This window comes from Rothia sp. P4278, from assembly GCF_048512945.1.
Classification (GTDB): domain Bacteria; phylum Actinomycetota; class Actinomycetes; order Actinomycetales; family Micrococcaceae; genus Rothia.
In genome coordinates this window covers 461,372-692,057 of sequence record NZ_JBLXXU010000001.1, presented here as the reverse complement: position 1 = coordinate 692,057, position 230,686 = coordinate 461,372, and the positions used below count along the sequence as shown (strand labels likewise).

Genomic DNA, 230,686 nt, shown 5'->3' with positions numbered 1-230,686 from the left:
ATTGATGTGTAACTCATGATGCGTACCCTGTCTCTCACAGACAGATATCGGGCAGTAAAGCAAAATTGTATTAATTCGGTTACGGCTGAGAGTGGTAGGCGCGGTAGGCTAGAGGGCGTGAAGAATTTTGAAACCCTGTTCGTAGAATTAGCTGAAAAAGCTCAAACCCGGCCTGAAGGCTCCGGCACGGTTGCCGAGCTGGACCGCGGTGTACACTTTATCGGCAAGAAAATTGTTGAAGAAGCGGCAGAAGTATGGATGGCTGCCGAATTCCAATCCGACGCCGAATGTGCTGAAGAAGCCTCACAACTGATTTACCATTTGCAGGTCATGATGATCGCCAAGGGACTGACTCCCGAAGATATCTACAAGTACCTCTAAATCTCATCACCCGCAAAGGACTATAGACTATGCTGCGCGTTGCTGTTCCCAATAAGGGCATGCTCTCCCAAGCCGCCATTACTATGCTGACCGAGGCCGGTTACCTTCAGCGTCGTGACTCTCGCGAGCTGGTTCTGGTGGACCGTGAAAATGATGTGGAGTTCTTCTACCTGCGCCCCCGTGACATTGCAGTTTACGTTGGCGAAGGTACCCTGGATGTTGGTATTACCGGCCGGGACCTGCTGATTGATTCTGGTACCCACGCTGAAGAAGCCCTCAACCTTGACTTCGCCCGTTCTACCTTCCGCCTGGCCGGTCCCGTAGGAGTGTACAGCGACCCCAAAGAGCTAGAGGGTAAGCGGATTGCAACCTCTTACAAGCGTTTGCTGACCGACTACCTGGAGCGTTCCGGTATCAAGGCTTCGGTTGTCAGGCTGGACGGCGCGATCGAGTCGTCTATCCGCCTGGGCGTTGCCGATGCTATCGCCGATGTGGTGGAAACCGGTAACACTATGCGTGCCGCCGGTCTTGAGCCTTTTGGTGACCCGATTATGCGCTCAGAGGCCCTGCTTATTAAACGCCCAGGTGTGGAGGACCATGCCGGTCTTGAACGTCTTCAGCGCCGGCTAGAGGGTGTGCTGATTGCCCGCCAGTACGTGCTGATTGACTACAACATTGCCGAAGAAAACCTTGCTCAGGCGACCCAGCTCACTCCCGGTCTTGAAGCCCCCACTATTTCACAGCTCTCTCGGGAAGGCTGGGTAGCTATCCGCTCAATGGTTCCCCGCAAGAGCGCCAATCTGGTGATGGATAAGCTCTATGAGATTGGCGGTCGCGGAATCCTGGTGACCGCTATCCAAGCCGCCCGCCTGTAACCTCCCCGCGCGGTTCCTCATCGAGGCCCGCCTACCAAAACATTGACTGACCGATAAGAAAGGGCTAACCCGTGGGTGTAGCTATTCGTGTGATTCCTTGCCTAGACGTTGACGCTGGTCGCGTAGTCAAGGGCGTCAAATTCGAGGGCCTACGCGATGCCGGTGACCCGGTGGAACTGGCCAAGCGCTACAATGCCGAGGGCGCCGACGAGCTAACTTTCTTGGACGTTACCGCCTCTTCATCGGAGCGCCAGACCACCTTTGATGTGGTGGCTTCAACCGCTGAGCAGGTCTTTATCCCCCTGACAGTGGGCGGCGGTGTACGGTCGGTGCAGGACGTTGACCGGCTCCTACGAACCGGTGCCGATAAGGCATCCATCAACACCGCCGCAATCTCCCGACCAGAGGTCATCAACGAGATTACCGAGCGGTTTGGCTCCCAAGTTTTGGTGCTCTCCTTGGACGCTAAAAAATCTGACGCGACTCCCAGCGGCTATGAGGTCACAACCCACGGCGGACGCAAGTCCACGGGCATGGACCTGTTAGAGTGGGCCGCTGAGGCCGCCGAGCGCGGTGTAGGCGAGATCTTACTGAACTCTATTGATGCCGATGGCACCAAGGCCGGCTTTGACCTGCCCATGATTCGTGCGGTGCGCCAGGTGGTTTCGGTGCCCCTGATTGCATCGGGTGGCGCCGGTGCGACCGAGCACTTCCCACCCGCCATTGAAGCTGGGGCCGATGCTGTCCTGGCCGCCTCTATCTTCCACTTCGGTGAAGTCTCTATCGGCGAGGTCAAAGCCGCAATCCGCGAGGCTGGCTACCAGGTACGCTAGACCCTCCCGCGCAAACGGGGGATAACTAGAGCGAAAGCGCCCGCCCCAAGAACTATGGAGCCACTGGTCAGCATAAGCTCACGTGGGACAGTCGATCCCCACAAGCCACCGGCAAGGTAGCCAAGGAGCAAGCAGATTTTGACCAGCCAACCGTAGGCCGCCCAGGCTCGCCCCTGCTGGTTCTCAGCTACCCTGCTCATGATGGTGCTGTTCATGAGGCTGATAAAGATCCCGTTGCCAGCCCCAGCTACCAGATAGATTCCTGCCGCCCCCAGCGCCGTAGGCAGAATCCAGGCAATACTGAAAATACCAGCACCCATGAGCATGCCACTGGCAACCAAGGGTAGAACCGGGCGATGAGCCGGAATCTTAGCTGATAGAAGAGAGCCCATAATAATCCCCAGCGCCCAGCACCCCGAAACAAAACCGAAGACAGTCTCCTTCAAATGCAGGTAGCCGGTCAGCACAAAGACGGACACCACATCGTCTAAGGATGTTCCCAGAACGCAACAGACCAGAAAAAGAAAGCCTGCCCCGCCCAGAAGCTGGGGGCTTGACAATATCCTAAAACCGAGCAGGGCGCCCTTGGTTTCCCTCGCCTCCACAACCAGCGCGTCCCGGGTCGATACCGCAAAAGCCAGTAGGGCCACACAGAAGAGGGCCAGTGAACTGGCCAGCAGGAGCGCCTGAACAAGCCCCTGCCCAACCAGCAAGCCGCCCACCGCTAGGCCCAGAACACCGGCAAGGCCCGCAATCATGCTCAACCAAGAACCTGTGCCTTGGGTATCGGTTGAATAGTGGGTGGCCAGCTTGCGAGCTACCGGCCCCACCAGCGCGGTAGCTGTGCTAACGGCGAGCGTTCCCAGAATAATAGCTGGCCAGATGGTCCATGCTGCTATCGCACAATAGATAAGGGACTGAAAGGCCAGGGCGAGCGGCCACCACCACCAACGGATAGCGGTGTCAGCGAGCTTGCCACCCCACAGACCCAGAAGAACCTGCGGTAGTAGGGAAGCTAGCAGGAGAGCTGAAAGCAGATTAGCCTGCCCCTCAGCGGCCGCCTTGAGCCCGAAAGCTATGCTGATCATGGACTCACTGACCGAAGAGAGAAAAACAGCACCCAGGACAAGTTTCAGTTTGAAAGGGGTGGAGCGAGTCATCTGCCTACCTTTCAGCCAGATAACCCGGCAACCAGATAGCCTCCCAATCGGGTGCCTCATCGTGCAGGAGCGTGCCTTCGCGCACGGCAAGCTGGGTAGCTAGCCGGTAGCTCCTGCCGCTTGAGCTTCGCACCAGATAGCCGTATTGCACCATCTCCCGGCGCATGAACGCAAAATCGTGCCAGAGTGCTTTCAAAATCTCGTTGACCTCTGGCTCAGAGTAGATTCGGCCCGGCTCAAAGTAGGTGACCAGGTGCAAGAGAATATGGGCCCGCGTTCTGCGTTTGGATGGCCAGCTTGTGAGAACCCCGTCTTTGAAGAAGCGCTGTACCACGGTTTGGTGGGTGAGTTCAGCTTGAGCTACGAGTGAGGGTTCTGCTGTCTGCTGAGCTAGTTCATCGATCAGACCCTGCCGGGCAGCGGTAAAGTTCAGCCCGGTTTCCTGCATGCGGGCGCGGATTAGTTTTTTAAAGTTTCGGTTAGCGGTCATAGATACAACGATTCCTGCGTACTCTAGCTACGCCGTCTATCGGTATTCCTATGCCAGCCAGCCCGCTGTCAGGGCTGCTCCCAGAGAAAATCTATTCCCTTCGCACTGTGTACCGCTTGCTAGAGTTACGGCTGGTGCTGGGCGTTGGGGCCGCCACAGATATTAAAGCACACCCTCTAGCCTGAAAAAATAAAATAATTTATTTTTCCCTAGTTTTTTAAAAAAATAGATGGATTTTTTAGCTTGCGGTGCCAAGCACGATAACCTATCTGATACCCAAACGTGAAAGAAACCGGGAGTCATTATGCCTACGCCTCACCTGGTACCTCTAAGGCGCCAGCTTCCATCAGCTCACATGCTCAAGGACTTTATGAAGTTCGATCTGCCCACCACAGATTTCCGGGCCCGCCGCCTAGCTAGAGCAGCCGACTCTTGGGACCTGCGCGCTCTAGCCCAACGACGCACCCCAAAGGGTCCTTTTGACTATGTAGATGGTGCTGCAGAGAAAGAGCTGTCACTACAGCGGGCACGTCAAGCCTTTGACAACCTGGCCTTCGAGCCGGGGGTGCTACGAGATGTTGCCCAAGTCGATCTATCAACTGGCATGGCTGGAGCCCCTTCCGCTATGCCGCTGGCTATTGCCCCGACAGGTTTTACCCGCATGATGCATGCCGAAGGCGAAATCGCAGGTGTGAAGGCCGCTCATCAAGCAGGTATCCCTTTTACCCTCTCTACTATGGGAACTGAGACCATCGAAGATGTTGCCGCCGCAGGACCAGACGGTCGCCGCTGGTTCCAGCTCTACCTGTGGAAGGAGAACCGTTCTAAGGCTTTTGAGCTGGTTGAACGTGCCCACAAGGCAGGCTATGACACCCTCATGGTAACCGTTGACACCGCTGTGACCGGTGCCCGCCACCGGGACGTTCGTAACGGCATGACCTTCCCTCCCAAGCTAAGCGCCAAGACTGTCATTAACGCTAGCTACCGGCCTGAGTGGTGGTTCAACTTTCTGACCACCAAGCCTTTAGGTTTCACCAACTTTGGGGAGGGAACCAAGTCGGTGCAAGAGATCGGCAATATGTTCGATCCCACCCTCAACTTTGAGGACCTTGCCTGGCTCAGGCAGCAGTGGCCCGGCCAGTTGCTGGTTAAGGGGATTCAGACAGTATCAGATGCCCAGCTATCTGTAGAAGCTGGTGCTGATGGTGTTGTCCTGTCCAACCATGGGGGCCGCCAGCTGGATAGGGCACCAGTGCCCCTCTATACTCTGCCGGAAGTCCGCCAGCGCCTGGGGAATGATTACACTGTCCTGCTGGATACCGGTGTCATGTCCGGGGCAGATGTCGTTGCTGCCTGCGCCTTAGGAGCGGACGGTGTCATGATTGGACGGGCCTATCTTTATGGTCTGATGGCCGGCGGGGCAGAAGGAGTCTGCCGCCTGCTGGATATCTTCCGAGCAGAGATGACACGTACCCTACAGCTCATGGGCATCAGCTCTCTTGACCAGCTCACTCCCGATCACGTCCGTTTGGATTGGAGGCCTTAGAATGAGCACTCTTGCTACCCTCAAAGCAGACTTGAACCCTAATACCCGCAGAGCACTGCTGGCTTCTATGCTGGGCTCCTTGGTTGAATGGTATGACTATGCTCTATACGGAGCTGCAGCCAGTTTGGTCATCGGTCCGCTCTTTTTTGGGCAGATGGAATCAGGCTCGACCATCGCCGCCTTTGCCACCTTTGCTGTGGGCTTTGTGGCCCGCCCTCTGGGTGGTCTCTTGATTGCCTGGTTGGGGGATAGGCGGGGCCGTAAACCTGCCATGCTCCTGACCATTATCATCATGGGTATTTCTACGGTGGGTATTGGCCTTTTACCGACAGCTGAGCACCTCGGTGTCTGGGCAGTGGTTCTACTGGTTATTTTGCGTCTCTTGCAAGGGCTAGGTGCTGGCGCAGAACTAACGGGGGCACTGACGCTGGTAGCTGAGTACACTCCGGTACAGCGCCGAGGTTTTTGGACCTCTCTGGTTCTTTCAATGCCACCAGCTGGCTCCCTGCTGGCCACTTTAGCTTTTATGCTGGTGAGCGGACTGCCGGAAGAAACTTTTAGAGGCTGGGGTTGGCGTCTTCCCTTCCTGCTTTCGGCGGTACTTTTTGCAGTGGCAATTTTTATCCGTAACAAGCTGGAGGAATCCCCGGAGTACCGAGCTGCTATGGCTCAGCAGGAGCAGAAGAAAGAGGCCCTCAAAGTTCCCTTGGCAGATGTCTTGCGCACCAATTTCAAGCAGGTACTCATCGGCTTTATGGCTGTTACCGGCCACAATGCCAATAACTACATCATTTCGATTGTTTCGATTACCGTCATGATTAACTACGGTGGGCTAAGCCGCAGCGATGCCCTGATGCTGGTTATGCTGGCAACTATTTTTGGTGTTGTGCTATCACCGGTGGGTGGTGCCCTGGGCGATAAGCTGGGAGCTGGTAAGGTCATGCTCCTGGGATCAGTCACAGGACTAATCTTTGCCTTCCCACTGTTTACGGCACTAACGTCGGGTAGTTTCCTGCTCATTTTCTGTGCTCTCTCCATTTCTTTTGGTGTCGTCTTGGCGACGACATCGGGCCCCCAGGGTGCTTTCCTGGTTAATCTCTTTCCCATCAAAACCCGCTTTACTGGCGTTGCCTTGGCCCGTGAACTGAACGGTGTGGTGATTGCAGGTTTCACTCCTATGATCGTTGCTGCACTCTTTGAATTCGGTCAGGGGAGTATCGTTCTGCCCTCCCTCTATATGGCTACTTGTTTCGCTGTGACAGTGGTGGCAACCCTGTGGGCTAAGGACTCGGGTAATAACTCCGCCGCCCAGGTTGTCCCGGCAGTCAATGGGTAGTATCCTGAGCTCAGTTCTAAGGTATAAACCGGGCTTTAGTCTGGAAGATTTTTGAGGAATATATCCCACATGAAAAAGAAAACACGGGGCTTGGCCCTATTCCTAGTGCTGGTAGCCTTGGGTGTTTTAGCGGTGAGTGCTATCTTCCCTAAGAAAGATGACCTCAACCATGAATTGTCGGAGGGCTTTGAACCAATTGCAGAGCTCAGCCTAGAAAAGTACTACTTCACAGATATAGCAGTCATTGATGAGCCCGCAAAGGTTCTTGGCTTGAATATTCCCTTTGCACACAAGAAGGTCATCTTCACCTATGAGGGCTCAGTCAAAGCTGGGATCGACAACTTTGAGGCTATAGAGGTAGCAGTGAATCAGAAGTCACAGACAATCACTCTGAGAGCCCCAGATGTCAGGCTGCTAGAAACCAAAATAGACCCCTCCAGCGTCAACGTCTACGATCAGTCCATGAACCCTTTCAACCAGCTAAAAGTGGAGGATATGACCGGGTTACTGGCTAGCAAAGAGCAAGAAGCCAAGGACAAAGCCCTTGAAAACGGTCTGCTGGACCGAGCCCGGGACCGTGCCAAGAGCCTGCTTTTATCCCAGGTGCAGAGCCTGGTCACCGGGACCTCTCTTGAGGGTTATAAGGTTGAGCTTGAGTGGCAGGGCTAAGGGGTGACAGGGCTAAGGGGTGACAGGGCTAAGGACGATCCCTGGGTGGGGGAGAGATGCTGGGCCTCTAGGCCATCAACTGTAGAGACTTTACTCTCATGATTAAGCGGTAGGGTTGGACGTGCGCCACTCCTACCGCTGAGATTAAAACACAGGGTGAAAAGGATTAAAGAAAGTTCAGCCATAAAAAATGGCTGGCTCAAGTTAACCTGCGAGGGTGGCCTGAGAGGCATCTTCCCGGCCAAAGAGGTAGAGCACCAGCTCGCCCGGTTGGCCGGTCAGAATCTGCGCCCTTTGACCGGGATGTGGAGCAATAACTGTGTGGACGCTGGGCCGGTATCCCGGTGCATCCAGTACCAGGCCAGGGGGGAACTTCTTACCGGCCATGAGTCGAGCGCGTTTTCGCAGAGCCTCCCAGAGCTTTTGCTGAACTTCGTCCTGTAGGGTGCGCGGTTCCACGGTGGCATCGGCGGCCCGGCGTACGTCCTCGGTATGCACAAAGTACTCCAGCAGGTTCATGGCCAGGTCGAGCTGAGGGGCGCGCGAACGCATGCCCAAATACCCCGGCAGAGCCTGAAAACGCGCCAGACCCTGCTCGTATCGCTCGGGTTCGGCCAAATCATCAGCCAGTTGCCCGGTTAGTCGGTCAGTGCGGGCGGCTAACGGTCCGCCAACAACACCTGCCGCGGCCAGTGGTTGCGACTCTCTCAGGAGTAGGTGGGCCAGCATGTGCCTGGTTTCCCAACCCTCACAGAGGGTAGGGGCCAAAGGGCCTGCTTGGGACAGTGCCAAGCAGAGAGCTTGGCGTTCAGAAGTTACGAGTTCTAAGGGAGAAAGTGCCGTCATGCTTCCTATCCTAACCCTAGGGCGAGAGCAAAGGGGCTTGGGGCCTATCGGTTAGGATAGTTGGGTGACTACACCACTTCAAACCGCCGCCCCCCAGCCCTCGCTTGACCCCGCTATTGCCGCTCAACTCAAGCGTGATGAGAATGGGCTCTTTGCCGCAATTATCCAGCAGTTCGACAGTAAAGAAGTTCTCATGCTGGGCTGGATGAATGATGAAGCCCTAGGTCGGACTCTGACCGGGGGGCGGGTAACTTTCTGGTCACGTTCTCGCCAGGAATACTGGCGTAAAGGTGATACCAGTGGCCACTACCAGTACGTTAAGAGCGTCAGCATCGACTGTGACGGCGACGCACTTTTGGTGCAGGTAGACCAGGTAGGAGCCGCCTGCCATACCGGAACCCCCACCTGCTTTGAGGCGGGTGGAGTTTTACCCGCCGTCAGCGGAACACGGCCTGTAGAATAGGCCCGACTAGGCCTTTTCGCAGGGCACCTTGTGCGGTTCCCCTGACCCTTGAGGGAACGCCCCCTACTCTCATTCGCCACGTATTGTCAGAGGTAAAGATGCAGGATCTTGGAATCATTGAACCCACCCTTGAAGAGTTTAGGCAACTCGCTACTACCCGCCGGGTTATTCCGGTTCGGGTCAGGGTTTTAGCTGATGCCATGACTCCCATCGGTATTTACCGGTCGCTGGTCCTTGCCGACGGTGCCCCGGCTCCTGGTACTTTCCTGCTGGAATCTGCCAATGAGCAGAAGCAGTGGTCACGTTACTCTTTCATCGGCGCCTCTAGCCGTTCTACCTTGACCACACACGACGGCAAAATTGTCTGGCAGGGTCTCACACCCAGCGGTGCGCCCACCGAGGGCGACCCCGTCCAAGCTATCCGTGAGACCCTTGAGATGCTCCATACCGAACCTTTTGAGAATCTGCCCCCGCTCACCAGTGGCCTGGTGGGCTACATGGGCTGGGATGTTGTTCGTCACTGGGAGAAACTCAGAGGCGGCCCCGCAGATGACCTTAAACTGCCCGAGTTTGCCCTCAATATCGTTTCAGACATGGCGGTTCATGATAACGCCGATGGCACTGTTACCCTGATTGCCAACGCTATTAACTTCAATGGCACCGACGAAAACGTTGACGCCGCCTACGCCGATGCCCTCTCCCGGGTGTACGCCATGATGGACAAGCTGGCCCAGCCTGCCCCCGAGAGCGTATCAACCCTGTCAGATATCGGCCAGCTTGAAGACCGCCTTGCCACCGTCAAGCACACCTGGCAGGAGCAGGGCTTCCTTGACGCAATCGAAAAAGCCAAGAAGAACATCATCGATGGAGACGTCTTCCAGATCGTGATTTCACGGCGCTTTGAAGTGGAGAATCAGACAAATGCGCTCGATGTTTACCGGGTGCTGCGCCAGTCCAATCCCTCGCCCTATATGTACCTCTTTAACTTTGAGTCCACCGCAGACCGGGAACCCTTCCAGATTGTCGGCTCATCGCCTGAGGCGTTGGTGACCCTCAAAGACGGCCTAGCGATTACCCACCCGATTGCCGGTTCCCGCCCCCGCGGTGCCAGCCGTGAAGAAGACCTGGCTCTGGCAGAAGAACTCCTGGCCGACGAGAAAGAACGCTCCGAGCACCTCATGCTCATTGACCTGGCACGCAATGACCTCTCACGCATCGCTGTTCCTGGGAGCGTTTCGGTTACCCAGTTCATGGAAATTGAACGTTTTAGCCACATCATGCACATCTCATCAGAAGTGCAGGCTCAGCTGGCTCCTGGCATGAACGCCTACGATGTTCTGCGGGTAGCCTTCCCTGCCGGTACCCTCTCCGGTGCCCCTAAGCCCCGGGCCATGCAGCTCCTTGACGAGTATGAAATCAGCGCCCGAGGCGTGTACGGGGGCGTCTGTGGCTACTTTGATTTTGCAGGTAACATGGACATGGCTATTGCCATTCGCACCGCTGTGCTCAAGAGCGGGCGGGCCTATGTCCAGGCCGGGGCCGGGATCGTGATGGATTCTGAGCCCGCCTCCGAAGCCCAGGAAACGGTCAACAAGGCCGCAGCTCCGCTGCGCGCTGTGCTAACAGCATCGGGACTGGCTCCGCTATCCACCGAGGTGATTTCTTAGATGTCTGAGCAAATACAGAGCGGGGCAAAGACCGTGCCCGCTTGGGCTAAGCCATCCCGGGTGATGGCCGGATCTATGCTGGCCGCTGGGTTAGGCTTTGCTTGCACACTGTCCACCTGGATTCGGGCAGAAGTTACCACGGTCATTGATACGAGCGTGATTGATGTTTCCGGGGCTGATGCCGCTTCAACCGTGAGTGCCCTAGCCTTGGTCGCGCTCCTGGCATCGGTGGCGCTCCGTATCGCTGGCCGACGCTTGCGCAAGATACTTTCGGTCCTTATCGCCGGGGCGGGCCTTGGTCTTGCGGTAGCGGCCTATAGCGTCCAGGCAGACCCGCAGGCAGCGGCGGCGGCTCAGGTGAGCGCCGCAACGGGAACAACTGCGGCGGCTAATGGCTATGAGCTCACTGCTATGCCCTGGCTGGGTCTTGCGGCTGGCTTACTGATCACCCTGAGCGGTATCTGGGCCTTTGCTGCTAGCTCTCAGTGGAGGAGTGGCCGCAAGTACGATCGTTCTACCAGGGGCCAGGGGAGCACGCACCCTGACGAGAACCCCGATGAAATTGATACCTGGGACTCCCTGACGGCGGGGGATGACCCCACAAATCGCTAGCGCTGCAACTGCTCTGGCCGTCATAAGAGGAACACCGGACACACTAAGTCCTGAAGATTTCGGAAAAGTACCGCCTTATCTCCTAAGATAGATACCAAACATAGGTGCGCCCCGCCCATACCCGGTGGACACCCACACACATCAAGGAGTCTTACATGGCACAGCATACCGTCGAGATGGTCCCCGACCTTCCCTATAACAACCACGGCAGCACCATCGCGTCCTGGGCGATGATGATTATTATGATGCTCGGTTCTATTATTGGGGCTGTGGGCTTCTGCCTGGCTAATACACCCATCTTTACAGTGGGTGTCGCCGTGATTGCCCTTGGTGTTGTTGCGGGTATTGTCTTGCGTTCTGCTGGCTACGGCCAGGGCGGTAAGCACACCAAGTACAACCACTAAATGGCTACTGCAAACCAGTAACTTCTTTCAAGGACGTCACGCACCTGCGCGGCGTCCTTTGCCTTTCTCACCCGGTGAACCCACCTGGCATGTTGCGGTCCATCTGGGTGATACTAGAAGGGCATGCCACAAAGCGCACCGCGCACACAACCCCAGGGGGCACCTATGACCGTACTCGATGACATCATTGCCGGTGTCCGCCAAGATACGGCGGCACGTCAGGCCCTTCTACCGCTTGAATCTGTCAAAGAACGAGCCTCCGCACAGCCTCCTGCCCTGGATGCTTACAGCGCTTTGCGAGGCGCGAGCCAACAGACCGTAGAGGTAATTGCTGAAGTTAAGCGGTCTTCCCCCTCCAAGGGGGAGCTATCCGATATTCCAGACCCTGCCCAGTTAGCATCCGCCTATCAGGCCGGGGGAGCCGCCGCGATTTCGGTGCTGACCGAAGAACGCAGGTTCAAGGGCAGCCTTGCTGATCTCGACGCTGTTCGTGCGGCGGTTTCTATACCGGTTCTGCGCAAAGACTTTACGGTGGACGAGTACCAGATTTATGAGGCGCGGGCTCACGGTGCCGACCTAATCCTGCTGATTGTTGCGGCCCTCGACGATCAAACCCTCCGACGCTTCTTGAACCTGACCCACGAACTGGGCATGAACGCTCTGGTGGAAACCCACACCCCTGAAGAGATTCAGCGGGCTATCGCGGTGGGCGCCCGCATCGTAGGTGTTAACGTGCGTAACCTCAAGACCCTTGAGGTCAATAAGGACATATTTGGGGAGCTTGCCCCCTTGCTCCCGCAGGATGCAATTATTGTTGCCGAGTCAGGTGTTGCTTCACCCGCCGATGTTGCCGATTACGCCTCCCACGGCGCGCAGGTTGTGCTGGTAGGTGAGGCACTTGTCAAGTCGGGCACTCCCACCGAGACCTTGCGTGATTTTCGGGGCGCTGGGGAGAGCGCCCGCCGTAACTACCTCGATACTAACCAGTAACTAGCCCCGCGCCCACCTGCTTCTACCACCCACTTCCTAAGGATAACCACAGTGACCGAAACCCTCGCCGACCAGTTCCTCGCCAGCGGCCAGAGCCTCAAGAACGCTCCGGGCCCCTACTTTGGTCACTACGGTGGCCGCTACATGGCCGAATCCCTCATCGCCGCTATCGATGAACTCGAAGCAACCTTTAACCGTGCAAAAGAGGACCCCGAATTTTTGGCTGAGTTTCGCCGCCTCTCGGCCGAATACTCCAACCGGCCTTCCCTGCTAACCGAGGTTCCCCGCCTCTCGGCTGAGGCCGGCGGTGTGCGCTTCTTCCTCAAACGTGAAGACCTCAATCACACCGGTAGCCATAAGATCAACAACGTGATTGGTCAGGCACTACTGGCCAAACGTATGGGCAAGACCCGCCTGATTGCTGAGACAGGGGCAGGCCAACACGGTGTAGCCACGGCAACAGCTGCAGCCCTTTTCGGCATGGAATGTGTTGTCTATATGGGGGAGGAAGACACCGAGCGACAGGCCCTGAACGTGGCCCGTATGCAGTTGCTTGGTGCCACTGTTATCGCTGTTCAAACCGGCTCACGCACCCTCAAGGATGCTATCAATGAGGCCCTGCGCGATTGGGTCTCCAACGTGGATACCACCCACTACCTGCTGGGAACAGCCGCCGGCGCCCACCCCTTCCCGGCTATGGTTCGCTACTTCCACGATGCCATTGGTGCTGAGGCACGCCAACAGTTTATTGAGGCAACCGGGGGTCTGCCCACCGGTATTGCCGCCTGCGTGGGCGGTGGCTCAAACGCTATCGGCCTCTTCCACGCTTTCCTGGATGACCCTGAGGTTAAGATCTACGGTTTTGAGGCCGGCGGTGATGGTCTTGATACTGACCGTCACGCCGCGACCATCAACCTGGGCCGCCCCGGCATGCTCCACGGAGCTATGACCTACCTGATGCAGGATGAGGACGGGCAGACCATCGAGTCCCATTCAATTTCTGCCGGTCTGGACTATCCCGGCGTAGGCCCAGAACATGCCTACCTTTCGGATATTGGCCGCGTGGATTACCAGGCCGTGACCGACAGCGAGGCTATGGACGCTCTGCGCCTGCTCTGCCGCACCGAGGGCATTATCCCCGCTATCGAATCGGCGCACGCCCTGGCCGGGGCCCTGCGCCTAGCCCGTGCCTGGGCCGAGGAAGACCCCGCAACAGCTTCCGAGAAATCTATGCTGGTCTGCCTCTCCGGTCGAGGAGACAAGGACATGGAAACCGCTCTGGCCTGGTTTGGCCTGGGCAAAGCAATCCCTTCCAGCAGCCTGAGTGTGGGTAATAAAGAAGCCGCAGCAGAGCAGAAGCAAGTCAGTCAGACTGAAAGCAAAGGTGCCTAATGAGCTACATCTACCATCCTGACCAGGCCCGTTACTCGGTGCGCAAGGGAGTGTTCCCTGCCCCCAACCCGGACTCAAAGCTAGCGGCTCGCTTGGCGGCCTGCAAGGCCGAGGGCAGAACGGCAGTCATTGGCTACCTGCCGGTAGGGTTCCCCACGGTTGATGAGTCCATTGAAGCAGCTATTGAGATGGGTCTGAACGGCGCCGACATCATTGAGCTTGGCCTGCCCTACTCCGACCCCGTCATGGATGGCCCAGTGATTCAGCGTGCAACGGCTCAGGCTATTGCCAAGGGCTTCCGAACCGATGATTTGATGCGTGCTGTTCGCGAAATTACCCAGGCAACCGATGCCGTCGTGGTTGTCATGACTTACTGGAACCCCGTGCTACGGCGCGGTATCGACCGGTTCGCTCAGGAATTGGCCGCCGCCGGTGGCGCGGGCCTGATTACACCCGATCTGGTCCCCGATGAGGCATCTGACTGGTTTGAGGCCTCAGAAAAGTACGGTTTGGACCGTATTTTCTTAGCGGCGCCGTCGTCTTCACCTGAACGTCTGAAAATAATTTCTCAGGCTTCCAGCGGGTTTGTTTACGCTGTTTCGGTCATGGGTGTAACTGGCGCTCGTTCGTCGGTGAGCACAGCGGCAGAGGAACTGGTGGCAGACTTGCGCGAGGCTGGTGCCCCTGCGGCCTGCGTGGGTCTGGGGGTTTCCCGCCGGGAGCACGTCGAAGAAATCGGTGCCTATGCAGATGGTGTGATTGTGGGTACCGCACTGGTCAAAGCTCTCGCCGAGGGGGGCCCTGACGCTGTGGGTGCTTTGACCCGCGAACTGGCTGGCCGTGAGGTGAAGGCCGCGTGAACGATTCAACTTTGCTAGCCTCCATTCCATCACCCAGTATTTCAACTATCGAGCTGGGCCCGCTGACCATCCACTATTATGCGCTCTGTATTCTGGCCGGCATTATGCTCTGCCTGTGGCTGACCTCCCGCCGGTGGCAGGCCTGGGGCGAGGACCCCGAGCGGGTCTGGGATATCGCCCTGTGGGCAATCCCTCTGGGTATCGTGGGTGCCCGTGCCTACCATGTTCTGATTACTGACCCGGGGACCTACTTCGGTCCTGGGGCTGATCCCCTGGATGTTTTTAAAATCTGGGAGGGTGGTATCGGTATTATGGGTGCCATCTCAGTGGGTGGCTTGGGGGCCTGGCTGGCCTGCCGCCGCTACGGTATTTCTTTGGCCAAGTTTGCCGACGCGGCCGCACCCGGCATTATGCTGGCTCAGGCGATGGGCCGCTGGGGCAACTGGTTTAACCAGGAACTTTTTGGTAAGCCGACCACCCTGCCCTGGGGCCTTGAGATTTCGGCTAGCTCACCTAACTTCCCGTCCCAGTACCCTGTGGGCACCCTCTTTCACCCCACTTTCTTGTACGAGTCACTGTGGAACATTCTTGGCGCAACGCTCTTGCTTTACCTGGGTAAGAAGGGCTTCTTCCAGCGGGGGCAGACCTTTTGGGCTTATGTCGTCTGGTACGGATTCGGACGTCTGATGATTGAGGCTTTCTTGCGCATTGATACCGCTGAGATGCTCTGGGGCATGCGTATTCATGTGTGGACGTCCGGCGCGATTATGCTCCTGGGTATTGTGATGTTCGCAGTCATGGGTCTCAGAGCCCCTAGAGACGGTGAGCGTGCCGGTGCTTATCAGCAGGTTTCCTCCGTCGCGTCAGCTACCCTCAGGGGTGGCAAGGATCAGCCCAGTTCTTCCTGCTTCGGTGCGCAGGATCCTGCCCCGTCCTCCGCTCCTTTGGGCGACTAGCGCTAGTCTTAGACTTGGAGCCTGCCATGACTGCCGCAAGACCCTGTTCTTTCTCTTGAGCCTCTCTTGATTATCCTGGGGCGAAGAGAGAAGGGGTGGGGTCTGTCTCTTCCCTTGGAGAAATTGCTATGCCTACTTATCACGCACTAGGGTGTATGTAAAAACGGTTAAAATGTGGAGGCTACCATGCGGTATTTTTCCTTCCCTCACTTCACAACCTTTCCCGCTTATGTGCTGTCTTCTGCGCTGTGGGCGCTGGCAATTTTTGGGTTACTGGCCTCACTGGGGACATTTTTTTCTTGGCGATTTTTTGAACCCGGTCTGACTGTTTTCTTAGCCACTTTTGGCCTTATCCTGCTGGCATTCTTACCCACCTACTTCAAGTTTAAAGAAGCGAAGAACCAATCAGGCGGAGTTGTGCGCCCTGGAATGTGGCAAGCCTGGTTGCCCACCAGCCCCCTTGAAGCTGTGCTAGCCCTGGTCATATATGGCTTTGCTGCAAACGGTATCTATTTCGCTCTTGCCTCAATAGCCGGTGGAAACTTTACCCGGCTTACGGTGATGCTCGGTTTGGTAACAGCGCTTCCTATGGCTGGAGTCGGCTTCAACCGGCACCTATCGCGGGGGCACTCAGAACCCAAAGTAGTGGAGTAGATCAGGTCACGGGGCCAGCAGGTTTAGCTGTCCATATTCGGTCTCAGGAGGGTATCGCTATTGTCTGTGATTAGCTTTAGCACCCCTGGCTAATCAATGAGTCTTTTGAGGTTGGGGTAGCGGATTAGGTATGGTCCAGGGCCAATCTACCCAGCAATGCGGATGCGCGGTGGGCCCGCATGCTCACCAATGACGAGTTGGTAGACCTGCTAGGCGTGGCTGTCGAGGCGTAGAGGTAATAGCCGGCTAGAGAGATAAGGGTAGCCCTGAGGAAGTCTTCACTGGGCCTATTATGAGCAGGCATGAGTTCAAGGAGCTGGGACAATGACAGCTCTGGATCGGCGATGAGCGCATCCACAGCAATTAGTGCAAGGTCTACCTGGTTGTTGCCCATTGTTGCCCACGGCCAATCCACTAAGATTGCTCTGCCCTGGGGGCCAATGAGGATGTTATCAGCGCGCAGGTCCGTGTGGACGTAGCTATCTCCCGCTAGTCTGCTCATCAATTCCTGATCAACCAAGGTCGCATACTCCGCCGCATGGCTGTTGGCCCAGCTCAGAAGCCCCACGAGCTTGTGGTATGCAGAGGTCTGTGAGGCATGGATAAGCTTCTCCACCCTGATACCTTCAGCCAGTTTGTGCCACAGAGCAAGCTCATCTAGATCCTCTTCAGCCCTGGGCAGTTCAAGGTGCTTAGCAAGGGGAATCTGACCGATATCGGTCAGAGACTGAAAGGTGCTAGCCAGTTCATCCAGTTTCCAGGGGTGGGCTGGCTGGTGCCCCTCGATATCTTCAAGCAGCAGAGCCACCCAGTGACTGCCGTCAGTGGCGGAGATTTCTTGGTGCGCTAAAAGCAGTGGAACCGGTGCATAGGCAGGAAAACTACCAGTAACTCGCGCTTCTTGACGGTGCAGATCTGCTGTATCGGGGTGGGTGGATTCATCAACAGCTTTGAGAAAGGCGCGCTTGCCGGAAGAGAAGATGAGGCGGTCAGCGGTGCCCAGGCTGTAACCTCCGCTCTGCGATATAGCTGTTGTGACGGTGTCTCCCACCGTTTGTTCAACCCAGGTGCGGAGCTCCGCTGGAAGGCCCTGCCAACTGGCCCGCTGGTTGCCAGTAGATAGGGCGCTAGCTGTATCAGCCGTCATTTTTGTTTCCTTTTTCTGCGCTAGTTCAGGCCCTGTTAGCAGACCGCACCTTAAGCAAGTCTGTCGACCAGACGCAATCAGGCCTTGTGTACTCAATTTTACATACCGTAAGAGTGTTCACAATGTGAGAGAAAAGGTTTCAAGTATGTATCTTTTCGCTCAAATTCTTGGGGCTAAGGCAACCCATAATTACGAAATATATTCATTTCCTAATACGCTATAAGCCTTGGTTTGCCTGCCTCTATAGTGGAGTTTTGAGCCAATTTCCAAGGCGATAGAGGGTAAACCGATCGACTCATTAGCCGGCGCCTTGTTGTATCTTTACACGCAAGAGCGTATATATTTACACAGATGTAACTCTGTCTCAGAAGACTAGTGAAGCACCCCTCGGCACCCCCTACCAGGGCAGAAGGGAAGGGTGCGAGAACAGTCCCATCCGGCACCCCGGTGGTGAACTGTCCACCTGCGCTCCACCGAATCAGCGAGGAGACCACCGACCAGTCAGGCTGCCACTGTCCTAGCAGAACCGAAGAGACTCTCGTGAGACTCAGGCGGGAATGTCTATCCAGCGGCGGCACCCGAACAACGTAAGTAGGAATGGCCCCCATGAGTCACACCCCGATCGGCGGTGCAGCACACGCTGCAGAGAACCTTACCCAGGAGTTAACCCTGGATCACGCGCCCTCACCCTTTACCACTTTTGCCTCTATTCCAGAGGCTCGGGGGCTCTATCACCCCGAGAACGAAAAAGACGCCTGCGGCCTGGCAATGATTGCAACTCTGCGCGGTGAACCTGGTCATGACATTGTCGACTACGCGCTGACCGCCCTGCGCCGTCTTGAACACCGAGGCGCTGTGGGCGCTGACGAGGGTACCGGTGACGGTGCAGGTATCCTGCTCCAGATCCCCGACACTTTCCTCCGCCAGGCAGTGGACTTTGAACTTCCTGCACTCGGCAAGTACGCCGTAGGTACAGCTTTCCTGCCCACCGGTGGTAACAAGGCCACCGAGCTCATGGAGGGACTCACCCAGATTGCAGAACGTGAGGGCTTGCGTGTATTGGGCTGGCGCGAGGTGCCAGTACGGGCAGAGATTGTAGGCAAGGCCGCCCGTGAGGTCATGCCCCACTTTGTGCAGATGTTCATTGCCGAAGCTAGCGGTGAAGATCTGGATGCCGTCAATGCCCCCTTCACCGGGCATATCCCCATTATCGACCTGGATGAAGATGCCGAACGTCGCCAGCTTGACCAGAAAGCCTTCCGCGTCCGTAAGCGTGCCCAGCACAAGCTGGGTGTCTACTTCCCGTCATTTTCATCGCGCACCATTGTCTATAAGGGCATGCTGACTACTGCTCAGCTTGAGCCTTTCTACCCGGATCTTTCTGACCCGCGTTTTGCCACCAAGCTGGCTATTGTTCACTCGCGTTTTTCGACCAACACCTTCCCCTCGTGGCCGCTTGCTCAGCCTTTCCGCACCATTGCCCATAACGGTGAGATTAACACGGTCAAGGGTAACCGCAACTGGATGCGTGCGCGCCAATCACAGCTCAAGTCCCCGGTCCTGGGCCGCAACCCCGAAGAACTCTTCCCCATTTGTTCTGCTGGCGCATCTGATTCCCAGAGCTTTGATGAGGTCGCAGAGCTATTGATGCTGGCTGGCCGTTCCGCCGCCCAGGTACTCATGATGATGGTGCCCGAAGCCTGGGAAAACCACGAGACCATGGATGAGGACCGCCGTGCTTTCTACCGCTACCATTCATCGCTCATGGAACCCTGGGACGGCCCAGCGGCTATCGCCTTTACTGACGGCGATAACGTGGGTTCGGTACTTGACCGCAACGGTCTGCGACCGGGCCGCTACTGGGTGACCGATGAGGGCCTGGTTATTTTGGCTTCTGAGGTCGGCGTAGTTGATATACCCGAAGAGAAGATTATCGAAAAGGGGCGAGTCTCGCCGGGCAAGATGTTCTACGTGGACACCAAGGCTGGCCGACTGGTTCCCGACGAAGAGGTTAAGGCAACTATTGCTGCGGAACAGCCCTGGAAGCAGTGGGCTGATGAGAATATCGTTAACCTCTCGGATTTGCCCGAGCGTGAGCATATTCGTGCCTCCCGCAAATCTATCCTTAAGCGTCAGCAGACTTTTGGTTACACCGAAGAGGAACTGCGAAAGATCCTTGCCCCCATGGCTAAGACCGGGGCAGAACCCATCTACGCAATGGGTACCGACACCCCTATCGCGGTACTTTCTAGCCGTCATCGCCTGCTCTTTGACTACTTCGTCCAGTCCTTTGCCCAGGTAACTAACCCGCCCTTGGACTCAATCCGCGAAGAGCTTGTAACCAGTCTTAAGACCTCAATTGGTGCAGACGGTAACCTGCTCCGTAAGGGAAGGGTCAAGGTTCAGCATGTGGGCCTGGACTTCCCTGTTATTAACAACGATGAGCTCGATAAAATCGCCCATATTGAGGACGAAGACGGTATGCCCGCCGCCCTCAAAGTGGCTGGCCTGTACCCTGCCCACGGTGGGGAAGAGGCACTGCGAGCCCGCCTGGCTGAGATCTGCGAGAAGGTTTCAGCGGCTGTTGAGCGCGGCGTTCAGTTCCTGATTCTTTCGGACCGTAACTCCAACGGGGCTTGGGCACCCATTCCTTCCCTGCTGCTTACCAGTGCGGTTCACCACCACCTGCTCCGTAGCGCTACCCGTACCAAGGTCGCTCTGATCGTAGAAGCCGGTGATGTGCGCGAAGTCCACCACGTAGCCACCCTGATCGGCTACGGCGCATCGGCTGTCAACCCCTACCTGGCCATGGAATCGGTTGAAGAGCTAGTAGCCCAGGGAGAGATTACCGGGGTTACCGAATCTGAAGCTGTCTACAACCTGATTAAGGCACTGGGTAAGGGGCTGCAGAAGATTATGTCCAAGATGGGCATCTCAACGGTTGCCTCCTACTGTGGCGCGCAGACCTTTGAAGCTCTGGGCCTATCCCAGACCCTGGTTGACCAGTTCTTTACCGGTACCCATTCACAGATGGACGGTGTAGGCCTGGATGTGATTGAAGCCGAAACCCGTAAGCGCCACAGCGATGCCTACCCTGATGACGGCGTATCGGTGCCCCACCGCGCACTCGAAACCGGCGGCGAATACGACTGGCGCCGTGACGGCCCGCCCCACCTCTTCAACCCGGAAACCATTTTCCGTCTACAACACTCCACCAAGACCCGCCGCTACGATATCTTCAAGTCCTACACCCAGCGGGTGGATGACCAGGCTAAAGACCTGATGACTCTTCGCGGCCTCTTGAGCTTCACCCAAGACCGTCAACCGGTACCAATTGAAGAAGTTGAGCCTGTCTCAGAGATCGTCAAGCGCTTCTCCACCGGTGCAATGTCCTACGGATCAATCTCCCGTGAAGCCCACGAGACGCTGGCTATTGCCATGAATAAGCTGGGCGCTAAGTCCAACACCGGTGAAGGCGGCGAGGACGTTGAGCGTCTGCTTGACCCCGAGCGTCGCTCAGCTATCAAGCAGGTCGCATCGGGCCGGTTCGGCGTGACCTCTCTCTACCTGACCAAGGCTGATGACATCCAGATCAAGATGGCTCAGGGCGCTAAGCCCGGCGAAGGAGGCCAGCTTATGGCCGCTAAGGTCTACCCCTGGGTGGCCGCGACCCGCCACTCCACCCCGGGTGTCACCCTGATTTCACCCCCGCCGCACCACGATATCTACTCCATTGAGGATCTAGCCCAGCTCATCTACGACTGCAAGCGCGCCAATCCGAGCGCTCGCGTCCACGTCAAGCTGGTATCAGAGATCGGTATCGGTACCGTGGCCGCAGGCGTCACTAAGGCTAAGGCCGACGTTGTGCTGATTTCAGGCCATGACGGCGGGACCGGTGCGGCTCCGCTCAACTCTCTCAAGCACGCAGGTGCCCCCTGGGAACTGGGTCTGGCCGAAACGCAGCAAACCCTCATGATCAACGGCCTACGTGACCGCGTGGTCGTTCAGGCAGATGGCCAGCTCAAGACCGGCCGCGATGTCATCATTGCCGCCTTGCTGGGCGCAGAGGAATACGGTTTTGCTACCGCGCCCCTGGTCGTTGAGGGCTGCATCATGATGCGCAAGTGCCACCTGGACACCTGCCCGGTGGGTATCGCAACCCAGAACCCCGACCTGCGCGCCCGCTTTACTGGCAAGGCCGAGCACCTTATCAACTTCTTCGAGTTCATTGCTCAGGAGGTTCGTGAGTACCTGGCAGCCCTGGGCTTCCGTTCACTGGACGAAGCTATTGGCCACGCCGAGGTCCTTGACACTTCAGGTGCCATCGCCCATTGGAAGGCCGAAGGTCTTGACCTGAGCAAGCTACTGGCCTCAACAGCCGTCGAATACCAGGGGCAGGGAATCCGCCACCTGCGCGACCAGGACCACGAACTCGATGCCCATATCGATAACCGCTTTATCGAAGCCTCTGCCGCAACGTTCGAGAGCCGTCAGAAGGTCACCATTGACTCAGCCGTGGTCAACACGGACCGATCCGTAGGAACCATGCTAGGGCACAAGGTCACCAAGACTTTCGGTATCGACCTGCTCGAACCCGACTCCATCACCCTCAATCTCAAGGGCCAGGCCGGACAGTCTCTGGGCGCATTCCTTCCCCAAGGCGTGACCATCCGACTGACCGGTGACTCTAATGACTACGTCGGTAAGGGCCTCTCCGGGGGCCGTATCGTGCTCAGCCCGGACCCCGCCGCACCCCTTGTTGCTGAAGAAAATGTCCTAGCGGGTAACGTCATTGGCTATGGCGCTACCAGCGGCCAAATGTTTATCCGCGGTATCGTGGGCGAACGCTTTCTGGTTCGTAACTCCGGTGCAACAGCGGTGGTTGAAGGTATCGGTGACCACGGATGTGAATACATGACCGGTGGAACCACCCTGATACTGGGCTCAACCGGCCGTAACTTCGGTGCGGGTATGAGCGGTGGCGTTGCCTACGTCCTAGACCTGGATATGACCCGGGTCAATAAGCAGGCACGGGAATCAGGTGAACTCACCTTCCTTGAGCCCTCAGCCCAGGACCGCGACCTCATTACCGACTTGCTGACCCGCCACCGCCAAGAAACAAATTCAAGGTTGGCGGCCACCCTGCTGGCCGATATTGAGGGCACCTGCGCCCGCATTACCAAGGTACTGCCCCGCGACTTCGCCGCAGTACAGGACATCCGTGCCGAGGCTAGCGCTCGCGGCCAAGACGCCGAATCCATGAAGGTTTGGAACAAGATTTTGGAGGTGACCGCTTGTGGCTGATCCCCGCGGTTTTCTAAAGGTAACCAGTCGTCAGGACCGCCCTAAGCGCCCGGTGCCAGTGCGTATTTTGGACTGGAATGAAGTCCAGGTTCAGCAGAACTCGGCTGTGCTCAAAACCCAGGCCTCCCGATGCATGGATTGTGGTGTTCCTTTCTGCCACCTTGGGTGCCCCCTAGGCAACCTGATTCCTGAGTGGAATGACCTGACCTGGCGCGAGCAGACCGAGAAGGCTGTTGAACGCCTTCACGCGACTAATAACTTCCCGGAGTTTACCGGTCGTGTTTGCCCAGCTCCCTGTGAGACCTCGTGCGTGCTGGGTATCAACCAGCCCGCCGTGACTATCAAGCAGATTGAATACTCTATCGCAGAGCAGGCATTTGAGGGCGGCTACATTGAGCCGATTATGCCCGACCGCATGATTGATAAGACTGTTGCTGTGGTGGGTTCTGGCCCTGCCGGTCTTGCCGCTGCCCAGCAGCTTACCCAGGCTGGTTTTACTGTTGCTGTCTTTGAGCGTGACGACAAAATTGGTGGCCTCTTGCGCTACGGCATCCCGGACTTTAAGCTGGAAAAGCAGATTCTTGACCGCCGTATCGCGGTTATGGAGGCCGAGGGCACCCGTTTCCGCACCGGCGTTGAAATTGGTCAGGACATCTCCTGGGACGACCTCAAACGCCGCTACGATGCTGTTATCGTAGCAACCGGAGCAACAGCCCCCCGTGCTCTGCCTATTCCCGGTGCGGATCTTGAGGGCGTTCATTTTGCCATGCCCTACCTGACCCAGGCAAACCGGGTGGTAGCTGGTGACCTAGAAGCGCCCAGTATCGACGCCGCTGGTAAGAATGTTATTGTTCTGGGCGGTGGCGACACCGGTAGCGACTGTATCGGTACCGCTGTACGCCAAGGCGCTGCCTCTATCACTAACCTGGCGATTGGTCTCCAGCCACCTACAGACCGCCCCGAAGATGAACCCTGGCCCATGTTCCCCAAGGTCTTTGAAGTCTCCTCGTCACACGAAGAAGGTGGCGAACGCAACTACCTTGTCTCGACCCTTGAATTTGTGGGGGAGAACGGTAAGCTCACAGGCTTGAAGGTTGCCGATACCCAGTACCAGCCCGACGGTCGTCGCCTGCCCAAGGCCGGGACCGAGCGTATCATTCCAGCCGACCTGGTCTTCTTGGCTCTGGGCTTCACAGGCCAGGAGAGCGACACCATTACTGCCCAGGTGGGTGCTGAACTTGATTCGCGTACCAATGTTGCCCGCGACGAGAATTACATGACCGATGTTCCCGGTGTATTCTCCTGCGGTGATGCCGGCCGAGGCCAGTCACTGGTGGTCTGGGCTATCGCGGAGGGGCGTGCCTGCGCTGCGGCAGTGGAGAAGTTCCTGACCGGATCTACCCAGCTCCCGGCTCCGGTTGCACCCAGCGATCGCGCAATTAACCTTTCGGTCTAACAGGCACAGAGTTTTCACGTAAAAAGGCCCTGGCCCCTAGAAAGTAGGGGCCGGGCCTTTCATCTTTATAAAAGAACTAGGACAGCGCGGTTTTGAGTGCTGTTACAAGCGGTTCTATTTGCTCTGGGCTGGAGTAGTCTACCGTTTTAGCGGTGAAGCTATCGAGCATTTGCTGGTTAGCCAGCGATTTGCGGGGGATAGCGGCAATGGCAGAGCGGATCCCAGCAAGTGCGGCTTTGTGTTTGAGCGATAACCTGGTGTGGTCCAAGCCCCCGCGAACGTGGCAGGTGCTGATAGCGTGGCTGACCAGGGTTTCTTTAACATTCTTGGACAGCATGGCATCGAGCTTTTCTTGGCTCCCGCCCTCTAATCCGCTAAAGGAAACGGTAAAGAGGGCTAGGGGCCGCTGAGCGAGTAAGCCAGCGTGCTTCTTGAGAGCACTTGCACCGGTGAGAAATCCGCCGTAGTCACTCAGACCCGCAACAACTGCATCAGACTTTTCAATGGCAGCTTCAGTGAGGTCTTCGACGGGCAGGAGCTCACAGCGGTAGCCGCCTCCGAGCTGTTCGCTAATCCAGTGAGCGTATCGTTCGGTGTGCCCGTACTGACTGGCGTAGGTAATAAGGACAGTTGTCATGGTGCGGGTTTCCCCTTCAGTTCCTGTGGTGCTTGGTTTTAGCCCTTGCTATCGTTCAGGTAGGTCTTGACCTGCTCTACCAGGGGATCGATCCACTCACGGTTGGTGTAGTCTCCACCGCCGTTATCAAAGGATTCAATCATCTGGCGGTTAAATTCGTTTTGGTGAGGCTTGAGTCTTAGGGCGGTACGTACACCGGCTAGGACAGTCTTGTGGGTCGTAGACATGTTCTTAAGGTCTAGACCGCCGCGGAAATGGTAGGCGGGGTGGCCTTCAGCTACGTCGGCCTTGTAACTCTTCATGATTTTGTCATCAAGGTAGGAGCGGGGGTAGACCTCGGTGCCGTTGAAAGAGACGGTGAAGAAGAGACGGCGGGGTACCTTGAGCATTGCTTCACGGCGTTTGCGGAGTGTGGGGGCGCCGGTGAGAAAGCCTCCCAGGTAGCTAGCGCCAACAATCAGGATATCTGCCTGTTCAATGAGTTCATCGGTTGCTTCGGCAATGGGGGAGAGTAGCACGGTTGGTGCAGATTCTAGGGCTTCCAAATCTTCAGCAATCCAGCGGCAGTACCGTTGGGTATGGCCGTAGGTTGAACCGAAAAGGATAAGAACAGTAGGGCTGGGCATAGGGACCTCTCACTTATGGGTGCCGTATCGCGAGTATGAAACAGTGTTCAGGGTACGCCCTCATTTTAGCCCGCACAAGGGCAATGTAACCCTTAGTCCTAAAATATTGGAATACTGACTGAATATGTGTGTTTTTGTGGGAATTGGGTGGGGGAAGGGCTAAAAAGTGGTGGAGGACTCCATAAAAACCTCACAAAACAAAGTATACTAGGTGGTAGACACGTTGGTTTCAGACTATCGCTCTGTGAATGCCTTGGTAGTTAGTGAGCGGGTAACCGCGCACTTGCAGAAGCCACGTCATCAGGTTCTCAGACCCCTACAAACCTAAGGTTGATTGATGAGACGCGCAAAGATTGTTTGCACCATCGGCCCTGCAATTTCAGCTCCCGAGAAGATTGCCGCGGCTATCGAAGCGGGCATGAACGTCGCCCGACTAAACATGAGCCACGGTGACCACCAAGTTCACACTGAATCATACGCAACTATCCGCGAGCAGGCCGAAAAGCTTGGTCAAAACGTGGCAATTCTTGCCGACCTTCAGGGCCCCAAGATTCGTTTGGAAACTTTCAAAAACGGTTCAGAACTTCTTGAGCCCGGCGATACTTTCAAGATTACTACCCTAGATGTTGAAGGTAGCAAGGAGATCTGCGGTACTACCTTCAAGGGCCTACCCGGAGATGTTAAGCCCGGCGATACCCTCTTGATTGATGATGGCAAAATCCGTCTTGAAGCCATCGAGGTTAACGAAACCACTGTAGCAACCCGCGTGGTTGTCGGGGGCCCGGTATCCAACAACAAGGGTATTAACCTTCCAGGTGTTGCTGTTTCTATCCCCGCTCTGACCGAGAAAGACGAACGCGATCTGCGTTTCGCCCTCAAGCTCGGCGTAGACATTATCGCTCTTTCCTTCGTGCGCTCTGGTGATGACATCAAGCGTGTACACGAAATCATGGAAGAAGAAGGCCGAAAGATCGCGGTTATCGCTAAGGTTGAGAAGCCCCAGGCTGTCGAAAACCTGCAGGATATCGTTGATAAGTTTGACGGTATCATGGTTGCCCGTGGTGACCTTGGCGTTGAGTTCCCCCTCGAAGAAGTGCCCCTGGTGCAGAAACGCGCGATTGAGTTAGCTCGTCGCTGGGCAAAGCCCGTTATTGTGGCTACCCAGGTTCTTGAAACTATGATTCAGAACCCCACTCCCACCCGTGCAGAAGCCTCTGACTGTGCCAACGCTATCCTCGATGGTGCCGACGCTGTGATGCTTTCCGGTGAGACTTCTGTGGGTAAGTACCCTATCATCACCATTCAGACCATGGCCCGTATCATCAAAGCAACCGAAGAGCGTGGTCTCTTCCGTGTTCCTGAGCTTGGTACTTCACCTAAGACTCGCGGTGGCGCTATCACCCGCGCAGCTGTCAACATTGCTGACCAGCTCGACGTCAAATACATGGCAACCTTCACCCAGTCCGGTGACACTGCTCGCCGTCTGGCCCGCCTGCGTCCTGCTAAGCCCGTTCTGGCGCTTACCCCTGAGCCCTCAGTTCGTGCTTTCCTCTCACTTCTGTGGGGTGTTGAAGCGGCAGTGGCACCGACTGCTCGTGACACCGATGAAATGACTGCTGTTGTGGACCGCTTCATGCTGGCTAACGGCCTTGCAGAGCCCAACGACCTGATCGTTATGGCCGCCGGTTCGCCTCCCGGGGTTGCCGGTTCAACCAACAGCGTTAAGGTCCACCGCGTGGGTGATCTGGACGATGCCGGGGCGATTCTTCCCGAGGCTCGTGAAACGGTTGGCCCTTTCCACGACTAATAAGCCTTGAAATAACCTAAAGAAGCTCCGCCTGCCCTTCTAGGGTGGGCGGAGCTTGCTAATAACCGTCCTGGCGCTCAGCGCCTGGTGATGGCGACCGGTAGATGCTCAAGCATCAGCCTGTGGTGCACGTATTGTTAGCTCAGAAGGGGGGGGGCGTGCCAGATGGCGCGCCGCAACCGGGTATAGGCCTATCTCGGTGACTCAGGATTAAGCGCATTAGTCTTGAATTAAACCACCGCAGGAACCACAAGAATAAAACTAGGTGATTTTGTCTCCCCACCGATCCACCTCTTGGCTTATATGTGGAGGGGCGGATTTTCTCTGGGCGGGTATCAGCCAATCTCCAGACGATAAAGACCTCCCCTGGTCAAGAAGCTTTTCTGCATATTGGTATATAACTTCATGGGAGAGCCAGCGACCTGCCCGTGTGGCCCTAAAAAGCCCCCGACCGGGCTGTCTACCAGGGGCGGGGGCATTTTCTAATGCTTGCCACGGTGTTAAGTATGGGGTGCTGTGTCAACAAAAAAACCCTCTCCTGTCAACAGGAGAGGGTTTATAACGCTTTGACTAGGCGTTTTATGGTGCCCAAGGTGGGACTCGAACCCACACTCCGAAGAACCGCATTTTGAGTTTTAGGGAGCTATGGCATAAGCAGTTTTGAGTGGTCAGAAACCCTTGAAAAATAAGCGATCCTGCAAGGTCTAAGTAACGAGGTACCACGAGCCGTCATCTCTAATGGGGTTCAAAAAGGGGTTCAAACTTCCTACAGTTGGACTTGAACCAGCGCCCCCTCATTCATTGCTCAAAGGAGCACTTGGCTTGGGCATTGTTTGGCCACCTTCTTTCTAAGTGGTAAATCGCGGTGGGGAAAGCGCTGGCTGTGCTGAGTGAAGCGGTTGCTGGCCGCATCCGGGCATAAAAAGAAAGGCCCCCTACCCACCTATACGGTGCGGTAGGGGGCAGATTCAATTTACTCGCCGGGCTTGATAGATTCATCCACCGGCTCAGGAGCAACCACCGGGAAAGAAGGGTCGGTCACCTCTTCAACGGGCTTTGGTTCCTGCTCGCGGTTGCCAGCGTAATTACCATGAATCAGGCCTGAGTCAGCAGGTAGAGCACCAACCGCCTCACCATCCTCAGTCTTGACCGGGACTGTATTTGCCGCACGGGCAGCCTGTAGATCTAACTGGGTCTGAGAGCGCCCCAGATAGGCAGTAGCTGACCCGGCGCCAGCCATACCCAGGACAACCCCAAAGGTCTTGATAGCTTCCTGAGCCGCCGCATTGGTGCCCCCATCGACCCAAAAAGCTACACCGGTAATAGCCGCTCCAAAAATGATAATGACGAGGGGAACCAGCTTGGAGAGGTTGCCGAAGCTCTTTTCATCAATAACCTCTTCCACGGTCTTAGCGGCAGTTGCGGTGATAGTTTCTTTCTTCATTAGGCCCATTCCTTCTTCTCTGCGTCCTTGAATACTTCTGCACGGTTATCGGGGTCCTTGTAACCCAGCTTGCGAACCAGCGGGCCAACGGGGCCGTCAAATACGCGCCCGGCCACACCCAAGTGCCAGTCCTGCCACAGGTGAAATACTCGGCGCTGCAGAGTGTTTACTTTGCTCTCTAGGCGGTTATCCCTAGCAGTTTTCCAGGCGGTCTCAGCAATGATTGAGGTGTGCCCCTTTTCGCCGCCCTGCCGCTTGATGGGCTCATTAAGGACCTCACGCACTGCGTCTTTTACATCTTCTTTGGTAGCCATAGCCAACCAATCTCCTTCATTCTTAGGGTCGTTGTAAAGCAGGTCATTGATGCTGTCTCTGACCTGATCCATATCTTTGAAACCGGGGTCAATTTTGCCCATTGAGCTGTACTCTTTGTGGCCAATCTGGATAAAGTCAGGCCCGCCGTAGGCTTGCTCTAGGGCGGCACCCACGTGGGGCATGACCCGGTTCTGGTCATCGGTCCAGTCATTGCTGGTGCCGGAGGACTCCATTTCGTTGCCGATGAAGTATGCGTTGCCTACGTTCACGTAGCCCCCGCCAATAGATCCAGGCCCGGCGTGGTTAGCCCAACCAGCGGCTACCACATACACAGTGCCGGAGCGCCCTAGCGCGATATTGCAGAGTGGGCCGGGCAGGTCAGCGCGGCCGTTCACCAGTAGGTTCAGGGTCGGTGCGTCGGCGAAGTTGAAAGCTTGCTTGGCGGTGGCCGTGTGGTGGTACATGTGGCCGTCTGCTGAGGTAAGACCCCACCCGGCGTAACCACGAGCCCGCCAACCTGCGATTTCAACTACAGTTAGTTTTGACCCATCAGGAGCCGTGTAGGCGCGTAGATTGTCGGCCAGGTCAGTAAGAAAAGGCATGTATTGGCCTCCTTTCGGGTATAAGAAAGCCCCCGCGCTTATTGCGCCGGGGCGTTGTTTTTGGGTAAGAAAAAGGCCCGCGCCTAAGAGCGCGGGCCCTGTGTTGGCTGGATAATAATCAGGCCAGTTGGCGGGTCAGGCGGGGGCGGGGGCGCGCCAGACTCGATATGTTTCACCAGCGACTGATTCCACACATGATGCAGCTTGGTTTGGGCGTGGGCTTCATCGGCAGCTTGCTGGGCTGAGCGCGCCTCATCGTGGGTACGGTCAAGCTCGGCCTGCATCTTATCTGCCCGCGCGTCCTGCTGATCAACACGCTTAGCCAGTGAGTCAATCACCTTAGCCTGAGCCTCAATCTCAGAGGACTTAGCAACATGCTTCGGAACCACGCGGGCGCTGATCCAGGTGCCAAGGAGAGTCGATAACGCGCTGGCACCGCCGACAATGGCCGCGACCATCTCAGGAGAAAACAACAATTACCTTCACCTCACTTCCTCACAGAAATTGAAAGCGCAGGAACCTCAGCCACAGAAAACTGCCCTCCAGATTCAACCAGCCCCAAAATCCCCGAAACTGAACCCTGAAGCTGACCCTCCACAACGACCCTCACCCACAAGAACTCATGCCCTGGATAAAGCCACGCGCCTACACACTTAGCGACAGCACCAGGATCAATAAACCCGCTCTCCCACAAAGGAGAGGCAGGCCGCTGCCCAGACGGATCATTGCTATAAGCCAAAGCGTAAGACACACTTCCATCACCAGCTAAATCGCAAGAAATACTCTGGGTCAGCAGGCCACACCCATCAAAAACCGGCACTTTGACCCAGTAGACACTAGGCCCAAAGTCACCGAAACCATCGGTGCCGGTTTCCAAAGCGTCAGGGACTTCCATCCCAAAAGGGTTACCCCCGTAAAACCCCTTCTCAGCAGGAGTGATACCATCGACCATCTCAACAGGCAAGAGGTCATCGACACTGGGGACCACACGGTCTGCCTGCAAAAATGCCTTATCCACAATCTGGGGGTCCTGCTCCCATTCAGAGCCCGTCTTCACGATCCACCCAGGAACGCCCTGATCAATATCAGGGATTTGGTCAATATGAACTTCTGATACCGCGGGGAAGCTACCCACTGCCACTGTAGCTATTGCGCCCCTTGGCTTAGTATCAGGAGCCTGCTCATAACGGCCAACATCCCAGTCTGAGTCCTCCGACTCAACCCACCAAGCTCTAGGGGTGTCAGAAGGGGCCATACTCTTGGCGAAAGGAGAAATCTGAACCGGTATCGCACCGGCAATCTGCCCATTAGCGAACCTCCCATTATGAGGAAGAGTCGGGTCGTCAATAAACCCGTACCCTGCTCGGATTGAGCACCCATAGAAAAAATGATCGCCGGAACTGATATGAACGTTCAAAGATTGGCCTTGGCCTGGCGTATCAAAAAAGCACCGATCAAAAATAGTGCTATATGCACTAATCGTCGCATCGATGGCGCACTTGCCAGACATCCCATCGTAGGCTGATGAAAATCGCACCCTCCTAAAGTAAGCAGAATGCTTCTCAAAACCCCGGCGGCCTACATCACCGCTAGCTCCTACAATTCTCATGGCATGCCACTCTGGGTCTGCACTAGTGTGATCAAGCCAAACATTTTCCACATACAAGCTCTTACCTGCTGCGTTAATAATGTTCTCGCCCGATTTGGTGCCGTCCTCGTTCGTGCCGCCGGTACCTGCGTTGCCTCGGTCATCCCAAATCCTGACATCTTCTGGCTTGCTTCCCATTCCGATCAAAGCGAAGTGTGTAGGAGTAGGCCAGTTGGCTTCCTTGTATTCCCCAGGCCATACCCTGAAACGGTGCCGCCGGTACGGTGAGGACCAGCCGGAGTATCTGGTGTTTCCCTTGAGTGAGTTTTCATAGGCTATGGCTGCTTCTGCTGCTGAAGTGATGCTTGTGAACTGTTTTGATCCGTCAGCGGCGATGTCCCAGGTCCGGGCGAAGCTCTTAGGCTTGGCCTGCTCTAGCCCCTGGAGCAGGGGAGGCAAATTATTTTGTACTGCTTGCTGGTGAGCCAGAAGGGCTAGTATGCTCATGCGTTTTTTACTCCCCATTCGTTCTTGGCCCAGGCGTAGAGGGAGCTAATTTCCTCTGCATCCAAGGCGCGATTGTAAGCAAAAAATCGACCGGTCTTGATGTTCGCGCCATTGCTGTACGCCCCTGAGTAGCCTGCCCCAAGAGAGAGGTTAGTACGCAAGGTTGCCCCTGAAGCAGATATTGGTGAACCATCTGTGGCTGATATTTGGGTGCTGAGTTTTTCGCCGTCATACTTGGTGACACAAAGAACTGGCTCGCCGATAGCGTAAGCTTGACCGGTACCAGAGCGACTCGCGCCAGAAAAAGAAGCTATTTTCTTAGTGCCGTTTGATTCCACAGAAGTTGTGATCGATGACCACAGGCGAGGGGCAGTCCCGCCGGAGCCGGATGTGTCCGCTATGGTCCCTAACCAGGCGACCGTGAAAGCGTTTTCACCTAGAGGCGACCCGATTCCGATAGCTCTGAGCCTTTGAGATGAGCTGTAATCATTGACGATAACCGCCTTCGACGCCAACACATCTAGCGTGGGGGCTGCCTCTTGATTATCAGCTTTAAGTTCGATGGAGCCCTGAGCGTCAATTAGAGATTTGATCTTTGCGGTGCCTTCGTACAGTTCAGCATCGGAAGGTAGAAAGTTGAAAATGAGGCCGCTGATTTGCTCAGGGGCCTTTGCGTCCTCGGGCGTGGAAGGCTCTGAGCCTCCTGGGGTTGATACCCCAATGCTTCTCCACCCGCCAGTTTCCCCCACTACTGCAACCTCCCAGATGCCGGCGCTGTTGCGGCGCAGAGCTAGTGCGGTGTCCGCAGGGAATGACTCGGAGGCGATGCTTAGAACTCCGGTAGAGTACACTTCGATGAGGCGTGGCAAGTCATTTGTGAGTTCCATTTTTCCTGACAGGAACTGCACGCCACGGGTACTAACTTCTTCCTTGGACGCGTACCCAGAGAGATCCGGTTCTGGTGCGTGCTCACCGACCAGCTCAATGATCTCTTCTTTCAGGACGCTGGGGGCCTTGCCGCTGGGCAAAAGCCCCTTGATGATATTAGCCATTAGGCTTCTCCAATCTCGTAGGACCCATCCCCAATATGGGTCAGGGTTTGGTTGCCGGATAGTTCCAGCCGGTAGGTACCATCACCCGGTAGAGCATCAGCAGAAAGACGCACCTGCTCTCCCTCCACCAAAAGCTCAGGCAGAGCATGGGTACGGCCCTGCGCCGTGATGAAAACCTGCCAAGTGCCAGGGGCAAGCTCCACCGGGGCAAGCACCCCATCGGTGATTTCAGCCTCCACAGTGGCAGGCACAAAAATAGCCCCCAACCAGGAGCCAAGAGAACGCTGAACAAAACTGACGCACCCATTAACCGGGCTTTGACCACCAGGGCCATACGGCAAAAGCACTCGCCCGTGTACCAGGGTCATGCCATCACCTGCCAATCCCCATCCCCGGCATCATGAACCGGCACCGGCTCGCCCAGCCCATTATGAAGTGACCAGGCACCCTGCCCATCATGAGCCACAATGATCGATTCGCGAGCCTCCACACGGTCCGATAGCTGCTGAACCACAGCATCAATAGGGAGAGCCAGGTTCAGCATATCCTGGGGGATAGTGGCCGGGTCAGGCTTCACCGGGACCGGCCACCCAAAATTAGGCGTAGCAATAGACATAATTAATCAGACCCTTTCAGGAAGTGCTTGGTAAACCTGCTCATAGGAGGCAGAGGCAGGAATCTGCGAATAGCTTGAATAGGCGGCGGACAGATCGCCGTAGGTCTTACCATCCCTCACGTCACGCACCCGCTTAGCCGCTAAATCATAGGAGCAAGAAGGCACATCACCCTCCCAGGATTCCTTATAGCCGGTGAGGATGTATTCGCATTCCCACCGGTCACCGGCCCCATCCTGGCCCACCAGAACATGCGAATCGCCTATCTGCTTGCGGGGGTCCCAGAGCATCTGCACAGCGTCAAAAGTGACCCTCTCAACCGCCAGTTCCTCAGCAAGAGAAAGAGCTACGCGGGTGGCGTCCTCACGGGTCAGCCACCAGCCGCATTCAAGGCTGAACAGTAGGCCAGCAGGTTTGAGACGAAGCGCCATTTCATAATCGACCCAGGTCACCACTCGCTCTGCGCGGATAATCGGCATGTTCACCCCGCGCTGGGCAAAACGTAAAGGCTCCGCCGCTATAGAAGGGGTGACCAGATAGTACTTTTCAATACTGCTCGGAAAGGTTTGTTTGACCCCAAAGGTCATTTTCAGGGTCCGCTGACCCAAAAGCTCTAGCTGCGCTTTGAGCTGCTCATGCTCAGGGTGAGAACCAGTCCACCGGTAGCCCTCCGGCTCGCTCGTGTTCTCGAAGCTGATCGCCCACCAAGAGCCCTGCCTGTCTTCGGCAAAAGCCTGCCGGTTATCCACGCCCCGGCGGGCATCAATCACCGCCTGCCAAGGCTTGACACCAATCACATCCACCTCATCAGGTAAGGTGTAAAAGATTTCAGTGTCCTCCCCCGGTGTGATCTCCAGGGTGTTAGGTGGCTGATAGACCAGGTTCCCCGTCAGGTTTGATGAAGCGCCCAGTAGCTTGACCCCTGAGTACTGCCCATCTCTGGCCTGTGACCAGGAGCCTGAGAACACTTTCTCAGATACCTTATCTAGCACGCCTGGGGTGCCGGTGAGCATCCGGTCACGGGCGGACATGTTCAGCCGCCCCAGCTCGTCCACCCATACCGCCGAAAGAGTCGCCGCGCACCAGTCGCTGATGACTTTCTCGGCGGTAACGTTCTCGTAGCCGCGTGTAGCTGGAATACGATCTTGCTCTAAAGCAGACCTTCTGATGATGGGTGATAGCCTCCTGAGTGCGGCCACCCGTTCCAGGGACTCGGACCACTGGGTCAGATAATCGACCCTCACGCCCATGCACCGTTGCCCGGTGATTTCGAGAACCTGCGCTGAGGTGGGGGCTGTCTGCCCCTCAACCAGCACCGATTCCTCAAAGCCGGTCCAGATGCGATGCGCCTTGCGGTTGAGCTTGAAAGCTAGAGGCATTTCGTCAGGGGCATCAGCGATGACCTGCTCAAAAACTACCGAACCGTTTCTATCAAAGCGTAGAGTACTGGCGGGTTTATCCCAGGTGAGGGTGTAGGTGATCCCGCCGGTGATGGTTAGACTAACTGAGGATTGATAGTTCCAGGCCGCCGCGCGGGAGTAAACCATGATGTCCCTGCCCTCACGCGTCTGCCCCGATTCTGCTGGCCGGTGCCTGACATTAGACCAGGCCGACATCCCGGAGACCCCGTACTCTATGCCTGAGACGATGAGTGCCCCGGCTACGGGCTGAAGTCCTAGCTGATATGAATCATGAATGACCGTATCTTCGGTGACCGGGGGCAGAACCCCGAACCCGGCTTGTTCGGCGGCCCGGTAGGCTACCCAGGAAGAGCGCAGGTAGTTTCTCGCGTCTGCTGTTTTAGGGGCAATGGTGACCGTCTGACCTAGTCCAGCTGATAGGCCGTCTGTTATATGGCTGGTCATCTGGTCAGAGGTCAGCGAGTAGGTGGATGCACCCAGGTAGCCGGTGAAACGCGGGAATCGTACCCCGCCGACCTCGGCTTCAATGTAGACCCTATCCCCGTAGCGGGGGGTCCATCGGTGCTCGCCCTTGGGCATGAAGGGGGTGTCCTCCACGGCGGTAGCCGGTGCCCAGGTGATCGACCCAGTGCGGGAGTAAATATCATCACCGGCAGCGACCAGGGAATCTGGCAGACCGCCGGTGGTGTTGCCCTCCCAGGATGCTGTGACGTACGGGCGTTCGACCCCGTTGACGTAGATGTGGAGGGTGGCCTCGATAACCGGGCCAGGGGTGTAGCTACCAGGAAGCATACTAGCCCACCTCTACTATCGATAGATCCATAGCTCGCCAAAAATCACGGGTATGCAGCTCAAACTTCGTGAAAGTTGAAGAGCCGTCCAAGAGAACCACAGAATCCGCCCCACCCCCAACATCCCACGGACTAGGCTCATCAGCCCACACCACCTGCGGACGGGCAAGAGCCGTATAACCGCGAGCGCTAATCGTGACGTATCGTGCTGTGGCTGGCGCCGAAGGAATGACAGCATGGAGTCGCTGCATGAGTGCGCCTGTGGCTGTCACGGTTTTTGCGCCGCCGGCGTTAGCGCCTGTGACGGTTCTTGGCTGGACAATGAGCTCGGTGGCCCCTGATGCGTCTACGGATACTGTCAGAGGTTCACCTGGGAGCACTGGCACCTTATCAGCGAGCACAACATGGGTGCCGCCCACAAGAGAGGCAGGGGAGTATCCACCGTCTGCCGTTGTGAGGTTACCGCCGTTACTGAACCCTGTCAGTAGGGACTGGGCAGGGGTCAAGGCGTTGGTGAGAGAAGCCGCTTCGGAGATGAAGTGGAACGGCCCTGGGCCGTAGGCTCCCTGGAGGAATGCCCTGATGATGGCTGAATCGGCGTTAGTGCCATCGACCTCGACAGCCCACTCACGTGTTCTGCTTGTGGGAGGTGAGTTGACGAAAGCCCATGCCTTCCCCGCAGCTTTCTGAATCGTGTACCTGGTGGGTATTGATTCTTTGAGGCTTGTGGGCCATAGGAATTCGTGCATTTTGGCTATAGTGCCGATCCAGCCGGACATTAGGCTATCCTTTCTGCGCGGCGCTTCATCATCATGAAGCTACGCGGGTCGACTTCTTCAAGGCGATTTAGCGTTGATGCGAGTGCTATGAGAATTTCAGCTAGGTCTGTTTCCTCGTGGCCGGTGGGCGATGAGGTTGGTCCGGTGGCGGCAGTTATAGGAGCTGTAGCAGCTGCTAGGTTGGCGGCATAGTTGATGGCGGGCGCATCAAAATACGCTGCGTTAGCGACAGCTTCTCCTGCGGCCTTGACCTTGTTGACTTGTGATTTCATAGCAGCAGCGAAGTCGCTTGTGAGAGCGCGGCCGGAGTAGGTGGTGTAGCCGGTTCCCGAGAAGGGTCCGCGTTTTGCGGGGGAGAAGGGGAAAAAGTCACGGACTTTTTGGACGAGTCCGTCGACGGCTCCGGTAACGGAGCCAGTCATGCCTTTGATACCCTCGATAAAGCCACCAATGAGTGACTTCCCAGATTCCACCAACAGCGACCCCATATTCCCGAGGGCGTTCAGGACCTTGCCAGGTAGCTCACCTACTGTGCTGACAACTTCACCAATCTTTGTGGAAACAGCTGAGACCATCTCGCCGAAAACTCGGCGCACTGTTTCGAGTGCAGTGTTTACCGAATCTCGAATCGTGCTGAGTATGTTGTTGAAGGCTGTCGTGATAGTTTCCCAGATGGAATTCACGATTCCTGATACAGCATCTAGCATGCTATGGAAAGCCGTTGATACAGCATTCCAGATGGAATCTACGACATCTGAAACAGTGCTATAGACGTTGTTCCAGGTGTCGGTAAAGAAAACGCTAATTTTGGTGAGAGTCTCTGAGATAAAATCCCGAATTGCTGTCAGAACGTCGGTTACCACTGAGCTGATTTGCTCAAAGATGGGGCCGACAAAATCAGCAATCGCCTGCCACGCTTGATTCCAGACACCTACAATCGTGCGGACGATGCCAGCGAATATCTCGTACAGAATTCTTAGAGCGCCACCGACTATAGCTTTGATGAGCTCCCAAACTGCGGATACCGGTTCAGCAAGTAAATTCCAGGCTTCTGCCCAGAAAGCAACAATGTTATCTACCGCTGTGCTGATGGACTCAAAGATTGCATTCAAGATTGGAGTCAAAAACTCCACGATTCCGTTGAAGGCATCGGTGATAGCGGTAGAAACGCTTTGCCAGATTTCGCTGACGAGATCTACCAGGTCCCCCCAAGTAGTCTGAATCCGATCAACGACCGCGCTCACCGCATCGGTGATAAAGGAAACAATTGATTCCCATGCAGATGCAGTCCAGGACTTGATTGACTCCCAAGTGGACGCCGTCCACTCCTTGATAGCATCCCAGTTAGCCACTATTGCTACGACCAGGGCAATGACAGCGGCAATAATGGCTACAATAGCTGCGATCCATCCAGCCGCTACGGCGGTAGCAACCCCAAGAACACCAGCTACAGTCGTAATGACAGTTCCGATACCTGCTACAACAGGCGCAACAGCAGAAACAAGCGCAAGTAAGCCAGCTATGAAAGCTCCGACTGCGGCTACAATCAGCAGAATTGTGGCCGCCAGCTCGGGGTTTTGCGCTATGAAATCTACAACAGCCTGAACCACTGGCAGAATGACGGGAAGCACAGCATCAAGTGCTGATACCAGCTTTTCACCGATTGCCTCAATTACCGGTTGCAAACCATCGAGCAAATCGGTGAAAACTGGTGCAAGCCGATCAATTAGCTGAGCTACAACAGGGCCTAGAGTCCTTAGCAAGGTTCCAAAGGTTCCCGCCAAGGCGCCAAACAAGGGGCCAAGCTCACCAAGCGCTGGAGAAAGAGCCTCAGCAGCCACCTTGATTCCATCAAAAAGTTGAGACAAACCGGCGCCAAAGGCAGGATCAGCCAAAGCTGACCCTAGTCCCTCTAAGAGCAAAGAAACCGCTTCGCCCGCAGTCTCCATAGCCCCGGAAATAACCGGGGCGAGCTTCTCGAATGCACCACCCAACGCGCGTACGCCAGGAGCAAGAGCAGAAACCCCAGCGTAGGCACCTTGGAAGATAGTAGTGAGAGCGGTTTGAAAAGCCGGACCTGAGACGGTTGCCTCAATACGGTCAAGGCCCTCTGCTAGAGCACCAATGCCGCCACTACCAGCGGCCGCAGCAGCAGAGCTAATAGCTCCGATAATCCCCCCAATAGAACCCAATGCTGACCCTAGTGCACGAATATTTGCCAAAGCGGCATCAATCCATGTGAAGATTTCTCCTGATTCAGTAGCCTGCGAAACCCAAGAAGAAAAAGACCCAGCCAGACGGTTGAAAGACTCAGCCATGCGAGGCAGATACTTACCACCTACCAAACCAAGCTGAACAATGCCCTCGACCAGTGGCTTCACACCGGATACGGAGATCTTGATAGCTTCATTCAGAGGCGCAAAAAGAGCCCCCATACCACCGACTTTTTGAAGGCCACTTGAGATACCATCAAAAAACTTTCCCCACCAAACACCGAGGTTAGACATCATGCCCCGGTACTCGTTGAAGAAAGGAATAAAAAGGTTATCCCTCAGAGCTAGCAAGGATTTGCTAGCCTCAGCCCAGAAGTTCTTACCGCCCTCAAAACGGGCATTTTTGAACTCCTCAACGATGTCGTAGCCACTACGATGGGCTTTACCTGACTCGTCATACCAGGTAGACCAAAATTCCCCAGCAGCTTCTGAAGCTTCACGCATGTAGACATTGATGTTCTGCAACCCATCAAGCGAACCTGCAATACCCACACCAAAAGCTGTGATTATGCCCGGTAAAGCAAGAGCTGCAGGTGCCATCTGAGCGAACGAAGTCGCCAAGGTAGCCACACTGCCAATAGCAGAAGAAGCAGCAGAGCCAATCAGAGCAACCGATGTAGCAACAGATCCAGCCTTAACGGCAACCTTGTCAAAGTTCAGAGCTAAATCTTTGATTTTGCTCCCTAACGAGTGCAGAACGTTCCCGCCTGCTAAGGCTGCCAGCGCTGAGGAAGCCACGCCCAGACCGTTGAGTTTGATGTTGATGTGGGCTAGGCGTGGGCGGGTGAGAATGGCGAGTTTTGTGCGCGCTTTCCCGGTGTCTGCATCTGCGTTGACGGTTGCTTGCAGGTCATCGATATCCTTTTTGAGCTTTTCGATGCCTGCTCGCCACTGGGCTCCGCGCTCAACGTCAGCGGGAATGTCTAGCGAGAGCTGTTTCTCTAGCTGGCTGATCTTTGCGCCAAGTTCCCTCCGGAGGTGCTCGCCCTCTACCGTGGCCGGCACCTTTGCATCGATACCGGCTACTGCTTTCTCTACGCTTGAGCGGATTCGTTCCTTGAACGCAGCGTCAGCAAGGTTGAGTTTTACCTCTACCGAGTCGGCGGCTCCATTGACGGCTTTCTTCACTTCGCTGGTGAATACAGCCGTTTCGGCTCTGATGTGGGCCGAGATTTTGGCCATCGATTCGGCTTGCTTGATGGTGGTGCGTACCTGGTTGAGGAGGCCCTTTGAATTGGCTTCAAAGTTCACCTTGCCGGTTACGTTCTTCTCGATACGTTCGAGAGCCGTTTTGAGCTCGGTTCGCATTTTGGAGGTGTCGGGAAAGACCCGGACACTGATGCGGCCGGACGGAGAATCTGACATGAGGGCCTCCTCAATCTCTATGTAGTTATTAGCTGGGGAACAGCGCCCCGTAATTTTGCTGGGCTACCGGCAGCGCAGGGTTGAACTTCTGACGGTTTTTCGGCTTTGATCTGGTGACTTCTGGCGGTTTGACACGCTCGGTAGGGGAGAGCTGCTTGCCTTTAGCCATAGCCCGGACGGTGTTAGCGATGCCAGCAAGAAGGTAGGTGTCTGAACCCCACCCAAAATGCTCGTAGCTTCCAAGCTGCTTTGCCCTCCACATTGACTTCGGCTCATATTTGAGCCGCTCAATCAGAGCCAGCATCTGATCGACAGCAAAGGGATAAGGGGTAGGCGCAAGAGGATTGACCCCGTAGAGGGCGACGAAATCCGCTACGAGGTCGGGTGAGGTTTGGAAGAGCTCTAAGAGCTCACACCTTTTCCCAGCTCATGGACATAAGCCATAATCAGCTCAATCGCTTTGCCTGCATTGGACATCACTGCGAACTTTGCGTAGCCTTCTTTATCCGCAATGAGGTTGCTTTCGCGGATACTGCGGAAAATCCCCGCGATTTCCTTGATGTCTAGGTCTGCATCATCTGCTGAAGCCAGACCCTGCAGCTGAACTACAAGATCCAGGCCATCTTCAACGGGTACCTGGTCGATGGGAACGAAAAGATCTGCGTTCTCGCGGGTATGGAAAGGAATATCAGGTTCTTGATGATCGGAGGGAAGCTTGGCGCCTGCTTCGGCGGCTTTCTGCTTTGCGGTCTGGGTAGCCATGGTGTGAGCTCCTTAGAAATCAGATTAAAAATATGAGTAAAAGAAACGGTTGCACCGGGCCACAAACATGGGGGTGCAACCGTCAAAATGGATGGTTTAGCTTGCGCGCTTACGAGGGGTAAAGATTTCGTACAGCTTGCCGCCCGACTCGAGAACTGACACGCCTACCGGCATCTCCTGGAATTCTTCAAGAGAATTAGTCGGGAATTTGTGCTTGAGCTGGGCCCTGTAAAGGCCAAAACCACCCTGAGAGTCGCCGTCTTCGGTAATGAATTGGACCTTCCATTCCTTACCGCCGTTAGCGTTCATCACGGTGTATGACTTGGTCTCGTCATTCCACTTGCCACTGGAGTTAGTCTTCTCAAAGAAGTCCTTAGTGATTGCAACTGAGTTGATAGTTCCTGACAGGGATGAATCTTCAGCAACAGCTCGGACGTTCTTGCGGTCCGCGGTGCGCTTCATCGTCATTTCGCCGCCGTCTTCTTCAAACTCTGGGAGGTTTTCAGAAGAGGTGTCACCAAACCACGTCCAGTTCTCCGGCCAGGTGCTCTCATCGGTGAACTTGAAAGTGGAAAGATCAATCCATCCTTCCGTGGCAACAGGAGCCAAAAAGAAATGAGTTGTTGACCCAATATGTAGCGCGTTATCTGCTTCTTCAAGCGTGGTCATAATAACCTCCATAAATAGGAAAGGCCAGCACAGAGCTGGCCTGAGATTGGAAAATAGTTCCTCTACTTGCGGATTACCGCACGAAGAGTGAACGAATATTGAAAAATATGGGGCAACGCAGAAGATGCAGATTTACTCTCCAGGCGATGCCCAGCTGGGATAACTAGATAGGGTAGTTGCAAGTCTTCAATATGGGTAATCCACCCAAACTTGGTAACCGTATGCAGTGAGTCCCAGAGCTTGCTATAGGCCCTATCAGCGAGGTCAAACGCTTCAGCGTCGGTCTTAGCGATAGCGAAAAATGTTGCTGTTACAACAGCACCTTTCCCGGGAGCGGGAGAATTTCTGACCGAAGTTGGCGGGGCTATTTGGATTACCAAAGCGGGCACCCTAGAGATGAGATCAGTAGGCGGGGCCGTCGTTACAAACGCTCCAATATCCCTGAGCAAAGCGTAGAAAAGGCTAAGGGTATTAAAGGCGCGAGACAATTTACCGGCCTCCCCTCACAATTTCACTTGCGCGAGTCATCGTGTAATGGCCTGGAATAAACCTTGGGTTATTCTCATCGCTCTTTGTATCTAAGCCACCATACTCAATATCTCGGGCGCGTGGGTCGTCGGCAACTACTTCTCTATCCATGACCCCCCTCCGGGTCATGACTTTTCGCGTCTTTATAGAATCTCGATAACGGCTTGTCTCAACAGGAGCGAGCGCTTTCGCTGTAGCTTCCAGCTTCGCAGCGACCTTATCCATTTCTGGGTCATAGCCGGCAATTATTGCCGCCTGAAGCTCAACCCTTTTATAGACCTTAGCCATCTATCTGACCTCACTTTTCTGAGCGGCCATAAGCACCTTGACATGCCCAGTTCGAGGGGACATAGACGAAATTAGCGGTTCACCGAGCTGTTCGTAAGCGCCACCATTCCAGATGATTTTGCTGTATGGCCCACCAGGCCACGGCTTTCCCCCATGAGCCTGCGGGAAATACTTGATCCGGTAGACCGTTGAAACACCTACGCCAAGCGCCTCACGCTCAGCAGTAGATACAGGCTGAACATTCACCTTGTAGGTCACCGGTGCACCGTCTTCCTGAACAACAGGGCCACGGTCGGTCATTACTTCACGCCGGGTCACCACATCAACGGTATGCACTCCGGTAGTTAGCTTACTCATCGGAAACCACCATGCCAGGCCGTTCCCTGCGCGAATCTAGCCGAGCGCGGGGTAAAGGGTAGAGCTTTCGCCCCACACCCTAGCTGGACAAGGTCAGAATCCGGGAACCACAAATTACCGGAGCGAGTAAGAGGATCTACCGTGTACGAGTATCCATCTTCTGACTCAGAGCGATACCCGACAGAATCGGGCTCCACCCGAGCCAGGCGCGCCACAGCCTCAATAACGAGGTCCTTGGCGAGCGCTTTAGTTTGGGCGTCGCCCTGGCGGATTCTAGTTTCAGTAGCTGGGCAGAGCGCAAAGAGCTTGCGCTCTGCCTTTGCGAGCTGGCGGTTTAGCCATGCCATCGTAGCCTGGTCGTTTACATCCAGGGTTCCACGGAGTTCATCATTAACCTCATCAGGGGAGATAGAAAGCAGTCCACTACATGGCATGAGAATTCACCGCCTATTCGGTATCGAATGATTCACCAGAGTCTAGCTCTGAATCTTCAACTACATCAGCAGGCACAGGCTCTGGTTCTTCCGCCGCTTCACCCGCCGGTTCCTTCTCTTCGGTCTCCGACGTGTCTACAACGGCGGGGTCTTCCTTCTTCTTGCTCGAAGCGGTCTTCTTTGGCACGAGATTTTCCTCAGCTATCAGCTTGGAGAACCCAGAAGGTAGCTCCTGACCAGCCTGCAAAAACACAGGCTGGTCAGTCTTCGGGTCTCGCACCAAAACGTTGACCGCGAGCTTACGCTTAGCGGCTGCCATGCTTAGAGAACCTTAGCTACAAGCGAGCGGTCAGCGTTATTCAGCACCGGAAGAGCAATCGCATCTGCAGCGATTTCCAGGCCGGCAGGGGGCTTGGAGTTCTCAAAAACAGCGGCGACCAGGCCAGCGGCGTCAGCCTCATCGATACCCCACGAGGGGGTAAAAGCTGATGCTGTGGTACCCCAAGGAGTACCACCGAGCTCGGAGGCAGTAGCAGAGAACTTATCCGAAGCGGTAGGAAGCAGGACCAGCCGGTCATCAGGAATCAGTCGGCCAGTGGTGGTTGACTTATCAAAGACCTGAATGGTTGGCAGGCCATAGCCCAACAGGACATCGTTAATGTCGCTCAGACCAGCGGGGCGAGAACCACCGCCAGCGAGCGCGGTTGCAAATGACGTATGGCGGGCTAGCTGGCGGAGAACTCGGCTTGAGGTCAGGATAGTCCCGGGCGCGGCACCGAAGTTGCTGTTCGCGTAGGTTTCGGCGTAGAGGGAGATGTCCTCCAGGGGGTCGCCGCCTGCGTTCCAGAGAGTGCCGGCGGTGACCTCGTGGGTGTTTGACCGGCCGAAGCTCTCGTCGATTTTGAGGTCGTCCTGGGTGATGGTGAGCTTGCCAGTGACAAGAAGGCTTGCCCGGGTCATTTCCAGACGTTCGAAGAAGGAGCTGACGATGTGGGCGGCGCGGCGCTTGACCCATGCTTCCTTAGCTGAGCTGGAGTTGCGGCCGGTCATGACGGTTTCCTGCTCACCGAAGCGGCCCTGCTCAGAGAGCGGGAGGAGCTTGATGGTTCGGGTTACCTTAGCGGAGCCGTTGCCAAAGCGAGGTTCAGCGTCGAAGGCACGGTACTTAGCCGGTTCGGCTGGGGCGTTGCCCTCAACAGTGACGTCTACGGTTGCGCCGTCGACGGTGTAATTGGGCAGGAAGGCTGAGAGTGCACCGTCCTTTTCTTCCTTTGCGATGTAGAGCTCACGCATGAATTCGGTGAGCGCGGCGGGGTCAATGATGTCGGTATTCAGAGTAGGCATTCTGGCTTACCGCCTTTCTTAGATGTAAGTGATGGTTGAGTTCGGCTGAGCGGTAGGCTTAGCGAAGCCTTGCAGCGGTACGCGGGATACGACAACTCGGCCGTGGTCGAGCATGGGGGCAGCGATCTTGCCGGTTTCTCCGGGGGCTACTGGCAGGTCATGCAGAAGATGTCCGGCGAAGTCAGCGTCGCTGTAGGGGCCTGCGATTCCCTCGCTACTCATTGCTAGGGGGAAGCCCTGGGGCAGGTAGCCATTCTTGAAATGGGTGCTGGGGGTGAACTTGGAGAGATCCAGGGTCACGGTGCGGGCATTCCACTGGCCGTGGGCTGATGCCAGCCATGATTGGTCACCGTCAATAGTGGTGATTTTAGGGGCTCCGATGAGGGCCATGGTAGGTTACCGTCCTTTTCGATTGAGATATTCGTCAGCGAGCGCTTTGCCTAGCGCTTTACCTGATACCGCTGTGGTTCCGCGGTGGCCAGCGTGGCTATCGCGGGGAGCGTGGCGGGTAAAGGTATCTAGGAACGCGGTGAGTTTCTCAGTGTTTACTGAGTGGTCTTTGTTGATGAAGGCATGAGGTGACAGGGAGCTTTGCAACAGGTCGAGAGCTCCTGTGTTGAGTTTTCGTGCTGTTGCCGCAGCGCTCAGATGGGTATTGAAGCGTTCGAGAGCGAATTCTTCGGCTACCTTGGCTCGCTCTTCCTCGCGGGCCGCATCGATGATGGCCTGTAGCTCTGTATCTTGCTCTTCTTGGGCTTGTCCAGGTGGTTCGGTGGGGTGCTCCTCGTTGTTTTGGCCTGGGTCCGTAGCCGGGGCGGGTTCTTCTTGGTCGTCCCGAACACCGTCTTCAGGTTCGTTACTCTCGGTGGCTGGGTCTTCTTCTCCGTCAAAGGTGATGGTAGTTTCGCCTTCGTTCCCGGTGTAATCCTGCCACCAGGCATCGATCGCCTGGTGCTTGGAATCGTCACCGTCGCGTTCAGAGACACGGGCCTTGGAGACCTCAGACGAGGTTAGTAGCACGATGGTTTCGTCGGCCTTGATACGCTCGGCAGCGGCGGCGCGCTCATCAGCCTTAGCTAGGGTCCGAACGATGTAAACATTCTTGCCTAGCTCGTGGGCTTTGCCTTCCGCTTCCAACCGCCACCGTTCAGCGGTGTCTGCGTCAGGGGCCACGGCCAGATACTGGTCGTAGTCAATGACGACGCCACCCGTTTCGGCTGATTGTTTCTGGGCGTAGGTGCTTTTGCCCGCACCCGGCGGGCCCGCAAGTAGATAAACCTTGCTCATGCGGCCTCCTTATTGAGTAACTTCTGGTATTTCTGGATGTCTTTCTCAGCCCGTCGCATGCCGTAGATGAATCCGGCCGCCCGGGCGTCGTCGGGCTTGATGCCCTGAGCCTTGAGTGCTTCCCACTTCTTGCTATAGCCCTCTTTCTGGAGCATGGCGCGAGAGAGGCGTTTCTGTGCATCAGCAGGGGTGAGCGTCTTGGAGCGAGAACCAGGGACAACATAGGGCGGCTTTTTCTTGCGCCGGCGTTTCTGCGCATCGTCCGGGGTCAGGTAATTTTCACCAACGCGTACTAGCACCGGGCCTAGCTCACCGTGCTCATAACTAGTGACTCTGATGTTTTTCAGGTTCTTGTAGTCGTTGCCCTGTGCTGCCTCATAGAGTGCGTCCAGGTCTTCCCGATTGAGAGAGAGCCCCGGGTCATTGGATTTGGTGACGGGGGCAACCGAGCAGTTACAGCCACCATGAATGGGGGCCAGGTCCTCCATAGAGTAGATACGGTCAGCCGCAACGATACACAGGCCGCAGACACCGCTTTGAGAGAGCTCAGGGTGGATAATGCGCCGGTAGCCAATGACTTTCTCAGAGCGGCGGAATTGGGTGATGCTGGCATTTCGTTTGGTCAGCTGGGCGTTGTCTTTGCCGATGTGAGTGGCTCGCTGAAAGGCGGCGTCCAAGGCTTCGACTTCGCTCTTACCCTCTGAGAGCGCGTACCGGTATTGCTCGGCCGGGCGCTTCCAGACCTGCACCGGGTCCACCGGGCGGGGATACTCAAACCCAGCTGGGGCCTCAGAGGTCGGGGAGGCGCCCACCTGATTCATCAGTTCCCGAGCACTGGCAGCGGCGATCTCGTAAATCTGTTTCAGTGCCCGGGTCTCAGCCTCAGCAGCGAGCGCGGCTGCCCGCTCCACCGCGTCATCGTCATACCAGCCATCGAAAGACCCCCAGATAGCTCCCAGAGCCTCCATGAGCATGGCCAACATACGCGAGTGAAGGGAGTCAGCGCCCATGACCGTCTGCATCAGCTTCTGACTGACCTGGGCCATGGGCACCACCTCCTCGCACTATTCGGCAATTGTGGTATCGAGGTTCAGACCTGCCAACAGGCCCTGGCCGCGCCCGGCATCAAGTAGAGCATTCGAAGCACGGTAGGCCTCCATCTGCTGGATTTGCGCTGGTGAGAACTCGAAGAAAAGCTCAGCAACCGTCTGCACCGGCAGGCCCGATGCAATCGCCAGCTGACCAGCCTGAGCGCGCTCCAGGAGGGAGGACCGGCGGGCAGGTGCCCAGACCACACGCATCTGCCGGCGGTCAGCGAGCGCGTCCTGCCCGGAGAAGCGCAACATGTGGCTCACAGCGGCGGCAAAGCGAGGGGTGAGGCGTTTCTGCAGGTCTTCTGCCTTGAAAATCTGCCCTTCACGCATGAGCTCGGAGGACGCCGCAGACTGCTGAGCAGCGTCTGATGAGAGCGCGTAGAGCGGGGCTTGGGCGGCGATAGCCAGCCTCTCAACATCCTTGGTAATGGATGTGATGAGCTGGTTGATATCGCCGGTGCCTGACTCCCAGATTTCGGCGCTCTCAGGGAGCATCCACAGGCTGCCAGGGTCAGAGGTAAAGATATTGCTGTAATCAATCGCTTCACCGGTCTCAGGGTCTGCAATCGGTACGCCCTTGATGGCCCGCTGCTTGAATGCCTGCATGGCCGTGATAATCATCTGCTGCAGAATGATGTGATTGATACGTTGCATATGCGGGATATGCTTCTCGAACTCACCCTTACCAAAGCGGTTCTGCAAGGTATAGACAGGGACACCAGGCTGAGATAGCTTCAGGGTTCCAGGGGGTTCGTCCTTATCAGACTCTTTTGCCCATTCGAAGCCACGTAAAGAGATCTTCTCTCTGAAAATAGTTGAGGTGCCCAGCTTATAAGCAACCCTCATGTATCCATCCCGGTAAAGCACCAGTACATCACGGTCGTGGGTGTCATCGCGGTAGACCTTGAGCGCTGCTACATTTTTCGCAGGGTCAACGGGATCAGCCTCAGCAATCATCTCAGCTGGGTGCTCCGCGCTTAGCCGGCCAACACTCTCACCGTCTGCACTCTCATCTTCTCTCACCAGCAAGTAAGCAACCGAGAGCGAAAGCATCCACTCAATAGCTTGCCGGAAATGGGCATTAGCGTCAGTTTCCAGCAAGGCCGCATTCATCGCCTCAGTTTGCTCATCCGTTGGGTTGGTACCGGCTCGCACAGTTTCTACCTGAGTACGGTAGAGGGTGGACGAAACGATGAGCTCAGCAAGGTTTAGAGAGGCAACGTTCAGTAAACGCTCATAGCCATCTTGGGCCTTAGTATCGAGCTGCCAGGGTGCCGGGGGTTTGCCATCGAGCCAAGCCTGTAGCTCTTCGATGCGTGGTCTACGCTCAGCAAGGGTCTTAGAGAGCCGTGCTACCCACCACTCATCACTATCGGGGGTCTTGAGCAGGTTTTTATCAAAAGCCACGTGGGACCTCCTTTGTTAGTAGATACGGCGGGGTACGAAAGTCTGCTTGGGCTTCTCTGTAACGCCCTTCTTGATGAAGGTGGCACGAGCTTCATAGGCCAGGGTGGCGGCAATCGCCGCGTCAATCTTGCGCGGGGACTTCTGCGACTCCTTACCAATGACCTCCATGTTCCGCGAGCGCGTCCATTTCTGAGCGTTCTGAAAATGCCTGACCAGCTGGCGGTTGGGAATGATTTTTGCGCGACCGTCATCAAGAGCAATCTTCAGGCGCTGAAGAGCGAAGTGCATCTTGGTATCGTGCGCGGTGTAGAAAGCGATTTTTGAGCCAGCGCTTGAAGCGACGCGCAGCTCTTCGCTGAAGTCTCGCTCCCACTTATCGAGCCAATCCTGCCAGTAAGGAGGGTCAGCGAAGAAGCCAACGACCGTGAATCGCTGGAAAGCTAGTCGTACGGCCGAGTCAAACTTTTTCTCGTTCACGTGCCAGTCTCGGGCTTCGGGGCCGTCCGGGCGCTCCTGAATGCAGAGCGGGAAGAGTAGTCCGTCTGAGACACGACAGGCGACCAGGGCGGTGGCATCATTGGTGAGAGAGCCGTCAAAGCCCAAGGTAACTTCTTCCCCATCTTCGATAATTTCGCCCCATCGGTCAGGTAGGCCCTTAGTTGCCTTCTCCAGCGTGTCCAGTCGGAGCCATGCGTTCGAGCCTTCGACCAGGGCATTGAGGAAGTACCGGCGGGAGTCATTGACGGTTGAACGCGGGTCATAGATATCATCGATGATTGCCTCTACCGAGTTCCATTCCATGGCCTCACCGTAGGATTCGATGATTGCTTCTTTCAGAGCATTGATGTCGCTCAGGTCAGAGAGCTGAGAACCACGGTGGTCATAGAGTAGACGCTGCCGGCCACGGAATTTTCCGTCCTGGATATTGCGGGCCAGGTTGTAGGTTCGCTCTGCAATGGAATCTTCCCCCGGGGCGTACATAGTCGTGGTTTCCAAATACCAGGTACCAGCACCCTTGGCGCGCTTCTTGAGGTTTCGCGTGACAGTGTCGTACATCTTCCGTAAGCGTGGGAGATTGTAAAGGTGGGTTTCGTCAAAGACCACGAAGGTTTCCTTGCCACCGTCCTTTGACGCCGCGCCCGATGAGGTGGGAACGATATCGCCACCATCAGGCAATTTCACGCGAGTATAACCAACATCCATGCCCTCAGCAACGAGCGCAGAGAGCGGCCCCTCGGTGAGATTCACATAAATGTTGTCGTAGGTATTTCCGGTCTGGCCTTCCTCGGTGGCCATAATACGGATCATGGGGTCAACCACCCGTCGGCCCATGGGCTCACCCGGCTCATAGTAGTACCGTTTGCCAAGAAACTCGTAGAATTCGCCCCCAGAAGCCCACCCATCAAAGCGACAGGGTCCAAAAGCCTCAAAGAGAGCCAGATGAGCGCCGAGCCCTGATTTATCGCAACCCTTTGGGCGAGAGAAGAAAGCCGAATCGACAAGGCGGTCGCCGTTCTCATCGAGCAGGTAGCAATCGACTATAAAGCCGCCGAATTCATTTCCTCGGCGAACTGGCGTACCTCGGACGTCGCCGGGGCCATTAATCAAAAAGGTCTCAATCCACCACCAGGCCAAGAAACCCAGTGAGCGCTCACGGTTAGCCCCAGCAGGTTTCACAAGAGTGCGAGCCATGACTTATTCCTCTTCTTCCAGCAGCGCCTTTCTGCGACTACGGGCAACGGAAAGGCTGGGGATATCCTCAGCACGGACGTCCCCGACCTCAGGGATAGTGACAATCTCGGCCCGCAGACGGTTACGGTCATCAGGGGTGGCACCGAACTTGGCCACGCGCAGGCGCACTTCAGAGGCGAAATCCCAGCGTCCGTTACGCCACATGTTGTGGTGAATCAGCGCTGTGTCGAGCAGGTAATCCCAGTCAGGTGCGGAGAGCATACGAGAGGCTTGGGGTGAAGTGCGCCAATTCTCCCACCAGCGAATGGTCATCGGGTGCCACCCGATGGGCTTACCCTCAGAGTCTTCACCGAGCACACCACCTGGCAAATCAAAGCCACGAATCTCACCATCCTGCTGGAGTTTGGTAAATTCAGGCTTCTTGTTACGCCGAACCGCATTTGGATTCGCCGCCGGACCAACTCCAGCCACAAGAATCACCACCTCACGAAAGCAGTAAAACGCTGTTTCACTTGCAAAAACTCAGTTCCCCCAGACCCGTACACGCCGCGAGACCCAGAACGGAGCGGGGGGGTGTCGCGCGGGGGGCGGGGGCCCTCCAAGGGGGGTGACTCACTCAGGAATCAGCCCGGGATGAGACGGACGGACTCGCTTCTTTCGCACTTGCCGTCCACCTTGGCTACCTGTTTTTTGACGGTGATGCCACGAGCACAAACTCTGCAGCATGTGAATACGGTGGTCATCAGGCTCACCGATATGATCAACATCCGTAGCGCGTTCAGTGCAACGCTGACCGGTATCTTCACGGATGTGCATGCACCTGTGTCCATCACGCTTGAGCACGATAGCCCGCCGGCGGTACCAGTCAGGAGGTAGGGGAGTAGTCCGCGAGCTCTTACTCTTCCAAGCCATCATCAAGCCTTAATTCCACAAGCCCCCCCTATAAAAGTTCCAAAAGAATGAAGCGCTACCTCATGCTGAATCCCATAGCGATATGAAGATGTGAATCAATTCAGGTAGCGCAGCTGGGCGCCCAGGACTCGAACCTGGAACACTAGGACCAAGGCCCAGCGAGTTGCCAATTACTCCAACACCCATCAAAGCCAGGCGGCGCCGCTGCTCCATGAAGCAACGACGCCGCTAAAGTCCACTCGTCAAGACCTGGCTATAATCCGCAAGCCTTCCCCAAGGCTCCCGCACCTTAAACAACAAGAGCCCTCACCGATAGGTGAAGGCTCTCGAAGTTATTTACTGGTTTTGGATACAGTAAACCGATGCACTCACAACTTTAACAGCCCCTAGCCCCCGCCCGCAAGAACCTGCCCAAGATTTTCATTGAGCACCTGAGCCAGCCCAAGCAGATCACCTCTACCCCAAGCAGAGAAACAACACCGACACATCATGCCCGAGACAACATCAGCCTCCCACGTAACAACAAGTGCCGTATCCGAAACACGATCACCCTCCTCATCATAAGAAGCCCAACGGGTCTGCCGACACTCAGGATTAGGGCAAGGCCCCTCAACCGGAGTCTTCCGAGACGGATGCACATGCGCCTGAATCGACCTACACCAGAACTCCCACACCAGAACCCTCTGCTCCAGCCAATCAACCGGCAAACCATCAACAGCCTCAACCAACACCAAGGCATGATGCTGAGGGGTATCAGGTTCGCTAAAGATTGCACAATCCATAACATCGTTCCGTAAGTCCAGCCAAAGAGCAGTCCACATCTCCGACGCCGCAACATCATAAGGAAGACCAGGACGGCCCCGCCCGACATTCGCACCACCAGCAGAATTCGTAAGACACTGCTGCAACTGGTCAATCAGACAGTACTCCACCGGCGCATCCTCACCAATCCCTACCAAATCAACCCGACGTCGCTCCTTTGCCAACAGCCCCAGAGCACTAGAAGCCCTCGAACGCAGGCTAGTTTCTTCAATACACCCCCAGCAACCACAACCAGGGTCATCAACAACATGCTCAGGCACCAAACCCACCACCTTTCACCTCGCGCTCGCGGAGTTCCTGGGCTGTCATCGTGAAGCTCTTGGGTACCGTGCCCTTGGGAATACGGGGCTTTGTTGGAGGCCCCCAAATACTCATAGGTTTACTGCTCATTGCTTTTCTTCTTTCTCCTTCTACGGCGCCTTCTTCTAGGCTTAGGTGCACTGGTGGCTTTCTCTAAGGCCACTGAGTCTTTCTTGTGGTTAGTATTTCTACTTCCCGTCCCGTCCCGTCCCGACAAACCCAGGTCTGCCACCGTGGATATCTGCCCGAATCTGCCTGATTCTGACTTCTGCCACTCAGCACGAACCCAGTCCGGCGCTTGGGCGATGGACTGCTCAAGGTTGTTCAGGTCAATCTCGTAGGTCTCTGCCTCCGGTGCACGCGCCTTGTGGGGAGTCGTGGCCCTGGGAGCCGGCGCCGCAGGAGCCGGTTTTTCAGGCTCAACTGTGGCGGGCTCAACCTGGGTCGTCTCTACCGCGGTGGCGGGCTCGACGGGGGTGAGCGAGATTGTTGGTTCAGCGCCTGCTACCTCGATGGGGAGGGAGTCGCTGGGGGTGACCTTGACGTTGTGCTTTGCAAGGTAAGTGACGGTTGCTTTGGAATAGTACGGAGTCTCAGGGGCTGGTCTCAACGTCTTATCCCAGCTGGGGGCGTCGTCTCGCCTGGAGCTATTGCAGGTTTTACAGCAGACAACCATTTCCTCCGGTGTGGCGGAGCCCTGGCCTGGGTTGAGATGGTCGTAGGTGCCTGCGCGGCCGCTTTTGCGGTCGTTGTTCCAGTTGACGATTTGCCCGCACCAGCGGCATTCGTCACCGTCTCGTTTTCGAACTGGTACGGTCAGTTTGGGGTTGCGGTTATCTTGTTGTCGGCGGTTCCTCCAGAGTCTTTCTGCTTTCTCGACCATGTGGACTAGGTCTTCTTCTTCGATGAGTTTGTAAACGATGCGGCCTTTGGGGTCTTTCATGGCTGTAAAGATGCCGATGCGTAGCGCGAGGTCGCAGAGAACCTTATTACGGGCGAAAGAGCCGGCCAGTGTCTGCACCATACCCTTGGTGATGATGTAGTCGGTTTCATAGGCGGCGGCGCTGGTACCGCATCGGGTAATGAAGCCCGCGAACTCGTTGAGGATACGGTCGTCGGCTTCGGGAAACTCCAGCACCTGCAGCAGAAGCGGGTGCATAGCGAAGGCATCGGATACTTTGAGCCAACTCATGCTCTAGCTCCATGAACTCGAATGCGAGGTGTAAAGCTGCGGTCCATGGTGGGCTCCTTTGGATTGTGGTGTTCATTTTTAGAGGTGGGTGACTGGGACTTCTTTGATCCTGGTGAGCTGTTCCCTGACTGTGTGGTGAGGAAAGAACTCGGATGCTGTGAAGATTTCTTCCGCCCAGCTGTCAACGCTGTGCTCAGAGTCAGTTTTTCTTTCGTCGTGGGCTCCATCGATACGACAACAGGCGATGAAGTCTCCTGCGAAGCGGGCCAGGAGATTGAATCCGCTCATACTTAGCAGGGGTGTCCCGTAGATTCTGCATGCTTTAGAGAGCGGTGAGATATCTTCGGGGGTGAGCCTGAATTCGCGGGTGGTTTCTCCTGCGACGACTGCTTCGGAGGCTACTTGCGCCCACCGGTTCGGTAGAGTGAGATGGCGGGCATCAGCTCCGGCGAACTGGCTGATTCTCGCGCCGAATAGTTGCCCTTCCTCGGAGATACGAAGCATGGTCGATCGTCGGTACTCGATGTAGGTGCCGGTTTGGTCTTTACCTTTAGCTTCGCTTTCAGTGTGGTCGATGCTGATACGCAGGAGGTTCTCCTGGTCTTTTCGTGGGCGAAAGGTTTTAGTGAAAAGCAACGCTTCGTCTCTGTGGATAGCGAAGTCAGTTACAGCCCCTTCATAGTCAGCAAGGGGCAGTAACGCGATAGCCCAATCACCTGTCTTGCTGAACGCAGAAACGGCTAGCTTGCCGGTCTGCGTGATATTCAGATGGATGACTTCGTGCATGGCGTATGCGCCGTCAACGCGGTCTTCCTCTTTGGCCTTACTCGTGAAAGGGAGCAGCGCAATGAACGCTTGGTTCAGGTGTTCAGAGCGAACAAATAGTTCTTCGCTCATTTTTGTTCTCCTGTCTCTGGGTCGTAGTCGGTCAGGTCGTCCTCTTGGAGCCGGTTGATGGTGGCCTGAACGTCAGGGTCATAGTAGAACCTCTTTCGGTGTGTAGCGGGAGGTCGGGTGGTAGATGAATGCGGCTTGTAGGGTTTCCTGGCGGAGCTGTTTTTTGAGTTTCCGTGGGAGCCTGTGGCCGTATTGGTCTGGTGGCGTGAAGTAGTAGTTACCTGCCCAGTCTGAGGGGTGACCTGTCTCGTGGTCTGGGGCTCCTTGGAACACCGCAAAGTGGGCGTAGAAGGGGGACAGGGAGGTTAGGAAGTTGCGGTATTCCTTCCAGCTGTTCCTGAGCCTGTTGTCTACGGGTGGGTAGCTGGTGACCGGGTGAGGCGGAGGCTGTAAACGGCGGGTCATGCTTCCTCCTTGGGGGCCTGTAGAGTGCCGATTCCGTAGACCTCGATAACTTCGATTTCATCGGCTGGCGCGTCAATCTCTTGTAGCTTCGCGTCAATGAGCTTGGCGCGGATAGGGTCTGCATCTACCCTGTAGGTAATCCAGTTGCCCTTGGTCCCGCTATCAAGGTCTTTGCCTAGAAACCCTGTACCCGGCTCTAGCTCGTCTGCGGTGAGGAGCTCGACGGGTATCTCGCTCTCAACCCACAGCGACCAGCCTGATGCGTTCTGCCATGCGAGCTCAAACGCCCACTCCCAGACAATTGATTCATTAGTCCAGGCGAGATAATTACTGGGGTCATCGTTCTGGATGCGCTCCATCTTCTGCGTAAGCGTCCCCATCTCGGGGTGTACGCATTTGGCCGGGCGCCCGTCCAACTGCTCCCAGTCAATGCGTACACCGTCCTGGATAGCCTGAGTGAGATTTGAATATCCGTCCATTTCGTTTGTTCCTATCGTTCTAGCTGTGCAAGTTCTTCAATGGGTGGGAGCAGAAGCTCCCGGAGCCGAGTCAGGCCCTTGGTTGTTACGCGTACCTGCGGGGTAGTTACCTTGCGGACGCCCTCGTTCTGGTCGTAGTAGCTCTGGGCCTTGGCTGTGAGGTAGCCGCGTTCAATAGCGGTCTGCTTGATGTGGCGCTCACCGGCACGGCGGTAGGTCCAGCCACGCGCGTCCAGCTCCCGAAAGAGCCGCAGTGGACCGACGTCGATTCCAGCCCGCTGCAGCACCTTGGCGGCGTCACCGACCGAGCAAGACCCCTCAGCGCTCAAGAAATCCTCAAAGGCTTCTACCTTGGGCTGAGCGGCCTCAAGCTGAGCCTTCTGCTCCTGGACTACAGCGGTGAGTTCCTGCATGATCGCCAGCGAGCGCTGTTCGAGGGTCTGGGCTGCCTGGTATTGGCCGGTTTTGCGGATGGTGGGTAGGACTTCGTGGGTTACCCAGTTACTGAAAGCTCTTGCTTCTTGTTTGCGGGAGTTGAAGATTGCTTTGTAGAGCCCTGATTCAGTGATGGTGCTCATTTGCTGGGTTCCGCCAGGGGTATCCACTTTGTGGGTCCCCTTTTCTTCCTCTTCTAGCATTCGGAGCATGTGGCCGGTTTGGGCATACCCAAGTGCGTTGGCTACGTCTTTGGCTATGAAGTAGGGGTTGCCGCTGATGAGTATTGCTCGTAGCAGGAAGCTGTTGAAGCTGAAGTTCTGGATTTCTTGGGTCATGGGGTTATTCCTCGGTGAGTTGGTTGGCTAGTGCTCCGATGAGGTCGGGTCGGAAGTCGCGCCAGTAGTCGCAAGGGACTGCGTCTTCGGGTTCGAGGGCGAAGTTGAGCATGACGACGGGTACTGAGGTGATGCCTTGATGGGCGAGTTCTTCTGCGAGTTTGCGGTTCTCTTCTTTGTCTACGTCGTAGACCTTGAGAGTGACACCGTCGATGGCTGATATGAGGTGGCCGTTTTCGTCTTTGGTAGCGATACCGACATCCACGAACTTGCGTTTGGTCAGGTTGCAGGGCTGGCAGCCGGTTGATTTGGTGTAGAGGGTAATAGTTTTATTGGTCATGGGCTTTTCTCCTGTTCGTCGAGTATGTTGATGATGTCTTGGAGGCTGTAGCCTTGTGGGCTGTCTATTTGCTCGTGGTCGGTGAGGTAAGCCTGTAGGCGAGCTTTTGCGGCAGGGGCTAGGGGCTGTGCGGGGTTGATGGCCACGGTCGCTGCCAGGGTGAGCGCTGTTGCCAGCAGGGCAGTCAGTAAGACCGTGGCGAAGCCTTTAGCGGCGAGCGTCAGCAATGTGGCTGTCACTTGCGCTCCTTACGAAAAGTTCGAAAGCCTGGTTCAGGGTGCCTGTGATCTGCTCGATAGGTGCTCGTGCGTAGGTTCCGTGGAGCTCCACACCGCTGGTGCTGATGGTTACTGCTGCGCCCGCGTGCTCCTGGGCGGTTCTGTGGGCTTCTTGAACCTTGCGGCGCGAGCGGGCGAGCTGGGCCTGCAGCTCCTTGGTCTTAGCGGTGAGTTCGGCGTTCTTAGCTCGCTCTGCTGTCAGTTCTTCCTCTAGGACCTTGGTGATGCTGGTCTGCTCGGCTTCAACCTTGAGTGCTCTGGTTTCTTCCTCCGCTTTTTCGGCCCGCTTGGTCATGTCCACCAGCGCCTGTTTCAGGCCTTCGTTGATACCGGCCAAGGTGTCGTAGTTCTCGGTCGTATCGTCCAGCTCGGACTCCAGTTCCTTGATGCGGGCGTCCTTGGCCCGCAAAGCCTGAGCCACAGCCGCAGGATTCGGAACCCGGCGGACGGCCGGAGCAGGGGCCGGGGCGGGTGCCTGGGTAGGCGCTGTGGTTTCAGTTCCGCCGGTGCGGGCAGGGTCACGATAGCGATAGCCGGTCATTAGAAGTTCACCTCATCACTAACAGCCTCAGCCTCAGTCCCAGGCAGAGCTGGCTCCCAAAAGGCCCGGGCCTGCTTGATGGCTTCACCCGGCTCAATACCGTAGACACTCTCTAAGAGCTCAAACTTGCGGGCGGCCCAATTCCCGTTCTGCGCCGGGTCATGCTCATTCAGCCTGTAAAGATTGCTCGTGCCGGAGCTGTTAAAGTTGATGACCTCATATAAGAACAGGGCGTAGGCGAGCTGGTCGATAGTTTTCTCAGCGAGCTTGGCGCGTCCCTTTTCCCGCAGGTCCTTATCCTCAGGGTCATGGTCGATACCACAAATTTCCAGAACGGATCTCAGCGTGTAGTTTCTGTCGCAGATAGCAGCGATCAGGGCGGCATGAGCGGTGCCCTTGAGCTTGGCCGGCTTATGGACCAGCTCCTCCAGGTGCTCTTTGAACTTTGGGTGCTCAACGCGCAGGGCCAGCTCAACCTTTTCACGAGCTTCCTGCTCCGCGATTTCCTCAGCAGTCAGCTCAGGCTCAGCAGCCTCTTCCTCCTGCTTCTCAATGAAGGCGTACCACTGGACCCGCTGAGAGCCGTGACTCAGATATGCCCGCAAGCAATCCTTACCGTACTCATCGAGGGCTTTCTGCGGGATAATGTAGTTCGAAAGCTCCAGCACTTCCTGCGGCTTTGTTGGCAATTCGTCAAAATAAAAAGGCTGGAGATACCGGTATTCCGGTAGCTTGGTCTGCTCAGCATTAATCAGCTCATAGCCCAGGCCGGTCAGGTGCTCACGGAGCTTATCAACAGACTGACGCCACTCCAAGGTGCCGGCGGCCCGGCTAGTAGCCTGCTTCCAGCGCCAGTCATCACCGGACTCAGCAGCTTCGGTCATGTCTTTCGCTAGGTCGGGCTCATCGCTGTACTTAGCGATTTCCTCAGCCTGGAAAAGGTCAATCTTCTTCTCCTTGACCGCCGCAAGAACCTGCTCACCAGCACCCAACAGCTGTGCACGACGGCGAACAGTAGACGCCGACTTGCTAATAGTCTGCGCGACCCGCTCAACGTCAAAGCCAGGTAGGTCCAGCATCTGCTGGATAGCGCGGGCCTCGTCCACAGCGGTGATGTTCTCACGGTGGATATTCTCGGTAAGCATGGCGGCAATCTGCTCAGCATCACCATCGAACCGGTCAGTGACGACGCAGGGGATAGTCAGAAGCCCAGCGCGTTTAGCGGCGGCCAGACGGCGGTGGCCGGCAATGACAACAAAGTCACCGGGGCGGGCAGGGTGACTGGCAACAACCAGGGGCTGCATGATGCCCACCTTGCGGATAGAAGCGGCCAGCTCGTCCAGGCCCTGCTCGTCGCCTAGGGCTTCACGAACGTTGTTGGGGTTGGGGTAAACCTGGGAGAGCTCCAGGTCGGTGATAGTCATGGTAGTCATTGGGGAAGGTCTTTCTTGGGTGGAAACTTTTGGGGAAACTTACGGACAAAGAATTCGAGGCTTTCTAGCCCATCGGATTGCGGTAGCTAAAGAATGAGCTGTGTCTGCGAGCCTGCCGGATCTGCTCAGCGGTTAGGCCGTGCTCACGGCGGTAAGCCTCAATCACGCGGTCTACCTGGTGGGCTTCGGCGCGTAGCTCCGCGGCTTTCTCGGCCAGCTCCACCGCAATACGCTGGGTACTCAGCACCCGCTGTTTACGGAGCACCAGCACAGCAGGCTCACTGGCTCGCTTGACCCAGAAACGCGGCTCGGTGATACGGGGTTCGGGAAGAATACTCACCGGCCACCCCCAGAGCGTCCAAACGCCGGCATCGTGTAGATGAGCACTGGAACTAGGGTGAGGGCGGCCAGGGTGCCACCGTTGGCGGTAGCGGGGTTAGCCAGCCCCAGGAAAGCCAGCAGGCCCAGCAGTGCAAGCCAATTCCTTAGCCTCATGCCGCCACCGCCGGGACCTGCTCAATCTGATACTGCTCAGTGGTGAAGGTAGCGATCTGGCGTGTCCAGCCACCCTCAGAAGCAAAGACCTCGTTGGTGGCCCAGTCAATGGTGATAGGGGAGCGAGGTTCCAGCGCACGAGACAGGGCATAATCGACAGCCTGACGGCGGGCCTCAGCACGGCGCTTAGGGTCTTTGTAGGCCCGGTACTGGACCTCTTGGGCGGCCAGGTGGCGCGGGGTGTCCTCGCGGGTGATGACGATGCCCACTCGCTCGTGGACCATTTCAACGGTTGCGGTCATTGTTCTTCCTTCTGGTGGTTGTTCCGCTGGTGCTCAGCGAGCAACAGCTCAAGTTCTTCTTCATCAGCCAGACGGCCTAGCGCAGTTCGTGAGCTGCGCTCTTCGGCCCATTCACAGGCCGGGCATGATTTGCGGGTAACGGTGGTGAGGTTCATGAGGCCAGCCCCTGCAACCGTTGAGCGGAACCAAAGGTCATGGAGTCGATAAGCCGGTTGATTTGGCTCGCGCGCATTCGGAATACCGGGCGGTTGCCATTGGGGTTGAGGTCGACGTACTCGGCTTTACCTGCGTGGATCATCTCGCGCAGGTAGTTCGCTGATTCGTAGCCCAGCAGCTCGGCCGCGTCTTCGAGCTTGTAGAGCCGGTCAACCAGAACAACATCGTCCCGGGGTTCAAGGGATGAAATAGTTTTAGACATGAGATGTGTCCTTTCGGGGTGGTTAACGAGATACTGGGTGTGAGCTACAAGGGCTGTAGCCCAGTGGATATTTGGAGGTTCATAATGATTGGTCGAATTAGAGATAACTCACCGGCCCGTAACGTTCTGTTTGAGGCCCCCGCGGAGGTAGTGGCTTTTATTCACCACTACGTGAGGATCAATGACAAACGCCGGAACTGGGCTCCTTTGGTAGTCGTTCATCTTGATGACTTCGAGTCGAACGCCGGTAGAGCGGTAGTTCTTTACAGTGAAGATATCTATGAGTTCGAGCTACCTGATGGCTATGACCCCGCCGGTTTTGATGAGCTGGTGCCACGGCCTTCTTAGAAGACCGATGCTTTATCTTCGACCACGCATGGAACCCGCTACCTACTCGGGAAGAGGATTAGGGCCTACCTGGGGCTTGCCTTCTTTGCTTCCGCTCCATCTGAGGCGGTAACAGGACCTGCACCCCACAAAGACCACTTCTGGGTCATGCACTGGCATACGCATATCGAGCGGTATGAAAGTTCCTGCTTGGCCTGCACCCTGGATTTCCCAGTTCACAGTCAGTCCGCAGAACCTGCAGATGTTGCCGTCGCGGGCTTTGACAGCACCGAGTAACTTACGGTCCATGAGCAGAGAATTGAGTTCTCGCAGTGCCCGTTTTTCGTTATCGGTCACCAGCTTGTCACGTAGCTTGCTGGCTTCTTCGATAATCTCCGGCCAGACGGTCCCTAGGTCAGACCTGTCGTTGATTGCAACTTCTGCCAGGGCATCTAGCTTCTTGAGGGAAGCTCGGAAATGGATAAGTGCGACGCGGCGGTCACCGCCGGGGAACGGGGTGAGTAGGTCGGTCCAGGGCATTGGGTTTCTCCTTGAGTAGATACGGGCGGGGTTTCCGCGCCGGGCGGTTTAACGAGATACTTAAGGACGTATAAATGAAGGGGGCTAAAATGTCAGACAAAAATGCTGAAATCGTCTTCCACCTGGCTGGCGGTTCTTCGCTTCGCCTTGAATGTTCTAGTGAGGTCGTTCAGGCTATGCGTGGTTCGATAATGAAGTTTCTGCGAGACGGTGGAGAATATTTTTCTGTGGTACTTAGCCAAGGTGATAAGGCTCGAGCTTTTGCCCTGAATCGATTTACGACGTATGAGTTTGAGTATCAGCGCGGCTTCTCTATAGAGAGAACTAAGGCTTACCACGACATTTTTTGTCACTCTTTGAAGAGCAACGGCGTGCTGTTCCTGAGCGAAGATATGGAACCGTTGGATGCGCTGCCGGATATCAAAGCTGAATCTAGTGAGCTTTAGCCAGGGCATTGGGTTTCTCCTTGGGGTGTAGGTACGGGTAGGGGAGTTGCGAGCGTAATATCCCAATTGGAATAGTTAGGGTAAAAAATTAGGCGGCTATCGGGGTAAGTTCGAACCCGTTTCGCAGGTCTCGCATTGGAACTTTGAGCCAGTCTGCGATAGTGAAGAATTGGTCTAGCTTTATATCGGCCTTACCGTTGCGAATCATGCTGGCTCGCGGTTCTGAAACTTCGAGTAGCTCAGCAAGCTCCTTGGTCGTCTTGCCCTGGTAGTGCATTAGCTGGTCAACGCTTCGGGCTACTTGTTCGGTGGGTGTCATGTCTGCCTCCTGCTCTGGATATTCATACATTATTACAATTGGAATAACTAGGCAAGCGTTTTTAAGTAATAATTTTCTATTTGTGATAATTTATTACACATGGGAACGAACAAAAGTAGCCAAGCAACAGCCTTCAGTAATGCAGTCAACGCTGAAATCCGTAGCCTCATGGGACGTAGAAGTCTTTCACAAACGGATCTGGCTAACTCGACTGGCCTGAGCCAGGCCAAGGTGTCCAAAACTATTTGGAATGATGTTGGGTCGCTTACCTTGGACCAACTTGAAGCTGTATGTCTTGCCCTCGATGTACTGCCAAGTGATGTAATTGAGTGTGCCGAGCGTGCCGTCCTTTCTATCCAAGTTAGCCAAGCCACGGACCAGCGTCCTGGTGGTCGTTACAACAAGGCAGGGGAGTGGGTCCCTGAAACCCGCGCTGGCTACGTCCTGGCCGCCTACGACTCAGACGAGGAGAAGGGCGTTGATTACGACGACTAACCGTGACCCCTACGCCCTGGCCGAACGCCTCGGCGTTGCGATCGTCTACCGCAAACTGGCCGGAGGCCTGCACGCCTATTGGGACGGACAGCAAATCATCATCGACCCAAGACTCACCCAGCGCCAAGAGCGATGCGCCCTCACTCACGACCTCATGCACGTACAAGCAGGGGACGCAACCTACGTTCATGCCATGAAGTCCCCCGCCATAGAGTCCAAACGCGACCTACAGGCAGCCGAGTACCTGATTGACCCAGCCGAGTTCCACAAGGTCGCGGCAATCTACCCTGACGACCCGGTACGCGTAGCCCGCGAACTGGGCGTCACCGATCGGCTCCTGAACGCCTGGGCGCGAGCGCGCCCCATGAGCATCATCGGTGAGGACTTGGTGGCCTGAGCTACTCCTGCGGGTGAAACCTGCTCCTTTGTTACAAAAGGAGCAGGTTTTTTTACTACCTAAAAGCCGTAAGTTACCGGGGAGTAAGAACAATTAATCGTATCTTTAACCTCATGCACCCCCAACCAGTTACACCAGAGCAAGTCACGGCACACTTCAAATCTGCTTTCAAGACTACGACCATCAAAAACATGGCGCAGGAGATCGCCGACCTTGCAAATAAGCAAGCTGCGCTTATCCAGCAGATACAACACCTCGAAGGAATCATCCAAGCTAGCGGTGGGCTAGAAGCACTCAATCTCACTCGATACATTACTGAGGCTAGAAATGAGCTTTCGCATACAAAACAGGTAAATGCTGAGCTCATTGCATCAACACAGCGCAGGGCTCAAGAAATCCTTGAAGGTGCCCAGCAATCTGTGCATAAACAGCAGGCAGAACTCAAAAAAGAAGTTATGGCAGAAGCACAGCCTGTTATTGAAGCAGAAATCGCTAAACAGGTGGAGATACGTGAGGGCATTCTGAAAGAACAGGTTGAAAAAGAGGCCGAAAAAATATTTGCTGAAGTCAAAGAGAGTGCTTTGAATGCTGTGAACATCGACGAGATAGCGTTGGCAAACCAGGAAGCAGCAAGGATCCTTGACGAGGCGCGTGCTCAGACATTCACAGAAGCCGCTCGAACTTGGAAGCAAGGGCATGAAAACTGGAAACGGGTGCATGACCAAAGCCAGTTCATCCCATCGCCCATCAGCACTGCTTCTCTGGAGCTGGTAGAGGTGTTGCAAGAAATCGGTGCTTTCGATGCAGGGGAGCGTCGCCTGAAACTTGCATCTGACTATGGAACGCGAACACTTTCGAGGGGGAAAAAGGAAGCTATAGAACCTATCGCTCAGCTATTGGGCCGCCCAGCGCCGGGCGAGTCCATCAACCAAGTTGTAGAGGTACGACTTGTAGGCCAGCGCCAAACACTCAGTGCGCCTGGGCCAGACGAGAAATATGTGTTTGCCTACCATAAAGGCTGTTTTCTCGGTGGTCTTACAAATTCTTATGCCAGTCGCATTCTTCCATTCCTTGAGGCTATGGACGCTCTTGGCATCTCGGTCTATGGTGAGGCGGATATAAAGCTAAGCGCTACGAAAGCAAAAGGAATTCTTCAAACAAAATCAAGTATTGGTGTACCGAGTGTGCATGCTATCCGTGACTCTATGCCGAAAATCTACCGCCTCGCGCGCACAATGAACAGCGCGTATGCTCAGAATATTCGCACAGCTCATGAAGCCGTTGAATGGGTTGATAGATTCGGCTCTCTTAGCTTGGAAATTAGAGAATCACAGAGCTACGTTCGCGACTGTGAACGAGAACTTCGAATTTTGGAACAAGAGGGCGGACAAGAGCAACTTGTTAGGGAATACTGGATGCAAAAGCTCGGTGTGAGCCGCTAGCCTTGGGCAATGCGGACACCAACAGTTCATCAGCTTAACCTCCGCAGTGAGTGAAACCTGCTCCTTTGTTACAAGGGGAGCAGGTTTTTACTACCTCAAAGCTGTAAGTTACCGGGGAGTAAGGGGCAATAACCGTATCTTTTAACCATGACTCCGAAAAAATACGATGAATCCATTGATGATTTTCACAGAGCGGTTAACTTCTACCGCCTATACAGAGTGCTGACCAATCCAATGGGGAAGCGGCGAGACGACCCCACAGCCCCAAAGAACTGGCTAGAAGCGCTCAAAGAAATTATGGCTCTTTCCATGGAAGAAAGAACTATCGATGGAATCGTCTATGAAATCGAGGTTGATGAACGACGGCGTGCTGCAACTATCGGTATGCATAAGCAACTAGATCCCTCCCTGATGAGCCAAATTAATCGGGGCGAAGAATCTGTTGCTGACTTTAAGCTTGAATCTCAGGGCAGTGGCATTCTCCTAGCCCATGCATCGGCTGTTGCCATTACTGAAATCCAAGGCACGCTAGTCGCCGCCATCGCAAGAGGCTCAAGCATCAGCGTTCCAAGACAACGAGCAGTCTCAACATTTTTCAATCATTTCTTTGCCACTGAGAAAGGAGTTAACTGGGCTCATAAAGGGCTCATAGTTCCGGCTGATATTGAACGGCTAAAACGCGCGAACCGGGTCAAACAGTACACAGCAAAATTTATTGAGAGCCCTCACACTCTCAAGGGCGCCCTTATTCAGGGAAAGGGCCCTCGGAAGGCTAGCCGTTTAATCGCCAAGCCACTCGGCGGGGAAGTCGAAATTTTATTAAATGTAAAGGACAGTAAGAATCAACGAAACGTCCAAGAGGAGATGCTGGAACAAGTATTAGCAACTAATGACGGTCTCTGGCACGGAAGTGTACAAAAAGCTACGGCTGTCATTGACGACGACGAAGTCATCCTTGACCTCATCGATCATGAAATGGCCTCGACTATCTACTTCTCACCGCCCGAACGAGCAACTCTAACATTTTCAAGTCTTCTCAAGGCAGTCAAGCTAGAACTGTTAAGGTTAGAAGAAGAGGTCCAAAAAGCACTCAGCTACAGAGCATCTTAAGAAACGAGAACGCATGAAAGACAGAGCACTTGACTATTACTCTGTACGGCTATGGATAGATATCCTTTTGATGTTTGCTGTGCTGGTTCTGTCTGTCGTCTTTCCCCTGCCTGCCAACGTGACCCCAGATCAAGAAGGTGCCTTCTTCTCTTTTCTAACTGCAGTTGTTTCTTTCACTTCTATCGTTGTTGCAGTCGCAGTGTTTGCATGTTCAATGGTTTATCAAAGCTCTGCGAACGGACTGAAGCACGTTCGACGCTTATATTCAGAGGAACTACGCAAAAACTGGAGCTCTGTGCTTACCTGGTCCCTACTCGCAGGATCTACGTCAGTTATAGGGGTGGGGGTAGCAGCGGCAGGAAATCATACTGTCGGCCTGGGACTGGCGATCAATGCAGGAGCCTGGGCATTCATCAAGGGTACAAGAGGTCTGGTATGGTTTGTGTCTGCGCTCTTCCTGATTGAAGAAGACGACGTGATGAGCAACTTTCCAGAGGAAATATCTTTGAGGGGTCGAGATGAGGACCCATCTTAAATCATGCGCCGTATCGATATTGAATCATCATGCCTTTGCACTACCAACGACATCACCGACGCTAAAGCTGAAGTAGCCGACGAAGCTACTGGCTCGGGACAGGGTGCGTTTGCTTCCTGTATTTCTAAAGCAAATATCTTTCTTCGTAAGAGAAGAGAATCGGGGTCTTGTACTGTATGAGGAAGGCAGCGTGTAATAGCGCTAAAGTCATGTCGTTCTTCTTATTTAGACTGTGTATCCAATAGTTTTAAGAAAGATGTGTTGCACGTCTCCTAGAGATCCTAGGTAAACAACACATCCACACGAAAGGATTCACACCATGACAGCGTCACACTCGCTCACTGGTACATCCCGCACCCAACGCCTCATAGCAATGATCGCCCTAGCATTCTCACTATGCCTAGGCATCACAACACTCACCACCACACCAGCACATGCAGCCCTCTCAAAACCACTTGAAAGCGGCGACATGATCTACATCGAAGACAATGGCATGTGCACAGTCACAGTCATCAGCACAAGATATGCAATCACCGCAGGACACTGCGGTGAAGAAGGCAAAAAAGTAGAAGTCTATGGTGAAGTCATCGGAACCATTACCTACAACGGCCTCCAGCAAAAAGCAGGCTACGACTTCGCAAGAATCACACTAAAACCAGGTACGCCAACCAAAGTAGCCCCATCGGCCCCCAGATACAAACCAAATAAAGGTGACGCTATCTCCAAAAACGGTGACGCCTCAACGTGGACGCATGGCACTGTCCTGGACCCTACCCTGATTAACAAACCAGCAAAACTAAACGGCAACTCATACCCTGCACGCATATGGACCGCTAAACTCGTCAGCTACAAAGGCGACTCCGGCGCACCCGTCTACCACAAGGGCAAAGTCATCGGCATCCTCAAAGGTGGTCCGGCACAAAACAATAAAACAACCTATGTAACCCCGCTAAGCGAAATTATCGGGTACATGTAGCCCAATAACCCCAACAAAAGAAGCCCCCGGTGCCTGCAAAGCGCTGGGGGTATTCTGCATGGCCATCGCCCTAGGGATCTTACAAATACCAAGATCATCAAAGACTGGGACAAATAAAAAAGACTGGGACAAATAAAACAGCCTGCTGGACTTGAGATAACGCAACTACCTCAATGCCAGCAGGCCACTAGGAAAAAAATCTACACCATGAAAACACAGTACACAACCCTCACAGTGCTCCTCATACTATCCCTCGCCTTCCTAGCCACCAGTGGGCGGGCGGCCTGGCTCATACCCGTAACCATCGCGAACACCGGGCTAGCCCTATTAGCTATCAAAACCTGGAAAAAACAAAGAAAATGACCAAACACTACCTATCCACCGGAGACATCGCCAAAAAAATCGGCATCACCCAAGGCGCCATGGGACACTACAAACTCCCAGAACCCGACGTCATCATCGGCAACAGATACAAAGGGTGGACGGAGGAAGCCGTAGAAGCCTGGATAGCCTCACGCCCAGGCAGGGGAGCACGCACCGACCTCAAGGTTACAAGGTTAGGAAGCAGGGGGAATCTAAGTAGATAAGAACGAAGCCCCGACGACCCACTCGATTGAGCGGGCTGGGGCTTTCTGTTACTTCTTCTCGAGGGTCAAGATCGCAAAGATACCAAGCGCTATTGGCGGTAACACCACCCATACGGCGGTTCCACGATTCACCACGCCTACTAGTGCAACGATAAAACAGGTAATAGACAGGAAGAGCATTGCAAGCGAAAAGAGGTCAATCTCGAAGTGTCGTCTTTGCATGGATCGCCCCGCCCCGCCCTTTCTTTGTTTAGTTGATAGGGGGTGCATCCCCAATCTTGGTTCGTCTTACTTGCACGATAGTCCACTCAATAGACGTACGTCCACCTTTTTCAGTGGTTTCCTCAAACACCGTAATCTCAAACAGGTCGTCTGCACCAATCTTAAGGCCCTCATCAATTTGCTTTTGGAACCCGTCGTCAGCCATAGTTGCCAGTCGGTTACCCTGGGTGGACCGCACCCGCCATTTTTTGCCTGGGCGGAAATCTAGAGTTGTAAAACTGGCCTCCGCTGTAAAAGTCCGCTTATGAACCACTTCTTCATCATAGTCGTAGGAGACAGCCCTATAATCTTCCTGGTCGTATGTCACAGCTGCAGGTTCCTGCATAAGCTTCGCTGAGTCAGTTGCTGTATCCGCTGTTCGCATCTCTAGCTGCTGTGCAGAATTACCAATTGGCTCCAGTATCTTCTGAAGATTTTTTCGGGTCTTTTTCTTTTCCTTTTGAAGTGCTTCCCATGCTTTTGCAGGAACTTCTTCGGAGAATCCAGCACGCCACTTCACTTTATAAGTATCATTATGCTCTTGATACTCGAAATCTTCTGCCAGACCGTGTTTTGCGATGTTCATTCCTGCCCGAATAGAAGTCAAGGAAATGCCTCCGCCTGTAGATATAGTTGCTAGAGCACCCTCGGGGTTGGCAGCCACCCAGTTTGCAATATTAACAACAAACTCAATGGCAACAGAACCTTCCTGAAGCGGTCTCACCTTCACGGGGTCATTAACCATTTCACCTTGCGATGAAACTTGAAGCATTTCTTCAATGAACCCGGCTACACCTTCCAATGTCTGCGCGAGCTCCCATGCTGAAAGCTGATGATCATTCGCTTCTGAGCCTGTGAATCGAAGCTGTAGAACTTCTTCGGTAGGAATGCTATCCAATGTGTGCGAGTTCATCTGGACAGGGACTGATGACGATTCGGCTGACTGCAATATTTTCTACTTTCCTGGGTTTGGGAATCCACGCGCTAGGTTAAGAATAGCGTTAAACAGGCGCAAAGCAGACCGAATTACCATTCGGAAAGCTGGCGGGCTATCAATTTACCTTGATACCGTTTGGGGTCCAACGCACCGACAGAGACGAAGGCAGAGGCTCTTGCTCAGTTGGTTCCGCGCCGGTCTCCAGCCAGGTGCGGTCTACGTCTGTAATCTCAGCTAGGCGGTCCAGGTCTGCTGCCGACGGCTTGAACGCCCCAGACTCCCAGCGGCTCAGAGTATTTCGCGCAACCGGGATTAGCTCCGCGAGCGCAGTTTGATTGAGTCCTGCGTGTTCGCGGGCTTTTCTGATGCGGTCTTGGAGTGTCCAGTGGGGGATGGTCATGGGTTTATTTTATCTGATTGTTGATTTTGCACCACCCTTGTGGGGTATTTGTGTTGCAATATCTACGCCTATGTGTGTAATGTGGTTCTTGATGTGGTGCATTTGCTACACATTCGGGAAGTCATTCTTACTTTACGGTTCTTGAATCCCGACCCCAAGGCTTGCAACCTCGGGGTAAACACAAGCAACCGGCCGGTTAGCTGCGTTAGAGCTGCAGCACTTGAGATAGAGCCATTACCGGCATTGGCCCACAAAGGAATCACGCCCAGGGTAGCTCCCTGAGCCTGATGCATACGGAACAGACTGCCCAAATCTTCTATGCCGAAGAAACAGGGGGTCTACTTGTCGTATCAGGAAGAGGAAACCCTGCGCCAAACCTCGGGAGCTCTTTGGGGGAAGGGAATCCAAAAGCCTCTCGCGCTAGCGCAACCTCTAGCCGAATAGGGCGAAGCCCCTAACCCACCCAATTACCGAGCAACCCTAAAAGACCTGGCACCAATCACACACACCCCCGTCCGCACCAACTACCCTTTAAATATCGAACACATATTCTAATAAGAACCAGGAGAAACCATGGCAACCAGACGCTCCAACGGCGAAGGATCCACCCCCTACAAACGCCCAGACGGCCGCTGGCAAATAAAAATCCGCACCACCCAAACCACCACCGGCGAACCTGTCCGCAAAACCATCTATGGCAAGACCCGCGCCGAAACCGTCTCCAAAGCAAAGCTGTTCATGCGAAGCCTCGAAGACGGCGCTCTCATCGACATGCAAGGCTACACCCTAGACCAATGGCTCGAACACTGGCTCGAACACATCGCCAAGCCTGGCCTGCGCGAACGCTCATACCGGGACTACCACCAGCAACTCAACCGCTGGATTATCGGAACCACTCTGGGACGCACGCACCTAGCCAGTCTCACCACTCTGGCCATCGAAAGGCACCTGGGCTACATGCGAGCAGAAGGTAAAGCAGAGGCAACCATCCTCAAAATCCACCGCCTACTCTCCAAGGCTCTCAAAGATGCCCAATCCCGCGGACTCATCCACAAGCACCCCATGCTCGGACTCAAAGCCCCCAAAGCCGCCACAGAAACCGGCGCTGCCCTTACCACTGCACAAACCCGCAAGCTCGTCAACGCCGCTAAAGTCGACTACATCCACGGCCTTAGCTTCATCATCGCCCTCGCTCTCGGGCTACGCCAAGGCGAGCGCCTGGGGCTTATCTGGGACGATATCGACCTAAGGAAAGGCACCATCACCGTCCGCCGCGCCCTGGCCCTCGTGCCCGGGGGAGGCTACCAGATGGTGGAGCCGAAATCTGCAGCAGGCTATCGCACCGTACCTGTACCACCCCAGCTGATTGAGATTTTCAAGGATCATCGCACCCGCCGGCGGCGCAGAGCCCTTGAGCTGGCCCAGTATTGGAATACTAAGCCCGACGTTCACGGCAATTACTGGGATTTAGTCTGTGTCGATTTTGAGGGCAACCGACTGCTGCCCGGGCAGGACCGCCATGCGTGGAAGGAATTCCTTAGGCGCAATGGGGTTCCAGAGATTCGCGTGCACGACGCTAGACACACGGCTGCGACTACTCTGCTGGGGCTGGGGGTAGCCCCTCGAATCGTCATGCAGATGATGGGCTGGTCATCAATGGCTATGCTGAACCGTTACCAGCATGTGCTTGATGAAATGGAACGCGAGGCAGCGGCGAAGGTGGGGGAAGCTATTTTCTCAGCTCAGATTATTTCGCTGGATGAACGGCGCGAGCTGGCCTAAAAAGCAATGGGGTTCAAAAAGGGGTTCACACCATTATTCAGAGGTCACAGAAAAGCCCCCGACCTGGAATCTTTCACCAGGTCGGGGGCTTGTTGGTGCCCAAGGTGGGACTCGAACCCACACTCCGAAGAACCGCATTTTGAGTGCGGCGCGTCTGCCAATTCCGCCACTTGGGCAAGCGGTTAAAGCTCTTCTACCTTACATGTTTCGGCACAAATATGCCAATCCTTGAGTCAAGAGGTGGGCAGCCTCGTGCGGTGACCTGAATTCGGTGTCTTGCTCTCTGGAATCTGTGCGATTCAGAAGGCTATGGGAGGGGTATTATAGGTAAGAAAGGGTCGGCCCGCTTTACCTCGTTTTACGGGGTAAACGGGCGGTTTGCATGTGAATATCAAGGCACCGTAAACCCCCACACAAGCAGAAACCATAAAAGGAGCGGGAGATGTCGGAGCAGACTATCCAAGAGCCTGAGACCTACGAAGAAAGGCCGCAACGAACAGTTGTTGTTGCTGAAGATGAAGCCTTAATACGCCTCGATATCGTTGAGATTCTTAAAGACCAGGGCTATCAGGTAATAGCCGAGACCGATAACGGTAAGAAAGCGGTTGAACTAGCTGAGGAACACCGACCAGACCTCGTCCTGATGGACGTCAAGATGCCCATTATGGACGGTATCGCCGCAGCAGAACTCATTAATGAGAAGCAACTAGCACCCGTTGTTTTGCTGACTGCCTTTAGCCAGAAAGAGTTAGTGGACAGGGCGACAGAGGCCGGCGCGATGGCCTATGTGGTCAAACCTTTTACCCCCAACGATCTAGTACCCGCTATTGAGGTGGCTATCAGTCGCTACGAGCAGATTCGTGCGCTCCAAAGCGAAGTTGCAAATATCAAGGATCAGTTCGAGACTCGTAAGCTAGTCGATCGCGCAAAGTCGCTCCTGATGACCCGCATGGGTCTGAGCGAGCCTGAGGCCTTCCGTTGGATTCAGAAGACTTCTATGGACCGCCGCCTTTCTATGCGTGATGTCGCGCAGACTATCGTTAAACAGGTCCAGTAGGGTTAGCTCCTAAGCGATACGAAGCCCGCCTAAACAGCTCGTGCAGTCTAGGCGGGCTTATTTATGGGGCAGGCAGTTTGAAAGCCTCAGTAGCTGTATGAGGTGATAGCTTTTCTCAAGAGCCATCATTCTTGACGCCGATTCCCCACAGAGTCAGTGCAGCAAAGAGGGTAACCCCGGCCCACCACAGACCCCCCTGACTAAGGGCGGTAGCAGTGATAAACAGCGTAAGAATCAAAAAGATATTGCCAAGCATTTTTCGGTGCCGGGGGTTCATCGGTAGCCTTTCGAGTGGGATCGATACAATCGTTTGATTATCCACTTTACCCGGTCAAGAGAAAGGTCCGGCCCCCTGCACTTGCAGGGGGCCGGACCTCATCGTATTGGAGCTACTTCTTAGTGAGAAGCGGCAATAGGCCTATGGGATGCTTCTGCAGTGGGCAGGTCGTCTTTATCGGCACCGAAAACTTTAGCTACACGCTCAGTCAATGATGCAATTGCAGCATCACCGGTCACGTTCGTAGCAGTACCGAAGGAGTCCTGCGCCAGGTAAAGGGCAATCATGAGGGCAATCATGGACTCATCGAAACCCAGCATGGACTGGAGCAGGCCGATTGCGGTCATAACCGCACCACCGGGAACACCGGGAGCTGCAACCATCATGAGACCCAGCACCAGAACCACGGGAATCATAGCGGTGAAGCTCAGTGACCCGCTGGTCATATAAACAACAGCTACAGCGCACGATGTAATGGTAATCATTGAACCGGAGAGGTGGATGGTTGCGCAGAGGGGGATTGCAAAATCAACAATTTTGCCCTTGATACCAACATCCTTAGCTGAGGCGACAGTCACGGGGATGGTTGCTGCCGATGACTGGGTACCGATAGCGGTGAAGTAGGCGGGCAACATGCCGCGCAGCATCTTGACGGGGTTACGCTGAGTAAGGGCACCTGCCAGGGTGTACTGGATCGCCAGCATAATCCAGTGCAGGGCAATAACCATGACAAAGACCTTGCCGAAGACAGCTAGAATCTGACCTACCTGGCCGGCCATGGTCATGTTGGCAAAGACACCCACGATGTGTACGGGCAAGAGCGGGATAATCACGTAGGACAGCAGTCGCTCGATGATGACCTGGAAGTCCTGGAAGAGGTTGAGCATGTTCTTGGTCTTGAGTGCTGTAATACCCAGGCCAAGAATGAAAGCCAGAATCAGGGCGCTCATAACGGACATAATCGGGTCAAGAGTAAAGGTGAGGTAGCCCGCAGAAAGCGCTTCTTCGGGGTTCTCAAAAGCAGTGAGCTGCTGCCCCTTTAAAATGATGGGGTAGAGAAAATGCGCAACGGTGACTGCCAAAAAGCCGGCAGTAACAGATGAAGTGTAAGCCAGGCCGACGGTTGTGCCCAGGAGCTTACCTGCGCCCTTGGCTAGCGAGCCGATACCCGGCACGATGAAGCCAATGATAATGAGCGGAATTGCAAAGCTCAGGAAGGCGCTAAATACGGTGGAGAATGAGACAAAGAGCTGTACCACGAAATCAGTGGGAATTGAGCTACCGAGTGCCCCGTTGATGCCGGCGATAGCGCCGGGCGTGAAGGCGCCGATGAGGATACCGCCGATGATGGCGACGATAATCCACACGAGCAGCGGAATCTTCTTCATAAGGGTTTCCTTGTGGTTGTGTGGTCTTTTATGTGCTTGTGTTACCCCATGAGTGTACAGGACAAGGTCCCTGAATTTCTGGTGCTGAACTAGGAGGCAGGCACATCAATTATTTTGTTAGTGATGCGGGCTGTTGCGATCAGTTTGCCGGTCTCATCGGTGATTTCAATAGAGTGAACGCATATACTCCGCCCCAGGTGCACAGCGCGGCAGGTTCCGGTCACTAGCCCTGCTCGCGCAGGCCGTACATGCGTGATGTTCAGGTCAAGGCCCACCGCCGCCCGCCTGCTTCCGGCCACCAAAAGATTCGCGGCACAAGAACCTAAAGTTTCAGCAAGAACCGCTGATGCGCCGCCGTGCAGTATACCTGCTGGCTGTGTGTTACCAGCCACGGGCATGGTAGCAACTGTGAGCTGGGGGTCGGCCTCAAGAATCTCAATGCCCAGTTTCTGTGCCAGGGAACCTGCCCTGATGCTTGCAGCTGCGGGCTTGTCCTTGGGGGGCGCTTGGGTACTGTCCATTGCTTGTTTCCTCCACTGTAATCTGAGGGCTCTTTGACACCCTTTATCTATAGTAGGTGAGAATAGCTGCCAAGAACGGAAGCTGTCTGGGCACCGGCTAGGGGTGGGCTGTAGGATGGGGAGGGTGACTACTACACCTGAAACTTCAGCAGATAACCCCCAGAAACTGATGCTGATTGATGGCCATTCACTGGCTTTTCGATCTTTCTATGGGACTCCCGTCGATGTCTTTGTTAACGCTCAAGGCCAGCACACCAACGCGGTACACGGCTTCCTCTCTACTCTCATGAGCCTCATTAAGACTGAACGGCCTAGCCATATCATTGTTGCTTTTGACCTCTCCGGTGGCACATTCCGTACCGAGGAATACGGCGAGTACAAGGGCGGGCGTAACGAAACTCCCGAAGAGTTCTACGGGCAGATCGAGCTGATCCAAAAAGCCCTCACCGCGCTGAATATCCCATCGGTGACCCTGCCCCGCTATGAGGCTGACGACATCGTGGCAACCTATGCCCGCCAGGGCCGCGAAGCAGGGTTCCAGGTGCAGATTGTTTCGGGAGACCGCGACGCTTTCCAGCTGGTCACCGATACTGTAACCGTGCTCTACCCGGTCACGACCGGCCCCACTAAGGGGATTCGCTACATGACCCCGGCTGCTGTAGAAGAGAAATATAAGGTTGCACCCCACCTTTACCCCGACTTGGCCGCCCTCACCGGGGAACAGGCCGATAACTTACCCGGTGTACCCGGGGTTGGCCCCGGCTTCGCCGCCAAATGGATTAACGAATACGGTGACCTTGCCGGTGTGCTCGATAACGCAGATAAGATCAAAGGTAAGAAGGGCCAAGCCCTCCGTGACCATGTTGAGGACGTTCTGCGCAACCGCCGCCTCAACCGTCTTGTTGATGATCTTGATCTGCCTGTTACCCTGGCCGATGCGGACCACTACGGCCCTAACCAGGAAGAACTGGATGAGCTCTTTGACTACCTGGAGTTCAACTCAATCCGTAAGCGGATGGCTGAGCTCTTTGAATCAATGCTACCGGCTGAACCGGCTATTGAAATCTCTCTCAAAGCTCTTGACACTGTCAGCACGGCACAGGGTCTAACGGACTTCCTGGCCCAGGCTCCCCAGAATATAGCAGCGGTGGAGCGGGGGAGCCAGGTGCCCGAGCGTCTTGCCCAGGCGGTTACCCTCTACCCCGTCATCGATCGTGAAGCCCCCGAAACCAGCCCAGCCCACGGGCAGGGCTTACACGGCCTGCTTCTGCTTGCAGGGCATACCGCCATCTATCTTGATGTTCCGCTTGCCGATGCCGGCTTGCAGGCCAAGCTGGGGGACTGGCTGGCAGATTCCAATGCACCCAAGATTGTCTTTGACGCAAAACAGGCCTACAAGACCCTAGACGCCGCAGGACTACCCCTTGCGGGTGTAGTTGAGGACCCACTCCTTTCCTCATACGTCTGCGGTTTTATTCCCACGGCCCGGCGGCGAGGCTTCCAAGACATGCTCGAAGATTTGAGCCGGGACTACCTCAACCAAACTTTCCCCGCTGAGCCGGAAGGGGCCGACCAGGGCGAGCTGTTCTCCCTGGAACCCGCTGTAGATTTGGACTACCAGGGCAACGTCGCGCGCTACATTCAAGAACTGGCCTACGCCCTGCACCGGGACCTGGTCGCCAAAAACCAGCTGGGGCTTTACCAAGAGATTGAGCTACCAGCAGCAAGCGTCCTAGCGCGTATGGAAATCGCCGGTGTAGCGCTGGATGCCGGAAACGTCACCGAGCTCAAGAACTACTACGGCGAGCACGTTACCCGAGCTACCGAAGCCGCCTACCAGGTGCTGGGTCACGAGGTCAATCTGAGCTCACCCAAGCAGCTCCAAGGCGTCCTCTTCGATGAGCTGTCGCTACCTACCACCCGCAAACTTAAGAGCGGCTACTCAACCGATGCTGACTCCCTCCAAGGAATCCTCAACCAGGTGGATCCCGAAAGTCAGGGTGCCCAGTTTCTGGCTGAACTCCAGACCTACCGTGACTACACCAAGCTCAAGCAGACCGTTGAGGGGCTTGAGAAGGCAAGAGCGGTTGACGGACGTATTCACACCAGTTACCAGCAGAACGTGGCTGCCACCGGGCGGCTGTCCTCCACTGACCCCAACCTGCAGAACATTCCGATTCGCACGGAGGAAGGGCGAAAAATTCGAGACGCCTTCGTCGTTGCACCCCAAGCGGTTGACGGTGTGGACTACGTCAGCCTGCTGACAGCAGACTACTCACAGATCGAAATGCGAATCATGGTGCATCTGTCTAACGATGAGGACCTCATCCAGGCCTACCAAGACGGGGAAGACCTCCACCGATTCGTAGGTGCCGAGGTCTTCGGCGTGGCCCCAGAGGACGTCACGCCCGAGATGCGCTCAAAGGTCAAAGCTATGAGCTACGGCCTAGCCTACGGTCTCTCACCCTTCGGGTTATCCAAGCAGCTGGGAATCTCCGTCGATGAAGCCACCAGCCTGCGAAGCACCTACTTCCAACGCTTCGGTAGAGTGGGGAAGTTCCTCCGCTCAATTGTTAAAGAAGCCCACAAGACCGGCTACACCGAAACCATGTTTGGCCGCCGCCGCATCCTGCCGGATCTGCAAAGCTCTAACAGGCAGAGAAGGGAAGCCGCTGAACGTGCCGCCCTCAACTCACCTATCCAGGGAACAGCAGCCGACATCATCAAAATCGCCATGATTAACGTTGATGCACGGCTCAAACATGAGGGGCTTTCAACCCGCATGCTCCTCCAGGTACACGATGAACTTATCCTCGAAGTCGCTTCCGGTGAAGAGGAAGCTGCTGAACGTATCCTCACCGAAGAAATGAGCGGTGCTGCATCCCTACAAGTTCCGCTCGATGTTCAGGTCGGCTGGGGCCGCTCCTGGCACGAAGCTGGACACTAACAAACCCCAAAAGCTACCTCCGGAATCAGGCAGAGTCCGGGGGCAGCTAACTTTAAGACCAACATCACGTGTCAAAGCCCTCAACACATGGCCAAATCGCGGGTCAAACCGTTGACCCACAGATAGCTACCCCCTAGACTTGAACCTGTGCGCTTACTACGTCTATGCGTAGAAAACGCACAGTTAATTTGTCCGTATCAACGCTCAGCGCAGCGAACCACATATTTTCCTACCCTCGGAACTACCCCGGTAGCACCAAGAAGCTAAGAAAATATCTGCACTGACCTAGAAAAACTATCCATATTGGAGCCCTACTCTCTATGAGCACCAACATTCCTCAGGTTGCAATCAACGACATCGGTACCGAAGAGGACTTCCTCGCAGCTGTCGACGCAACCATCAAGTACTTCAACGATGGCGATCTCGTGTCCGGCGAAGTTGTCAAGGTTGACCACGACGAGGTTCTGCTCGACATCGGTTACAAGACCGAAGGCGTCATCCCCTCACGCGAACTTTCCATCAAGCACGACGTAGATCCCGACGAAGTTGTTTCCGTTGGTGACACTGTTGAAGCTCTTGTCCTCACCAAAGAAGACAAGGAAGGCCGCCTGATTCTCTCCAAGAAGCGCGCACAGTACGAGCGCGCCTGGGGCGACATCGAAAAGGTCAAGGAAGAAGACGGCGTCGTTACCGGTACCGTCATCGAGGTCGTCAAGGGTGGTCTCATCCTCGACATCGGCCTGCGTGGCTTCCTGCCCGCTTCACTCGTCGAAATGCGCCGCGTTCGCGACCTGGCACCCTACATCGGCCAGGAAATCGAAGCCAAGATCATCGAGCTCGACAAGAACCGCAACAACGTCGTTCTATCACGCCGTGCATGGCTCGAGCAGACCCAGTCAGAGGTCCGCTCAACCTTCCTCAACCAGCTCGAAAAGGGCCAGGTTCGTACCGGCGTTGTATCCTCCATCGTTAACTTCGGTGCATTCGTTGACCTCGGCGGCGTTGACGGCCTCGTCCACGTATCCGAGCTCTCCTGGAAGCACATCGACCACCCCTCAGAGGTTGTCGAAGTTGGCGACGAAGTTACCGTTGAGGTGCTCGAAGTTGACCTGGACCGCGAACGCGTCTCCCTGTCACTGAAGGCTACCCAGGAAGATCCCTGGCAGGCATTCGCCCGCACCCACGCACTGGGTCAGGTTGTTCCCGGTAAGGTCACCAAGCTCGTACCCTTCGGCGCATTCGTTCGCGTTGAAGACGGTATCGAAGGCCTCGTCCACATCTCCGAACTCGCAGTTCGCCACGTGGACCTGGCAGAGCAGGTTGTCTCCGTTGGCGACGAACTGTTCGTCAAGGTCATCGACATCGACCTCGAACGCCGCCGCATCTCCCTGTCACTGAAGCAGGCCAACGAAGGTGTTGACCCCGAGTCAACCGAATTCGACCCCGCTCTCTACGGCATGGCAGCAGAATACGACGACGAGGGCAACTACAAGTACCCCGAGGGCTTCGACCCCGAGACCAACGAATGGCTCGAAGGCTTCGAAACCCAGCGCTCAGCTTGGGAACAGCAGTACGCCGAAGCCCAGACCCGCTGGGAAGCACACAAGGCACAGGTCGCCAAGGCACTCGAAGCCGACGCAGAAGCCGCAACTGCAGCTCCCGCATCAGCACCCGCCGAAGCAGCACCCACCTCATACTCATCCGACAAGCCCGCCGAAACCGGCACCCTGGCATCAGATGAGGCACTTGCGGAACTCCGCAAGAAGCTGACCGGCAACTAATTCTTGGCTAGATGGTTGCGGAGTTCCGATTCCAGCGAAGATTTGTTTCCTCGCTCGCTCGGAATCTTCGCTTCCATCCCCGCAAGAAGCTGACCGGCAAGTAAACAGCCCATCAAGCTATCAAGGGCCCTCCCCACCAAGTATGGGGAGGGCCCTTTGCATGCACTATCACCCCGATAGTTCATGCAAAGGCTAGCGTCAGTTAACCATTTGTTAACCTTGTGCACAGACTATTAACAGGGCTCCAATTGCGCCCGCAAGCCAAACCAAAACTCTATGAAGGGGGCCCTGTGGATTCCAGCGCGAATTCGGGTTCAGATCTTGCAACTCCTGCCTTACAACGAGACACCACCGACAAATGGTGGCACCTGGGATTCGGCGGGCTCATGGCTGTGGCATTCACCCTGTTTACCTTCTGGTCAGTTAGCTACGTCGACCAGCCCAGCCAGGCCATGATCCTAGGTGTAGCAGTTCTCCTAGGCCTCTTCATGGCCTTCAACATCGGTGGCAACGACGTCGCTAACTCCTTCGGCACCAGCGTTGGTGCCGGGACTCTCACCATCAAACAGGCCCTGCTCATCGCAGCTGTCTTCGAGGTTTCCGGTGCCGTTATCGCAGGCGGGTCAGTCACCGGCACAGTCCGCAGCGGCATCGTAGATCTAGGGGCCATAGACCTGGCACCCATGCAGTTCGTCTACATCATGATGTCAGCCCTCCTCGGTGCTGCCATTTGGCTACTTGTCGCAACCCGCATGGGCTGGCCGGTATCCACCACTCACTCCATCATCGGCGGCATCGTTGGTGCTGCCCTGACCACGGGCTTCACCACCGGCGCCGGGGGCCTGGACATGGTTCAGTGGAGCAAGATCGGCCAAATCGCTCTCTCCTGGGTCATCTCGCCCGTTCTCGGTGGTCTCTTCGCCTGGCTTCTCTTCGGCTTTATTAAGAAGTACATCCTGGGCTATAACGAAAAAATTGATGCCGCCATGCTCGAACTGAAAAAGCGCATGGAAGAAGAGCGAGCCACCCACACCCCGCACGTTGGCTTCCAACGCATTACAGACCTGCAGCAGGATGCCTACTCCAACGCCATGCTTCGCAAGAAAAAGTTTAAGCTCAAGAAGCTGGACCCCGATGCACCTGAAAGCGAATACTACCGCCAGGTCCATAAACTTGATAAGAAAGCAAAGAGTAAGGACTCCCACCGGGCCCTTGAAGTTTACGTCCCAGTGCTGGCAGCAGCCGGATCTGTTCTTATCACAGCCATGCTACTTTTCAAGGGGCTCAATAAACTCAACCTGGGCATCTCGTCCATGGGTAACATCCTGATTATGGTCATGGTAGCTGTCATTACCTGGGTTAGTGTCACTATCTTCGCACGCAGTCTTCAGCACCTAGAACTCTCCCGGGCAACCTTTACTATCTTCGCCTGGCTCCAGGTATTTACCGCTGCAGCCTTCGCCTTCAGCCACGGCGCTAATGACATCGCTAACGCGATCGGTCCTTTCGTGGCTATCCTCGACGTACTGAAAACCGGTCTTATCGCCAAGGAAGCTATCGTTCCCTTCCCTGCCCTCATCACCTTCGGAGTTGCGCTGATTGCCGGGCTCTGGTTTGTGGGCCGCAAGGTCATTGCTACGGTAGGTCACGGTCTAACCAAAATGCACCCATCATCAGGCTTTGCTGCGGAGCTAGCGGCTGCAGGTGTGGTCATGGCAGCGTCGGTTCTCGGTCTGCCGGTCTCCTCCACCCACATTCTGATTGGTGCGGTTCTCGGCGTCGGTATTGTCAACCACTCCGCCAACTGGAAACTGATGCGCCCCATCGCCCTGGCCTGGATTATCACCCTACCTATCTCAGCTGCAATCGGCGCCGGTGGCGTTCTGATCATCTCTGCCCTCTTCTAAAAGCTGGATGCCCAAAGCCCCGGTAAGTCCCTCCAAGCCAGGCTTACCGGGGCTTTGCCCTATCTGGCAGATCTACAGATAGATTGTTCTAGGGCCTATCAACCCACTCGGTGCCTGCCCACTCGATATGGTAAGCACCGGCTGAAACCTGGGCCAGCATATCCTCCGTCCTTGCCTGTAGCTGCGAATCGTCAAAGACAGCCACCGTAATTTCGGCATGGGAGGCGCTGTAGTCTGTTCCCAACACAGCGTAGCCCTGCGCTCGTAAATCGTTCTCTAATCGTCCAGCCTCGGAATGGGGGACGCTGATAAGACCCAGTCGGAGACGTTCTCGGGGAGTGAGTCGGGCGGTATCGAGGGCAGCGGCGACAGCCTCTGTGTAAGCTCTGACCAGCCCACCTGCCCCCAACTTGATACCACCAAAGTAGCGTACTACCACAGCACAAATATCTGAGAGGTCAGCTGCTTGCCCCTCTCGGCCTTGGGCCCTGCGGGCCAGCAAGGCCTGCATCATGGGCACCCCGGCTGTACCAGCGGGTTCACCGTCATCACTAGAGCGCTGGAGGTCACGGTCTGCCCCTATGATAAAGGCGGAACATACATGCCGAGCATCGTGGTACTGCTTGCGTTTAGATTCGATAAAGGCGCGCGCCTGGGGCTCAGACTCAACCCGGAGTAGATAGCAGATAAACTCGCTTCGTTTGATCTCAAGGAGATGACGGACCGGCTCCTTGCTTGCAAGTACGGTATAGCGGTTGGCGCGGGTTTTATCACTCATGTGTCCATTCTAAAGTGGCCCGGGAAAGCCGTTAGGCTAGGAAACGGAACTGGCACAGCACATAGGTAAGAGGAAGAGAACACAATGGTTATTCATATCGGTCTGACCGGGGGAATCGGTTCCGGTAAATCAACGGTGGCTCAGATCTTGGTCAAGCTGGGTGCCACCCTGATTGATGCCGATGCTATCGGTCGTGACTTGATGCAACCTGGTCAGCCTGTGTTTGCTGAGGTTGTGCGTGTATTTGGACAGGGTGTGCTGGCTAAGAACGGTAGCCTTGACCGTGCTGCCCTGGCCTCACTGGTTTTTGCTGATGAGAGCAAGAGGGAGAAACTAAACTCCATTGTTCATCCGGCGATTCGGGTTCAGGCCCAGCGACAGAGGGATAAGGCCGCAGAAAAGCTGGGGCAGAGCGGGGTCATTGTTGAAGATATTCCCCTGCTGGTTGAGACGGGGCAAGCTAACCGTTTTGACGGTGTGATTGTGGTTGAGGCTGACCCAGCGGAGCGGCTCAGACGGCTGGTTGAACTCCGAGGTATGTCAGAGGCTGATGCCCTTGCACGCATGAATGCGCAGGCTACCGATCAGGAACGCCGCGCTCTTGCTACCTGGGTCATTGATAACTCCGGTTCGCTTGCAGAAACGGAGGAACAAGTAGGCAGGGTGTATAGAAAGATCACGGGGAGAGAGTTCTCATAGAGTTATTTAGGCAGTCAGTCGATGGGGTGAAACTGTGAGAAAGATCTGTTCTGACTAGTATTGACGGGCGAGAACGGGCCTGTGTCTAAAAATCAAGTGGCCTGGGTATGCAGTGGAAATACAATATAAAGCTGACTTAGAATTAAAGGCGCTGCCTAGATATTGGGTGGCACCTCTGCGGCTGGTGGATGCAAGAAAGCCGGGCAGAGGGAATCGCATTTTCCACCGGGATTGACCGTGCTGACTAAGCTACACAACCTCTTAGGGCTGAGAACCAGCCCTGCAATTTTCTTTTCCTCGGCCTTCTTTATCGTGCTTTTCACGGCCTTGATGGCGGCTTTTCCCACCACGATGTCAGACGGTATCGGCGCGGTTTCCGGCTTCATCATTAAATACCTGGGCTGGGTTTACACCCTGGGTATTGCCATTTTCTTCTTTTTCTTGGTCTATATGGCCATGAGCCGTTTCGGGCGTATCAAAATTGGTGACGACGATGCTGAACCCGCATACTCAGGATTGGCCTGGTTCGGTATGCTCTTTGCAGCAGGTGTGGGTGCTGTCTTGCTCTTCTGGGGTGCTGCTGAGCCCATTTCTCATTACGCCAAGCCACCCTACGATGGCGTAGCACCACAGTCTGATCACGCTGCACTCGATGCTCTGGCGATTGCTAACTGGCATATTGGTCTGGGCGTGTGGATTATTCTGACGGTACCTGCTTTGGCTTTTGGCTACTTCACCTATAAACGCAAGCTACCCCCGCGCGTTTCCTCGATCTTCCAGCCCCTGCTGGGTGAACGAATCCACGGACCCATCGGTAAACTCATCGACTCGGTAGCCATTATTTCTACCGTTTTTGGTATCGCAGTCTCTGTAGGTATGGGTGCCCTCCAGCTTAATTCAGGCATGGGGATCATGTACGGACTTCCCCTGGGCGGTATTATCCAGGCAGGCATCGTGGCCATCATTACGGCCGCAGGTATCACCTCTGTGCTCATGGGTATGGATAAGGGTGTTAAGCGACTGTCCTACATTAATATCCTCTTGGCTATTGCTCTGATGATTTTTATCCTCATGACGGGAGCTACCCGTTTCGTCACCCTGGGAACCGTTGAATCTGCCGGCTACTTCCTGCAGAAGCTCCCCGTCATGATGCTCTTCAACGACGCCTTTGCCGATACTGGTTGGATCGGCAGCTGGACGGTCTTCTACTGGGCATGGACTGTGACCTGGGCACCTTTTGTCGGCCTCTTTATCGCTAAGATTTCCCAGGGGCGCACTATCCGCCAGTTCGTGGTGGGTGTACTGTCTGCCCCTACTGCTTTTACCTTGATGTGGGTCGGTGTTTTTGGGCTAAGCGCCTTTAACATCGAGCGCAAGGAGAACGGCACTCTGGTGCAGACCGTTGTTGAGCAGGGCGATATTCCCGCCGCGCTCTTTGAGTTCTTGAGCCATTTCCCCCTCTTCCCCGTGGTTGCGGTGGTTACTCTTCTGGTGATTACCATTTTCTTTATCACCTCGATCGACTCAGCCGCCCTGGTCATGGATGCAATCGCTAACGGGCACGAAGACCCGGCACCCAAACGGCAGGGGGTCTTCTGGGCTGCCTCCATCGGTCTTGTGTCAGCCTCAATTCTTGTGGCGGCAGGCGATAACGGGCTCGTAGCCCTGCAGAACGTCATTGTGGTCATCGGCTTCCCCGTCTGGCTCATTGGGTTTATGCAGATATGGATGCTGGTGCAGGCCCTACGAGAGGACGCTGGTGAACTGCCACCCATGAAGACCCGCCAGTGGAAACAGGTTCTCCCCGTGGAGGAATACCACCGCCGAGCCCAGGAAGACTTCTCGTCCATTGGTGAAGTCACCATTCGCCCCGAGTATGAGGTAGGTTCAGAGCCGGAGTATGAGGGCCTGGTTCCCAATACGGGACAGATTCCTGTAGTGACTGCTGAAGCTGTAGCCTTGGAGGCCACTGAGAAGGCCCAGCAAGAGAAGCAGGTTTAGGGTATCTCAGGTCTGCCTGAGGGGATGGAGCTATTCCTGTTCAGCAAGATATACTGCTGGCTTACTGCCTAGAAGATGGGGAGTAAGCCAGCAGTTTTTGCCTGGGGAAGGTAGTGGGGTGAGAACCAGTAACCTTCTGCCTGTAAGCTCTAGAGGCTGAATATTCGTACTGGTGTTCTAGTTTTTGCCCTGGTTTTTCGGTAGGGTAGGGGCATGAGTCTTGCCCAGGAAATCAACCGGATTGTTGCCCCCTTTGAAGTCGTCTCCGAATATCAGCCAGCGGGCGACCAGCCCAAAGCTATTGCTGAGCTCACCGAACGAGTGCAGAACGGTGAAAAAGATATTGTTCTGATGGGCGCGACCGGTACCGGTAAGTCGGCAACCTCCGCCTGGCTCATTGAAGCTGTCCAGAGGCCTACTCTGGTCATGGTCCAGAACAAGACCCTGGCCGCCCAGTTGGCCAACGAACTGCGTGAACTACTGCCTCATAACGCGGTGGAGTATTTTGTCAGCTATTACGACTACTACCAGCCCGAAGCCTATGTGCCGCAGACCGATACCTTCATTGAGAAGGACTCGTCTATCAATGAGGAAGTAGAGAGACTGCGTCACTCTGCCACCAACTCCCTGCTGACCCGCCGCGATGTGGTGGTGGTGGCAACCGTCTCCTGTATCTATGGGCTGGGTACCCCCGAAGAGTATGTGGCCCAGATGGTTACTCTGCGGCGGGGCCAAGAACTAGACAGGGACGAGCTACTCCGTCGTTTTGTGGGCATGCAGTACGCACGCAACGATATGGACTTCCACCGCGGAACCTTCAGGGTGCGCGGCGATACCGTAGAAATTATCCCCATGTATGAGGAAAACGCTATTCGCGTGGAATTCTTCGGGGATGAAATTGAGGCTATCTACACCCTGCACCCACTTACCGGTGAGGTCATCCGTGAGGAAGAGGAAATGTATGTCTTCCCTGCCTCGCACTATGTTGCCGGTGCTGAGCGCATGGCAAGGGCCATTAGCTCTATTGAGGATGAACTGCGGGAACGGCTCCAAGAACTAGAGTCTCAGAATAAGCTGGTTGAAGCCCAGCGCTTGCGGATGCGCACCCAGTATGACCTGGAAATGATGGAGCAGATGGGATTCTGCAACGGCATCGAGAACTATTCCAGCCATATCGACGGGCGCGCCCGGGGAACTGCGCCTCACTGCCTACTGGACTATTTTCCCGATGACTTCCTGCTGATTGTGGATGAATCCCACGTCACGATCCCTCAGATTGGTGCCATGTTTGAGGGCGATATGAGCCGTAAACGAACCCTGGTGGAGCACGGTTTCCGCCTGCCCTCAGCCATGGATAACCGCCCCCTGAAATGGGAGGAGTTCCTGGACCGTATCGGCCAGACCGTCTACCTTTCAGCAACCCCCGGCAGGTACGAACTGGCTCAGGCCGATGGGGTCGTGGAGCAGATTATTCGCCCCACAGGTCTGGTTGACCCTGAAATTGTCGTTAAGCCCACCCAGGGGCAGATTGATGACTTGCTTGAAGAAATCCGTGTGCGGGTCCAGGGGGACGAGCGCATACTGGTGACCACCCTGACCAAGCGTATGGCAGAGGATTTGACCGACTATCTGCTTGAACACGGGGTCAAGGTCCAGTACCTGCACTCCGATGTGGATACCCTACGCCGTGTGGAACTATTGAGCGAACTGCGCCAGGGCGTTTTTGATGTTCTGGTGGGTATCAACCTGCTCCGTGAGGGCTTGGACCTGCCCGAAGTCTCACTGGTCGCTATCCTCGATGCCGATAAGCAAGGTTTCTTGCGCTCCACTACCTCGCTGATTCAGACCATCGGGCGCGCCGCCCGTAACGTGGGCGGACAAGTACACATGTACGCCGATAAAATCACCGACTCTATGCGGGTGGCCATTGACGAGACCAACCGCCGCCGCCAGATACAGCAGGCCTACAACAAGGAACACGGCATTGATCCGCAGCCTCTGCGGAAGAAGATAGCCGATATCACTGACAAGCTGGCCCGCGAATCAGAGGACACCGCTGAGCTCCTTGCCTCGCGCAAGGGTAATGCAAAGACTGCATCCAAAAAGGGCACCAAGTACGCGGCTACCTCACCGGAAGCCGAGGAACTTCTGAAAAAGGCCGAAGCCAAGGTACGTGCCGACGGACTTGCCGCCGCTCCCGCCGAGGACCTGATGAGCCTGATTGAAGACATGCACGCACAGATGATGCAGGCCGCTGAAGAACTCAAATTCGAGCTGGCAGGCCGCCTACGAGATGAGATAGCCGACCTGAAGAAGGAACTACGGCAGATGCAGGCAGCGGGGCACGCCTAAACCCGGAAGGGTGGTAGAATTGTGCGGTTTGTGTCCTTACCTTTTCTAGGAGCCACCGTGAAGCAGAGTGTTGCCCGCATGCCCGGTATGCCTCAAATTCTCATCACCTTTGGTCTGAGCATTAGCAGCCTTGCCGTTCTGCTCCCGGCCTCACCCGCATGGGCTGTAGCCGGCGGTGCTGGCTCCTTCGGGGCAGGCGCAACCAACGCTGTACTCATGGCTGTCACCGTGGCCACGCAGTTCTCGGTGCCCACCCTTACCCGCCATTTTTCCTGGGCACATGTACTGCCCCTTGGCACAATCCTCTTAGGTCTACCCTCCCTCATTCAGCTCCTCAGCCCTGACCTGACCAATATCCTGCTGACCTCAGCCCTGCGAGGGGTCGGCTTTGGCATTGTCACGGTCTGCTGTTCTTCGGCTATGTCCTACCTGGTTCCCTTGGAATACCGAGGCCGGGCGGTGGGCCTCTACGGACTAGCCGCAGCTGGCTCACAAATGTTCTTCACCCCGGTTGCCCCCTGGGCTATCGAAGTCTTTGGGCACCGGCCCGTCATTGCTATGGGCGCGATTGCTGCGCTCGCCGCACCCTTTGCTTTTCAGCTGGGACGCTCCGTTGATCGCTATCTGGCACAAGGCCAAGAGGGCAAGCCAACAATATCTGCTACCCCTAAGACCTCGACCACTACGATTATCAAACGTATCTGGCCCGCCCTGCTGACGCTCACCCTGGTGACCTCAGTGGGTGGTGCCTTCATGACTTTTTCCACTGAAATAGCGCCCACCGCAACACTGGCTACAGGCGGCTTGCTCCTGCTCTGCCTCCTAGCTACCCCCACCCGTCTCTACGGCGGTTCACTTACCGACCGCTTTGGGACCCGTCTGCTGATGACACCGGTACTGGGATTCGTCGCTCTGGGGCTGGTTCTGCTTGCCCTGATGGATGGGGCGAGCTCTCTTTCTGTGCTCTTCTTTCTCCTGGGTGCATCCATCATGGGCTTTGGCTACGGCTTCCTGCAATCGGTGACTATGGTGCGAGCCCTGAGCGATGCCGGGGGAGCCGATGCCACCCAGCGAGCATCGGTTGCTTGGAACTCACATTTTGATATTGGTACCGGACTGGGGGCCCTTGCCATTGGGGCTCTTGAACAGTCCACCAATTTTGCAATTGCCTGGGTGGTAGCGGCACTTATCCTAGCTCTCTGTGCTCTTGGAATGGGTTTACGAGACGCCCGTTCCTGAGTAGTCGCTGTTCAAACGGTGCCCGCGTAGGTTATAGTTGAGGTTCGAGCAAGGGAGTATCCCGCTAATTCCTGTTTCGTCAGCACGTTGATCGATGGCGCCCAACCGGGGCAGGAAACCACATAAGCTAAGGTGGTTGGGAGAGACTTGTGGATTTTGGTTAACCCTCAACCACAAGAAAGGCTCTCATGCATATTAGTGGTTTACAGTGGGCGGTAACTATCGCGGTTATCCTCCTGCTTTTAGCGTACGATTTTTTCTTCCATGTACGGAAGGCTCACGAGCCCACCATTAAAGAGGCCGCTATCTGGTCGGCTCTCTACATTGGTTTGGCACTAGCTTTTGGCCTGGTCATCCTTTTCTGGGACGGCACCCGGTTCGCCGCCGAATACTACGGCGGCTACATCACCGAGAAGGCCCTGAGCGTTGATAACCTTTTTGTCTTCCTCATCATTATGGCCAGCTTTAAGGTGCCGCGCGCTGACCAGCAGAAGGTGCTTCTCTTTGGCATTGTCTTTGCTCTGATAGCTCGCACTGTTTTCATCCTTGCCGGTGTCGCTTTGATTAATACCTTTAGCTGGATCTTCTACCTCTTTGGTCTGGTACTTATTTACACTGCGGGCAATTTGATCAAGGGTGAAATTACCGATAAAGAGGAAGAAGACGAAGCCAATAACATCGTTATCCGTCTGGCAAAGAGAGTCTTACACACCGTTGACTACTACGATGGCGATAAGCTCTTCACCCTTGAAAACGGCAAGAAGGTCATGACCCCCATGCTACTCGTTATGGTAGCTATCGGCGGCACCGATATTCTCTTTGCGCTGGACTCAATTCCCGCAATCTTTGGCCTGACCCAGGAGGCCTACATTGTCTTTACCGCAACAGCCTTCTCACTGATGGGCTTGCGTCAGCTTTACTTCCTGATTGACGGCCTGCTGGACCGCCTGATTTACCTCTCCTGGGGCCTGTCTATTGTCTTGGCCTTCATCGGGGTCAAGCTTTTGCTCCACGCTTTGCACGAGAATACTCTGTTTTTCCTCAACGATGGGCAACCCGTTCAGGTGATAGAGGTTGGTATTGAGCTGTCCTTGGCAGTCATTATCAGTGTCCTAGTCATGACAGTTCTTGCTTCACTGTATTCCCCTAAGGGTAGGGCACTTGCTACCATCCAGAAGGTTCAGAATCTCTCTGATGAATACCTGAACCTACCTGCTCATGCTCCTGCCGCACAGCGTGCTGAGCTTCAGAGCAAGTTGGATGCTGCGGCCGCTAAGTCACGTAAAATTCCTCAGAAATACCGGGATGAGCTGATTGAGTCCGAGGCGGAGTACCAGGATCTGGTGCATCGCGCTCGCACGGCCCATGCGGAGCACACTGCCTAAGGGAGAAGTTCGAGCCTAATCCTTGTGGATTGCTCACCTTCTCGGCCGATGCCGTCAGTATCTTGCCCTTACGGGCAGATGCTGACGGTTTTGTTTTGCTTTATCACCGCTGCTATGCGCCTAGAATGAGAGATATATTAAAGGCAGTCTCAGCTCAGTCAACAAGAGGGGGTCCGACTGTGTCGCTCATAGACTATCTACCGCTTGTTATTTCTTTAGTAGGGGCAAGCATAGTATTTGTGGTGACAGCTCAGATGGGAGCACATGGCCGCCTGCCTCCCAATGGGGTTATTGGGTTTCGTACAGCATCGACTCTGCAATCTGATGCCGCTTGGGAAGCTGGACACCGCGCTGCCGTCCCCGCCTTGCGGATCCTGGCATTGGTGCAGGCTGTGGGCGCTGGCCTTACCTTTGTTTTGGGCTGGTTTCTGCAATCACCTTTCGCTATTCCTTGCGGTATAGGCGCCTTGCTCCTGACGGGTGCTGTATTACTTGTACTTTCAGCTACTTCTGTTAAGACTGCGGCTCATACTGCTCATCAAGAGTGGTTAGAGCGCCAGAGCCGAAAGCTATAGCTGACTTACCTAGATGATTATTCGATAGCTCAGGCAAAAAAGCCAGGCGCTGACCCTGATCAGGGGCGAGCACCTGGCTTTTGCTTTCGTAGATCTAGCGCATATCCGCTAGCAGGTTCTTTAGATGACCCAGGATGGCCGGGCCATCGACTCCTAGACCGTCGTGGTGGTGGGTCTGTGAGGTCCACACGCGGGTGTTTCCCACAAAATCGGCGGTCTTCATAGAGTGGGTGTAATCGACAAAGACATCGGGCACATAGGCTGCCGCCGCTAGAGGCACCCGGTTCTGAGCCAGCTGTTCGTGGTCATAGAGCCTGCCCCAGTCCTGCTTTTCAGCCAGCAGGTGGGCAACCTCGGCCAGCGGGCCTAGAGCCGGGTCCTCCTCAAAGTACCAGGGGAAGATATGCTCGCCCAGCCAGAGCAGGTTTTCTGCATCTTCTGCAAATTCTGGGCGCTCGGCGTGCATACGGGCTGCTGACCAGCGAGTCGGTGCGGGGGAGGGGGAGCCTGGCGCCCCGTCTGCGTAGATACTCTCGTGGAGAAGCCCATAAAGGGGAGCTGATGCGAAACTAACCTGTGCGCTCACCGCAGTCAAGAACTGGTCGGACAGCCAGTTTTTTGACTCGGCAAAAGCAGACTCCAGAATATAGTGCAGGTTGCGTGCCCGCCCGTTGCCGCCCAGAAGATGCCCCAGCATCTGTAGACGATGGGGTGTCAGCCGTTCACCGGTGGGTAAGACTTCCTGATGGGTAGCAAGGTGCTGCGCGATACGGGCCGCCAGCTCGCGGTCCTGGGGGTACCAGCTGTAGTATTCCTCGCTCCGTTCCTGCATGCGGTCCAGGGTTGAGCGGTAGACCTCATCAAGGTGAGAGCGGATGGGGGCAAGCCCGGCCGTCATGCGGGCATCTTTGATGGATTCAGGGGCGAAGGATAGGTAGCTGAGGGTCAAAAAGCCGCCGAAGCTCTGGCCCATTGTGGACCAGCGCTGATCTTTGCGGTCAGCTAGAAGGAAGCTACGGACGACCTCGGCATCGGCAATAATAGAGTCTGCCCGGAAGAGCTCACAGTATTCTGCCTGAACTTCTGCTGACCCTAGTTGGGCGAGTGCCTTGGCAGAGAGCGGGGTGGAGTTGCCGGTTCCGCGCTGATCTAAGAGCACCAGTCGGTGGGTCTGTGCTAGCTCCTGCACCCAGCCGCCCTCTGTTGCCGGACGGGGGCTTTTGCCGCCAGGCCCACCCTGGAGGTAGACCATGTAGGGGCGCTCATCTGCAGGAAGAGTCAAAGCCTCGGAGGTATCAACTACTTCACGGGCAAAAACGGTCATGCTCTGCTGGGCAAAACGGGACTCTAGTGCCGCTGACTCACTCTTGCCAAAGATTAGGCCGTGGGTCGCGGGGACGGTGAACCAGTGATCGATGAATTTGAGTGAGCCGATGGTATGTGTAGCCCCAACACGATGGCTGGGTGTTGGTAGGGCAGAGAGGGCCACGGTGACCTCCTAGTAGGGACGGAAAAGACTTTTAAGCTCTCGTTATATATAACAATATACTGTTATATTCCAAGATATAACAGTATATTGTTATATATGTTTGTCATGACCGTAGACCAGCGTAACTCTTCAACCGGCCAAGACCTGGTACCCCAACTGCACAGTGACCTAGCCGGAAACAGCAATATTGCCTGGCCGCTAAGGCCCTTCCAGCGCACCGCAGGCGACGAAGTCCAAGCGGTCTTCGATGACCCAAACGGTCTGCTCGAAACCGCCCTAGTGCTGGCCCGCCAGGGAACCTGGCATATCGGGATTGGGGTCGGTGCCGTCAATGAGCCGCTACCGGCCAATGCCCGCGAAGGGAACGGCCAAGCCTACAGGAAGGCGCGAACCGCAGTGGAGCGCGCCAAACGCTCAGCCGGACACATAGCCTTTGAAGGAACAGGTAGATTTTCCGAGCTGATTGAAGCCAGCCTGCAACTTGTCATGGGGCTTGAAGAAGACCGGAACGACTCCTGGCAGGCCATCGGAGAACTCTACGAGCAGGGCATGACCCAGATAGAAATTGCCACGCACCTGCAAACCTACCAGTCAGCGGTCAGCCGTGCCCTCAGACAGGGACGATGGCAGGAAACCCGCCGCATGGTACAGGAGCTCAAAACCCTACTCGCTGAGGAGAATGTATGAACCTGATAATTTGCATCCTGCTGGTAGCGCTTTTTACCCTGTCACTGCTGTGGCTAAAAACCCAGAACGCCAGCGCCCCCAAAACCTGGACTCTCATGACCCTACTCGGCGGGGCCCTTGTGCTGTCTACCCTGGCACAGCCCCTTGAAGCCCCGGTCCGTGAGCTGACCACAACGCTCGCAGTGCTGGTGAGCTGTTTGGGCGGGTCAGCTCCAGCAATCTACTTCGTGGGGAAGATTAAACAGAAACAAACAGAAGAAAAGCCCAAGGGCCAGCACATCACCGGCACCCTGGGGATCCTAAACCTACGTGCAGACATCACCCAGTCCGACGAACGTATCGAAGCCGAAGGCGGAGGCCGCCTCATCGGCATCTTCGAACGGCTCGCAGTAGCGCTCTGCCTCATCACCGCACAAACAAGTGCTCTAGCTGTCATCGTTGCAATCAAAGGACTAGCCAGGTACCCGGATATCAAAGCCGGGCACCTGACCGCCGAAAAGTTCATCGTGGGGACTTTCGTCTCCCTGCTCTGGGCAGCAGGCTGCGTCCTGATCGCCGTGAACCTGCGGTAAGTGCTGCGCTAGAAAGCCCCTACGCTCTCAATCAGCACCACGGGAGCGCCTTCCGCATCGGAGGCCGCCAAATCAACCCTGGCAACAATACCGAAGTCATGGTTCTCCTCCGGGTCCGAGAAGGTCTGCCTGACCAACCAGAAACCGGGGTGCTCAGCAGTATCATCGTCAATTGTCAGCAGACGGGGGGAGCGAGCATCGGCATCGGTGTAGATATCCTCGTACTCCTCAAAGTAATCGTCCATAGCGTCGGCCCAACGGTCAGAGTCCCAGCCAGAGCGCTCGCCGTCTAACTGGCCCAGAATCTTGTCGCGCTCATCGGCAAACAGCTCCACCCTGCGGAAGAGGGCGTTACGCACCATGACCTTAAAGGCACGCGGGTTAGCGGTAAGAGCGGGTGCGCTTTCTGCCACCAGTTCCTCCAGAGAGTCCTGGACGGGTAGGCCCTCGTCATCGGAGGCCATACGCTCCCACTCATCAACCAGGGAGGAGTCTGTCTGGCGGATTACTTCGCCTAGCCACTCAATCAGGTCGGTGAGCTCATCGGTCAGGGCAGAGAGGGGAACGGTCTGGCGCAGTGCCTTATAGGCATCGGAGAGGTAACGCAACAGAATACCCTCGGAACGTTCCAGCCCGTAGTACTGGATATAGTCGCCAAAGCCCATGGCCCGCTCATACATGTCCCGGACTACGCTCTTGGGCTCTAGTTGGAACTCTTTCATAAAAGGAGCACCGGACGAGTACGTTTCAAAAGCGGCTTCAAGGAGTTCCGCTAGGGGCTGGGGGTAGGTAATCTTATCCAGCTCAGCCATACGTTCGTTGTAGTCCATGCCTTCGGCCTTCATCTCGGCTAGGGCTTGGCTCTTGGCTTTCTTCTCCTGACCCACAAGAACCTGGCGGGGGCGCTCAAGGGTCGCTTCGATGATAGAGACCGCATCGAGGGCGTAGGAATCGCTCTCAGAATCGAGCAGGCTGAGGGAAGCCATAGCAAAGGGGGAGAGCGGCTGGTTCAGAGCAAAGTTCTCTTGCAGGGAGACGGTAAGCCGGACGGTGCGACCAAACTCATCGGGTTCAGCCAGGCGCTCCACGACCCCGCCGTTGAGCAGTTCACGGTAGATACCAATCGCCTTGCGTTTGAGGGATCTCTGCTTGATAGGGGGCTCATGGTTGGCGGTCAAAAAGAGCATGACGGTCTCAAAGGGGTCAGCCTCACGCTGAAGCATATTGAGCATCATGGAGTGAGTGATCTGGAAGGACGAACTTAGCTGCTCTGGCTCAGCCTCAATGATCTGCTCAAAGGTTTTCTCGCTCCAGGCCACAAAGCCCTGCGGTGGTTTCTTCTTTTTACCCCTAAGGGACTGGGCTATTTTCTTCTCGTCGCCACTAAATTTTTCGCGAGCCTTTGCTTCGAGCCGTTCATTTTCAATGTCGTGCTCGGGGGCCTGAACAACCACGTAGCCGGCGGTATCAAAGCCAGCTCGTCCAGCTCGTCCTGCAATCTGGTGGAATTCGCGGGACTTGAGCCGGCGGGTGCGCTGACCGTCAAACTTTGAGAGAGCAGTAATCAGCACGGAGCGAATGGGGACGTTGATGCCCACACCCAGGGTGTCGGTGCCGCAAATGACCTTGAGCAGGCCAGCCTGCGCTAGCTGCTCCACCAGGCGGCGGTACTTGGGGAGCATACCCGCATGGTGGATGCCGATACCGTTCTTAATATACTTTTGGAGCACCTTGCCGAAACCCGCAGAATAACGGAATCCCGCAGTGAGCTCATTGATTTTCTCTTTCTCTTGCTTGGTCGCAATCGACAGGGACATTAGAGAAGCCGCCGTGTCGATAGCCTGGAGCTGAGAGAAATGAACGATGTAGACCGGTGCCTGGTGGGTGGAAACCAGCTCGTCAACTTTCTCGACCAGCGGTTGGCGGGAGTAGGAGTAGTTGAGAGGAATGGGGCGGGTTTGGCTGGTGACCAGGGCGGTACCGCGCCCGGTGAGCTCGGTTAGTTCCCGCTCAAACCGGCTGGTGTCCCCGAGGGTAGCGCTCATGAGCAGGAATTGCGCCTGGGGCAGGTCAAGCAGGGGAGCCTGCCAGGCCCAGCCGCGTTGGGGGTCAGAGTAGAAATGGAACTCGTCCATAATGACCTGGGTGACGTCGGCTCCAGCACCCTCACGAAGAACGATATTCGCCAGAATCTCGGCGGTGCAGCAGACGATGGGCGCATCGGCATTGATAGAGGAATCGCCGGTGACCATGCCCACGTTCTCGGCACCAAAAATCTCGCACAGGTCAAAGAACTTTTCAGAGACCAGCGCCTTAAGAGGGGCGGTGTAGTAGGAGCGCTGACCAGCGGCCATACCTATAAAGTGAGCGGCCACAGCAACAGTGGATTTACCGGAGCCGGTGGGGGTTGCCAGAATGACGTTATTGCCCGCGGCTAGCTCCAGGACAGCTTCGTCCTGTGCCGGGTAAAGCTCCATACCCCGGGCTGCGATCCATTCGGTAAAGGCCTCATAGGCTTCGTCACCGGTGAGGGGGTTGGTTGCAAAATCTCCACGGTAGTAGTGCTTGGTGGAATCTGCCAGGGATGGGGAAAGGTACTGAAGAATCTTCATGATGTTAACCAGTTTAGTGCAGGCCCCTGAGGCAAGCCGCGTAAATGCACTGCTCCCATTCCGTTTCATCTCGTGGTGGTAGCACATGAAAATTAGACAAAAAATATATAAATATGATGCTTGTCAAATAAGCTGAGGTGGGGCTACGATATTCAAAGGAAATATCCGCATATCGAACTCACGAAAGGGGGAGCATACAAATGAACACACATCGATTTCAGGCGCCTTCTGCTTCCCCCTGGGTTTCTCACCGCTAGCGCACTCAGCTAGCTGATCAACCAAGATCAACCTACCGGGAGGCGTTCACACCGGTAGGTATTTTTATGCCCGGTAGATTTACCCCTTGCACATCTTGTGATTGAAAAGAGAATTTCGTGGCTAAGGATCGGACCGAACAATCCGAGCACAAAAATACACAAAATACTGAGAAGTTCCGCATTGCCCCTCCGGGCTTCCGTTGGAGAACACTCTATTTTCTCCCCTTTGTCTTAGATTTCTTTGCTTCACTGGCAACAGTATTTATGCCCGTTCTTGTGGGGCGTATCATCGACCTGCACAGCTCAGGGCTGAGCACCCAGGCCTATCAGGCCATCATGATTCTGGCGGGTGTTATCGCCTATCTGTGCCTGGTCGAGTTTCTGGGTTGGGGCCTCACCTTCCGGGTGGTTGCACGTATTGAACGTGACTGGAGGCTCTACATCAGCCATCTCATAGACCGGGCACCTCACCGTGACCCCGGTGCTCTCATCGCTATTTTGAATAAGGACGCCCGGGCGCTCTCGCAGATGTGGCAACCGATGATTCTGGCTTTTTCGGCGGTTGGTGTCACATCGCTGGGTACCTGGCAGCTGTGGACGATTAGCCCGCTGATAGCTCTAGTAGCTCTTACGGGCCTTATCGTGACCATGATTACCTTGACCTGGGTATCAAAGCTCATCGAAAAGCACTCAGATGCATTCCGTGAAACGGTTAGCGTAAGCACATCCCGGGCATCCGATATCGCTTCTTCTATCCGCACAATCTTGGGCCTGGGGGCACAGAAGCGCATGATGGTGCATTACGGGCAGGCCGCTCAGGATGTCTACTCCTCCCAGATTCGCCTGGAGAGTGTTCAAACCTGGTCCTATGCCACCCGCAACCTGCTCGTGGGTACAGTGACCTGGCTAGCGGTGGTCTTAGCGCTGCGCGGGGCTGCACCAGAGGGTACCTGGCTTACTGACATACCCGCAGGGCAACTAGTCACTATCGTGGGGCTTATCGGTACCCTGACCGGCCCTATCTGGTCAGTGGAGATGCTGCTCATGTCCTGGCGGAATGCTCGTGTTGCCTACAAACGTGTTGTGCGGCTGAAACGAGAGATTGCAGATGCCTCTTCTGCAGCTTCCCCGCCTGCCCCACAAGGCGCCCACACCGCTCGTGTTTTGGTGCCTTCTGGCACAGGGGCCGTTCACTATATCAACCCTCGCTGCGCCGGCATATCTGCCCAAGAGTATGCTGAAACCCTGGTGCAGAAACTCCGCGATGATTCGCAGGGAGATAACCACCGGATCTTGCTCTCGGAACCTACCCCCATCATCTTTGCCGGGACTCTCTCTGAGCATCTGACACTAGGGCGTGGCACCCTAACTCGTGACGAGATGGTTGATTTACTCAAAATCACTGACTCCGAAGAAATTGCTATTCGGCTGGGCGGACGAGACCCAGAAAGCTATGTGAAAAGCGCACTGTCCTCCGAAGGTACCAATCTTTCGGGCGGCCAACGCCAGCGTCTCGCCCTTGCCAGGGCACTGGCACAAAGAGCAGATACCCTGGTCCTGACTGAGCCTCTCAACTCGGTGGATGAACCCAGCCAGAAGTTCATTCTCAACCAGTTAGAAGAGCGCGCTGGGCAACCTGGGGTTCTGGCCCACATTGAACGAATCTACATCGTGAGTACGACCATGGAGGTCGAACGACGGCTGAAAGCAGGTGAGCTCGATGGCTAATCTTTTGCCCATTACGGATGGCAAGACAACCTGGCGGTTGCTTGGGTGCTCTGTCCTCAAGACGCCGTGGCAGTTGGCTCTGCTGATGCTACTTTTTGTTGCCAGTTCGGTTACTGCCCTCGCTACTCCCATTATGGTGGGCCGGCTCGTTGATGCGGTCACCACCGGCCAGCTCACCGGCTACCCCTGGGAGATACTGCTGACCATATTGGGTGCTGTACTTTTGGGGTCGCTTCTGACGAGAGCCTGGACTTTTCAGGGGCAAAAATTGGGGGTCCGCCTGAACCGTGACCTGGGTATTGACCTGGTGGAGGCTTCCCTCCAGCTCGATGCTCAAACCATTGAGGACGCGGGCTCCGGTGATCTGCTTGCTCGCCTGACCGATGACCTTGATAGCGTCCGACTGGTGCTGGCAACCGGTCTGCCGGAGTTTATCCATATTTCCGTATATATGGTAATTACTTCGGTGACAATTTTTACGGTGAGCCCGGTAATCGGTCTGGTTACCGTTCCCATGTTCGTGCTCATGGCCCTTGCCCTGGCAATTTTCCTACCCCGGATAGCCGCAACAACCCGGCGGAAAACTGAGGCAATGAGTGAGCTTACCGTTGTGGCCACAGAGAACGTTCGTGGTGCGACAACGATCCAAGAATTGGGGGTCCAACAGGCCCGTTCCGGTGTCCAGGAGGAAAAAATTTGGGAGGTATTCAGGATCTCCGACCGTATGGTGGTACTCCGTTCAACCTTCTGGGCGGTCGATGCTTTCAACGCCTACCTTCCTCTGCTGCTAGCTATGGTCTGGGGCTCCTACTGTGTTTGGCGGGGTTGGGCCACCTGGAGCGATGTCTCAACAGCCTCTATCATGCTCTTTTCTATGCGGGTAGACTCGGATATCTTCACCTTCTGGCTGGATCGTCTGCGCGAGATGACCGTGACTATGGGCAGGGTTTTTGGTGTCATTGACCTGTCAGATACCCAGCAGGCCCGCCGGGAATCTGAACAATACCGGGGAGAAGCCAGCGGTCAACAGAGTAAGACTGTCTCCGTCCAAGCATGGCCCCCTGCGGCTGTAAAGCTCCAAGGAGTGACCTACGGGTATAATCCCCAGAGCCCTGTTATTGAGGGCATAGACCTCACGGTTGCACAGGGGGAGAGCCTGGCCCTGGTGGGGCGTTCAGGGTCCGGTAAAACGACGCTGGCTCGACTGATAGCAGGATCGCTCACAGCCCATAGCGGAAGGGTGCAGGTCATGGGTCAGATAGTCGGGAACGGTCTCTACCCGACGGAGCCTCTAGCTGACCACCGCCCGGCTCTGCTGATTTGCACCCAGGAGGCCCACGTCTTTGTGGGCACCCTCGCTGAGAACCTTGCTGTAGCGGCACCTCAGGCTAATAGGGACCAGATGCTTGATGCGCTCCTTGCCGTCGGGGCAAACTGGGTTAGCCGATTACCGGATGGCTTAGATACCCAGCTTGGAGATGGGTCCTACGAACTGACCAGAGACCAGGTGCAACAGCTTGCCCTTGCCCGTATCGTAGCAGCTAACCCGCATGTGGTGATTCTTGACGAGTCAACGACCCAGCTTGAATTGGCAGATGCCAGCCAGTCACTGGCAGCGGTCATGAAAGGCCGTTCGGTGATTATCATTTCGCATGATTCGCGTATTGCATCACTGGCTGACCGTGCCGTTCTCCTAGAAGGGGGCAGGCTTGTTGCCGAGGGAACCCCGGACTATATTTTTGCCCGCACCTAACCGCTAGAGGCGCATTGACTGGGTGCTTGGAAAACCTAGAGTGGTACTCCACCCCTTAGAAGAAAGCCTCAACATTCCGCAAAAACTCGGTGTGCTGGTAGCCTGAACCCCGGATAACAGGGTACCCCCGCACTAAAATATGAGTGGCAATAACCACAAAAACCAAGGACACCCCTATGAGTAAGCCTTTTCCCACCGATCTTGAAATCGCTCAAGCAGCGACCCTGCAACCGATTACTGAGATCGCAACAGCCTCTGGCATTGACCTTGACCGTTTAGAACCCTACGGAAAGTACCTTGCCAAAGTAAAACTCACGGCTGACACCAAGGCCGAGAGAGCGCTGGCAAAAGGCGCTAAATATATCGTTGTCACGGCGGTAACCCCGACACCGCTGGGGGAAGGTAAGACCGCTACCTCAGTCTCACTTGCTCAGGGCATGGCCGCTACCGGGCGTAAGGCTATGCTGACCCTACGCCAGCCCTCCATGGGCCCAACTTTCGGCATTAAGGGCGGTGCAGCCGGGGGCGGCTACTCCCAAATCGTCCCTATGGAGAAACTGAACTTGCACCTGACCGGCGACTTCCATGCCGTCACAGCGGCTCACAACCTGCTTGCCGCTATGATTGATAACCATCTGCACCACGGCAACGAACTGCGTCTGGATACCCGCTCTATCACCTGGCGGCGAGTGATTGACATGAACGATCGTGCCCTCCGCAACGTCGTCATAGGCCTGGGCGACCGCATGGACGGCGTGCCCCGCGAAAGTGGCTTTGACATCACCAGCGCTTCGGAGATTATGGTGATTCTGTCACTGGCCACCAGCTTTGAAGACCTCCAAGCACGACTAGCCAAAGTTGTCGTTGGCCTCAACGTAGAGGGCAACCCTGTGACCGCCGCAGACCTCAAAGCAGATGGCGCTATGGCAGTTCTCCTTGCCGATGCTATCCACCCCAACCTGCTCCAGACCCTTGAAAAAACCCCGGCCCTGATTCATGCCGGTCCTTTTGGCAACATCGCCACCGGCAATTCATCGGTTCTTGCAGACTATGTGGGGCTCGAACACGCAGACTATGTGATTACTGAGGCCGGTTTTGGTGCCGATATGGGGGCTGAACGGTTCTTCAACGTCAAGTGCCGTGTATCGGGGCTCAAACCCGACGCCGCCGTCCTAGTAGTGACCGTTCGTTCGCTCAAATCGCACTCGGGCCGTTACACTATTACACCTGGTAAGCCACTGCCTGAAGGCCTGCTTGAGGAGAACACAGCCGATGTTGAAGCCGGGGCGGCTAACCTGCTTAAGCACCTTGAGATTGTCCGCGGCTTTGGTGTGCAACCGGTAGTTGCTATCAATGCTTTCCCCACAGATTTCGAGTCTGAACACGAGACTATTCGCCGGATCGCTGAGGAGGCCGGTGCCCGCGTTGCCATTCACCGTGGTGTGGCCGAGGGCGGGAAGGGCGCAAGAGAGCTTGCCGATGCTGTGGCCGAGGCCTGCGACGACATGAGCGAATTGACCTACACCTACGAGGACTCCGATCCCCTGTCCACCAAGATTGAGAAGGTGGCTACTCAGGTCTACGGTGCGGATGGCATTGAGCTGGCACCAGCAGCTGCAAAGCAGCTGGCACGCTACGAGGAACTGGGCTACGGCAACCTACCCGTGGTGATCGCCAAGACCCACCTCTCCATTTCATCGGATCCCTCGCTCAAAGGCGCCCCGACCGGCTGGACTTTGCCCGTGCGCGAAGTACGCCTGGCGGCAGGCGCTGGCTACGTGTACGCTCTCTGCGGTACCATGCGTACCATGCCCGGGCTAGCTAAATCACCCGCTGCTGAGCGCATTGGGTTCGATGAGAACGGCACTATGGTGGGCCTGTTCTAAAGACTGTAATCACCGGTAAATAGCGCCCGCACCACCAGGAACAGGCTGTGAAGGCAGTCCGGGTGGCGTGGGCGCTTTGATGTTAGTTAGCTAGTTGCGTAGTTGGGCCTGAGCGAAGAAACGCAACTCGTGGAGGGCGGCCTGCTGGTAGGCCTTCTGAGCCGCTTCCAGGGTCTGGCCCGGGGCCTGCGAGAGCACCTGCTCTGCATAGGCAATAGCCTGCTCAGTTGCCTGGCGGAACTCTGGTGAACCGTACATGCTCAACCAGGCCGAGTAGGGGTGACCGGGAGTATTGACCTGAGCAAGAATTTCACCTATTTCTGCGTAGAGCCAGTAGCAGGGAAGAACCGCCGCCACCCCGATTGCGTAATCGTTGACAGAAGCGGATGAGGTCAAGAAGTCTGTATAGGCCCTGGTGATAGGGGAGGGGCCTGCACTGATATAGTCTGGCCCCAGCCAGTCAGCGTGAAGACTGGATTCGACCTCAATGCACTCCGCCGCCCCTCGCGCCCAGAAGACCTGTTCAGCAGATGAGGGAGCCTTAGCACTAAGGGTAGCAAGTGCCCGGGAGTAGCTCGAAAGATAGAGTGCGTCCTGGTCCTGGTAGAAGGTGAAGTCTGCAGTGGCCAGCGTGCCGGATGCAAGCTGCTGGATAAAGGGGAGTTCACAGATTGAGTCCCAAATCTGGCCGGTGAGTTCCCAGAGCCGTTTGGTCTGCGGGCCCGCCGCCGATATCTGAGGCGGCCTAGTGGTCGCTTCGAAGTCTCCGAGTTTTACCGGCGTCGCATCCGCTACCCGTGATTGTTCCCAGAGCCGCCAGAAGTGGTTGATCGGTCCGTGCCCCTGCCCCACGCTGAGGTGGTGACTGGTTGAGATTGCTCCATGAAGCCAGGTTGAAGTCCATTCCAGGGCTGCTTCAAGGCTTGCCCCTGTTGCCAGTCGTGTAGCGAGCGCAGCAGAAAGGCTGCACCCGGTGCCGTGAGTATTGGAGGTATCTATTTTCTTTTGTCTGAAGACGGCTGTGGTTCCTTGGGTAGTGACCACTGCGTTGCCCGCTTGGTCACCCGGTAGGTGCCCACTCTTAACGATAACTGCGACCTGGTAGCGTTCGGCGACTACCTGGGCGAGAGCACAGGCAGAATCCCAGGTATCTGGCTCTGAGTCTTCGGCCAGAATGGCTAGCTCTGGGATATTGGGGGTGATAACCGTGGCGTACTTTAGGAATCGGCGTAGGGCATCCTCCGCCTCGGTTTCCAGCAGACGGTCCCCACTGGTTGCGACCATGACAGGGTCAAGCACAACAAGCTGCTGTGGATTGCTATCGAGCCATGCGGCTACAGTGTCGATGATGTCAGCAGAGCCTAGCATGCCAATTTTGACTGCATCAATGCGAACGTCCTCGCTGACGGCATCGAGTTGCGCTCGCAGAAAGTCAGCGGGCGGAACCTCGACAGCGCTGACGCCCTGAGTGTTTTGGGCGACAAGGGCCGTGACCGCGTTCATGCCGTAACCGCCTGCTGCCGCAATTGATTTGAGGTCAGCCTGCGCGCCGGCCCCTCCGCTGGGGTCCGTCCCCGCGATAGAGAGCACGTTGGGTACTGACGTTTCGAGAGCGGAAGTGCTATGAGCAAGAGGCGCAGGCAGAGGACGGCGCATGGGTTTCCCTTCGCTAGTTCTAACTAGAGCAGGTTCTGTGGGTCTAATCTCAGCCGCTTCTGCTGCCAGCGGCACCCCAAACCAAATATCGGTTTTATGCTAACAGCTGGTGAAGCCGAACACAATAAAAATTTAGGGCTTTGGTGTTCAGTTGTTTTAAGATTTCAGCTAGCCCTGCGCTTACCAGCCTCTTTCTTTCCATTCGGGCAGATGAGGCCGCTCAGCACCCAGGGTGGTGGTGTCCCCGTGGCCGGGCAGAACGACCGTGGCATCGTCATATTGGGAGAAGATACGCGCTGAAACATCGGCCAAGAGCTGGGCGAAATCTTCCGGAGCCCGGGTCTTGCCTACCCCACCGGGGAAGAGGGAATCACCGGTGAATAGGAGGACGGGGTGCTCTCCGCTGGGGTCCCGATAGGCAAGAGCAATCGACCCGGGAGTATGCCCGCGCAGGCTGATGACTTCAAGCTCAATACCTGCTAGATTGAGGTTTTCCCCGCCGTTGAGCAGATGCTCAATACGTGTACTTTCCTGTTCCGCAATAGCATCGGCATCGGCCGAACCGCAGTAGGTGGCGGGTGACCACCCGGCAACTGCATCAGGCAAAGCCCGGATATGGTCCCAGTGGGAATGTGTGGTAATTAGTGCAAGGACTCCGGAGCCGGGCTGACCGACTTGGGCGGGTGAGTCAGTGGCGAGTGCGGCCTCAGTGAACTTTTGGATAGCGGGAAAATCATCTGCGGCATCAATGAGAATCTGGGCCCCGCTTTGCTTATGGGTGAGCAGGTAGACCTTGTTGTTCATCTCAGAGACAGCTATGCTACGGATGGTTATCAGTGGGGTAGAGGCATGGAGAGTTCCGGTTTCTGTCATACTAGTGATTCTAGGGCCCGCCCCCTCGCTCGTGAAGTGGTTGTGGAGCTTGAAATATTGCGCAAGGTGGAGCTGATCCGAAGGCCATCAGGCATAGGCTCTTTTACGGCTCATTCCGGGCACCTCAACTACCCCGGTATCACGGCGGTCTTTAACCGTGCAGATGAGCTGATTCCAGACAAGAACCTTTAGACCGTCACGCTAGCTAACTACTTTCAGCCGGTAGCCTAACATCCAAGCACCCTGGGCGCGGTCTGCCCAAAACTTTACTGCATAGTTTAGAATATATCTTCGAAAAGACTTTCCTGAAGATAGGTAATCGTATGGCAGGCTTAGCCTCTCGCCCCATGGCCAGCGACCTCACGCACATCCGCGTGCAGGGTGCCCGTGAAAACAACCTTAAAAACGTTGACCTAGATATTCCCCGCGATGCCATGGTGGTGTTTACCGGCCTCTCGGGTTCAGGTAAATCATCTCTGGCTTTTGACACCATCTTTGCTGAGGGACAGCGTCGCTACGTCGAGTCACTCTCCTCTTACGCCCGCATGTTCCTGGGGCAGGTGGATAAACCGGATGTTGACTTTATTGAGGGTCTTTCGCCAGCTGTGTCTATTGACCAGAAATCAACCTCTAAGAACCCTCGCTCAACGGTGGGTACTATCACTGAGATCTACGACTACATGCGTCTGCTGTGGGCACGCGTGGGCCACCCCCACTGCCCTGACTGCGGCGAAGAAATCTCCAAGCAGTCGCCCCAGCAGATTGTGGATGTACTGATGGGCTACCCCGAGAAGACCCGTCTACAGGTTTTGGCTCCTGTTGTCTCAGCGCGCAAGGGTGAATTCGTCGATCTTTTCAAAGAGCTATCCAACGCCGGTTACGCTCGTGCCCGAGTGGATGGGCTAACTATTCAACTGCAAGACCCTCCTCAGCTTGAAAAACAGTACAAACACACTATTGAGGTGGTTGTAGACCGCATAGCTATCAAGGAGAGCGTCCACCAGCGTCTCACGGATTCCATTGAAACTGCGCTTGGTTTGGCTGATGGGAAAGTCCTGATCGATTTTGTGGATGAGGATGAAGACTCAGCAAGCCGTACCCGGTCTTTTAGTGAGAACCTGGCCTGCCCTAACGGGCATGCTCTTTCTGTGACTGAGGTGGAGCCTCGCGCTTTCTCTTTCAACTCACCCTTTGGTGCCTGTCAGGGCTGTGACGGTATCGGCTCCAAGCTCCAAGTTGATGAAGACCTGCTTATCCCCAACCCGGAGCTCTCACTGGCTGAGGGAGCAATTGCACCCTGGTCGCAGGGCAAATCAACCACTGAGTATTGGCTCCGCCTGCTTGCGGGCTTGGGCCAAGAGCTCAATTTTGATCTGGCTACTCCCTGGAAGGATCTGCCAGCAAAGGCTAGGAAGGCGATCCTCAAGGGCAAGGATTACCAGGTAACGGTAGCCTACAAGAACCGCTTCGGGCGGGAGCGCCGCTACACCTCAGGGTTTGAGGGAGTCGTCGGTTACATTAAGCGCAAGCACGAAGAAACTGAATCTGACTGGTCCAAGGACCGCTACGAGCAGTACATGCGCAATGTGGCTTGTACCGCCTGCCAGGGTGCCCGTCTCAACCCGACCATCCTGGCGGTCACCGTGGGGGGCAAGTCCATCGCAGAGGTCACGCAGTTGCCCATGCGTGAGGCTCTAGAGTTTATGCGATCCCTGAAGCTGAATGCCCGAGAAGCACAGATCGCTGAGCTGGTTCTTAAAGAAATCGACGCGCGCCTCCAGTTCCTGCTTGATGTTGGGCTTGATTACCTGAATCTGGCCCGTTCAGCCGGCACTCTTTCTGGTGGTGAGGCTCAGCGTATCCGCCTGGCAACCCAGATTGGCTCTGGTCTGGTGGGTGTTCTCTACGTACTTGATGAGCCCTCGATTGGTCTGCACCAGCGCGATAACCGCCGTCTGATTGAAACCCTGACAAAGCTCCGCGATATGGGCAACACTCTGATTGTGGTAGAACACGATGAAGACACTATGAAAGAAGCGGACTGGATCGTGGACGTTGGCCCGGGGGCCGGTGAACACGGTGGTCAGATTGTTCACTCGGGTACGTTCGCAGAGCTCCTTGACAATAAAGAGTCCGTGACCGGTGACTACATGGCTGGCCGCCGCACCATCGAGGTTCCCACAACCCGCCGTGCCGTGGACCCCAAACGCACTATTAAGGTTGTTGGAGCACGTGAGAACAACCTTAAGAAGGTGGATGTAGAGTTCCCGCTGGGAGTCCTGACCGCCGTTACAGGTGTATCTGGTTCGGGCAAATCTACCCTGGTCAACGACATTCTCTACACCGCTCTGGCAAACCAGCTCAACGGTGCCAAGCAGGTGCCCGGTCGCCACAAGACCATCAAGGGTGTGGACCAGCTGGACAAAATCATCCATGTGGATCAGTCACCCATTGGTCGTACTCCGCGTTCTAACCCGGCAACTTATACCGGCGTTTTTGACCATATCCGTAAACTCTTCGCGGAAACCACCGAGGCAAAAATCCGTGGCTACCAGCCCGGCCGTTTCTCCTTCAACGTCAAGGGAGGCCGCTGCGAAGCTTGTTCCGGTGACGGTACTCTCAAAATTGAAATGAACTTCCTGCCCGATGTCTACGTACCCTGCGAGGTCTGTAAGGGTAAACGCTACAACCGTGAAACTCTTGAGGTTCATTACAAGGGTAAGACTATTGCCGATGTCTTAGAGATGCCGGTTGCCGAAGCCTCCGACTTTTTCTCGGCCTTCAGTAAGATTTCTCGCTACCTCAACACCCTGGTCGATGTGGGGCTGGGTTATGTACGTTTGGGGCAGTCTGCTACCACCCTCTCCGGTGGTGAGGCCCAGCGCGTCAAACTAGCTACCGAGCTCCAAAAACGCTCTAATGGTCGGTCAATCTATGTTTTGGACGAACCCACAACTGGCCTACACTTTGAGGATATCCGCAAGCTGTTAGGTGTTGTGCAGGGGCTGGTCGATAAGGGCAACACGGTTATCACTATTGAGCACAATCTGGATGTCATTAAGAGTGCTGACTGGATTATTGATATGGGCCCCGAAGGCGGCGATGGTGGCGGTACTGTCCTGGCAACAGGCACACCTGAGCAGGTCGCTGCCATCCCTGAGTCACATACGGGCCGTTTCCTAGCAGAAATGCTTTTGAGCTAGACCGCGGAGGGTATGCTAAATAGGGTAAAACCGGTCAGAAAAATCAAATAAGCCGTATTTTCCCTGGAAATGAGGCTGTAGGAGCCACCATGTCATTGAAGTACAAGGCAACCCAGAAAAGTATCGAGGCTATTCTGCGTACGGTCTTTCGGGCCCGAGTTACTGGACTGGAGAACTTCCCTGCTCAAGGGCCGGTCATCCTTGCATCCAACCATCTTGCTTTCTTGGATTCAGTGATTATCTCGGCCCTGATGCCCAGGCGTGTAGCTTTCTTAGCTAAAGCTGAGTACGTTAACTCGCCCGGCTTTAAGGGCAGAGCCATGAAAACACTTTTCCAGGTTATCGATATCATCCCGGTCAACCGCACCGACAAAAAAGAATCGATGAAGGCTCTTGAGACAGCGCTCGAAAGGCTCGAAGAGGGCAAGGTCTTTGGGATTTACCCTGAAGGCACTCGATCGCGAGATGGCTACCTCTACAAGGGAAAAATTGGCGTGGCCTGGCTGGCTCACATGACCGGTGCAAGGGTAGTTCCTGTGGGATTAATCGGTACCGATAAGATTCAGAAACCTGGCTCTAACATGGTCTACCCCCACCGTTTTACGGTTCGTGTGGGTGAGCCACTCATTTTTGAGAAGCTGGGGGAGAAGATGAGTGGCCGCCAGCGCCGTGAAACGACCGATACCATCATGGACGCTATCGCCCAGCTCTCTGGTCAGGCCCGCAAAAACGAGTACAACGTCTCACCGTCTGCCGAACGAGATTCCGGCAGTCTGTAACCAGTAGAAAGAAGTTTTTCTTGGCTAGTCCTGCCTCTTACCGTCCGGCACCGGGAGAAATCCCTACCCAACCCGGTGTCTACAGGTTCAGGGACGAGTACGGCCGCATTATCTATGTGGGTAAAGCCAAAAACCTGCGTAACCGACTGAATTCATACTTCGCTAAGGTCGATTCGCTGAGCCCTAAAACCTATGCCATGGTTCATACCGCCGCGTCAGTGGAATGGACGGTTGTAGGTAGCGAGCTTGAATCTCTCCAGCTTGAGTACACCTGGATTAAAGAGTTCAAGCCTCGGTTCAACATTGCCTTCCGCGATGATAAGAGCTATCCCTACCTGGCAGTCACTCTCAAAGACCGCTACCCGCGGGCCCAGGTGATGCGCGGTGAGAAAAAGAAGGGTGTCCGCTACTTCGGGCCCTACTCACAGGCCTGGGCTATCCGTCAGACTCTCGATGCCCTCTTGCGTGTATTCCCCGTGCGGACCTGTAGCACTGGAGTTTTCAACCGGGCTCAGGCATCGAATCGCCCCTGTCTGCTGGGCTATATTGACAAGTGCTCTGCACCCTGCGTAGGAAAAATCAGCAGGGAAGACCACGCCGCCCTGGCTGAACAGCTCTGTTCCTTTATGGCCGGTGGTGCTGAAAAATATATAGATGAGCTGACAGCCCAGATGAAGCAGGCAGCAGCCGACTTTGATTTTGAAAAGGCTGCTCTGCTACGGGATGATATCCAAGCTCTCACTAAGGCTTTTGAACCTAATGCGGTGGTTCTGCCCGATTCGGTCAACGCCGATATCTTTAACTTTGTAGAAGATGATCTTGAAGCTGCCATTCAGGTCTTTTATGTACGCAGTGGCCGCATCCGAGGCCAACGCGGCTGGATCGTCGAAAAGGTGGAAGACTCAAGCCCGCAGGCGCTCATGGATCAGCTTCTCGTGCAGGTCTACGGTGAGTCAGCAGCAAGTCTGGCGGCAGGCACCACCGAAGAGGAGATTAACCATAACCTTAACGAGATACCCCGCCAGATTAATGTTCCTGTGCTTCCTGAGAATCAGGAGCGGCTCGAAGAGTGGCTTAGCGGTGTTCGGGGTGCCAAAGTTTCTATCAGTGTTCCTCAGCGCGGTGACCGGGTAGAGCTCATGGATACGGTGAGGGAGAACGCCCGGCAGGCTTTAGCGCTCCATAAGACCAGACGAGCCGGGGACATTACTACCCGGTCAGCATCACTGGTTGAGCTCCAGGAGACCCTGGAACTCCCCGAACCTCTCATGCGGATTGAGTGCTACGACATTTCGCATACCCAGGGCACCAACGTGGTGGCATCCATGGTGGTTTTTGAGGACGGATTGCCCAAGAAAAGCGACTACCGCAAGTTCTCGGTCACCGGTGATGCTGCGCGGGACGATACGGCCAGTATGTATGATGTCATTTACCGCCGTTTTCGCCGTTACCTCTCTGATGAGGCTGCCGGTGTTCGTTCTCCGGTGTCCGGTGAGATAAGAGACAGAGGTGAGAAGCAACCTGCCGCTTTTGCATATCCGCCCAACCTTGTGGTCGTAGACGGTGGCCAACCTCAGGTTGCTGCTGCATCTCGCGCGCTAGAAGACCTTGGAATTTCCGATATCTTTGTGGTGGGTATTGCTAAACGCTTGGAAGAGCTGTGGCTACCGGGCGATTATTTCCCCCTTATCTTGCCGAGAACTTCCGACGCGCTCTACCTGATTCAGCGGATCCGCGATGAAGCCCACCGGTTTGCCATTACTTTCCACCGAACCAAGCGCGGCCGTGAAATGGTCAAATCTGCCTTGGACACTATTGATGGGCTGGGGCCAGCTAAGCGGGAGGCCTTAATCAAGCATTTTGGTTCTCTCAAACAGCTCTCAGCTGCGGATATTGAAGAACTGCAGAAAGTCCCCGGAATTGGCCCCTCTATGGCCCAAAAAATCCACCGTCATTTCTTGTCTGAGGACACCCGGCCATAAATACTTTTTGGGGGACATATCTTGGGCATATTGCCTGCATTTTGCGGGCTTTTATGGGGTGTATGTGCGCTAGGCTGTAACTAACATTGGTTCAATTTGGAGAAGCGAGAGACCCCTCACATGTCATCTGACCCCCTTGTATCTGGCGTCAAACCGCAAATCTTGGTCATCACCGGTATTTCTGGTGCAGGCCGCAGCACCGCAGCCAACACCCTCGAAGATGAGGGATGGTACGTGGTGGATAACATTCCACCTCAGATGTTCAGCAACCTTGCTCAACTTGTTAAAGACTCTCCTGCAACCATGCCTAAAGTGGCGGTTGGGATTGATGTTCGTGCGCGTCGTCTTTTGCAAGATTTGCCTGAGGCTATCAATAACCTAAGGGGCCTTGACGTTGATTTCTCCATGCTTTTCATGGACGCAGCGGATAAGGATATTATCGCCCGCTATGAGGCTCAGCGGCGCCCGCACCCCCTTCAGAAGGGCGGTTTGGTGGCAGAAGCGATTTCCGAAGAACGCAAGCTTTTTGCTGAACTCAAAGAGAGCGCGGATTACATCATTGACACCACGGGGATGAATGTTCACCAGCTGGCTAAGAAAGTGCGTGAAACCTATGCTCCAGGTAAGGAGCGCATTGTGAACATTACCGTGATGAGTTTTGGCTTTAAATACGGCACCCCCTCCGATGTCCACTACATGGCTGACATGCGGTTCATTCCGAATCCTCACTGGGTTCCTGAGTTGCGAGCCCAGACCGGTCAGGACGCTGGGGTCCGAGATTACGTCTTTTCTCATGAGGGTACCGAAGAATTTATCTCGCATTACATTCAAGCGCTTCAGCCGGTCATTGCGGGTTACCGAAAGGAAGGTAAACTGTATGCAACCTTTGCTATTGGGTGCACCGGCGGTAAGCACCGCTCAGTTGCTGTAACTGAAGAAGTTGCCCGCCGACTGCGCCAAATGGACGATGTAAACATTTCGATTCATCACCGTGACATGGGTAGAGAATAATGCCTGAGACTTTTCGCGCACCCCGTTTCCCCGAGACGGGACTCCTGCCAATCATTCATCAGGGGCACCCTCTTCCGGTCAGAGTGACAGCTCTGGGCGGGGGGCACGGCCTCTACGGATCCTTGTCTGCCCTTAAATTGATTACCAGTGCTCTGACCGCAGTGGTAACGGTTGCCGATGATGGGGGTTCCTCCGGCAAGCTACGCCATGAACTTGATGTTTTACCTCCCGGTGATCTGCGTATGGCGCTGTCTGCCCTGTGCGATGACACTGACTGGGGACGTACCTGGCGTGATGTTATGCAGCACCGTTTCAGGCAACGGACCGATGCCCGGCCGACTGCCCTGGAGAACCATGCCTTGGGTAACCTGCTGATTGTGGCTCTGTGGGATCTGCTGGGTGACTGCGTTGCCGGTCTTGATTGGGCAGGTGCCCTGCTCAACGCACGAGGGCGGGTCCTGCCGATGTCGCTGACACCCCTGGTTATTGAGGGCGATATTGTAAGCACCAATGAGCACGGCGTGGAATTTCGCGATACCGTGCAGGGCCAGGCGACTTTGGCTAAGGCCGGTAGAGTAGATAAAGTTCGTCTTCTTCCTGCGGAAGCTGAGCCCTGCCCCGAAGCAGTCAGCGCGGTTCACGAGGCTGACTGGGTAGTTCTGGGTCCTGGTTCATTCTTTACCTCCCTTCTGCCTCACCTCTTACTGCCCGGTTTACGTGAAGCGATTCTCAATACCAGTGCCAAGATTTGCCTGGTGATGAATTTGGAGCTGGACGGTAAAGAAACGCAGGGTATGAGTGCCGCCGACCACCTTCTCGTTTTGCGTGATTACGTTCCAGAAATTAGGGTTAATACAGTTATCGCTGACCCTGCCGCCACTGGGGAGCGAGAAATCTTTGAAAATGTTGCTAGCCAGCTCGGTGCCGAGGTCCTTTGGGTCGAGGTGGCGGAAACCGATCAGCCGGGGGTCCATGACCCCCTCAAACTGGCTGCGGCCTATAAGCAGGTTTTCAAATACTGAGGTCGGGATATCCCGGCACACCCTACTGACTTGAGCAGTTAAACTTTTGGAGGAAGACCAGCATGGCCCTAACGGCATCGGTCAAGGAAGAGCTGGCACAGTTTGAAGCGAACCGCTCATCTGTGCGTAAAGCTGAGGTAGCCACTATCTTGCGTTTTACCAACGGCTTGCACCTGGTTCAGGGCAAAATTGTGGTTGAGGCCGAGGTCGATTTGGAGTCTACTGCTGAGCGGCTCAGATACAACATCGCAGAGATGTATGGGCATGAAGCATCTATTACCTCTATCTCTGGTGGCGGCCTGCGCCGCGGTGGTCGCTACGTGGTTCGCGTTGATCAAGGCGGCGAAGCTCTGGCTCGTCAGACCGGTCTGCTTGACGGGCGAGGTCGCCCGGTTAGGGGCCTACCTCCGGCTGTTGTAAACGGTTCCTTGGCTGACGCCGAGGCTGTGATGCGCGGGGCCTTCTTAGCGCACGGTTCGTTGACTGAGCCGGGCCGCTCGTCAGCTCTTGAATTTACCTGCCCCGGTCCTGAGGCCGCGCTGGCCTTGGTGGGGGCGGCTCGTCGTCTGGATGTTATCGCTAAGGCCCGCGAAGTGCGCGGTGTTGATCGCGTTGTAGTGCGTGATGGGGAGACCATTAGCTTGCTCCTTGAGCGTATGGGGGCTGTTGATGCTCTGGATAACTGGCGGGAGCGTCGCGCCCGTAAAGAAGTGCGTGCCACTGCCAACCGTCTGGCTAACTTTGACGACGCTAACCTGCGTCGTTCAGCTCAGGCTGCTGTTGCCGCCGGGGCCAGGGTTGAACGTGCTCTTGAAATTTTGGGCGATAAAGTTCCTGACCATCTACGCTATGCAGGTGAGTTACGTGTAGCGCATAAGCAGGCCTCACTGGATGAGCTGGGTCGTCTGGCTGACCCACCTATGACTAAGGACGCTATCGCAGGTCGAATCCGTCGTCTCATTGCCATGGCCGATAAGCGAGCTGCTGAACGCGGTATCCCCGGTACTGAAGCCGGGGTGGGGGCACACGGTCAGCACCAGTAGTTTCTTACTTTTTTGAGTGTGGTGAGCCGTCCTTACTTGCGGGTGAGGACGGCTCTTCTGCGTCTTGAGCGGTTCACTGCTGGTCATATGCTCAACGTGCAGATAGTAACTTCTAACCTTGGCCAATCAAGAACCCAGCTTGTCTTCAGATAATCGATGTGGGTTTTTGTTGGTTTGCCCTTTACTGGGTGGCATTTATCATGAATTTAAGGGGTGGGAGCCACATTCGGTGGGGAAAACTGAGTGAACAATGAGTGAAACACACTTAAATCCACCTTTAAATACGACAGAAACACACCAAAACTCACATAAACAGGGTATGATAGAAAACGAACCGGACGAGAGCTCGGCTGCCGAGCTGACAGGAACTAAAGTTCCCGAGTTCGGCAACGATACGCCCTTCAGAGGGAGTCTCGTCCACCTTGTCACTAACTGTATCTAGGAGTTTGATTTCAGTGACTGTACGCGTAGCAATTAACGGCTTTGGCCGCATCGGCCGCACCTTCTTCCGCGCTGCCCAGCAGCATGGCGAGGGCTTTGAGATCGTTGCTATCAACGATCTGACCGACATAAATACCCTTGCTCACCTTCTCAAGTACGACTCAATCATGGGTCGTTTCGACGGTGAAGTAGCTGTCTCCGAAAACGGCCTGGTCGTCAATGGCACCGAAATCAAGGTTCTGGCAGAGCGTAACCCTGCTGATCTTCCCTGGAGCGACCTCGGCGTAGACGTTGTTCTTGAGTCCACCGGTTTCTTTACCGATGGCGAGAAGGCTAAGGCTCACCTGGAAGCTGGTGCAAAGAAGGTTATCCTCTCTGCACCCGGCAAAAACATTGACGGCACCTTCGTCATGGGCGTCAACGACGACCAGTACGATTCAGCCACCATGAACATCGTTTCAAACGCATCTTGCACCACCAACTGCCTGGCTCCCATGGCCAAGGTACTGAACGATAAGTTCGGTATCGAAAAGGGCCTCATGACCACCATCCACGCATACACCGCTGACCAGCGCCTGCAGGATGCTCCTCACAAGGACCTGCGCCGTGCACGCGCCGCAGCCCTAAACATGGTTCCCACCTCCACCGGTGCCGCTGCAGCCGTTGGCCTGGTTCTTCCTGAACTCAAGGGCAAGCTGGACGGCTTCGCTGTTCGCGTTCCCACCCCCACCGGCTCCATCACCGACCTGACCTTCACCGCTTCACGCGAAGTAACCGTTGAAGAAGTTAACGCAGCCGTCAAGGAAGCAGCTGAGGGCGACCTCAAGGGCATCATCAAGTACAACGAAGAGCCCATCGTTTCCAAGGACATCGAGGGCGAGCCCGTTTCGACCGTATTCGACGCCCCCCTGACCAAGGTTATTGGCAACCAGGTCAAGGTTATCGCCTGGTACGATAACGAATACGGCTACGTGTCACGTCTGGTCATGTTCACCAACAAGGTTGTAGCAGCCCTCTAAGCTGATAGACCACCGTCTTATATGAGACACCAATGAGAGACAGGGTTAGCGAACTGGCGCACGCATAAAGCGCAGTTGGCTAACCCGTCCTCATATCTGGGTTCCTCAACCGGGGGAGCCTACCTATATCAACCTCACCGTATGGAGATGAGAAGTCCCATGGCAAAAACTCTTGCAGAGCTTATCGAAAGCGGCCTTGCTGGTCGCCGCGTCCTGGTCCGTTCAGACCTGAATGTTCCCCTCAAGGACGGTGTGGTCACCGATGACGGCCGCGTCCGCGCTTCCTTGCCCGTCCTGAAGAAGCTGACCGATGCTGGTGCCCGCGTTATTGTGACCGCTCACCTCGGTCGCCCCAAGGGTCAGGTTGACCCCCAGTACTCCATCAAGCCCGCCGCTGAGCGTCTTGCTGAGCTCGCAGACTTTCCCGTTGTAATTGCTACTGACCTGGTCGGTGAGGATGCCAAGGCCAAGGCTGAAGCTCTCAAGGACGGCGAACTGCTGGTTCTCGAAAACGTCCGCTATGATGCACGCGAAACCTCCAAGGACGACGCTGAGCGTGCCGAGTTTGCTGCTGAACTTGCAGCTCTGACCGGTGAAAATGGTGCCTACGTCAACGACGCATTCGGGGCAGTTCATCGCAAGCATGCCTCTGTCTACGACATTGCTAAGGTACTTCCGGCTTACCTGGGCGACCTGGTCAAAACCGAAGTTGACGTTCTGCAGAAGGTCATCAAGAACCCTGATCGCCCCTTTGTCGTTGTTATGGGCGGCGCTAAGGTGTCCGACAAGCTCGCTGTAATTGATAATCTGATCGGTAAGGCTGATGCTCTGCTCATCGGTGGTGGCATGGGCTATACCTTCGCCAAGGCACTGGGCTACGAAGTAGGCCAGTCACTTCTTGAAGAGGACCAGATTGAGAACTGCAAGCGCTATCTGAAAGAAGCACCCGAAAAGGGCACCGAGCTCATTATCGCCTCCGACATTGTATGGGCAGACGATTTCTCCAACGATGCGAATTCTGAAATCCGCCCCATCGAAGATCTGACAGGTGGCAAGCTGGGTGCCCAGGCAGAAGGCCTGGACATTGGCCCCGCCACCCGTGAACTCTTTGCGCAGAAGATCAAGGATGCCAAGCTAGTCTTCTGGAACGGCCCCGTAGGTGTCTTCGAAATTGAAGCTTTCGCAGCCGGTACTAAGGCCCTTGCAGAGGCCCTGGTTGAATCTGATGCTTTCTCCATCATCGGTGGCGGCGACTCCGCATCGGCTGTACGTAACCTGGGCTTCTCTGACGACCAGTTTGGCCACATCTCCACCGGTGGTGGCGCTTCCCTCGAATACATCGAAGGTAAGACCCTGCCCGGCCTCGAAGCACTCGGCGCCTAAGCACTCGATGCCTAAGCACACTAATTTTTGACGAAAGGACGAGCCACATGACTCGTAAGCCTCTTATCGCTGGCAACTGGAAGATGAACATGGATCACACCGAAGGCGTGACCCTGCTCCAGAAACTGGCATGGACCCTGGATGACACCAACTTTGATTATGCTCAGGCTGAAGTTGCTGTTTTCCCTCCCTTCACTGATATCCGTTCAGTACAGACCCTGGTTGACGGTGACAAACTAGAGATTGTCTACGGTGCACAGGACCTCTCTGACCAGGATTCCGGCGCCTACACCGGGGATATCTCCGGCGTATTCCTGAACAAGTTGGGTGCAAGCTACGTTCTGGTGGGCCACTCAGAGCGTCGCACTATTCACGGTGAAAGTGATGCTGTGTGTGCCGCTAAGATTCAGGCAGCATACCGCAACGACCTGGTTCCCGTATTGTGCGTAGGCGAAGGCCTGGACAAGCGCGAAGCCGGCGAGCACGTCGAATTTACGCTGGAACAGCTCCGTGGCTCTATCGAAGGCCTGACCGCAGACCAGGCTGAAACCCTGGTCGTTGCCTACGAGCCTGTCTGGGCAATTGGCACCGGCAAGGTTGCAACCGCAGCTGACGCTCAGGAAATGAGTGCCGCTATCCGCGCTGAGCTAACTAAGCTCTACTCAGCTGAGATTGCAGACAAGGTGCGCGTGCTCTACGGTGGCTCGGTCAAGGCTGCTAGCGCACCTGAAATCATGGCAGAAGCAGATGTGGACGGCGTACTGGTAGGCGGTGCCTCACTGGACGCTACCGAGTTCGCTAACATTGCTCGCTTCAACTCCTAAACCTAAGGGTTCCTGTAGCCCGGTAGCCGGTTCAGCTATGAATCGGTCTGCCGGGCTAAGGGGCATAGAGCATGAAGCTCAGCGGTGTTAGCCGTGCTTTTACAGCCCAAAGAGCGTATAGTTTTTGGGGTGGCTTGAGAACGCCACCTTCTCTGTTCATGTGAAAGGTTCTGCGTGGAAACCCTAAAGATTGCCCTGATGGTGGTTATTGCTATAACCAGCGTCCTCACCGTGCTCCTGGTTTTGCTCAACCGCGGCAAGGGCGGTGGCCTTTCAGATATGTTCGGTGGCGGTATGACAACCTCCCTGAACTCCTCGGGTATGGCCTCTAAAAACCTTATCCGACTTACGGTAAGCGTTATCCTCCTCTGGGTATTTGCCATTATCGGCTACGCCCTGGTACTCCGTTTTGAGACCGTGGCGGTTATCTAAAAAGACTTATATAAAATGCCCGATAGTTCACAGAACTATCGGGCTTTTTCATGCTCTCTGCCTATTACAGCTAAAGAACAGCGGCCAGGGGTAAAGCAGCGGCCGCTGTTCATCAAGCTCAATTGGCGTTTGATGCCAGCGCATCTTCTGTTACCAGAATCAGTGTTTCAAGCAGACCTCGGGCACCTGCGGCGGGAGTTGCTGTGAGAATCTTGGCGGTGAGCTCGCTTTCTGCTAGCTGGCTAGCAGCCCTCAGCCGAGCCGTTGCATCTGCCTTATCGCTACCAGCAATAAGGAACCAGATACGCTCTGAGTAGTTAATGACAGGCAGGGTCAGGCTCACACGCGTGGGTGGCGGCTTAGGGGAGTTATGAACCGCGATAGCAACTCCCTCAGCGTCCAGGATCTCGGTTCGGTCGGGGAAGAGCGAAGCAATATGCCCATCAGGCCCCATACCCAGTAGGGTGAGGTTAAAGAGAGGGGAGCTCTCACCAGCGGGTGCAAACCGTGCCAACTCTTCGGTGTAGGCAAGGGCCGCTGCCTCAGGCGAATCAAAGGTGTCAGAAGCCCCCATGATATGCAGGTTCTCCGTGGGTAGGCCCAAAGAGGTGAGCAGGGCATGGCCTGCCTGCTGCTCGTTGCGGTCAGCATGACCGGTGGCAACAAAGCGCTCATCAGACCACCAGAAATGAACCTTAGACCAGTCCACGGTAGAACTTAGCGGGTGCTCAGCGATACCAGCGAGAACAGCGATACCCATAGTACCGCCTGTGAGCGAAATATGGGCCACGCCCTGAGCCGCCACAGCGGTCGCCGCAACATTGATGATGCGGGTTGCCCCAGCTAGCTGGAGCTGAGCCTTATCGGTGTGGGCAACAAGAATGGGTTTAGGCATCGTAGACCTCCGTGTAGTCAGCGCCTTCGGTTGCGGTATCTTCCGCATTAATATCAACCACGATGTTGCAACCATCGACAACCGATTGCAAGACCTCCCCGTAAACTTCATCGGGGTCCAGGCGACGCAGTTCTTCAGCCAAGCAATCTGCCAGGGACCGGACCGGCAGAGAGATCTGCTGGTCAGGTGTACCGGGGGAAGAGACTGTGGCAATGTTCCTGCCGGGGCGGTGGATGGTTACCCTTCCATCTTCACGTTCAAGCTGCACCCGGTAGAGGCCACGCTGAACATCGGTGGTGCGCAGATGAACCGTCGCACCCAGTCGGGTGCCCAACCATGCACCCAGCAGAACGACCGAGGGCGACAGGGACGAGCCTGAAACGGTCACCTTGCTGACGGGCGCGGGGCCGAGCTGATCAAGTACAGCAGCAATTTGGATGCGCCACAGCGTTAGACGAATCCAGGCCAGGTCGGTATCTCCGTCCTTGTAACTGTCGGCCAGTTTTTCAAGCACGCCAAGCGGGTCGTAAGCACGAGCCGAATCGGTGATACGACGCTGAGCAATCCGGCCGATAGAGTGCTCCGCTGGGTTCTCCGGAACCGAATGCGGCCACCAGGCAACAATGGGGGAGTCAGGCAGTAGAAGTCCGGAAATGAGAGATTCAGTAGCCACAGCCGCACTACCGTAACCGCGTAGAATGATCAGCTCTGAGGCACCGGCATCGCCACCAACGTAGATGCTTGCATTGAGCTGATCAGGGGCATCCTGACCGTAGTCAATATGAACAATAATGCGGGAGGGATGCTCATAGGAAGCCTTGAGTGCCGCCTCAACAGCGGTCTTCGAATGCCCCTTTTCAGCCAGAATCACCAGGGTCAGTACACGAGAGGATGTGGTAGCGCCTTCTTCGTTGCGCAGACGGGCAAGTTCCTTGGCGATTTCGCCAACGGTGGTGTCATTAAGTTTTCTCATTATGGGCGTCTCCAAGTGCGACCGTCACGTTCAAGCATGCTGTGGGCAGAAGCCGGTCCCCAAGAACCGGGGGCGTAAGGTTCAGGCTTAACCTGGTGCTCTTCCCAGTACTCTTCAAAGGGGTCAAGAATCTTCCACGACAGCTCAACTTCCTCGTGACGGGGGAAGAGCGGTGGCTCACCGAGTAGTACATCCAGAATCAGGCGCTCGTAAGCCTCTGGTGATTCTTCGGTAAAGGAGTGGGAATACCCAAAGTCCATGTTCACATCACGAATCTCCATCTGGGTGCCGGGTACCTTAGATGAGAAACGTAGGGTCATACCCTCATCAGGCTGGACGCGAATCACGATAGCGTTCTGACCTGCCAGGTGGGAGCTACCTCCAAAGAGCTGGTTGGGGGACTTTTTGAAGACCACCGCAATCTCGGTGACGCGGCGGCCCAGACGCTTGCCCGCACGCAGGTAGAAAGGAACACCGGCCCAGCGGCGGGTATTAATGAAGAGTTTGAGGGCCGCAAAAGTTTCGGTACGCGAATCCGCGGGGATATCGTTCTCATCAAAGAAGCCGTTGACCTCTTCACCACCCTGGTTGCCGGCCGCATACTGGCCAATAGCAAAAGCCTGCTCGATATCCCGGGGCACCTGAACGGCCTCAAGAACCTTAGCTTTCTCTGCCCGCAGGTGCTCAGCGTTAAAGCTGACGGGTTCTTCCATAGCGGTCAGCGCCAGAAGCTGGAGCAGATGGTTCTGGATTACATCGCGGGCCGCGCCCACACCATCGTAGTAGCCAGCGCGGGTTCCAATGCCGATATCCTCGGCCATTGTGATCTGCACATGATCCACATTGTTGGCGTTCCACAGGGGCTCAAACATTTGGTTAGCAAAGCGCATGGCCAGAATGTTCTGAACGGTTTCCTTGCCTAGGTAGTGGTCAATGCGGAAGACAGAGTCTGCTGGGAATACGCGCTCGACAATAGCGTTGAGCTCACGAGCGCTCTGTAGATTGTGGCCAAAGGGCTTCTCGATAACGACCCTTCGCCAGCCCTCATGCTGATTGTGGTTGGCTAAATCATGGTCAGCCAATTTTTGGAGAACCTGGTCAAAATCCTTGGGGGGAATAGATAGGTAGAAGGCATGGTTACCACCAGTACCACGGGTTTTATCAAGCTCGGCAAGGGTTGCCTTGAGCTTCTCAAAAGACTCGTCGGAGTCAAAAGTACCGGTCACAAAACGAATACCGGCAGCAAACTGGTTCCAGACATCCTCACGGAAGGGCGTACGAGAATGAGCCTGGACGTGGTTCCGAACCTCATCACGGAAATCCTCGTGGCTCCATTCGCGACGCCCAAAACCCACCAAACCGAAGCTTGGCGGTAACAAGCCACGGTTGACCAAGTCATACACTGCTGGAAGCAGTTTCTTGCGTGCTAGGTCACCGGTGACGCCGAAGAAAACCAGAGAACTGGGGCCAGCGACGCGGGTCAGACGGCGATCGCGTGGATCGCGCAGAGGGTTTGATTCGTGAGTGTTGGCCACTGCCATGAATCCTTCACAGGTTGCTATGGGCGGTAGCTGTAGCTGGCTTAAAAGCCAGGGGGATACGCGCTACCCTGTCTATGCATTAGTTTACCGGGCTTACCTGGCCGGGAACCGAGGAGGGTACCGGCCAGGTCAAAACCCGATCTACTGGGGTCCTTACGCCTCAGAGCTGAGTGCTGCCTGAACGGTATCGAGTAGTTCCTTCCAAGAAATCTCGAACTTATCTAGACCTTCGGTTTCCAGCTTCTCAACTATCTCCTTGTAGGAGATACCTACTGCTTCAAGTTGGTTGAGTACCTGGCTTGATTCTTCGTAGGTGCCTGCAATCGCATTACCGGCGACCTCTGCATGGTCAAAGGTCGCCATGAGAGTTGCCTCAGGCATGGTGTTCACGGTGCCGGGGGCGGCAATCTCGGTGACATAGAGGGTGTCGGGGTAGGCGGGGTTTTTGACACCTGTTGAGGCCCAGAGCGGGCGCTGGCGGTTAGCCCCAGCGGCTTCAAGGCGTGCCCAGCGCTCTGACTCGAATGCCTGCTCGTAGACCTCAAAAGCCAGACGGGCGTTAGCAAGACCGGCCTTGCCACGCAGGGCCAGGGCCTCCTCGGTAGCAATGGCATCGAGACGGGCATCAATTTCGGTGTCGACACGGGAGACAAAGAAGCTAGCTACAGAGTGAATCTTTGACAGATCCTTACCGTTCTCCAGTGCTTTCTCTAGGCCCAGCATGTAAGCGTTGATGACTGCGCGGTAGCGTTCCAGCGAGAAGATCAGAGTGACGTTGACCGAGATACCCTCGGCCAGGGTCTGCGCAATGGGGGCAAGACCCTCTTCGGTGGCGGGAATCTTAATCATGACGTTTTCACGGCCAACAGCGGTGTAGAGCTGCTTTGCCTGAGCAAAAGTTGCATCAGATTGGCGAGCCAGCAGGGGGCTGACCTCAATGGAGACACGACCGTCAAAGCCCTGGCTTGCCTCGTAAATGGGAGCAAAAACGTCGCAGGCATCGCGTACATCATCAATCATGGCGGCGAAGCCCGCGGCTTCTGCCTCTGTGCCCTGCTCTGCGAGTTTTTTCATCTGCTCAGCGTAGGCCGCGCCGTTGCTCAGTGCTGCGGCAAAAATACTGGGGTTGGTGGTCACGCCAACAACGTTTTTGGTATCAATCAGGGTCTGCAGGTTACCGCTGGACAGGCGTTCACGGGAAAGGTCATCGAGCCAGATGGAGACGCCGGCGTCGGAAAGCTTCTGGGTAGGTGTAGTCATTGGTATATTTCCTCTGTAGTTGCTTGCCCTAGCCGGGCTGATGCGCTCCGGCTAGGGCTCATATAGGTCAAGAGCAGAAAGCAGGTCAGCCGCCGCTCTCTGTACGGGTACCGCGCACGGAACCCTGTGGTTATTGGGCGGCCTGGATGGACTCGCGTGCTGCTGCAGCTACTTTCTCGGCGGTGAAACCGAAATCAGCGAAGAGCTCTTCGGCTGAGGCAGATGCACCGTAGTGTTCCAGAGAGACAGCGCGACCAGCATGGCCCAAGAGGTCCTGCCAAGACATAGCCAAGCCGGCTTCGACAGTAACTCGTGCCTTGACAGCGGCAGGGATAACCGACTCGCGGTACTCCGCACTCTCAGCGGCAAACCACTCGCGGCAAGGCATGGAGACAACACGAGCCGCAATGCCTTCTTCTGCAAGCTGGGTGCGTGCGGCCAGAGCAAGCTCAACCTCGGAGCCGGTAGCAATCAGAATGACATCCGGGGTTCCCTCGGTATCAGCCAGCACATAGCCACCGCGTGCGGTGCCCTGGGCTGAAGCGAACTTCTCACCCTCAGCCTTGGGGTGCAGGTCTTCACGAGCAAGGTTGGTCAGGTTCTGGCGTGAGAGCACCAGGCCTGCCGGGTGATCTTTGATCTCGAGAATCTTACGCCAGGCAACGGCGGTTTCGTTACCGTCTGCGGGGCGGACGACATCCAGGTTGGGGATAGCGCGCATTGCTGTCAGATGCTCTACAGGCTGGTGGGTGGGGCCATCTTCACCCAGCCCGATGGAGTCGTGGGTCCATACGAAGATGTTGGGTACACCCATGAGTGCTGCCAAGCGAACTGCAGGGCGCTGGTAGTCGGTGAAGACAAAGAAAGTGCCGGAGAAGGGACGGGTTGGTGAGGACAGAGCGATACCGTTGGTAATAGCCGCTGCTGCGTGCTCACGAATACCGAAGTGCAGGACGCGACCGTAGGGGTGGCCAGTCCAAGCCTTGGTGGAGCGGGCCTGAGGATTGAAGCTCTTCTCGGTGTCAATGGTGGTGTTGTTAGAACCGGCCAGGTCAGCGGAGCCACCCCACAGCTCTGGCAGGTGGGGGGCCAGGGCGTTGATGACCTTACCGCTGGCGGCACGGGTAGCCACAGCGGTACCAGCCTCAAAGACAGGTAGAGCCTGGTCTAGGTCCTTGGGAAGTTCACCGGCAATAAGACGCTCGTAGAGGGCGGCTTCTTGGGGATGAGCCTGCTTCCAGGTCTCAAAGTTCTTGTCCCATTCGGCGCGCTCAGCGGCACTACGAGCAAGCAGCCCGCGAGTGTGCTCAAGAACCTCAGGCTCAACAGCAAAGTGCTGTTCAGGGTCAAAACCTAGAATCTTCTTGGTGGCGGCTACCTCGTCGGCGCCCAGTTTGGAGCCGTGAATGCCGCCGGTGTTCTGCTTATGAGGTGCCGGGTAGCCAATGATGGTGCGCAGTTCAATAAAGGAGGGCTTATCGGTAACCTTCGTGGCCGCCACGATAGCATCGTAGAGCGCCTCAACGTCTTCCTGGTACTCTCCGCCTGCGGTCCAATCGATTGTGGTGACATCCCAGCCGTAGGCCTCGTAACGGGCTGCTACGTCTTCGGTGAAGGCAACATCCGTGTCATCTTCAATTGAGATGTGGTTGCGGTCGTAGATGACAACCAGGTTGCCGAGCTGCTGGTGACCGGCAAGCGCGCTGGCTTCGGCGGTAACGCCTTCCTGAACATCGCCTTCAGAAGCAATGGTGAAGATGGTGTGGTCAAAAGGCGAGGTGCCGGGAGCTGCTTCGGGGTCAAATAGACCGCGCATGCGGCGCTGCGCATAGGCAAAACCTACTGCCGAGGCCAGGCCCTGGCCCAGTGGGCCGGTCGTAATTTCTACACCCTTGGTGTGCCCGAACTCGGGGTGGCCGGGGGTGAGGGCTCCAGCGGTACGCAGAGCCTTGATGTCGTCGAGTTCCAGACCAAACCCGCCTAAGAAGAGCTGGTTGTAGAGAGTCAGCGAGGTGTGTCCAGGAGAGAGGATAAAACGGTCTCGGCCTGCCCAGCGATCATCGGTAGGGTCGTGGCGCATTACTTTCTGAAAGAGCAGGTATGCAACGGGGGCCAGGCTCATTGCGGTACCGGGGTGACCTGAACCGACCTTCTCAACTGCATCCGCTGCAAGTACGCGGGCGGTGTCAACAGCTCGCTGATCTTTTTCAGTCCATTCAAGTTTCTGGTTCAGATTAGGCATAGGCCATCCTCTCTCGCTCTGGTTGCCCAGATATAGTGACAATTATTTGTCAATCTGCCCTGCCAGCACTGGTCTTCCGTGCGGGGTAAATGGGCAAAAAGTATCTTCTCTAAGGATAGTTCACACCTGCACCTACTGGCCGGGTTCGCCTGAGGGCGGACGGAGGTGCTAAAGGGCACCCGGGCAACATTAGGCACAGCCTGCCCTGTCGTTATACGATGTAATTTGAACAAAAGCTCTTTTGGCCTGCTTGCAAACGATTTTTACACCCCTCATAAGTGACCCAAAACACTAAAAACTGGGTAACTTGGTGTAACAGCTGGCCATAAAAAGATTGAGTGGGCATGCGCCACGAAATCACCGGGAATTTCACATAGTGAATACCACTACCGGTAGGTAGTTATAAGAGCACGACACTCGACCTGTAAGGGAAGTCAGTATACGTGAAGGGCCATGGCATCAACACCGTGATTGACCGCGATAAGGTGCGTTCTACAGCACCTGAGTCGGTTGTACCCGGCCAGATTTCCCTGATGCGCAAGGTGAAGGCGTACATTCATCTGACTAAGCCTCAGATTATCGAACTCCTTTTGGTGACAACAGCACCCACCATGATCTTTGCTGCGGGGGGCTTCCCCAATCTCTGGCTCGTTCTCAACACCATGATCGGTGGATCCCTGGCTGCCGGTGCCTCGTGTGCCTTTAACTGCTACATCGACCGCGATGCCGACCGACTGATGAAGCGTACCGAGAAGCGCCCCTTGGTCACCGGTGAGCTCACTGACCGCCAAGCCCTGGTATTCGCTTGGGTGCTATCGGTTATTTCGATTATTTACCTCTACTTCTTGGTGAACCCGCTAGCCGCAGCTCTGGGCCTAGTCGCAATTTTCCTCTATGTCGTCTTCTACTCGCTCTGGCTCAAGAAACGCACCAAACAAAATATCGTTTGGGGCGGCCTTGCCGGGTGCATGCCGGTATTCATCGCCTGGGCCGCTGTCGAAAACACCATTTCCTGGGCCGCTCTTGTGCTCTTCATGGTGATTTTCCTCTGGACACCCCCGCACTACTGGCCTCTCTCCATGAAATATGCCGAGGACTACCGTGCCGCCGGTATTCCCATGCTAGGAGCCACAGACTCTGCTAAGAGTGTCTCTGTCCAAGTCGTTCTCTATGGATGGGCTATGGTGATTTGTTCCCTGCTGCTGATTCCCTTGGGGGGAGCAGGCTGGGTGTATACGATTGCCGCCTTGCTGATTGGTGCCTGGTTTCTCTACCACTGCCACAAGCTTCACGCTCTGGCCCTCAAAGAACAGGCTACGAGCCGAACTGCCATGGTGGTCTTCCACGGTTCCATTACCTACTTGACTGTACTTTTCATTGCTCTGGCTATTGATCCTTTTGTGGGTTCAGCTGTTCTGTCAATATAAGCGCAAGACAGAATAAAATTGGGGCCCGGCCTGCTCGCTGCAGGCTGGGCCCCCATTTTTTGCATTCAGTCGTGGCCTAGCTGATACGCTCCAGTGCACGCTTGCGGGAGGCTGCACTGGATAGAACCAGCTGACGCTCAATAAGCGACGCAGCGGCTAGAGAGAAGATACCTGACCCAATCAGGTGGAACTCAACCAGCCAGGCAGGTAGGCCGTTGAAGTACTGGGTGTAGCCCACAACTGCCTGGTAGCCCAAAACAAGCAGAACCCAGAAAAGGGACTTGGTGAAGATCGGGGCTAGAGCGTATTTACGGACCAATACGAAGAAAGCCAAGAGCGTGGCGCAGTAGGTCCAGACTAGGGTTCCGTGGAGTCGGGTTACCAGCACAGGGTCAAAAGCATGACGGTGGGTTTCAGCATCACCAGCGTGAGGTCCGGTACCTGTGGTCACGGTACCCATAAAGATGAGTGCGGCAACCAGAGCGAAGCCTAGCCAGCCGAGGACCCGCATAAGGCCTGAGCCTTCACGAGGTGCCTCTGCCGCCAACCCCTCAGCCTGAGCAGTACCACCAAAGTACCGGTAAATACGATTGAGATAGATAGCCGCAAGTGCAATCATGATTGCCGACAGGATGTAATGGGCCGTGACCATCCAGGGGTTGAGTTTCTGCCAGACAGAAATACCACCGACAACCGCTTGGACGGGGATGCCCCAGAGCAGAAGCAAAGTGAGATTGAAGAGGTCCGCATAGCGGGACTCGTGGGCCCGGGCACCAAAGATGAGCTTTTTGACGAAGAAACCGGCGCTGACCCGCTGAGGGAAAACGATGCCCAGGATAGTGATAAAAGCGACAATTGTGATAATAACCAGCACAAAAGTCAGGAGGCGGTTACCGAACTCCACCAAGCCGTGGATGCCCATTTCGGGGGTGGTTGTCCAGGATCCATCGGAGGTGCACTTAGGCCAGGTGTCACAGCCCAGCCCTGAGCCCGTGAGACGAACAACGCCACCGGAGATAATCAAGAAGATATTGGCGATAGCTAAAGCCCAGGCTGTTTTTTTAATCCAGGGGGTATAGCTGCTGGGTATGACCTTGCTAGCTACTGGTAGCCGCTGAGCTCTCTCAGATGAGGGGTTAGATGAGTTCCTGCTAGTCATGAACTTTTCTTTCACTGGTGGAGGGTGGTCTTAGGCAGACCATTTGAAGAAACGGACGGCCAGAGCGCCAAAGAGCACGGTGCTCAGAATCAAAATAATGTGAGGTACCAGGAGGAACTGGTGGCCCACAAAATCCCCGCGTAGAGCATTACCAAGTGCCGCTGAGGGCAGGAGGTCGATCAGCTGCGAGAGCCATGCCGGGTAACGGTCGGTGGGAATAAGGATGCCGCCTGCACCTGCCAGGATGACCCAGGCCATATTGACAATTGCTAGGGTGGCTTCAGCCCTGACAGTGCCAGCAATGAGGAGTCCTAGGGAGGTGAAGCAGGCCGCGCCCAGTAGGAGTGTTGGGGCTGAGAGCAGTAGACCGGGGATAGTTGCCGTCCATCCAAGAAGCTGCCCGAGCGCGCCTACCAGCAGGTACTGAATGAGGAGGACCGAAAGTACGGCCAGTACCTTGCCGGCTACCAGCCCGCCGCGCCCCAGCGGAGTGGTGGAAATAAATCGGAGAACACCGTAGCGGCGGTCGAAGCCTGTGGCGATGCCCTGACCTGAGAGCGCCGTGGAGAGAACACACAGGGCAAGCACACCGGGGATAGCAACGTCGATACGGGCTACCCCGTACCGCTGTGCCCAGGGGTCTAGGAAGCCAGTGAAGTTGAGGGCCAAAATCGCCATGACTGGGAAAGCGACATTGAGCATGAGCTGTTCACCATTTTTGAGCATAGCCAGGGTTTCAAAACGGCCCTGAGCAAGAATGCGCGCAGGGGAGGAAGCGGCTGTGGCCTGTTGGGTTTTGGGTGCTGTAGTGCTCATCGGATTTCTCTGCCTGCTAGTTCAAGGAATACGTCTTCGAGGGAGCGGTTAGCCAGTTCAAATTCACCGGGCATGATCTTGTGTTTAGCCCAGTAAGCCGTCAGCTCCGCCAGATGCTGGGGGGTGATGTCCCCGACTAGCCGGTAGAAGCCAGACGATTCTTCAAGTAGGGTGATCTGCTGAGCCTGAGCCGGGGTAAAGATAAGGCTGCTGGTCAGGCCGGGCAGAGCAGTGAAGGTCAGGGTCTTTTCTGCCTGGCTACCAGCCATAAGCACCCGGTCCATAGTCCCAGAGAGAACCACTGAACCGCGTTCAATCATGTACACATAGTCGGCAATTCGCTGGGCATCATCGAGCAGATGGGTGGTCAAGATAACCGCGACACCGGCCTGGCGCTGTTCACGAATAATGTCGAAGACAACGGCCCGTGATTGCGGATCGAGGCCAGCGGTTGGCTCATCGAGAAAAAGAACCTCTGGACGTCCAATAAGTGCTGCTGCCAGGGCAACCCTTTGTTTCTGGCCGCCGGATAATCTGCGAATAGTGGTTCCGTTGAAAGCGTCAATTCCCAATCGTCTGGCTATTTCATCGACGTTCAACGGGTCGGAGTACATGCGGGCGACATGCTTAAGAAGGGGGATAGGCCTAACAGCCGGAGGTAGGCCACCGTCCTGAAGCATGATGCCAACCCTAGCACGCAAGTCGGGGGAAGCTCCCCAGGGGTTCTGGCCCAGCAAGGAGATAGTCCCAGCATCAGGATTGAGCAGGCCCTGGGCGCATGCAAGGGTAGTCGTTTTGCCAGCACCATTGGCACCTAATAGGACGGTTACCTGCCCCCTATGAATTTCTAGGGAAAGGCCATTGACCGCGCGCTTAAGACCAGCGTCAGTGAGGGCATCTGGGTGCTGGCGTGCGTATGCCTTTGAAGGGGAGAAGTCCTTGACCAGCCCGTCAATCATGAGAGCAGGTGAGCTCTGGTGAGCTGGGTTTTCTTGAGGGCAGGCGGTGCCGGGGCTATGGGAGTGTGTAATCACCCGTCCATTCTAGTGGCTTCCAGAAGATGTTGAGGTCTAGCTGGGCGTTTGAAACAACTTTCTCAGCTAACTTTGACCGCCCGCGGTCGATGACTCCTACTTTAGCGGGCAAATAAGAGGTTAATATGAGAAACTCATAATAAATGTGACCAACTGTACCCCGTTAAATAGGGTGACCTTACTAGCTTAATGTCGGCCAATTACGACATACTTTATTGGTGTATTCCGCAGAGAAAGGCAGCACTGTGTCCGTAAAGACAACGCGCCCTGCAGAAACAGAGGAACGCACCCGCGATCGCGTTCTGCAAGGAGTTCTCACTCACGGCCCTGTTTCTGCGGCCAAACTGGGTGAGCTACTCAGCCTTACCCCGGCAGCTGTACGCCGTCACCTTGACGCCCTTGAAAAAGATAACCTCATTGAGGTTGCCAGCCACCGGCAACACGGGGCAGGCGCTGGTCGTCCCGCCCGGCGCTATGTCATAGCACCCCGCGGCCACAGCGAACTGGGCAACGACTACCTGGACATTGCCCGCGATGCACTCACCATGCTCAAAGATGCCGTAGGGGAGAGCGCGCTCCGTCAATTCGCCAGCGCGCGGGCCCACGAGATGGCAGAACGCTACCGCCCGGTTGTTGAAGCAGCGGGAGACGATGTATCAGCCCGAGCTGAAGCCCTGGCTGAAGCCATGACTCGAGACGGCTTTGTTGCCACTGCCCAAGAGATGAGCCCGGCACGCCCAGGCTCTCGCACCAAGCTCCCCGACCACCTGCTTGCATCCATTCAGCTCTGCCAGGGGCACTGCCCGGTCAGGGACCTCGCCGAAGACTTCAGCGTTTTCTGCGACCAGGAAACAGAGATTATTTCCGACCTCCTGGGAGTTGACGTGCGCAGGCTTTCAACCATGGCCAATGGCGCCCACGTCTGCACCACCCACATTCCGCTGGGGCGGGCAGCGGCCACTCAGCTCACCGAGCAAGACGCAAGAGCTACCACCGCTGATAGAAACCAATAGACTTTCCCACCGGGCCTTACCCGCCACAAGAGGTCAAGCCCGGAGAGAAGAAGATTTCGCTGGCCACCCAGCGAAAACCAACCCACCAAGAAAGGCCGTAATGACTGAACAGGTTGAGCGCAAGGCCAACAACACCGTCATTTCAGAGATTCTGGAGGCAAACCCCGAACTCGAAGGTATCGGTACCTACGAGTACGGCTGGGCCGACTCAGATGAAGCGGGCCAGGCTGCAAAGCGTGGTCTGGACGAAGATGTCGTGCGCGACATTTCAGGCAAGAAGAGCGAACCCCAGTGGATGCTTGACCTCCGCCTAAAGGCTCTCAAGTTCTTCGACCGCAAACCCATGCCCAGCTGGGGCGCTGATCTGTCGGATATCGACTTCGACAACATCAAGTACTTCGTTCGCTCCACCGAACGACAGGCAGAAACCTGGGAAGAACTGCCCGAAGACATCCGTAACACCTACGAAAAGCTGGGTATCCCCGAGGCAGAACGTAACCGCCTCGTCGCTGGTGTTGCCGCTCAGTACGAGTCTGAGGTTGTCTACCACCAGATCCGTGAAGACCTTGAAGCCCAGGGCGTCATCTTCTTGGATACCGATACCGCCCTCAAAGAGCACCCCGAATTTTTCGAGGAATACTTCGGCTCCGTTATCCCCGCCGGCGATAACAAGTTCGCAGCGCTGAACACAGCTGTATGGTCCGGTGGCTCCTTCGTCTATGTTCCCCCGGGAGTCCACGTAGAAATCCCTCTGCAGGCCTACTTCCGTATTAACACCGAGAACATGGGCCAGTTCGAGCGTACCCTCATCATTGCCGATGAAGGCTCCTACGTTCACTACATTGAGGGTTGCACCGCCCCCATCTACAAGACCGACTCACTGCACTCCGCTGTGGTTGAAATTGTTGTCAAGAAGAACGCTCGCGTTCGTTACACCACCATTCAGAACTGGTCCAACAACGTCTACAACCTTGTGACCAAGCGCGCTATCGCTCACGAGGGCGCAACCATGGAATGGATTGACGGCAATATCGGCTCAAAGGTCACCCAGAAGTACCCCGCCGTATACATGGTCGGTGAACAGGCTAAAGGCGAGACCCTATCCATCGCATTCGCCGGTGAAGGCCAGCACCAGGACACCGGTTCCAAGATGGTGCACATCGCCCCCAACACCTCATCAACTATCGTCTCCAAGTCGGTAGCTCGTAACGGCGGCCGTGCGGCCTACCGAGGCCTGGTTCAGGTCCGTGAAGGTGCCTCACGAGCTAAGAGCTCCGTGGTCTGTGACGCCCTGCTGGTGGACACCATCTCCCGCTCAGATACCTACCCTTACGTAGATATCCGCGAAGACGACGTCACCATGGGCCACGAAGCGACCGTCTCCCGTGTTTCTGAAGAGCAGCTCTTCTACCTCCAGCAGCGTGGCCTGCCCGAGGACGAAGCCATGGCTATGATTGTTCGCGGCTTCGTAGAGCCCATCGCCCGCGAGCTCCCCATGGAATACGCCCTAGAACTCAACCGCCTGATCGAACTCCAGATGGAAGGATCCGTAGGCTAAATTATGGCTAACGAAGCAAACCAGGGGCACAACAACCCCCTCATTCCCGGTATGGACCAGGAAGGTGAAAAGCTGGCATCAGAGCTGGCCACCGATGACACCATCCGCGTCTCTCAGCACAACACCGACAAGGTAGAAATCGACGCTTCGCGCGCCGAGCGCAAGACCTCCTTTAAGGTAGAGGACTTCCCCGCCCTAACAGGCCGTGAAGAAGACTGGCGTTTTACCCCCCTTAAGCGGCTGGGTAGCTTGCACACCGAGCAGCTGACCGGTGAGGCACCCGCTACGCAGGTCACCGCTCCCGCCGAAGTCCAGGTAGAAACCGTCGAGCGCACCGATGCCCGTATCGGGTCCGCCGGCATCCCCGAGGACCGTGTAGCGGCAAACGCTTGGAGCGCTTTCGCCCAGGCAACCGCTATTACCGTCCCCGCAGAAGCCGAGCTGACCGAGCGCATCGAGGTCAATATCGAGGGAACCCACAAGGACCCGTCCGCTCAGCACCTCTTTATCGAAACTAAGCCTTTCTCCAAGGCCCTTGTGGTTCTGCGCCACACCGGTAGCGCTGTGCTCTCACAGAACGTGGAGTTCAAGGTAGGCGACTCGTCCTCCCTGACCGTCATCACCCTCCAGCAGTGGGACAAGGACGCAATCCACGCCTCAGCCCAGTACGCTTCACTGGGGCGCGACGCCAAGTTTAAGCACATCAACATCAGCCTGGGCGGCGACCTGGTCCGAGTTACCCCCTCCACCAAGTTCACCGCCCCCGGCGCTGAAACTGAGATGTACGGCCTCTACTTTGTCGATGCCAACCAGCATATGGAAAACCGCCTGTTCGTTGCGCACACCGTGCCCAACTGCAAGTCCCGCGTCACCTACAAGGGTGCACTGCAGGGCAAGAGCGCGCGCTCTGTATGGGTGGGTGACGTTCTGATCGGTAAGGACGCCGAAGGCACCGACACCTACGAGCTCAACCGAAACCTGATTCTGGAAGACGGCCCCCGCGCCGACTCTGTGCCCAACCTGGAAATCGAAACCGGCCTCATTGAGGGCGCCGGCCATGCTTCCACCACCGGCCAGCTCGATGAAGATCACCTCTGGTACCTGCAGGCTCGAGGTATCCCCGAAGACCAAGCCCGCCGCCTGGTCGTTCGTGGCTTCCTCAACGAGATTATCCAGCAGATCCGCATTGACGAGCTCGAAGAACAGCTCTTCGCGGCACTCGAAGCCGAACTCGCGCTATCCAATAACTAAAGCTTTACCTCTCTAGGAGAAACAACTCATGGCAACCCTTGAAATCAAGGACCTACACGTTTCAGTCATCCTCGATGACGACAACACCAAGCCCATCCTGAAGGGCGTCAACCTGACCATCAACTCTGGCGAAATCCACGCCATTATGGGACCCAACGGCTCAGGCAAGTCAACCCTGGCTTCCACTATCGCCGGTCACCCCAAATACCAGATCGATTCCGGTCAGATCCTGCTTGATGGCGAAGACGTCACTGAAATGTCGGTCGATGAGCGTGCACGCGCTGGCCTCTTCCTGGCTATGCAGTACCCCGTTGAAATCCCCGGTGTCACTATGAGCAACTTCCTACGCTCAGCTAAGACCGCTGTTGACGGCGAAGCACCTGCCCTGCGCACCTGGACCAAAGATGTTAAGGCAGCTATGGAGAACCTCTCCATTGATCCGGACTTCATTAGCCGTAACGTCAACGAAGGCTTCTCAGGTGGCGAAAAGAAGCGCCACGAGATTCTGCAACTGGAACTACTCAAGCCCAAGTTCGGCATCCTGGACGAAACCGACTCCGGCCTGGATGTTGATGCACTTAAGGTCGTCTCTGAGGGTGTTAACCGCGCTCACGCCGAGAACGATATGGGCGTCATGCTCATTACCCACTACACCCGAATCTTGCGCTACATCAAGCCGCAGTTCGTGCACGTTTTCGTAGATGGCAAGATGGTAGACCAGGGCGGCTCCGAACTGGCAGACCGCCTGGAAGAAGAAGGCTACGAGCGCTACCTAGCCGCTAAGTAAGCCCACCAAACCGCTTACGAAAGGTGACTGCAATGTCTGAGGCTCCCGCTGGTGCCCCCAGCCAAGAAGAGATTGAGGAAGCCCTCATGAACGTGATTGACCCCGAGCTAGGGATCAATATCGTAGATTTGGGCTTGCTGTACGGTATGCGCTGGAATGATGAAGGCGCCCTGGTGCTGGATATGACCCTAACCACCGCAGCCTGCCCCCTACAGGACGTCATCGAGGAACAGGTTGCTCAGAACCTGGAAACCATGATTGATGAGTGGCATGTTAACTGGGTCTGGATGCCCCCGTGGGGCCCAGAGCGCATTACCGAAGACGGCCGTGACCAGATGAGAGCCCTGGGCTTCAACATCTAAATTGTTGCCAGCAGCTGTGCTTCTTTTCTGAGCCAAAAGTCCCTTACCCCGCTGAGCGCGCGGGGTAAGGGACTTTTCCTCTAAGCAGCTCCATGTATCTGGGGTTAGTGGGCTATTCCGCTAAAAATTCCGGTGGGTTGTGGGTGAAGAAACGAGTCTTAACGGCTAGGAGCAAGAGCCCTAAGCCCAACCAGATAAGACCCAGCCTGATAGCGGCGCCGTCTAGCTGTAGCAACAGGTAGACGATAACCAGGGCGCCGATGGTAGGTGCCACCAGGTCTCGGACTAACCTGCCTTGGTGGCCTGCATTTTTCTTTGACTGCGCCCACAAAAGGATGAGGGAGATATTGACCATGGTGAAGGAGACAAAGGCACCGAAATTAATGAAAGAGGTAGAGGTAGTAAGGTCAAGGAAAACGGCTAGAGCGCCGACAAGGCCGATGGTGATGATGCTGTAGACGGGGGTCTGTGTGCGGCGGCTCAAAAAACCAAAGATTTTGGAGGGTAGCATTTTATCTCGCCCCATAGCGAAGAGCAGGCGACTACCTGCTGCCTGGGCTGCGATACCTGAAGTAAACTGAGCAATAATGAGCGCCGCAACGAAGATAGAGGCAAAGAGGTTGCCTCCTACGGTCTTGGCAATTTCAAACCCAGCAGAATCTACATTTTCGAAGATACCGCCGGGGTGCACCAGCTGGCCAAAGTATGAAACGACGATAAAGATTGCACCGCCAATTAGAGCAACAAAGAAGATAGCTCTGGGTACGGTTTTTTCAGCCTCATGCGTTTCTTCGGCTAGGGTCGTTACCGCGTCGAAGCCTAAGAAAGAATATGCTGCAATGGCGGCGCCTGCGGTGATGAGCGCAAAGTTTGAATTAGATCCACCCGTAAAAGGCGCCAGGCTTAAGAGGTTCTGCGATGCCCCTGCCAGGGTCAAGCAGGTGAGCACGACGAATATAACCAGCACCAGGATCTGGAAGGCCATGAGAATTAGATTGACCTTATCGGCTACTTTAATCCCAATGATATTCAGAGCTGTGGTAATGAGGACGAATAGGATAATCCACAGGGCGGTTGGGATATCTGGGAATTGGGCGTTGAGGTAGGCCCCGCCAATTAGCCAGATCACCATGGGCAGGAAAAGATAATCGAGGAGAGTGAGCCAACCGACCAAAAACCCTATGCGGTTGCCTAAGATCTTACGGACGTAGGTGTAGGCAGAGCCCGCTTCTGGGTAGATACCGGCTAACCTACTGTAACTGTTGGCAGTAAAGAGCATTGCTAGCAGAGCAATAAGGTATGCCCCTGAGCTAGCCCCTTGGGTAGTGGAGGCGATAACTCCAAAGATTCCGAGGACGATGAGCGGGGTAAGGTAGGCCAGACCAAAAATTACTAGGGAGGGTAATTTGAGGGTTTGAGGTAGCCGTGCTTGGCTATTTTCTGTCATGAGTGCGCTCCTTGTACGGAAGGTGCCCAGGTTGCAGGGTTAATTTGTCCGCTGTACATGGGTAGTGCGATGGGTGGGTCTTGGGCGGTGAACTGATGCCAGATACGGTTGGTTCCGCAGGTGCCTTCTTGCCTTACCCTGTCTAAAACCTCCTGCGAGTATTGGACAAGGAGCGTTTCCTCTCCACCTGCTGCCTGGGCTAGAATCTTTCCTTCTGGATCTACGGCGATACTACCGCCTCGCCCTAGCGGCTCAGCGCAATTGACGCTGAAGAAGTAGATCTGGTTACTGATAGCGTTGGCTTGTGCAAGGATGAGTTCTTGTTGACGGTCATCACTGGTTGTTTTGACTATGTTGATAATAGCCTGGGCCCCTAGCCAGCTTAGATGTCTGCTGTGCTCAGGGAACCAGGTGTCGTAGCAATTTGAGAGCCCTAGAGTCAGGCTGGATTGATCTTGTCCAGCTGCTGCCGAGTCTGACACTTGGCTGGGGTGCATAATTGTGCTGGTAATAAACTCCCTGCCGTAGTCATGGGGTTCGTGGGGTCTCCAGGGGAACATCTTACGGTAGGCCGCCTGTAGGTGACCGCTGGGTGCTATGAGGAGCTCAGTGTTGTAGAGCTTTCCTTGGTGGCTTTCGTTGATACTGCCGGGAATCAACCAGATCTTGAACTCATGAGCCAGCTGCCCCAGTGCCCTGACCAGATCCCCGTCAAGGGGAGTGGCCCAGTTCAGCATGTGTTGTCGGTGTTCATCTGGTGGGTAGGCAAAGACATCTTGGAGGTGCATTTCGGGGTAGACCAACAAGTCAAGCTGGGGGTGCTTGTGGAGGGTTTCCTGAATGTCCTCTCGTAGGGCTTCAAGATTGTTGAGGCCTGGCAGGGGTTTGCGTTGGGCAAGTCCCAGATTCCACTCTGTTTTTGACATTTTGCACCTTATTTCTGATCTGGCTCTAGCAATAGCTAGACGGCTAGAAGTGTGTTTTCAAGCACTGTATTTGACCATACTGTACACTGCCAAAGGTGAACCAATCATCCATGCTCTATCGATATTTTTCTCGGAGCAAATCAGCCTGGCCTAGGCGCCTGCCCCATTCTTCCACCAGATGCAGAGCAATCCAGGGGCAGAAGAAGCGGGCCCGTCCTTGAGCCTACCTGTGCTTAGTTGGCTCCAGTCGCTGGCTTCTAGGAGCCTCAGCCGGGTGACCGGAGCGGAGGTTGAGAGGAGTAAGATGGGCAGGGAAAATCCACAGAAAATCTATGAGGTAAGGAGCAGGATGGAAGAGTTAACCGTTGATGTGCTGGTACTTGGCTTTGGCAAGGCCGGCAAAACGGTCGCCATGAAACGAGCTGCTGCTGGGGACAAGGTAGCGCTGGTGGAAGAAGACCCCGCAATGTACGGCGGTACCTGCATCAATATTGGTTGCGTACCGACCAAGTTCCTGCTGAACCAGTCTCACAAGCGCAGGGAGTTTAAGCCGGCACGAGATGACCGTAACAGCTTCATCGCCCGTCTTAGGGCCGCTAACCAGAAAATGGTGGAGGGCAAGGGCGTGCTCCTGCTCGACGGACCGGCCCGGTTCGTTGATTCTTCAACCGTGCAGGTGGGGGAGCAGGTACAGGTCAGGGCATCCACTATCATCATTAACACCGGTGCTTCTTCTGGAGTTGAGGTGGGTGGACGACTGCACGACTCCACCAGCATCCAGCAGCTTGAGCATACACCGGCTACCCTGGCTGTTATTGGCGGTGGACCGATTGGTCTTGAGTTTGCCACCATGTTCTCTGGCTTCGGTAGCAGGGTGACTATCTATAAGGGCGAAGGTGACTTTCTACCCGCCCTGGACAGGAACATTGCCCAGGCGGTGCGTGAGCACCTAGAAGCTCAGGGTATCGCCATTGTTGACCGGCGTATTTCCGCAGAGCAGGCCAATGAACAGCTGGGCGATGAGGTTATTCTGGTAGCCACAGGACGCCGTCCCGCAGTTGCCGGGCTGAACCTTGAGGCAGCCGGTGTCGACTACACCGAAAAGGGGATCAAGGTCGACCAGCACTGTCGCACCAGTGTAGAAGGAATTTACGCGGTCGGAGACGTCACAGGTGCACCCCAGTTCACTTACGCCTCCTATGATGATCACCGCATCGTGCTGTCTCACCGATGGGGCGATGGCTCCCGTACCCGCACCGGCCGCCTGCTACCGGCCACTACCTTCATTAACCCACCGCTCTCTACCGTGGGACTTACCACCCAGGAAGCAGCCCGAGACTATGAGATTGAGGTGCGTGAATCTGCAATCGCTGACCTGGCGATTGTTCCCCGCCCCAAAATAATGGGCCAGCCCGAGGGTATCGCCCAGTTTGTAATAGACCGGACGACCAATCAGATTCTTGGCGCTACCCTCTGGTGCATCGACTCCCAAGAACTGATTAACACGGTAGCCCTGGCCATGACCCAGAAGATTCCTGCTGAAGCTCTAGGAGAGGGTATCTACACCCACCCCTCAACTTCTGAGCTTTTTAATGCACTACTAGCCTAGCTGAGCAGTCTAGGCAGCTCCCAAAAGGCTTGAAGAAACCAAGAAGGAAGTGGGGGTGCACTTTTGGGGTACCTCCATGCTGACAGGTAGCTCTCGCCAGGGGCAGAGCTTGCTCGATGGGGGTGCGAGAAACCCAAGAATGCTGGTTTCTCAATCACCCACCGTCCCGTCAATGTTTTCTCGGAGCAAATCAGCGTGGCCCAGGTGCCTGCCCCATTCTTCCACCAGATGCAGGGCAACCCAGCGGTAGGAGAAGCGGGTGCCGTCCTTGAGTTTACCTGTGCTTAGTTGGTCCCAGTTGCTGGCTTCTAGGAGCCGGTGGGTTGCCTGCATAGAGTCTTGTAGGCGTGTGACACACTGAGGGGTTGGGAGTCTAATGTGCCAGTCAGCGTCTGGGTCAGCGTCCCAGTCCATTGATTGCCAGGGCTGGGGTAGGTTTTGGCCTAGGAGAACTTCTTGACGCCAGTAGTCTTCTACAAACCATAGGTGGGCGATCATACCTTTGAGGGTCATAGTGCTGGGTGGAAGAGCCTTGGAAAGCACTTCATCAGACAGTAGGTCCCCGTGCTCATTGTGTATCTTACGTATAAAAACTTGCTGCTGAAAGCTGAGGTAGCCCAGGACAAGCTCTTTTTCATTGCCGGTTAATGATGGTTCACGCAAAGGGGTTTTCATGGTGATTTAGAATACTATAGGTAAATATGAATATCATGATTTACGGTGCAGGAGCCATGGGGCTCTATTTCGCCGCAACCCTGGCTCAAGCCGGTCACGATATCCACCTGAAAGCACGAAGCCCCTGGCCTCTTGCTACGGGGAGCCAGCCAGAGATTACCGTCCAGCGGGCAGACGGTAGTCAGGAGTCGGTCAGCATTGCCAGCGTATTCACCGATGTGACTGAGCAGCTTGATGTTGATGCGGTGCTGATTGCTACTAAGGCCTGGCAGGTGCCAGGAGCCCTTGAGGAGCTTGACGGTAAAATTCCCAGCTCGGCCCTGCTGTTGACGGTTCAAAACGGTATCACCGCTCCGGAACACTGCGCCCGCACTCTACCGAAAAACCCCACGCTTGCTTCAACCTGCGTGGTCATTGTGGAGCGCAAAAGCCCGCAGACCGTTCACCTACTGGGTCGAGAGGCGCAACTGACGGTGGGGGAGTTCCAGGCCGGAAATAGCTCCGATGGCCTGAGCCGTGTACAGGACATGTTTGAGAGGACACCGGTTGAAATCACTCCGACCAGCGATATTCAACGTGCCCTCTGGAAGAAGCTGGCACTGATTGCCTCCTACGGCGGTGTCGGCGCCGTATCGCAGCTGACGGTGGGCCAAACTCGCTCCCACGACTCAACCCGCAACCTCGTGCTCGAAGCTATCCAGGAAACCGCGAGAGTTGCTCGTGCACACGGCCTTACCTTCACCGAACAGGACGTGCAGGATACTTTTGCGATTTACACCGATGTTTTTGCTCCCGGCACTACATCGTCCATGCAACGCGACTTGGCCGAGGGGCGACCCTCCGAACTGGATGACCAGGTGGGGGAGATCGTCCGGCGCGCAGAAGCGAGCGGAGTAGATGCACCCGTGCAGAACTTCCTCCACCGGGTGCTGAGGGCGCGCGAAGAGATTGCGAGGGATCAAGAGGGAAGCTAGCGCAATACTCGATCTGCAGGGTATATATTCGATGAACGGATTTTTACCTCCTATCACAATGCGCCTGATGAGCTGCCGGGTTTACTGTGAAAGCCCGGCAGCAGCAGGCAACCAAGCACCCGTGTGCGAGCCCTGGTCACAGAGAGCTACCTGCAAGACCTCAAGAACCTGACCCCGATGATGCTATGGGCAAGACCAGCACCGCAGAGTTCGGCAAGGACAACCGTCCAAAACCCACCCATGGGTGGCAGCAGCCCACAAGGACATAGCGGTAGCCGTAGTCGCGGAGGATGGCGAGCTGGGCGTTGCGCTGACGGGTCAGCCGATTGTGAAGAAGTTCATGGAACAGCTCTAGAGTGCAGTGAACTTGGTATCGCAAAAATTCGGGTTTTGTGCAATAATTTGAGGAAGCTGGTACCCACAAGTTTCTGGAGTTCTACCATGTCGCTTGAAGCGTTTAACCTTAAATCGACCGTTATCATCTCTGCAGAAGATGCTGCGGACTTCCTTGCAAAAATGGATATTTCGATTGTCGATATCAATGCAGGACTTGAAGCCGGTGAGCAGGCTGCGGGAAATACGGGTATTGATGCCCCTGCGACAGCAGCCGGAACCCGCAGGTGGTTTGATACTACTGAGGTTATCCGCAGGGAATTGCGCACTAAAGGGCCATGGAAGATAGAAAATCCCAAGAATAGGCCGCTGGTTGTCCACCTAGGTGGTGACTACAGGATGGGAATTTTAGGCGGAGATGCTAATACAGGTATCCCTGACCCGGATGTAGTTCCAAAAGCCAACAGGAAAAAGGGCGTCGCGACCAAGGAATCCGTCAATGCAAACCAGGAAGCACTGTTTTATCTCAATAAACCAGCGGATAATACTCTTCACGAGGTTATCGGTAGCCTGCCTCCTGCCGGTCACTGGTTTCTTCTCTACTATCGGGATGAGGAAGAGATTAGGTGTGAGATTTCCTTGCCGTCACCCAGCTTTGAAGACGGGCAGTTTCAGAGTTGGCAGTGTCGCGTAATCCTTCCCCCGATAGACAAAACAGCTGTAGACCGTAACAAGATACCGGATATTGGTGGCGGAGACGTTGAGTTCCAAATCGCATAATATTTACCCTGAACGGATTGCCCTCGCCCGTAAAAGGCGGGGGCAAACCCGTGTTTCACTTGCGAAAGCATTAGGAGTGACAGACAGGACAACTCAAAAATATGAGAAGGAGGGAGCACCCGCTTCCGCCGCACCCAAACTTGCCAAAGCCCTTGGGTTCCCCCAAGAGTACTTTTTTCGCCCTGTCCTTGATGAAATTGATGCTGAGCGCGTGAACTTTCGTGCTGGCCGTGCCGCAATACGTAGTGCTCGTGATTCAGCGGTTGCTGCTGGTTCTACCGGCATTGAGATTATGCGCTGGGTAGAGGACAGATTCACTCTACCTGCTCTTAATGTACCAACATTCGAAAGCATTGAGCCGGAGACTGCTGCACAACTACTGAGAGAAGAGTGGGGGCTGGGCATTAAGCCTTTGCCTAACCTTGTTCAGCTCTGTGAATCACGTGGCATCTTTGTGATGGTTCTACCCGATGCCGCATTAGAGGTAGATGCCTTTTCGCTCTGGCACGAGGGAAGACCCTATATTTTTATTGCTCGACAGAAAACTCCTGAGAGAGCTAGATTCGACATTGCCCACGAATTAGGTCATCTGGTACTGCATAGGCATGCTCCAGTAGACGAAACATCTGCTGCACAGGAGAAAGAGGCAGATATTTTTGCTTCTGCACTGTTGATGCCAGAGCCACTTCTGGCGCAGTACTTTCGCCCTAATCCCACCGTTGATGAAATACTTGAGTGCAAACAGATTTTTCAGGTATCAGCTTTTGCTGTAGCAACCACTTTGCACAAATTCGGACGGATGACCGATTGGATCTACCGTAAGGTTTGTGTGGAACTAACTCGTAGAGGATATCGTACAGGCGAGCCTGACGGTATGGGGTCCCACGAGCAATCGCGACTCTTCCCACAGGTTTTTGGTGCGGATAAGGCAGGGCCTGTTACGGTAGCGCGAATAGCCCGGGAGCTGGCTGTTCCAGAAGAAGATGTGCTGACTCTGACGTTTGGCACCCGTTTTCGGGTACTACAGGGGATAGGGGAGAAACTGGCATCGACTCAGGAGCTAGAGCGACCTAATTTACGGTTATTGTCGTAACAGAGTAAAGGCAGAAATATGTTGAGGCTACTACCCATCGCAGGATGAGCGCTACCGCTGAAGAGCGGGTAACGGATAGATATATTTTTTTTACCCCTTTTATTCAGAACTACTTCTGAATAGGCTGGTAGCATGTCTGCAGTTACCTACGCTAAAACTTTCAACTCTTCGGGCTGAGCCGTAATCCTAAATCTGTTTTGATGCGGTTGAAGGCCAACCTGTTCAGGTGACGCGCCGTGATGGTGAGAATCTACTACTCATGACTGAACATGAGGCGGACAGCTGCCGGGATATGTTTGCCATAGGGGCTCAAATTATTGCTGCAACCACTCTTGATAGGGGAACTTTGGCTGAACGTATGGCTACGATTTTCCCGTGGATGCTTGCCCTGAATGATAGTGACCGTGAGTTGTGCGCCAGTGAGCTGGTAGAGGTTTCTCGTGCCGCTTTTGCAACTAATCAGCATAAGACCCTGTTGATTGAGGTAACAAGCTGTTTGAGACCGCTACAGTATTAGCGGCTGGCCTGCATGAGGAGGTGGGCTGGCTTGATGAACCAGTGGCTGTAGAGGCTCCCTGATGGCCAAGGACGTGCGGGGAGAGCGCCCTCTTCGCAAGTCGGAATTTATGATTGTTTTTGCCAGTTCTCATGCACAGAAGGGCTGGCGGGACCTCAAACCGCATAATTTGCACTTAAGAGAATCTGGCAATAAGGGCTATAAAAATAGCCTTATTGGTTTCACAGTCAGATGTGCAAGTCTAATCTGGCTTTGAGTGTGAGCAAGGAAAGTATGCGGAACTATGAGAAGTGATACGAACTAGGAATTATTCTCAGGATTATGCTCAAAATTTTCATTGGTTCTTGAAAATGAAAAAGGATATTGGAAATCTTTTCAATCGGTTCTAATTTTGCAATCCCTGTAGCCATTCTATTAAATCTTATCTTTATTCCTAGCCTCGAAGTTCAATTTTTCCTCCGCAGAGATAATCTGTGCAACTTGCCAGACAGTCTCTAGAACAATATATATTCTAGTAAATGAATAATTAATTAGAAATATTAATAATAATATATATAAATAATCTATAGAATTTCCAGGTTTTGAAATAAAAGGACCAGGCCCCTGGAGTAGCGAAGAAAATAGTGTATAACCGAGAAGGATTGCTTGAACTAGGGCGGAAAAAGCTAATCCTATTACAAGATCAAGATAGGCATTGATTTTAATATTCTCATTTTTATGAGATGCCCATCTGCCTATGCGGTCATTTCCCGGTATGTTTAAACTAAGGACAAGGACGGTCAGGCAGGCGCCAAAAGAAATTGATGAGTAGCCAATTATAAGACTTGTAATATCTTTAATTTCAAAGTTTACTGCTGGGGTATTAAAAAATAAAAAAGTGAATATTAGTGCGATTAGAACGCTGGCCCAGAAAGACCTATGGATTGCATCTTTAGAGATTCTAAGAATAGATGCCCTCAGTAGGTTTGGTTCACTAGATATTTGCTTGGGCATGGTTCAAAAGTTTTTTTGATATATTTACTAATGATGAAATAAAATTACCTGAGTCTTTTTTGTAAAAAATCTTATCAGAGGATTTGGCAAGGAATTCATCGCTGTTTATATTCTCCATTTTTACGCTATCCGGATGCTTCCCTCGAACTGAAAATGAATCAACTCCTCTAGGGTTTGACACCGACGCTTCTTTGATTATCTTTACAATTCCAGAATCTTTCTCTAAACTTTTCCCCCGGGGTGCAGTTAGCTTAATTTCTTGTTTTTGAGCGTTTGATTCATGTGCTATGTCTGCCATTAGTTGCTGCTGGCTGTCGAGAAAACTTGGGTTTGGTAACCTCAGAGTGATTCGTGCTGATTGTATTCTTGTCAGCTTATCAACTTCATTTATAAAGTCGGCTGAATATACGGGTTGCATGAATACTGTAGAATATTGGTTTTTTGTGAATAATTTCAAATATGATTCGAGGGCATACTGTAGGTTATCTTTGGTTAGACCTGGGCGAGTGTTTTGTACGGCAAGCTGTCGAGTGCCGTTAAAAAATATTATATAGGTATCATTAACAAATGCACTACCTTTAGAAGGTAGTATCTCAGTTAATTTACCGTTTATTTTATATTCTAGAACAGGCTCATCTCGTTCTCCCGAAACAAATTTCAATACGATAGCTTCATCTGTTCTGTAACTTTCAGCGATAGCTGTAACTACTTTTCGCTTCTCTACTGTATCTCTAATCTCGGTAAGAAAATCGAAGAATAAATCATAATCAAATTCTTCAATTATTTCGCCGGGATCTTTATGGATATGCAGAGTGAACATATTGAAGCTAAATACTTTTCCTGTACTCAACTATCCTCCATTAGTGTATTATCATTTCTAAAAATTTTTTTTGTTCTGATATTTTTGGAATTATTACATTAAATTCTTTTAGATCTTTAAGGTTTAGTGTCGGTTGAGCAACTCCCTTGACTTTTGTTTTTGCGGTTTGTCTTATATTTTCTGTCGAGAGTTGAAAAGCTAGGAACTCGGGGATAACTATTGAATGATTTGGTTTAATATGTGCAATATGTCTCTGAAAAGCAAACTTTTGGTCGGTTCGAACCAGTGCAGGAATTCCGTAGCTTCCAACTGTTGAGTACAGTATATCTCCTTTTTCGATGGCTGTGTTCCTTGTAAGGTTTCGCAAGGTCTCCTCGGAAATAAATTTTTTTGTTTCGAAATTAATCTCGCCTGAGGTTATGTTGCTTACAAAAAGGAAAGGAATCCCGCTGTCTTCCCATTTGGGTGATTGGTGGGTTCCATCAGTAATTTTGATACAGGCTTCTTCAAGCGTATAATTTGGTTCTAAAGATTTGAACATTTTATTAAAAACGCTGTATTTAAATTCGTTGAAGAGCTCCTGCTGGCGCTCACGCTTATTTTCTATTAATTGTTGAAGATCGCGCATTTGAACAATTTTTAACTGTTCATCAATAGAGGGCTTAGCGAATGAACTTTCCTTCAGGAACTTGAAATGGCGGGAATACCCAGCGTCAGGAAGACACGTGTCCTTTAAAGCCCAGTATAGATATTTTGGTATGAAACCAGGTTGAGGCTCGAGGACTTTTACCCCATCTGCTCCAAGTGCAAAAGGCTGATCAACATACTTTACAGTTTTGGTGTGATCCCCGAATAAAATAACCGGTAACCTAGTGCTCGCCATTTGATTATCAGCCGATGTAAAACCTGCAATAAATTCTTTTCCCTGATCAATAACGGGAATGTCCCCAAATTCCTGATAGCTTTTCTTTGGAACCTTTGGGTTTCGAGAAGTTTTATCTTTGAATGCTTCTGAGAATGGAATTTTTTTTGTCACAGCCCCATCACCTTTTTCAGCTGTTCAATGTGTTCGCCGATTTCACGCTGGGTCTGCTCCAGCTCCGCAATAATCTCTTCGGGGGAGCGGTACTCCACCTCTTCGAAGACCAGTTCCTTATAACGGTTAATAGAAAGGTCATAGCCCTGCTCCACAATCTCAGCCTTAGGAACAGTAAAGGACTTCTCCATGCGGGCACGCTCACGCTCAGCCCCATCACGGTCAGGCCACCGCTTTATAACCTCCGGCAGATCATTAGCATCCACCGGGTTACGCTTATCGTCCAGGCTGAACCCGTCAGCCTCAACATCAAAGAACCAGACCTCATCGGTGCCACCCGAATTAGTCTTAGTAAAGAACAGAATCGCAGTCGAAACACCCGCATAAGGCTTAAAAACACCCGAAGGTAGCTTCACCACCGCATCTAGCTTCTGCTCTTCAACCAGCTTACGGCGAATATCCTTATGTGCCTTAGTGGAGCCAAAGAGCACCCCATCAGGCACAATCACCGCAGCGCGGCCACCTGGCTTCAAAAGCTTCAAAAACAAAGCCAAAAACAGCAACTCAGTTTTCTTAGTTTTGACAACCTTCAGCAAATCCTGGCTGGTCGCCTCATAGTCCAAGCTACCCGCAAAAGGTGGATTCGCCAGAACCAACGAATATTTCTCTGCTTCATCACTGGCATCCTCGCTCAGCGAATCACGGTAACGAATATCAGGGCTGTTAACCCCGTGCAACATCATATTCATCGAACCAATACGCAACATGGTCGAATCAAAGTCATAGCCATGGAACATACCCTCATGGAAGTGCTTCCGAGCCTTTGAGCTGATGAAAGGGTCGCGGTTCTCACGCACATACTCAGCAGCAGTCACCAAAAAACCTGCACTACCGCAAGCCGGGTCAACAATGACATCCTTAACATCCGGGGCCATCATATCCACCATCAACTTAATAATGTGGCGCGGGGTGCGGAACTGACCATTGGTACCCGAGGTAGCCAGCTTAGAGAGCATGTACTCGTACAGGTCACCGCTGGTATCCAAGTTATCCATAGGGATAGCATCAAGCTGATCCACCACCTTAGCCAGCAGAGCAGGGGAAGGAATACGGAAAGTAGCATCCTTCATATGCTCTGAATAAGTGGACGACTCACCGCCAACCTGCTGTCCCAGCCCCCGAAGAAAGGGGAAAACAGCGGAATTCATCAGTTCAAACATGATCTGAGGGTCCTTGTTCTTCAAGTTATGCCAGCGCAAAAGCTCCTGGCCCTCACCAAAAATAGGGTTCTGTAAAGGATGCTTAGCCAGCTTGGCCTGCTTCTCAGCCCGAATCTGGGTATCATCCAAACGGCGAATAAACAGCAAATAGGTCATTTGCTCAATTACTTCCAGCGGATTAGAGATACCACCGGACCAGAAGTCATTCCAGATACGGTCAATGCGAGACCTTGTCTCGCCAGAAATTGCAATAGCCATAGCTACAAGTATATGGGGTAGGTAAGCCGTAGAAACCTAGATAAAACTCACCGAGTGCCCTAACTAAGAGTTCCTTGAATAGATTCAAGAATTTGTTGAGCTTTTGACTCTTGTTCAAGGAATGAATAGAGCTCCCGGTCAAGCATCACGGCAAGATCGGTACAGCGCTGAAGGCAGTCCCCAATAATGATCCTCTTACCGCCCGAGTCACCAGGCTTTGGGATTCCGTTCACTAAAGACTCATGGTGGGCAGCTCTATTCCTCAGCCAGTGAACGTATAGCACCTTCTCATGCACCCACGCCCGGTGTAGCCCTCGAGCCGCGTATTCTGGGTCTTGTATTTTTGCTAGCTGATTAGCTCCTGGGAAGACACGAATTAGCCTGTCCCGTGTCCAGATATCTCCATGATGTGATTTTTCAAATGGAGCAGGCAAGCCAGAAGAACCCCCTGCATCAAGCATATTCGTCCATGTCCTGAACATGGAGCTTGCAACGATTCTTCCGCCTAGCGTCGAGTTCCTATCGGCAGACTTGCTGGTGTATTGGGCAGGTAACTTTTCCCAGGTGTCAGCAATGTTTCTCACCACCCGCTCATCAAACCCAATCTGCCGACAGTACCAATCGTTTCCGAAATCTTCACACAGGACTTGATTGATATTATTTCTCAGAGCAACTTCAAGGTAGGCAATATCCTCAAATATTGCAGAGGCAAGCTTGCGATCTAACCTATAAAGCTCCAGGGCTTTCTCTTGGCTCAAGTGGGCGAGCTGTAGATACGGTTGAAGCCGCTTCTCTGAAATATGTTTCACAGCTAATGCCAAAATATCCCCTAACAGTAGACAGAATAGATATTTTCAAGTATATTGAGTCTTGAATTCCTCCCAGGCACTATGTCTTCCGTTCAGCGGACCGGCAGCCGGGAGGTTACTTTTTAAGCAACTTCCGCAGTCTTCTGAATCCCCTCCAAAATTGAGACAATCTCAAAAGCGCCGTCGTCCCCAAACATCTCAAAAGGATCACCCATATTCACATAAGGGTCCTCATACAGACGGGCAGGGTTAACCACACCGTTCTCACTCAACTCATCAATAATGCGCTGAACAAAACGAATCTGCCGGGCCGAAAACCTAGACTCATCCAAATACACCGCAAAAGCCTCCTGGGCCGCCTGCCGGTCAAGACCCACCAGAGAACGGATAAAGACGCCCAAACCACCGGACTGCCCCTTAGCGAACTCAACATTCACTGAATTACCAATTCCCGACGAATCCACCAAATCAGTCAGGGCAGCAAAATCAGCTTCGGTAATCTGCTTACCCCTAAACAACTTCTGCAGGGCTACATGATCCAGGTGCTTGCGCAGGTGCTCCTGCATCTTTTGCTCAAAACGCTCCTGGTTCATACCCACCTGAGTATTGACCACCTCAACCTCTACCGGTTCAAAAAGCTCATCCTGAAAGTTGGTATAAACAGTACGACGGTGGCCCTTATCCAGCAGATGCGCGAGGGTGCGTAACTTCTTTCGGGCGAACTCAAGTAGAGCAGGGGTAACACAATCCCACCATTCATCTGAAACGACCTGCTCCAAAAGGGCCGCCTGCCGACTTACTACCGGAATTGCTGTCTTGGTCAGCAAGTTTTCTGCCAAAGACTGCACCACTGAACGCGCCTTACTCAAGGCAAGGTCGTCACCGGTCACCACCGCAAGCTGAGCGCCTAACATCAGCAAATCAAACTGCTTAGCTTCCAGGCTTCCATCAACCTTAACCGTGGAAGCAACAGAACCTAGGCTGAGCGCTTTCTCTAGGTCTGCCGGATTCCTCAGGCTAGTCCAAGCCCCCTTCTGCTGGAACTGTTCCACAGCAGCCCGATGCGGGCGCACCAACACGTTATCGAGTCTCAAGGACCCCACAAAAGCGGCAAGCTCATCAGCTACAGACTTCATGTAGCGACCGTCAAAAACATGGTCTTGAGCAGAAAGGGCCGCAGCCACAGAAACCCTCATCTCAAAAATGCGTTGGCTCAAAGGCTTGGAGATATTGCCCTCACTACCGGGCAGATCCTGGCTGAAATACTCAAGATTATTACAGAAATCAAAGACAAGAAAATCAGTCTTATCAGCGCCAGGCCCAAAAATATCGGGAGCTAAGCGGGTGCCTCGCCCAAGCATCTGCCAGAACTTGGTTTTAGAGCGGACGAGCTTGAAGAAAACCAGGTTAAGAATCTCTGGAACATCAATCCCCGTATCGAGCATGTCCACGCTAATCGCAATGCGCGGTAAACCATCCGGCTCAGAGAACTTCTCAATAGCTCCTTCGGCATCGTAAGAACAGTTAGTGATAACCTGCGCATAATCGCCCCCAAAGTTCGGGAAGAGGGCATTGAACCGGGCATAGATAAAATCTGCATGAGCCTGGTTTTTTGCAAAAATAATTGTCTTACCAAGAGTCTCACCATCATGCACTCTATAACCATGTTGCATCACGGTAGTAAGCACCTTATCTACCGTATCCGCATTGAACAGAAAACGGTTTAGAGCCTCACTGGTTACCTCATCGGGAACCTCATCGCCCCAATCTAGGGTTTCCCACTGTTCCTGCTCTTCAGGGCTCAAACCCTCGTACCTGATACCCTGCCGCATAAACTTGGTACCCACCGAAAACCCACGAGCGGGCACCAGGTAACCATCAGCTACAGCCTCTTCCAAGGTGTAAGCGTCGGTGGGCACCCCGGCCTCCAAATCAAAGAGTGAATAGGTGTTGAAATCAACCTCGTCTTTGGGAGTTGCAGTAAGCCCCAGCAAGAGCGAATCAAAATACTCAAATATCGCCCCGTACTTGGCATAAACAGAACGGTGTGCCTCATCAATCACAATCAAATCAAAATAACCAGGGCCGAACTTACGCAGCGTAGCCCCCTCTACCGCAGAAGTCTGGTTAATGATATTGAGCATAGTGGGGTAGGTGCTTGCGTAAACCCTACCCGTTGCTTCTTTCTCGGTCACAAGGTTAACCGTCGCCAAGTTAGGCAGATGCTTCTTGAAATTCTTTACCGCCTGATTAACCAAAGCAGTACGATCAGCAAGAAAGAGAACTCGCTTGACCCAGCCAGCTCGAGAAAGCATATCAATGAGGCCAATGGTGGTCCGGGTCTTTCCTGAACCAGTAGCCATGACCAGCAAAGCCTTGCGCCTGCGAGCGTCAAAGGCTTCAGCAACCGCTGCAATAGCCTTGAGCTGATAAGCCCGCCCTGCTATGTCTGTATCAATTGGCTGGCCGCTCAAGAGCTGACGAGAGCGTCGCCGGTCAATCATGATTTCAAGCTCACCAGATGTCAGGAAGCCTTGAATTTCCCTGGGCGGGTAGCCTGAAGCATCATCCCAAATGTAGTGCTGATAACCATTGGTATAGAAAATAACCGGTCTGGTGCCAGTCATGTGTTCCAAAGCATTAGCGTAGTGCTTAGCTTGGTCCCGTCCAATTTCAGGAGACTGCCTGGTGCGTTTAGCCTCTACAAGGCCTAAGGGACGACCGTCTGAACCCCACAAAACGTAATCAACCTTGCCATCACCGCTGGGGGTTGGCATACCTGTTACCGGGTATTCGCGGTCCCGCGGACCCTCCAGCGACCAGCCTGCTTCGTGGAGCAGGACATCAATGAAGTAGTCGCGTGTGCTGGCCTCATCGTAATCATGGGTATCAGGTACAGTTTTTGCCGCCTGTGCTGCCTCGAGAGCCTGCTTCAACCGGAGGATCTGCTCGTCTTTAGCATCGAGTAGTTCCTGGTGTTTGGCAGCAAGCTGCTCCATCTGTGCTGAACGCTCAGCTTCAAGCTCTGCCATACGCTTCTGAGCGAGCGCTTGCTGCCGAGCTTTTGGGGTTATCTCGTGATTGAAACTTTGGCCAAGAGGCGCGAGCTGAGGAGCAGACGAGTGATTGTAAACAGCCCACACCATAAGGTGATAAAGGTCCTCAACGGCACGTTGAGCGTCGCGCGGAGTAATCTTACGGTTGCCATGAGCAGCGTTATTACCTACCAAGCGAATTGCCTTGAACTTAAGTCTCTTGTCTTGGTCAAGTAGAGCAGAGAAATCATGGTCACTGGTTAGTGTAGCTAGTGTAGCCCGTTCTGGTACATACAGTGAGCGCACCCGGTAGATGTAGTACACCAAATTTTCAATAGCCCGTCGGGCGTAGAAGCAAGCAGTGGGGGAGTCAATGCCTAGGTAAGCCTCAGCCCGGTAGCAGTCCTCATAAAGCTCCGGTAGTGCCTCGCGCACAAAAGCAAAGTTCGACATAAATCCCCTTGGGCTATTCTTGCAATCACGCTTATTTTACCTGTGATCTCCATCAAATAAGCCTATAAAACCGCCTCGGCCAGCTACTTCTGTAACTGGCCGGGGCGGCTTAACCTTGTAGGTGCTGGGGAAGGACCCTGGCTGATTGTCCCGCACCTGTAACCGGGTGCGCAGGCAGCAGCGGGGAGCGAGCTGGCTGGGTCTGGCGTGAATCGCCCCGTGAGCGCTAGCGAACAGGGCGAGAGGGTCAGCTTGCCACCGCTGTGCCTGCGCCCCAAGCGGGCGGGAACCCTGAGAGCAGGCCCGAACGGTGCAGACCCAGCCACCAAGCCCCCGCCCGGTCCCTAGTCCCCTTGGCTGAACTGGGAGTTGTAGAGCTCAGCGTAGAAGCCACCTGCCGCCAGAAGCTCCTGGTGGGATCCGGACTCCACGATGTCGCCGTCGCGCATAGCGAAGATAAGGTCGGCGTCCCGGATGGTGGAGAGGCGGTGGGCAATCACAAAGGAAGTCTTGCCCTCAGCCAGCTGGCCCAGGGCGCGGGCAATGAGCAGTTCGGTGCGGGTATCAACGGAACTGGTTGCTTCGTCCAGAATCAGTAGCGGCTTATCAGCAATCATGGCCCTGGCGATGGTGACTAGCTGTTTCTGGCCGGCTGAAAGCTGGGTCTGGTCGGTCAACACGGTGTCGTAGCCGGCGGGCAGCTGGGCTACTAGCTCATCCAGCCCCACAGCTGCAATGACCTCATCCAGCTTGTCCTGACTGACCTGCTCCAGGCCGTAGACCACGTTCTCCCGCAGGGTTCCCTCAAAAAGCCAGGTATCTTGTAGAACCATGGCGAAGAGCGAATCAACTTGCTCGCGGGTGAGCTGGTCGGTGGGTACACCGTCAATGCGGATCTGCCCGGAGTCCAGCTCGTAGAAGCGCATGAGCAGATTGACTAGGGTGGTTTTGCCGGCACCGGTGGGGCCAACAATTGCAACCTTCTGGCCGGCTTTGACCGATGCGGTAAAGCCGTGAATGATCTCCTTGCCGGGTTCGTAGCTAAAGCGAACCTGCTCAAAGTCCACGTTACCGCCTACCGGCTGATCCAGCTCGGTTGCCTTACTGCTTTCGTCCTCTAGTTCCTCTGCTTCAAGGAACTCAAAGACACGAGCACCGGCGGCTGCCGCAGACTGCAGAGCGGTAGCTGACTGGGCCAGTTGCCCCAGGGGGTTGGTGAAGAGCCGAACATAGACAATAAAGGCAACAATCACACCAAAGGTAATCTGCCCCTGCAACACCAGCGCGGCACCCACCACGCAGACCACCACATAGCCCAGGTTACCGATAAAGCCCATGAGCGGGAACATTAGCCCCGAGAAGAACATGGACTTCCAGGCCATCTGGTAGAGGTCCTCGTTGCGGCGGGCGAACTCGGCGCGGGCGGCACCCTCACCGTTATAGGCCCGAATGAGCGAGTGTCCTGAGAGGGTTTCCTCAATATGACCGTTGAGCTTACCCAAGAGCCGCTGCTGGGCCACAAAGTATTTCTGGCTGCGTGAGAGCACAAAACCGCTGGCAAACACACCGATCAGGGAAGCTGCAATAGCGGCCAGGGCCATACGCCAGTCGGTGTAAAACATCATGACCGCTGAACCAGCCAGAGTAACGACACCGGTGACGGTAGTGGCCAGGGAGTTGTTGAGGGTCTGTTGGAGGGTATCGACGTCGTTGGTCACGCGTGAGAGGGTGTCACCGGTGGAGCCCTTATCCAGGTAGGCCAGGGGGAGCCGATCAATCTTGCGGTCAAGGTCAGAGCGCATGGTGCGGGAAACCCACACGGTCGAGCGGGCCATGACCAAACCCTCAACCAGGCTGAGCACCAGCGATGTCACCAGGAAGGCCACAGAAATCCAGGCCAGCTTCCAGACCTGGTCCATATTGACGGAGCCGGTAAAACCCTTTTGAATCTCATCGGTAATAGCGGAAAGGAACTGGGGAGAAATGATATTGAGAATAACGCCTAGCACCGCGGCTACCAGGGCAACCACCATGCGGGGGAGTACCGGGCGCAGATAACCCAGCAGCTTGCCCATGGTTTCTTTGAAAGGCGCGGTGCTCTGCCCCTGGACCCGGTGGCGGGGCGGGCCTCCGGGGCCGGGGTGACCGCCACGGCCACTGGGCTTTTCACTTTTGAGCTGTTGATCGCGTAGCTGTGCAGCCTGTGCTAGCCCCTGCTGCGCAGATTCAAGCAGATCAAGGTCACCGGTTGTTTGGCTATGTTCGGGGTTGGTGCTCATTGGGCAAGCTCCTCTTCGGTCAGCTGGGAGAGGGCAATATCCTGGTAGACCTCATTGGTTGCCAACAGTTCTTGGTGGGTTCCGCTTCCCACGACCCTGCCCTTATCGAGCACGATGATGCGGTCAGCATCGCGGACCGTACCGATACGCTGGGCCACAATCAGCAGGGTTGCCCCGCCAGAGGCCTCCTTGAGCCGGGTGCGGATATCTCGCTCGGTCTTGTAATCCAGGGCAGAAAAAGAATCATCAAAGATCATGATGTGCCCGCCGCGCGCGAAAGCCCGCGCTAGAGAGATACGCTGTTTCTGCCCGCCCGAGAAGTTCTTGCCGTTTTGAGCCACGGGGGCCGCAAAGCCTCCCTCCTTGGTAGAGACAAAACCGGTGGTGGCTGCGCGGTCAGCGGCGGCCACCAGGTCCTCGGCAGTGACAGGTTTTAGCCCCTGGCCAAAGGCAATGTTGGAGGCAATAGTGCCAGAAAACAGGGTATTTTTCTGGGCCACAAAAGCCACCCGGTCACGCAGGTCTTTCTGGTTCCAGTTACGCACATCAACCCCGTCCACCAGTACGGTGCCGGAACGCACGTCGGCAAAGCGGGGGATTAGGTTGACCAGAGTGGATTTCCCGGAGCCGGTAGAACCAATAATGGCCACGGTTTGGCCGGGATCAGCTGTGAAGCTGACAGAGTGCAGGGCATCACCGTCGGCACCGGGGTAGCGGAAGCTCACGTCCCGGAACTCCAAGCTGCCAGCGGGTGCGGTGCCGGTGCTGGCTCCGCCATCTTGGATACCTGCTTGGGTATGGAGAACCTGGCGGATACGTCGCCAGGATACCAGTGCCCTGGGGCCCAAGACAAAGACCATGGTCATCATCATGAAACTAGTAACCACCAGCAGGGCATAGGTGGAAAAGGCAATCATCTGCCCGAAAGTTCCCATACGTTGAGTCAGCTCACCGGTGGAGTTAATGAGGGAGGCACCCAGCACATAGATAGAGAGCGAGAGCGCGGTCATGATAGCTGTCAGCAGGGGCATAATGAAGGCCATGGTGGTGGAGATAAAGAGGGTGTTATCCCGTAGGTCTGTGTTGACGCTCTCAAAGCGGTTACGGTGAAAGTCGCCGGTGATGTAGGCACGAATCACGCGCAGGCCGGTCAGATGCTCACGAGTTACCCGGTTGAGCTGGTCAGTGATCTTCTGCATGCGAATCATACGGGGAATGGCCAAGGACATAGCGGTAGCTAGCACCAGAATGGTCAATAAAACTGCGATGCCGGTGGGAACCGTCCATGTCCAGGACTGGCTGGCAATTTTTGAGCTTGCCCAAAAGGCCATAATGGGTGCTTTGATGCTGACCTGCAGGCCCATAACCATGAAGATTTGTACCTGAGTGACATCGTTGGTAGTTCGGGTGATGAGTGAATCTGTACCCAAGGTGTTGACCTCGGCGCTGGATAGCTCAAAGGTTTTATCGTAGACAGCGGCTCTGAGGCGTCGAGCCAGGGTAGTACCAATAATCGCGGTACAAAAACCTGTAAGAATGGCACAGACCATGCTGGCTAATGCTGCGGCCAGCATCAGGGCACCATCCGGTGCAATGTCGGACAGGGAACTAGTTGGCTGAGAAATGGTGCGGGTAATCTGCTCCATGTACTGGGGTATGCGCAGGTCTAGGTAGACCTGGCTCAGGATAGTCAAGAGAGCAAGGAGGGCTAGTGCCCATTCTCTTCGGTGGATAAAATGATAAATTTTCATGTTTTGCCTGGGTGGTATCTTAAAAAAGAAAAGCACCGCTGCGGACGGCACCGGTGCTTTCCAATTATGAACTACTGCCTGACTTTTGGCTAGGTCAGCTCTTGCTTCTCATCGCTCAGCGTAGCGAACTTTCTTGACTAGGCCTTAGGGTTGTTGAGATCAGAGGCTTGGAAGGTGTTGCAACGGTTCATATCAGCTGTCTTGTAACCGGTCATGAACCAGGCTGTACGCTGGGCACTGGTGCCGTGGGTGTAGGTAGATGAATCGGTGTGGCCCTGGCTTGTCATCTGTATGTGATCATCTCCGATAACCTCGGTTGCGTTGATGATTCTTTCTAAGTCATCGGAGCTAAAGGGCTTGATCTGAACGGGTGAGCTGGTGTCCTCTTGGGCGCCCCTGGCCCAGACACCTGCGTAGCAGTCAGCCTGCAGCTCAACGCGCACCGCCCCGGAGTCTGCCCCCTGGGGGTCATACTGGGAGTATTTGAGGTTACCGAGTAGGTTCTGAATATGGTGGCCGTATTCGTGGGCCAGTACATACTGTTCGGCACTCTGGCCGCCGGTTGCCCCCAGCTGGGTTTTCATGGTGTCAAAGAAGCCAGTTTGGACGTAGGCAACCTGGTCGGCGGGGCAGTAGAAGGGGCCTACTGCCTGGCTGGCAGAACCGCAACCGGTACTGACGATCTCTTGTTTGAAGAGGTCAAGTTTTGGTGCAGTGTAGGCTATACCTGCTTGGTCGGGCAGAGCTGTCTGCCAGAAGTAGTCTAGCGAGTTGGCGGTTCCCACCATGTTGCAGTCGGTGTAGGTATTGGCATCTTCACCGGTCTTGCAATGGGCAAACTTTTCTCCTGAATCACCTTCAACCTGCTGGTAGTTGAAGCCACCACCGCCGGTGACCTGGTTGAGCATGTTAATGCCGTCCTGGCCAAAAATTATTCCAACAGCAAGTACCAGCACGATACCGCCTAAGCCACCACCGATTTTGACTCCGGAGCCACCGCCTGAGCTGCCGGAACTACCTGAGCTACGTACCCGGTCGGTGTTCAGCCGGGAGTTTTCTTTAAAAGCCATCATGGATACAGCATAAGCTGTGAACTTCCCCTGAAGACCATTTCTGCACCCCGGCGGTTTGCCTTGTCCTGCTTACACCCCGGTAAGTGTTATACCGGCAGACAGAACAATTAGCGAGAATCTAGCCCGCGGGCGGCGAGCGCGTCACCTGTGTCCTGGGCGTAGGAGACGGTGGAGATGACCAGCGGAATGAAGAGACGAAAGCGCGAGACTTTTAGGCCGCGAGCGGTGACTGATTCTTGAAGGAAGGACCAGGTATCGATGATCGTTGGAATGGAGCGAATCATCAGTGCCAGGGCCAGGCCGATGCCTTGTGGGGAGATACCAAGGTGACGGAGGGGTGAGCAGAGCCAGATGAAGCCGTCAATGATGACCGGTAGGGGAGTCGACCAGAGCAGAACCTTGGCGGCAAAGAGCAGGCTGAGTAGACCTAGCAGGGTGTCTGCCCCTCGGGCCAGGGTGCCGGTGTACCAGTAATAGAGCAGGAGGAAGCCCAGAAGCCAGGCGAGTGATCCTAGTGCCTGCACCCAGGTCATAACTGGTATCTGGGCGAGGGTGCCTAGAGCTATGACGATCACAAGCACAGCCGCCGCGATGCTCCACTGGCTGGTGAGCGTGAGTAGGGCGGTGAGTGTGAGCAGAGAAAGAGCCTTGACGCTCAGCGGTGTTCTGTGGATCGGTGTTTCTAAGGGCTGGTAGGTTCCAAAGAGGTGGTGGGCGGCGTTCACGGGTGGTTCTCTTCAGGGCTTTCTGCAGTGGGCTCTGAATCTACAGCAGGAAAGCCCTCGGCACACCAGCGCCGGTAGTCAGATAGGATGCTGGCCGTAGGTCCCTGGGCTAGTAGCCTGCCTTCGTGGATTACCAGTGCTTCGGTGCAGGTGGCCGCTAATTCAAGGTCGTGGGTAGAAATCAGGAGTTGCTGAGGCAGGGTGTCTAGTAGCTCAATGAGCTTTAGCCTGTTCCTGAGGTCTAGTAGGGTGGTTGGTTCATCGAGCAGGAGCACGCTTGGCTCTACTGCCAGAACCGCCGAAAGTGCGGTGAGCTGTTTCTCCCCACCGGAGAGGTTGTAGACCGGGTCAAAAGCCCGCTGTTCAACTCCCTGGTGGGCCAGTTGTGTCAGTGCCTTCTCCCGCCGCTCCTTGCGGTCTTTAATGTGCTGAAAGGACAGCTCAACATCTTCAACGCCGGTGGGCATCACCAACTGGGCCCCCGGGTCAGAGAAAAGCATACCCACGTGCGAACGAACGTGGTTGAGATTTTCGTAGACGCTCAGCCCGTGAACGGTTACTTTCCCGCTACTGAGGGGAGCAAGCCCGTTGAAGAGCCTCAGAAAAGTTGATTTGCCCGAACCGTTGAGCCCAAGGACGGCGGTCCTGTTAGCAGTCAGGGTGACTGTGACATCGTGCAGGAGGGTGCGTTGGCCCGTGCCTGTGGGGGCGGTGACGGTTGCTTGCCGGGTGCTCAGAACGTTCGGCTCAGAAAATACCACTGGGCCTGACTCTCTGGGGGAGCTTCTTCGGGAAGATCGGGAGAAAATCACGGTGTATATAGTACCCAAGCCTTAGCGGCCTGAGCCTGCTAGCGCGGGGAAGGCACGGTGCACCGAGAGGGCAATGGCTACGGCTACAGCGCATTTGATGAGGTCGCCGGGAACGTAAATCATGGCAGCTGCAAGGGCGGTGCCCAGGTCCAGGTGGGCATTGACCATCATGCCTGCTACACCGAAGACTTGAATAACTGCGAAGCCCGCTAATGCGGAGACTGCTAGGCCCAGAGCAGTAACCGCTTTTGAGCGGCTAGGCCCCAAGAAGCGGTAGGCCAGAAAGCCTGCTATAAAAGCGCCGGGAACAAAACCGAGAAGATAACCGAAGGAGGGGGAAGCTAGCACACCGAAGCCACCGCTACCACCGGCAAATACGGGCAGGCCCAGCAGGCCCGCTAGCAGGTAGAGAGCTACCGAAAGACCGGCACGCCTAGCACCCAAGATGAGGGCAACGGTGTAGACCGCCAGGGTTTGTAGGGTAATGGGCACGGCAACCGGTCCGACCGGAATAGCGGGTAGAAGCGAGCAGGCGGCAATAAAGGCGGCAAAGATAGCTATGAGAGCGAGGTTGCGGCCCGGTTGAGCGGCGGTGGTATGGGGTAAAGTCATCATGTCCTCACTATAGGGGAGGCTGAACACCCTTTAAAAATGGAGACTGCACTATCTCATATAGGAAAACCTCACCGAGAAATGCGGAATGCAGAGCGGATACCAGGAAGAAGCCGAGTTAGTGGATCCTGCGGGTATCTTAAACCCAAAAAATCTCTTATTCCGCGCATGAGCTAGATCCTCCAAGTATCGAGTCTTCTGGCTGTAGAATGGTGAGCTGGCATTCAGGGAGCTATCGTTGCCTTTCCTGTGCCTCTCTTTTCACCGTCATACCCCTAGGGAGTTTTACCCCGTGCTATCTGTTTCTAACCTTGAACTGCGAGCAGGTGCCCGCCTGCTCATGGAGGATGTTAACTTCCGTATTGATAAGGGTGACAAGGTTGGGCTGGTTGGCCGTAACGGTGCGGGTAAAACCACTATGACCAAGGTGCTGGCCGGGCTGACTCTGCCTGCTGACGGTACCGTTAGCAGGGGTGGGACTATCGGCTATCTGCCTCAGGACCCCAAGGTCGATGATATGACCCAGCTCGCTAAGGACCGTATCTTCTCCGCTCGCGGGCTGGATGGTGTTGCCCGTAAGATGCGTCAGGCCCAGGAGATGATGGCCAGCGAAGACCCCGCTGAGCACGCCAAAGGCATGCGCCGCTACGACCGGCTTGAGGCAGAATTTATTGCCGGCGGCGGGTATGCTGCCGAGTCTGAGGCCGCAACCATCACTGCTAACCTTGACCTGCCAGAGCGTGTGCTTAACCAGCCGCTTTCCACCCTCTCCGGCGGTCAACGCCGCCGCGTTGAGCTAGCCCGTATTCTCTTCGCTAACGCCGACACCATGTTGCTCGATGAGCCCACCAACCACCTGGACGCCGATTCTGTGGTCTGGTTGCGTGACTTCCTCAAGAACTACCAGGGCGGGATCCTGGTCATTAGCCACGATGTTGAGCTCATGGAGCTTGTCGTCAACAAGGTTTTTTACCTGGATGCTAACCGCTGTGTCATTGATATCTACAATATGGGCTGGAAGAACTATCTGCTGCAGCGGGAACAAGATGAGGCCCGCCGTAAGCGCGAACGCGCCAATGCACAGAAGAAAGCTGGCGCTCTCATGGAGCAGGCTAACAAAATGCGCGCTAAGGCAACCAAGGCGGTTGCGGCCCAGCAGATGATTAAGCGTGCCGAAAAGCTCATGCGCGGCCTGGAAGATGAGCGTCGTGTCGATAAGGTTGCCGCTATCCGCTTCCCGGACCCTGCTCCCTGCGGCAAGACCCCGCTTTCCGCCGAGGGCCTTTCCAAGAGCTATGGTTCGCTTGAGATTTTCGCCGACGTGGATCTGGCGATTGACCGTGGTTCCCGTGTGGTGGTGCTGGGCTTTAACGGTGCCGGTAAGACAACGCTTTTGCGTATGCTGGCTCAGGCCACCCAGCCTGACACCGGTGAAGTCATTTATGGTCACGGTGCTAAGGTCGGCTATTTTGCTCAGGAACACGAAATCCTGGATGGTGAACGCACTGTTTTTGAGAATATGAAGTCTGCGGCCCCTGATTTGGACGATACTAAGGTCCGCACCATTCTGGGGTCTTTCCTCTTCTCGGGCGACGACGTCGATAAGCCCGCCGGTGTGCTCTCGGGTGGGGAGAAAACCCGCCTGTCTTTGGCGACCTTGGTTGCATCGTCAGCTAATGTGCTTTTGCTCGATGAGCCTACCAACAACCTTGACCCCGCATCGCGTGAGGAAATCCTGAACGCCTTGAAGAATTACCGGGGGGCAATTGTCATGGTTTCTCACGATGAGGGTGCGGTTGAGGCGCTGGACCCAGAACGTGTACTGCTGCTACCTGATGCGGTAGAGGATCTGTGGAGCAAGGAATACCAGGATCTGATCTCACTGGCATAAGGGGTGCAATCACCGGTTAGGTTCTGTGGCCTTACGCGGGGAACTATAAATGGTCCCTACCAATATGCCTGTGTGTCTCTTTCTTACGAGTCTTAGTCGTTATGCAGGTCACGTGGCATGGGATCAATAATGTGTGATTGTTGGGTTTGGGGCCAAAAAACCAAATATCACGAAACGGTAACGTCATCTCTTGCCTAGTAAGCCCCAGAGCAATGAGCGTAGAGTAAATACCAGCCCTCGAGGCTAATAACCCCGAGTGCTTATCAAGAAAAACCACCCCGCCGATGTGGTGGAACCACCGGCTAACGCAGGCGTTAGCTAAGAACCTTGAAAGGAAGATTCTATGCTCGAATCACACGACGTACGTTACCCTGAAATCGCCGAAGAGGGCACCGAGGTAGACGTTTTTTGGACTGAAGACTAGGTCAATCACCGCACGTCGTCTTTTGTTTTGCTTCAGTACATTCCATGTGTGCTTCTAGGCTCATAGGTAATTTGCGTGAAGGGGGCCGGAGTTCTTACTCCGGCCCCCTTTCTTTGCCTCTGTCATGGGCTAGCATCTGAGGGCACGCCCGGTACCTACCTATCAGAGATGAATTGGCTGATGAGCTCGCCAGGGGGCAAATGGGTGATGCCCAGGATCGTCAGCGCATAAAGCCCGACATAAGAGGCCAACAGTCCTGAGAAAATATTCTCACGGTTACTGCCAGCATCCCCTAGCACAGGTAGCGCCATATACCCGCTCCTGCGCCACAGAGGGCTGGGAACCAGAGGCCTAAATGTTGCAGGCCAGAAGGGGTTTACTCCGCGGGTGGTAAGTGCATCACCCACAATATGGGCTGTGGCCCCGGCCAAGATTGCCCAGGGCATCGTAGCAAAAGAATTGGTGTAGATAGTACCCGCCATGACCACCAGCGCACCAGCCCAACCCCCAGGCGCTCTAAAGGTGCGCAGAGCAAGCCCACCCGCAAAGCCAGCCAGCGCCAAAGCAAGGAGTGGTACCCCTGCGTAGGTTAAGCGGTTGGCGCTAAGAGCTAGCACCCAAAAGAAAGCCAGGCCTATCAGAGAATGGGTGCCTTTGCGATGGCCGCCTGAGATTTTGGCAACCAGCCGTACAACCCACCGGCTGACAGGGGGTATGGAATGTGCAATTGACCCGTTGTGGTGATCGATATCGGGTAGCATGCCTGCACCAGCGGCAGCCAAAGTGGTAACGGCGAGCGTGGCGGGATCATCAATTCTGATAATCCCGGATTCATTCAGAGCAAGCCAGGCAGCTGCTGCGCTGATTGAGTGTGAATACCCCATCATGGCGGGCTGAACCTCCTCATGAAAAGCAAAACACCACCCTAGCACATATTCGAAAGTATGTTCTAATAGGATCGGAGGAGCGGGCAAGATCCTCCTTGGGCGGTTATGCACTAGAGTTTCTCGCCTAAGCAGGCAGAGAGGACAAGCCGAAAAGACCTGACATAAACCTTGTCAGTTTGCCCGGTAGAGGAGTTCGACCGGTAGGATTAACCCTGTCCTCCACCGCCTGGTAGCTCAAGGCGATTTTTCTGTTAACTTCACATCGAAAGTCCTCCGTTGAACCAACATACCCAAGGGTCGGCCCACACGGCCCCTGCTGAAACTTCAACCGACATGCTCTACCAGCTAGACGACGTTCCGCCCCTGGGCGTCTCGATTTTACTGGCCCTGCAACATATTCTGGCCGCTTTTGCCGGTATCATCGCCGTACCCCTCGTTGTCTGCACAGCCTTGAATTTCTCCCTTGCACAAACCTCATTGATGGTTTCTGCCTCGATTTTTGTGGCAGGTATCGCCACTTTTATCCAGTCCAAGGGCATCGGGCCCGTGGGTGCTCGCGTCCCCGGCATGATGGGCACCGACTTCACCTTCGTTAACCCCACCATAGCGGTGGGTAGCCAGTTCGGCATGGCTGGTATTGTGGCGGCGACCCTTTCTGCTTCGCTGGTTGAGGTTATCCTCAGCCGCTTCATCAAGCCACTGATGCGGTTCTTCCCGCCACTGATAACCGGTACCGTGGTTGCCCTGATCGGTATCACTCTGCTCCCTGTCAGCATGGACTGGGCGGCAGGTGGTGTGGGCTCCGAGGATTACGGCTCGCTCCAGAACCTCACTATCGCCTTCGGCGTTATGACCCTCACCCTGGCGATTGCTCATTTTGGTCGAGGCATCCTCCGCGCAGCTGCCGTCTTTATTGGCATGGTTGCAGGCTACCTAGTCTGTATCCCTCTGGGTCTGGTCGATCTCTCCGTTGTGGGGGATGCCCCCTGGTTCGCGCTGCCGAACATCTTTGCTTACGGCTTCCACTTTGACTGGGCCTCTACCCTGGCCTTTGTCCCCGCCTACATTGTGTCCACCATCGGTACCGTGGGTATCATGATGGCTATCGGTCAGGCTTCCGGCCGCACCTTGGAGAGCAAACGCGTATCGAACGGTGTTCTAGCGGACGGCGTTGGCTCAGCTATGGCCGGTATTTTCGGCGCAGGACCGAACACTTCTTTCTCCCAGAACGTCGGCCTGATTGCTCTGACCAAGGTGGCCTCCCGCCGTGTCATGATTATTGCCGGCCTGATTCTGGCTGTGCTGGGTGTCTTCCCCAAGCTCTCAGCCCTAATTTCTGTGATGCCTCAACCCGTCCTTGGTGGTGCTGGTGTTATCATGTTCGGTCTGGTTGCGGCTCAGGGGATTAAGACCCTAGCCTCCATTGAATTGGGGGACCGTGAGCTACTCATCGTTTCGGTGGCCTTTGCCCTAGGTATTGGCGTGACCGTACGCCCCGGTATGCTGGCAAACCTCCCCGGCGCCCTCCAGATGATTTTCTCCTCGGGTATCTCAACAGGTACGCTGGTTGCTCTGCTTCTAAACGTGGTTCTATTCGACCGTAAGAAAAAGGTGAGCGCATGAAACTCCTGGAAGAACGCATCCGCAGGGACGGAAGAATCCTGCCCGGAAATATCCTCAAAGTTGACCAGTTCATCAACCACCAGGTGGACCCCCAGCTCATGGTGGAAATGGGACGCGACTTCGCTGAGCACTTCAAGGACGCGGGGATTACGCGGGTTCTTACCCTTGAAGTATCTGGCATTTCAATGGCTATGACGGCCGCCCTACACCTGGGCGTTCCCATGGTTTTCGCCAAAAAGATTTCTTCAAAGACGCTGTCTACCGACACCTACAATTCCAAGGTCTTCTCCTACACCAAGAAGATCGAATACGACATCCGGGTGGACAAGCGCTTTGTCACCCCCGAAGACAGAATCCTGATCATCGATGACTTCCTGGCCAACGGACAGGCCCTCCACGGTCTGACCCACCTGTGTGAGCAGGGCGGTGCTACCGTAGCAGGTATCGGTATTGCGATTGAAAAGGTATTCCAGGGTGGCGGTAAAGATTTCCGCGACCGTGGCTACGATGTTTATTCTCTGGCCATGATTGACCACTTCACCGAAGACGGTGTCGTCTTCAGCCACGAACTAGAGTCAAGCTCCTAGAAACACTCGGGCCCCACACCATCACACGGTGCGGGGCCCGAACTGTAACTAGAGGAGCTTATCGACCAGTGCGTCCTCTTCTTCCTCATCAGTGGGGCGTGAGCGCTTCTTGGGAGGCCTTGGCCGCACAATGGACTTCATATGTGCAGGCATATCGTCCACAAACTCCATACGGCGGCGAATAATTTCTTCGTCTACCTCGCCAATATAGTTGCCCTCAGCGTCATAGAACTGGCTGTAGTAAGCATCGAGTTCAGCGGCAAGCTGGGCGTCAAGCTCATCATTGCGCACCTTTTGGCGGGCAGACCAGAAGAAAGCAACATAGAACATAAGAGCGAAGCAGTACCACTGCACAGAGTAGGACAGGTTAGGGCCGTAATCCTGCTCCGGCTTATCCCTCTGAACCGGTGCGCTTGCGGGAGCCGGGCTTTCGCTGGCCATGACACCATAGTTGGCGGTAGCAAGGTCAAAGCCTGTGAGCTCAGCGATTTCTGGTAAATCGATGGAGGTTATCTGCCCCTTGACGGGCGAGGCCCCCGTATCAATTTCGCCCTCAACAATTCGTGCGGTTAGGGTAATCTCACCGCTGGGAGGCTGGGGAATAGGGGTAGCGGTTGCCGCCGCATCACCAAAAGCCGCTTCGACCCATCCCCGGTTAATAACGATCATCTGACCGGTATTTGTGCGGAAGGGGACCAGAACCTCGTAGCCGTTCAGCCCGTTATAGGGCCTATTGCGAACCAGTAGCTGTTGATCGGCGAGATAGGTGCCAGCCATCTCAACCTGTTGCCACCGCAAATCAGGGTGCGGGGAAGAGAAAAGCTCGGGGGAGTCTGCAAGGAGTATCGGGTCAGCATCATAGTTGAGAGATATTCGCTCGTTACTGAAATCCAGAGCCTCTTTGCGGCTCATCTGCCACTGGGCCAGGTAGAGGCAAATTAGCGAAGCAACCACAGTGAGTGCAAAAATACCAATCCATTTACCAGAGAAAAGAAACCCGTATTTTTTCATCACGTACCTTGCTGAATATGCGCTAAAGAGATAACCAAGAGCCTATTGTACGGACTCAGCTGGCAACACACCCTAGGAGAGCGGGCGGGTCTGCTTCCAAAAACCGCGTGCCACCAAAAAATCTTGCAGATAGGCCGTGTGCTCGGTACAGGCCGCCCAAGTCTTGCGCCGATCGGGTGTATGGATTTTGGGGTTATTCCACAGAATCTCAGAGGTAGCCGCCGCCTGGCACCCCTTACGTGAACACTTAATGAAATCCGGCTGAGGAAGAGCCGATGATCCACTGTGCTGTGCCGAAGTCAAATTACCGAGTATATCCATGCTTACAGCTTTCCCTGCCTGCCGGAGGAAGAACCCCCGTCATTGTGCTCGTCCTCGACCAGCTCACCGTCAATAACAATAGGTCCATCGGTAGATACAGCTTCTTCCCCCGGTTGCCAATCATGCTCTGCCTGGTCCTGCCGGCTGATCCGCTCCTCCTGCGCCGCTGCAATAGCGGCCTGCTGCTCCGCCGGTAGGTAGGCTGTAAAACTTGACCCACCCTGCTGATGCTCGCCATTTGCCACCACAACCGCTAGCCAAGGGATAATTGCTGCCCCAGCTAAGAAAATCCACTGCCAGACACCCTCAACCATCACAGCCGCAATGATAAAGATAATGCGTAAAAACATCTTGAAGGCATAGCTTTTAGCGCGTGCACTCACACCTGTCGACTGGCGTTCTGCCGCACCAGTAATCTCAAATACCTCAGAATCACCAGAAGCGTAACCGGCCGCTTTCAAGTCCTCCGCAGTCCAATATTTAGCAGCCATATTTTCACCTCCCGGGCGCAGTTAAAGCTACTTCCACTAGTGTAACCCCAGTCAAACTAACAGAACCCGGCAGACTAAATAACACGCGTTTACCCGGTAAACCTGCCCCTGCCCACGCCAAACGCGTAAAATAGGGGCAGAAAAACAACCCCCACCCCAAGGGAAACCCATGAGCAAACAAACCGTACTCATCACCGGTGGCAACCGAGGCATCGGCTACGCCATGGCCCAAGCCTTCAAACAGGCCGGCTACCAGGTAGCTGTCACCTACCGCTCCGGTCAAGCCCCCACCGAGTTCTTCGCCGTCAAAGCCGATGTCACCGACGCCGCCTCCATCGACGCCGCATTCAGCGCCGTAGAAGCCGAATTCGGTCCCATCGGAGTCCTTATCGCTAACGCAGGCATCACCAAAGATACCCTACTCATGCGCATGAGCGAAGAGGACTTCACCTCAGTCATCGACACCAACCTCACCGGTGCCTTCCGCGTCGCCCAGCGCGCCACCAAGGGCCTGCTCAAAAACAAGCGCGGCCGCATCATCTTCATCTCCTCGGTCGTAGGCCTCTACGGCAACCCCGGTCAGGTCAACTACTCAGCCTCAAAAGCCGGCCTGGTCGGCATGGCCCGATCCATCACCCGCGAACTAGGCTCCCGCAACATCACTGCCAACGTGATTGCACCCGGCTTCATCCAAACCGACATGACCGATGCACTCTCCGACGAGATCAAGAAGCAGTACACCGACTCAATCCCTGCCCGCCGCTTCGCCACACCACAGGAAATTGCTGACGTGGCTCTCTTCCTGGCATCAGATGCCGCAAGCTACATCAGCGGGGCCGTGATTCCCGTTGACGGCGGTTTAGGCATGGGGCATTAGGGTGTTAACGGGAATCACATTCCGTTTGCTCCTGTGTGCTCGCTTGCTCGCACCCGCTGCACTCCATCCCGTTGACGGTGGTTTAGGCATGGGGCATTAGGGTGTTAACGGGAATCACATTCCGTTTGCTCTTGTGTGCTCGCTTGCTCGCACCCGCTGCACTCCATCCCGTTGACGGCGGTTTAGGCATGGGGCATTAGGGTGTTAACGGGAATCACATTCCGTTTGCTGGCTGATTAAAGCTGATAGGCCTCAGCCCACTCACCTCCTCACCGGTTCGCTAACGCCCTCACGCGATTCACGCCAGACCCAGCCCGTGGGCTTCCGGCATACCGGCCCTAAGCCAAGGCAGCAGCCAGACCAAAGCTATTGAAGAAAGAAAATTACATGTCACTTCAGAACAAAACCATCATCATTACCGGCTCCTCACGCGGCGTAGGCGCAGATACCGCCCAAATTCTTGCCGCCCAGGGCGCAAACATTGTCGTCAACTACCGCTCCAAGGCACCCCGAGCCCAGAAAGTAGTGGCAACCATTGAAGAGGCCGGTGGCTCTGCCATCGCCGTTCAGGGCGACATCACCAAGGCCGAAGACGCTCAGGCCCTCATCGACGCCGCCCTTGAAGCCTACGGTTCCTTGGACTACCTGATTCTCAACGCCTCCGGCGGTATGGAATCCGGTATGCCCGAGGACTATGCCATGACCCTCAACCGCGACTCACAGCTCCGTCTGGCACGACTAGCCGCCGAAAAAATGACCCAAGGCGGCCGCATCGTCTTCGTGACCAGCCACCAGGCGCACTTCATTCGTGAGGTAGAAACCATGCCCGAGTACCAGCCGGTAGCAGAGTCCAAGCGGGCCGGTGAAGACGCTCTGCTGGCTGAGGTTCCTGCCCTGACTGAGCGCGGTCTGTCGCTGGTCGTTGTCTCTGCCGACATGATTGAAGGCACCGTTACGGCGGCCTTGCTCAACCGCCTGCACCCCGGCGCTATCGAAGCCCGCCGCGAAGAAGCCGGCAAGCTCTACACCGTCAATGAGTTCGCTCAAGAAATCTCAAAGATGGTTACCGCCGACGTTGAAACCGGCCATATCGAGCTGGTCGGCGGAGCAGGCGGCTTCATCAAATAAACGTTAGCCCTCTCAAACCCAAAGGGTGTTCGCATATAGTATGCGAACACCCTATTTTGCTACGGACCTAAGTAACCCAAATAAGGATTTTCTACCTCGAAAAGGCTAGCAAGGTTAGGAACACAACCATACCATTGAGACTGATATGGCAGATAAGTGGTGCCCAGATACTGCGGTGAAAAGCTCTCAGCCAGGCTAACCCCGCACCCAGGACAAAATAGTAAGGAATGAGCAGACCAAGGCCGTGTATAAATGCGAAGACAACACCACTCAAGATAACCGCAAGAACAGCAGAAAAACGAGTACGTAGCCAGCCCCAAAGGTATCCGCGTAAAAGCAACTCCTCCCACAATGGCCCCAAGAAAACCATTGATAGAACTGCGCATACTATGGATAAGGGAGAAGGCCTGCTAGAAAGCAAAGTCTCTAACGACTTTCCTGGAGGACTTGTTTCTCTATCTACGAACGCATAGACGATAAATAACTGGAAAGTAAGGGCGGCTATAAAGATGACCGGGCCCTGCCAGAAGACATGAAGAATCCGCAAAGAAGGCTTGCTCAGGCCCAGAAGATCCGCCCTTAAACAGTATTTCTTTTTCAGCCAAAACAACCAGGATAAAGAAAAACCCCCGACAAGGAGCATCGCAAACATAAGGGCCTGAACCAGGAGCTGGAGCTCCCACTGTAAGAACAAACATAGAAGGACAACCGCCCCAAAAATACACACAACAGTAGCGATAACACCTGCAACCGCAAGCCCTAAGTGTCTACCCCCAACCACTTGAGGGCTTTCAAAGACATTGATTCTTTTCACAGTGTTAGAGTCCCACGAAATGGCGCACAGCATCCAGGCGGGGGAAGGGGACCTGCGCATCGGCAACCTCGCGCAGGGCTTCTTTCGCGCAGTAGGCAACACCCAACTCAGCCTGACCTAGCATCAAAATATCGTTGGCTCCATCACCCACCGCAAGCACCTGCGAGAGATCAACCCCAAACTCCTGAGCCCATTCCAGCAAGGACTCACGCTTGACCTCAGCGGTAACAACCTGCCCGGTAACCTTCCCCGTTAGTGCCCCATCGTCAACCTCCAGCCTATTTGCCCGGTACCTGGTGAGGCTGAGCTCACCGGCCAGGGGAGCCAAGACCTGCATAAACCCACCAGAAACAACACACACGGCATGCCCTGCCTCCAAAAACAGGCTAACTAGCTCATGAGCCCCCGCAGAGAATTTCACACTCCCAGCAACTTGCGCAATAACATCCTCGCTAAGACCGGCAAGCGCGCAGACACGCTCGCGCAGGGACTGCTCAAAATCAAGCTCACCGCGCATAGCCCGCTCGGTCACCGCAGCAACCTCAGCACCACGGCCCGCCGCTACCGCCAACTCGTCAATAACCTCCTGGCCAATGAGAGTCGAATCAACGTCCATAACGAGGAGTTTCTTCTCGGAACCGGTCAGGGAACATGGAACAAAGTTCACATGATACCCCCGCTCGCAGAGCGTATCTAAAGCTGCGACCTCTTGCCTGAGCCCGTCAATCTCACCGGCCGAATATTCCGCATCGGCGGTGTAGACCCAATACGCAGGCCCGGAGAGCTCACCTGCAACCGCGCATTCCTGCATATAGTCAGACTTGCCGTTGGTCAGCTGTAGGCCTTCAACCTCACCGAGAACCTGTAAGAACCAACCCTGATCAAAAGGTGGCGTGCTACTAGTGGCGGGGGCAAAGGCTACAAGGCGCATAGAAACACTCATGGCTCCCATTCTAAAAGTGTCAGCTAAGCCATGTTGCCAGCTAGTGCTCTGACACGCGATACGGATATAACCCTTTGGCTCCCCTTGCAACAAACTAGGCAGGTGAACCCAAAAGGTACTAAAGTTGGGTGCTATGGCATCAGTTCTGGATCTCAAGCACGTCACCGTCACTCGAAACGGCAAAAACCTTATTGACAAAATCACCTGGCAGGTAGATGAGGGTGAGCGCTGGGTCGTCCTCGGCCCTAACGGCGCTGGCAAAACTACCTTGCTCTCCATTGCGGCAGCGCGTCTGCACCCCACGCGTGGTGAGGTAGATATTTTGGACGAAATTCTTGGTGCGGTTGATGTCTTTGAACTGCGCCCACGGATTGGGCTTTCATCTGCTCCGGTAGCTGCTCAAATTCCCGGCAACGAAACAGCCCTAAACGTCGTTATTACTGCAGCTTACGGTGTATCAGGCCGTTGGAATGAAGAGTACGATTCCTTTGACGATAATCAGGGGCTTGCTCTGCTTGAGGACTGGGGAGTGGCTCACCTGGCTGACCGAACTTTCGGGTCACTTTCTGAGGGTGAGAAGAAGCGCGTTCTGATTGCTCGTGCGCTGATGACCGACCCCGAAATGCTGATTCTCGATGAACCCGGTGCGGGCATGGATATTGCTGGGCGGGAGGACCTCGTTAAGCGTCTGACCCATCTCGCTCAGGACCCTTATGCCCCCGCAACTATTCTGGTAACTCACCATCTTGAAGAAATCCCTGCGGGCTTCACGCACGCCCTCCTGCTGCGCGACGGCCAAGTTGTTGTCGCTGGGCCTATCGAGAGCACTCTGACGCAGGAGAACGTCTCAGCTACCTACGGAATGGATCTTGACCTCACAGTTCACCCCGGTGGTCGCTACTCAGCCTTTGCTCGCTAAAGCATGAAACCCAAGCAACTGAGCCCGGAGCAGCTTGCTGAGCGCGCCGAGCGAGTCTGGGCTCTGCCCAACGCTCGCGCGCTGGCTGAGGCTCCTGAAGCTGAGACACGCTACTACACCTCGCTCACCGACGTGAAGCTGCGCTCCCAGAAAGAACCTGAGTGGGGTATCTATATTGCTGAATCGTCTAAGGTAATTCGCCGTGCCCTAGCCGCTGGGCACCGCCCTCTTTCGCTCATACTGAGTGAGAAGTGGGCTGATGACCTCTATGATGTTCTCAGCGCCCACCCCGAGGTACCTGCTTATCTTGGAACAGAAGCTGACCTGGAAGCGGTGACTGGCTTCGCTCTACATCGGGGTGCCCTGGCAGCTATGGCACGCCCCAGACCGACCGCCTTGGCAGACCTGCTTGAGAACGTCCAGCGGGTCGCTGTTCTTGAAGACATCGTTGATCACACCAATGTGGGGGCTATTTTCCGCTCTGCCGCCGCCCTCAACGTCGACCTTGTGCTGGTAACGCCCCGCTGCGCTGATCCTCTTTACAGGCGGTCTATCAGGGTCTCTATGGGAACTGTGTTCCAGGTTCCCTGGGCTCGACTTGAGTCCTGGCCCCATGCGCTAGAAACCTTACACAAGGCCGGGTTCGTGACAGCAGCGCTGGCTCTCAAAGAAGACTCCCTGACCATTACCCAACTGGCGGAAAAACGGCCAGAGAAACTTGCCCTGATTCTGGGATCAGAAGGGCACGGCCTTGCCGCCTCAACGCTGGCTAAGACCCAGCACACCGTCATTATTCCCATGAGCCACGGCGTTGATTCACTCAATGTCGCCGCAGCTAGTGCGGTGGCTTTCTGGGAAACCCGGCCCCAGTCTCACCTGAACTCCTAAAGAGTGATGAACAACCGGCCCTCCTGGGGCTCTAGTTTGCCCAAAGAGTGGTAGAGTGGTGCCTCGGTTGTAAACCGCAACCACCGGTAGGCACCCGCCCCGGTAGCTACAAGATATGCACTGGCAAAATCCAGGGCACGAAGAAGGTATATATCATGCAGGCTGGCATCCACCCTGAATACAACTACGTTCTGTTCCGCGACCTCGCTTCTGGCGAGACCTTCCTGACCAAGTCCACTATGACTTCTCAGAAGACCGAAAAGTGGGAAGACGGCAACGAGTACCCCCTCGTAGAAGTTGAAATCTCATCGGCTTCACACCCCTTCTACACCGGTAAGCAGCGCATCATGGACGCCGCTGGCCGTGTTGAGCGCTTCAACGCTCGCTTCGCAAACTTCGGCAAGAAGGCCTAAGCGCAGGCCACAGGCTTTCTCGCTTAACATCACACCCCGCAACGGCGATTTTTCACTCCTTGCGGGGTGTTTTTGTAGGTTCACTGCGTAGAATTAGGGTCGATTCGCTTTGCGCCAACCCCCAAAGGCGCTCACTGTGAAATAACTATAGGGAGGTACCGTGTCCAAGGCGGTTGAGGGTCAACCTCAGAAAAAACGAAAAAAAGCACTGTGGATTATTCTGCTGTGCCTTATTCTGGTTCCGGCCTTGGCTGCCGGTGGGTATTTACTCATGATTAACAAGGCTTGGAATAAAGCCGAAACTATTGAGAACGCTATGCCCAATGAAGATGGCTCGGTAAACACCGTGCACAACGACCAGCTTCAAGAGATGGTTGATAAAGCAACCAAAGCCCCAGAAGAAATTACTAATGAGTCAGGGGCTAGCCTGAAAGAGAATATCTCTGAGGGCGACTCAGATGGCGATGGCATTCTCGATAAGGTGGAGGGCGGTGCTGTTACCAGCCGTCCCGCCAACACCAACTCCACCGACATCCTTCTACTGGGCTCCGATCAGAGAAGCGGAGCGGAAGCTCAGTACGTGACCGGTGCCCGTGCAGATAGCATCATGGTGCTCCACATCCCCGAAGACGGCTCAGCCGCCTACCTGATCTCTATCATGCGCGATACCTGGGTTAACATCCCCGGCTATGGTTCCCACAAGGTGAATGCTGGCCTGAACTACGGTGGCGTTGACCTACAGGTAGCAACCATCGAACAGCTCCTGGGCATGCAGATGGACCACGTAGCAGAGATTGATTTCGAGGGTTTCAAGGCGCTTGTCGACACTTTAGGTGGCGTCACCGTTGATGTTCCCCTGGCTTTTAATGCTAGCGCTCCAGGCTACTCCTTCGCTGCTGGACCCCAGACCATGACTGGCGGACAAGCCCTTGTTTATGTCAGGGAACGTTACAACTTCAGTGACGGTGACTACCAGCGTGTTCGTAACCAGCGCGCCTTCCTGCGCGGTGTCTACAATCAGCTGCGTTCTGAGGGCGCTTTGAGCTCTGCTGCCAAGCTACTTCCGGTTATCGAGTCCGTTTCGCCCTACATGAAGGTTGACTCGGGGCTTTCACCCGCAGCTATTGTTGGAATTGCTCAGCCGGTTCTGTCCAACGGCAACACCCAGCTTGTCTCATTGACTCTTCCTAACGCTGGCACCGGCTGGTCATGGGACGGGCAGTCAATTGTTGTGCTTGATGCGGCAGCTACCAGCGCTCTATCCCACGCACTACAGACCGATACTATGCCAAACTACATCGCTACCTACGGTGCTGACTAAACAGTAGGGCGCGGCAACTGATTAAAAAATATTGAGGGCCCCCTTACTGGGGCCCTCAATATTTTTGTCTCAACAAAAAAGCTTAGTGTTCGAGCGGGTCCTCGGAGACTTCTTCTTCGTCGTAGCTATTGTCGCGACCGTAGAAGAGCGCAAGGAAGGCGATAGAGGCCCCCAGAACAAGGCCCAGGATACCAAGCATGGGCTTGAAGAAAATCATGACCAGGCCGGCAGTCAGAATCAGGCCGCCCAGGATTCCCATGAGCACTGAAATCCTCTGGAGGCCCAATGAGGGTGCCGGGTAGTCGGATTCGTCCTGATCCTTCCAGGTAGCCGATTCATGGTTGGCCGTGTCGGCAACTGAGGCTGAACGACCGGGAATCAGGGAGCGCTTTTTCTTGGGTGCACTTTCACGGTGGGCTTCGCCCTCGGAGGGCACGAAAGCATCGGGTACATCGTACTCGTCAGCCTCGGGAAGAAGCTCGGGCAGGAAGTTGGGTAGCTCATTGAACCACTCCTGAGTAATCTCGGAGGGGCGCACAGCCTGAACGGTGAGCGAGAGTTCAAAAGCGTTACCGCGAATAGTTCCCCAGGCGCTGGTGAGCTTGTTGTGTTCATAGGCATGGCGGATAACGGGTGCTAGCTGCTCCGAAATCTGTGTTGAGAGCCGACCAACAACCTTACGGTCATGGAGCACATCAACTGAGTCAACGGTACGGCCGTCGGCAAGTTTGATCTGGTTGTTCTCAAGGGAGAGAATGACGCGGCCCTCGCCGGAGGGAGGGAGGATCTCATGGAGGTACTCGGAGTAGTCTTTTTCGTCGAGGACCTTCATGGAGGCTCCCTGGGGCAGGAGCGCTGCCTGGGTGGGCGCCTGGTTGAGGGGGAAGAGCGAGCCCGGTGCACTCAGTGAAAGCAGACCGGCACTTTCGATATAGGTGTCGCCGGTGACCCCACGCAGAACAGCGGTGAGCTGAAGCCGCGCAGTGGCATCGTAGCCTGAGGCAACAACGCGGCAGATGGGGTTCCAGTAGGCTTCGGAGTCTTCTGGGCTCATGCGACCTACTTTGAGATCGTCGACGTAGACCGCGATAGCGTAAGGCTGGTAGGGGTTATCCGGCTCAGGGACCAGGCGAACATCGCCGTTCCAAACCTGCTCCCGGTCAATCAATAATTCTTCAAAAATATGAAGAATTTCGGCGTCGTAATAGTCATCGGTGATGATATGTACGGTGCCACGATCTCCCAGCGTATATTCCGTCACTGCCAGCTCCTATTTCCCTGCAAAACTTACTCTCTATAGCTTCTCACGAAAGCGCCGGTTTTGGTTCGCAATCTCGCCCACCAAAACCGGCTTTCTTTCGATATTCTCAGCCTTGAACGCGGCTGGAGTGAGGCAACTCTCGCAAGACTTTTTAGCTGCCCGCTGTGTTGAATTCCTGGGCCGCTAAAATGCGCTGGGCATCATCGAGTAGTTCTCGGATGAGGCGCACCAGTGCTGTTGGCGCGTCTTGGTTCTGAGAAAGCCAGTCCTTGGTGGCGGTGATCACCGGGTGGTTATCTAGGCTTCCCTCAGCAAGTTCCACCGCGGGGTAAAGCCCACGAATAATCCGGGTTGCCATTCCGCCAGAACGTTCACTCCAGGTCTGAGCCAGAAGCTCAAAATAAGGGGAACGGTATTCTGTGCGCAGGCTTTCTGGGCCCTGCTGGAAACCTGCGGCTGTAGCAGAGAGAAGGTCGTTAGAAAGATCGGGGTTGCCGGTGACAGCTTGCCAAGCCTTTGCCTTGGCTTCTGCAGTGGGCAACGCTGCCAGGGCAAAAGCGTAACCACGTTCGGCGGTGGCTGAGGGGCAGTAGCTACGGGCCTGGGACAGCTCCTGCTCCGTCACCTGCTGGTTCACAGCAAGCGCGTTTAGTGCCTTCCAGCCCAGAGTCTGGTTGTAGCGCACACCGGGGGCCTGGGGGATATGTCCATCTACCGGGCCGTAGGCACCCCGGGCAACATCGCGTGCAAAGTCGGAGCCCAGCCTCGTGTGGCTTGCAAGACTGAGAGCGGTACGAACCATGATGAGCTGTTCATCGCTCCCGGGGGTCGCTGTTTCGAGGGCTGAGAGCAGGGCCCGGAAGAGGGCATCCCATAGTAGGCTCCGCTGATCCTGCGGTGTGTAAAGGGAGATAGCTGATTGAGCCTGAGCCACAATATTGGAGAGGAGCGTTGCAGACTTTTCCTGGGGGAGAGCCTGGCAGACAGCGGTGACGAAGCGGCTGGCCTCGAGCTTGCTGTCTCTGGTCATGTTCCAGAAGCTGCCCCAGAGCAGGCCACGGCTAAGTGGGTCCTCAAGGGTAGAAACGTGTCTAAGAGCAGTGGACAGTCCGGTCTGCTCGGTCAGAGCGACCTTAGCGTAGGTGAGGTCTTCCGCGTTGAGAAGCAGCACGGCGGCATCGGCTACCTGGGCAAGCTCGTCGGCTGAAAGTTTTACCTGTGCTTCTTCTGTTCCTGCGGGCATCTCAAGGGGGATGCTGGCAGTCTGGGTAAGCCGCCCATGGGCGAGAGCCAGTGTTGCAAGCTGGAGCCTGTGGGGGCGACCGATAGATGCGGGCACCTGGGGCGGTAGAGCCTGCTGAACTGTAAGCGTAGCTGGGTTGCCCTGTTCATCGCGTACCAGACGGCAGGAAAGCTCGGATAGCCCGCTGGTCAGCAGCCAGGCATCGGCCCAGGACCGTACATCGCGATCGGAGACCTCATCGAGTGCCGCCAGGAAGTCGTCCAGGGTGGTGTTACCCCACGCATGACGCTTGAAGTAGAGACGGGCGGCGGCAATAAACTCGTCAAAGCCGACGTAGGCTACGAGCTGTTTGAGAGCCGATGCGCCCTTGGCGTAGGTGATACCGTCAAAGTTTTGGCGGGCCGCTTCGAGGTGGGGTATCTCTGCCACGATGGGGTGGGTTGTCGGTAGCTGGTCCTGCCGGTAGGCCCAGGCCTTGCGTGAATTGGCGAAGGTGACCCATGATTCTTTGTAGCCGTTAGCTTCTGCTGCGCCCAGGTGGCCCATAAAGTCAGCGAATGATTCTTTGAGCCAGAGGTCCTTCCACCACTTCATGGTGACCAGGTCGCCAAACCACATGTGGCTCATCTCGTGGCAGATGACGTTGGCCCTGCTCTCTAGCTGGGACTGGTCGGCACCGGAGACAAAAATGTAGTTTTCGGTAAAGGTCACCAGCCCGGGGTTTTCCATGGCACCCAGGTTGTATTCGGGCACAAAGGCCTGCTCGTACTTGGGGTAGGGGTAGGGGTAATCGAAGAGTTCCTGGAAGAAGTCAAGGCCCTGCTTGGTGACCGTGAAGATGTTGTCGTGGTCAAAGTGTTCTGCCAGGGACTGACGGCAGTAGGCGACCAGAGGGATGTTGCCGGAGTTGACCGAAGCCTTGGGGGAGTAGGTGTCGCGAGCGACAAAGTACTCACCGGCAAGGATCGCGGTGATGTAGGTGGAAATCCTGGCGGTCGGTTTGAACACTCGTTTGGTGATGGAAGAATCTGAGGGGTCCTCCAGCTCCCGGTCGAGCTCCGCGTTGGAGCTGACCACCCAGGCCTTGGGCGCTGTGACGCGGAAGTTAAAGACGGCTTTGAGGTCGGGCTGTTCAAAGCAGGGGAAGACCCTGCGGCAGTCTGCTGGCTCGTACTGGGTGTAGAGGTAGGTGCGGTTATCTGCTGGGTCGATGTAGCGGTGCAGGCCTTCACCCGAGCGACTGTAGTAGGAGCGGCCTTTGATGGTGAGCAGGTTTTCTGCCTCCAGGGAGGGCAGGGCAATGCGGGAGCCCTGGACTACTTCGTCCAGGGGGAGCGCTTTGCCGTTGAGTTTGACGGAGTCTACCGCCTGGTGAATGTAGTCGATGAAGGTTGATTGGCCGGCAGCAGCGGTGAAACGGACGGTGGTAGCAACCGGGAAAGTCTCAAAACCTGCCGCTGCGTGGGTCAGGTCGATGTGGACGTCGTAGGTATCAACAGTGATCAGGTCGGCGCGGGTGGCGGCTTCTTGCTGGCTTAAGTTTTCGTTCTTCACATCACCTATGGTAGGTCGCGGGCTACCGGAGGTCTAATACCTAGGGCAGGCTGTCCTTAGAGTGAAGCGTAGCCGTGCGGGGTCACTGTTTTTGGGGAGCCGATTTGCGGTTCGCCGACCAAACGGTGTATCTTGTTTTTTGTTGCTTTTCTGGCCCCAGCGGGCCGGGAAGTCACCTTGCGCGGGTGGCGGAATAGGCAGACGCGCTAGCTTGAGGTGCTAGTCCTCGTATTAGAGGGTGGGGGTTCAAGTCCCCCCTCGCGCACAGAGGGTTATGTCAATATGAGATTTAGTCTATGTTGATATAGAACCAAAGAAATCGCTCCGATACAGTTTTATGAGTTGGAGCGATTTTTTATTCCTAAAACCTAAAAATAGTTTTCAGGCATAAAAACCCGCCAAACAGCTGGAAAAACCCAAATGGCGAAACAGGAAAACATCAGTTAAGGACCTATGATTTGCGAAGCCATATCCAGAATCTCACCCACGGTAGCATCAACAAGCATCATCTCCAGCAGGTTTGAACCACCAACATCAGGGGCAAGCGGAATATAAAATTTATGGTATTCCGTAGTTACCTCGCGGTGGCGACGGCGAGTATTCGGTTTGACTGGCTTATGAAAACATCCTTATACTTTCCCATACAGTTATTTACTAATCTTGTTCAATTTAGCTGGAAAAGATCGGTATATATAGACAAAGCCTGCGCAGCCCCAACAGTGACGCAGGTGAATCTACGGAACATCCAACGTACAACGCCTACCGTTTCAATGGATCGTCCGTAAATTCAATCGTAGGACGCACCATAGTGGAAACCTCGTAGCACCATTCATGGCTCTGTGGATAAGTAATTTTTCTCACCGTTTTCTCGGTTAGTACTGTTTTCCATATTTCATGGATAAATAGATGGTCTAGGTGATTTCCTTTGAATATTATATAATTTTATATGGGGTCATATTAATTTAACTAGACTTTAATAGGGACCTGGATGCTATCTCTGGCAACCACAATTTTATCCTTGAGAATGTAGCACTCAACTCGATGGTTCCCCCCGAAGTCTGCTGTTTCTAAACGAGCATTTTCGGAGCTATTTGGTTCCGAGATTTCACCACGGATTGAGTCGCGGATCTCAGCTATGGGCCCCCGATTGAGCACTTTCCATTTCACATCGTAAGGTTCATTGACGCTACATTCTGTGATATAAAAGTGTAGCGAATATGGGTGGAGAATCTTTTGCCTCCTGGCAAGAATATCTTTTTTCAACCAAAGCGGTCTAAACTTTGCATGGTACATTTTGCAGTCAATTTTGACTGACTCTTTAATGTCTACTGGGTAGAGGTTTTCAATAAATTCTTCCGTATCAGTAAATGACCCATCTGTTCGTTTAGCCTTAGCGGTTAGTGCTCCTCCGAAGACTTTTCTCCATTCGGTAAGAGCAATGTCCTTACTTTCGTTTTCTATGGCTGTTTCACAGATTTTGAGTGCTTTTTTCGCTTTGTTCTGGAACTTATCGTTGACCTTGACATGCTGATTACTGCCAAGTGCAAGATAGCGTGTTTGTTCAGGGAGTTTCGCAAGATAGTTGAAAAAGTCTCGTACCATCTCATCATATTTTCCGGGGCCAGCGGAGTCGTAGAGTTTTTCTTGCTGAAAGAAATTATATACAAGAGTGTCTATCAGTAGCCCACACATCGCTAAACCTACATTGTTTCGCCAGGCTCGGATCATCCGTGCTAGGTGGCGCATGTTGTTTGAGGTGCGTCTATTACACTCTCTGGTAGCTGCTTTTTCTTCGAGTGGCTTCGTATTTTTCCAGCTCTTTGTATAAGTGTCTGGGTAGGTGAAGCTACCGTCTTTCTCACGGAAAACTGGTTGAATCTCGAATCTAAACTTATTAGATGAGAACTGTAGTGCGACGATACAACGATCTACCCTGATGTTGTTTGTCGTTGAGTAAGTTTTTTGTAGTGCTACTTTTACACGGTCTAAGGCTTTGCGTGGGCCTGACTCGGAGCTCAGATAACCTTCTCGTAGCTCTTCAGGTAAGTAATAGAGCATGTCTAAATCAGAGATACCCTTGATAGCTGTATGCCTGCCGTATGAACCAACCATGAGAGTGTTATCGGTCGAGCCAGATAAATCACGAAATTCTTTGTTGAGTGATCTAGCGATAGCTTCTCGTCTTGTGGCAACCATGGAAGCCGTTTCTCCGACTTTAAGGTTCTGCATCAAAGTTTCAAATATTTCTTTAGTTTCCACGATTATTCACCTTGTCCTAAAATCCGAAGTACCTGGGGGAGTAGAAGATCTATTTCATCTTGTGTGAAGAATAGCTCCTCATTCTCTTTCAATCCTTCTCGTGCCAACTTGTACGACTTTGATGTTGTGCGTGGGGCACCGTTGTAAATTTCATGCAATGTACCCTGTAGCTCGTCTCGTCGGTTCCTGGCCTCATCTTCTGTGATGTTTCCAGACATGAAATCTGCAATCAGTGAAATGTAAGACTCTCGGACGTCCCACAATTCTGATGCGGTATTCCTATGTTCTTCTGACTTTTCAGAGAACTTCAGCGTCGTAGCTGCAAGACTAATCCAGGTGGTAAAAATTGCAACGGCGGAAATAATAATTGTTGAGATGGGCTGGGGAACGATTATTTCCAGAATGGAGAATAGAAAGCTGCCGGTTCCTAGTGCAGTGAGGATTATAAGCCCCCACTGCTGTCTCAGATGGAAGCGATGTTGCCTGTCAGCTTCTTTTTCATGTGTTTTGTGCGTATAGACTAGGCGCCCATACGATTCGCGGATTTGCCCGAGTAGTGGGGTGATTTTGATGTTTGTGGATTCGCGGTTTTCTTCTGCCACCTTGTTCCATTCATTTTTGAGTGATGATGTGCCTGTTTGGGATTTTAGGATGTATGTACTAATTTTATCAATCGGTGAAAAGTGAGCAAGAGCTAAAAGGTGCGCCCTTGCCTAGAGCGAAATCGCATGATTACTGGCGTCTAAGCCTATACTACGAGTGTTGGAAGATGGTATCGCTCTATCGAAAATATGTTTGCATGAAGCAACTCAATATTTTATTTTGGGGTGGGAAATCTTTCTTCGTAAGGGAAGTCTTTCCACCACGCGATGATCCCAGGAGCATTCCCCGGGTTTCCAGAGCTGGGGATTTTTTGTATTCTATCCGCGGGGGTGTGGCACGTCACCCGCTTTTCGGGGCTGAAAACTTGCAGACCTCGAATCTTCTGCGTATAGTTATTACTCGTTGCCAGCTAAGCCCAAAGGCTCAGCAAAGACACCTTGCGCGGGTGGCGGAATAGGCAGACGCGCTAGCTTGAGGTGCTAGTCCTCGTATTAGAGGGTGGGGGTTCAAGTCCCCCCTCGCGCACAGAGCAATCCCCGGTTCTTTGAGAGCCGGGGATTTTTCTATGCCCACCCAACCACCCAGACCAAGGCCGATCCCGGCACCGACCCCAACCGTAGAGGGCCGATAGACTGGGAACATGACAGCCAGCAGCCCCAACCCATCCCCCCACCTACCTCAGCTCGAACACACCTACGTCCAAGCCTGCCCGTCCCTAGCCCACCCCGCGCAGCCAGAGATACCCGCAGGGTCAAAAGTAGCCTGGGTCAACCACAGCCTGGCCCGCCAACTCGGACTAGACAGCGAGCGCCTCGCCAGCGCCCAAGGACTCACCTGGCTCACCGGCGGGGCAAGCAAAAGCACCTACGCCCTTGCCTACTCCGGCTACCAGTTCGGCCAGCTCTCACCCGTCTTAGGGGACGGCCGGGCCCACCTGACCGGGGAACTAACCCCCAGCCCAAAAGCTGGTGATACTCCTGGGGCCAGAGCTCACCGCCTAGACCTGCACCTTAAAGGCAGCGGCAGGACGCCCTTTTCGCGCCCCGGCTCAGACGGCAAGGCACCGCTGTCAGCAATCTGGCGCGAAGCGGTCATCGGGGAATTCCTGCACGCAATGAACGTGCCGACCAGCAGGGTCCTAGCCATTATCGAAACCGGGGAACGCATCAGACGGCGTTCGCCCCAACCTGAGCCTGCCGGCATCGGGGTGCGTGTGGCTAACAGCCACATACGGGTGGGGACCTTCCAGTACGCCCAGTACCGGGCAGATACGGACATCCGCCGGGAGCTAGTCAGCTACGCCCTACACCGCCACTACCCGGAGGTAGAACTCCCAGCAACCAGCGGTCAAGAGGCCCTGGCCCTCCTGCGCGCGGTAGCACAGAGACAGGCCGAGCTGGTGGCTCAATGGCAGGCGCTGGGCTTCGTGCACGGGGTACTGAACACCGATAACGTGACTATCTCCGGTCAGGCCATAGACTTCGGGCCCTGCGCCCTCATTGACACCTTTAGACGCGGTGCCGTGTACAGCTCAATTGACCAGAACGGGCGCTATGCCTACGACCAGCAACCCGCTGTCACCCAGTGGAACCTTGCGCGCTTTGCTGAAACCCTGCTTGACCTCATCGACGGTGAGAACCCCAACCGGGCTATTCACCTGGCAACAGAGGTCCTGGCCGAGTTTGAAGAGACTATCCGCGACCGGCAGGTTAGTTTGTTTGCGCAGAAAATCGGCTGTGACCTCTCATCAACACCTGTAGAACACCGGGTACAGGTGGCTGCCTTCATCGACCGGACGCTGGGATTGCTCGAAGAACAGTCCCTCGATTTCACCGGCTTTTTCAGTTCTCTCACCGGAGGCAGCTGCCTGCTCAAAGGGCAGGAACAGGCCGCCTGGCTGGCAGAACAACAGCACCTGCAAGAGCTGACGCAGACCACCCCTGAGCGTACGGAGCAGTTGATGAAGCGGGCAAATCCCCTCTACATTCCTCGCAACCTTGCCCTGGAGACTGCCCTGCGTCAGGTGGAGCGAGGAAACCTAGAGCCGGTACTGGGCCTCATTGACATCATCAGCAGGCCTTTTACCCCTCAAGAGGGGGCCGAATTTTTACAGACAGCACCCGCCCAGTCACGTTTCTTTGTCAGCTTCTGCGGCACCTAGAACCCCTACACCGGGTAGTGAGGGTAAGAGAAAGGGCCGATGACCCTACACAGGTCATCAGCCCCTTGCTGGGACTAGCGGTTGCGGCGGGAATATACCCACACCACAAGCGCGCTAGACAGATTCTTTACTCTGCTCAGTTTCTTGGGCAGTGGCTAACTGCTTATCAGCCTGCTTCACGCGCGCGCTTTCCTGTAGACCGGAGCTAGTGCGTAGCGGGGGCACCCTAAAGAAGAGAGCAACAATAAAAGCCAATACCGTAACGAAGAAGCCCACCCAGTAGACCGAGACCGCTGAGGCGGTGAAACCCTCCATGAAGGGGCGGGTCAGGCGGGCATCTGCGCCGTTCAGATACGAGGTATCGGAGGTTGACACTTCAGCGCCCTGAGTTTCCCCGGAGTTTTCTTCGATTTTCTGAGCTATCTGCGGCACTAGCTGATCTACCCAGTAGGTGCGCTGGGCCTGGTCGGACCAGTTAACGGTTAGAGTTCCCTTATCGGCCGTGGCATGGAGCTGGCTGGCAACCTGTTCCAGTGCGGCAGCCTCTGCCTGCGGGCTAGCCTGCTCAATCTGGGCATCAATGACTGTCTGAGCCTGGTCTGCCGCAAGAAGGCCAGCCTCTACCTGCTTCTGAACAGCCTGGGTGACCTGCTCCTTGACCTGAGTATCTGCGGTTGATTTGGCGCTCGCGGCTGCCTGCTGGAGCTGCGTGGCGATACCCGCTTGCGCAGGAGTAAGAATCTTGTTCCAGATCTGCTCCATGACGCCCTGATTTTCAGGTGCCTGAGCAACTGCCGGTGTCAGCGCGGCATCGAGCCCTGCGCGCAGGTCATCGTCGTTACCCATAGCTTTAACAATGTTGGCGGGCATCGCAGAGAAGAGAACAGAGAGCAGAACGGCGGTGCCCATTGTGCCACCAATCTGGCGGAAGAAGGTGGACCCTGATGAGGCAACCCCCATGTAGGTCGGTGCCACAGCGTTCTGGGCGGCGAGGGTGAGTGACTGCATGAGCTGGCCCAAGCCAAGACCCATGATGAACATACCGATCATCAGGAACCAGAGGGGGCGGTCAACCGTCATAAAGGTCAGATAGAAGTAGGCCAGGGTCATGAGCGCTGTACCCAGAATCGGGAAGATGCGGTATTTCCCGGTACGGGCAACCATACGGCCAGAAACAATGGAGGCTATCATGATGCCACCCATCATAGGCAGGGTCGCAAAACCGGACTCAGTGGGAGTGAGGCCCACAACAATCTGTAGGTAGAGGGGGATGGTCATCATGGCACCGAACATGCCAAAGCCTACGAGGAAGCCCAGAACCGCAGACATCGAGAAAGCACCGGACTTAAAGAGCGCTAGCGGGATAATGGCATCCTGGCCCATCTTAGCTTCAATGCTAAGGAAGGCTACTAGACCCACAGCAGAAATAAGGTAGCAGGTAATTGCAGAGGCTGAGGTCCAGCCCCACTCACGGCCCTGCTCAGCCACCAGGAGCAGGGGCAGTAGGGCAACGATGACGCTGGTTGCGCCCCACCAGTCAACGCGGGGAGCTTTGCTCTTATCAGCGATAGCGGGCAGATGCAGGAACTTCCAGACCATGGCTAGAGCAATAAGGCCGACAGGTACGTTGATGAGGAAGACCCAGCGCCAGCCAGTAACCCAGAAAATTTCGGGGGCACCGGCGAACATCCCACCGATGAGGGGCCCGAGTACCGATGAGATACCGAAGACCGCCAAAAAGTAGCCCTGATACTTTGCCCGTTCGCGGGGAGCTAGCATGTCGCCCATAATCGCCATGGGTAGGGACATCAGCGCGCCCGCACCAATACCCTGGAAGGCACGGAAGAGGGCAAGCATCATCATGCTGGTCGAGAAGCTAGAGAGTAAGGAGCCCAGAATGAAGACCAGGATGCCCAAGAGGTAGAGGGGGCGGCGGCCGAAGACATCGGAGAGCTTGCCGTAGATAGGGGTGGTGATGGTGGAGGTAATCATGTAGGCGGTGGTTACCCAGGCCTGCTGTTCTAGCCCGTGTAGGTCATCGCCGATGGTGCGGATTGCTGTTGAGACGATGGTCTGATCGAGCGATGAGAGGAACATGCCCGCCATGAGCCCGAGAATAACCAGCATGATTTGCCGGTGGGTCATGATAGGTTTTTCACCCGTGCTGGGCGACACTTTCTTATCTGGTGATGTCACTGTTGGTCTTTCGGTGCATGGGATATTTGCTCAGATTTATTCTAGTTTGCAGTTCTGCAAAAACTTCTAAAAGTTCATGTTCTTTCCCGCACATTCCCTAGCTCACTAGAGCATGTGAGCTTCAACAAAAGGTCAGGATGCACATATTTGTTTTTGTTGGTTTTTTAGGGGGCTGGGCCGGGTAAACCCCACACAAACTACAGGTAAAACCACACTAAAACATATCGAATCGTGGCATAATTGAACTGCCACCAGAAAACATCCACCACGGATTCTGTGAAAGGAACCTAATACCATGGCCCTGGAAAAGAAGCACACCAAGCTCGGCGTTATCGGCGCAGGCGGCGTAGGCTCAGCAACCGCATACGCAGCAACCCTCCGCGGCGCAGCCGATGAAATCGTGATCTACGATATTGCCGCCGACCGTGCTGTTGCTGAAGGCCTGGATATTGCTCACGGCACCATGTTCGCCCACGAAGCTGAGGTTGCAGGTAGCGGCGATATTGAAATCCTACGCGATGCTGACCTGATTATCGTCACCGCAGGCGCTCGCCAGAAGCCCGGCCAGCCCCGCCTGGAACTGGCAGAAGCAAACGTCAACATCTTCAAGGCAATGCTGCCCCAGGTTATGGCAGTAGCACCCAACGCAATCCTCATGATCGTCACCAACCCCTGTGACGTTCTGGCCGTTGTCGCCCAGAAGATTACCGGCCTGCCCAGCGAGCGTTGCTTCGCATCGGGTACCGTTCTTGACTCTTCCCGCCTGCGCTGGCTCATTGCCCAGAAGGCTGGCGTTTCCATCCGCTCCGTCCACGCAAACATCGTGGGCGAGCACGGCGACTCCGAGTTCCCCGTATGGTCAGCTGCCAACATTGGTATGGTTCCTCTCAACGAATGGACCAACGAAGCCGGCGAAAAGGTCTTTACCGACCAGGTTAAGGCTGAACTTGCTGAAGAGGCTATGCGCGCAGCCTACAAGGTCATTGAAGGCAAGGGTTCCACCAACTATGCTATCGGCATCTCAGCAACCCGTATCGCAGAGGCTATCCTGCAGGGCCAGGACGCCGTTCTGAACGTTGCTACCCAGATCCGTGGCCGCTACGGCATCGAAGGCGAAGCTGCCCTCTCACTGCCTTCAGTCGTTTCCCGCGATGGTGTCAAGCGTGTACTCGATGTCCCTATGACCGATGATGAGATTGAGCGTCTGCGCGCTTCAGCCAACGCAATCAACGCATCATTGGCTACTCTAGGTTTCTAATCAAGGCCGAGTCATCGCCACTCTCGCAAGGGAAGAGGCCTAAGGAGCGCCGATAGGGGCCCGGTAGACAGAACCGGGCCCCAACCTATACCCCCTAAGACGGGGTGGACTTCTGGGGGAAGCGGAAGGGTGGTTTAGCCAAAATTTTCCTGACGGGTATTTCCCACTTTGGGAGAAAGGCTGTAACGTCTACTGTATGAGTACAAATCCTCGTGCCGAACTGGCTTATCTGACATCCGCTCTTGAAGAGCACCTCAACGCAATCGTTAACAGCCGAGGTGAACACGATGCGGCTGTAGACAACGCCTACGTTGCCATTGCCAATGCCTTTGAGCGTTACGAAGAGGCTCTTTTTGACGCTTATGAAGAGGTCACTCCTCTGGAAGTTTTCCTGGATGAAGACGATGACACCGATGAATTCGACTACGAATTTGAGGCTGACGACGCAGAAGATGCTGATCAGGCCGAGTAACCTTAGGGGCTAGAGAAGATTTTGTAGCCTGTTATTCCAAGCACAGCACCGCTCGCGGTGCTGTGCTTTTGTTTTGACTCGCGTAAAGTTCTAGCTGTGGAATGGATACAAGCAGTCATCCTGGGTCTAGTCCAGGGTCTAACAGAGTTTTTGCCAATTTCGTCTTCGGGGCACATTCGCATCATTGGGCAGTTCCTGCCCAACGGTGAGGACCCTGGAGCCGCTTTTACGGCTATTACCCAGCTGGGTACCGAAACAGCAGTTCTGGTGTTCTTTTGGAAGGACATTGTTCGGATCATCAAAAATTGGTTTGGTTCTCTGATCGGTCGAGTTGATAAGAAGGACCCCGATGCTCGTATGGGCTGGTTCATTATTATTGGCTCGCTACCGATCAGCATCCTTGGCCTGCTTCTTGAAGATGCCATCGATTCAACCTTCCGTAGTCTTTGGATTACAGCAACCATGCTGATTGTCTTTGCCCTTTTTCTGGCAATTGCTGACCGAATTGGTAAGGAACAGCGCGATCTGACCGACCTGAATATCAAGCACGGCGTGATTTACGGCTTCGCGCAGGCACTGGCCTTAGTGCCCGGCGTATCCCGCTCAGGTGGCACTATCATGGCAGGTTTGCTGATGGGTTATACCCGCGAAGCCGCCGCTCGTTACTCATTCTTATTGGCGGTTCCAGCAGTATTCGCATCGGGCTTGTACAAGCTCGCCGGTAGCCTCTCTGAGGGCTTCAACGGCTACTACGGTCTGGGCTCAACCGTCGTGGCGACTCTGGTTGCTTTTGTGGTGGGTTACCTGATCATCGGCTGGTTCCTCAAGTACGTTTCGCATAAGAGCTACAGCATCTTTATCTGGTACCGCATTGCGCTGGGCGTAGTACTTTACATCCTTCTGGGGACAGGCATCCTCGTCGCCTAAACTTAGTTGGACTGCACAGCCCGCCCGGAAATATAAACCGGGCGGGTATTGTTTTATCTAGAGAGTTTTAGACTCGGGCACCTGGCCAAATAGGCTGGGGCTGAGCCAAGAAAGTCCACCAAACGTGAGGTATTCATGCGAGCTTGGGAACAACCCCCTATCCCGTCCCTGCCGGGGCAGGCACCCCTTCCTACCATTTTTGATACGGCTCTGGGGGCGCGCGCAACCCTGGAGCGCCAAGAGCAGGCCGGGCTTTATGTCTGCGGTATCACACCCTACGATGCTACGCACATGGGGCATGCGGCTACCTATGTAGCTTTTGACTTGCTGAATCGGGCCTGGCGCGATGCCGGGGTGCCGGTAAAGTTTGCGCAGAATGTTACCGATGTAGATGACCCTCTCTTAGAGCGTGCCGCGGCAACGGGTGTTGACTGGCAGGAACTCGCTGAGGAACAGATCGAGTTGTTCCGCACCGATATGGTTGCCCTGAATGTTATTGCGCCCGATAACTATGTGAGCGTAGTGGACTCTATTCCTGCTGTTGCTCAGGCGGTGCTAGAGCTATTAGAAAGCGGCCTGGCCTATCGCCTGCCCGGTTTTACCGATGAGCAGGGTAACCAGCAGCCTGAGGGCGATATCTACTTTGACCTTGATGCGGCCCAGAAGCTGGGTGAGGGGAGTAAGCATGGCTGGAAACTGGGCCAGATAGCCCACTACACTCCCGAAGAGATGCTAACTATTTTTAGTCAGCGTGGTGGCGACCCGCTCCGCCCCGGTAAGCGCAAGGCCTTAGATCCGCTTCTGTGGCGGGTAGCGCGAGCTGGTGAACCGTCCTGGCCTGCTGAGGGACTGGGCGCTGGCCGCCCAGGTTGGCACATTGAATGTAGCGTTATTTCGGGTAGCCATCTGGGGGCGCCCTTCTCGGTGCAGGGCGGTGGGTCTGACCTCATCTTCCCGCATCATGATTTGGGTGCCAGCCATTCGTACGCCCTGACCGGCCAGCCTATGGCCCGGCACTACATGCACACTGGAATGGTGGGCCTAGACGGCGAAAAAATGAGTAAGTCCCTGGGTAATCTTGTTTTGGTATCTAAGCTGCGCCAGGCTGGGGTTGAGCCGGCTGCAATCCGTCTTGCCATCTTGGATAACCACTACCGTACCGACTGGTTCTGGCACGATGACCTGCTAGATAAGGCTAAGGGACGTTTGGAGCTCTACCGTTCAGCTCTTGCGAGCGCCGAAGGAGAGGCCGATGAAGCGGCCTTAGCTCTCTTAGCGTCTGTTCGTGATGCGCTTGCCGATGATCTGAATGCTCCAGCCGCTTTGGTTGCGATTGACCAGTGGGCACTGTCAGTTGTGGAACACGGTGGTAGGGGTGGCCATCTGGTAGCCGATCTTTTGTCTGCTCGGTTGGGTGTGCTCCTGGGAGCCTAAGGCCAGTGTTCCCTGCACCCCTTAGACCGGTGGCGGTACTCCTACTGAGCGGGAGCCGCCACCGGTCTCTTTTACCAGAAGTCCCCTGGAGCGGGCCCCTAGCCATGAGTAACTAGAAGGGAGAGCCGCCCTCACTGTCCTGCTCTTTGAGGTACTGCTCAAATTCAGCGGCGATATCGACCTTGCTGATATCCCCGATGCTGTCTGCTCTTTCGTAAGTTGATTCCAGTTGCTGGACATAGGCTAGGAGCTCAGGTTCGTCTTCAAGTAGCTCTTTGGCACCCCGTTCCCAGGCCATAATTTCATCTGCTAGTTTTTCAAGCGGCATGGGCAGGCCCGTGATGGCTTCGATGACGCTGAGCAGGGAAAAGGTTGCCTTGGGGTGGGGCGGATGCGCCAGATAGTGGGGCAGAGATGCCCAGAGCGAGAGCGCCGGAATGTCGCGTGCACCAGCGGCATGCGCCAGAACCCCTATGATGCCGGTAGGCCCGGTATAGGTGCTGGGGGCAACGCCCGGGTGCACCAGCATGGTGGGGCTAAAACTTGTGATGCCTACAGGTGCTGGTTGGGTGTGCGGAACCTCATCGAGCAGGGCACCGCAGAAGATGACCAGATCAACTTTTTCCCGGTCTATGAGTTCCAGTAGGTGCTGGCAGTAGTTCTTCCAGGAGAGGGAGGGTTCTTGACCGGTGATGATTAGAATCCGTGTGCCCTTGGTGCTCCACGCTTCGACAAAACGCGTTTGGGGCCAGCTAATCCCCGTGGCTTGGCCCTGAGATTCGGGTACCAGGTGGGGTCTACTCTCTGTGTAGGAGTAGAAAGACTCGCTTTCAAAACCAGCAAAAGGCTTGGCCTGGTAGTGTTCTGCCACCAGCTGGACTGCCTGACTGGCGGATTCACCGGCATCGTTCCAGCCCTCAAAGGCCACCAGCAGGAGGGTAGGTGGCACCTGGCCTTGCTTGCCGGCCTTCTGGGCGTAGTGGGTCAAGAGATGGTGAGGTAGCGGCTGAGTAAACACTCCCCGTATTCTACCCGATATGTGCCGGGCGCTGGTTGGGTAATACACTAGCTTGAGGATAACCCTGTCTTGATGTGACCCTAGAAAGCAGGAGCGAAAGCATGAGGAAAACACCCGGGCTCATGATTGGCCGCTTCGCCGGTGCGCCCATATACCTGCAAAGGTCATGGTTCCCACTGATGGGGCTCATTATTGCCGGCTACGGTATGCGGCTTGCCTCTTGGCAGAGCTTGAGCACCTTTCAGGGGTATTTGGCAGCGGCCGTTGTCGCTATCACTCTTGCACTGGGTGTCTTCTTACATGAACTTGCACACGCGACGGTCGGCAGAGCACGCAAGGCCCGAGTCTCTTCTATCACGCTCAATATGTGGGGCGGGCAGACCCTCCTGCACACTATGTCTGCTTCAACCGCTCTTTGGGTGGCCTTAGCTGGGCCGCTAATGAATTTTGTGGTCGCTTTAGCCTGCCAGATCATCTGGGCACTTACTGGCACCGCTGAGTTTTACGGCTTCCACCTGGCTGTGCAGGTCAACCTAGCCATAGGGCTTTTCAACCTCTTACCTACCTTTCCTTTAGACGGCGGGTATGCGGTTGAAGCTTTGATCTTCCTGGTGCTGCGGAGCCGCTCAAAGGCTCACGCCTTGGTCACCTACACCGGCTTTCTGCTCCTAGCACTGTTGATTGGTTTTCTCCTGATGACCGGTTTTTGGCAGAGCCCCATCACCTTAATCGTTGGGGCACTCCTTATCGTATATATCGGGGCCGGGCTCCTACCAGCTGTTCAGAAACTTGGAATGAACTCCGATACAGGCCACCCTCTGCACGTTCAGCAACTCATAGGACCTGCTAGCTGTGAATTTGACAGTGAACTTATCGGTCTTGCCGCACAAGGCTGGGACGGCCGGAGCGACATCGTTCTTATCAGCCAGGGCCAAGGAAAACCCGAATTTCGCGCAGTGGTACCAGCAAGTACCCTAAGAGCCTCCTACCAGAGCCTGGCCTACCAGCCCCTAGCCGCTATTGCCCAGCCCCTGCAAAGACGGCATCTCACCCTAAGCTCAGGGCCCACCGATATCATAGACGAGTACCAGGGCTTTGCCAGCTACACAGAACCGCCAGCCGAGAACGCCCTCGACAGAATCTGGCTAGTGACCGGCACCGTTGTCCCCGCCGGAACCGTAACCGCCCAGGACATAGCCGGAGCGCTCAGCAGCATCACACCGCCCTCACCCTGAGACGGCAGGTGTGCTCACCGGTGCTTTATCTGAGACAATGGAAAAAACACTTTAACGAAAGAGATTTCTGACCTTATGAGCACCCCCACCGGTAGCATTAACCGTCGCGGTCCCTTCCGACCTGGCGAGCGCGTACAACTCACCGACGAACGCGGACGCATGACCACCATTACCCTCACCGAAGGGGGCCAGTACCACTCCCACCGTGGCTTCTTCCAACACAGTGAACTGATTGGCCACCCTGAGGGTACCGTGATTGAGAACTCCGAAGGCTTTAAGTTCCAGGCCCTGCGCCCCCTCTACAAGGACTTTGTTCTCTCCATGCCGCGCGGGGCAGCTGTTGTATACCCCAAGGATGCAGGGCAAATCGTTGCAATGGCCGATATCTTCCCCGGCGCTCGCGTCATTGAAGCGGGTGTGGGTTCTGGGGCACTCTCAATTGCCCTCTTGCGTGCTGTGGGCGATCAGGGGCACCTGCGTTCCTTTGAGCGGCGTGAAGAGTTCGCTGATATCGCTCGCGGTAACATCGAGACCTTCTTTGGCGGTGCCCACCCTGCCTGGACCCTAACCCTGGGCGACCTGGCCGAGACCCTGGGCGATGTCGAAGAACCCGGCAGCGTTGACCGGGCTGTTTTGGATATGCTGGCACCCTGGGAATGCCTGGACGCTGTTGCCCAGGCACTGGCACCCGGCGGCGTTATTATCTGCTATGTAGCAACCGTTACCCAGCTCTCCCGCGTGGCAGAAGCCCTGCGCGCTGATGGCCGGTTCACCGAACCCGAGTCACACGAGACCATGGTGCGCGGCTGGCATGTTGAGGGCCTAGCTGTACGCCCCGATCACCGCATGGTAGCTCACACCGGCTTCCTGATTACCGCCCGCCGTCTGGCAGACGGTGCAGAGCGTCTGGCACCCAAGCGCCGCGCCTCTAAGACCGACTTTTCCGAAGAGGATATGAATGCCTGGACCCCGGCTGCCCTGGGTGAGCGCAAGGTATCGGACCGTAAGCTCCGCCGGGCGGGCCGTGACGCCTTGAGTCTGGCCGAAAAGGCAACATCAGCTAGCCAGCACGCTCAAGAAACAGAGTAGAAAAGCCGTGAATCTCCCCGGTGCCCGCGGGCATCTACTGAGGGCACCAGGGGACGGGCAACAAAAGAGATGATCAGTGATGAGTGAACAGATGAATGTTTCGGCAACCGACTACGAACGTATTTTGAGGCAACTCAATATAGCCAACGATAACCGCCGGAACCTTGACCGCCAGCTCCGTGCTGCTGGTGAGAGAAACCAAAAGCTGGTCACCGCACTCACTAAAACTAAAAACGAGATTGAGCACTTGCGCTTAGCGCTTTCTCAGGAGGTTGCGCCGCCGCTGAACTCGGCTATTGTTCTAGCAGTACACGGTGCCAGCATGACCTACCAGGACTTGGCTAAGGGTAAGACCCCCGCTGAGATAGAAGAGCACCTGGACGTATTCTTAGGGGGGCGTCTGGTGCGCATTACCTGTTCTCCGCTTCTTCCCTTCTCTACACTTAAACCCGGCATGACGGTCTTGCTCAATGAGCACAGTCAAGCTGTCCTCTGCCTGGGCTTTGAAGGCTACGGGGAGCTGGTCGTGGTTCGAGAGCTCCTCGATGATACTCATGCGGTCATTGATATGCCCAACCAGTCAAAGGCTGTCGCCCGAATCTCGGGCGCACTGAACCCCGCTGACCTGAGGCTGGGCGATACCGTCACCTACGATTCGCGGATCCAGATGATTACCTCCCTGGTTCCGCGTACCGATGCCCAAGAATTAGTCCTTGAAGAAGTCCCCGATATCACCTATGACCAGATCGGTGGCCTCAGTTCACAGATTGACCTCATTCGTGATGCCGTTGAGCTGCCCTTCCTACACCCCGAAATCTATCGCCAGTACGAGCTGACCCCGCCCAAGGGAATCCTGCTCTACGGCCCTCCGGGTAACGGCAAGACGCTCATAGCCAAGGCCGTAGCCAACTCACTGGCAGCCCGCGCAGCAGAGAAAGCAGACGACGGCATCCGCAAGACCGGTTACTTCCTCAACATCAAGGGCCCAGAGCTTCTCGATAAGTATGTGGGGGAGACCGAGCGCCAGATTCGCGAGATCTTCACCGCCGCCCGCGACAAGGCCCGCGCCGGTCACCCTGTAGTCGTTTTCTTTGACGAGATGGAATCCCTTTTCCGCACTCGCGGCTCCGGACGATCCTCGGACGTTGAAACCACGATTGTTCCCCAGCTGCTTTCCGAAATTGATGGCGTTGAGCGCCTAGATAACGTCATTGTCATCGGCGCAACCAACCGTGAAGACATGATCGACCCGGCTGTGCTACGACCTGGCCGTCTGGACGTCAAAATCCGCGTCAACCGCCCCAACCGGGCAGGAGCCGCCGAAATCTTTGGCCTCTACCTCACCGGTCAACTCCCCATTAGTCAGAGCGAAATCGACCGGGCCGGCTCAAAAGAAGCCGCCGTTAGCACCATGATTGAAACCGTGGTTAGCCAGCTCTTCTCCACCGATCCGGCCAACCGCTACATCCTGATCGACCTAGAGAACGGGGTCAGCCGCTGGCTTTTCCGCGGCGACTTCCTCTCCGGTGCCGTTATCCGCAACATCGTAGACCAGGCCAAAAAACTGGCCATTAAGTCCTACCTTTCCACCGGCGCAGACGGCATCACCACTGAGCACCTGCTTGAAGCGGTCCGCGCAGAGTTCGAAGACCAGGTCGAAGTACCCCAGGCCGCAGAAATTGAAGACGTCCTCTCCACCCTGAACATCCGTTTACGCGTCCTCCGAGTAGCACCAGCACGCTCGGTCGAAGCTGAATAAGAGGAGGATACCGTGACCGTTCGCCGCATCATGGGAGCCGAAACCGAATACGGGGTCCATGCCCCAGCTAAGCCCCATGCTAACCCCACCGTTCTCTCGGCCTTTGTCGTCAACACCTATGACACCCTCTTTAAAGAGAAGCTCACGGCCGAGCTCAACAGCACCTGGGAATACAGCTCAGAAACCCCGCTCACCGATGCCCGAGGCTTCACCGTTACGCGCGAAAAGGCCCACCCCAGCCAACTCACCGACACAGCTCAAATCCTGACCAGCGAAGACATCGCCGCCGAAGCACTCAGCGAAGCGGGTCACTTTGCCGAACGCATCGACTGGGATGCGGTCACCATGAACTCCATACTGCCCAACGGCGCTCGCCTCTACGTAGATCATGCCCACCCCGAGTACTCATCTCCCGAAGTCACCAACCCGCGCCATGCGGTTCTGTGGGATGCCGCCGGGGACCATATAGTAGCCCAGAGCGTAGCAACCATTGAGCGTATGGTTCAGGGGGAGCAGAGCACCATGCCTGCTGTTAACCTCTATAAGAACAACACTGACGGCAAGGGGCAGTCCTACGGGTCTCACGAGAACTACCTGCTCCCGCGCTCAGTAGATTTTGAGTACCTGACAGCGGCCCTACTGCCCTTCTTCGCCACTCGCCAGATTATGGTGGGTGCTGGACGCGTAGGGCTGGGAATAGCAGCGGAGAGAGCCGGCTTCCAAATCTCACAGCGCGCCGATTTCTTTGAACGCACCGTTGGCTTAGAAACCACAGTTCGCAGGCCTCTGGTTAATACTCGGGACGAACCGCACGCGGAGAGCAGTAAATACCGCAGGCTCCACGTGATCACCGGCGATGCTAACCTCTCACACTACTCAAACCTGCTGAAGTTTGGCACCATGTCCTTGGTACTCAACCTGGTAGAGGCTCAGCAGATCCCAGCCATTAAGCTGGCTACCCCGGTGCAAGCCATGCACGCTGTCAGCCATGATCTTAGCCTCAAACAGCCCCTAGCACTGGCTAGCGGCGGCGAAATGACCGCCCTGGAGATTCAAGATGCCTACCTCCAGGCCGCCCGAAACCTCGAAGCCAACCCCGATCCCGAAACCCAAGAGATTCTGGATCTTTGGGCAGACACACTCCAGGCACTAGAACATGATCTGCTCTCCCTGGCAGACCGACTGGACTGGGTTGCCAAATACGCCCTCATGAGCTCCTACATTGCCAAGGGACATACCTGGGCCGACCCCAAACTGGCAGCCATCGATCTGCAATACTCCGATGTCAGAACCACCAAAGGCCTCTACCACAAGCTGGTAGCCCTGGGGCGCATGAAGACCCTCTTCACCCCACAAGAGATTGCCCGCGCCGCCCACGAACCGCCTCGTGACACTCGCGCCTACCTTCGCGGCAAATTCATCACCACCTGGCCCGATGAAGTCCTAGGAGCTAACTGGGATACCCTCTCAGCCCGCAACCCGCTCTCAATTGACCTGCACCGTCTGCACATGGACGACCCCACCGGCTTCACCGCAGAAACAGTAGAACCCCACCTCGGTCTTGCCCACGCTGACCAACTCTTCGCTCTATTGAACAAGACCGAAAACTAACCAACCCCAGCAAAGGAAAACACCATGGAACGCATCCAAAGCCAAGCACAGAACCAGAAGCAGACCACCAGCCAGGGAACCGACGAAATCCAACTGGCAACCACCACAACCGACATCAACCACCAGGCTGTCTCCGAAATCGATGACCTCCTAGCCGAAATCGACGGTGTCCTCGAGGAAAACGCAGAAGACTTCGTCAAAGGATTCGTCCAAAAGGGCGGCCAATAAGAGCCCCAGGCCCCCACCCACACCCCTCAACCAGCGGCAAGGACACAGATGGAACGCAGAATATTCGGAATCGAAACAGAATTCGGTATCCGCTACATACCCCGTGGGCTCGGCCCCCTCTCACCCGAAGAAGCAGCCCGAAAGCTCTTCAAACCCGTGGTCGACACCTGGCGCTCATCGAATGTCTTTCTTCCCAACGGGGGACGACTCTACCTCGACGTAGGCTCCCACCCCGAATACGCCACCGCAGAAACCGCCTCAATCCGCGACGCCCTTACCCAAGACAAAGCGGGGGAGTACCTGCTCAATGACCTGGTCAACCAAGCACAAGACCATCTCGAAGCAGAGGGCTACAAGGGCCAAATCTTTCTCTTCAAGAACAACGTAGATTCGGCCGGCAACTCCTTCGGCTCCCACGAAAACTACATGCTCGAACGCAAAGTAGAATTCTCCCGGCTCATGCGATCGCTCATACCCTTCCTCATCACACGCCAAATCATGGTAGGCGCTGGCAAAACCCACCCCCAAGGCCCACCCCAATGGGGCGGATGCACCCTCGGAACCCCAGGGCCCCCCAGCTACTCCTTCTCCCAACGGGCCGACTACATCTGGGAAGGCTCATCAACCGCCACCACCCGAGCCCGCCCTATCATCAACACCCGCGATGAACCCCACGCCGATGCCTCTCTCTACCGCCGCATGCACGTCATCAACGGCGACTCCAATATGTCACAGGCAACAACCCTGCTCAAACTCGGAGCCACCGAGCTTGTCCTGCGCATGCTCGAAGACTACTACCCCCTGAATACCTACGACATCAAAGACACCGCAACCGCCCTGCGCGTCATCTCCCACGACCTCACCGGCACCGCCATCTTCGATCTGTCCAACGGCACCCAGGCCAACGCACTGACCCTACAACGCCACTACCACCAAGCGGCCACCCAATACATTGAGCACAAAGGCCCCCACCACCCCGATGTCCCCTATGTACTCGACCTCTGGGGGCGGGCCCTTGACGCGGTTGAAACAGGCGACACATCCCTCATCGACACTGAAATCGACTGGGCCATCAAGAAAAAACTCCTGGACACCTATATTGCGCGGGGCGCTCACGGGTATGACGACCCCAAGATTCAACAGCTTGATCTTGCCTATCATGATATTGACCCGGAGCGCGGCATCTTTGGGTTGCTCAGCCGTAAGGGCCTTATCAAGAACTTGGTCGAGCAAACCGACATAGCCCATGCGGCAGTCAACCCACCAGCAACACGCGCTGCACTTCGTGGCCGCTTTATTAGCGCCGCCAGAGCCGCGGGGGAGCCCTTTACCGTTGACTGGGTTCACCTGAAGCTCAACAACAGACCCCAGCACACCATCATGTGCAAAGACCCGTTTGAAACTCAAAATAGCCAGCTAGATGAACTGCTCAGTTCTCTAGGGCACAAGGAAAAACAGACCTGGCAGACCCCGTTTATTTAGTGGATATTAGCAATTTTTCAGAACTCAACCAGGTCTATCAGATAGTATGAACCCGGTTAAGAATCCCGTCATATTTGGCAGACCCTAGAAAGTGAACCCCCGTGAAGAAAAAGTCAACCCTCATCCTTTCAAGTGCAGCCGCGCTCGCTTTGGCGCTGTCGGCCTGCGGCACTGGCTCAAGCAACAGCTCGAAGCTCTCAGATGTCAACTACTCCATGAACGGTGCAACAGCTCAGCCATCAGTCTCTTTTGCTACCCCCTTTGCGGCTTCTGATGCTGAAGCCTACAAGATTTCTGATGGTGAGGGTGAAACCATTAAGGACGGCGACACCCTGCTCGTTGATGCCACTGTCTTTAACGGTGCAGATACGAGTGCCCTTGATAGCACTTACGCTAGCAATCCCATGATTATCCCTGTCGGCGAAAGCCTGAAAACAGCGGCTCCCGAGCTCTACGAGATTCTGGTTGACTCCAAAGTGGGTGTATCTTTCTCATACACCACTAACATCGACGCTACATCCACCGCAACAGCTTCGGCTACACCGACTGTCTCACCCGGTACAGCAACCAACCTTGAGGTCTACACGGTTTCAGGCAAGCTACTGAAGAGCGCTGAAGGTCAGGCTAAGGAGAAGAAGTCAACCGCGCTTGAATCTTTCTCGCTCACCGATGACGGTACTGCTACCCTCAAGCTTGCTGAGGATCGCGGGGATGCACCCACCGAGCTCTATACCGAGGACTTAATCACCGGTAACGGCCCGGCTATTACCGAAACCGATACTGTTTACGTCAACTATGTCGGTGCGACCTGGTCTGACGGCGCTGAGTTTGATGGAAACTACGGCAAGACTCCCGCTGGTCTCTCTCTTTCACAGGTTATTGAGGGCTGGAAGAAGGGCCTAGCTGGCAAGACCGTTGGCTCCCGTGTGCTTCTCATTATTCCGAGCGAGCTGGCATACGGTGAAGATGCCGCTAGCTCGGGTGCTCCTGAAGGTGCCCTGGTCTTTGTCGTTGATATTGTCGGTAGCGCTCCTTCTCGTGCAGAAGCTTCTCCCTCCGCTACCGCTGAATCTGCTCCCGCGTCCGCTGAAGCAACAAGCACTGAATCCGAATCTGCTGAAGCTTCAGCCTCAGCGAGCGAATAATACTTTAGAAGGGTAATAATCTTATGTCTTTTGGTCAGCGCAAACTTGATCGCACTAAGCCAGAAATTGATTTTCCGGAAGGTGGCGTGCCCGAAGAGCTCGTTATCATCGATGAAATTGAGGGTGCCGGCGATATCGTCGAACCCGGTGACACAGTTTCTGCGCATTATGTTGGTGTTGCCTTTTCCACTGGTGAAGAATTTGATGCCTCGTGGGGTCGAGGGGAACCGCTCCGCTTTCAGGTAGGTGTTGGTATGGTTATTCGCGGTTGGGACCAGGGCCTGCTTGGCATGAAGGTTGGTGGACGCCGTCGTCTGGAGATTCCTAGCGATATGGCCTATGGCGAGCGCGGTGCCGGTGCTGCAATTGGCCCCAATGAGTCACTGATTTTTGTTGTTGATCTGGTCGATGTCACCAAGCGGTAAGGCCTAACAGGTTCAGTAAAAATCTGTGTTTAGCCCCCGGACAGCTCAGTCCGGGGGCTATCTTTGTATATGTGACTTCAAAAGCTGTGGAACGTTCATTAGCGCTCTTAGAAGTGCTTTCTGCTATGCCCCGGGGTGTTGAACGTGAAGAAATTAGGTGGCGTGTACCGGGCTATCGTAGTTTAGGAACGCTCGCGGCTTTTGAAAGAACTTTTGAGAGAGATAAACAGGTTTTACGTGCTTTGGGTATCAGCTTGGTCGCTGAGCGTGATCCATCGGTTGAGTCGGGTTTTATCTACCGTGTTGAGCGGAGGGTTCCTGCTGCGCCGGTTAGTTTCTCTTTGATTGATTGTGCTGTTTTGAATCGCTGTGCTCGTGCCTGGGAGGGAACCGACCTTGAACGTCAGGTGCGTTCAGCTTTGCTTAAACTTGGGACTTTAACTGGCTATGGTATCCAGGAGGATTCTGGGGAAGTGGCACGCTTTACGGCGGGGCCTGGTTTATCAGAGTGCCTTACGTCCTTGGCAGAAGGCAAGGGCGTTAGTTTTTCCTACGGGGCGTCGTCCGAGAGCCGAAAATTATTCTGCTGGGGCTTGGGTTTGCGTTTCGGGCACTGGTATGTGACAGGTTGGGATGCTGATCGTAGGGAGCGGCGCCTCTTTAGGCTTGATCGTATGAGCGATGTCAAGGTTCTTGCTCTTGAAGGGCCGCTGCCACCGGCAGGATTTAGCATGATAGAGGTGCTGGAACAGCTAAGTTCGGCAGAAACTCCACATGTCCTGACGGTGCCCCTCAGCGATGATGGCGCAGATTCAGAGGTTCAGCAGGTTCTTGTCTCACCGTCGTTTGGGGTCCTTGAATCTGCACGTAGCGCTCTTGCACAAGGCAGGACCCACATGGTGGGTGGGATAGCTAGCTACTCTGTTGGGGCAACAATAGATACCGGGTACCAGGCTGAGGTAGCTCGAGCAGAAGAGCAGTTGCGTTCAGAGCTGTTGGCTTGGCACCGGCAGACTCCGCAGCTTACTTCGCCGTCCAACCCAAAAGAGTGGAAGCCCATTGCGCCACAGCGTTATCGTGAAAGCGCTTCAGAGCAGTTGGTCAGATTACTTCTGATGGTGAACCTGGTGTCTGAGAAAGAGGGTATGTACCTTGCAGAGATCGCAGATTTCTTTGATATACCGGAGCGAAAGATCCGTACAGAGCTTGAGAATCTCTCCTACAGTTTGAACTATGATTCTCTGGAGGTGGAGATCAGGAGCGACGGGTTTGTTACAGCTTCTGGGCGGCCGTTGATTACCTCAGGTGTAAGGCTCACGGAAGCTGAATCTCTGGTTCTAGTCCTGGCGCTTGAGCTGATTGCGAGTTCAGAAGCCAGCAAAGTGTATTCGCTCCTGAAGTTTAAGCTCTGGTCAGCGCTGGGCAATGATGATCAGAGGGGGAGTAAGTCCCTTCAGAATCGTGTTGCTGTTTATCAGGCGGATATCGATGCTGAGCTGGCGTATGCTCTGGAGCACCGTGTTCCTTTAAATATCACTTATCGCTCGCGTAAGGGCACAAGTAGCAGAACGATTGAGCCGGTGAGCCTGGTTATCGATAACGGGCCAAAATATGTTAAGGCCTGGTGCCGAACTGCCAGGGAATATAGAAATTTCTCTCTTGGCTCGATTCTTGAAAGTCGTTTAGCTTTGGGGCAAGTCTACGAACACCAGCCTGAAAGTGATAGCAGCTCTCCACGCGAGTGGCTCAGAGAGCTCGTGGGTAGTAAGGGTGCTGGGCAAGAGATTGAACTTGTTCTTCCCTCAGATATCTCAGGTGGCCACCGGGAGAAATCTGTTGCCTTGCTCAATAGATATTCGCGGGAAGTCGCTGAAACATCCCAAGGGCTTTTTTATCGCCTATCAGTGGTTTATATGTCGTGGTTCTTTGATTTTCTGGTTGAGCTTGGGCCAACGGTATTTGTGCTCTCACCAGGGAAAATACAAAAGGAACTGGTAAATCATATAGAAACCACGGGTATGGGTAAAAGCTGAGTATCTGCCATAGATGAGTGTACAAAGAATCACTGCAAGCCTAGAGCTAAATGTCCTGCTCTCTCTTGGTGATTGGCATATATAATGAGGGGTATGCCTTGGTGGTTTTGGATAGTCCTATGGAGTGCACTGGTTGTGTGCTCCCTTGGTGTACTAGCCTGGCTTTTGTACCGTGTCTTCAAGAAGGCAATGCAGGCTATTGATGCGGCCCAGGAATGGGAGAACGATATCAATAGCCAGCTAGGGCAGGCAAGGGTTGTCGGTTCGGTGGATAAAACTACTTCGCCGGCTTTCTTCACACCTGTCAGAGCGGCATATTCGGATTATGTCCAGGGCAAAAATACTCGAACGCTCGACCGCGCCCAGCGTCGCACTCAACGCCGCAGCGAACTCGGTCAGCCCCAACTCATGGGAGACCTTAAACGTCTCCAAGAAAGGTGACGAACGTGTTTGGTAATCTCGCTTCTCATCCTGGCCACCTCCTTATTCTCGCTATCATCATTATTCTGCTTTTCGGTGCTCCCAAGCTCCCCGGCATGGCTCGTAGCCTGGGTCAGTCCATGCGCATCTTCAAGTCAGAGGTCGATGGTCTCAAGAAGGATTCTAAGAAAGATAACACCACAGTTGCCGGATCTACTACTGATGACGTAGTTTCGGGCGAAGTTATCAATAACCCCACCAACACTGATCAGAACAAGGGCCTCTAAGTTAGAGACTCCTTGGTTCTTTTGAGCGTTTTTGAGTAAATATCACAGCCCGTACCCAGGATTAGTGGGTGCGGGTTTGTGGGGTTCCACTGAAATAGCAGAAGGCTATGATGGCGAAAAAACATAACCGGAAGAACAATCCTCAGGCAACCATGGCCCTGAGTGAGCACTTCCGTGAGTTCCGTTCCCGGCTCATTAAAGCGGGCATCGCGACCATTATCTGTGCTGTGGCAGGTTTTTTCCTCTATCAGCCTTTCATGGAAGCTATTAGTGCTCCTGTCTATGCAATCAATATTGAAAGCGGTCGGACAGCTGCGCTCAACTACGCGACTGCTACCTCACCCTTTGATCAGCTAGTGAGGGTATCGCTGTACATTGGTCTAGTTATTGCCAGCCCCGTCTGGATTTATCAGCTGTGGGCTTTCATCACACCGGCCCTCTATCGCAAGGAAAAACTCTACACCCTGAGTTTTGTCTTTACAGCCATTCCGATGTTTCTGCTAGGCACGGCGCTGGCCTGGTGGGTTTTGCCTACAGCGGTTGAAACCTTGACCATGTTCAGCCCAGATGGGGCTACTAATTTTTTTACAGCCGATGTCTATGTCGGTTTTGTAGTTAAGTTCCTGCTTGTTTTCGGTTTATCATTTGTCCTTCCAGTTGTCTTGGTTGGTCTAAACTTTATTGGCTTGATTCGGGGCAAAACTATTCTCAAGTCTTGGCGTTGGGTTGTTGTGGTTGTTGGCTTGCTGGCAGCTATTGCGGCTCCCGGTAACGACATCATGTCTATGCTCTACCTGATGCTTCCCCTACTCTTTTTCTTCTTTGTGGCCATTGGCATTTCCATGCTCAATGACAAGCGCAGGGATCGGAGGAACGCCAAGCTTGCAGAGGGCCTGGCACACGATGAACTTAGCCGAGCAACTAGCGCTGAAGAACTTGAGCGGCTTGGTCGAGAAAATCTCTAGTTTTATGTAAACCCCGGTAGTTTGTTTACCGGGGTTTTTTGCTTATCCGCCTTAGGCCGAAACTAGCCATAGGAACCCTGAGTGGCCTCCGGTCCCCTCTATGATGGACTGTATGGCTAGCTATGCTGAACAATATCTTCGCTCACAGGAGCGCGCTGCTCAATCACGTACGGTTCTGCACAGATTCGAACAGACCTTAGAATTCCCCCTCGATAGTTTTCAGCGTGAGGCCTGCACCTCGGTTGAAAATGGTAGGGGAGTGCTGGTTGCAGCCCCAACAGGTGCCGGCAAAACTATTGTTGGCGAATTTGCTATCTATTTAGCCTTGAAACAGGGCAAAAAGGCTTTTTACACAACCCCCATTAAGGCACTGAGTAATCAGAAGTACCATGACCTTGTTGACCTTTATGGTCATGAGGCTGTGGGCCTGCTGACAGGTGACACCTCCATCAATTCTGAAGCGGACATCCTTGTGATGACCACCGAGGTTCTCCGTAACATGCTCTATGCTGGGTCGGCGACCCTTCAGAATCTCGGGTATGTCGTTATGGACGAGGTTCACTACCTAGCTGACCGCTCGCGGGGCGCTGTCTGGGAAGAAGTTATTATCCACCTACCGGAACACATCTCTGTCATCGCTCTCTCGGCAACTATCTCTAACGCAGAAGAGTTTGGGGCCTGGCTCGACATGGTGCGCGGGAGCACCGATATTGTTGTGTCCGAACACCGCCCAGTGCCGCTGTGGCAGCACGTGATGGTGGGCAAACAGCTCCTGGACTTGTTCATCGGAGAGACTACAGTTGAGGATGCCGCCAACTCTGCTGAAATTCCGGCTGTTAATCCTGAGCTGGTGAAGCTGAGCCATAGGCCGCGTTCTAGGAGCGGGCGGCAAGAAAAGTCTTTTTCCCGCTTGGGCAGGGGACGGCGGGGTAAATATGAAGAAGGGTGGGAAAAAACACGACACAGCGCTGAGAATATAAGGCCTCAGAGAGTTTCTCGCCCGCAGATGATTCGGGCATTGGACCGTGACGGTCTGCTACCCGGTATCTGTTTTATTTTTTCAAGGGCCGGTTGCGATGCGGCCGTATCTCAGTGCATTGACGCCGATGTTAGGCTGACGACCGATTCTGAAGCTCAGACAATTCGCGCATACATCGCAGAGGCAACGGCATCGCTTGATACATCGGATCTTGCTGTTCTTGGCTTCTACGAGTGGCGAGAGGGACTTACCCGAGGGGTGGCTGCACACCATGCTGGCCTGCTACCTGTCTTCAAGGAAGTCGTGGAAACGCTCTTTTCTCAGGGGCTCATCCGCATGGTGTTCGCAACCGAGACTTTGGCTTTGGGGATCAATATGCCTGCCCGCTCTGTGGTCTTAGAGAAGCTCACCAAATTTAATGGTGAAACCCATGTCGATATTACGCCGGGGGAGTACACCCAGCTGACAGGAAGGGCAGGCCGTCGAGGGATCGATATTGAGGGTCACGCTGTTGTCCTGTGGCGTCCTGGTCTGGAACCTCAACAGGTAGCTGGCCTGGCCTCAAAGCGCACCTATCCTCTCAATTCGTCCTTCAAACCGACCTACAATATGAGTGCTAACCTGCTTGCCCAGTTTGGTGCGGAACGTACAAAGAAGATTCTTGAAAGTTCGTTTGCCCAATACCAGGCAGATAAGTCAGTTGTAGGTATTGCCCAGCGGGTGCGCAAGAACGAGAAAGCTCTTGCAGGTTTTGAGGAAGCCATGACATGCCACCTGGGTGATTTTACCGAATACGCATCGTTGAGGCGGGAGCTTTCTGAGCGTGAAAAGAAAGCTGCCAAGGGCCGCTCACGCCTGCAGCAGTCACAGGCCATCGCCTCGATTCTTGATTTGCTTCCTGGCGATATCATCGAGATTCCCGAGGGCCGGAACGCAGGACCAGCTGTGGTACTCTCGCGGGCAGAATCTTTGGAGAACCCCAGGCTTTCAATCCTGACCCTCAAAGCTCAGCTAAGGCGCCTTGATCCGCGTGATCTCGATGGCCCTATCCTACCTATCTCCAAGATCAAGGTATCCAAGAAGTTTACGGGCAAGACCCCCAAGGAACGCCGTGATATGGCCTCAAGAGTTCGCGAGGCTCTCTACCATGAATTACCCGCGCGTAAAGGCTCACAGAAAAAATACTTTAGTGAACGCGATACCGGAGAGTCACAGGCAATCGATAGCTTGCGTAGCTCATTGCGTAATCACCCCTGCCACGGTTGTTCAGAGCGAGAAAACCACGCCCGGTGGGCCGAACGATGGTACAAGCTATCGCGGGACACAGATGGGCTCCGCCGCCAAATTCAAAGACGTACCAATACAATTGCCCAGGTCTTTGAGCGCATCACGCTGCTTCTTGCCGACTTTGGTTATGTCGATTTCAATACTGGTGAGCATACACTGACCTCTCGTGGCGCATCACTGCGTCGCATCTACGGTGAGAAAGACCTTCTGACCTCTCTGTGCCTTGAAGACGGTTTCTTGCAGGGGCTAGACCCAGCAGCAACTGCCGCTGTTGTGTCATCCTTAGTCTACGAAGCTAAACGAGAAGAATTCGGGCTACTGTCTCGCTATCCATCCTCGGGAGTTGAAGAGGCCCTCATGAAGGTCCTGAAACATTGGAGCACTCTCAACGATGCAGAAAAACTTCATCAACTACCACAGACCTCATCACCCGATTTCGGTATGGTCTGGCCAATTTATCAGTGGGCACGCGGCCGCAACCTGGATCGAACCCTGTCACAGTCGGACCTCGTGGCGGGTGACTTTGTCAGGTGGACTAAACAGGTTATTGATAGTCTTGACCAGATTGCCCACGTATCGAGTACAGATCCACAGCTTCGCACCCAATGCGAGGCTGCAATTAACCTTTTGCGGCGAGGCGTCGTTGCAACCCAGTTCTAGGACATCGAACAGAAAGGAACGCTCACAATGAGCACACAGGTATTTCTGAACGGTTCGGTCTACAGCCCAGCAGATCCTTTTGCTACTGCCATGGTTGTGGCCCAAGGGAATGTGGAATGGGTTGGTCAAGATGCTGGTGCTCGCTCTATTTTGGACCCCTCCATGCGGTGCACTGATTTGAGCGGTAACCTGCTGGCCCCGGCTTTTGCCCTTGCGGCCTTGAGCGCAGAACCTGATCAGGTTGCTGACTTGCTCGATACCTTGACTCAAGCCGGGTACATTTCAGCAAATGTGATGCTAACTGATTCAACAGGCAGGTTTGAACAGAGCCCAGCAACAAGGGTGAGGTATTACCTACCAGCTAGTAAGCTCAACACCGGGCAGCACCCAGACCCTGCAGTCAAGGGTATCTACTGCCTGGATTCAGCTGAAGCTACGGCTCAGGCCCTCGAATTTGCTACGTCTCACCGACTCAACCTGGTTGCCGTACCCGCAGATGACTCGGTTGCCGAAGAATTTCTGGATAAGCTCGCTGGCATGGATTCGCTGGCCCGTATGAGGATTAGCCCCTGCTTGGGTGGGCTCCAGTCATTGGATATGTCCCTGATTGAGCGTGCAAAAGACCTCAATGTCAGCCTTGGGTTCTCATCAGACTTTGACCAATCCCATAATTCCTATAGCCATGCACTGTCGGCTGGAGCGTCGGCTGTGCTGGGCTCTGACCCGCTAAGACCACCTTTTGCCCTGGGCTGGGAATTAATGAACCGTGCTGTTAACCCTGAGCAAGATGACATGGCTGTGTCTGCGCGTGCGGCTTTTCAGTCTATGACTCGCGCGGTCTATCGGGCGCAGGGAGAGAATAATCCTTGGTGTGGGCAGTTAGTGCCGGGGGCCCCCGCACACTGTGCGCTGTGGAAAGTTACTGAACTGATGGTGCAGACCCCGGACTCAAGAATTTCTGCCTGGAGCACAGATCCCCGCGCGCGAACACCCCTGCTACCTGTATTAGCTGATGATGTCTCTCGCCCTGAACTCCTAGCACTGTATAACTCCGGACAAAAATTGGATAAGGGTAACAAATCGATGAGAGGTATTTTGTAACCCGGTGGAACTCAATAAAGGATACAATGAGAGACTGGTTCAAGTAACCGACCTGTTCCGCAGGCCAGCATAAGGAGACCGCATGCGAGTTTTGACTATTATCCCAACCTACAATGAGAAGGAAAACCTTCCCATGGTGGTGGAGCGCCTTCGCGCTGCTGTACCTGCCTGCGATGTCCTCGTTGTCGATGATAGTAGCCCCGATGGCACCGGTGACCTAGCTGACTCCATGGCCGAGAAAGATCACCAGATCAAGGTCCTGCACCGCACGGTAAAGGACGGGCTGGGTGGGGCATACCTAGCCGGTTTTGCCTGGGGCCTTGAAGCAGGGTATGACGTCCTAATCGAAATGGACGCTGATTGCTCCCACCAGCCTGAACAGCTTCCTCTCCTTCTGCGAGCCATTGAGCAGGGCGCAGATTTAGCTATTGGGTCCCGCTACGTTCCCGGCGGAAAGACCAAGAACTGGCCGGCGCACCGGCAGATTCTCTCACGGGGTGCAAACATCTACACCCGTTTGATTCTGGGTACCAAAATCAAAGACATCACAGCAGGTTATCGCGCCTATAAGAGCGGGGCTCTGAAAGGTCTTAACCTTGAGGGGATTGACTCTAAAGGTTATGTTTTCCAGGTTGACCTGGCCTGGCGCTCCGAGCAAGCCGGGCTTAAAATTGTTGAGGTTCCTATCACCTTCGTGGAACGAGAAATCGGTAGCTCCAAGATGGACGGTAACATCATCCTTGACTCAATGACTAAGGTAACCCGCTGGGGTCTGACTGCCAGGGCTGAGCGTATCCGCAAACTTATCAAGAAATAAGGAAGAGCTTTTCACGGAATAAAGATGAGAAGGGCCCCACCGAACTTACCCGGTGGGGCCCTTCCTCATCTTGAGAAGAAATCTATTTATAGGGAGTGACGCTCTCTGTAGACGTCAAGACGCCGTTGTAGAGTTTCTTCTAACTCTTCTACGCTGCGACGCTCAAGGAGCATATCCCAGTGAGTCCTAATGGGCTTATCAGCACTTTCTTCAACCTTGCCGTCGCCAGAAACTAGGTGCGCTTCTTTGCCTGACTTAGCAGTCCAGGTCGCGGGAATCTCGGCTTCCTGTGAGAAAGTAACGAAAACACGCTCACCGTTTTCAGTGCGGTACTCAACGCGCTGGCGAGGAGCGGGCTCCACACCTGATTCGGTTTCCATGGATTGTGAACCCAGGCGCATACCGCGCAGGCTGCGATCGCTCATTTTTTTCCTCCAAGAACGGTGATCTTAATTGTTTGTTGGTTTCTAGCCGGTCTATAGACCGGCTAGAAACCAACAGACCGAGTATCCATTATAGCTTCCGTTTAGTGTGAAGCGTTAGGTATATCGGTTGCGCCAAGAGATGATTCTGCTCCATCGTGTGAAATCTCATCGATAACATCGTCCAGGCCGCTGTCGAGCTTATCCAGATTGGGGTTAAGATCCTCCGGGGTGACCTTAATAACCGGGGTGTCAATCAATGGTGAAGATGGGGGAGTAGCTCCCTCTTCTTCAGCTGTCGCAGTGTCTTGATCGTTCCCGGCATCAGGGTTGAATGCCTTGCCGATTCCACGGAGTGCATCCCCCAGCTCAGTGGGGATAAACCACAGCTTGTTTGCATCGCCCTCGGCTAGCTTGGGCAGGGTCTGGAGGTACTGGTAAGTCAGGAGTTTCTGGCTGGGGTTTGAAGCATGAATTGCACGGAAGACCTTCTGAATAGCCTGGGCTTCACCGTCTGCACGCAGAATAGCTGCCTTGGCATCGCCCTCAGCGGTCAGAATCTGTGACTGCTTGGCACCTTCGGCTCGTAGAATTGCAGCGCGGGAATCACCTTCAGCAGTCAGAATCTGAGACTGCTTCTGACCTTCAGCGGTCAGAATTGCAGCGCGGCGATCACGCTCAGCGCGCATCTGCTTTTCCATGGAGTCCTGAATGGAGTGAGGGGGTTGAATCTCTTTGATGTCAACACGGGAGACGCGGATGCCCCAGCGTCCGGTGGTGTTATCAAGTACTCCACGGAGCTCAGCGTTGATTTTGTCTCGCGAAGTCAGTGTTTGTTCAAGGTTGAGACCGCCAACGACGTTACGGAGGGTGGCGCTGGTGAGCTCATCGACAGCGTGGATGTAGTTGGTGATTTCGTAGGTTGCTGCCTTGGGGTCGGTTACCTGGAAGTAGACGACGGTGTCGATACCTACAACCAGATTATCTTCGGTAATGACTGACTGCGAGGGGAAAGAGACAACCTGTTCACGCAGGTCGATCAGGGGTAAGACGCGATCGATAAAAGGGACGGTGACATGGAAACCGGGGGTAAGGGTCGTGTGATATTTGCCCAGCCTTTCAACAATCCCAGCGCGTGCCTGCGGAATAATGCGGACAGCTTTAAGAAGAATAATGAGTACGAGGACAACGAGGGCCGTCAGGATGAAGCCCGTTGTGAGTAGTGGTGCAGTCAATTTCTTACCTTCCAGTAAAGGTTTAATTGTTAGCTAGTGTTTAATGAAACTTTCTTAAGATAAATATGCTGTGGCGCCCCGAATTTCTGTAACAGTTGCTTTAGAGCCCTCAGGCAGAATCTTTTCTGCTGAAGCCGGGCGCGCGGTCCAAATATCGCCATAAATCATTGCAAGCCCGCTGTCGGTAGTGACTGTCTGGGTTATTAGGGCCTGGGCGCCAACCAAGCCTGCTGTGTTCATCGGCGTATCCGGTGAGCTCTGGTGGAACTTCCGAATCAGCGGAGGCCGAAGCCCAAGGAGTAAGCCAATACTCACGAGGGCAAATAGGACAACTTGGCCTACAAATGAATCAAGGAAAGGCGAAAGACCTGCAGCAGTAAGTGCAGAAATAGCCATCATGAGAAAAACGAAATCCAGCATGAGGATTTCAATGATAGCCAGAAGGATTGCAACCAAGAGCCAGAAGGCCCATAGATGCTCAGCAAACCACTCGATCATGTATTTTCTCCTGCGTTACCTATAGTCCTTCTATTCTCCTCAAAACCTGGAAGGATACCAACAGTCGTGCGTAACATGATGCCGAAAATTGACTGAAGTTAGGGTTCAAATTGATGTTTTCATAGAGCCGATAATATACATTATGTAAAGTAAAGTTTGAAAAGCTCCCCTGGGTGACCTAGACCCTGCCCTACACCGACTTCCTCAACTTTGAGATAGCTTGATAGGTTACAGTGGTAACCATGTTAAGTTCTGTCAATTCAGGTAAATATTTTTCTCAGCTAACTCGGCTCGGAATTGATTTTGTCTTGGTTCTTCTTTTCGTTGCGATTGGTTTGACCAGCCATCAGGAAACCCTGAGTAAACTCCCGGTAACCGCCTTGCCTTTTGTGCTGGCCGTGCTTGCTGGTCATGTTGGTGTTTGGGCTGTCAAAACCCGCAGGCAACTGCCTCTTATTTTAGAAGGCTTCATGCTCTGGGTAACCACCTTGGTCTTGGGCCTTGGATTGCGCCTCTCGTTTGGAGACACCGCCGCAATACCCTTTATCATCGTTTCAGCGGTTACACTTCTCCTATTTTTAGTTGGGTGGCGCTGTATTTTGCTGGCTCTGCGCCGCAAGCAATAGACTCAGGCAGACAACATCAAGGCCCCGAGTTACACTCGGGGCCTTGCTCTCGCTCTACTGGGCCTGACTATAAGAAATCCAGCGATCGAGAGTATCAGTAGCTTTGCCTGATCCAATAGACTCCCTGGCTTGTTCTAGTGCAGCTTCGAATCGCTGGCTGAAGGGTTGATCGTCTACTTTATGGAAGGCAACGATTCCCGCTGCTGCATTGAGAATAACGGCATCCAGGATTGGCCCGGGGTGTCCGCCCAGTGTCTCACGTACTACCTGAGCGTTATATTTTGCGTCACCACCTCGTAGATCTTCCAGTCTGCCAAGCTTGAAACCAAATTCAGTGGGATCGATTTCTAGGGGCTTCACTCCCCCATCGACGGCTTCAAAACCGTAGGACTTACCCGTAATAGTAATTTCATCGAGGCCGTCTCCGCCCCTAAAAATAAGCGCATGATTGCCGCGATTGGCAAAGACCTGGGCCATCTTCTGGGCCATAGCCTGGTTGGAAACACCAATAGCAGAAGCCCGCACTTTTGCGGGATTGGTCATGGGGCCTAGATAGTTGAATGCGCATGGAACCCCGAGTGCCCGCCTAACGGGTGCTAGGTAACGCATTGATGGGTGAAATACCTGTGCGAATAAGAATGTAATACCAGCCGAATCCAAGGCTCCTGCAACATCCTTAATCTTAAGGTCTAGATTTATACCAAGCTCGGAGAGCACATCCGCGCTTCCGCTCATTGAAGATGATGCCCTGTTGCCATGCTTGATAACCGGAATACCGGAGCCTGCCACAACTAACGAGGCCATAGTGGATATATTGACGGTATTTTGTTGATCGCCACCGGTTCCTACAATATCAACTGCCTTGTGGGTGATTTCAATGGGGCGAGCCTTATCAAGCATTCCCTCCGCTAAAGCATTAAGCTCTGCAGAAGTCTCGCCTTTAACGTGAAGTCCAATAAGAAATGCAGCCAGTATGCCTTCTGGGGTTTCACCCTCCATCATCTGATCCATGGCCCAAGCAACTTCAAACGGTTCAAGCTCTTGATGGGCTATGAGCTTGGTGAGTATCTGTTTCCAGGTGATATTGGGTGTCATGCTCCTTATTCTACGTATATCAGCTAGCTAAGCCTTCTATCCTCTTTGGATTATGGAACAGGTCAATAGAAGCTGTGGGGCTCTCTGATGCGGTATGGTTACGCGAGTTTTACAGACAATGTGTCTGATATCTCGTGATGAAAGCCCCAGAAATGCAGGGGCAAGCGCAAGATTTACAACACACCTACCCCTAAACCCCCTCTCCTATTGGTTCAAGGGCTGTTTTACAGACATAATGTCTATGTGACAACTGCAACCCATACTCCAAGTAAGTCGGCTCATGCCACTCTTAATCGACCCAACCAGGTAGCTGTAGGCACCGTTGTTTGGCTCGCTTCTGAGGTCATGTTTTTTGCCGGCCTGTTCGCAATGTACTTCACTCTGCGTGCATCTCGACCCGATATTTGGGCCGAGAACTCCGTGCACCTTGAAGTCCCGCTAGCTCTTGCCAACACCATCGTGTTGGTCTTGAGTTCTGTTACCTGCCAGTTTGGTGTATTTAAAGCTGAACAGCTCAAGCCCCGTCGTACCGGATCACTTTTCAACATCCGCGAATGGGGCATGGTTGAATGGTTCCTCTTGACCTTCATCATGGGCGCCTTCTTCGTTTCTGTTCAGGCCTTCGAATACGCAAATCTCGTAGCTGAAGGCATGACCATCGCTTCAAGCGCCTACGGTTCAGCTTTCTACATCACCACCGGTTTCCACGCGCTACACGTTACCGGCGGCCTTATCGCATTTTTGCTCATCATTGGCCGTGCTTATGTAGCAAAGCGTTTTGGTCATTACGAAGCAACTTCAGCAATCGTTGTTTCTTACTACTGGCACTTTGTAGACGTCGTCTGGATCGTTCTGTTCCTTGTTGTCTACTTCCTCAAGTAACCGGTAACCGCTAAAAATAATCCCAAATAGCACACACACTAAGGAACAACGACGTGAAGGCACTTTCTCAAAAGCGACGCCATCCGCTTGCAGCTCTCGTCTTGCTTGCTCTCGCGCTGATTCTTTCTGGAGGCCTGTACTCTGTTGCAACGGCTACCAACGAAGCACAGGCTGCAACAAGCACGACTTACACCAGTGATGATATTGATGCTGGGCAGAAGCTGTTTTTGGCTAACTGCGCTACCTGCCACGGCACAAACGCCGAGGGTTCTGTTGACGGACCCAGCCTGATTGGTGTTGGCGCTGCAGCCGTTGACTTCCAGGTCGGCACAGGTCGTATGCCTATGCAGATGCAGGGCGTGCAGGCTCAAATGAAGCCTGGCCAGTTTAATGAAAAGCAGACCAAGCAGCTTGCTGCTTACGTAGCTTCGCTGGGTGCTGGCCCCACTATCCCCGAAGCTGAATACCTGGACGTATCGCAGGGCGATGCAGCTAACGGTTCAAAGGTGTTCCTTGCTAACTGCGCAATGTGCCACAACGCTGCAGGCGTTGGTGGTGCTCTAACCCGCGGTAAGTTTGCACCTACCCTGATGGGCGTATCCGAGCAGCATATCTACGAGGCCATGGAAACTGGCCCTCAAAACATGCCTGTATTTAACGATGCAAACATCACCCCTGAAGAAAAGCGCGATGTCATTACTTACCTGAAGTCTCAGGAAGTTAACGCATCTGTTGGCGGTTTCAAGCTTGGCTCACTCGGCCCGGTATCCGAGGGTCTGCTCATCTGGACACTTGGCCTGGTCATTGTTATTGCTTTTACCCTCTGGCTAACTTCACGAGCTGCATAAGCTCACGCACACACATTAATTTCGTACCAAGGAAGATTTGAGGCAACACATGGGAAACCATAGTGACGGCGCACACGAAAATGCTGCCGTAGTTACCTCTCAAGAGGCAAGTAAGGAGAAGTTCCCCAACCCGGGGCTTCCCCCGCATGCTCCGCGACTCACCGACGTCGATCCCAAAAAAGCTAAAGGTGCTGAGCGACAGGTAGTTCTACTATTCGTCATCTCAATGCTGGGTTCACTGCTCTTTTGGTTCGGCTACTTCGGGATTGAGGTAACCGGCAACTTCTACGATGTCATGAACCCCGAAGCAAACAACATGCTTCGCCTGCAGAACCTCCTGCTGGGTCTAGGTATCGCATTTGCCATGTTCGGTATCGGCATCGGTATCGTCCACTGGGCACGCTCGCTCATGCCCGACCATGAAATGGTCGAAGAGCGTCATGCAGTCACCTCTGAAGAGGATCGAGCTGAGGCACAGGAAATCGTTGAAACTGTGATCGAGGAATCAGGCATCAAACGACGCCCGCTTCTGCGAAACACACTCATCGGCTCTGTAATCCTCGCTCCCCTGACATTCGTCACCCTGTTCCGGGACTTGGGCCCGGCTGATCCTTCAGTACTGAAGTACACACTGTGGGATAAGGGCGTTCGCCTTGTGCGTGACCCCTCGGGTACGCCTATCAAGGCTTCCGATGTCACTCTAGGCTCCGCCTACCACGTACTGCCTGAGACCCTGTCAAGCCTTTCTCATGAAAATGGATATCTTGAAGAGAAGGCAAAAGCAGTAGTGCTACTGATGCGCCTAGATCCTGACGAGCTCAACGTGTCCCCGGGCCGCGAGGACTGGAACGTCGATGGCATTATTGCCTACTCAAAGGTTTGTACGCACGTCGGCTGCCCTATCGCGCTCTATGAACAGCGGACCCATCATCTACTCTGCCCCTGCCACCAGTCGACCTTCGATGCGGCAAATGAGTGCGAGGTTGTATTCGGTCCGGCAGGTCACGCCCTACCTCAGCTGCCCATCGCAGTTGATGAAGAAGGCTACCTAATCGCTCAAAGCGATTTCCATGAACCCGTAGGCCCCGGCTACTGGGAACGCGCACAGCAAATCAAGGAAATGGCAGGTGAAGCGTAATGTCTACTTCATTGCAAAATGACTACAAGGCAAAAACCTTAACGGGAAAGATCGCTCAATATGTCGACCAGCGGGTTGGTGCCTCCGGTATCATCAAGGAGTTCGGGCGTAAGATCTTCCCAGATCACTGGTCATTTATGTTTGGTGAGGTTGCCCTTTACAGCCTAGTAATCCTGATTATTTCGGGAACCTTTCTGACCTTCTTTTTCAACCCCACCATGGTCTCCGTAACCTACGATGGTTCCTATGTGCCCATGAAGGGCACGCACATGTCTGCAGCCTACGCCTCTGCCCTGGATATCTCCTTTGATATTCGCGGTGGACTCCTCATGCGTCAGATCCACCACTGGGCGGCTCTGATGTTTATGATGGCTATGTCAGTACACATGCTACGTGTCTTTTTCACCGGCGCCTTCCGACGCCCCCGTGAACTAAACTGGGTTATAGGAACTGTCCTCCTGATCATCGGCATTCTCGCAGGCTTTACCGGCTACTCCTTGCCTGACGATGTTCTTTCGGGCAATGGTTTGAGGATTATCGACGGTATCTTCAAGTCCATACCTCTGGTTGGTACTTACATCTCTCTTTTCTTCTTCGGTGGAGAGTTCCCCGGCGATGCCGTAATCGGTCGACTTTACAGCCTGCACATCATGATCATCCCAGCTATGCTTCTCTTGCTGGTTGCCATTCACATGTTCATGGTTGTACTTCATAAGCACACCCAGTACCCTGGGCCTGGCCGGACTGAAAACAATGTCGTTGGCTTCCCTGTCGGTCCTGTTTATGCAGCAAAGGCTGGCGGTTTCTTCTTCATCGTTTTCGGTATCATTGCCTTCCTGGGCGCGACCTTTACCATCAACGCTATCTGGAACTACGGCCCCTACGATCCCTCACCTGTGCAGGCAGGAACCCAGCCTGACTGGTATGTCGGCTTCGGCGATGGCGCTCTTCGCCTGTGGCCCGGGGTCTGGCCCTGGCCCTGGGAGTTTGAGTTCCTTGGTGGAACCTGGGTTCTCAATGTTCTTCTCCCCTTTGCCTTGATGGCCGGTTCCGTCATGATGGCTATGGTCTTCTGGCCCTGGATTGAACGCTGGGTTACCAAAGATGATCGTGTTCACAACATCCTTGATCGCCCGCGGAATGCCCCGTTCAGAACTGCTTGTGGTGTAGCTGGTATTACTGCCTACTCATCCCTCATGATTGCTGCAAGCTCGGACCTCATTGCAACCCATTTCCATGTCTCACTCAACGATGTGGCCTATTGGTTGCGTGCCTCCTTTGTCCTGGGCCCCATTATTGGGTTCCTGCTCACTCAGCGCATTTGCCTGTCGCTTCAGCGTAAAGACCGTGAGCTGGTTCTGCATGGTGTTGAAACAGGTAAGGTTGTTCAGCTGCCCCACGGCGAGTTCATTGAGGTTCACAAGCCTATTGATGAATACCGCCGCTACGAGCTGGTTTCCTTTGAGTCACCTGCGCCAATTCCTGCTCAGCCCAATAAGAAGGGTAAGATCAGCTCGATTGAGAAGTTGCGTTCAGGCATCTCAAAGATTTGGTTCGAAGACCGCGTTCTTGCCGTCACCCCCACAGAACTAGAAGCTGCTCACCATGAGCATCACGGCGATCATGCTGTGACTGCTAGCTCTGCAGAATCAATCGAAAAGTAAATATAGGTTGTAGTTAGGTGTGGGGCATCCGCTTATGCGGGTGCCCCACATTTGTTTAAAGCGGTTTAATCTGTAACGGACGAGCTTTCTCTGCTGGTGTGCCTCAAGGGGCTTATTGAGGGTATAATCCCTGCTACTCCCCTAGGCCTGGAAGCAATACTGGAAGCTCAATAGATGGGCGCAAACCTTAGTGCTCGGATCATGAGTGATCTGTTTGAAAAACAGTTTGTGTCAGAGACGGCGTGTCTTGCTGCCACACAAGCTCCTTGGGCGCGAAGATGCCTTCTGGGTTGTTCTGGGTTGTTCTGGGTTGTTCTGGGTTGTTCTGGGCGTCGCTTAGCCTGGTGAGCATGCCAAAAGCCTCCTGCATAGGATTGCACTAGAGATGGAGCCCCTTAGCGAGGTTTTCAATTCGCCCCTACTAGATAGGCCCATACGGCTAGACAACCAGCTCTATCTGGCGAAAGGTAGTCATAAAACTCTAATCAATTGAAGCTAAGAGCTAAGGACTCCGTACCCCCAGAAGGTAAAAAGAAAAACCAAACAATACAGGGGGGGAACTTGCCCCCAGGCGCACCGGCAACCTCGCACAGATCTAACATGGCTTCAATACACCACTTGCAGGGAATCAAACCTTCTCATCAGCGCTCTCCCGCTAGATTTTCAAGCCAGCTACCATCACTACTCCCCCCCCCGACAGGAAAGTACCAAACACATAAAAGCGGAGCCCATATCTTTTCAGATATGGGCTCCGCCTTACTTTTATGACCTATTGGCCCTTAGTGAGCGTGATCGCCACGGTTGTACTCATAGACCCAACCAATAACAGCGGTAGCAGCAAAAGGAATGGCCAGGAGAACAATCCACCAGTCAATTGCCAGACCGACTACAACAATGGTGCAAGCAGCGCCGATGAAGAGAGGCCACCATGACCACGGTGAGTAGAAACCATAGTCACCAGCGCCATCTGCAATCTCACCCTCAAGGTTTTCATAGGGCATATCGGGATGCCGCTTATCTGTGAACTTGAGAAAGAACCACAGGAACAAGCACATGACCGCAGTAGCCAGGATGGCCGGGAAGCCAGCCCACTCAGTGAAGTCAGTCATCACACCATAGACGATACCGACAGGAATGAGGAAGACACCGATCAGCCCAAAAATATTACCTAGAAGTTTCACGCATGTCTCCTATCGCTCGGTAGCCTGGCGGGCAGCCGCAGCAATATCGTGATTGGTTGATAGCTCGGGATGATGAAGATCCAGCGCCGGGCGTTCTGAACGGATACGGGGTAGAGCCGTAAAGTTATGGCGTGGAGGAGGGCAAGAAGTTGCCCACTCCAAGGAACCTCCAAAGCCCCAAGGGTCATCGACCTCAACACGCCTGCCTGAGCGAGCAGTTGTAAAGACATTCCAGAACCAAGGGATCATGGAGACAGCAAGAATCATTGAGCCAAAAGTTGAAAGCTGGTTCATCCAGGTGAAACCATCCTCAGGCATGTAGTCGGCGTAACGACGAGGCATACCATCAACCCCCAGCCAGTGCTGAACGAGGAAGGTGGTGTGGAAGCCAATGAACAGCAACCAGAAGTGAATCTTTCCCAGACGTTCATTGAGCATCTTGCCAGTAAACTTAGGCCACCAGAAGTAGAGAGCAGCAAACATGCCGAACACCAAGGTACCGAAAATTACGTAGTGGAAGTGAGCAACCACGAAGTAAGAATCCGACAGGTGGAAGTCCAGCGGAGGGGTGGCCAGGATAATACCGGTGATACCGCCGAAGAGGAAGGTAATCAGGAAGCCAACAACCCAGAGCATAGGGGTCTCGAAGGTAATTGACCCCTGCCACATAGTGCCAATCCAGTTGAAGAATTTAACACCGGTGGGGATACCAATCAGCATGGTCATGAAGGAGAAGAAGGGCAACATGACAGCGCCAGTAACGTACATGTGGTGAGCCCACACGGTAACAGAGAGAGCGGCGATGGTAATGGTTGCGAAAATCAGGCCCTTGTAACCAAAAATCGGCTTACGAGAGAATACCGGGATAATTTCAGAGACAATGCCAAAGAAAGGCAGTGCCAGAACGTAAACCTCAGGGTGACCGAAGAACCAGAACAGGTGCTGCCAGAGAACGGCACCACCGTTTTCAGGATCAAAGATGTGGCCACCGAGGCGACGGTCCATGCCGAGTGCAAACAGAGCAGATGCAAGCGGCGGGAAGATCATGATGATGAGAATTGCGGTAATCAGTGTGGTCCAGGTGAACACCGACATACGCCACATGGTCATACCGGGGGCACGCATGCACAGAATGGTGGTCAAGAAGTTGACGCCACCCATGATGGTACCAAAGCCCTGCAGTGCCAGGCCAAAGATCCAGAGATCGCCACCTACGCTAGGGCTGTAGGTGGTGCTGTTCAGAGGTGCATAAGCAAACCAGCCGAACGAAGCAGCGCCCTGAGGCGTCAGGAAGCCTGCAATAGCTACCAAAGATCCAAACAGGAAGAACCAGAAGGCCAGGGAGTTCAAACGAGGGAAAGCAACGTCAGGGGCACCGATATGAAGCGGAACCAGTACGTTTGCGAAACCAGTGAACAGAGGCGTGCCAAACATCAGCAGCATGAGCGTGCCGTGCATGGTAAACAGCTGGTTGAACTGTTCCTTAGTCTGCAAGAGCTGCATACCGGGTGAGTAAAGCTCAAGGCGCATGAGTAGAGCCATGACACCGGCTAAGCAGAAGAAAATAAATGCTGCAATCAGGTACATGTACCCGATTGTTTTGTGGTCGGTGGAAGTCAGCCAATTGACGATGATGCGTCCCTTTGACTTGGGAACCACCCGCGGAACAACACTACCGGTTGTCTCCGCTGAGTACTCAAGAGTAGTCACGGGTCACCTCTTACTGGTTGGTGTTCATGTTAGGGTTACGGTTTTGCTCATCACCGAGGCGGCCTTCTTGACCGGAATCCCTCAGTGACTGGATGTAAGCGTCGTAGTCTTTCTGGCTGACTACCTTCACGTTGAACAGCATCTCTGAGTGGTATTCCCCACAGAGTTCGGCGCACTTACCCTGGTAGGTGCCAGGCTCGCTACCGGTGGTGAAGTACATGTGGTTAGTCATACCGGGGATGGTGTCGCGCTTCTCAAGGAAGGCGGGTACCCAGAATGAGTGGATGACATCATGAGACTTAAGCTGAATGTCGACGGTTGAATCCACGGGCAGGTAGAGAGTGGGGAGTGTTTCCTCAACTCCTACCTGGCCTTCCTTATCCAGGCGAGCCTGAACACCAGCAAAGTAGACATTTTCGTCGATGTAGTTGAAGTCCCAGGACCACTGCTTACCGTAAACCTCAATAGTTACGTCGGCAACATCCGACTTGGGAGCAGTAATCTCACGCTCCGCTTTATCGGAGAAGGTGAAGAAGCTGACGATCAAGATGATGGGGATTGCGGTGTAGAAAATTTCCAGGGGAAGGTGATAGCTCACCTGGCGAGGATAACCGGTTTCGTATTTGCGACGACGGTAGGCGATCAGGCACCAGATCATGAGACCCCAGGTGACCAGACCAACTGCCAGTGCAGCGATCCAGGTACCAATCCAGAGCTCCATGATGGTATTTGCGTTATCGGTAACACCACGCTTGGTGGGCAACCAGCCCACCTTTGCCTGTTCTGAACAACCGGTCAAGAGCAGCGCAGAAGCTGCTGTGGCAAGGACAAGTGCCTTGCCCTTCAGCCCCTTGCTGCTGGTTCGATGCTGCGAACTCACAGACGGCCCTTCCTGTAGCGATGTGCGTGCCACCCGGTGCTGTGTATGGACAGCATGAACCCAGGTGTTAAATCTTTCATTACGAGCTTACCCTCAAATGGGCGTAAAAAGTGACAATCTGTCACCTAAGCAACGTGTCATTTCACAAGTATTTCACTATTAAAAGCAGAAAGAGGGGCGCACCCACGGTGTGCCCCTCCTGGTAAACAAGCAAGACTTAGTGGAAAGAATCTCCACAAGCACATGATCCCTGAGCGTTAGGGTTATCGATGGAGAAGCCCTGCTTCTGAATAGTGTCTTCAAAATCGATAGTTGAACCATCAAGATAAGGCACGCTCATGCGGTCCACGATAACCTCTACCCCATCGAAGTCACGGACAGCATCGCCATCAAGAACTCGCTCGTCAAAATAGAGCTGGTAAATCAGGCCAGAGCAACCACCGGGTTGAACTGCGATGCGCAGTCTTAAATCAGTGCGCCCCTCCTGCTCGAGCAAGCTGCGGACTTTGTCAGCAGCAACCTCTGTGAGATTGACACCGTGGGTGGGAAGTTCCGTGGAAACTGTTTCAGTCATTCCATGAATCCTTTCATTAGACTAATTTGCCTTTATCTTACGCCTTTATTAAATTTTGGGCGACCTATTCTCAGACCGGTCAACTGTTAGCAGTCAAGACATTGGGAGGAAATCATCAGCGCTTCAGCCAGGATGGCTTTTTTGAAGTCTGGCAAAAAGAGCGACTCATTGGCGCTGTGGGCCCGAGTGTCGGGGTCTTCAATACCTGTGATGAGAATCTGGGCGCTGGGGAAAACCTCAGTGAGTGTCGCGATAAAAGGAATGGACCCTCCTAAGCCGATTTTAACGGGTTCCACCCCCCAGGCTTGGGCGAAGGACGCCAGCGCGAGCTGAGCACCGTCACCATCAACTTCACCCTTATACGGGCGTCCAGAATCTACAGCACTGTATGTGATCTCAGCCCCAAACAGGTTATTTTCTGCACAGTGTCGTGCCAAAGCAGAGTGAGCAGCTGCTGGGTCCTGGCCTGGCGCAAGACGAACGCTAATCCTTGCTTTAGCAGTCGCCGCAAGAGTATTGGCTGATTCAGATACAGGAGTGATGTCCATGCCGATGACTGAAATAGCCGGCTGGGACCACAGGCGTGAAGTAATAGAGCCCTTACCAGCAAGTTTCATCGACTTGACGATACCCGAATCCGCCCTAAAATCTTCTTCAGAATATTCAACCTCAAGTTCAGGGGAAGAGATTAAACCTTCAACTGCAACCGAACCTTGAGGGTCATGGAGGGTGGCAAGCAACTGAATAAGAACCGTATTCGCGTCGAGAAGGGGCCCACCGAATACCCCTGAGTGAACGGCATGGTCACTAACCTTCACCGAGATATCACCGCTTGCAACACCTCGCAGACCCACCGTGAGAGCAGGAACTCCTGCCCGCCAGTTGGCTGAGTCTGCCACGACAATATAGTCACCCGAGAGCTTCTCACGGTAAGTTGCAATGAAACTATCAAAACTGGGTGAACCCGCTTCTTCTTCACCTTCAATAAAGAGGGTGACGCCGGCTCTAAAATCATCGCCCAAGACTGCTTTCACAGCTCTAAAAGCGGCCAGATGGGCGATAACTCCAGCCTTGTCATCGGCTGCCCCACGCCCAAAAAGTCTATCCCCCTTTTGCTGAGCCTTAAAAGGTTCTGTCTCCCAGAGTTCGAGATCACCGGCAGGTTGGACATCGTGGTGGGCGTAGAGAACAAAAGTGGGGTAACCCGGGGCGGCAGGCTTCGAAGCTAGAACTGCGGGCATGCCCTGCTGCCCCTTACCGTAGGTAGCTGTCAGAACCTCTGCCGAGTCAAAGCCAGCGTCAAGTGCAAGCTCCTGAACCTTCTGAGCGCTCCGAGCAACTTCATCCAAATCAAAAGATTCCCAAGCCACCGAAGGAATAGCTACTAGTTCTGTCAGCTCCTGGACATATTGCTCGAATCGCTCATCAATGAAGCGAGCTAGTTCATCACGTGCCGAAAAATTAAAACATGTTGTTGTCATGTATCCCAGAATACGCCGAGCCACTATAACTTTGAACAACTTGCTATTCTTAAGGGGTGTTTGGACGAAATAAGAAATCAGTAGAAACAGCGGATGCCGCAGCAATTGACTCCGCTCCCCCCGCCGCAAGCGACAAAGATAACAAGCCCGCAAAATACACGCCACCGAAGGGACGCCCTACCCCATCACGTAAGGAACGTGAAGCTGCGCGTAAGAACCCTCTCGTTCCCGCTGACCGGAAGGCCGCAAAAGAGGCTCAGCGCGCAGCAGAGCGTGAATTCCGGGCTAAGCAGCAACAGGCCCTTCAGACCGGGGATGAACGCTACCTCCCGGTTAACGATCGTGGCCCCCAGCGTCGCTACATTCGTGACTACGTTGATGCCCGTTTCAACGTAGGTGATTTTATGCTGATTGTCATCCTGGTGATTTTCATTATCGGATTGATAGTTCCCGCTACACAGCATTTAACCGCTCTACTCATGTGGGCAATGCTTCTGCTGTGGATCCTCGATTACTTCATCATGTGGCGCAAGCTCAAGAAAAAGCTAACCGAAAAATTCACCACTCTTGAACCTCGTTCTGGTCTTTACGCTTTCAACCGCACCATGATGATTCGTAGGTTCCGCCTGCCTAAACCGCAGGTAGAACGAGGAAACTACCCCAGCTAATAGAGCTCACAGGCGCATGAGAAGGGCCGCTAACCACTCGGTAGCGGCCCTTTATCGTATCTGCTGGAGGACTAGGAAGCTTTCCTCAGTTTGAGGAGCTCTCGGTTGATGTGCGCCGCCCAGAGCGGCCCCTGATAGATGAAGGCTGTATAACCCTGAACCAGGTCGGCCCCAGCATCTAGCCGTTCAGCAACATCCTGAGCAGTTGTTACACCGCCTACAGAGATCAGCGCGAGCTTATCCCCTACCTCTGCTTTCAAGAGCTTCAGAACTTCAAGCGAACGATGCTTGAGTGGCTCCCCCGATAGGCCACCAGCACCGAGTTCCATGACCTTATCCATGGGGGTTATCAGCTCCAAGCCCTCACGAGCAATAGTCGTATTGGTGGCGATAATGCCGTCGAGGCCAAGGCGCAGAGCCATGGCGGCAAGGTCTCTGATATCCTCATCGGCAAGGTCAGGTGCAATCTTGACGACCAGAGGAACTCGTCGGCCTAGCACTACCCTATCGGCCTCAGCACGCACAGCGGCAAGAAGCGGCTCGAGGGTTTCGATAGCCTGAAGATCCCTGAGCCCAGGAGTGTTGGGAGAACTTACATTAACCGCAAGATAATCCGCCTGAGGCGCAAGAATACGGGTGCTGATCAGATAATCCTCAATGGCCTGGTCCAACTCAACGACCTTGGTCTTACCAATGTTGATACCAATAACAGGACGTACCTTACCCCGGTATTCGGCATCAAGGTCAGCTCTAGCCGCAGCTACCCTCGGTCCAGTGTCTGCTGCACCGTTATTGTTAAAGCCCATGCGGTTAACAATTGCACGGTCCTCAAGCAATCTGAATAATCGTGGCTGAGGGTTACCAGGTTGGGCCTGGCCTGTGATGGTGCCAATCTCGATATGCCCAAAGCCCAAGTTACCCAGAGCTACGATAGCCGTACCCCCCTTGTCAAAACCAGCGGCAATTCCAAAAGGAGATGGGAACCGGATACCCATGACCTCCGTGGACAAAGAGGGGTCAGGCGAGAAGAACCTGCCACCCCACCGCGTCACACCCGTCGCTCGCAGGGTCTTCACACCCCACATACCTAGATGGTGGGCCTTTTCAGGGTCCATCGGTTTAAAAAAGAGCTTGAACAGGGTTGGGTAGATCCGCATCGGGGACCCCTTTCAGCTAGGGCATCACAACTGCCAATTTGTAAGCAAAAACTAGGGTTTGCTGACCTTATCTACCGCCCCACCGTAGCGTCTATCGCGAGAGGCGTACTCCTGGACAGCCTGCCATAAGGTGAGACGGTTTACATCGGGCCAGAGAACGTTCATGAAGACCATTTCGGCGTAGGCGCTTTGCCAGAGCAAGAAGTTTGAAATTCGCTGTTCGCCAGATGTGCGTAGGAACAGGTCTACATCGGGTAAATCGGGTTCATCAAGGTAGCGCTGGAAAATTTTTTCGTTGATGTGTTTGGCCTTCAGCTTGCCGCTAGCAAGATCCTCGGCAAGGAGGGCTGCTGCATCGGCAATCTCGGCGCGCCCCCCATAATTGACGCACATGGTCAGGGTACACAGCGTATTGTTCTTGGTCTCTTCCTCGCATTTTTCAAGGAGCGAGATGACGGACTTCCAGAGCTTAGGCCTGCGGCCGGCCCACCGAATACGGACGCCCCAGGACTTGAGCGTTTCTAATTGGCGTTCCAGCACTTCGGATGAGAAACGCATCAAAAAGGCAACCTCGTCGGGTGACCGACGCCAGTTTTCCGTTGAAAAGGCGTAAGCAGAAATGTAAGGGATGCCCATCTCAATTGCGCCAGCTACGACCTCAAGAAGTGCCGCCTCCCCCGCCCGGTGCCCCTCGTTCCTGGGCAGACCGCGCTCGTTAGCCCACCGCCCGTTCCCGTCCATCACCACGGCAACATGCTGAGGGACAAACTTACTGGGGATAGCAGGAGCTACAACACCACTTGGGTGGGCAGGTGGCTTGATGACAGTCATAGGGCTATTGTTCCTTTTCCAAGGTTGCTAGGGTCTTCAGCGGCTTATCCAACTGCCACTGCACATAATCCATGATAAGCCCGGACATTCTATGGGCTAAGACTGATGGGAACTGCCCGGTAACAGCAGGCCAGTCCCCACCAGCAAGTACCTGCAAATACTGCGGAGTCTGTGGCGGTACCGGGTAAATGCGGCTGAAATCACCCGACCGAGCGCAGCCAGTGCAGAGCAAGCCAACCTCAGGAGAATAGTAGGTAAGGCCATCCTCGAGACCGCATGATGCGCACCTAGCTAAAGCCATACTCCACCCCGCAAGATGAAGCGCTCTCAGCAGGTAGGAATCGAGAATCCGGTACGCTGGGAGCTCCCCCGCGGCCAGGGCAGATAAAGCACCAGCCAGCAGAACGAACTGGTCCTGAAGCCTATCTTGCTCGTGGGCCAGTAGCTGCTCGGCAACCTCACAGACCACAGCGGCCACCGTGTAGCGAGTGTAATCCGCAACGATAGGTCCAAGGTAGGCCCGTCGGGTCACGACCTGAGAAATCGTCGCCAAATTTTTACCGGCTGCCGCAGAAATCTCCACCAGCATGAAGGGCTCAAGACGAGCCCCAATCTTCGAACTACTCTTCCGAACCCCCTTTGCTACGGCATGGACTAGACCGTCATGCCTGGTCGCTAAGATAATGATCCGGTCGTACTCCCCCAAATCTTGGGTACGTAAAACGATAGCGCTATCACGAATGGTCTTTTTCCTTGATAGCGCTGAATTCACACTCCCATTGTGGCATAACCGCACCCCATATGCCCTGATTGGTGCTGGGGAATGTGCATCACAAGAGGCTTGACATAAGAGCCGGGGTGAGCAAAATCAGCCCACCCCGACTTAGAATTACTCCTTACTCAGAGTCACGCAAAGCACGGTTGACAGCAGAAACCATTGCCTTCAGCGACGCACGAGTTGTTGAATTATCAATACCGATACCCCACAGAACTCGGCTACCCACGGCCGCTTCGATATACGAGGCAGCCTGCGCATTTGCGGCCGAGCCGAGGGTATGCTCCGAGTAATCCATGACGCGGACATCGACGCCCTCCTTGGCCAGAATCGACTGCAGTGCTTCGATGGGGCCGCTACCCTGAGCGACACGGTTGTAGGTATGACCGTTAATGTTTAGACCAACCCGCATGGTGGTCTCGCCGTGTTCCTCAGAATCAATGGACAGAGACTCGATGCGGTACTTACCCCATCGAGATTCCGCCTTCTGATTAGGAAGGTACTCATCTGCGAAGATATCCCACAGAGCCTTGCTAGCAACTTCCCCGCCCTGGGCATCGGTTTTAGCCTGGACAACCGCCGAGAACTCCTGCTGGGCACGCTTGGGGAGGTCCAGGCCAAAGTCCTTCTTGAGCAGGTAAGCAACACCACCCTTACCTGACTGAGAATTCACACGGATAACAGCTTCGTAGGAGCGCCCAAGGTCTTTAGGATCAATGGGAAGATAAGGAACCGCCCACACGAGCTCGTCAAGGCTCTTGCCCTGTTCAGCGGCATCCTTTTCCATGCGCTCAAATCCCTTTTTGATGGCATCCTGATGCGAGCCAGAGAAAGCAGTGAAGACCAAATCGCCGCCGTAGGGAGAGCGCTCATGAACCGGCAACTGGTTACAGTACTCGACGGTCCGCCTAATCTCGTCAATGTCCGAAAAATCAATCTCCGGGTTAACGCCCTGGGTGTACATGTTCAGACCCAGGGTAATCAAATCGACGTTACCGGTGCGCTCGCCATTACCAAAGAGGCACCCCTCGATACGATCCGCACCAGCTAGGTAACCCAGTTCAGCCGCTGCGACACCGGTTCCACGGTCATTGTGGGGGTGCAATGACAAAATGACGTGCTCACGGTTGGTCAGGTTGCGGCTGACCCATTCAACAGAGTCAGCGTAAATATTGGGAGTTGCCATCTCAACCGTAGCAGGAAGATTGATAATAACTTCGCGGCCTTGGCCGATGCCCAGTTCGTCGGTCACAGCGTTGCAGACCCGAACAGCGAACTCGAGTTCAGTGCCGGTGAAAGACTCCGGTGAGTACTCATAGGTCACCTTGGTATCGTGTACAAGCTGCTCTTCATATTTCTTGCACAAACGGGCTCCCGTGAGCGCAATGTCCAGGATTCCGTCCTGGTCCTGGTTAAAAACTACCCGACGCTGGAGGACTGAAGTCGAGTTGTAGAAGTGAACGATAGCCTTGGGAGCACCGTCAATCGCTTCAAAAGTCTTTTGAATCAGGTGCTCACGGCACTGAACCAGAACCTGAATGGTGACGTCATTGGGGATATGGCCGTCCTCGATGAGGGTACGGACAAAATTAAAGTCGGTTGCGGAGGCAGATGGAAAACCTACCTCAATTTCCTTGTAGCCCATACGGACCAGCAGCTTGAACATAGCCAGCTTACGCTCAGTATCCATGGGGTCAATCAGGGCCTGGTTGCCGTCACGCAGGTCAACCGCGCACCACCGGGGGGCCTTCCTTATCTTCTTTTCCGGCCATGTGCGATCGGGAAGAGAAACATGAATTTGCTGGTCGAAAGGCAGGTACTTGTGTACCGGCATGGACGATGGTTTCTGGAAATTTTTCATAGCTATGACCCTTACAGATGAGGTGAGAAAATTGGCACCGGGTAGCGAATACCCGTAGCGAAGCTAAACCCGGGGCACTTCGCTACGGCAGATAAGCAGTCGCCGTGTCATCTCACGCATAGTGCCACGGTATCACGTTGGTCAACGCCAACCGGGAAAATCCAACCTCTATGTTCACTATCTGGGCTAGCGGCAGGTCAAGGCGCCCAGAGCAGGAAAGAGCCGTCTAAAAAGCCCGGCTTGAGGCCCGTAGTGGGGCAATCAAGCCGGGCTTAAGAAAACTACCAGACCTAGTAACTAAATGCCTGCTGGCAGGTGACCTGATCGGCGGTCTGGCCGCTGGCTCCCCCAGCAATTTTTGCCTGAGTAGTTTGAAGCTTATCTTCGGAGGCTAAATCAGAACCGAGCACTACCTCAATACCGGTATGCAGGCTTGAAGGGGTGACCGCCGTGATTCCATAGAGGTCAGCAATCAGCTGTGCTTCTGCTTCGTAGCCGTAGGGGTAGTAAACCGTAGACGCAGGGTAGATGGTAGCCTGATCCTGAGTTGTGACGGCCGAGAAACCAGCATCCTTGGTGATAGAAGCCAGTTTATTGGCTCGCCCTGTGACCCCACTGGCGTTGGTGAACGTAACGTCAAGAGCATAATTCAGCTCTTGAGCCGTGCTGGTGGAAGGCTCCTCCGCAGGTGCACTGGGTGAGGCAGAAGGCTCAACAAGCGACTGGTCTTTCTGTAGCTTGGTGAAGAAAGCCTCTGCCTCACTCGATAGCTGCAACTTATTCTCATCGTAGATGTAGGGCTCATGAGGAACCGTGGCAAAAACAACCTTGCTTAAGTCCACCGACGAAAAGATTGAGCCAATACCCACAAGATTACCAAGCTTAGTAAGTTCAGTGTCGACCGTTACGTTCTGGGTGATAGCCTCGGCAATTCTAAGAAGCATGGCGGGGTTAGAGAGAGTCCCCTCGGACTGTACCTTCCGTAGCAAAGATGCCAGGAAGCTCTGCTGGGCTTTAATACGCGCTGTATCGCTGCCGTCACCAAAGCCGTGACGAGAGCGAAGGAAAGCAAGAGCCTGCTCCCCCTCAACACTTGATGTACCGGCAGGAAGTTTGAGGCCGCTGTAAGTATCGTCAATCGGCTCGGAAACGCATACCTCAACCCCACCCACAACACTTGAAAGCGCTTTAACGGCATTGAAATCAACCAGCATAAAGTGATCAATGGCCACACCGGTGAGGTTGCTGATGGTAGCAACGGTACACCCCGGTCCGCCCCGTTCGAGAGACTCATTAATCTGGGTATCAGATGTGGCGGGGTAGACTTCCCCCGTGGTTGCATCGGTGCACTTGGGGATATCAACCATGAGGTCACGTGGCAAGGAAATCACGTTCACCGCTGAGCGGTCTTCGCTCACCTGAACCAGCATCATGACATCGGAACGAGCACCGGCTTCAAGGTCCTCGGCAGAACCGTAAGCTCCGTTAGCGCCGCTACGAGTATCAGAACCGATAATCAAAATATCAAGGGGACCGCTCGCAAGGTTGCTAGAGAGCTCACCGATATTGATTTCAGCGGTATGGACGTTGCTGCGTAAACGCAATAGCGCAAACCCGCTGAAAGCAACCACCATAGTCAGCAAGGCCACGCACGATAAGGCAATCCACTGGAGCTGCCGGGATTTAATCGGCTGATTCGCCATATGTCGGCCAAGTGGCTCAACAATTCGCTGGTTGGGGGTACCCTGAGGCGCCATTCAGTTACTCCGATTCATCAATACTGGGCTCGTCCTGCTGCTTTGCCTGCACCAGGATAAACAATCAAGCTGGGAAGATTCTTTTGATTTAAGCGGCTTTTGGTACTAAAAACCCAGCTTCCCGAGTGCCCTGGGATCGCGCTGCCAGTCTTTTGCTACCTTGACATGGACCGATAGGTAGACCTTGGTCCCTAGAAGTGCCTCAATATTGTGTCGAGCTTTTTGCCCAATTTCTTTGAGCCGTGCTCCACGCTTGCCAATAATGATGCCCTTCTGAGAATCACGCTCAACATAAAGGTTAACGTGAATATCGAGCAGGGCATTATCTTCGCTACGCCCCTCACGTAGCTCCATCTCTTCAACAGTGACAGCAACGGAGTGCGGCAGTTCGTCCTGCACACCCTCGAGCGCGGCCTCACGCACCAGCTCGGCAACCAGTGTTGCCTCAGGTTCATCGGTCAGTTCCCCGGTGGGGTAGAGCGGAGGCGAACTGGGAAGGTAAGAAGAAAGAAGCCTGGCAACTTCATCAACCTGGTAATCCTTAAGGGCAGAGACGGGGATAATATCTGCCCAGCCCCCCTGACCGTCAATAACAGTAGCCTGCTGAACCTGGCCTTTATTCCGTTTGGCCGCAGGGCCACTACCCTTACGGAAGGCGAGCCCTTCGCCCTTCTGCTTGGCTTCCTGGCGTTGGCGGCGCTGCTGTCGAGCGGCTCGCTCTGCACTCATGATTTCATCGCCCAGGGCTGACACCGCAAGAAGCTGCTCGGTCAGTTGCTCGTGAGAAACCTTATCTGCCTTAGTCACAATCGCAACAATCGGTTTATTGCCCGAAGCCGCAAGCTGCTGAGCAATGTAACGGTCGCCCGGGCCAATCTTCTCGTCCGCAGGAATACAGAAACCGATTACATCGACCTCAGAGAGAGTCTGAGCTACCAGGTCATTGAGCCGTTCACCCAAAAGTGTACGAGGGCGGTGCAAACCGGGAGTGTCTACCAGCACCAGTTGAAAATCCTCACGGTGAACAATACCGCGAATCGTGTGGCGAGTAGTTTGCGGGCGATTTGAGGTAATCGCAACCTTCTGGCCCACTAAAGCATTAGTCAGTGTCGATTTACCGGCATTAGGTCGGCCTACCAAAACGGCAAAGCCTGCGGTGTAATCCTCGGGAAAGGCTGCAAAATCCACTCAATAGCTCCAAAAAGTAGTGAAAAAATATCTACCCATCACTTTACAGGTAGCTAGCACCCGCCAGTTGCCAAACTACCTCCCGTCCACCCCACCGGCTGATAAAAGAGAGGTCCATCATAAAAGTGACGTGTGCGGAACTAATGGCTGTGCTCGTCTTCTGGTTCAGTATCAGTATCTGGGCTTACCCAAACCTGTAGGGTGCCCACCTTGTTGCGGCGGCCGCGGGAACCAATAGCTCGAATGTGGATACCCTCCACAAGAACCTCACTACCAATAATCGGTACCCGACCCAAATGCTTAGCGAGCAAGCCGCCTACCGTGTCAACGTCGTCGTCTTCTAGCTCAATACCAAAGATTTCCCCGAGCTCCCAGGTGCTCAGACGGGAGCTAATCTTGAAAGTGCCGTCTTCCTGAACAGAAACCTCTGCTTTGTCGTTGTCGTACTCATCGGAAATATCTCCAACAAGCTCTTCGATCAGGTCTTCTAATGTCACAAGACCAGCTGTGCCACCGTACTCATCGACAACGACGGCAATGTGGGTTGATTCGCGTTGCATTTCTTTCAGTAGGTCCATGACCCGTTTAGATTCTGGTTCATAACGCACCGGGCGCATCAGCTCCGCTATTTTCGCTGGCTGGGAACCCTGAGTGCCAGTCCGTGTCGCGGCAACAACGTCCTTGAGATAGAGCATGCCTCGTACATCGTCAAAAGATTCCCCAAGTACCGGAATACGTGAGTAGCCCGATCGTAAAAAGAGAGAGAGCGACTGGTCAATGCTCTGGTCAACATCAACGGTTACCATGTCGGCACGGGGTACCATGATGGAGCGAATCCTGGTTTCGTCAAGCTCGAAAATGGACTGAACCATCTCGGCTTCATCGTCCTCGATAGCCTCAGAAGAGCTAGCCCTATCAACGAACTCGAGGATTTCGTCTTCGGTAAAGATGCCCGTAACCCGCTCAGAATCCCTGGGGCTGAACTTACGAGAGAGCTTCGTCAGAATAGATGAGAAGGGGCGGGTTAGAACGCCCAGTGCGTAGACAGTCCCCGCCATAGCCGAGAAAACCTGAACGTGCTTAGTGCGCCCTACCAGACGCGGAGCTACACCAAAGAAGACAAAGACCAGAACCGTCATCACCAGAAGTGTGGCTATTACACTGACCCAGGTACGTTCAAAAAGGTCATGGGCTAGCAGGTAGAAGCAAATAATCGAGGCAACTTCAGCTAGCACGCGCCAGATACGCAAGGATCTGAAGTAAGGCTCAGGGTCTGCCAGCACTGCCCTAATACTTTCCTTGCCCGATTCTTCAGCTAAACCTTGGGCCTCGGACCGAGGAAGGTAGGTGTAAGAGGATTCAACAGCGGTAAAGAGATAGCCCAGCAAGACTAGCAACAAGACAGCAAAAAGAAGAAGGATAAGACCTACCACGGTTTAATGCCTCGTCTCAACAGGAGCTGGGCGACCTAAGAAATCTTCCAGCAAGGAACGCTGAATCCCGAACATTTCAGCTTCTTCCTCGGCAGTAGCATGGTCATAGCCCAGACAGTGCAGAATGCCGTGGGTGGTGAGTAGACACAGCTCATCGAGGGTGCTGTGGCCAGCGTCAGCGCCCTGACGAGCTGCTACCGGCGGGCAGAGCACGATATCGCCCAGAACCCCAGAAGAAGGCTGTTCAGGGGTACCCGGGGTGAGCTCGTCCATAGGGAAGCTCATGACATCGGTTGAGCCCGGTAGATCCATCCATTCCAGGTGGATGCGCTCCATCTCCGATTCCCCCACTACTGCAATCGAAAGCTCTGTATCGGGTGCCAAGTTCATGCTCGAAAAAACGTGGGCCACCAGGCCTTCAATAGTCGCAATATCTACTGCTGCGAAAGACTCCCGGTCAAAATCACTTGCTGAGCTATCCAGCTCCTCAATTTCAAATTCTAGGTTCACTGGTTTGTACCATCTTCTTGCTCTGACACATCAATACCGGATTTAGCCAATAGCTTTTCGGCTGCAGCTTCTATGGTCTGACGTTTAACCTTGCGATTGCGGCGGCGCTCCATAGAGGACTTTGCCTGATCCCACTTATCATAGGCATTGACGATATCGGATACGAGGCTATGACGAACGACGTCTTCTGCCTCAAGCACTGCAAGGTGGATATCATCAATACCCTCTAGAATCTGCCGAACCTGCTTGAGGCCCGAAGCCTGACCGCCCGGAAGGTCGATCTGGGTGACGTCGCCGGTAATCACCATCTTTGAGCCAAAGCCCAGACGGGTCAGGAACATCTTCATCTGCTCCACCGTGGTGTTCTGAGCCTCGTCCAGAATAATAAATGCGTCGTTCAAGGTGCGTCCACGCATATAGGCCAGAGGAGCCACCTCAATGGTGCCGGCTTCCATCAGCCTGGGAATAGACTCAGGATCGATCATGTCATGGAGCGCATCGTAAAGAGGGCGCAGATAGGGGTCAATCTTATCGTTGAGGGTACCGGGTAAGAACCCCAAACGCTCGCCTGCTTCAACAGCCGGTCGAGTCAGAATAATACGGTTGACTTCCTTGGATTGAAGGGCCTGCACCGCCTTAGCCATGGCTAAATAGGTTTTGCCTGTACCCGCAGGGCCGATACCAAACACCACGGTGTTGGCGTCAATGGCATCAACATAGCTCTTCTGGTTAATGGTTTTGGGTCGAATATTTTTGCCGCGAGAACTTAGAATATTTTGGCTCATAGCGGTTGCCGGGTGGTTCAGGCTGGCAGTCATCATGGACATTATCCGTTTGACAACCTCGGCGGTGACCTGCGTATCGTTCTCCACCAAAAGAGTGAGTTCCGCAAGCAATCGGACGGTTGTCGCCACGGTCTCTGAAGGTCCGGTAACCACGACGTCCAGGCCCTTAGGCCGAATCCTTAGGCCGGGGAAAGTCTGTTCAACCAGCCCGATATTACCGTCGTGGGGGCCAAGAACTGCCACCATTTCTGCGGTGGATTTGAAAGAGAAAGTCCGGGCTACTGAAAGCGGCCGGCTCGTAGATTGTACTGATGTAGTCATAAGTGCCCAGCTGGGCCTTCAGAGCTCCTCATTGCAGTAGCGAACAGGGGGTAGTGCTCAGGGTTTACTTTACCCGCACTATTTGAAGAAAAAACGGGTTTTGCGCAGAGTGATATTGAACAGTTCGCCAACTCAAGGTAAATCTCTTGAAAGCTGGCAATGAACTCTTTACCAGCGACCCAGGGCAAGATTCAGTGCCGAAATAGCGGCAGCTCCGGCTGTTGAGCTACGGAGCACCTCGGGGCCAAGCAATACGGTGTGTGCGCCGGCTTGTTCCAAGATCTCAAGCTCCCGAGGGCTAATCCCACCCTCCGGCCCCACCACAAAATAGACCTCCTCAACATCCGGGCTAAGGTGCTCTGCCAAAGCCTGTGAAAGTCGGTAGTTTGCCTGCTCATGCAGAAGTAGAAAGAGCGCCCGCTCCCCCAATTCCTGGGTCAAATCGGCCAGATCAGCCGTGCTGTGGAGCTGATAGACAGGCGGGAGCAGTGCCCGCCTAGACTGCTTGGCTGCGGCTTTGACCGTGTTCTGCCACTTGGCATGTGCTTTTGCTGCCCGCTCCATCTTCCAACGAACAATTGAGCGGTCGGCACTCCACGGTACAATACCGTGAGCGCCCAGCTCGGTGGCCATCTCAATAGCCTGGATATCTCGGTCGCCCTTGGCCAGAGCCTGAACCAGGTAGATCGAAATACCTAGCTCATCGAGCGCCAGCGACTGAACCGTTAGCAGCAAACCGCCGTCTAC

General features: G+C 54.7%; 210 protein-coding genes, 4 tRNA genes and 1 riboswitch (1 of these 215 only partly in view). Of the genes, 101 read left to right on the top strand and 113 right to left on the bottom strand.

Annotated elements, in window-relative coordinates; all coding sequences use genetic code 11:
• Window positions 1–117 precede the first annotated feature (117 nt).
• From ACN085_RS03130 to hisF, 3 genes are all read left to right on the top strand, one after another.
• The gene (locus tag ACN085_RS03130; protein WP_419110572.1) at window positions 118–381 is read left to right on the top strand and encodes a phosphoribosyl-ATP diphosphatase; all 264 of its coding nucleotides are present in this window, start codon (window positions 118–120) and stop codon (window positions 379–381) included.
• Between the two features lie 29 nt (window positions 382–410).
• Window positions 411–1,256, top strand: a complete 846-nt coding sequence (gene hisG / locus ACN085_RS03125) for an ATP phosphoribosyltransferase (protein ID WP_419100468.1) — start codon at window positions 411–413, stop codon at window positions 1,254–1,256.
• Between the two features lie 71 nt (window positions 1,257–1,327).
• The gene (hisF, locus tag ACN085_RS03120; RefSeq protein WP_419110571.1) at window positions 1,328–2,089 is read left to right on the top strand and encodes an imidazole glycerol phosphate synthase subunit HisF; all 762 of its coding nucleotides are present in this window, start codon (window positions 1,328–1,330) and stop codon (window positions 2,087–2,089) included.
• Here the strand turns inward: hisF and ACN085_RS03115 are convergent.
• Together ACN085_RS03115 and ACN085_RS03110 are read right to left on the bottom strand one after the other, a co-directional pair.
• Window positions 2,086–3,249: an MFS transporter gene (locus ACN085_RS03115; RefSeq protein ID WP_419110570.1), complete on the bottom strand. Its 1,164-nt coding sequence runs from the start codon at window positions 3,247–3,249 to the stop codon at window positions 2,086–2,088. The two genes, hisF and ACN085_RS03115, sit on opposite strands and share 4 nt — an antisense overlap.
• Before the next feature lie 4 nt (window positions 3,250–3,253).
• A complete protein-coding gene (locus ACN085_RS03110; RefSeq protein ID WP_419104330.1) occupies window positions 3,254–3,739 on the bottom strand; it encodes a DUF2087 domain-containing protein in 486 nt (161 codons plus the stop codon).
• A 304-nt stretch (window positions 3,740–4,043) separates the two neighbouring features.
• Here ACN085_RS03110 and ACN085_RS03105 point away from each other — a divergent pair, with 304 nt between their 5' ends.
• The 3 genes from ACN085_RS03105 (at window position 4,044) to ACN085_RS03095 (ending at window position 7,290) form a co-directional block, all read left to right on the top strand.
• Window positions 4,044–5,285 (top strand): alpha-hydroxy acid oxidase, encoded by a 1,242-nt coding sequence (locus ACN085_RS03105; protein WP_419110569.1) that lies wholly within the window; start codon window positions 4,044–4,046, stop codon window positions 5,283–5,285.
• A 1-nt stretch (window position 5,286) separates the two neighbouring features.
• Window positions 5,287–6,621: an MFS transporter gene (locus tag ACN085_RS03100; protein WP_419110568.1), complete on the top strand. Its 1,335-nt coding sequence runs from the start codon at window positions 5,287–5,289 to the stop codon at window positions 6,619–6,621.
• Window positions 6,622–6,690: 69 nt separating this feature from the next.
• A complete protein-coding gene (locus ACN085_RS03095; protein WP_419110567.1) occupies window positions 6,691–7,290 on the top strand; it encodes a DUF4230 domain-containing protein in 600 nt (199 codons plus the stop codon).
• A 204-nt stretch (window positions 7,291–7,494) separates the two neighbouring features.
• On the opposite strand, the gene ACN085_RS03090 is transcribed toward ACN085_RS03095, so the two are convergent.
• A complete protein-coding gene (locus ACN085_RS03090; RefSeq protein ID WP_419100461.1) occupies window positions 7,495–8,136 on the bottom strand; it encodes a TIGR03085 family metal-binding protein in 642 nt (213 codons plus the stop codon).
• A gap of 64 nt (window positions 8,137–8,200) precedes the next feature.
• On the opposite strand from ACN085_RS03090, the gene hisI reads away from it, so the two are divergent.
• The 9 genes from hisI to ACN085_RS03045 all read left to right on the top strand — a co-directional run bounded on the left by hisI (window position 8,201) and on the right by ACN085_RS03045 (window position 16,134).
• Window positions 8,201–8,599 carry a phosphoribosyl-AMP cyclohydrolase gene (gene hisI / locus ACN085_RS03085; protein ID WP_419110566.1) on the top strand — a complete coding sequence of 133 codons (399 nt, stop codon included), beginning with the start codon at window positions 8,201–8,203 and terminating at the stop codon, window positions 8,597–8,599.
• Between the two features lie 98 nt (window positions 8,600–8,697).
• The gene (locus ACN085_RS03080) at window positions 8,698–10,266 is read left to right on the top strand and encodes an anthranilate synthase component I (RefSeq protein ID WP_419110565.1); all 1,569 of its coding nucleotides are present in this window, start codon (window positions 8,698–8,700) and stop codon (window positions 10,264–10,266) included.
• Complete coding sequence (locus ACN085_RS03075; protein ID WP_419110564.1) at window positions 10,267–10,878, top strand: Trp biosynthesis-associated membrane protein; 612 nt, start codon at window positions 10,267–10,269, stop codon at window positions 10,876–10,878.
• 155 nt (window positions 10,879–11,033) lie between these two features.
• Entirely contained in the window at window positions 11,034–11,282 is a 249-nt protein-coding gene (locus ACN085_RS03070; protein ID WP_419104337.1) for an HGxxPAAW family protein, read from the top strand.
• A gap of 165 nt (window positions 11,283–11,447) precedes the next feature.
• Complete coding sequence (trpC, locus tag ACN085_RS03065) at window positions 11,448–12,272, top strand: indole-3-glycerol phosphate synthase TrpC (protein ID WP_419110563.1); 825 nt, start codon at window positions 11,448–11,450, stop codon at window positions 12,270–12,272.
• Window positions 12,273–12,323: 51 nt separating this feature from the next.
• Window positions 12,324–13,664 carry a tryptophan synthase subunit beta gene (trpB, locus tag ACN085_RS03060; RefSeq protein ID WP_419100455.1) on the top strand — a complete coding sequence of 447 codons (1,341 nt, stop codon included), beginning with the start codon at window positions 12,324–12,326 and terminating at the stop codon, window positions 13,662–13,664.
• Window positions 13,664–14,524 (top strand): tryptophan synthase subunit alpha, encoded by an 861-nt coding sequence (gene trpA / locus ACN085_RS03055; RefSeq protein ID WP_419110562.1) that lies wholly within the window; start codon window positions 13,664–13,666, stop codon window positions 14,522–14,524. Before trpB ends, trpA begins: the two co-directional genes overlap by 1 nt.
• The gene (gene lgt, locus ACN085_RS03050) at window positions 14,521–15,480 is read left to right on the top strand and encodes a prolipoprotein diacylglyceryl transferase (protein ID WP_419100453.1); all 960 of its coding nucleotides are present in this window, start codon (window positions 14,521–14,523) and stop codon (window positions 15,478–15,480) included. Before trpA ends, lgt begins: the two co-directional genes overlap by 4 nt.
• A 186-nt stretch (window positions 15,481–15,666) precedes the next feature.
• The gene (locus ACN085_RS03045) at window positions 15,667–16,134 is read left to right on the top strand and encodes a hypothetical protein (RefSeq protein WP_419110561.1); all 468 of its coding nucleotides are present in this window, start codon (window positions 15,667–15,669) and stop codon (window positions 16,132–16,134) included.
• Window positions 16,135–16,258: 124 nt separating this feature from the next.
• Here the strand turns inward: ACN085_RS03045 and ACN085_RS03040 are convergent, their stop codons facing one another.
• The gene (locus tag ACN085_RS03040) at window positions 16,259–17,281 is read right to left on the bottom strand and encodes a phosphotransferase (protein WP_419110560.1); all 1,023 of its coding nucleotides are present in this window, start codon (window positions 17,279–17,281) and stop codon (window positions 16,259–16,261) included.
• Window positions 17,282–17,887: 606 nt separating this feature from the next.
• Here ACN085_RS03040 and gltB point away from each other — a divergent pair.
• Both gltB and ACN085_RS03030 read left to right on the top strand, forming a co-directional pair.
• Entirely contained in the window at window positions 17,888–22,585 is a 4,698-nt protein-coding gene (gene gltB / locus ACN085_RS03035; RefSeq protein WP_419110559.1) for a glutamate synthase large subunit, read from the top strand.
• Complete coding sequence (locus ACN085_RS03030; RefSeq protein ID WP_419100449.1) at window positions 22,578–24,041, top strand: glutamate synthase subunit beta; 1,464 nt, start codon at window positions 22,578–22,580, stop codon at window positions 24,039–24,041. The genes gltB and ACN085_RS03030 overlap by 8 nt, the downstream gene beginning before the upstream one ends.
• 76 nt (window positions 24,042–24,117) lie before the next feature.
• Here ACN085_RS03030 and ACN085_RS03025 read toward each other — a convergent pair whose 3' ends face one another.
• Window positions 24,118–24,678 carry a flavodoxin domain-containing protein gene (locus tag ACN085_RS03025; RefSeq protein ID WP_419110558.1) on the bottom strand — a complete coding sequence of 187 codons (561 nt, stop codon included), beginning with the start codon at window positions 24,676–24,678 and terminating at the stop codon, window positions 24,118–24,120.
• Between the two features lie 38 nt (window positions 24,679–24,716).
• Window positions 24,717–25,304 carry a flavodoxin domain-containing protein gene (locus ACN085_RS03020; protein ID WP_419100447.1) on the bottom strand — a complete coding sequence of 196 codons (588 nt, stop codon included), beginning with the start codon at window positions 25,302–25,304 and terminating at the stop codon, window positions 24,717–24,719.
• A gap of 337 nt (window positions 25,305–25,641) precedes the next feature.
• Between ACN085_RS03020 and pyk the strand changes: the two genes are divergently transcribed.
• A complete protein-coding gene (pyk, locus tag ACN085_RS03015) occupies window positions 25,642–27,111 on the top strand; it encodes a pyruvate kinase (RefSeq protein ID WP_419110557.1) in 1,470 nt (489 codons plus the stop codon).
• 973 nt (window positions 27,112–28,084) lie between these two features.
• Here the strand turns inward: pyk and ACN085_RS03010 are convergent.
• From ACN085_RS03010 to ACN085_RS02810, 41 genes are all read right to left on the bottom strand, one after another.
• The gene (locus ACN085_RS03010; RefSeq protein ID WP_419110556.1) at window positions 28,085–28,555 is read right to left on the bottom strand and encodes a hypothetical protein; all 471 of its coding nucleotides are present in this window, start codon (window positions 28,553–28,555) and stop codon (window positions 28,085–28,087) included.
• On the bottom strand, window positions 28,555–29,472 hold the full coding sequence (locus ACN085_RS03005; RefSeq protein ID WP_419110555.1) for an N-acetylmuramoyl-L-alanine amidase: 918 nt from the start codon (window positions 29,470–29,472) through the stop codon (window positions 28,555–28,557). Before ACN085_RS03005 ends, ACN085_RS03010 begins: the two co-directional genes overlap by 1 nt.
• 83 nt (window positions 29,473–29,555) lie before the next feature.
• Window positions 29,556–29,948 carry a hypothetical protein gene (locus ACN085_RS03000; RefSeq protein ID WP_419110554.1) on the bottom strand — a complete coding sequence of 131 codons (393 nt, stop codon included), beginning with the start codon at window positions 29,946–29,948 and terminating at the stop codon, window positions 29,556–29,558.
• A gap of 11 nt (window positions 29,949–29,959) precedes the next feature.
• Window positions 29,960–31,567 carry a hypothetical protein gene (locus tag ACN085_RS02995; RefSeq protein ID WP_419110553.1) on the bottom strand — a complete coding sequence of 536 codons (1,608 nt, stop codon included), beginning with the start codon at window positions 31,565–31,567 and terminating at the stop codon, window positions 29,960–29,962.
• A complete protein-coding gene (locus ACN085_RS02990; protein WP_419110552.1) occupies window positions 31,564–32,619 on the bottom strand; it encodes a hypothetical protein in 1,056 nt (351 codons plus the stop codon). The genes ACN085_RS02995 and ACN085_RS02990 overlap by 4 nt, the downstream gene beginning before the upstream one ends.
• Complete coding sequence (locus tag ACN085_RS02985; RefSeq protein ID WP_419110551.1) at window positions 32,619–32,987, bottom strand: hypothetical protein; 369 nt, start codon at window positions 32,985–32,987, stop codon at window positions 32,619–32,621. The genes ACN085_RS02990 and ACN085_RS02985 overlap by 1 nt, the downstream gene beginning before the upstream one ends.
• The gene (locus ACN085_RS02980; RefSeq protein ID WP_419110550.1) at window positions 32,984–33,235 is read right to left on the bottom strand and encodes a hypothetical protein; all 252 of its coding nucleotides are present in this window, start codon (window positions 33,233–33,235) and stop codon (window positions 32,984–32,986) included. Before ACN085_RS02980 ends, ACN085_RS02985 begins: the two co-directional genes overlap by 4 nt.
• A gap of 6 nt (window positions 33,236–33,241) precedes the next feature.
• Window positions 33,242–35,446, bottom strand: coding sequence for a hypothetical protein (locus ACN085_RS02975; RefSeq protein WP_419110549.1), 2,205 nt, complete (start codon window positions 35,444–35,446; stop codon window positions 33,242–33,244).
• Between the two features lies 1 nt (window position 35,447).
• Window positions 35,448–36,224 carry a hypothetical protein gene (locus ACN085_RS02970; RefSeq protein ID WP_419110548.1) on the bottom strand — a complete coding sequence of 259 codons (777 nt, stop codon included), beginning with the start codon at window positions 36,222–36,224 and terminating at the stop codon, window positions 35,448–35,450.
• Window positions 36,224–39,862: a hypothetical protein gene (locus ACN085_RS02965; RefSeq protein WP_419110547.1), complete on the bottom strand. Its 3,639-nt coding sequence runs from the start codon at window positions 39,860–39,862 to the stop codon at window positions 36,224–36,226. The genes ACN085_RS02970 and ACN085_RS02965 overlap by 1 nt, the downstream gene beginning before the upstream one ends.
• Before the next feature lie 28 nt (window positions 39,863–39,890).
• Window positions 39,891–40,166, bottom strand: a complete 276-nt coding sequence (locus ACN085_RS02960) for a hypothetical protein (protein WP_419110546.1) — start codon at window positions 40,164–40,166, stop codon at window positions 39,891–39,893.
• Window positions 40,167–40,264: 98 nt separating this feature from the next.
• Complete coding sequence (locus ACN085_RS02955; protein ID WP_419110545.1) at window positions 40,265–40,624, bottom strand: hypothetical protein; 360 nt, start codon at window positions 40,622–40,624, stop codon at window positions 40,265–40,267.
• Window positions 40,625–40,720: 96 nt separating this feature from the next.
• The gene (locus tag ACN085_RS02950; protein WP_419110544.1) at window positions 40,721–41,293 is read right to left on the bottom strand and encodes a hypothetical protein; all 573 of its coding nucleotides are present in this window, start codon (window positions 41,291–41,293) and stop codon (window positions 40,721–40,723) included.
• A gap of 62 nt (window positions 41,294–41,355) precedes the next feature.
• Window positions 41,356–41,673 (bottom strand): hypothetical protein, encoded by a 318-nt coding sequence (locus ACN085_RS02945; RefSeq protein WP_419110543.1) that lies wholly within the window; start codon window positions 41,671–41,673, stop codon window positions 41,356–41,358.
• A gap of 109 nt (window positions 41,674–41,782) precedes the next feature.
• Window positions 41,783–42,109: a DUF5403 family protein gene (locus tag ACN085_RS02940; RefSeq protein ID WP_419110542.1), complete on the bottom strand. Its 327-nt coding sequence runs from the start codon at window positions 42,107–42,109 to the stop codon at window positions 41,783–41,785.
• Window positions 42,110–42,466 carry a hypothetical protein gene (locus tag ACN085_RS02935; RefSeq protein ID WP_419110541.1) on the bottom strand — a complete coding sequence of 119 codons (357 nt, stop codon included), beginning with the start codon at window positions 42,464–42,466 and terminating at the stop codon, window positions 42,110–42,112. It lies immediately after the preceding gene.
• On the bottom strand, window positions 42,463–42,900 hold the full coding sequence (locus ACN085_RS02930) for a Gp19/Gp15/Gp42 family protein (protein ID WP_419110540.1): 438 nt from the start codon (window positions 42,898–42,900) through the stop codon (window positions 42,463–42,465). Before ACN085_RS02930 ends, ACN085_RS02935 begins: the two co-directional genes overlap by 4 nt.
• 13 nt (window positions 42,901–42,913) lie before the next feature.
• Window positions 42,914–43,219 carry a hypothetical protein gene (locus ACN085_RS02925; protein ID WP_419110539.1) on the bottom strand — a complete coding sequence of 102 codons (306 nt, stop codon included), beginning with the start codon at window positions 43,217–43,219 and terminating at the stop codon, window positions 42,914–42,916.
• A gap of 2 nt (window positions 43,220–43,221) precedes the next feature.
• Window positions 43,222–44,244 (bottom strand): major capsid protein, encoded by a 1,023-nt coding sequence (locus tag ACN085_RS02920; protein WP_419110538.1) that lies wholly within the window; start codon window positions 44,242–44,244, stop codon window positions 43,222–43,224.
• Window positions 44,245–44,262: 18 nt separating this feature from the next.
• Window positions 44,263–44,634, bottom strand: coding sequence for a hypothetical protein (locus ACN085_RS02915; protein ID WP_419110537.1), 372 nt, complete (start codon window positions 44,632–44,634; stop codon window positions 44,263–44,265).
• Between the two features lie 6 nt (window positions 44,635–44,640).
• Window positions 44,641–45,531 carry an AAA family ATPase gene (locus tag ACN085_RS02910; protein ID WP_419110536.1) on the bottom strand — a complete coding sequence of 297 codons (891 nt, stop codon included), beginning with the start codon at window positions 45,529–45,531 and terminating at the stop codon, window positions 44,641–44,643.
• On the bottom strand, window positions 45,528–46,577 hold the full coding sequence (locus ACN085_RS02905; RefSeq protein WP_419110535.1) for a hypothetical protein: 1,050 nt from the start codon (window positions 46,575–46,577) through the stop codon (window positions 45,528–45,530). The genes ACN085_RS02910 and ACN085_RS02905 overlap by 4 nt, the downstream gene beginning before the upstream one ends.
• Before the next feature lie 18 nt (window positions 46,578–46,595).
• Window positions 46,596–48,032 (bottom strand): phage portal protein, encoded by a 1,437-nt coding sequence (locus ACN085_RS02900; protein ID WP_419110534.1) that lies wholly within the window; start codon window positions 48,030–48,032, stop codon window positions 46,596–46,598.
• Window positions 48,033–48,047: 15 nt separating this feature from the next.
• The gene (locus ACN085_RS02895; protein WP_419110533.1) at window positions 48,048–49,724 is read right to left on the bottom strand and encodes a hypothetical protein; all 1,677 of its coding nucleotides are present in this window, start codon (window positions 49,722–49,724) and stop codon (window positions 48,048–48,050) included.
• 3 nt (window positions 49,725–49,727) lie between these two features.
• On the bottom strand, window positions 49,728–50,195 hold the full coding sequence (locus ACN085_RS02890) for a hypothetical protein (RefSeq protein ID WP_419110532.1): 468 nt from the start codon (window positions 50,193–50,195) through the stop codon (window positions 49,728–49,730).
• Window positions 50,196–50,336: 141 nt separating this feature from the next.
• Complete coding sequence (locus ACN085_RS02885) at window positions 50,337–50,639, bottom strand: hypothetical protein (protein ID WP_419110531.1); 303 nt, start codon at window positions 50,637–50,639, stop codon at window positions 50,337–50,339.
• Window positions 50,640–50,749: 110 nt separating this feature from the next.
• A tRNA-Gln gene (locus ACN085_RS02880) sits at window positions 50,750–50,821 on the bottom strand.
• Between the two features lie 1,016 nt (window positions 50,822–51,837).
• Window positions 51,838–52,950: an HNH endonuclease gene (locus tag ACN085_RS02875; RefSeq protein ID WP_419110530.1), complete on the bottom strand. Its 1,113-nt coding sequence runs from the start codon at window positions 52,948–52,950 to the stop codon at window positions 51,838–51,840.
• A 78-nt stretch (window positions 52,951–53,028) separates the two neighbouring features.
• Window positions 53,029–53,847, bottom strand: coding sequence for a hypothetical protein (locus ACN085_RS02870; protein ID WP_419110529.1), 819 nt, complete (start codon window positions 53,845–53,847; stop codon window positions 53,029–53,031).
• A gap of 78 nt (window positions 53,848–53,925) precedes the next feature.
• Window positions 53,926–54,252 (bottom strand): hypothetical protein, encoded by a 327-nt coding sequence (locus ACN085_RS02865; protein ID WP_419110528.1) that lies wholly within the window; start codon window positions 54,250–54,252, stop codon window positions 53,926–53,928.
• A complete protein-coding gene (locus ACN085_RS02860; protein ID WP_419110527.1) occupies window positions 54,249–54,731 on the bottom strand; it encodes a hypothetical protein in 483 nt (160 codons plus the stop codon). Before ACN085_RS02860 ends, ACN085_RS02865 begins: the two co-directional genes overlap by 4 nt.
• 11 nt (window positions 54,732–54,742) lie before the next feature.
• Window positions 54,743–55,504, bottom strand: coding sequence for a phage antirepressor KilAC domain-containing protein (locus ACN085_RS02855; RefSeq protein WP_419110526.1), 762 nt, complete (start codon window positions 55,502–55,504; stop codon window positions 54,743–54,745).
• A gap of 4 nt (window positions 55,505–55,508) precedes the next feature.
• Entirely contained in the window at window positions 55,509–55,844 is a 336-nt protein-coding gene (locus ACN085_RS02850; protein ID WP_419110525.1) for a hypothetical protein, read from the bottom strand.
• Window positions 55,841–56,083, bottom strand: a complete 243-nt coding sequence (locus tag ACN085_RS02845; RefSeq protein ID WP_419110524.1) for a hypothetical protein — start codon at window positions 56,081–56,083, stop codon at window positions 55,841–55,843. The genes ACN085_RS02850 and ACN085_RS02845 overlap by 4 nt, the downstream gene beginning before the upstream one ends.
• Entirely contained in the window at window positions 56,052–56,663 is a 612-nt protein-coding gene (locus ACN085_RS02840; RefSeq protein WP_419110523.1) for a hypothetical protein, read from the bottom strand. The genes ACN085_RS02845 and ACN085_RS02840 overlap by 32 nt, the downstream gene beginning before the upstream one ends.
• Window positions 56,663–58,096: a ParB/RepB/Spo0J family partition protein gene (locus ACN085_RS02835; protein WP_419110522.1), complete on the bottom strand. Its 1,434-nt coding sequence runs from the start codon at window positions 58,094–58,096 to the stop codon at window positions 56,663–56,665. The genes ACN085_RS02840 and ACN085_RS02835 overlap by 1 nt, the downstream gene beginning before the upstream one ends.
• A 64-nt stretch (window positions 58,097–58,160) precedes the next feature.
• Window positions 58,161–58,436, bottom strand: coding sequence for a hypothetical protein (locus ACN085_RS02830; protein ID WP_419110521.1), 276 nt, complete (start codon window positions 58,434–58,436; stop codon window positions 58,161–58,163).
• On the bottom strand, window positions 58,433–58,591 hold the full coding sequence (locus tag ACN085_RS02825; RefSeq protein ID WP_419110520.1) for a hypothetical protein: 159 nt from the start codon (window positions 58,589–58,591) through the stop codon (window positions 58,433–58,435). The genes ACN085_RS02830 and ACN085_RS02825 overlap by 4 nt, the downstream gene beginning before the upstream one ends.
• Window positions 58,588–58,893, bottom strand: a complete 306-nt coding sequence (locus ACN085_RS02820) for a hypothetical protein (protein WP_419110519.1) — start codon at window positions 58,891–58,893, stop codon at window positions 58,588–58,590. The genes ACN085_RS02825 and ACN085_RS02820 overlap by 4 nt, the downstream gene beginning before the upstream one ends.
• Window positions 58,890–59,048: a hypothetical protein gene (locus ACN085_RS02815; RefSeq protein ID WP_419110518.1), complete on the bottom strand. Its 159-nt coding sequence runs from the start codon at window positions 59,046–59,048 to the stop codon at window positions 58,890–58,892. Before ACN085_RS02815 ends, ACN085_RS02820 begins: the two co-directional genes overlap by 4 nt.
• Window positions 59,045–59,311 carry a hypothetical protein gene (locus ACN085_RS02810; protein ID WP_419110517.1) on the bottom strand — a complete coding sequence of 89 codons (267 nt, stop codon included), beginning with the start codon at window positions 59,309–59,311 and terminating at the stop codon, window positions 59,045–59,047. Before ACN085_RS02810 ends, ACN085_RS02815 begins: the two co-directional genes overlap by 4 nt.
• Window positions 59,312–59,395: 84 nt before the next feature.
• Here ACN085_RS02810 and ACN085_RS02805 point away from each other — a divergent pair, with 84 nt between their 5' ends.
• Window positions 59,396–59,659: a hypothetical protein gene (locus ACN085_RS02805; protein WP_419110516.1), complete on the top strand. Its 264-nt coding sequence runs from the start codon at window positions 59,396–59,398 to the stop codon at window positions 59,657–59,659.
• 42 nt (window positions 59,660–59,701) lie between these two features.
• Here the strand turns inward: ACN085_RS02805 and ACN085_RS02800 are convergent, their stop codons facing one another.
• Window positions 59,702–60,178: a hypothetical protein gene (locus tag ACN085_RS02800; RefSeq protein WP_419110515.1), complete on the bottom strand. Its 477-nt coding sequence runs from the start codon at window positions 60,176–60,178 to the stop codon at window positions 59,702–59,704.
• Between the two features lie 89 nt (window positions 60,179–60,267).
• Here ACN085_RS02800 and ACN085_RS02795 point away from each other — a divergent pair, with 89 nt between their 5' ends.
• Window positions 60,268–60,624, top strand: coding sequence for a hypothetical protein (locus tag ACN085_RS02795; RefSeq protein ID WP_419110514.1), 357 nt, complete (start codon window positions 60,268–60,270; stop codon window positions 60,622–60,624).
• A gap of 88 nt (window positions 60,625–60,712) precedes the next feature.
• Here ACN085_RS02795 and ACN085_RS02790 read toward each other — a convergent pair whose 3' ends face one another.
• Window positions 60,713–60,943, bottom strand: coding sequence for a helix-turn-helix domain-containing protein (locus ACN085_RS02790; protein WP_419110513.1), 231 nt, complete (start codon window positions 60,941–60,943; stop codon window positions 60,713–60,715).
• Window positions 60,944–61,042: 99 nt separating this feature from the next.
• Between ACN085_RS02790 and ACN085_RS02785 the strand changes: the two genes are divergently transcribed.
• The 7 genes from ACN085_RS02785 to ACN085_RS02755 all read left to right on the top strand — a co-directional run bounded on the left by ACN085_RS02785 (window position 61,043) and on the right by ACN085_RS02755 (window position 66,485).
• Window positions 61,043–61,438 (top strand): helix-turn-helix domain-containing protein, encoded by a 396-nt coding sequence (locus tag ACN085_RS02785; RefSeq protein WP_419110512.1) that lies wholly within the window; start codon window positions 61,043–61,045, stop codon window positions 61,436–61,438.
• A complete protein-coding gene (locus ACN085_RS02780) occupies window positions 61,422–61,835 on the top strand; it encodes an ImmA/IrrE family metallo-endopeptidase (protein WP_419110511.1) in 414 nt (137 codons plus the stop codon). Before ACN085_RS02785 ends, ACN085_RS02780 begins: the two co-directional genes overlap by 17 nt.
• A 191-nt stretch (window positions 61,836–62,026) precedes the next feature.
• Window positions 62,027–63,277: a hypothetical protein gene (locus tag ACN085_RS02775; protein ID WP_419110510.1), complete on the top strand. Its 1,251-nt coding sequence runs from the start codon at window positions 62,027–62,029 to the stop codon at window positions 63,275–63,277.
• A 147-nt stretch (window positions 63,278–63,424) separates the two neighbouring features.
• The gene (locus ACN085_RS02770; protein ID WP_419110509.1) at window positions 63,425–64,387 is read left to right on the top strand and encodes a hypothetical protein; all 963 of its coding nucleotides are present in this window, start codon (window positions 63,425–63,427) and stop codon (window positions 64,385–64,387) included.
• Between the two features lie 13 nt (window positions 64,388–64,400).
• A complete protein-coding gene (locus tag ACN085_RS02765; RefSeq protein WP_419110508.1) occupies window positions 64,401–64,922 on the top strand; it encodes a hypothetical protein in 522 nt (173 codons plus the stop codon).
• A gap of 319 nt (window positions 64,923–65,241) precedes the next feature.
• Window positions 65,242–65,898 (top strand): trypsin-like serine protease, encoded by a 657-nt coding sequence (locus ACN085_RS02760; RefSeq protein WP_419110507.1) that lies wholly within the window; start codon window positions 65,242–65,244, stop codon window positions 65,896–65,898.
• Between the two features lie 359 nt (window positions 65,899–66,257).
• Window positions 66,258–66,485, top strand: a complete 228-nt coding sequence (locus ACN085_RS02755) for an XRE family transcriptional regulator (RefSeq protein ID WP_419110506.1) — start codon at window positions 66,258–66,260, stop codon at window positions 66,483–66,485.
• A gap of 250 nt (window positions 66,486–66,735) precedes the next feature.
• On the opposite strand, the gene ACN085_RS02750 is transcribed toward ACN085_RS02755, so the two are convergent.
• Together ACN085_RS02750 and ACN085_RS02745 are read right to left on the bottom strand one after the other, a co-directional pair.
• Window positions 66,736–67,644 carry a hypothetical protein gene (locus ACN085_RS02750; protein WP_419110505.1) on the bottom strand — a complete coding sequence of 303 codons (909 nt, stop codon included), beginning with the start codon at window positions 67,642–67,644 and terminating at the stop codon, window positions 66,736–66,738.
• Window positions 67,645–67,798: 154 nt separating this feature from the next.
• Window positions 67,799–68,083, bottom strand: coding sequence for a helix-turn-helix domain-containing protein (locus ACN085_RS02745; RefSeq protein WP_419110504.1), 285 nt, complete (start codon window positions 68,081–68,083; stop codon window positions 67,799–67,801).
• Window positions 68,084–68,656: 573 nt separating this feature from the next.
• Here ACN085_RS02745 and ACN085_RS02740 point away from each other — a divergent pair.
• Window positions 68,657–69,865, top strand: coding sequence for a tyrosine-type recombinase/integrase (locus ACN085_RS02740; protein ID WP_419110503.1), 1,209 nt, complete (start codon window positions 68,657–68,659; stop codon window positions 69,863–69,865).
• Between the two features lie 93 nt (window positions 69,866–69,958).
• Here the strand turns inward: ACN085_RS02740 and ACN085_RS02735 are convergent.
• Window positions 69,959–70,041 (bottom strand) — tRNA-Leu (locus ACN085_RS02735).
• A gap of 266 nt (window positions 70,042–70,307) precedes the next feature.
• Between ACN085_RS02735 and ACN085_RS02730 the strand changes: the two genes are divergently transcribed.
• Window positions 70,308–70,922 carry an ANTAR domain-containing response regulator gene (locus ACN085_RS02730; RefSeq protein ID WP_419100445.1) on the top strand — a complete coding sequence of 205 codons (615 nt, stop codon included), beginning with the start codon at window positions 70,308–70,310 and terminating at the stop codon, window positions 70,920–70,922.
• 396 nt (window positions 70,923–71,318) lie between these two features.
• Here ACN085_RS02730 and ACN085_RS02725 read toward each other — a convergent pair whose 3' ends face one another.
• Together ACN085_RS02725 and ACN085_RS02720 are read right to left on the bottom strand one after the other, a co-directional pair.
• The gene (locus tag ACN085_RS02725; protein WP_419100444.1) at window positions 71,319–72,587 is read right to left on the bottom strand and encodes a dicarboxylate/amino acid:cation symporter; all 1,269 of its coding nucleotides are present in this window, start codon (window positions 72,585–72,587) and stop codon (window positions 71,319–71,321) included.
• A gap of 89 nt (window positions 72,588–72,676) precedes the next feature.
• Window positions 72,677–73,108 (bottom strand): PaaI family thioesterase, encoded by a 432-nt coding sequence (locus ACN085_RS02720; protein WP_419100443.1) that lies wholly within the window; start codon window positions 73,106–73,108, stop codon window positions 72,677–72,679.
• A 169-nt stretch (window positions 73,109–73,277) separates the two neighbouring features.
• On the opposite strand from ACN085_RS02720, the gene polA reads away from it, so the two are divergent.
• The 3 genes from polA to ACN085_RS02705 all read left to right on the top strand — a co-directional run bounded on the left by polA (window position 73,278) and on the right by ACN085_RS02705 (window position 79,743).
• The gene (gene polA, locus ACN085_RS02715) at window positions 73,278–76,055 is read left to right on the top strand and encodes a DNA polymerase I (protein WP_419110699.1); all 2,778 of its coding nucleotides are present in this window, start codon (window positions 73,278–73,280) and stop codon (window positions 76,053–76,055) included.
• A gap of 320 nt (window positions 76,056–76,375) precedes the next feature.
• Entirely contained in the window at window positions 76,376–77,836 is a 1,461-nt protein-coding gene (gene rpsA / locus ACN085_RS02710; protein ID WP_419110502.1) for a 30S ribosomal protein S1, read from the top strand.
• A 290-nt stretch (window positions 77,837–78,126) separates the two neighbouring features.
• Window positions 78,127–79,743 carry an inorganic phosphate transporter gene (locus ACN085_RS02705; RefSeq protein ID WP_419110501.1) on the top strand — a complete coding sequence of 539 codons (1,617 nt, stop codon included), beginning with the start codon at window positions 78,127–78,129 and terminating at the stop codon, window positions 79,741–79,743.
• Between the two features lie 88 nt (window positions 79,744–79,831).
• Here ACN085_RS02705 and ACN085_RS02700 read toward each other — a convergent pair whose 3' ends face one another.
• On the bottom strand, window positions 79,832–80,521 hold the full coding sequence (locus ACN085_RS02700; protein ID WP_419110500.1) for an IMPACT family protein: 690 nt from the start codon (window positions 80,519–80,521) through the stop codon (window positions 79,832–79,834).
• Between the two features lie 84 nt (window positions 80,522–80,605).
• On the opposite strand from ACN085_RS02700, the gene coaE reads away from it, so the two are divergent.
• The 6 genes from coaE (at window position 80,606) to ACN085_RS02670 (ending at window position 88,772) form a co-directional block, all read left to right on the top strand.
• Window positions 80,606–81,220: a dephospho-CoA kinase gene (gene coaE, locus ACN085_RS02695; protein ID WP_419110499.1), complete on the top strand. Its 615-nt coding sequence runs from the start codon at window positions 80,606–80,608 to the stop codon at window positions 81,218–81,220.
• Window positions 81,221–81,457: 237 nt separating this feature from the next.
• Window positions 81,458–83,221: a BCCT family transporter gene (locus ACN085_RS02690; RefSeq protein WP_419110498.1), complete on the top strand. Its 1,764-nt coding sequence runs from the start codon at window positions 81,458–81,460 to the stop codon at window positions 83,219–83,221.
• A 213-nt stretch (window positions 83,222–83,434) separates the two neighbouring features.
• Window positions 83,435–85,573, top strand: a complete 2,139-nt coding sequence (gene uvrB / locus ACN085_RS02685) for an excinuclease ABC subunit UvrB (protein WP_419099793.1) — start codon at window positions 83,435–83,437, stop codon at window positions 85,571–85,573.
• Window positions 85,574–85,630: 57 nt separating this feature from the next.
• Window positions 85,631–86,812 (top strand): MFS transporter, encoded by a 1,182-nt coding sequence (locus ACN085_RS02680; protein ID WP_419110497.1) that lies wholly within the window; start codon window positions 85,631–85,633, stop codon window positions 86,810–86,812.
• Window positions 86,813–87,000: 188 nt separating this feature from the next.
• Window positions 87,001–88,197: a TerC family protein gene (locus tag ACN085_RS02675; RefSeq protein ID WP_419110496.1), complete on the top strand. Its 1,197-nt coding sequence runs from the start codon at window positions 87,001–87,003 to the stop codon at window positions 88,195–88,197.
• A gap of 125 nt (window positions 88,198–88,322) precedes the next feature.
• Window positions 88,323–88,772: an SdpI family protein gene (locus tag ACN085_RS02670; RefSeq protein WP_419110495.1), complete on the top strand. Its 450-nt coding sequence runs from the start codon at window positions 88,323–88,325 to the stop codon at window positions 88,770–88,772.
• Window positions 88,773–88,866: 94 nt separating this feature from the next.
• Here the strand turns inward: ACN085_RS02670 and ACN085_RS02665 are convergent, their stop codons facing one another.
• A complete protein-coding gene (locus tag ACN085_RS02665; RefSeq protein WP_419110494.1) occupies window positions 88,867–90,261 on the bottom strand; it encodes an alpha/beta fold hydrolase in 1,395 nt (464 codons plus the stop codon).
• A gap of 105 nt (window positions 90,262–90,366) precedes the next feature.
• Here ACN085_RS02665 and ACN085_RS02660 point away from each other — a divergent pair, with 105 nt between their 5' ends.
• Together ACN085_RS02660 and ACN085_RS02655 are read left to right on the top strand one after the other, a co-directional pair.
• Window positions 90,367–90,948 carry a hypothetical protein gene (locus ACN085_RS02660; RefSeq protein ID WP_419110493.1) on the top strand — a complete coding sequence of 194 codons (582 nt, stop codon included), beginning with the start codon at window positions 90,367–90,369 and terminating at the stop codon, window positions 90,946–90,948.
• Window positions 90,945–91,520 carry a hypothetical protein gene (locus tag ACN085_RS02655; RefSeq protein ID WP_419110492.1) on the top strand — a complete coding sequence of 192 codons (576 nt, stop codon included), beginning with the start codon at window positions 90,945–90,947 and terminating at the stop codon, window positions 91,518–91,520. Before ACN085_RS02660 ends, ACN085_RS02655 begins: the two co-directional genes overlap by 4 nt.
• A gap of 8 nt (window positions 91,521–91,528) precedes the next feature.
• Here the strand turns inward: ACN085_RS02655 and ACN085_RS02650 are convergent, their stop codons facing one another.
• Window positions 91,529–94,132 (bottom strand): DEAD/DEAH box helicase, encoded by a 2,604-nt coding sequence (locus ACN085_RS02650; RefSeq protein ID WP_419110491.1) that lies wholly within the window; start codon window positions 94,130–94,132, stop codon window positions 91,529–91,531.
• 374 nt (window positions 94,133–94,506) lie between these two features.
• On the opposite strand from ACN085_RS02650, the gene ACN085_RS02645 reads away from it, so the two are divergent.
• From ACN085_RS02645 to ACN085_RS02635, 3 genes are all read left to right on the top strand, one after another.
• Window positions 94,507–96,117, top strand: coding sequence for an ABC transporter transmembrane domain-containing protein (locus ACN085_RS02645; protein ID WP_419110490.1), 1,611 nt, complete (start codon window positions 94,507–94,509; stop codon window positions 96,115–96,117).
• Complete coding sequence (locus ACN085_RS02640) at window positions 96,110–97,870, top strand: ABC transporter ATP-binding protein (protein WP_419110489.1); 1,761 nt, start codon at window positions 96,110–96,112, stop codon at window positions 97,868–97,870. The genes ACN085_RS02645 and ACN085_RS02640 overlap by 8 nt, the downstream gene beginning before the upstream one ends.
• A 176-nt stretch (window positions 97,871–98,046) precedes the next feature.
• Window positions 98,047–99,756 (top strand): formate--tetrahydrofolate ligase, encoded by a 1,710-nt coding sequence (locus tag ACN085_RS02635; RefSeq protein WP_419110488.1) that lies wholly within the window; start codon window positions 98,047–98,049, stop codon window positions 99,754–99,756.
• A 90-nt stretch (window positions 99,757–99,846) separates the two neighbouring features.
• On the opposite strand, the gene ACN085_RS02630 is transcribed toward ACN085_RS02635, so the two are convergent.
• Together ACN085_RS02630 and ACN085_RS02625 are read right to left on the bottom strand one after the other, a co-directional pair.
• The gene (locus ACN085_RS02630; protein ID WP_419110487.1) at window positions 99,847–101,412 is read right to left on the bottom strand and encodes a bifunctional hydroxymethylpyrimidine kinase/phosphomethylpyrimidine kinase; all 1,566 of its coding nucleotides are present in this window, start codon (window positions 101,410–101,412) and stop codon (window positions 99,847–99,849) included.
• Window positions 101,401–101,501: riboswitch (TPP riboswitch) on the bottom strand. (Overlaps the previous gene by 12 nt.)
• Window positions 101,502–101,592: 91 nt before the next feature.
• Window positions 101,593–102,285: an MBL fold metallo-hydrolase gene (locus tag ACN085_RS02625; protein WP_419110486.1), complete on the bottom strand. Its 693-nt coding sequence runs from the start codon at window positions 102,283–102,285 to the stop codon at window positions 101,593–101,595.
• Window positions 102,286–102,608: 323 nt separating this feature from the next.
• Between ACN085_RS02625 and uvrA the strand changes: the two genes are divergently transcribed.
• The 10 genes from uvrA to secG all read left to right on the top strand — a co-directional run bounded on the left by uvrA (window position 102,609) and on the right by secG (window position 115,424).
• Entirely contained in the window at window positions 102,609–105,488 is a 2,880-nt protein-coding gene (gene uvrA, locus ACN085_RS02620; RefSeq protein ID WP_419110485.1) for an excinuclease ABC subunit UvrA, read from the top strand.
• Between the two features lie 89 nt (window positions 105,489–105,577).
• Window positions 105,578–106,267 (top strand): lysophospholipid acyltransferase family protein, encoded by a 690-nt coding sequence (locus ACN085_RS02615; protein ID WP_419099779.1) that lies wholly within the window; start codon window positions 105,578–105,580, stop codon window positions 106,265–106,267.
• A gap of 20 nt (window positions 106,268–106,287) precedes the next feature.
• The gene (uvrC, locus tag ACN085_RS02610) at window positions 106,288–108,249 is read left to right on the top strand and encodes an excinuclease ABC subunit UvrC (RefSeq protein ID WP_419110484.1); all 1,962 of its coding nucleotides are present in this window, start codon (window positions 106,288–106,290) and stop codon (window positions 108,247–108,249) included.
• A gap of 120 nt (window positions 108,250–108,369) precedes the next feature.
• Window positions 108,370–109,260 (top strand): RNase adapter RapZ, encoded by an 891-nt coding sequence (rapZ, locus tag ACN085_RS02605; protein ID WP_419099777.1) that lies wholly within the window; start codon window positions 108,370–108,372, stop codon window positions 109,258–109,260.
• On the top strand, window positions 109,260–110,282 hold the full coding sequence (locus ACN085_RS02600; protein WP_419110483.1) for a gluconeogenesis factor YvcK family protein: 1,023 nt from the start codon (window positions 109,260–109,262) through the stop codon (window positions 110,280–110,282). The genes rapZ and ACN085_RS02600 overlap by 1 nt, the downstream gene beginning before the upstream one ends.
• 62 nt (window positions 110,283–110,344) lie before the next feature.
• A complete protein-coding gene (gene whiA / locus ACN085_RS02595) occupies window positions 110,345–111,325 on the top strand; it encodes a DNA-binding protein WhiA (RefSeq protein ID WP_419099775.1) in 981 nt (326 codons plus the stop codon).
• Window positions 111,326–111,780: 455 nt separating this feature from the next.
• Entirely contained in the window at window positions 111,781–112,785 is a 1,005-nt protein-coding gene (gene gap / locus ACN085_RS02590; protein WP_419099774.1) for a type I glyceraldehyde-3-phosphate dehydrogenase, read from the top strand.
• Between the two features lie 159 nt (window positions 112,786–112,944).
• Complete coding sequence (locus ACN085_RS02585; RefSeq protein ID WP_419099773.1) at window positions 112,945–114,168, top strand: phosphoglycerate kinase; 1,224 nt, start codon at window positions 112,945–112,947, stop codon at window positions 114,166–114,168.
• Between the two features lie 47 nt (window positions 114,169–114,215).
• Window positions 114,216–114,992, top strand: a complete 777-nt coding sequence (tpiA, locus tag ACN085_RS02580; RefSeq protein ID WP_419110482.1) for a triose-phosphate isomerase — start codon at window positions 114,216–114,218, stop codon at window positions 114,990–114,992.
• 174 nt (window positions 114,993–115,166) lie between these two features.
• Complete coding sequence (gene secG / locus ACN085_RS02575) at window positions 115,167–115,424, top strand: preprotein translocase subunit SecG (protein ID WP_419110481.1); 258 nt, start codon at window positions 115,167–115,169, stop codon at window positions 115,422–115,424.
• A 118-nt stretch (window positions 115,425–115,542) separates the two neighbouring features.
• On the opposite strand, the gene pgl is transcribed toward secG, so the two are convergent.
• The 5 genes from pgl to tkt form a co-directional block, all read right to left on the bottom strand.
• Window positions 115,543–116,319 (bottom strand): 6-phosphogluconolactonase, encoded by a 777-nt coding sequence (pgl, locus tag ACN085_RS02570; protein ID WP_419099770.1) that lies wholly within the window; start codon window positions 116,317–116,319, stop codon window positions 115,543–115,545.
• A complete protein-coding gene (locus ACN085_RS02565) occupies window positions 116,312–117,295 on the bottom strand; it encodes a glucose-6-phosphate dehydrogenase assembly protein OpcA (RefSeq protein ID WP_419099811.1) in 984 nt (327 codons plus the stop codon). Before ACN085_RS02565 ends, pgl begins: the two co-directional genes overlap by 8 nt.
• Window positions 117,292–118,833 carry a glucose-6-phosphate dehydrogenase gene (zwf, locus tag ACN085_RS02560; protein ID WP_419099769.1) on the bottom strand — a complete coding sequence of 514 codons (1,542 nt, stop codon included), beginning with the start codon at window positions 118,831–118,833 and terminating at the stop codon, window positions 117,292–117,294. The genes ACN085_RS02565 and zwf overlap by 4 nt, the downstream gene beginning before the upstream one ends.
• Window positions 118,834–118,986: 153 nt before the next feature.
• Window positions 118,987–120,093, bottom strand: coding sequence for a transaldolase (gene tal / locus ACN085_RS02555; protein WP_419110480.1), 1,107 nt, complete (start codon window positions 120,091–120,093; stop codon window positions 118,987–118,989).
• 130 nt (window positions 120,094–120,223) lie between these two features.
• Window positions 120,224–122,335, bottom strand: coding sequence for a transketolase (tkt, locus tag ACN085_RS02550; RefSeq protein WP_419099767.1), 2,112 nt, complete (start codon window positions 122,333–122,335; stop codon window positions 120,224–120,226).
• Window positions 122,336–122,820: 485 nt separating this feature from the next.
• On the opposite strand from tkt, the gene ACN085_RS02545 reads away from it, so the two are divergent.
• The gene (locus tag ACN085_RS02545; RefSeq protein WP_419099810.1) at window positions 122,821–123,762 is read left to right on the top strand and encodes a heme o synthase; all 942 of its coding nucleotides are present in this window, start codon (window positions 122,821–122,823) and stop codon (window positions 123,760–123,762) included.
• Window positions 123,763–123,838: 76 nt separating this feature from the next.
• Here the strand turns inward: ACN085_RS02545 and ACN085_RS02540 are convergent, their stop codons facing one another.
• The 3 genes from ACN085_RS02540 to ACN085_RS02530 are packed head-to-tail and all read right to left on the bottom strand — an operon-like array spanning window position 123,839 to window position 126,696.
• Window positions 123,839–124,921, bottom strand: coding sequence for a COX15/CtaA family protein (locus ACN085_RS02540; RefSeq protein ID WP_419110479.1), 1,083 nt, complete (start codon window positions 124,919–124,921; stop codon window positions 123,839–123,841).
• A 30-nt stretch (window positions 124,922–124,951) separates the two neighbouring features.
• On the bottom strand, window positions 124,952–125,737 hold the full coding sequence (locus ACN085_RS02535) for an ABC transporter permease (protein ID WP_419099765.1): 786 nt from the start codon (window positions 125,735–125,737) through the stop codon (window positions 124,952–124,954).
• Entirely contained in the window at window positions 125,734–126,696 is a 963-nt protein-coding gene (locus ACN085_RS02530; RefSeq protein ID WP_419110698.1) for an ABC transporter ATP-binding protein, read from the bottom strand. The genes ACN085_RS02535 and ACN085_RS02530 overlap by 4 nt, the downstream gene beginning before the upstream one ends.
• A gap of 320 nt (window positions 126,697–127,016) precedes the next feature.
• Here ACN085_RS02530 and ACN085_RS02525 point away from each other — a divergent pair, with 320 nt between their 5' ends.
• The 5 genes from ACN085_RS02525 (at window position 127,017) to ACN085_RS02505 (ending at window position 131,742) form a co-directional block, all read left to right on the top strand.
• On the top strand, window positions 127,017–127,784 hold the full coding sequence (locus ACN085_RS02525; protein WP_419110478.1) for a helix-turn-helix transcriptional regulator: 768 nt from the start codon (window positions 127,017–127,019) through the stop codon (window positions 127,782–127,784).
• Between the two features lie 100 nt (window positions 127,785–127,884).
• Entirely contained in the window at window positions 127,885–129,342 is a 1,458-nt protein-coding gene (gene sufB, locus ACN085_RS02520) for a Fe-S cluster assembly protein SufB (RefSeq protein WP_419099763.1), read from the top strand.
• 3 nt (window positions 129,343–129,345) lie between these two features.
• Window positions 129,346–130,593, top strand: coding sequence for a Fe-S cluster assembly protein SufD (gene sufD / locus ACN085_RS02515; RefSeq protein WP_419110477.1), 1,248 nt, complete (start codon window positions 129,346–129,348; stop codon window positions 130,591–130,593).
• A gap of 28 nt (window positions 130,594–130,621) precedes the next feature.
• Window positions 130,622–131,380 (top strand): Fe-S cluster assembly ATPase SufC, encoded by a 759-nt coding sequence (gene sufC, locus ACN085_RS02510; RefSeq protein ID WP_419099761.1) that lies wholly within the window; start codon window positions 130,622–130,624, stop codon window positions 131,378–131,380.
• A 32-nt stretch (window positions 131,381–131,412) separates the two neighbouring features.
• Window positions 131,413–131,742 (top strand): metal-sulfur cluster assembly factor, encoded by a 330-nt coding sequence (locus ACN085_RS02505; protein WP_419099760.1) that lies wholly within the window; start codon window positions 131,413–131,415, stop codon window positions 131,740–131,742.
• Between the two features lie 112 nt (window positions 131,743–131,854).
• Here the strand turns inward: ACN085_RS02505 and ACN085_RS02500 are convergent, their stop codons facing one another.
• Window positions 131,855–133,189 carry an APC family permease gene (locus ACN085_RS02500; RefSeq protein ID WP_419110476.1) on the bottom strand — a complete coding sequence of 445 codons (1,335 nt, stop codon included), beginning with the start codon at window positions 133,187–133,189 and terminating at the stop codon, window positions 131,855–131,857.
• Window positions 133,186–134,115: a carbon-nitrogen hydrolase family protein gene (locus ACN085_RS02495; protein WP_419110475.1), complete on the bottom strand. Its 930-nt coding sequence runs from the start codon at window positions 134,113–134,115 to the stop codon at window positions 133,186–133,188. Before ACN085_RS02495 ends, ACN085_RS02500 begins: the two co-directional genes overlap by 4 nt.
• Before the next feature lie 349 nt (window positions 134,116–134,464).
• Between ACN085_RS02495 and ACN085_RS02490 the strand changes: the two genes are divergently transcribed.
• The gene (locus tag ACN085_RS02490; RefSeq protein ID WP_419110474.1) at window positions 134,465–135,724 is read left to right on the top strand and encodes an FAD-dependent oxidoreductase; all 1,260 of its coding nucleotides are present in this window, start codon (window positions 134,465–134,467) and stop codon (window positions 135,722–135,724) included.
• 150 nt (window positions 135,725–135,874) lie between these two features.
• Here ACN085_RS02490 and ACN085_RS02485 read toward each other — a convergent pair whose 3' ends face one another.
• On the bottom strand, window positions 135,875–136,399 hold the full coding sequence (locus tag ACN085_RS02485) for a DUF664 domain-containing protein (RefSeq protein ID WP_419110473.1): 525 nt from the start codon (window positions 136,397–136,399) through the stop codon (window positions 135,875–135,877).
• 26 nt (window positions 136,400–136,425) lie between these two features.
• On the opposite strand from ACN085_RS02485, the gene ACN085_RS02480 reads away from it, so the two are divergent.
• From ACN085_RS02480 to ACN085_RS02465, 4 genes are all read left to right on the top strand, one after another.
• Entirely contained in the window at window positions 136,426–137,373 is a 948-nt protein-coding gene (locus tag ACN085_RS02480; RefSeq protein ID WP_419110472.1) for a ketopantoate reductase family protein, read from the top strand.
• 441 nt (window positions 137,374–137,814) lie between these two features.
• Window positions 137,815–138,486 carry a hypothetical protein gene (locus ACN085_RS02475; RefSeq protein WP_419110471.1) on the top strand — a complete coding sequence of 224 codons (672 nt, stop codon included), beginning with the start codon at window positions 137,815–137,817 and terminating at the stop codon, window positions 138,484–138,486.
• 76 nt (window positions 138,487–138,562) lie between these two features.
• Window positions 138,563–139,579 (top strand): ImmA/IrrE family metallo-endopeptidase, encoded by a 1,017-nt coding sequence (locus ACN085_RS02470; protein ID WP_419110470.1) that lies wholly within the window; start codon window positions 138,563–138,565, stop codon window positions 139,577–139,579.
• Window positions 139,580–139,838: 259 nt separating this feature from the next.
• On the top strand, window positions 139,839–140,096 hold the full coding sequence (locus ACN085_RS02465; RefSeq protein ID WP_419110469.1) for a hypothetical protein: 258 nt from the start codon (window positions 139,839–139,841) through the stop codon (window positions 140,094–140,096).
• Between the two features lie 414 nt (window positions 140,097–140,510).
• Here ACN085_RS02465 and ACN085_RS02460 read toward each other — a convergent pair whose 3' ends face one another.
• The 12 genes from ACN085_RS02460 to ACN085_RS02405 form a co-directional block, all read right to left on the bottom strand.
• Window positions 140,511–141,089, bottom strand: coding sequence for a hypothetical protein (locus ACN085_RS02460; protein ID WP_419110468.1), 579 nt, complete (start codon window positions 141,087–141,089; stop codon window positions 140,511–140,513).
• Entirely contained in the window at window positions 141,070–141,939 is an 870-nt protein-coding gene (locus ACN085_RS02455) for a hypothetical protein (protein ID WP_419110467.1), read from the bottom strand. Before ACN085_RS02455 ends, ACN085_RS02460 begins: the two co-directional genes overlap by 20 nt.
• Window positions 141,940–141,949: 10 nt before the next feature.
• Window positions 141,950–142,945: a restriction endonuclease subunit S gene (locus ACN085_RS02450; protein WP_419110466.1), complete on the bottom strand. Its 996-nt coding sequence runs from the start codon at window positions 142,943–142,945 to the stop codon at window positions 141,950–141,952.
• Window positions 142,942–144,423, bottom strand: a complete 1,482-nt coding sequence (locus tag ACN085_RS02445; protein ID WP_419110465.1) for a type I restriction-modification system subunit M — start codon at window positions 144,421–144,423, stop codon at window positions 142,942–142,944. Before ACN085_RS02445 ends, ACN085_RS02450 begins: the two co-directional genes overlap by 4 nt.
• A 59-nt stretch (window positions 144,424–144,482) precedes the next feature.
• Window positions 144,483–145,244: an Abi family protein gene (locus ACN085_RS02440; RefSeq protein ID WP_419110464.1), complete on the bottom strand. Its 762-nt coding sequence runs from the start codon at window positions 145,242–145,244 to the stop codon at window positions 144,483–144,485.
• A gap of 110 nt (window positions 145,245–145,354) precedes the next feature.
• A complete protein-coding gene (locus tag ACN085_RS02435; RefSeq protein WP_419110463.1) occupies window positions 145,355–148,720 on the bottom strand; it encodes a DEAD/DEAH box helicase family protein in 3,366 nt (1,121 codons plus the stop codon).
• Between the two features lie 344 nt (window positions 148,721–149,064).
• Window positions 149,065–150,999: an ABC transporter ATP-binding protein gene (locus ACN085_RS02430; protein WP_419110462.1), complete on the bottom strand. Its 1,935-nt coding sequence runs from the start codon at window positions 150,997–150,999 to the stop codon at window positions 149,065–149,067.
• Complete coding sequence (locus ACN085_RS02425; protein WP_419110461.1) at window positions 150,996–152,750, bottom strand: ABC transporter ATP-binding protein; 1,755 nt, start codon at window positions 152,748–152,750, stop codon at window positions 150,996–150,998. The genes ACN085_RS02430 and ACN085_RS02425 overlap by 4 nt, the downstream gene beginning before the upstream one ends.
• Before the next feature lie 137 nt (window positions 152,751–152,887).
• A complete protein-coding gene (locus ACN085_RS02420) occupies window positions 152,888–153,823 on the bottom strand; it encodes a neutral zinc metallopeptidase (protein WP_419110460.1) in 936 nt (311 codons plus the stop codon).
• Window positions 153,824–153,930: 107 nt separating this feature from the next.
• Window positions 153,931–154,548, bottom strand: a complete 618-nt coding sequence (locus ACN085_RS02415; RefSeq protein ID WP_419104470.1) for a CbiQ family ECF transporter T component — start codon at window positions 154,546–154,548, stop codon at window positions 153,931–153,933.
• Window positions 154,545–155,309 (bottom strand): energy-coupling factor ABC transporter ATP-binding protein, encoded by a 765-nt coding sequence (locus ACN085_RS02410; protein ID WP_419110459.1) that lies wholly within the window; start codon window positions 155,307–155,309, stop codon window positions 154,545–154,547. Before ACN085_RS02410 ends, ACN085_RS02415 begins: the two co-directional genes overlap by 4 nt.
• Before the next feature lie 72 nt (window positions 155,310–155,381).
• Window positions 155,382–155,975, bottom strand: coding sequence for a biotin transporter BioY (locus ACN085_RS02405; protein WP_419110458.1), 594 nt, complete (start codon window positions 155,973–155,975; stop codon window positions 155,382–155,384).
• Between the two features lie 337 nt (window positions 155,976–156,312).
• On the opposite strand from ACN085_RS02405, the gene abc-f reads away from it, so the two are divergent.
• A complete protein-coding gene (abc-f, locus tag ACN085_RS02400; protein ID WP_419110697.1) occupies window positions 156,313–157,863 on the top strand; it encodes a ribosomal protection-like ABC-F family protein in 1,551 nt (516 codons plus the stop codon).
• A gap of 579 nt (window positions 157,864–158,442) precedes the next feature.
• Here abc-f and ACN085_RS02395 read toward each other — a convergent pair.
• Window positions 158,443–159,174 (bottom strand): metal-dependent hydrolase, encoded by a 732-nt coding sequence (locus ACN085_RS02395; protein WP_419104473.1) that lies wholly within the window; start codon window positions 159,172–159,174, stop codon window positions 158,443–158,445.
• Window positions 159,175–159,450: 276 nt separating this feature from the next.
• Here ACN085_RS02395 and ACN085_RS02390 point away from each other — a divergent pair, with 276 nt between their 5' ends.
• A complete protein-coding gene (locus ACN085_RS02390) occupies window positions 159,451–160,797 on the top strand; it encodes a uracil-xanthine permease family protein (RefSeq protein ID WP_419110457.1) in 1,347 nt (448 codons plus the stop codon).
• Window positions 160,794–161,384, top strand: a complete 591-nt coding sequence (locus tag ACN085_RS02385) for a xanthine phosphoribosyltransferase (RefSeq protein WP_419099744.1) — start codon at window positions 160,794–160,796, stop codon at window positions 161,382–161,384. The genes ACN085_RS02390 and ACN085_RS02385 overlap by 4 nt, the downstream gene beginning before the upstream one ends.
• Window positions 161,385–161,432: 48 nt before the next feature.
• Here ACN085_RS02385 and ACN085_RS02380 read toward each other — a convergent pair whose 3' ends face one another.
• The 3 genes from ACN085_RS02380 to ACN085_RS02370 all read right to left on the bottom strand — a co-directional run bounded on the left by ACN085_RS02380 (window position 161,433) and on the right by ACN085_RS02370 (window position 163,207).
• Window positions 161,433–162,395: an SURF1 family protein gene (locus tag ACN085_RS02380; RefSeq protein WP_419110456.1), complete on the bottom strand. Its 963-nt coding sequence runs from the start codon at window positions 162,393–162,395 to the stop codon at window positions 161,433–161,435.
• Between the two features lie 72 nt (window positions 162,396–162,467).
• Window positions 162,468–162,716, bottom strand: a complete 249-nt coding sequence (locus ACN085_RS02375) for an acetone carboxylase (RefSeq protein WP_419110455.1) — start codon at window positions 162,714–162,716, stop codon at window positions 162,468–162,470.
• A gap of 2 nt (window positions 162,717–162,718) precedes the next feature.
• Complete coding sequence (locus ACN085_RS02370) at window positions 162,719–163,207, bottom strand: DUF3099 domain-containing protein (protein ID WP_419110454.1); 489 nt, start codon at window positions 163,205–163,207, stop codon at window positions 162,719–162,721.
• 169 nt (window positions 163,208–163,376) lie between these two features.
• Here ACN085_RS02370 and fabG point away from each other — a divergent pair, with 169 nt between their 5' ends.
• Together fabG and ACN085_RS02360 are read left to right on the top strand one after the other, a co-directional pair.
• Complete coding sequence (gene fabG, locus ACN085_RS02365) at window positions 163,377–164,084, top strand: 3-oxoacyl-[acyl-carrier-protein] reductase (protein WP_419110453.1); 708 nt, start codon at window positions 163,377–163,379, stop codon at window positions 164,082–164,084.
• 387 nt (window positions 164,085–164,471) lie between these two features.
• The gene (locus ACN085_RS02360) at window positions 164,472–165,212 is read left to right on the top strand and encodes an SDR family oxidoreductase (protein WP_419110452.1); all 741 of its coding nucleotides are present in this window, start codon (window positions 164,472–164,474) and stop codon (window positions 165,210–165,212) included.
• A gap of 91 nt (window positions 165,213–165,303) precedes the next feature.
• On the opposite strand, the gene ACN085_RS02355 is transcribed toward ACN085_RS02360, so the two are convergent.
• A complete protein-coding gene (locus tag ACN085_RS02355; protein WP_419110696.1) occupies window positions 165,304–165,855 on the bottom strand; it encodes a lysostaphin resistance A-like protein in 552 nt (183 codons plus the stop codon).
• 175 nt (window positions 165,856–166,030) lie between these two features.
• Window positions 166,031–166,969: a phosphoserine phosphatase SerB gene (gene serB, locus ACN085_RS02350; protein WP_419110451.1), complete on the bottom strand. Its 939-nt coding sequence runs from the start codon at window positions 166,967–166,969 to the stop codon at window positions 166,031–166,033.
• A gap of 133 nt (window positions 166,970–167,102) precedes the next feature.
• Between serB and ACN085_RS02345 the strand changes: the two genes are divergently transcribed.
• The 4 genes from ACN085_RS02345 to ACN085_RS02330 all read left to right on the top strand — a co-directional run bounded on the left by ACN085_RS02345 (window position 167,103) and on the right by ACN085_RS02330 (window position 170,510).
• Window positions 167,103–167,888, top strand: coding sequence for an ABC transporter ATP-binding protein (locus ACN085_RS02345; RefSeq protein ID WP_419110450.1), 786 nt, complete (start codon window positions 167,103–167,105; stop codon window positions 167,886–167,888).
• Window positions 167,889–167,891: 3 nt separating this feature from the next.
• Window positions 167,892–168,776, top strand: coding sequence for a TrmH family RNA methyltransferase (locus tag ACN085_RS02340; RefSeq protein ID WP_419110449.1), 885 nt, complete (start codon window positions 167,892–167,894; stop codon window positions 168,774–168,776).
• Between the two features lie 155 nt (window positions 168,777–168,931).
• Window positions 168,932–169,189 carry a type B 50S ribosomal protein L31 gene (locus tag ACN085_RS02335; protein WP_083091002.1) on the top strand — a complete coding sequence of 86 codons (258 nt, stop codon included), beginning with the start codon at window positions 168,932–168,934 and terminating at the stop codon, window positions 169,187–169,189.
• A gap of 160 nt (window positions 169,190–169,349) precedes the next feature.
• On the top strand, window positions 169,350–170,510 hold the full coding sequence (locus tag ACN085_RS02330; protein ID WP_419110448.1) for an LCP family protein: 1,161 nt from the start codon (window positions 169,350–169,352) through the stop codon (window positions 170,508–170,510).
• An 82-nt stretch (window positions 170,511–170,592) separates the two neighbouring features.
• On the opposite strand, the gene ACN085_RS02325 is transcribed toward ACN085_RS02330, so the two are convergent.
• Window positions 170,593–171,771 (bottom strand): HIRAN domain-containing protein, encoded by a 1,179-nt coding sequence (locus tag ACN085_RS02325; protein WP_419110447.1) that lies wholly within the window; start codon window positions 171,769–171,771, stop codon window positions 170,593–170,595.
• A 151-nt stretch (window positions 171,772–171,922) separates the two neighbouring features.
• Entirely contained in the window at window positions 171,923–174,568 is a 2,646-nt protein-coding gene (gene pepN, locus ACN085_RS02320; RefSeq protein WP_419110446.1) for an aminopeptidase N, read from the bottom strand.
• Between the two features lie 179 nt (window positions 174,569–174,747).
• On the opposite strand from pepN, the gene ACN085_RS02315 reads away from it, so the two are divergent.
• Window positions 174,748–174,833: transfer RNA gene (locus ACN085_RS02315), tRNA-Leu, on the top strand.
• A gap of 701 nt (window positions 174,834–175,534) precedes the next feature.
• On the opposite strand, the gene ACN085_RS02310 is transcribed toward ACN085_RS02315, so the two are convergent.
• Window positions 175,535–176,827, bottom strand: coding sequence for an SMODS domain-containing nucleotidyltransferase (locus ACN085_RS02310; protein ID WP_419110445.1), 1,293 nt, complete (start codon window positions 176,825–176,827; stop codon window positions 175,535–175,537).
• Window positions 176,828–176,829: 2 nt separating this feature from the next.
• Window positions 176,830–177,429 carry an SLATT domain-containing protein gene (locus ACN085_RS02305; RefSeq protein WP_419110444.1) on the bottom strand — a complete coding sequence of 200 codons (600 nt, stop codon included), beginning with the start codon at window positions 177,427–177,429 and terminating at the stop codon, window positions 176,830–176,832.
• A gap of 440 nt (window positions 177,430–177,869) precedes the next feature.
• Between ACN085_RS02305 and ACN085_RS02300 the strand changes: the two genes are divergently transcribed.
• Window positions 177,870–177,955, top strand: a tRNA-Leu gene (locus ACN085_RS02300).
• 115 nt (window positions 177,956–178,070) lie between these two features.
• Entirely contained in the window at window positions 178,071–179,591 is a 1,521-nt protein-coding gene (locus tag ACN085_RS02295) for a protein adenylyltransferase SelO family protein (RefSeq protein WP_419110443.1), read from the top strand.
• Between the two features lie 114 nt (window positions 179,592–179,705).
• On the opposite strand, the gene ACN085_RS02290 is transcribed toward ACN085_RS02295, so the two are convergent.
• Window positions 179,706–181,736 (bottom strand): DHA2 family efflux MFS transporter permease subunit, encoded by a 2,031-nt coding sequence (locus tag ACN085_RS02290; protein WP_419110695.1) that lies wholly within the window; start codon window positions 181,734–181,736, stop codon window positions 179,706–179,708.
• Between the two features lie 346 nt (window positions 181,737–182,082).
• On the opposite strand from ACN085_RS02290, the gene ACN085_RS02285 reads away from it, so the two are divergent.
• From ACN085_RS02285 to mshC, 4 genes are all read left to right on the top strand, one after another.
• Window positions 182,083–183,045 carry an L-lactate dehydrogenase gene (locus tag ACN085_RS02285; protein WP_419110442.1) on the top strand — a complete coding sequence of 321 codons (963 nt, stop codon included), beginning with the start codon at window positions 182,083–182,085 and terminating at the stop codon, window positions 183,043–183,045.
• Window positions 183,046–183,241: 196 nt separating this feature from the next.
• Entirely contained in the window at window positions 183,242–183,517 is a 276-nt protein-coding gene (locus tag ACN085_RS02280; protein WP_419099723.1) for a hypothetical protein, read from the top strand.
• 96 nt (window positions 183,518–183,613) lie between these two features.
• Entirely contained in the window at window positions 183,614–184,444 is an 831-nt protein-coding gene (locus tag ACN085_RS02275) for an undecaprenyl-diphosphate phosphatase (RefSeq protein WP_419110441.1), read from the top strand.
• 135 nt (window positions 184,445–184,579) lie between these two features.
• Window positions 184,580–185,878, top strand: a complete 1,299-nt coding sequence (mshC, locus tag ACN085_RS02270) for a cysteine--1-D-myo-inosityl 2-amino-2-deoxy-alpha-D-glucopyranoside ligase (RefSeq protein WP_419110440.1) — start codon at window positions 184,580–184,582, stop codon at window positions 185,876–185,878.
• A 112-nt stretch (window positions 185,879–185,990) separates the two neighbouring features.
• Here the strand turns inward: mshC and ACN085_RS02265 are convergent, their stop codons facing one another.
• Window positions 185,991–186,896 (bottom strand): PAC2 family protein, encoded by a 906-nt coding sequence (locus ACN085_RS02265; RefSeq protein ID WP_419110439.1) that lies wholly within the window; start codon window positions 186,894–186,896, stop codon window positions 185,991–185,993.
• Window positions 186,897–186,997: 101 nt separating this feature from the next.
• Between ACN085_RS02265 and ACN085_RS02260 the strand changes: the two genes are divergently transcribed.
• From ACN085_RS02260 to ACN085_RS02190, 15 genes are all read left to right on the top strand, one after another.
• Complete coding sequence (locus tag ACN085_RS02260; protein WP_419110438.1) at window positions 186,998–188,131, top strand: site-2 protease family protein; 1,134 nt, start codon at window positions 186,998–187,000, stop codon at window positions 188,129–188,131.
• Between the two features lie 75 nt (window positions 188,132–188,206).
• On the top strand, window positions 188,207–189,220 hold the full coding sequence (locus ACN085_RS02255) for a tRNA (adenine-N1)-methyltransferase (protein WP_419110437.1): 1,014 nt from the start codon (window positions 188,207–188,209) through the stop codon (window positions 189,218–189,220).
• A 79-nt stretch (window positions 189,221–189,299) separates the two neighbouring features.
• Entirely contained in the window at window positions 189,300–190,979 is a 1,680-nt protein-coding gene (arc, locus tag ACN085_RS02250) for a proteasome ATPase (RefSeq protein WP_419110436.1), read from the top strand.
• 30 nt (window positions 190,980–191,009) lie between these two features.
• Complete coding sequence (gene dop, locus ACN085_RS02245) at window positions 191,010–192,590, top strand: depupylase/deamidase Dop (RefSeq protein WP_419110694.1); 1,581 nt, start codon at window positions 191,010–191,012, stop codon at window positions 192,588–192,590.
• Between the two features lie 24 nt (window positions 192,591–192,614).
• A complete protein-coding gene (locus ACN085_RS02240; RefSeq protein WP_419099716.1) occupies window positions 192,615–192,818 on the top strand; it encodes a ubiquitin-like protein Pup in 204 nt (67 codons plus the stop codon).
• A gap of 48 nt (window positions 192,819–192,866) precedes the next feature.
• Window positions 192,867–194,300, top strand: a complete 1,434-nt coding sequence (gene pafA / locus ACN085_RS02235) for a Pup--protein ligase (RefSeq protein WP_419110435.1) — start codon at window positions 192,867–192,869, stop codon at window positions 194,298–194,300.
• A gap of 101 nt (window positions 194,301–194,401) precedes the next feature.
• Window positions 194,402–195,445: an FKBP-type peptidyl-prolyl cis-trans isomerase gene (locus ACN085_RS02230; RefSeq protein ID WP_419110434.1), complete on the top strand. Its 1,044-nt coding sequence runs from the start codon at window positions 194,402–194,404 to the stop codon at window positions 195,443–195,445.
• Between the two features lie 23 nt (window positions 195,446–195,468).
• Window positions 195,469–195,870: an FKBP-type peptidyl-prolyl cis-trans isomerase gene (locus ACN085_RS02225; RefSeq protein ID WP_419099713.1), complete on the top strand. Its 402-nt coding sequence runs from the start codon at window positions 195,469–195,471 to the stop codon at window positions 195,868–195,870.
• Between the two features lie 71 nt (window positions 195,871–195,941).
• Window positions 195,942–197,903: a helix-turn-helix transcriptional regulator gene (locus ACN085_RS02220; protein ID WP_419110433.1), complete on the top strand. Its 1,962-nt coding sequence runs from the start codon at window positions 195,942–195,944 to the stop codon at window positions 197,901–197,903.
• A gap of 189 nt (window positions 197,904–198,092) precedes the next feature.
• The gene (locus ACN085_RS02215) at window positions 198,093–198,344 is read left to right on the top strand and encodes a hypothetical protein (protein ID WP_419099711.1); all 252 of its coding nucleotides are present in this window, start codon (window positions 198,093–198,095) and stop codon (window positions 198,342–198,344) included.
• 5 nt (window positions 198,345–198,349) lie between these two features.
• A complete protein-coding gene (tatA, locus tag ACN085_RS02210) occupies window positions 198,350–198,610 on the top strand; it encodes a Sec-independent protein translocase subunit TatA (RefSeq protein ID WP_419099710.1) in 261 nt (86 codons plus the stop codon).
• Window positions 198,611–198,720: 110 nt separating this feature from the next.
• Window positions 198,721–199,575: a twin-arginine translocase subunit TatC gene (tatC, locus tag ACN085_RS02205; RefSeq protein ID WP_419110693.1), complete on the top strand. Its 855-nt coding sequence runs from the start codon at window positions 198,721–198,723 to the stop codon at window positions 199,573–199,575.
• Between the two features lie 112 nt (window positions 199,576–199,687).
• Entirely contained in the window at window positions 199,688–202,501 is a 2,814-nt protein-coding gene (locus ACN085_RS02200) for a DEAD/DEAH box helicase (RefSeq protein ID WP_419110432.1), read from the top strand.
• 27 nt (window positions 202,502–202,528) lie between these two features.
• Window positions 202,529–203,602 (top strand): hypothetical protein, encoded by a 1,074-nt coding sequence (locus tag ACN085_RS02195; protein WP_419110431.1) that lies wholly within the window; start codon window positions 202,529–202,531, stop codon window positions 203,600–203,602.
• 82 nt (window positions 203,603–203,684) lie between these two features.
• A complete protein-coding gene (locus ACN085_RS02190) occupies window positions 203,685–204,419 on the top strand; it encodes a polyprenol monophosphomannose synthase (protein WP_419099706.1) in 735 nt (244 codons plus the stop codon).
• Window positions 204,420–204,505: 86 nt separating this feature from the next.
• On the opposite strand, the gene ACN085_RS02185 is transcribed toward ACN085_RS02190, so the two are convergent.
• The 3 genes from ACN085_RS02185 to ACN085_RS02175 form a co-directional block, all read right to left on the bottom strand.
• Complete coding sequence (locus ACN085_RS02185; RefSeq protein ID WP_419099705.1) at window positions 204,506–204,844, bottom strand: RNA polymerase-binding protein RbpA; 339 nt, start codon at window positions 204,842–204,844, stop codon at window positions 204,506–204,508.
• Between the two features lie 101 nt (window positions 204,845–204,945).
• Window positions 204,946–206,076 (bottom strand): SPFH domain-containing protein, encoded by a 1,131-nt coding sequence (locus ACN085_RS02180; protein WP_419110430.1) that lies wholly within the window; start codon window positions 206,074–206,076, stop codon window positions 204,946–204,948.
• Between the two features lie 54 nt (window positions 206,077–206,130).
• A complete protein-coding gene (locus ACN085_RS02175; protein WP_419104499.1) occupies window positions 206,131–206,574 on the bottom strand; it encodes an NfeD family protein in 444 nt (147 codons plus the stop codon).
• Between the two features lie 242 nt (window positions 206,575–206,816).
• Here ACN085_RS02175 and ACN085_RS02170 point away from each other — a divergent pair, with 242 nt between their 5' ends.
• Window positions 206,817–207,200 (top strand): DUF3054 domain-containing protein, encoded by a 384-nt coding sequence (locus tag ACN085_RS02170; RefSeq protein ID WP_419099702.1) that lies wholly within the window; start codon window positions 206,817–206,819, stop codon window positions 207,198–207,200.
• A gap of 54 nt (window positions 207,201–207,254) precedes the next feature.
• Here ACN085_RS02170 and trpD read toward each other — a convergent pair whose 3' ends face one another.
• Complete coding sequence (gene trpD / locus ACN085_RS02165) at window positions 207,255–208,295, bottom strand: anthranilate phosphoribosyltransferase (RefSeq protein ID WP_419110429.1); 1,041 nt, start codon at window positions 208,293–208,295, stop codon at window positions 207,255–207,257.
• A 243-nt stretch (window positions 208,296–208,538) separates the two neighbouring features.
• Here trpD and ACN085_RS02160 point away from each other — a divergent pair, with 243 nt between their 5' ends.
• From ACN085_RS02160 to ACN085_RS02145, 4 genes are read left to right on the top strand one after another with little or no spacing between them, the layout of a single operon-like run.
• A complete protein-coding gene (locus ACN085_RS02160) occupies window positions 208,539–209,177 on the top strand; it encodes a cytochrome c oxidase subunit 3 (protein ID WP_419099700.1) in 639 nt (212 codons plus the stop codon).
• Window positions 209,178–209,230: 53 nt separating this feature from the next.
• Window positions 209,231–210,025, top strand: a complete 795-nt coding sequence (locus tag ACN085_RS02155; RefSeq protein WP_419099699.1) for a c-type cytochrome — start codon at window positions 209,231–209,233, stop codon at window positions 210,023–210,025.
• Between the two features lie 49 nt (window positions 210,026–210,074).
• Window positions 210,075–211,163 (top strand): Rieske 2Fe-2S domain-containing protein, encoded by a 1,089-nt coding sequence (locus ACN085_RS02150; RefSeq protein WP_419099698.1) that lies wholly within the window; start codon window positions 210,075–210,077, stop codon window positions 211,161–211,163.
• Complete coding sequence (locus ACN085_RS02145; RefSeq protein WP_419110428.1) at window positions 211,163–212,827, top strand: cytochrome b; 1,665 nt, start codon at window positions 211,163–211,165, stop codon at window positions 212,825–212,827. Before ACN085_RS02150 ends, ACN085_RS02145 begins: the two co-directional genes overlap by 1 nt.
• A gap of 779 nt (window positions 212,828–213,606) precedes the next feature.
• Here ACN085_RS02145 and ACN085_RS02140 read toward each other — a convergent pair.
• The 5 genes from ACN085_RS02140 to ACN085_RS02120 form a co-directional block, all read right to left on the bottom strand.
• Window positions 213,607–214,008, bottom strand: coding sequence for a cytochrome c oxidase subunit 4 (locus tag ACN085_RS02140; RefSeq protein ID WP_419099696.1), 402 nt, complete (start codon window positions 214,006–214,008; stop codon window positions 213,607–213,609).
• Window positions 214,009–214,017: 9 nt separating this feature from the next.
• A complete protein-coding gene (gene ctaD / locus ACN085_RS02135) occupies window positions 214,018–215,718 on the bottom strand; it encodes a cytochrome c oxidase subunit I (RefSeq protein ID WP_419099695.1) in 1,701 nt (566 codons plus the stop codon).
• Window positions 215,719–215,728: 10 nt separating this feature from the next.
• Window positions 215,729–216,598: a cytochrome c oxidase subunit II gene (coxB, locus tag ACN085_RS02130; protein WP_419110427.1), complete on the bottom strand. Its 870-nt coding sequence runs from the start codon at window positions 216,596–216,598 to the stop codon at window positions 215,729–215,731.
• A gap of 217 nt (window positions 216,599–216,815) precedes the next feature.
• On the bottom strand, window positions 216,816–217,172 hold the full coding sequence (locus ACN085_RS02125) for a HesB/IscA family protein (protein ID WP_419099693.1): 357 nt from the start codon (window positions 217,170–217,172) through the stop codon (window positions 216,816–216,818).
• An 86-nt stretch (window positions 217,173–217,258) separates the two neighbouring features.
• Window positions 217,259–218,653: a M20/M25/M40 family metallo-hydrolase gene (locus ACN085_RS02120; RefSeq protein WP_419110426.1), complete on the bottom strand. Its 1,395-nt coding sequence runs from the start codon at window positions 218,651–218,653 to the stop codon at window positions 217,259–217,261.
• A 56-nt stretch (window positions 218,654–218,709) separates the two neighbouring features.
• On the opposite strand from ACN085_RS02120, the gene ACN085_RS02115 reads away from it, so the two are divergent.
• Entirely contained in the window at window positions 218,710–219,321 is a 612-nt protein-coding gene (locus ACN085_RS02115; protein WP_419110425.1) for a DUF3043 domain-containing protein, read from the top strand.
• 71 nt (window positions 219,322–219,392) lie between these two features.
• Here ACN085_RS02115 and ACN085_RS02110 read toward each other — a convergent pair whose 3' ends face one another.
• The 10 genes from ACN085_RS02110 to ACN085_RS02065 form a co-directional block, all read right to left on the bottom strand.
• Window positions 219,393–220,478 carry a quinone-dependent dihydroorotate dehydrogenase gene (locus tag ACN085_RS02110; RefSeq protein WP_419110424.1) on the bottom strand — a complete coding sequence of 362 codons (1,086 nt, stop codon included), beginning with the start codon at window positions 220,476–220,478 and terminating at the stop codon, window positions 219,393–219,395.
• A gap of 51 nt (window positions 220,479–220,529) precedes the next feature.
• Window positions 220,530–221,309, bottom strand: coding sequence for an isoprenyl transferase (locus ACN085_RS02105; protein WP_419099689.1), 780 nt, complete (start codon window positions 221,307–221,309; stop codon window positions 220,530–220,532).
• A 4-nt stretch (window positions 221,310–221,313) separates the two neighbouring features.
• Window positions 221,314–222,081 carry a DNA repair protein RecO gene (recO, locus tag ACN085_RS02100; protein WP_419110423.1) on the bottom strand — a complete coding sequence of 256 codons (768 nt, stop codon included), beginning with the start codon at window positions 222,079–222,081 and terminating at the stop codon, window positions 221,314–221,316.
• Between the two features lie 124 nt (window positions 222,082–222,205).
• Window positions 222,206–223,945: a 2-isopropylmalate synthase gene (leuA, locus tag ACN085_RS02095; protein ID WP_419099687.1), complete on the bottom strand. Its 1,740-nt coding sequence runs from the start codon at window positions 223,943–223,945 to the stop codon at window positions 222,206–222,208.
• 290 nt (window positions 223,946–224,235) lie between these two features.
• Window positions 224,236–225,648, bottom strand: coding sequence for an LCP family protein (locus ACN085_RS02090; RefSeq protein WP_419110422.1), 1,413 nt, complete (start codon window positions 225,646–225,648; stop codon window positions 224,236–224,238).
• 159 nt (window positions 225,649–225,807) lie between these two features.
• Window positions 225,808–226,890: a GTPase Era gene (locus tag ACN085_RS02085; RefSeq protein WP_419110421.1), complete on the bottom strand. Its 1,083-nt coding sequence runs from the start codon at window positions 226,888–226,890 to the stop codon at window positions 225,808–225,810.
• Window positions 226,891–227,030: 140 nt separating this feature from the next.
• Complete coding sequence (locus ACN085_RS02080) at window positions 227,031–228,323, bottom strand: hemolysin family protein (RefSeq protein WP_419104507.1); 1,293 nt, start codon at window positions 228,321–228,323, stop codon at window positions 227,031–227,033.
• 3 nt (window positions 228,324–228,326) lie between these two features.
• Window positions 228,327–228,833 (bottom strand): rRNA maturation RNase YbeY, encoded by a 507-nt coding sequence (gene ybeY, locus ACN085_RS02075; RefSeq protein ID WP_419110420.1) that lies wholly within the window; start codon window positions 228,831–228,833, stop codon window positions 228,327–228,329.
• The gene (locus ACN085_RS02070; protein ID WP_419110419.1) at window positions 228,830–229,939 is read right to left on the bottom strand and encodes a PhoH family protein; all 1,110 of its coding nucleotides are present in this window, start codon (window positions 229,937–229,939) and stop codon (window positions 228,830–228,832) included. Before ACN085_RS02070 ends, ybeY begins: the two co-directional genes overlap by 4 nt.
• 168 nt (window positions 229,940–230,107) lie before the next feature.
• Window positions 230,108–230,686 carry the 3' portion of a 16S rRNA (uracil(1498)-N(3))-methyltransferase gene (locus tag ACN085_RS02065; protein ID WP_419110418.1) on the bottom strand. The gene runs 183 nt beyond the window's last position, so 579 of the gene's 762 nt are visible here — the last part of the coding sequence; the start codon falls outside the window, past its right edge; the stop codon is at window positions 230,108–230,110.

Bases quoted from the DNA above. Each gene is read 5' to 3' on its own strand.
- hisG (WP_419100468.1), top strand. From the start codon at position 411: ATGCTGCGCGTTGCTGTTCCCAATAAGGGCATGCTCTCCCAAGCCGCC.
- ACN085_RS03115 (WP_419110570.1), bottom strand. From the start codon at position 3,249: ATGACTCGCTCCACCCCTTTCAAACTGAAACTTGTCCTGGGTGCTGTT.
- ACN085_RS03110 (WP_419104330.1), bottom strand. From the start codon at position 3,739: ATGACCGCTAACCGAAACTTTAAAAAACTAATCCGCGCCCGCATGCAG.
- ACN085_RS03105 (WP_419110569.1), top strand. From the start codon at position 4,044: ATGCCTACGCCTCACCTGGTACCTCTAAGGCGCCAGCTTCCATCAGCT.
- ACN085_RS03100 (WP_419110568.1), top strand. From the start codon at position 5,287: ATGAGCACTCTTGCTACCCTCAAAGCAGACTTGAACCCTAATACCCGC.
- ACN085_RS03095 (WP_419110567.1), top strand. From the start codon at position 6,691: ATGAAAAAGAAAACACGGGGCTTGGCCCTATTCCTAGTGCTGGTAGCC.
- ACN085_RS03090 (WP_419100461.1), bottom strand. From the start codon at position 8,136: ATGACGGCACTTTCTCCCTTAGAACTCGTAACTTCTGAACGCCAAGCT.
- ACN085_RS03080 (WP_419110565.1), top strand. From the start codon at position 8,698: ATGCAGGATCTTGGAATCATTGAACCCACCCTTGAAGAGTTTAGGCAA.
- ACN085_RS03075 (WP_419110564.1), top strand. From the start codon at position 10,267: ATGTCTGAGCAAATACAGAGCGGGGCAAAGACCGTGCCCGCTTGGGCT.
- ACN085_RS03070 (WP_419104337.1), top strand. From the start codon at position 11,034: ATGGCACAGCATACCGTCGAGATGGTCCCCGACCTTCCCTATAACAAC.
- trpC (WP_419110563.1), top strand. From the start codon at position 11,448: ATGACCGTACTCGATGACATCATTGCCGGTGTCCGCCAAGATACGGCG.
- trpA (WP_419110562.1), top strand. From the start codon at position 13,664: ATGAGCTACATCTACCATCCTGACCAGGCCCGTTACTCGGTGCGCAAG.
- ACN085_RS03045 (WP_419110561.1), top strand. From the start codon at position 15,667: ATGCGGTATTTTTCCTTCCCTCACTTCACAACCTTTCCCGCTTATGTG.
- ACN085_RS03040 (WP_419110560.1), bottom strand. From the start codon at position 17,281: ATGACGGCTGATACAGCTAGCGCCCTATCTACTGGCAACCAGCGGGCC.
- gltB (WP_419110559.1), top strand. From the start codon at position 17,888: ATGAGTCACACCCCGATCGGCGGTGCAGCACACGCTGCAGAGAACCTT.
- ACN085_RS03025 (WP_419110558.1), bottom strand. From the start codon at position 24,678: ATGACAACTGTCCTTATTACCTACGCCAGTCAGTACGGGCACACCGAA.
- ACN085_RS03020 (WP_419100447.1), bottom strand. From the start codon at position 25,304: ATGCCCAGCCCTACTGTTCTTATCCTTTTCGGTTCAACCTACGGCCAT.
- pyk (WP_419110557.1), top strand. From the start codon at position 25,642: ATGAGACGCGCAAAGATTGTTTGCACCATCGGCCCTGCAATTTCAGCT.
- ACN085_RS03010 (WP_419110556.1), bottom strand. From the start codon at position 28,555: ATGAAGAAAGAAACTATCACCGCAACTGCCGCTAAGACCGTGGAAGAG.
- ACN085_RS03005 (WP_419110555.1), bottom strand. From the start codon at position 29,472: ATGCCTTTTCTTACTGACCTGGCCGACAATCTACGCGCCTACACGGCT.
- ACN085_RS02995 (WP_419110553.1), bottom strand. From the start codon at position 31,567: ATGAGCATACTAGCCCTTCTGGCTCACCAGCAAGCAGTACAAAATAAT.
- ACN085_RS02990 (WP_419110552.1), bottom strand. From the start codon at position 32,619: ATGGCTAATATCATCAAGGGGCTTTTGCCCAGCGGCAAGGCCCCCAGC.
- ACN085_RS02985 (WP_419110551.1), bottom strand. From the start codon at position 32,987: ATGACCCTGGTACACGGGCGAGTGCTTTTGCCGTATGGCCCTGGTGGT.
- ACN085_RS02980 (WP_419110550.1), bottom strand. From the start codon at position 33,235: ATGTCTATTGCTACGCCTAATTTTGGGTGGCCGGTCCCGGTGAAGCCT.
- ACN085_RS02975 (WP_419110549.1), bottom strand. From the start codon at position 35,446: ATGCTTCCTGGTAGCTACACCCCTGGCCCGGTTATCGAGGCCACCCTC.
- ACN085_RS02970 (WP_419110548.1), bottom strand. From the start codon at position 36,224: ATGTCCGGCTGGATCGGCACTATAGCCAAAATGCACGAATTCCTATGG.
- ACN085_RS02965 (WP_419110547.1), bottom strand. From the start codon at position 39,862: ATGTCAGATTCTCCGTCCGGCCGCATCAGTGTCCGGGTCTTTCCCGAC.
- ACN085_RS02960 (WP_419110546.1), bottom strand. From the start codon at position 40,166: ATGCTGGCTCTGATTGAGCGGCTCAAATATGAGCCGAAGTCAATGTGG.
- ACN085_RS02955 (WP_419110545.1), bottom strand. From the start codon at position 40,624: ATGGCTACCCAGACCGCAAAGCAGAAAGCCGCCGAAGCAGGCGCCAAG.
- ACN085_RS02950 (WP_419110544.1), bottom strand. From the start codon at position 41,293: ATGACCACGCTTGAAGAAGCAGATAACGCGCTACATATTGGGTCAACA.
- ACN085_RS02940 (WP_419110542.1), bottom strand. From the start codon at position 42,109: ATGGCTAAGGTCTATAAAAGGGTTGAGCTTCAGGCGGCAATAATTGCC.
- ACN085_RS02935 (WP_419110541.1), bottom strand. From the start codon at position 42,466: ATGAGTAAGCTAACTACCGGAGTGCATACCGTTGATGTGGTGACCCGG.
- ACN085_RS02930 (WP_419110540.1), bottom strand. From the start codon at position 42,900: ATGCCATGTAGTGGACTGCTTTCTATCTCCCCTGATGAGGTTAATGAT.
- ACN085_RS02925 (WP_419110539.1), bottom strand. From the start codon at position 43,219: ATGGCAGCCGCTAAGCGTAAGCTCGCGGTCAACGTTTTGGTGCGAGAC.
- ACN085_RS02920 (WP_419110538.1), bottom strand. From the start codon at position 44,244: ATGCCTACTCTGAATACCGACATCATTGACCCCGCCGCGCTCACCGAA.
- ACN085_RS02915 (WP_419110537.1), bottom strand. From the start codon at position 44,634: ATGGCCCTCATCGGAGCCCCTAAAATCACCACTATTGACGGTGACCAA.
- ACN085_RS02910 (WP_419110536.1), bottom strand. From the start codon at position 45,531: ATGAGCAAGGTTTATCTACTTGCGGGCCCGCCGGGTGCGGGCAAAAGC.
- ACN085_RS02905 (WP_419110535.1), bottom strand. From the start codon at position 46,577: ATGGCCCAGGTCAGTCAGAAGCTGATGCAGACGGTCATGGGCGCTGAC.
- ACN085_RS02895 (WP_419110533.1), bottom strand. From the start codon at position 49,724: ATGGCTCGCACTCTTGTGAAACCTGCTGGGGCTAACCGTGAGCGCTCA.
- ACN085_RS02885 (WP_419110531.1), bottom strand. From the start codon at position 50,639: ATGATGGCTTGGAAGAGTAAGAGCTCGCGGACTACTCCCCTACCTCCT.
- ACN085_RS02875 (WP_419110530.1), bottom strand. From the start codon at position 52,950: ATGAGTTGGCTCAAAGTATCCGATGCCTTCGCTATGCACCCGCTTCTG.
- ACN085_RS02870 (WP_419110529.1), bottom strand. From the start codon at position 53,847: ATGAGCGAAGAACTATTTGTTCGCTCTGAACACCTGAACCAAGCGTTC.
- ACN085_RS02865 (WP_419110528.1), bottom strand. From the start codon at position 54,252: ATGACCCGCCGTTTACAGCCTCCGCCTCACCCGGTCACCAGCTACCCA.
- ACN085_RS02860 (WP_419110527.1), bottom strand. From the start codon at position 54,731: ATGGACGGATATTCAAATCTCACTCAGGCTATCCAGGACGGTGTACGC.
- ACN085_RS02855 (WP_419110526.1), bottom strand. From the start codon at position 55,504: ATGACCCAAGAAATCCAGAACTTCAGCTTCAACAGCTTCCTGCTACGA.
- ACN085_RS02850 (WP_419110525.1), bottom strand. From the start codon at position 55,844: ATGACCAATAAAACTATTACCCTCTACACCAAATCAACCGGCTGCCAG.
- ACN085_RS02840 (WP_419110523.1), bottom strand. From the start codon at position 56,663: ATGACCGGCTATCGCTATCGTGACCCTGCCCGCACCGGCGGAACTGAA.
- ACN085_RS02835 (WP_419110522.1), bottom strand. From the start codon at position 58,096: ATGACTACCATGACTATCACCGACCTGGAGCTCTCCCAGGTTTACCCC.
- ACN085_RS02825 (WP_419110520.1), bottom strand. From the start codon at position 58,591: ATGAGGCTAAGGAATTGGCTTGCACTGCTGGGCCTGCTGGCTTTCCTG.
- ACN085_RS02820 (WP_419110519.1), bottom strand. From the start codon at position 58,893: ATGACCGCAACCGTTGAAATGGTCCACGAGCGAGTGGGCATCGTCATC.
- ACN085_RS02815 (WP_419110518.1), bottom strand. From the start codon at position 59,048: ATGAACCTCACCACCGTTACCCGCAAATCATGCCCGGCCTGTGAATGG.
- ACN085_RS02810 (WP_419110517.1), bottom strand. From the start codon at position 59,311: ATGTCTAAAACTATTTCATCCCTTGAACCCCGGGACGATGTTGTTCTG.
- ACN085_RS02805 (WP_419110516.1), top strand. From the start codon at position 59,396: ATGATTGGTCGAATTAGAGATAACTCACCGGCCCGTAACGTTCTGTTT.
- ACN085_RS02800 (WP_419110515.1), bottom strand. From the start codon at position 60,178: ATGCCCTGGACCGACCTACTCACCCCGTTCCCCGGCGGTGACCGCCGC.
- ACN085_RS02795 (WP_419110514.1), top strand. From the start codon at position 60,268: ATGTCAGACAAAAATGCTGAAATCGTCTTCCACCTGGCTGGCGGTTCT.
- ACN085_RS02790 (WP_419110513.1), bottom strand. From the start codon at position 60,943: ATGACACCCACCGAACAAGTAGCCCGAAGCGTTGACCAGCTAATGCAC.
- ACN085_RS02785 (WP_419110512.1), top strand. From the start codon at position 61,043: ATGGGAACGAACAAAAGTAGCCAAGCAACAGCCTTCAGTAATGCAGTC.
- ACN085_RS02775 (WP_419110510.1), top strand. From the start codon at position 62,027: ATGGCGCAGGAGATCGCCGACCTTGCAAATAAGCAAGCTGCGCTTATC.
- ACN085_RS02770 (WP_419110509.1), top strand. From the start codon at position 63,425: ATGACTCCGAAAAAATACGATGAATCCATTGATGATTTTCACAGAGCG.
- ACN085_RS02765 (WP_419110508.1), top strand. From the start codon at position 64,401: ATGAAAGACAGAGCACTTGACTATTACTCTGTACGGCTATGGATAGAT.
- ACN085_RS02760 (WP_419110507.1), top strand. From the start codon at position 65,242: ATGACAGCGTCACACTCGCTCACTGGTACATCCCGCACCCAACGCCTC.
- ACN085_RS02755 (WP_419110506.1), top strand. From the start codon at position 66,258: ATGACCAAACACTACCTATCCACCGGAGACATCGCCAAAAAAATCGGC.
- ACN085_RS02745 (WP_419110504.1), bottom strand. From the start codon at position 68,083: ATGACCATCCCCCACTGGACACTCCAAGACCGCATCAGAAAAGCCCGC.
- ACN085_RS02740 (WP_419110503.1), top strand. From the start codon at position 68,657: ATGGCAACCAGACGCTCCAACGGCGAAGGATCCACCCCCTACAAACGC.
- ACN085_RS02730 (WP_419100445.1), top strand. From the start codon at position 70,308: ATGTCGGAGCAGACTATCCAAGAGCCTGAGACCTACGAAGAAAGGCCG.
- ACN085_RS02725 (WP_419100444.1), bottom strand. From the start codon at position 72,587: ATGAAGAAGATTCCGCTGCTCGTGTGGATTATCGTCGCCATCATCGGC.
- ACN085_RS02720 (WP_419100443.1), bottom strand. From the start codon at position 73,108: ATGGACAGTACCCAAGCGCCCCCCAAGGACAAGCCCGCAGCTGCAAGC.
- polA (WP_419110699.1), top strand. From the start codon at position 73,278: ATGCTGATTGATGGCCATTCACTGGCTTTTCGATCTTTCTATGGGACT.
- rpsA (WP_419110502.1), top strand. From the start codon at position 76,376: ATGAGCACCAACATTCCTCAGGTTGCAATCAACGACATCGGTACCGAA.
- ACN085_RS02700 (WP_419110500.1), bottom strand. From the start codon at position 80,521: ATGAGTGATAAAACCCGCGCCAACCGCTATACCGTACTTGCAAGCAAG.
- coaE (WP_419110499.1), top strand. From the start codon at position 80,606: ATGGTTATTCATATCGGTCTGACCGGGGGAATCGGTTCCGGTAAATCA.
- uvrB (WP_419099793.1), top strand. From the start codon at position 83,435: ATGAGTCTTGCCCAGGAAATCAACCGGATTGTTGCCCCCTTTGAAGTC.
- ACN085_RS02675 (WP_419110496.1), top strand. From the start codon at position 87,001: ATGCATATTAGTGGTTTACAGTGGGCGGTAACTATCGCGGTTATCCTC.
- ACN085_RS02670 (WP_419110495.1), top strand. From the start codon at position 88,323: ATGAGAGATATATTAAAGGCAGTCTCAGCTCAGTCAACAAGAGGGGGT.
- ACN085_RS02660 (WP_419110493.1), top strand. From the start codon at position 90,367: ATGACCGTAGACCAGCGTAACTCTTCAACCGGCCAAGACCTGGTACCC.
- ACN085_RS02655 (WP_419110492.1), top strand. From the start codon at position 90,945: ATGAACCTGATAATTTGCATCCTGCTGGTAGCGCTTTTTACCCTGTCA.
- ACN085_RS02650 (WP_419110491.1), bottom strand. From the start codon at position 94,132: ATGAAGATTCTTCAGTACCTTTCCCCATCCCTGGCAGATTCCACCAAG.
- ACN085_RS02640 (WP_419110489.1), top strand. From the start codon at position 96,110: ATGGCTAATCTTTTGCCCATTACGGATGGCAAGACAACCTGGCGGTTG.
- ACN085_RS02635 (WP_419110488.1), top strand. From the start codon at position 98,047: ATGAGTAAGCCTTTTCCCACCGATCTTGAAATCGCTCAAGCAGCGACC.
- ACN085_RS02630 (WP_419110487.1), bottom strand. From the start codon at position 101,412: ATGCGCCGTCCTCTGCCTGCGCCTCTTGCTCATAGCACTTCCGCTCTC.
- ACN085_RS02625 (WP_419110486.1), bottom strand. From the start codon at position 102,285: ATGACAGAAACCGGAACTCTCCATGCCTCTACCCCACTGATAACCATC.
- uvrA (WP_419110485.1), top strand. From the start codon at position 102,609: ATGGCAGGCTTAGCCTCTCGCCCCATGGCCAGCGACCTCACGCACATC.
- ACN085_RS02615 (WP_419099779.1), top strand. From the start codon at position 105,578: ATGTCATTGAAGTACAAGGCAACCCAGAAAAGTATCGAGGCTATTCTG.
- rapZ (WP_419099777.1), top strand. From the start codon at position 108,370: ATGTCATCTGACCCCCTTGTATCTGGCGTCAAACCGCAAATCTTGGTC.
- ACN085_RS02600 (WP_419110483.1), top strand. From the start codon at position 109,260: ATGCCTGAGACTTTTCGCGCACCCCGTTTCCCCGAGACGGGACTCCTG.
- whiA (WP_419099775.1), top strand. From the start codon at position 110,345: ATGGCCCTAACGGCATCGGTCAAGGAAGAGCTGGCACAGTTTGAAGCG.
- ACN085_RS02585 (WP_419099773.1), top strand. From the start codon at position 112,945: ATGGCAAAAACTCTTGCAGAGCTTATCGAAAGCGGCCTTGCTGGTCGC.
- tpiA (WP_419110482.1), top strand. From the start codon at position 114,216: ATGACTCGTAAGCCTCTTATCGCTGGCAACTGGAAGATGAACATGGAT.
- pgl (WP_419099770.1), bottom strand. From the start codon at position 116,319: ATGCCTAAACCCATTCTTGTTGCCCACACCGATAAGGCTCAGCTCCAG.
- zwf (WP_419099769.1), bottom strand. From the start codon at position 118,833: ATGGCAGTGGCCAACACTCACGAATCAAACCCTCTGCGCGATCCACGC.
- tal (WP_419110480.1), bottom strand. From the start codon at position 120,093: ATGACTACACCTACCCAGAAGCTTTCCGACGCCGGCGTCTCCATCTGG.
- tkt (WP_419099767.1), bottom strand. From the start codon at position 122,335: ATGCCTAATCTGAACCAGAAACTTGAATGGACTGAAAAAGATCAGCGA.
- ACN085_RS02540 (WP_419110479.1), bottom strand. From the start codon at position 124,921: ATGACTAGCAGGAACTCATCTAACCCCTCATCTGAGAGAGCTCAGCGG.
- ACN085_RS02535 (WP_419099765.1), bottom strand. From the start codon at position 125,737: ATGAGCACTACAGCACCCAAAACCCAACAGGCCACAGCCGCTTCCTCC.
- ACN085_RS02530 (WP_419110698.1), bottom strand. From the start codon at position 126,696: ATGATTGACGGGCTGGTCAAGGACTTCTCCCCTTCAAAGGCATACGCA.
- sufB (WP_419099763.1), top strand. From the start codon at position 127,885: ATGACTGAACAGGTTGAGCGCAAGGCCAACAACACCGTCATTTCAGAG.
- sufD (WP_419110477.1), top strand. From the start codon at position 129,346: ATGGCTAACGAAGCAAACCAGGGGCACAACAACCCCCTCATTCCCGGT.
- sufC (WP_419099761.1), top strand. From the start codon at position 130,622: ATGGCAACCCTTGAAATCAAGGACCTACACGTTTCAGTCATCCTCGAT.
- ACN085_RS02505 (WP_419099760.1), top strand. From the start codon at position 131,413: ATGTCTGAGGCTCCCGCTGGTGCCCCCAGCCAAGAAGAGATTGAGGAA.
- ACN085_RS02500 (WP_419110476.1), bottom strand. From the start codon at position 133,189: ATGACAGAAAATAGCCAAGCACGGCTACCTCAAACCCTCAAATTACCC.
- ACN085_RS02495 (WP_419110475.1), bottom strand. From the start codon at position 134,115: ATGTCAAAAACAGAGTGGAATCTGGGACTTGCCCAACGCAAACCCCTG.
- ACN085_RS02490 (WP_419110474.1), top strand. From the start codon at position 134,465: ATGGAAGAGTTAACCGTTGATGTGCTGGTACTTGGCTTTGGCAAGGCC.
- ACN085_RS02485 (WP_419110473.1), bottom strand. From the start codon at position 136,399: ATGAAAACCCCTTTGCGTGAACCATCATTAACCGGCAATGAAAAAGAG.
- ACN085_RS02480 (WP_419110472.1), top strand. From the start codon at position 136,426: ATGAATATCATGATTTACGGTGCAGGAGCCATGGGGCTCTATTTCGCC.
- ACN085_RS02475 (WP_419110471.1), top strand. From the start codon at position 137,815: ATGTCGCTTGAAGCGTTTAACCTTAAATCGACCGTTATCATCTCTGCA.
- ACN085_RS02465 (WP_419110469.1), top strand. From the start codon at position 139,839: ATGACTGAACATGAGGCGGACAGCTGCCGGGATATGTTTGCCATAGGG.
- ACN085_RS02460 (WP_419110468.1), bottom strand. From the start codon at position 141,089: ATGCCCAAGCAAATATCTAGTGAACCAAACCTACTGAGGGCATCTATT.
- ACN085_RS02445 (WP_419110465.1), bottom strand. From the start codon at position 144,423: ATGGCTATTGCAATTTCTGGCGAGACAAGGTCTCGCATTGACCGTATC.
- ACN085_RS02435 (WP_419110463.1), bottom strand. From the start codon at position 148,720: ATGTCGAACTTTGCTTTTGTGCGCGAGGCACTACCGGAGCTTTATGAG.
- ACN085_RS02430 (WP_419110462.1), bottom strand. From the start codon at position 150,999: ATGAGCACCAACCCCGAACATAGCCAAACAACCGGTGACCTTGATCTG.
- ACN085_RS02425 (WP_419110461.1), bottom strand. From the start codon at position 152,750: ATGAAAATTTATCATTTTATCCACCGAAGAGAATGGGCACTAGCCCTC.
- ACN085_RS02420 (WP_419110460.1), bottom strand. From the start codon at position 153,823: ATGATGGCTTTTAAAGAAAACTCCCGGCTGAACACCGACCGGGTACGT.
- ACN085_RS02405 (WP_419110458.1), bottom strand. From the start codon at position 155,975: ATGATGACTTTACCCCATACCACCGCCGCTCAACCGGGCCGCAACCTC.
- abc-f (WP_419110697.1), top strand. From the start codon at position 156,313: ATGGAGGATGTTAACTTCCGTATTGATAAGGGTGACAAGGTTGGGCTG.
- ACN085_RS02395 (WP_419104473.1), bottom strand. From the start codon at position 159,174: ATGATGGGGTATTCACACTCAATCAGCGCAGCAGCTGCCTGGCTTGCT.
- ACN085_RS02385 (WP_419099744.1), top strand. From the start codon at position 160,794: ATGAAACTCCTGGAAGAACGCATCCGCAGGGACGGAAGAATCCTGCCC.
- ACN085_RS02380 (WP_419110456.1), bottom strand. From the start codon at position 162,395: ATGAAAAAATACGGGTTTCTTTTCTCTGGTAAATGGATTGGTATTTTT.
- ACN085_RS02375 (WP_419110455.1), bottom strand. From the start codon at position 162,716: ATGGATATACTCGGTAATTTGACTTCGGCACAGCACAGTGGATCATCG.
- ACN085_RS02370 (WP_419110454.1), bottom strand. From the start codon at position 163,207: ATGGCTGCTAAATATTGGACTGCGGAGGACTTGAAAGCGGCCGGTTAC.
- fabG (WP_419110453.1), top strand. From the start codon at position 163,377: ATGAGCAAACAAACCGTACTCATCACCGGTGGCAACCGAGGCATCGGC.
- ACN085_RS02360 (WP_419110452.1), top strand. From the start codon at position 164,472: ATGTCACTTCAGAACAAAACCATCATCATTACCGGCTCCTCACGCGGC.
- ACN085_RS02355 (WP_419110696.1), bottom strand. From the start codon at position 165,855: ATGCTCCTTGTCGGGGGTTTTTCTTTATCCTGGTTGTTTTGGCTGAAA.
- serB (WP_419110451.1), bottom strand. From the start codon at position 166,969: ATGAGTGTTTCTATGCGCCTTGTAGCCTTTGCCCCCGCCACTAGTAGC.
- ACN085_RS02345 (WP_419110450.1), top strand. From the start codon at position 167,103: ATGGCATCAGTTCTGGATCTCAAGCACGTCACCGTCACTCGAAACGGC.
- ACN085_RS02340 (WP_419110449.1), top strand. From the start codon at position 167,892: ATGAAACCCAAGCAACTGAGCCCGGAGCAGCTTGCTGAGCGCGCCGAG.
- ACN085_RS02335 (WP_083091002.1), top strand. From the start codon at position 168,932: ATGCAGGCTGGCATCCACCCTGAATACAACTACGTTCTGTTCCGCGAC.
- ACN085_RS02295 (WP_419110443.1), top strand. From the start codon at position 178,071: ATGACAGCCAGCAGCCCCAACCCATCCCCCCACCTACCTCAGCTCGAA.
- ACN085_RS02290 (WP_419110695.1), bottom strand. From the start codon at position 181,736: ATGACCCACCGGCAAATCATGCTGGTTATTCTCGGGCTCATGGCGGGC.
- ACN085_RS02285 (WP_419110442.1), top strand. From the start codon at position 182,083: ATGGCCCTGGAAAAGAAGCACACCAAGCTCGGCGTTATCGGCGCAGGC.
- ACN085_RS02280 (WP_419099723.1), top strand. From the start codon at position 183,242: ATGAGTACAAATCCTCGTGCCGAACTGGCTTATCTGACATCCGCTCTT.
- mshC (WP_419110440.1), top strand. From the start codon at position 184,580: ATGCGAGCTTGGGAACAACCCCCTATCCCGTCCCTGCCGGGGCAGGCA.
- ACN085_RS02260 (WP_419110438.1), top strand. From the start codon at position 186,998: ATGAGGAAAACACCCGGGCTCATGATTGGCCGCTTCGCCGGTGCGCCC.
- ACN085_RS02255 (WP_419110437.1), top strand. From the start codon at position 188,207: ATGAGCACCCCCACCGGTAGCATTAACCGTCGCGGTCCCTTCCGACCT.
- arc (WP_419110436.1), top strand. From the start codon at position 189,300: ATGAGTGAACAGATGAATGTTTCGGCAACCGACTACGAACGTATTTTG.
- dop (WP_419110694.1), top strand. From the start codon at position 191,010: ATGGGAGCCGAAACCGAATACGGGGTCCATGCCCCAGCTAAGCCCCAT.
- ACN085_RS02240 (WP_419099716.1), top strand. From the start codon at position 192,615: ATGGAACGCATCCAAAGCCAAGCACAGAACCAGAAGCAGACCACCAGC.
- pafA (WP_419110435.1), top strand. From the start codon at position 192,867: ATGGAACGCAGAATATTCGGAATCGAAACAGAATTCGGTATCCGCTAC.
- ACN085_RS02225 (WP_419099713.1), top strand. From the start codon at position 195,469: ATGTCTTTTGGTCAGCGCAAACTTGATCGCACTAAGCCAGAAATTGAT.
- ACN085_RS02215 (WP_419099711.1), top strand. From the start codon at position 198,093: ATGCAGGCTATTGATGCGGCCCAGGAATGGGAGAACGATATCAATAGC.
- tatC (WP_419110693.1), top strand. From the start codon at position 198,721: ATGGCGAAAAAACATAACCGGAAGAACAATCCTCAGGCAACCATGGCC.
- ACN085_RS02200 (WP_419110432.1), top strand. From the start codon at position 199,688: ATGGCTAGCTATGCTGAACAATATCTTCGCTCACAGGAGCGCGCTGCT.
- ACN085_RS02195 (WP_419110431.1), top strand. From the start codon at position 202,529: ATGAGCACACAGGTATTTCTGAACGGTTCGGTCTACAGCCCAGCAGAT.
- ACN085_RS02190 (WP_419099706.1), top strand. From the start codon at position 203,685: ATGCGAGTTTTGACTATTATCCCAACCTACAATGAGAAGGAAAACCTT.
- ACN085_RS02185 (WP_419099705.1), bottom strand. From the start codon at position 204,844: ATGAGCGATCGCAGCCTGCGCGGTATGCGCCTGGGTTCACAATCCATG.
- ACN085_RS02175 (WP_419104499.1), bottom strand. From the start codon at position 206,574: ATGATCGAGTGGTTTGCTGAGCATCTATGGGCCTTCTGGCTCTTGGTT.
- ACN085_RS02170 (WP_419099702.1), top strand. From the start codon at position 206,817: ATGTTAAGTTCTGTCAATTCAGGTAAATATTTTTCTCAGCTAACTCGG.
- trpD (WP_419110429.1), bottom strand. From the start codon at position 208,295: ATGACACCCAATATCACCTGGAAACAGATACTCACCAAGCTCATAGCC.
- ACN085_RS02150 (WP_419099698.1), top strand. From the start codon at position 210,075: ATGGGAAACCATAGTGACGGCGCACACGAAAATGCTGCCGTAGTTACC.
- ACN085_RS02145 (WP_419110428.1), top strand. From the start codon at position 211,163: ATGTCTACTTCATTGCAAAATGACTACAAGGCAAAAACCTTAACGGGA.
- ACN085_RS02125 (WP_419099693.1), bottom strand. From the start codon at position 217,172: ATGACTGAAACAGTTTCCACGGAACTTCCCACCCACGGTGTCAATCTC.
- ACN085_RS02120 (WP_419110426.1), bottom strand. From the start codon at position 218,653: ATGACAACAACATGTTTTAATTTTTCGGCACGTGATGAACTAGCTCGC.
- ACN085_RS02110 (WP_419110424.1), bottom strand. From the start codon at position 220,478: ATGCGGATCTACCCAACCCTGTTCAAGCTCTTTTTTAAACCGATGGAC.
- ACN085_RS02105 (WP_419099689.1), bottom strand. From the start codon at position 221,309: ATGACTGTCATCAAGCCACCTGCCCACCCAAGTGGTGTTGTAGCTCCT.
- leuA (WP_419099687.1), bottom strand. From the start codon at position 223,945: ATGAAAAATTTCCAGAAACCATCGTCCATGCCGGTACACAAGTACCTG.
- ACN085_RS02090 (WP_419110422.1), bottom strand. From the start codon at position 225,648: ATGGCGAATCAGCCGATTAAATCCCGGCAGCTCCAGTGGATTGCCTTA.
- ACN085_RS02070 (WP_419110419.1), bottom strand. From the start codon at position 229,939: ATGACTACATCAGTACAATCTACGAGCCGGCCGCTTTCAGTAGCCCGG.